The 227,905-nt window shown below is 51.6% G+C and carries 223 protein-coding genes, 3 tRNA genes and 2 rRNA genes (1 of these 228 cut by a window edge); 83 read left to right on the top strand and 145 right to left on the bottom strand.

All coding sequences use genetic code 11. From position 1 onward, the window contains the following. The 4 genes from GS535_RS09530 to GS535_RS09545 form a co-directional block, all read left to right on the top strand. Positions 1-758: ribosomal RNA gene (locus GS535_RS09530) — 23S ribosomal RNA — on the top strand; the annotation flags it as partial. Between the two features lie 86 nt (positions 759-844). Next, positions 845-959, top strand: a 5S ribosomal RNA gene (rrf, locus tag GS535_RS09535). Positions 960-1,100: 141 nt separating this feature from the next. After that, on the top strand, positions 1,101-1,868 hold the full coding sequence (locus tag GS535_RS09540; RefSeq protein WP_160792879.1) for a glucose 1-dehydrogenase: 768 nt from the start codon (positions 1,101-1,103) through the stop codon (positions 1,866-1,868). A 280-nt stretch (positions 1,869-2,148) separates the two neighbouring features. Continuing rightward, positions 2,149-2,379, top strand: a complete 231-nt coding sequence (locus GS535_RS09545; RefSeq protein WP_237442274.1) for a hypothetical protein — start codon at positions 2,149-2,151, stop codon at positions 2,377-2,379. Positions 2,380-2,662: 283 nt separating this feature from the next. Here the strand turns inward: GS535_RS09545 and cysK are convergent, their stop codons facing one another. Continuing rightward, positions 2,663-3,670, bottom strand: a complete 1,008-nt coding sequence (gene cysK / locus GS535_RS09550) for a cysteine synthase A (RefSeq protein ID WP_160792877.1) — start codon at positions 3,668-3,670, stop codon at positions 2,663-2,665. A 114-nt stretch (positions 3,671-3,784) separates the two neighbouring features. On the opposite strand from cysK, the gene GS535_RS09555 reads away from it, so the two are divergent. The 5 genes from GS535_RS09555 to GS535_RS09575 all read left to right on the top strand — a co-directional run bounded on the left by GS535_RS09555 (position 3,785) and on the right by GS535_RS09575 (position 8,151). After that, positions 3,785-4,237, top strand: a complete 453-nt coding sequence (locus tag GS535_RS09555) for an Rrf2 family transcriptional regulator (protein ID WP_160792876.1) — start codon at positions 3,785-3,787, stop codon at positions 4,235-4,237. A gap of 99 nt (positions 4,238-4,336) precedes the next feature. Next, the gene (cysG, locus tag GS535_RS09560; protein ID WP_202409342.1) at positions 4,337-5,764 is read left to right on the top strand and encodes a siroheme synthase CysG; all 1,428 of its coding nucleotides are present in this window, start codon (positions 4,337-4,339) and stop codon (positions 5,762-5,764) included. Then, positions 5,764-6,093, top strand: a complete 330-nt coding sequence (locus tag GS535_RS09565; RefSeq protein ID WP_160792875.1) for a DUF2849 domain-containing protein — start codon at positions 5,764-5,766, stop codon at positions 6,091-6,093. Before cysG ends, GS535_RS09565 begins: the two co-directional genes overlap by 1 nt. Next, positions 6,090-7,760: a nitrite/sulfite reductase gene (locus GS535_RS09570; protein WP_160792874.1), complete on the top strand. Its 1,671-nt coding sequence runs from the start codon at positions 6,090-6,092 to the stop codon at positions 7,758-7,760. The genes GS535_RS09565 and GS535_RS09570 overlap by 4 nt, the downstream gene beginning before the upstream one ends. Beyond that, positions 7,747-8,151 carry a DUF934 domain-containing protein gene (locus tag GS535_RS09575; RefSeq protein WP_160792873.1) on the top strand — a complete coding sequence of 135 codons (405 nt, stop codon included), beginning with the start codon at positions 7,747-7,749 and terminating at the stop codon, positions 8,149-8,151. The genes GS535_RS09570 and GS535_RS09575 overlap by 14 nt, the downstream gene beginning before the upstream one ends. Before the next feature lie 1,142 nt (positions 8,152-9,293). Here GS535_RS09575 and GS535_RS09580 read toward each other — a convergent pair. The 22 genes from GS535_RS09580 to GS535_RS09685 form a co-directional block, all read right to left on the bottom strand. After that, positions 9,294-9,527 (bottom strand): hypothetical protein, encoded by a 234-nt coding sequence (locus tag GS535_RS09580; RefSeq protein ID WP_160792872.1) that lies wholly within the window; start codon positions 9,525-9,527, stop codon positions 9,294-9,296. Between the two features lie 102 nt (positions 9,528-9,629). Continuing rightward, complete coding sequence (locus GS535_RS09585; RefSeq protein WP_160792871.1) at positions 9,630-9,932, bottom strand: hypothetical protein; 303 nt, start codon at positions 9,930-9,932, stop codon at positions 9,630-9,632. A gap of 80 nt (positions 9,933-10,012) precedes the next feature. Next, entirely contained in the window at positions 10,013-10,255 is a 243-nt protein-coding gene (locus GS535_RS09590) for a hypothetical protein (protein ID WP_160792870.1), read from the bottom strand. Between the two features lie 10 nt (positions 10,256-10,265). After that, positions 10,266-10,679, bottom strand: coding sequence for a structural protein P5 (locus tag GS535_RS09595; protein WP_160792869.1), 414 nt, complete (start codon positions 10,677-10,679; stop codon positions 10,266-10,268). A 2-nt stretch (positions 10,680-10,681) separates the two neighbouring features. Beyond that, positions 10,682-10,963 carry a hypothetical protein gene (locus tag GS535_RS09600; protein WP_160792868.1) on the bottom strand — a complete coding sequence of 94 codons (282 nt, stop codon included), beginning with the start codon at positions 10,961-10,963 and terminating at the stop codon, positions 10,682-10,684. A 44-nt stretch (positions 10,964-11,007) separates the two neighbouring features. Beyond that, entirely contained in the window at positions 11,008-11,262 is a 255-nt protein-coding gene (locus GS535_RS09605; protein ID WP_160792867.1) for a hypothetical protein, read from the bottom strand. Next, positions 11,259-12,140, bottom strand: coding sequence for a collagen-like protein (locus GS535_RS11240; RefSeq protein ID WP_160792866.1), 882 nt, complete (start codon positions 12,138-12,140; stop codon positions 11,259-11,261). The genes GS535_RS09605 and GS535_RS11240 overlap by 4 nt, the downstream gene beginning before the upstream one ends. Positions 12,141-12,147: 7 nt before the next feature. Continuing rightward, a complete protein-coding gene (locus GS535_RS09615; protein ID WP_160792865.1) occupies positions 12,148-12,600 on the bottom strand; it encodes a hypothetical protein in 453 nt (150 codons plus the stop codon). A 91-nt stretch (positions 12,601-12,691) separates the two neighbouring features. Then, positions 12,692-13,198 carry a hypothetical protein gene (locus tag GS535_RS09620; protein ID WP_160792864.1) on the bottom strand — a complete coding sequence of 169 codons (507 nt, stop codon included), beginning with the start codon at positions 13,196-13,198 and terminating at the stop codon, positions 12,692-12,694. Further along, complete coding sequence (locus GS535_RS09625; protein WP_160792863.1) at positions 13,198-15,144, bottom strand: hypothetical protein; 1,947 nt, start codon at positions 15,142-15,144, stop codon at positions 13,198-13,200. Before GS535_RS09625 ends, GS535_RS09620 begins: the two co-directional genes overlap by 1 nt. 15 nt (positions 15,145-15,159) lie before the next feature. Further along, positions 15,160-15,642, bottom strand: a complete 483-nt coding sequence (locus tag GS535_RS09630) for a hypothetical protein (RefSeq protein WP_160792862.1) — start codon at positions 15,640-15,642, stop codon at positions 15,160-15,162. A gap of 9 nt (positions 15,643-15,651) precedes the next feature. Next, positions 15,652-17,490 (bottom strand): hypothetical protein, encoded by a 1,839-nt coding sequence (locus tag GS535_RS09635; protein WP_160792861.1) that lies wholly within the window; start codon positions 17,488-17,490, stop codon positions 15,652-15,654. A 75-nt stretch (positions 17,491-17,565) separates the two neighbouring features. After that, positions 17,566-17,973 carry a hypothetical protein gene (locus GS535_RS09640; protein WP_160792860.1) on the bottom strand — a complete coding sequence of 136 codons (408 nt, stop codon included), beginning with the start codon at positions 17,971-17,973 and terminating at the stop codon, positions 17,566-17,568. Continuing rightward, complete coding sequence (locus GS535_RS09645; RefSeq protein ID WP_160792859.1) at positions 17,974-19,248, bottom strand: hypothetical protein; 1,275 nt, start codon at positions 19,246-19,248, stop codon at positions 17,974-17,976. An 8-nt stretch (positions 19,249-19,256) separates the two neighbouring features. Then, positions 19,257-19,916 (bottom strand): hypothetical protein, encoded by a 660-nt coding sequence (locus GS535_RS09650; protein WP_160792858.1) that lies wholly within the window; start codon positions 19,914-19,916, stop codon positions 19,257-19,259. After that, on the bottom strand, positions 19,916-21,397 hold the full coding sequence (locus tag GS535_RS09655) for a baseplate J/gp47 family protein (RefSeq protein ID WP_160792857.1): 1,482 nt from the start codon (positions 21,395-21,397) through the stop codon (positions 19,916-19,918). Before GS535_RS09655 ends, GS535_RS09650 begins: the two co-directional genes overlap by 1 nt. Further along, on the bottom strand, positions 21,384-21,764 hold the full coding sequence (locus tag GS535_RS09660) for a hypothetical protein (protein ID WP_160792856.1): 381 nt from the start codon (positions 21,762-21,764) through the stop codon (positions 21,384-21,386). The genes GS535_RS09655 and GS535_RS09660 overlap by 14 nt, the downstream gene beginning before the upstream one ends. Next, entirely contained in the window at positions 21,761-22,375 is a 615-nt protein-coding gene (locus tag GS535_RS09665; protein WP_202401672.1) for a hypothetical protein, read from the bottom strand. Before GS535_RS09665 ends, GS535_RS09660 begins: the two co-directional genes overlap by 4 nt. A gap of 751 nt (positions 22,376-23,126) precedes the next feature. Then, positions 23,127-23,828: a hypothetical protein gene (locus tag GS535_RS09670; RefSeq protein WP_160792855.1), complete on the bottom strand. Its 702-nt coding sequence runs from the start codon at positions 23,826-23,828 to the stop codon at positions 23,127-23,129. A 46-nt stretch (positions 23,829-23,874) separates the two neighbouring features. Further along, on the bottom strand, positions 23,875-24,153 hold the full coding sequence (locus tag GS535_RS09675; protein WP_160792854.1) for a hypothetical protein: 279 nt from the start codon (positions 24,151-24,153) through the stop codon (positions 23,875-23,877). A 305-nt stretch (positions 24,154-24,458) separates the two neighbouring features. After that, positions 24,459-24,887, bottom strand: coding sequence for a hypothetical protein (locus tag GS535_RS09680; protein ID WP_160792853.1), 429 nt, complete (start codon positions 24,885-24,887; stop codon positions 24,459-24,461). Positions 24,888-24,975: 88 nt separating this feature from the next. Next, entirely contained in the window at positions 24,976-25,416 is a 441-nt protein-coding gene (locus GS535_RS09685; RefSeq protein ID WP_160792852.1) for a hypothetical protein, read from the bottom strand. Positions 25,417-25,791: 375 nt separating this feature from the next. On the opposite strand from GS535_RS09685, the gene GS535_RS09690 reads away from it, so the two are divergent. From GS535_RS09690 to GS535_RS09705, 4 genes are all read left to right on the top strand, one after another. Next, complete coding sequence (locus GS535_RS09690; protein ID WP_160799199.1) at positions 25,792-26,433, top strand: hypothetical protein; 642 nt, start codon at positions 25,792-25,794, stop codon at positions 26,431-26,433. Between the two features lie 28 nt (positions 26,434-26,461). Continuing rightward, positions 26,462-26,977, top strand: a complete 516-nt coding sequence (locus GS535_RS09695; RefSeq protein WP_160792850.1) for a hypothetical protein — start codon at positions 26,462-26,464, stop codon at positions 26,975-26,977. Positions 26,978-27,129: 152 nt separating this feature from the next. Continuing rightward, positions 27,130-27,735, top strand: coding sequence for a hypothetical protein (locus GS535_RS09700; RefSeq protein WP_160792849.1), 606 nt, complete (start codon positions 27,130-27,132; stop codon positions 27,733-27,735). Between the two features lie 20 nt (positions 27,736-27,755). Further along, positions 27,756-28,247 (top strand): hypothetical protein, encoded by a 492-nt coding sequence (locus GS535_RS09705; RefSeq protein ID WP_160792848.1) that lies wholly within the window; start codon positions 27,756-27,758, stop codon positions 28,245-28,247. 12 nt (positions 28,248-28,259) lie between these two features. Here GS535_RS09705 and GS535_RS09710 read toward each other — a convergent pair whose 3' ends face one another. Continuing rightward, a complete protein-coding gene (locus GS535_RS09710) occupies positions 28,260-29,684 on the bottom strand; it encodes a hypothetical protein (RefSeq protein ID WP_160792847.1) in 1,425 nt (474 codons plus the stop codon). A gap of 209 nt (positions 29,685-29,893) precedes the next feature. Next, the gene (locus tag GS535_RS09715) at positions 29,894-30,448 is read right to left on the bottom strand and encodes a hypothetical protein (protein ID WP_160792846.1); all 555 of its coding nucleotides are present in this window, start codon (positions 30,446-30,448) and stop codon (positions 29,894-29,896) included. 266 nt (positions 30,449-30,714) lie between these two features. Here GS535_RS09715 and GS535_RS09720 point away from each other — a divergent pair, with 266 nt between their 5' ends. From GS535_RS09720 to GS535_RS09735, 4 genes are all read left to right on the top strand, one after another. Then, positions 30,715-31,224 (top strand): hypothetical protein, encoded by a 510-nt coding sequence (locus GS535_RS09720; protein WP_160792845.1) that lies wholly within the window; start codon positions 30,715-30,717, stop codon positions 31,222-31,224. A gap of 56 nt (positions 31,225-31,280) precedes the next feature. Next, entirely contained in the window at positions 31,281-31,529 is a 249-nt protein-coding gene (locus GS535_RS09725) for a hypothetical protein (RefSeq protein ID WP_160799200.1), read from the top strand. A gap of 672 nt (positions 31,530-32,201) precedes the next feature. Next, positions 32,202-32,756 (top strand): hypothetical protein, encoded by a 555-nt coding sequence (locus GS535_RS09730; protein ID WP_160792843.1) that lies wholly within the window; start codon positions 32,202-32,204, stop codon positions 32,754-32,756. After that, positions 32,740-33,222: a hypothetical protein gene (locus GS535_RS09735; protein ID WP_160792842.1), complete on the top strand. Its 483-nt coding sequence runs from the start codon at positions 32,740-32,742 to the stop codon at positions 33,220-33,222. Before GS535_RS09730 ends, GS535_RS09735 begins: the two co-directional genes overlap by 17 nt. Positions 33,223-33,239: 17 nt before the next feature. Here the strand turns inward: GS535_RS09735 and GS535_RS09740 are convergent, their stop codons facing one another. The 28 genes from GS535_RS09740 to GS535_RS09870 all read right to left on the bottom strand — a co-directional run bounded on the left by GS535_RS09740 (position 33,240) and on the right by GS535_RS09870 (position 57,826). Beyond that, the gene (locus tag GS535_RS09740; RefSeq protein WP_160799201.1) at positions 33,240-34,790 is read right to left on the bottom strand and encodes a hypothetical protein; all 1,551 of its coding nucleotides are present in this window, start codon (positions 34,788-34,790) and stop codon (positions 33,240-33,242) included. Positions 34,791-35,058: 268 nt separating this feature from the next. After that, positions 35,059-35,505 (bottom strand): hypothetical protein, encoded by a 447-nt coding sequence (locus GS535_RS09745; protein ID WP_160792840.1) that lies wholly within the window; start codon positions 35,503-35,505, stop codon positions 35,059-35,061. A 2-nt stretch (positions 35,506-35,507) separates the two neighbouring features. Further along, entirely contained in the window at positions 35,508-36,785 is a 1,278-nt protein-coding gene (locus GS535_RS09750) for a DUF3383 domain-containing protein (protein WP_160792839.1), read from the bottom strand. 203 nt (positions 36,786-36,988) lie between these two features. Then, positions 36,989-38,179, bottom strand: coding sequence for a hypothetical protein (locus tag GS535_RS09755; protein ID WP_160792838.1), 1,191 nt, complete (start codon positions 38,177-38,179; stop codon positions 36,989-36,991). A gap of 72 nt (positions 38,180-38,251) precedes the next feature. Continuing rightward, complete coding sequence (locus GS535_RS09760) at positions 38,252-39,229, bottom strand: hypothetical protein (RefSeq protein ID WP_160792837.1); 978 nt, start codon at positions 39,227-39,229, stop codon at positions 38,252-38,254. An 84-nt stretch (positions 39,230-39,313) separates the two neighbouring features. After that, the gene (locus GS535_RS11050) at positions 39,314-39,895 is read right to left on the bottom strand and encodes a hypothetical protein (RefSeq protein ID WP_202401671.1); all 582 of its coding nucleotides are present in this window, start codon (positions 39,893-39,895) and stop codon (positions 39,314-39,316) included. Positions 39,896-40,003: 108 nt separating this feature from the next. Continuing rightward, positions 40,004-40,237, bottom strand: coding sequence for a hypothetical protein (locus GS535_RS09765; RefSeq protein WP_160792836.1), 234 nt, complete (start codon positions 40,235-40,237; stop codon positions 40,004-40,006). A 16-nt stretch (positions 40,238-40,253) separates the two neighbouring features. Further along, positions 40,254-41,453 (bottom strand): hypothetical protein, encoded by a 1,200-nt coding sequence (locus GS535_RS09770; protein WP_160792835.1) that lies wholly within the window; start codon positions 41,451-41,453, stop codon positions 40,254-40,256. A gap of 65 nt (positions 41,454-41,518) precedes the next feature. Next, the gene (locus GS535_RS09775; protein WP_160792834.1) at positions 41,519-42,154 is read right to left on the bottom strand and encodes a hypothetical protein; all 636 of its coding nucleotides are present in this window, start codon (positions 42,152-42,154) and stop codon (positions 41,519-41,521) included. Between the two features lie 86 nt (positions 42,155-42,240). Then, entirely contained in the window at positions 42,241-42,774 is a 534-nt protein-coding gene (locus tag GS535_RS09780; RefSeq protein WP_160792833.1) for a hypothetical protein, read from the bottom strand. A gap of 128 nt (positions 42,775-42,902) precedes the next feature. Further along, positions 42,903-43,400, bottom strand: coding sequence for a hypothetical protein (locus GS535_RS09785; RefSeq protein WP_160792832.1), 498 nt, complete (start codon positions 43,398-43,400; stop codon positions 42,903-42,905). A 25-nt stretch (positions 43,401-43,425) separates the two neighbouring features. Continuing rightward, a complete protein-coding gene (locus GS535_RS09790) occupies positions 43,426-43,950 on the bottom strand; it encodes a hypothetical protein (protein WP_160792831.1) in 525 nt (174 codons plus the stop codon). Positions 43,951-43,953: 3 nt separating this feature from the next. After that, a complete protein-coding gene (locus GS535_RS09795) occupies positions 43,954-44,562 on the bottom strand; it encodes a tlde1 domain-containing protein (protein ID WP_160792830.1) in 609 nt (202 codons plus the stop codon). Positions 44,563-44,577: 15 nt separating this feature from the next. After that, positions 44,578-45,045 carry a hypothetical protein gene (locus tag GS535_RS09800; RefSeq protein ID WP_160792829.1) on the bottom strand — a complete coding sequence of 156 codons (468 nt, stop codon included), beginning with the start codon at positions 45,043-45,045 and terminating at the stop codon, positions 44,578-44,580. Beyond that, on the bottom strand, positions 45,038-45,535 hold the full coding sequence (locus GS535_RS09805) for a hypothetical protein (protein WP_160792828.1): 498 nt from the start codon (positions 45,533-45,535) through the stop codon (positions 45,038-45,040). Before GS535_RS09805 ends, GS535_RS09800 begins: the two co-directional genes overlap by 8 nt. Positions 45,536-45,619: 84 nt before the next feature. Then, a complete protein-coding gene (locus GS535_RS09810; protein WP_160792827.1) occupies positions 45,620-46,702 on the bottom strand; it encodes a major capsid family protein in 1,083 nt (360 codons plus the stop codon). 10 nt (positions 46,703-46,712) lie between these two features. Continuing rightward, the gene (locus GS535_RS09815) at positions 46,713-47,372 is read right to left on the bottom strand and encodes a hypothetical protein (RefSeq protein WP_160792826.1); all 660 of its coding nucleotides are present in this window, start codon (positions 47,370-47,372) and stop codon (positions 46,713-46,715) included. A 44-nt stretch (positions 47,373-47,416) separates the two neighbouring features. Continuing rightward, positions 47,417-49,261 carry a DUF2213 domain-containing protein gene (locus GS535_RS09820; protein ID WP_160792825.1) on the bottom strand — a complete coding sequence of 615 codons (1,845 nt, stop codon included), beginning with the start codon at positions 49,259-49,261 and terminating at the stop codon, positions 47,417-47,419. Positions 49,262-49,478: 217 nt separating this feature from the next. After that, positions 49,479-49,904, bottom strand: a complete 426-nt coding sequence (locus GS535_RS09825; RefSeq protein WP_160792824.1) for a 5-fold beta-flower protein — start codon at positions 49,902-49,904, stop codon at positions 49,479-49,481. A 133-nt stretch (positions 49,905-50,037) separates the two neighbouring features. After that, entirely contained in the window at positions 50,038-50,364 is a 327-nt protein-coding gene (locus GS535_RS09830; RefSeq protein ID WP_160792823.1) for a hypothetical protein, read from the bottom strand. A gap of 159 nt (positions 50,365-50,523) precedes the next feature. Next, positions 50,524-51,585 carry a hypothetical protein gene (locus GS535_RS09835; RefSeq protein ID WP_160792822.1) on the bottom strand — a complete coding sequence of 354 codons (1,062 nt, stop codon included), beginning with the start codon at positions 51,583-51,585 and terminating at the stop codon, positions 50,524-50,526. Between the two features lie 176 nt (positions 51,586-51,761). Continuing rightward, on the bottom strand, positions 51,762-53,147 hold the full coding sequence (locus tag GS535_RS09840) for an anti-CBASS protein Acb1 family protein (protein ID WP_160792821.1): 1,386 nt from the start codon (positions 53,145-53,147) through the stop codon (positions 51,762-51,764). Positions 53,148-53,181: 34 nt separating this feature from the next. Further along, a complete protein-coding gene (locus tag GS535_RS09845; RefSeq protein WP_160799202.1) occupies positions 53,182-54,474 on the bottom strand; it encodes a PBSX family phage terminase large subunit in 1,293 nt (430 codons plus the stop codon). Then, positions 54,431-54,772 carry a hypothetical protein gene (locus GS535_RS09850; RefSeq protein WP_160792819.1) on the bottom strand — a complete coding sequence of 114 codons (342 nt, stop codon included), beginning with the start codon at positions 54,770-54,772 and terminating at the stop codon, positions 54,431-54,433. The genes GS535_RS09845 and GS535_RS09850 overlap by 44 nt, the downstream gene beginning before the upstream one ends. Before the next feature lie 194 nt (positions 54,773-54,966). After that, positions 54,967-55,332, bottom strand: coding sequence for a hypothetical protein (locus tag GS535_RS09855; RefSeq protein WP_160792818.1), 366 nt, complete (start codon positions 55,330-55,332; stop codon positions 54,967-54,969). A 1,365-nt stretch (positions 55,333-56,697) separates the two neighbouring features. Further along, a complete protein-coding gene (locus GS535_RS09860) occupies positions 56,698-57,231 on the bottom strand; it encodes a Spy/CpxP family protein refolding chaperone (RefSeq protein ID WP_160792817.1) in 534 nt (177 codons plus the stop codon). 108 nt (positions 57,232-57,339) lie between these two features. After that, positions 57,340-57,561, bottom strand: a complete 222-nt coding sequence (locus tag GS535_RS09865) for a hypothetical protein (protein WP_160792816.1) — start codon at positions 57,559-57,561, stop codon at positions 57,340-57,342. 49 nt (positions 57,562-57,610) lie between these two features. Next, on the bottom strand, positions 57,611-57,826 hold the full coding sequence (locus GS535_RS09870; RefSeq protein ID WP_160792815.1) for a hypothetical protein: 216 nt from the start codon (positions 57,824-57,826) through the stop codon (positions 57,611-57,613). An 842-nt stretch (positions 57,827-58,668) separates the two neighbouring features. Between GS535_RS09870 and GS535_RS09875 the strand changes: the two genes are divergently transcribed. Then, entirely contained in the window at positions 58,669-59,715 is a 1,047-nt protein-coding gene (locus GS535_RS09875; protein WP_160792814.1) for a YafY family protein, read from the top strand. A gap of 61 nt (positions 59,716-59,776) precedes the next feature. Here the strand turns inward: GS535_RS09875 and GS535_RS09880 are convergent, their stop codons facing one another. The 7 genes from GS535_RS09880 to GS535_RS09910 form a co-directional block, all read right to left on the bottom strand. Further along, a complete protein-coding gene (locus tag GS535_RS09880; RefSeq protein WP_160792813.1) occupies positions 59,777-60,022 on the bottom strand; it encodes a hypothetical protein in 246 nt (81 codons plus the stop codon). Between the two features lie 24 nt (positions 60,023-60,046). Beyond that, the gene (locus tag GS535_RS09885) at positions 60,047-61,927 is read right to left on the bottom strand and encodes a LeoA/HP0731 family dynamin-like GTPase (RefSeq protein WP_160792812.1); all 1,881 of its coding nucleotides are present in this window, start codon (positions 61,925-61,927) and stop codon (positions 60,047-60,049) included. 62 nt (positions 61,928-61,989) lie between these two features. Further along, positions 61,990-63,795, bottom strand: a complete 1,806-nt coding sequence (locus GS535_RS09890) for a GTPase domain-containing protein (protein ID WP_160792811.1) — start codon at positions 63,793-63,795, stop codon at positions 61,990-61,992. Between the two features lie 656 nt (positions 63,796-64,451). Continuing rightward, on the bottom strand, positions 64,452-65,015 hold the full coding sequence (locus tag GS535_RS09895; RefSeq protein ID WP_160792810.1) for a hypothetical protein: 564 nt from the start codon (positions 65,013-65,015) through the stop codon (positions 64,452-64,454). A gap of 96 nt (positions 65,016-65,111) precedes the next feature. After that, positions 65,112-65,627: a hypothetical protein gene (locus GS535_RS09900; RefSeq protein WP_160792809.1), complete on the bottom strand. Its 516-nt coding sequence runs from the start codon at positions 65,625-65,627 to the stop codon at positions 65,112-65,114. Beyond that, positions 65,624-66,415 carry a DUF1376 domain-containing protein gene (locus tag GS535_RS09905; RefSeq protein WP_160792808.1) on the bottom strand — a complete coding sequence of 264 codons (792 nt, stop codon included), beginning with the start codon at positions 66,413-66,415 and terminating at the stop codon, positions 65,624-65,626. Before GS535_RS09905 ends, GS535_RS09900 begins: the two co-directional genes overlap by 4 nt. Then, a complete protein-coding gene (locus tag GS535_RS09910; RefSeq protein ID WP_160792807.1) occupies positions 66,408-66,638 on the bottom strand; it encodes a carph-isopro domain-containing protein in 231 nt (76 codons plus the stop codon). Before GS535_RS09910 ends, GS535_RS09905 begins: the two co-directional genes overlap by 8 nt. A 119-nt stretch (positions 66,639-66,757) precedes the next feature. Between GS535_RS09910 and GS535_RS09915 the strand changes: the two genes are divergently transcribed. Next, positions 66,758-67,510 carry a S24 family peptidase gene (locus tag GS535_RS09915; protein WP_160792806.1) on the top strand — a complete coding sequence of 251 codons (753 nt, stop codon included), beginning with the start codon at positions 66,758-66,760 and terminating at the stop codon, positions 67,508-67,510. 137 nt (positions 67,511-67,647) lie between these two features. Then, positions 67,648-67,932 (top strand): hypothetical protein, encoded by a 285-nt coding sequence (locus GS535_RS09920; protein WP_160792805.1) that lies wholly within the window; start codon positions 67,648-67,650, stop codon positions 67,930-67,932. Positions 67,933-68,430: 498 nt separating this feature from the next. Here the strand turns inward: GS535_RS09920 and GS535_RS09925 are convergent, their stop codons facing one another. After that, on the bottom strand, positions 68,431-69,615 hold the full coding sequence (locus GS535_RS09925) for an MFS transporter (protein WP_160792804.1): 1,185 nt from the start codon (positions 69,613-69,615) through the stop codon (positions 68,431-68,433). Positions 69,616-69,726: 111 nt separating this feature from the next. Here GS535_RS09925 and GS535_RS09930 point away from each other — a divergent pair, with 111 nt between their 5' ends. Then, the gene (locus GS535_RS09930) at positions 69,727-70,620 is read left to right on the top strand and encodes a LysR family transcriptional regulator (protein WP_160792803.1); all 894 of its coding nucleotides are present in this window, start codon (positions 69,727-69,729) and stop codon (positions 70,618-70,620) included. On the opposite strand, the gene GS535_RS09935 is transcribed toward GS535_RS09930, so the two are convergent. Then, on the bottom strand, positions 70,617-71,516 hold the full coding sequence (locus GS535_RS09935) for a LysR family transcriptional regulator ArgP (protein WP_160792802.1): 900 nt from the start codon (positions 71,514-71,516) through the stop codon (positions 70,617-70,619). The genes GS535_RS09930 and GS535_RS09935 overlap by 4 nt on opposite strands. A 74-nt stretch (positions 71,517-71,590) precedes the next feature. Between GS535_RS09935 and GS535_RS09940 the strand changes: the two genes are divergently transcribed. Beyond that, on the top strand, positions 71,591-72,208 hold the full coding sequence (locus tag GS535_RS09940; protein ID WP_237442275.1) for a LysE/ArgO family amino acid transporter: 618 nt from the start codon (positions 71,591-71,593) through the stop codon (positions 72,206-72,208). A gap of 57 nt (positions 72,209-72,265) precedes the next feature. Here the strand turns inward: GS535_RS09940 and GS535_RS09945 are convergent, their stop codons facing one another. From GS535_RS09945 to GS535_RS09970, 6 genes are all read right to left on the bottom strand, one after another. Then, complete coding sequence (locus GS535_RS09945) at positions 72,266-73,168, bottom strand: dihydrodipicolinate synthase family protein (protein ID WP_202401670.1); 903 nt, start codon at positions 73,166-73,168, stop codon at positions 72,266-72,268. A gap of 31 nt (positions 73,169-73,199) precedes the next feature. Next, positions 73,200-73,676 (bottom strand): DMT family transporter, encoded by a 477-nt coding sequence (locus tag GS535_RS09950; RefSeq protein ID WP_237442276.1) that lies wholly within the window; start codon positions 73,674-73,676, stop codon positions 73,200-73,202. 518 nt (positions 73,677-74,194) lie between these two features. Continuing rightward, entirely contained in the window at positions 74,195-74,437 is a 243-nt protein-coding gene (locus tag GS535_RS11320) for a helix-turn-helix transcriptional regulator (RefSeq protein ID WP_160792801.1), read from the bottom strand. Beyond that, entirely contained in the window at positions 74,355-74,822 is a 468-nt protein-coding gene (locus tag GS535_RS09960; protein WP_160792800.1) for a cupin domain-containing protein, read from the bottom strand. The genes GS535_RS11320 and GS535_RS09960 overlap by 83 nt, the downstream gene beginning before the upstream one ends. Before the next feature lie 322 nt (positions 74,823-75,144). Continuing rightward, complete coding sequence (locus GS535_RS09965) at positions 75,145-75,453, bottom strand: DUF1330 domain-containing protein (protein WP_160792799.1); 309 nt, start codon at positions 75,451-75,453, stop codon at positions 75,145-75,147. Between the two features lie 383 nt (positions 75,454-75,836). Further along, entirely contained in the window at positions 75,837-77,933 is a 2,097-nt protein-coding gene (locus tag GS535_RS09970; RefSeq protein WP_160792798.1) for a S46 family peptidase, read from the bottom strand. 744 nt (positions 77,934-78,677) lie between these two features. Between GS535_RS09970 and GS535_RS09975 the strand changes: the two genes are divergently transcribed. Next, positions 78,678-79,220, top strand: a complete 543-nt coding sequence (locus GS535_RS09975; RefSeq protein WP_160799203.1) for an RDD family protein — start codon at positions 78,678-78,680, stop codon at positions 79,218-79,220. A gap of 96 nt (positions 79,221-79,316) precedes the next feature. Here the strand turns inward: GS535_RS09975 and GS535_RS09980 are convergent, their stop codons facing one another. From GS535_RS09980 to GS535_RS10025, 10 genes are all read right to left on the bottom strand, one after another. Then, a complete protein-coding gene (locus GS535_RS09980; protein ID WP_160792796.1) occupies positions 79,317-80,588 on the bottom strand; it encodes an NAD(P)/FAD-dependent oxidoreductase in 1,272 nt (423 codons plus the stop codon). Positions 80,589-80,743: 155 nt separating this feature from the next. Continuing rightward, the gene (locus GS535_RS09985) at positions 80,744-82,006 is read right to left on the bottom strand and encodes an NAD(P)/FAD-dependent oxidoreductase (protein ID WP_160792795.1); all 1,263 of its coding nucleotides are present in this window, start codon (positions 82,004-82,006) and stop codon (positions 80,744-80,746) included. A 26-nt stretch (positions 82,007-82,032) separates the two neighbouring features. Continuing rightward, a complete protein-coding gene (locus GS535_RS09990) occupies positions 82,033-82,452 on the bottom strand; it encodes a phosphotransferase (protein ID WP_160792794.1) in 420 nt (139 codons plus the stop codon). Further along, a complete protein-coding gene (locus tag GS535_RS09995) occupies positions 82,445-83,236 on the bottom strand; it encodes a beta-ketoacyl synthase chain length factor (RefSeq protein WP_160792793.1) in 792 nt (263 codons plus the stop codon). Before GS535_RS09995 ends, GS535_RS09990 begins: the two co-directional genes overlap by 8 nt. Then, entirely contained in the window at positions 83,233-84,438 is a 1,206-nt protein-coding gene (locus tag GS535_RS10000) for a beta-ketoacyl-[acyl-carrier-protein] synthase family protein (RefSeq protein WP_160792792.1), read from the bottom strand. The genes GS535_RS09995 and GS535_RS10000 overlap by 4 nt, the downstream gene beginning before the upstream one ends. Beyond that, positions 84,435-86,753 (bottom strand): MMPL family transporter, encoded by a 2,319-nt coding sequence (locus GS535_RS10005; RefSeq protein ID WP_160792791.1) that lies wholly within the window; start codon positions 86,751-86,753, stop codon positions 84,435-84,437. Before GS535_RS10005 ends, GS535_RS10000 begins: the two co-directional genes overlap by 4 nt. After that, positions 86,753-87,397, bottom strand: coding sequence for a LolA-related protein (locus GS535_RS10010; RefSeq protein ID WP_160792790.1), 645 nt, complete (start codon positions 87,395-87,397; stop codon positions 86,753-86,755). The genes GS535_RS10005 and GS535_RS10010 overlap by 1 nt, the downstream gene beginning before the upstream one ends. A 4-nt stretch (positions 87,398-87,401) precedes the next feature. Further along, entirely contained in the window at positions 87,402-88,316 is a 915-nt protein-coding gene (locus tag GS535_RS10015; protein ID WP_160792789.1) for an acyltransferase, read from the bottom strand. Then, positions 88,313-89,860: an AMP-binding protein gene (locus GS535_RS10020; protein WP_160792788.1), complete on the bottom strand. Its 1,548-nt coding sequence runs from the start codon at positions 89,858-89,860 to the stop codon at positions 88,313-88,315. The genes GS535_RS10015 and GS535_RS10020 overlap by 4 nt, the downstream gene beginning before the upstream one ends. A 119-nt stretch (positions 89,861-89,979) precedes the next feature. Further along, on the bottom strand, positions 89,980-90,267 hold the full coding sequence (locus GS535_RS10025; protein ID WP_160792787.1) for a phosphopantetheine-binding protein: 288 nt from the start codon (positions 90,265-90,267) through the stop codon (positions 89,980-89,982). A gap of 756 nt (positions 90,268-91,023) precedes the next feature. On the opposite strand from GS535_RS10025, the gene GS535_RS10030 reads away from it, so the two are divergent. From GS535_RS10030 to GS535_RS10045, 4 genes are all read left to right on the top strand, one after another. Beyond that, positions 91,024-91,773, top strand: coding sequence for a class I SAM-dependent methyltransferase (locus GS535_RS10030; RefSeq protein WP_370518173.1), 750 nt, complete (start codon positions 91,024-91,026; stop codon positions 91,771-91,773). Between the two features lie 3 nt (positions 91,774-91,776). After that, the gene (locus GS535_RS10035; RefSeq protein WP_160792785.1) at positions 91,777-92,790 is read left to right on the top strand and encodes a hypothetical protein; all 1,014 of its coding nucleotides are present in this window, start codon (positions 91,777-91,779) and stop codon (positions 92,788-92,790) included. A 410-nt stretch (positions 92,791-93,200) separates the two neighbouring features. Continuing rightward, positions 93,201-93,671, top strand: a complete 471-nt coding sequence (locus GS535_RS10040) for a MarR family winged helix-turn-helix transcriptional regulator (protein WP_160792784.1) — start codon at positions 93,201-93,203, stop codon at positions 93,669-93,671. 26 nt (positions 93,672-93,697) lie between these two features. Continuing rightward, positions 93,698-94,774 carry a catalase family protein gene (locus GS535_RS10045; RefSeq protein WP_202401669.1) on the top strand — a complete coding sequence of 359 codons (1,077 nt, stop codon included), beginning with the start codon at positions 93,698-93,700 and terminating at the stop codon, positions 94,772-94,774. A gap of 135 nt (positions 94,775-94,909) precedes the next feature. Here GS535_RS10045 and GS535_RS10050 read toward each other — a convergent pair. Both GS535_RS10050 and recJ read right to left on the bottom strand, forming a co-directional pair. Then, positions 94,910-94,985, bottom strand: a tRNA-Glu gene (locus GS535_RS10050). 49 nt (positions 94,986-95,034) lie between these two features. Further along, complete coding sequence (gene recJ / locus GS535_RS10055) at positions 95,035-96,849, bottom strand: single-stranded-DNA-specific exonuclease RecJ (protein ID WP_160792783.1); 1,815 nt, start codon at positions 96,847-96,849, stop codon at positions 95,035-95,037. A 217-nt stretch (positions 96,850-97,066) separates the two neighbouring features. Between recJ and GS535_RS11180 the strand changes: the two genes are divergently transcribed. Beyond that, entirely contained in the window at positions 97,067-98,731 is a 1,665-nt protein-coding gene (locus GS535_RS11180) for an SEL1-like repeat protein (RefSeq protein ID WP_160799204.1), read from the top strand. Positions 98,732-98,875: 144 nt separating this feature from the next. Here the strand turns inward: GS535_RS11180 and glpX are convergent, their stop codons facing one another. From glpX to GS535_RS10080, 4 genes are all read right to left on the bottom strand, one after another. Next, positions 98,876-99,865, bottom strand: coding sequence for a class II fructose-bisphosphatase (gene glpX / locus GS535_RS10065; protein ID WP_160792782.1), 990 nt, complete (start codon positions 99,863-99,865; stop codon positions 98,876-98,878). Further along, a complete protein-coding gene (locus tag GS535_RS10070) occupies positions 99,862-101,184 on the bottom strand; it encodes a homoserine dehydrogenase (protein WP_160792781.1) in 1,323 nt (440 codons plus the stop codon). The genes glpX and GS535_RS10070 overlap by 4 nt, the downstream gene beginning before the upstream one ends. Continuing rightward, entirely contained in the window at positions 101,171-102,415 is a 1,245-nt protein-coding gene (locus GS535_RS10075; RefSeq protein WP_160792780.1) for an LL-diaminopimelate aminotransferase, read from the bottom strand. The genes GS535_RS10070 and GS535_RS10075 overlap by 14 nt, the downstream gene beginning before the upstream one ends. A gap of 278 nt (positions 102,416-102,693) precedes the next feature. Then, positions 102,694-103,479, bottom strand: coding sequence for an SDR family NAD(P)-dependent oxidoreductase (locus GS535_RS10080; RefSeq protein WP_237442277.1), 786 nt, complete (start codon positions 103,477-103,479; stop codon positions 102,694-102,696). A 387-nt stretch (positions 103,480-103,866) separates the two neighbouring features. Between GS535_RS10080 and GS535_RS11060 the strand changes: the two genes are divergently transcribed. The 3 genes from GS535_RS11060 (at position 103,867) to GS535_RS10090 (ending at position 105,875) form a co-directional block, all read left to right on the top strand. Next, on the top strand, positions 103,867-104,430 hold the full coding sequence (locus GS535_RS11060) for a glycosyltransferase (RefSeq protein ID WP_202401668.1): 564 nt from the start codon (positions 103,867-103,869) through the stop codon (positions 104,428-104,430). Between the two features lie 2 nt (positions 104,431-104,432). Beyond that, positions 104,433-104,867, top strand: coding sequence for a hypothetical protein (locus GS535_RS11065; RefSeq protein WP_202401667.1), 435 nt, complete (start codon positions 104,433-104,435; stop codon positions 104,865-104,867). 81 nt (positions 104,868-104,948) lie between these two features. Next, on the top strand, positions 104,949-105,875 hold the full coding sequence (locus tag GS535_RS10090) for an AraC family transcriptional regulator (protein ID WP_160792779.1): 927 nt from the start codon (positions 104,949-104,951) through the stop codon (positions 105,873-105,875). A 6-nt stretch (positions 105,876-105,881) separates the two neighbouring features. Here the strand turns inward: GS535_RS10090 and GS535_RS10095 are convergent, their stop codons facing one another. Beyond that, on the bottom strand, positions 105,882-106,826 hold the full coding sequence (locus GS535_RS10095; protein ID WP_160792778.1) for an OmpA family protein: 945 nt from the start codon (positions 106,824-106,826) through the stop codon (positions 105,882-105,884). 283 nt (positions 106,827-107,109) lie between these two features. Between GS535_RS10095 and GS535_RS10100 the strand changes: the two genes are divergently transcribed. Then, positions 107,110-107,730, top strand: coding sequence for an ATP-dependent Clp protease proteolytic subunit (locus tag GS535_RS10100; protein ID WP_160792898.1), 621 nt, complete (start codon positions 107,110-107,112; stop codon positions 107,728-107,730). Positions 107,731-107,769: 39 nt separating this feature from the next. Then, on the top strand, positions 107,770-108,777 hold the full coding sequence (locus GS535_RS10105) for a ferritin-like domain-containing protein (RefSeq protein WP_160792777.1): 1,008 nt from the start codon (positions 107,770-107,772) through the stop codon (positions 108,775-108,777). A gap of 226 nt (positions 108,778-109,003) precedes the next feature. Here GS535_RS10105 and GS535_RS10110 read toward each other — a convergent pair whose 3' ends face one another. Then, entirely contained in the window at positions 109,004-110,200 is a 1,197-nt protein-coding gene (locus GS535_RS10110; RefSeq protein WP_160792776.1) for a multidrug effflux MFS transporter, read from the bottom strand. A gap of 392 nt (positions 110,201-110,592) precedes the next feature. On the opposite strand from GS535_RS10110, the gene GS535_RS10115 reads away from it, so the two are divergent. Then, entirely contained in the window at positions 110,593-110,937 is a 345-nt protein-coding gene (locus GS535_RS10115; protein ID WP_202401666.1) for a type II toxin-antitoxin system HicB family antitoxin, read from the top strand. 116 nt (positions 110,938-111,053) lie between these two features. On the opposite strand, the gene recA is transcribed toward GS535_RS10115, so the two are convergent. Next, positions 111,054-112,115: a recombinase RecA gene (recA, locus tag GS535_RS10120; protein ID WP_202401665.1), complete on the bottom strand. Its 1,062-nt coding sequence runs from the start codon at positions 112,113-112,115 to the stop codon at positions 111,054-111,056. Positions 112,116-112,315: 200 nt separating this feature from the next. Then, the gene (locus tag GS535_RS10125; protein WP_370518172.1) at positions 112,316-113,737 is read right to left on the bottom strand and encodes a gamma-glutamyltransferase; all 1,422 of its coding nucleotides are present in this window, start codon (positions 113,735-113,737) and stop codon (positions 112,316-112,318) included. Positions 113,738-113,964: 227 nt separating this feature from the next. Here GS535_RS10125 and GS535_RS10130 point away from each other — a divergent pair, with 227 nt between their 5' ends. The 4 genes from GS535_RS10130 to folE all read left to right on the top strand — a co-directional run bounded on the left by GS535_RS10130 (position 113,965) and on the right by folE (position 117,281). Further along, on the top strand, positions 113,965-114,726 hold the full coding sequence (locus tag GS535_RS10130) for a DsbA family protein (protein ID WP_160792774.1): 762 nt from the start codon (positions 113,965-113,967) through the stop codon (positions 114,724-114,726). 3 nt (positions 114,727-114,729) lie between these two features. Next, positions 114,730-115,554, top strand: coding sequence for a dihydropteroate synthase (gene folP / locus GS535_RS10135; RefSeq protein ID WP_160792773.1), 825 nt, complete (start codon positions 114,730-114,732; stop codon positions 115,552-115,554). A gap of 200 nt (positions 115,555-115,754) precedes the next feature. Next, the gene (folK, locus tag GS535_RS11325) at positions 115,755-116,612 is read left to right on the top strand and encodes a 2-amino-4-hydroxy-6-hydroxymethyldihydropteridine diphosphokinase (protein ID WP_160792772.1); all 858 of its coding nucleotides are present in this window, start codon (positions 115,755-115,757) and stop codon (positions 116,610-116,612) included. A gap of 54 nt (positions 116,613-116,666) precedes the next feature. Next, positions 116,667-117,281 carry a GTP cyclohydrolase I FolE gene (gene folE / locus GS535_RS10145; RefSeq protein ID WP_160792895.1) on the top strand — a complete coding sequence of 205 codons (615 nt, stop codon included), beginning with the start codon at positions 116,667-116,669 and terminating at the stop codon, positions 117,279-117,281. 220 nt (positions 117,282-117,501) lie between these two features. Here folE and GS535_RS10150 read toward each other — a convergent pair whose 3' ends face one another. Together GS535_RS10150 and GS535_RS10155 are read right to left on the bottom strand one after the other, a co-directional pair. Further along, the gene (locus GS535_RS10150) at positions 117,502-118,044 is read right to left on the bottom strand and encodes a cytochrome b (RefSeq protein WP_160792771.1); all 543 of its coding nucleotides are present in this window, start codon (positions 118,042-118,044) and stop codon (positions 117,502-117,504) included. Positions 118,045-118,058: 14 nt separating this feature from the next. Then, positions 118,059-119,126: a catalase gene (locus GS535_RS10155; RefSeq protein ID WP_160792770.1), complete on the bottom strand. Its 1,068-nt coding sequence runs from the start codon at positions 119,124-119,126 to the stop codon at positions 118,059-118,061. 268 nt (positions 119,127-119,394) lie between these two features. On the opposite strand from GS535_RS10155, the gene GS535_RS10160 reads away from it, so the two are divergent. Both GS535_RS10160 and GS535_RS10165 read left to right on the top strand, forming a co-directional pair. Next, positions 119,395-119,577, top strand: coding sequence for a hypothetical protein (locus GS535_RS10160; protein WP_160792769.1), 183 nt, complete (start codon positions 119,395-119,397; stop codon positions 119,575-119,577). Between the two features lie 145 nt (positions 119,578-119,722). Then, on the top strand, positions 119,723-120,598 hold the full coding sequence (locus GS535_RS10165; protein ID WP_160792768.1) for a radical SAM protein: 876 nt from the start codon (positions 119,723-119,725) through the stop codon (positions 120,596-120,598). Positions 120,599-120,643: 45 nt separating this feature from the next. On the opposite strand, the gene GS535_RS10170 is transcribed toward GS535_RS10165, so the two are convergent. Beyond that, positions 120,644-121,051 (bottom strand): CPBP family intramembrane glutamic endopeptidase, encoded by a 408-nt coding sequence (locus GS535_RS10170; RefSeq protein WP_160792767.1) that lies wholly within the window; start codon positions 121,049-121,051, stop codon positions 120,644-120,646. Between the two features lie 554 nt (positions 121,052-121,605). Here GS535_RS10170 and GS535_RS10175 point away from each other — a divergent pair. Further along, positions 121,606-122,217, top strand: coding sequence for a hypothetical protein (locus tag GS535_RS10175; protein ID WP_160792766.1), 612 nt, complete (start codon positions 121,606-121,608; stop codon positions 122,215-122,217). A 35-nt stretch (positions 122,218-122,252) separates the two neighbouring features. Here the strand turns inward: GS535_RS10175 and GS535_RS10180 are convergent, their stop codons facing one another. The 3 genes from GS535_RS10180 to queE are packed head-to-tail and all read right to left on the bottom strand — an operon-like array spanning position 122,253 to position 124,167. Next, complete coding sequence (locus GS535_RS10180) at positions 122,253-122,810, bottom strand: 6-carboxytetrahydropterin synthase (RefSeq protein ID WP_160792765.1); 558 nt, start codon at positions 122,808-122,810, stop codon at positions 122,253-122,255. Continuing rightward, positions 122,807-123,520, bottom strand: a complete 714-nt coding sequence (queC, locus tag GS535_RS10185; RefSeq protein WP_160792764.1) for a 7-cyano-7-deazaguanine synthase QueC — start codon at positions 123,518-123,520, stop codon at positions 122,807-122,809. The genes GS535_RS10180 and queC overlap by 4 nt, the downstream gene beginning before the upstream one ends. Next, complete coding sequence (gene queE, locus GS535_RS10190; RefSeq protein WP_160792763.1) at positions 123,517-124,167, bottom strand: 7-carboxy-7-deazaguanine synthase; 651 nt, start codon at positions 124,165-124,167, stop codon at positions 123,517-123,519. Before queE ends, queC begins: the two co-directional genes overlap by 4 nt. Positions 124,168-124,332: 165 nt before the next feature. Between queE and GS535_RS10195 the strand changes: the two genes are divergently transcribed. Together GS535_RS10195 and GS535_RS10200 are read left to right on the top strand one after the other, a co-directional pair. Then, positions 124,333-124,914 carry a TetR/AcrR family transcriptional regulator gene (locus GS535_RS10195; RefSeq protein ID WP_160792762.1) on the top strand — a complete coding sequence of 194 codons (582 nt, stop codon included), beginning with the start codon at positions 124,333-124,335 and terminating at the stop codon, positions 124,912-124,914. A gap of 87 nt (positions 124,915-125,001) precedes the next feature. Beyond that, on the top strand, positions 125,002-125,772 hold the full coding sequence (locus GS535_RS10200; protein ID WP_160792761.1) for an MBL fold metallo-hydrolase: 771 nt from the start codon (positions 125,002-125,004) through the stop codon (positions 125,770-125,772). 200 nt (positions 125,773-125,972) lie between these two features. On the opposite strand, the gene GS535_RS10205 is transcribed toward GS535_RS10200, so the two are convergent. Further along, a tRNA-Asp gene (locus GS535_RS10205) sits at positions 125,973-126,049 on the bottom strand. 699 nt (positions 126,050-126,748) lie between these two features. On the opposite strand from GS535_RS10205, the gene katG reads away from it, so the two are divergent. The 7 genes from katG to GS535_RS10240 all read left to right on the top strand — a co-directional run bounded on the left by katG (position 126,749) and on the right by GS535_RS10240 (position 132,545). Next, on the top strand, positions 126,749-128,995 hold the full coding sequence (gene katG, locus GS535_RS10210; protein WP_160792760.1) for a catalase/peroxidase HPI: 2,247 nt from the start codon (positions 126,749-126,751) through the stop codon (positions 128,993-128,995). Between the two features lie 88 nt (positions 128,996-129,083). Beyond that, positions 129,084-129,530, top strand: a complete 447-nt coding sequence (locus GS535_RS10215; protein ID WP_156809394.1) for a pseudoazurin — start codon at positions 129,084-129,086, stop codon at positions 129,528-129,530. A 122-nt stretch (positions 129,531-129,652) separates the two neighbouring features. After that, positions 129,653-130,219, top strand: a complete 567-nt coding sequence (locus GS535_RS10220; protein WP_160792758.1) for a cytochrome b — start codon at positions 129,653-129,655, stop codon at positions 130,217-130,219. An 80-nt stretch (positions 130,220-130,299) separates the two neighbouring features. Next, positions 130,300-130,488, top strand: a complete 189-nt coding sequence (locus GS535_RS10225; RefSeq protein WP_202401664.1) for a CPCC family cysteine-rich protein — start codon at positions 130,300-130,302, stop codon at positions 130,486-130,488. Between the two features lie 101 nt (positions 130,489-130,589). After that, positions 130,590-130,919 (top strand): hypothetical protein, encoded by a 330-nt coding sequence (locus tag GS535_RS10230; RefSeq protein WP_160792757.1) that lies wholly within the window; start codon positions 130,590-130,592, stop codon positions 130,917-130,919. 462 nt (positions 130,920-131,381) lie between these two features. Continuing rightward, positions 131,382-131,768: a heme-binding protein gene (locus tag GS535_RS10235; RefSeq protein WP_160792756.1), complete on the top strand. Its 387-nt coding sequence runs from the start codon at positions 131,382-131,384 to the stop codon at positions 131,766-131,768. A gap of 12 nt (positions 131,769-131,780) precedes the next feature. Then, a complete protein-coding gene (locus GS535_RS10240; RefSeq protein ID WP_160792755.1) occupies positions 131,781-132,545 on the top strand; it encodes an SDR family oxidoreductase in 765 nt (254 codons plus the stop codon). A gap of 44 nt (positions 132,546-132,589) precedes the next feature. On the opposite strand, the gene GS535_RS10245 is transcribed toward GS535_RS10240, so the two are convergent. Together GS535_RS10245 and GS535_RS10250 are read right to left on the bottom strand one after the other, a co-directional pair. Then, entirely contained in the window at positions 132,590-133,537 is a 948-nt protein-coding gene (locus tag GS535_RS10245) for a retroviral-like aspartic protease family protein (protein ID WP_160792754.1), read from the bottom strand. Next, entirely contained in the window at positions 133,534-134,559 is a 1,026-nt protein-coding gene (locus GS535_RS10250) for a tyrosine recombinase XerC (protein WP_160792753.1), read from the bottom strand. Before GS535_RS10250 ends, GS535_RS10245 begins: the two co-directional genes overlap by 4 nt. 902 nt (positions 134,560-135,461) lie before the next feature. On the opposite strand from GS535_RS10250, the gene GS535_RS10255 reads away from it, so the two are divergent. Then, positions 135,462-137,690: a primosomal protein N' gene (locus tag GS535_RS10255; RefSeq protein ID WP_160792752.1), complete on the top strand. Its 2,229-nt coding sequence runs from the start codon at positions 135,462-135,464 to the stop codon at positions 137,688-137,690. 170 nt (positions 137,691-137,860) lie between these two features. Here the strand turns inward: GS535_RS10255 and GS535_RS10260 are convergent, their stop codons facing one another. Further along, positions 137,861-138,562 carry a M48 family metallopeptidase gene (locus GS535_RS10260; protein WP_160799205.1) on the bottom strand — a complete coding sequence of 234 codons (702 nt, stop codon included), beginning with the start codon at positions 138,560-138,562 and terminating at the stop codon, positions 137,861-137,863. Between the two features lie 29 nt (positions 138,563-138,591). After that, entirely contained in the window at positions 138,592-138,717 is a 126-nt protein-coding gene (gene ykgO / locus GS535_RS10265; protein ID WP_160792750.1) for a type B 50S ribosomal protein L36, read from the bottom strand. Positions 138,718-138,901: 184 nt separating this feature from the next. On the opposite strand from ykgO, the gene GS535_RS10270 reads away from it, so the two are divergent. After that, positions 138,902-139,333, top strand: coding sequence for a hypothetical protein (locus GS535_RS10270; RefSeq protein WP_160792749.1), 432 nt, complete (start codon positions 138,902-138,904; stop codon positions 139,331-139,333). A 410-nt stretch (positions 139,334-139,743) separates the two neighbouring features. Here GS535_RS10270 and GS535_RS10275 read toward each other — a convergent pair whose 3' ends face one another. The 3 genes from GS535_RS10275 to GS535_RS10285 all read right to left on the bottom strand — a co-directional run bounded on the left by GS535_RS10275 (position 139,744) and on the right by GS535_RS10285 (position 142,630). Then, a complete protein-coding gene (locus GS535_RS10275; RefSeq protein ID WP_160792748.1) occupies positions 139,744-141,873 on the bottom strand; it encodes a S9 family peptidase in 2,130 nt (709 codons plus the stop codon). 70 nt (positions 141,874-141,943) lie between these two features. Further along, positions 141,944-142,237, bottom strand: a complete 294-nt coding sequence (locus GS535_RS10280; RefSeq protein WP_160792747.1) for a hypothetical protein — start codon at positions 142,235-142,237, stop codon at positions 141,944-141,946. A gap of 51 nt (positions 142,238-142,288) precedes the next feature. Next, positions 142,289-142,630, bottom strand: coding sequence for a hypothetical protein (locus GS535_RS10285; protein ID WP_160792746.1), 342 nt, complete (start codon positions 142,628-142,630; stop codon positions 142,289-142,291). Between the two features lie 253 nt (positions 142,631-142,883). Here GS535_RS10285 and GS535_RS10290 point away from each other — a divergent pair, with 253 nt between their 5' ends. Next, entirely contained in the window at positions 142,884-143,789 is a 906-nt protein-coding gene (locus tag GS535_RS10290) for a diacylglycerol kinase family protein (protein WP_160792745.1), read from the top strand. 299 nt (positions 143,790-144,088) lie between these two features. On the opposite strand, the gene GS535_RS10295 is transcribed toward GS535_RS10290, so the two are convergent. Further along, positions 144,089-144,907 (bottom strand): aminotransferase class IV, encoded by an 819-nt coding sequence (locus GS535_RS10295; RefSeq protein ID WP_160792744.1) that lies wholly within the window; start codon positions 144,905-144,907, stop codon positions 144,089-144,091. Positions 144,908-145,188: 281 nt separating this feature from the next. Further along, a complete protein-coding gene (locus GS535_RS10300; RefSeq protein ID WP_160792743.1) occupies positions 145,189-146,511 on the bottom strand; it encodes an anthranilate synthase component I family protein in 1,323 nt (440 codons plus the stop codon). 426 nt (positions 146,512-146,937) lie between these two features. Between GS535_RS10300 and GS535_RS10305 the strand changes: the two genes are divergently transcribed. The 7 genes from GS535_RS10305 to GS535_RS10335 all read left to right on the top strand — a co-directional run bounded on the left by GS535_RS10305 (position 146,938) and on the right by GS535_RS10335 (position 154,994). Further along, entirely contained in the window at positions 146,938-147,672 is a 735-nt protein-coding gene (locus GS535_RS10305) for a hypothetical protein (RefSeq protein WP_160792742.1), read from the top strand. A gap of 63 nt (positions 147,673-147,735) precedes the next feature. Next, positions 147,736-149,130: a hypothetical protein gene (locus tag GS535_RS10310; RefSeq protein WP_160792741.1), complete on the top strand. Its 1,395-nt coding sequence runs from the start codon at positions 147,736-147,738 to the stop codon at positions 149,128-149,130. Between the two features lie 121 nt (positions 149,131-149,251). After that, the gene (locus GS535_RS10315) at positions 149,252-150,427 is read left to right on the top strand and encodes a hypothetical protein (protein ID WP_160792740.1); all 1,176 of its coding nucleotides are present in this window, start codon (positions 149,252-149,254) and stop codon (positions 150,425-150,427) included. 363 nt (positions 150,428-150,790) lie between these two features. Further along, positions 150,791-153,580, top strand: a complete 2,790-nt coding sequence (gene gyrA, locus GS535_RS10320; RefSeq protein ID WP_237442290.1) for a DNA gyrase subunit A — start codon at positions 150,791-150,793, stop codon at positions 153,578-153,580. After that, positions 153,567-154,073, top strand: a complete 507-nt coding sequence (gene coaD, locus GS535_RS10325; RefSeq protein ID WP_160792738.1) for a pantetheine-phosphate adenylyltransferase — start codon at positions 153,567-153,569, stop codon at positions 154,071-154,073. Before gyrA ends, coaD begins: the two co-directional genes overlap by 14 nt. Positions 154,074-154,107: 34 nt before the next feature. Then, positions 154,108-154,593 carry a peptidylprolyl isomerase gene (locus GS535_RS10330; RefSeq protein WP_018980534.1) on the top strand — a complete coding sequence of 162 codons (486 nt, stop codon included), beginning with the start codon at positions 154,108-154,110 and terminating at the stop codon, positions 154,591-154,593. Positions 154,594-154,918: 325 nt separating this feature from the next. Then, positions 154,919-154,994: transfer RNA gene (locus tag GS535_RS10335), tRNA-Lys, on the top strand. A 28-nt stretch (positions 154,995-155,022) separates the two neighbouring features. On the opposite strand, the gene GS535_RS10340 is transcribed toward GS535_RS10335, so the two are convergent. The 5 genes from GS535_RS10340 to GS535_RS10360 form a co-directional block, all read right to left on the bottom strand. After that, positions 155,023-155,847, bottom strand: coding sequence for a hypothetical protein (locus GS535_RS10340; protein WP_160792737.1), 825 nt, complete (start codon positions 155,845-155,847; stop codon positions 155,023-155,025). 284 nt (positions 155,848-156,131) lie between these two features. Continuing rightward, the gene (locus GS535_RS10345) at positions 156,132-156,854 is read right to left on the bottom strand and encodes a polyprenol monophosphomannose synthase (RefSeq protein ID WP_160792736.1); all 723 of its coding nucleotides are present in this window, start codon (positions 156,852-156,854) and stop codon (positions 156,132-156,134) included. Between the two features lie 6 nt (positions 156,855-156,860). Further along, on the bottom strand, positions 156,861-158,555 hold the full coding sequence (locus GS535_RS10350) for a hypothetical protein (protein ID WP_160792735.1): 1,695 nt from the start codon (positions 158,553-158,555) through the stop codon (positions 156,861-156,863). Between the two features lies 1 nt (position 158,556). After that, on the bottom strand, positions 158,557-159,516 hold the full coding sequence (locus GS535_RS10355; protein WP_160792734.1) for a glycosyltransferase family 2 protein: 960 nt from the start codon (positions 159,514-159,516) through the stop codon (positions 158,557-158,559). Positions 159,517-159,565: 49 nt separating this feature from the next. Then, positions 159,566-160,969, bottom strand: coding sequence for a deoxyribodipyrimidine photo-lyase (locus tag GS535_RS10360; protein ID WP_160792733.1), 1,404 nt, complete (start codon positions 160,967-160,969; stop codon positions 159,566-159,568). 81 nt (positions 160,970-161,050) lie between these two features. Between GS535_RS10360 and GS535_RS10365 the strand changes: the two genes are divergently transcribed. Further along, positions 161,051-162,334: a cystathionine gamma-synthase family protein gene (locus GS535_RS10365; protein WP_160792732.1), complete on the top strand. Its 1,284-nt coding sequence runs from the start codon at positions 161,051-161,053 to the stop codon at positions 162,332-162,334. 84 nt (positions 162,335-162,418) lie between these two features. On the opposite strand, the gene GS535_RS10370 is transcribed toward GS535_RS10365, so the two are convergent. From GS535_RS10370 to GS535_RS10380, 3 genes are read right to left on the bottom strand one after another with little or no spacing between them, the layout of a single operon-like run. Beyond that, positions 162,419-163,069 carry a methionine ABC transporter permease gene (locus GS535_RS10370; RefSeq protein WP_160792731.1) on the bottom strand — a complete coding sequence of 217 codons (651 nt, stop codon included), beginning with the start codon at positions 163,067-163,069 and terminating at the stop codon, positions 162,419-162,421. Further along, positions 163,050-164,093, bottom strand: coding sequence for a methionine ABC transporter ATP-binding protein (locus GS535_RS10375; protein WP_160792730.1), 1,044 nt, complete (start codon positions 164,091-164,093; stop codon positions 163,050-163,052). Before GS535_RS10375 ends, GS535_RS10370 begins: the two co-directional genes overlap by 20 nt. Continuing rightward, positions 164,084-164,905, bottom strand: coding sequence for a MetQ/NlpA family ABC transporter substrate-binding protein (locus GS535_RS10380; protein WP_202401663.1), 822 nt, complete (start codon positions 164,903-164,905; stop codon positions 164,084-164,086). Before GS535_RS10380 ends, GS535_RS10375 begins: the two co-directional genes overlap by 10 nt. On the opposite strand from GS535_RS10380, the gene GS535_RS11225 reads away from it, so the two are divergent. The 4 genes from GS535_RS11225 to GS535_RS10395 all read left to right on the top strand — a co-directional run bounded on the left by GS535_RS11225 (position 164,904) and on the right by GS535_RS10395 (position 168,932). Then, the gene (locus tag GS535_RS11225) at positions 164,904-165,026 is read left to right on the top strand and encodes a hypothetical protein (protein WP_255428609.1); all 123 of its coding nucleotides are present in this window, start codon (positions 164,904-164,906) and stop codon (positions 165,024-165,026) included. The genes GS535_RS10380 and GS535_RS11225 overlap by 2 nt on opposite strands. A 469-nt stretch (positions 165,027-165,495) precedes the next feature. Next, positions 165,496-166,308, top strand: coding sequence for a hypothetical protein (locus GS535_RS10385; protein WP_160792729.1), 813 nt, complete (start codon positions 165,496-165,498; stop codon positions 166,306-166,308). 330 nt (positions 166,309-166,638) lie between these two features. After that, complete coding sequence (gene tauD, locus GS535_RS10390) at positions 166,639-167,538, top strand: taurine dioxygenase (protein ID WP_160792892.1); 900 nt, start codon at positions 166,639-166,641, stop codon at positions 167,536-167,538. Between the two features lie 11 nt (positions 167,539-167,549). Further along, complete coding sequence (locus GS535_RS10395) at positions 167,550-168,932, top strand: amino acid permease (protein WP_237442279.1); 1,383 nt, start codon at positions 167,550-167,552, stop codon at positions 168,930-168,932. A gap of 12 nt (positions 168,933-168,944) precedes the next feature. On the opposite strand, the gene GS535_RS10400 is transcribed toward GS535_RS10395, so the two are convergent. The 6 genes from GS535_RS10400 to cydD all read right to left on the bottom strand — a co-directional run bounded on the left by GS535_RS10400 (position 168,945) and on the right by cydD (position 176,903). Further along, positions 168,945-169,856 (bottom strand): DMT family transporter, encoded by a 912-nt coding sequence (locus GS535_RS10400; protein ID WP_160792728.1) that lies wholly within the window; start codon positions 169,854-169,856, stop codon positions 168,945-168,947. Positions 169,857-170,412: 556 nt separating this feature from the next. Further along, entirely contained in the window at positions 170,413-170,631 is a 219-nt protein-coding gene (locus GS535_RS10405; RefSeq protein ID WP_160792727.1) for a hypothetical protein, read from the bottom strand. A gap of 10 nt (positions 170,632-170,641) precedes the next feature. Continuing rightward, positions 170,642-171,781 (bottom strand): cytochrome d ubiquinol oxidase subunit II, encoded by a 1,140-nt coding sequence (cydB, locus tag GS535_RS10410; protein WP_160792726.1) that lies wholly within the window; start codon positions 171,779-171,781, stop codon positions 170,642-170,644. After that, a complete protein-coding gene (locus tag GS535_RS10415) occupies positions 171,781-173,379 on the bottom strand; it encodes a cytochrome ubiquinol oxidase subunit I (RefSeq protein ID WP_160792725.1) in 1,599 nt (532 codons plus the stop codon). Before GS535_RS10415 ends, cydB begins: the two co-directional genes overlap by 1 nt. Before the next feature lie 153 nt (positions 173,380-173,532). Next, entirely contained in the window at positions 173,533-175,230 is a 1,698-nt protein-coding gene (gene cydC / locus GS535_RS10420; RefSeq protein WP_160792724.1) for a thiol reductant ABC exporter subunit CydC, read from the bottom strand. After that, positions 175,227-176,903 carry a thiol reductant ABC exporter subunit CydD gene (cydD, locus tag GS535_RS10425; RefSeq protein WP_160792723.1) on the bottom strand — a complete coding sequence of 559 codons (1,677 nt, stop codon included), beginning with the start codon at positions 176,901-176,903 and terminating at the stop codon, positions 175,227-175,229. The genes cydC and cydD overlap by 4 nt, the downstream gene beginning before the upstream one ends. Before the next feature lie 299 nt (positions 176,904-177,202). On the opposite strand from cydD, the gene GS535_RS10430 reads away from it, so the two are divergent. Together GS535_RS10430 and GS535_RS10435 are read left to right on the top strand one after the other, a co-directional pair. After that, complete coding sequence (locus tag GS535_RS10430; RefSeq protein WP_160792722.1) at positions 177,203-177,880, top strand: peroxiredoxin; 678 nt, start codon at positions 177,203-177,205, stop codon at positions 177,878-177,880. Further along, on the top strand, positions 177,877-178,299 hold the full coding sequence (locus GS535_RS10435) for a metalloregulator ArsR/SmtB family transcription factor (protein ID WP_160792721.1): 423 nt from the start codon (positions 177,877-177,879) through the stop codon (positions 178,297-178,299). The genes GS535_RS10430 and GS535_RS10435 overlap by 4 nt, the downstream gene beginning before the upstream one ends. A gap of 96 nt (positions 178,300-178,395) precedes the next feature. On the opposite strand, the gene GS535_RS10440 is transcribed toward GS535_RS10435, so the two are convergent. Further along, positions 178,396-180,816, bottom strand: a complete 2,421-nt coding sequence (locus GS535_RS10440) for a mechanosensitive ion channel family protein (protein WP_160792720.1) — start codon at positions 180,814-180,816, stop codon at positions 178,396-178,398. A 253-nt stretch (positions 180,817-181,069) separates the two neighbouring features. On the opposite strand from GS535_RS10440, the gene GS535_RS10445 reads away from it, so the two are divergent. Beyond that, positions 181,070-181,240: a YqaE/Pmp3 family membrane protein gene (locus GS535_RS10445; RefSeq protein ID WP_160792719.1), complete on the top strand. Its 171-nt coding sequence runs from the start codon at positions 181,070-181,072 to the stop codon at positions 181,238-181,240. A 109-nt stretch (positions 181,241-181,349) separates the two neighbouring features. Here the strand turns inward: GS535_RS10445 and GS535_RS10450 are convergent, their stop codons facing one another. From GS535_RS10450 to GS535_RS10460, 3 genes are all read right to left on the bottom strand, one after another. Further along, entirely contained in the window at positions 181,350-183,809 is a 2,460-nt protein-coding gene (locus tag GS535_RS10450; RefSeq protein WP_160792718.1) for a mechanosensitive ion channel family protein, read from the bottom strand. 350 nt (positions 183,810-184,159) lie between these two features. Beyond that, positions 184,160-184,273 carry a ribbon-helix-helix domain-containing protein gene (locus GS535_RS11185; protein ID WP_237442280.1) on the bottom strand — a complete coding sequence of 38 codons (114 nt, stop codon included), beginning with the start codon at positions 184,271-184,273 and terminating at the stop codon, positions 184,160-184,162. A gap of 96 nt (positions 184,274-184,369) precedes the next feature. Further along, complete coding sequence (locus GS535_RS10460) at positions 184,370-184,951, bottom strand: DJ-1/PfpI family protein (protein WP_160792717.1); 582 nt, start codon at positions 184,949-184,951, stop codon at positions 184,370-184,372. A gap of 173 nt (positions 184,952-185,124) precedes the next feature. Here GS535_RS10460 and GS535_RS10465 point away from each other — a divergent pair, with 173 nt between their 5' ends. Beyond that, positions 185,125-185,472 (top strand): protease inhibitor I42 family protein, encoded by a 348-nt coding sequence (locus GS535_RS10465; RefSeq protein WP_160792716.1) that lies wholly within the window; start codon positions 185,125-185,127, stop codon positions 185,470-185,472. On the opposite strand, the gene GS535_RS10470 is transcribed toward GS535_RS10465, so the two are convergent. The 8 genes from GS535_RS10470 to GS535_RS10505 form a co-directional block, all read right to left on the bottom strand. Then, positions 185,459-186,145: a hypothetical protein gene (locus GS535_RS10470; protein WP_160792715.1), complete on the bottom strand. Its 687-nt coding sequence runs from the start codon at positions 186,143-186,145 to the stop codon at positions 185,459-185,461. The two genes, GS535_RS10465 and GS535_RS10470, sit on opposite strands and share 14 nt — an antisense overlap. A gap of 427 nt (positions 186,146-186,572) precedes the next feature. After that, entirely contained in the window at positions 186,573-187,853 is a 1,281-nt protein-coding gene (locus GS535_RS10475) for a hypothetical protein (RefSeq protein WP_160792714.1), read from the bottom strand. Positions 187,854-187,857: 4 nt separating this feature from the next. Further along, entirely contained in the window at positions 187,858-188,298 is a 441-nt protein-coding gene (locus tag GS535_RS10480; protein ID WP_160792713.1) for a biopolymer transporter ExbD, read from the bottom strand. 97 nt (positions 188,299-188,395) lie between these two features. Continuing rightward, positions 188,396-188,824: a biopolymer transporter ExbD gene (locus GS535_RS10485; protein ID WP_160792712.1), complete on the bottom strand. Its 429-nt coding sequence runs from the start codon at positions 188,822-188,824 to the stop codon at positions 188,396-188,398. A 4-nt stretch (positions 188,825-188,828) separates the two neighbouring features. Continuing rightward, complete coding sequence (locus GS535_RS10490; RefSeq protein ID WP_160792711.1) at positions 188,829-189,893, bottom strand: MotA/TolQ/ExbB proton channel family protein; 1,065 nt, start codon at positions 189,891-189,893, stop codon at positions 188,829-188,831. A 183-nt stretch (positions 189,894-190,076) separates the two neighbouring features. Next, positions 190,077-190,760, bottom strand: a complete 684-nt coding sequence (locus GS535_RS11230; protein ID WP_160792710.1) for an energy transducer TonB — start codon at positions 190,758-190,760, stop codon at positions 190,077-190,079. A 512-nt stretch (positions 190,761-191,272) separates the two neighbouring features. Further along, positions 191,273-192,404, bottom strand: a protein-coding gene (prfB, locus tag GS535_RS10500) for a peptide chain release factor 2 (protein ID WP_160792709.1) whose coding sequence is annotated in 2 segments (ribosomal slippage) — positions 191,273-192,334 and positions 192,336-192,404 — 1,131 coding nt in all. Because the reading frame shifts where the segments join, the coding sequence is not laid out codon by codon here. A 40-nt stretch (positions 192,405-192,444) separates the two neighbouring features. Next, the gene (locus tag GS535_RS10505) at positions 192,445-194,979 is read right to left on the bottom strand and encodes a penicillin-binding protein 1A (RefSeq protein ID WP_202401674.1); all 2,535 of its coding nucleotides are present in this window, start codon (positions 194,977-194,979) and stop codon (positions 192,445-192,447) included. Positions 194,980-195,150: 171 nt separating this feature from the next. On the opposite strand from GS535_RS10505, the gene rph reads away from it, so the two are divergent. Continuing rightward, a complete protein-coding gene (gene rph, locus GS535_RS10510; protein ID WP_160792708.1) occupies positions 195,151-195,858 on the top strand; it encodes a ribonuclease PH in 708 nt (235 codons plus the stop codon). A 5-nt stretch (positions 195,859-195,863) separates the two neighbouring features. Next, entirely contained in the window at positions 195,864-196,487 is a 624-nt protein-coding gene (gene rdgB, locus GS535_RS10515) for an RdgB/HAM1 family non-canonical purine NTP pyrophosphatase (protein ID WP_160792707.1), read from the top strand. Here the strand turns inward: rdgB and GS535_RS10520 are convergent. The 3 genes from GS535_RS10520 to GS535_RS10530 form a co-directional block, all read right to left on the bottom strand. Continuing rightward, positions 196,484-196,825 (bottom strand): hypothetical protein, encoded by a 342-nt coding sequence (locus GS535_RS10520; RefSeq protein WP_160792706.1) that lies wholly within the window; start codon positions 196,823-196,825, stop codon positions 196,484-196,486. The two genes, rdgB and GS535_RS10520, sit on opposite strands and share 4 nt — an antisense overlap. Positions 196,826-196,971: 146 nt before the next feature. Then, positions 196,972-197,562, bottom strand: coding sequence for a cysteine hydrolase family protein (locus GS535_RS10525; RefSeq protein WP_202401662.1), 591 nt, complete (start codon positions 197,560-197,562; stop codon positions 196,972-196,974). Between the two features lie 25 nt (positions 197,563-197,587). Continuing rightward, entirely contained in the window at positions 197,588-198,808 is a 1,221-nt protein-coding gene (locus tag GS535_RS10530) for an MFS transporter (protein WP_160792705.1), read from the bottom strand. 97 nt (positions 198,809-198,905) lie between these two features. Here GS535_RS10530 and GS535_RS10535 point away from each other — a divergent pair, with 97 nt between their 5' ends. After that, on the top strand, positions 198,906-199,574 hold the full coding sequence (locus GS535_RS10535; protein ID WP_160792704.1) for a GntR family transcriptional regulator: 669 nt from the start codon (positions 198,906-198,908) through the stop codon (positions 199,572-199,574). Between the two features lie 183 nt (positions 199,575-199,757). Here GS535_RS10535 and GS535_RS10540 read toward each other — a convergent pair whose 3' ends face one another. The 3 genes from GS535_RS10540 to GS535_RS10550 form a co-directional block, all read right to left on the bottom strand. After that, a complete protein-coding gene (locus GS535_RS10540; protein ID WP_160792703.1) occupies positions 199,758-200,192 on the bottom strand; it encodes a glycosyltransferase family 32 protein in 435 nt (144 codons plus the stop codon). A 188-nt stretch (positions 200,193-200,380) separates the two neighbouring features. Continuing rightward, complete coding sequence (gpmA, locus tag GS535_RS10545; RefSeq protein WP_160792702.1) at positions 200,381-201,133, bottom strand: 2,3-diphosphoglycerate-dependent phosphoglycerate mutase; 753 nt, start codon at positions 201,131-201,133, stop codon at positions 200,381-200,383. A 236-nt stretch (positions 201,134-201,369) separates the two neighbouring features. Further along, positions 201,370-203,622, bottom strand: a complete 2,253-nt coding sequence (locus GS535_RS10550; RefSeq protein ID WP_202401661.1) for a TonB-dependent receptor — start codon at positions 203,620-203,622, stop codon at positions 201,370-201,372. Positions 203,623-203,912: 290 nt separating this feature from the next. Here GS535_RS10550 and GS535_RS10555 point away from each other — a divergent pair, with 290 nt between their 5' ends. After that, complete coding sequence (locus GS535_RS10555) at positions 203,913-205,550, top strand: alginate export family protein (RefSeq protein WP_160792701.1); 1,638 nt, start codon at positions 203,913-203,915, stop codon at positions 205,548-205,550. Between the two features lie 15 nt (positions 205,551-205,565). Here the strand turns inward: GS535_RS10555 and GS535_RS10560 are convergent, their stop codons facing one another. Beyond that, on the bottom strand, positions 205,566-205,940 hold the full coding sequence (locus tag GS535_RS10560) for a hypothetical protein (RefSeq protein ID WP_160792700.1): 375 nt from the start codon (positions 205,938-205,940) through the stop codon (positions 205,566-205,568). 368 nt (positions 205,941-206,308) lie between these two features. Here GS535_RS10560 and GS535_RS10565 point away from each other — a divergent pair, with 368 nt between their 5' ends. From GS535_RS10565 to GS535_RS11070, 3 genes are all read left to right on the top strand, one after another. Further along, positions 206,309-208,453, top strand: coding sequence for a TonB-dependent receptor (locus tag GS535_RS10565; protein ID WP_160792699.1), 2,145 nt, complete (start codon positions 206,309-206,311; stop codon positions 208,451-208,453). Between the two features lie 150 nt (positions 208,454-208,603). Further along, the gene (locus GS535_RS10570) at positions 208,604-209,533 is read left to right on the top strand and encodes a DMT family transporter (protein WP_160792887.1); all 930 of its coding nucleotides are present in this window, start codon (positions 208,604-208,606) and stop codon (positions 209,531-209,533) included. Between the two features lie 103 nt (positions 209,534-209,636). Beyond that, positions 209,637-209,837, top strand: a complete 201-nt coding sequence (locus tag GS535_RS11070) for an NINE protein (RefSeq protein WP_202401660.1) — start codon at positions 209,637-209,639, stop codon at positions 209,835-209,837. A gap of 214 nt (positions 209,838-210,051) precedes the next feature. Here GS535_RS11070 and GS535_RS10580 read toward each other — a convergent pair whose 3' ends face one another. The 5 genes from GS535_RS10580 to GS535_RS10600 all read right to left on the bottom strand — a co-directional run bounded on the left by GS535_RS10580 (position 210,052) and on the right by GS535_RS10600 (position 217,428). Continuing rightward, a complete protein-coding gene (locus GS535_RS10580) occupies positions 210,052-212,400 on the bottom strand; it encodes a TonB-dependent receptor (RefSeq protein ID WP_160792698.1) in 2,349 nt (782 codons plus the stop codon). Positions 212,401-212,919: 519 nt separating this feature from the next. Next, entirely contained in the window at positions 212,920-214,422 is a 1,503-nt protein-coding gene (locus tag GS535_RS10585) for a replicative DNA helicase (protein WP_160792697.1), read from the bottom strand. Between the two features lie 51 nt (positions 214,423-214,473). Then, positions 214,474-215,808 (bottom strand): folylpolyglutamate synthase/dihydrofolate synthase family protein, encoded by a 1,335-nt coding sequence (locus GS535_RS10590; protein ID WP_160792696.1) that lies wholly within the window; start codon positions 215,806-215,808, stop codon positions 214,474-214,476. A 24-nt stretch (positions 215,809-215,832) separates the two neighbouring features. Further along, a complete protein-coding gene (gene accD, locus GS535_RS10595; RefSeq protein WP_160792695.1) occupies positions 215,833-216,753 on the bottom strand; it encodes an acetyl-CoA carboxylase, carboxyltransferase subunit beta in 921 nt (306 codons plus the stop codon). A 204-nt stretch (positions 216,754-216,957) separates the two neighbouring features. Continuing rightward, the gene (locus GS535_RS10600) at positions 216,958-217,428 is read right to left on the bottom strand and encodes an Lrp/AsnC family transcriptional regulator (protein WP_160792694.1); all 471 of its coding nucleotides are present in this window, start codon (positions 217,426-217,428) and stop codon (positions 216,958-216,960) included. A gap of 160 nt (positions 217,429-217,588) precedes the next feature. Here GS535_RS10600 and GS535_RS10605 point away from each other — a divergent pair, with 160 nt between their 5' ends. The 3 genes from GS535_RS10605 to GS535_RS10615 all read left to right on the top strand — a co-directional run bounded on the left by GS535_RS10605 (position 217,589) and on the right by GS535_RS10615 (position 220,891). Further along, positions 217,589-219,274, top strand: coding sequence for an alpha-keto acid decarboxylase family protein (locus tag GS535_RS10605; protein WP_160792693.1), 1,686 nt, complete (start codon positions 217,589-217,591; stop codon positions 219,272-219,274). 94 nt (positions 219,275-219,368) lie between these two features. Next, positions 219,369-220,568, top strand: coding sequence for an amino acid aminotransferase (locus GS535_RS10610; RefSeq protein WP_160792692.1), 1,200 nt, complete (start codon positions 219,369-219,371; stop codon positions 220,566-220,568). Positions 220,569-220,693: 125 nt separating this feature from the next. Continuing rightward, positions 220,694-220,891, top strand: a complete 198-nt coding sequence (locus GS535_RS10615; RefSeq protein WP_160792691.1) for a hypothetical protein — start codon at positions 220,694-220,696, stop codon at positions 220,889-220,891. A 328-nt stretch (positions 220,892-221,219) separates the two neighbouring features. Here the strand turns inward: GS535_RS10615 and GS535_RS10620 are convergent, their stop codons facing one another. Further along, on the bottom strand, positions 221,220-221,375 hold the full coding sequence (locus GS535_RS10620; protein ID WP_160792690.1) for a hypothetical protein: 156 nt from the start codon (positions 221,373-221,375) through the stop codon (positions 221,220-221,222). A gap of 99 nt (positions 221,376-221,474) precedes the next feature. Between GS535_RS10620 and GS535_RS10625 the strand changes: the two genes are divergently transcribed. Further along, a complete protein-coding gene (locus GS535_RS10625; RefSeq protein ID WP_160792886.1) occupies positions 221,475-222,260 on the top strand; it encodes a rhomboid family intramembrane serine protease in 786 nt (261 codons plus the stop codon). A 5-nt stretch (positions 222,261-222,265) separates the two neighbouring features. Here the strand turns inward: GS535_RS10625 and GS535_RS10630 are convergent, their stop codons facing one another. Together GS535_RS10630 and GS535_RS10635 are read right to left on the bottom strand one after the other, a co-directional pair. Beyond that, entirely contained in the window at positions 222,266-222,679 is a 414-nt protein-coding gene (locus tag GS535_RS10630) for a MerR family transcriptional regulator (protein WP_237442281.1), read from the bottom strand. An 81-nt stretch (positions 222,680-222,760) separates the two neighbouring features. Beyond that, positions 222,761-225,214 (bottom strand): heavy metal translocating P-type ATPase, encoded by a 2,454-nt coding sequence (locus GS535_RS10635; protein ID WP_160792689.1) that lies wholly within the window; start codon positions 225,212-225,214, stop codon positions 222,761-222,763. Positions 225,215-225,588: 374 nt separating this feature from the next. On the opposite strand from GS535_RS10635, the gene GS535_RS10640 reads away from it, so the two are divergent. The 3 genes in view from GS535_RS10640 to GS535_RS10650 are tightly spaced (at most 35 nt apart) and all read left to right on the top strand, a layout consistent with a single transcriptional unit that may run on beyond the window. Next, entirely contained in the window at positions 225,589-226,653 is a 1,065-nt protein-coding gene (locus tag GS535_RS10640) for a hypothetical protein (protein ID WP_160799206.1), read from the top strand. Between the two features lie 35 nt (positions 226,654-226,688). After that, positions 226,689-227,822, top strand: coding sequence for a polysaccharide biosynthesis/export family protein (locus GS535_RS10645; protein WP_160792687.1), 1,134 nt, complete (start codon positions 226,689-226,691; stop codon positions 227,820-227,822). Further along, positions 227,819-227,905: the beginning of a hypothetical protein gene (locus GS535_RS10650; protein ID WP_160792686.1), read on the top strand. It continues 117 nt past the right edge of the window; the window shows 87 of its 204 coding nt (coding positions 1-87); it begins with the start codon at positions 227,819-227,821; its stop codon lies off the right edge, out of view. The genes GS535_RS10645 and GS535_RS10650 overlap by 4 nt, the downstream gene beginning before the upstream one ends.

Consider the following 227,905-nt stretch of genomic DNA (forward strand, 5'->3'; position numbering starts at 1 on the left):
AGACTTTGAACCCAAGGCGCCAGTCTTGGTGGAGTCATCCTTGAAATACCACCCCCAACTCTTCTGATATCTAACCGAGACCAGTAAGCCTGGTCCGGGACCCTGCATGGTAGGCAGTTTGACTGGGGCGGTCGCCTCCCAAAGGATAACGGAGGCGCGCGATGGTAGGCTCAAGTCGGTCGGAAACCGACTGTTGAGTGCAATGGCATAAGCCTGCCTGACTGCGAGAGTGACAGCTCGAGCAGAGACGAAAGTCGGCCATAGTGATCCGGTGGTCCCTCGTGGAAGGGCCATCGCTCAACGGATAAAAGGTACTCTAGGGATAACAGGCTGATCTCCCCCAAGAGTTCACATCGACGGGGAGGTTTGGCACCTCGATGTCGGCTCATCACATCCTGGGGCTGGAGCAGGTCCCAAGGGTTCGGCTGTTCGCCGATTAAAGTGGTACGTGAGCTGGGTTTAGAACGTCGTGAGACAGTTCGGTCCCTATCTGCCGTGGGTGTAAGAGACTTGAGAGGATTTGTCCCTAGTACGAGAGGACCGGGATGAACGAACCTCTGGTGCACCGGTTGTCACGCCAGTGGCACAGCCGGGTAGCTAAGTTCGGAATGGATAACCGCTGAAAGCATCTAAGCGGGAAACCAGCCTTAAAACAAGGTCTCACAGGGCCGTCCAAGACCAGGACGTTGATAGGTCAGGTGTGGAAGTGCGGCAACGTATGAAGCTAACTGATCCTAATCGCCCATATCTCTCACACATCAAAACACATGCACAGTAGTCAGTCACACTCTCTTCAAAAAACACCAACCAACACTCCCATCACCTTACAGGGTGAGCGGGAAGACCTGGTGGCTATGGCGGGGGCTCCAAACCCGATCCCATCCCGAACTCGGCCGTCAAAACCCCCAGCGCCTATGATACTGCTCCTCGATGAGTGGAAAAGTCGGTCGCCGCCAGGTCCCCTCGCTTACCCTTATTTCAACCCCTCTTCGGAGGGGTTTTTTTATTATATGAATTTTTTACCTTTTGATTTAAATCAACGTATTCTCTCTTATCAGCGTTACCGTAGGGCCATCTTAATATGATGATGGAGATGACCAATGGGACGCGTTTCAGGTAAAATTGCTCTTGTCACTGGTGGCGCCATGGGGATTGGTAAAGCGACAGCCGTGCGCTTGGCCAAAGAAGGGGCCAAGGTCATTTTAGGTGATCTTAATGCAGAAGCAGGGCAGGCAACGGTTAAGGAAATTGAAGAGGCTGGCGGTAAGGCTTGCTTTCTACCATTGAATGTCGCCAAAGAAGAAGACTGGAAAAAAGTCATGGCTGCGATTAAGCAGCATGATGGCCGTCTTGATATCGCTGTCAACAATGCTGGTATTGCGTATGAGGGAACGGTCGAAACGACTTCTCTCGAAGATTGGCGTCGTGTTGAGTCGATCAATCTTGATGGTGTCTTTTTGGGAACAAAATATGCCATTGAATTGATGAAAGAGAACGGCAAGGAGGGCGGTTCCATCATCAATATGTGTTCCAGCTCTGGTCTTGTTGGTATCCCTAACCTGACCGCTTATGGGGCAACAAAGGGCGGCGTGAAAATGTTTACGAAGTCTGCTGCGCTGCATTGTGCGCGTTCAGGCTATAATATTCGTGTGAATAATGTGTGCCCTGGCTACATTTGGACACCATTGGTGGAAGAACTTACTCGCACGGATAAAGAGGCGTATGATCGTCTCGTAGCGGTTCATCCGTTGGGGCATTTGGGTGATACGGATGATATTGCTTATGGCATTCTCTATCTTGCTTCCCATGAATCCAAGTTTGTAACAGCTTCTGAACTTGTTATTGATGGTGGCTATACAGCGGAATAATACGCCTCTATTATTCCTGAGATAGTGTGTTAAGGGCTCTTTTTGGAAAATAAGAGAGCCCTTAATCTATGTCTTTCATATTTTGAATACGAAATAATAATGCAGATTTTTTCATCTTCTCTATTGTGGCTGAGCGTTACTCTTAGTGGTTTTGTTGTCGGAGGCCTTTTATCAGGGCACATGATCCATTGTGCTCAGGCGGAATCTATAGTGGTGCCTCAAAAAGCTTTCCTCAACACAGGGGGTGATGACGGAGAGTGAGAAAGAAGATTTAGAAAAGGTGACGCTGCACTCTTCACCGGAAGAAAAATTTCGCATAGGCGCTCACTATTATCGGCATCCCCAGCAGGCGCATGATTTAGATCGTGCGATTTTTTTAATCACGCAATTGGCTGATGCGGGTTTTGTCGGTGGGCAAGCTTTACGCTGGCTCCATAAAGCGTGTGATGGACAGTATTTGGAGGCTTGTAAGGAAATTCCCGATATTGAAGCGGGGCTTGCGTCTTACTAAGAACGACTTTTTTTAAGCTTATAGCCGTGTCGCTAGTGGTAGTCTTGCATTGCGTTATGGAACGTACCTGATGAAGACGTCTCTCTAGGGGAAGTACAAACTGGTTCGTCATTATAGAGCAGAGAAAGCGCTCTTATATCTGATCAGTCTGTTGTTCGGCACACAGATGACGATCGTCGAGAGGTCGGAGTGTCTTGTTTGATACTGATGCGTTAGATGGCGTGTGCACTGTCACATGATCCCCCGCCCAGTCTTTCTACGAGAACAGGCGGGGGTATTGGTCTTACAACCCAGAGAAAAGTGGGGTGGAGAGATAACGCTCGGCAAAAGAAGGAGCGATGGCGACGATGATTTTATCATGATAGCGTTCTTCGCGTGCGAGGGTCATAGCTGCGAAGAGCGAGGCACCGGAGGAGATCCCAATGGGAAGCCCTTCTGTGCGGGCACAGAGGCGTGATGTCGCAAGAGCATCATGTTCTGCCACAGGGATCACGCGGTCAATGGCGGTCAGGTCGAGTGTTTCGGGCTTAAAGCCCGCGCCAATCCCCTGGATGCCATGGGGCCCGGGTTCGTCACCATTGAGAATGGCACTTTCCATCGGTTCAAGACCGATGACCTCAAGCCCCTTTTTGCGCTTTTTGAGGGCTTGCGCGATGCCGGAGGCCGTTCCACCCGTTCCGAGGCCGGCAATGACGACATCAACGGCGCCGTCTGTATCTTGCCAGATTTCTTCAGCCGTCGTGGTAGCATGAATATGGGGGTTAGCCGGGTTTTGGAATTGGCTAGGCATCCATGCATTGTCTGTTTTGCGCACAATCTCTTCTGCTTCTTCAATCGCGCCTCGCATGCCCTTAGCGGCTGGGGTGAGCTTGAGGGTGGCACCAAGCAGCGTCATCATTTTGCGACGTTCGATGGAGGCACTTTCAGGCATAGTGACGATGAGCTTATAGCCCATGGAGGCTGCGGCAAAAGCAAGGGCAATGCCGGTATTCCCCGATGTTGGTTCCACAAGAGTGGAGTGATGTGGGCTAATGATCCCTCGCTCTTGAGCATCACGAAGCATCGCGACGCCGATTCTGTCTTTTACGGAGCCGAGGGGATTGAAAAATTCGAGCTTTAGTAGGATATGGGCGTGCAGATTTTCACGTTCGGTTAAATGTGGGAGGCCGACAAGTGGCGTACCACCAACCGTCTCAACGAACGAGGGGTACACGCGCCCGCGTGGTTGTGCGAAAGGAGTATCGGAGAGTGGAAAAGGACTCTGCGAAGGGGAGGAAGAGCGATGTGTCATGTGGTTTCTCCTACCAAAGAGGAACATTTTCTGCACAGTCTACTAAACTATTTCACTTTTGACGATGAAATATCGTATAAATAGAGAGATCTTTCTGAGCAGATGAGTTTAACCATGTATCTTAAGAGTGACCGTATTCTGACTGCCTTGTCAATTATGCTAGACGTGGCCTTCTATGCTGGGCGGTCAGGTGTGGTAAGTGGGGCTGATATTGCCAAGCGGAGTGGGTTGCTGCGCCGTGGTATTGAGCCCGTGCTTCAGGCTCTTTCACGGGCTAATTTGTTGGATAGTGTGCGTGGGCCTAAAGGTGGGTACCGTTTGGCGCGCTCCCCTCGTGTGATCGTGCTGCGTGATATTGCGCGTGCCGTTGGGGTTGAGGAAACCTTGAGAGGCGGCAAAGGAGTCGAAAATCCACTTTTTGAAAAGGTTATCGCGCCGTTCTGGGGGATGTTGAACACAAAGGTGGATGCGCATCTTGGCGAGATGACGTTGAGTGATTTGCTCTTACAGGCCGAAAAATCTGGCTTAGAGCGCCCTCATCAAGCGCCTCTTTCGTTTACTATTTAAGAGTGATTATCATCATCACACGATGAACAATGGTATTTTTTAAAAATACCGTCATAAAATGTTGATTTTTGCGCGTAATAGCGCATTCTCTTCTTTGTGATGATGACAAACGCTTCTTATCTTCCCATCGCCTTGCGGTTAGATCAGTGTCAGGTTCTGCTGATCGGTGGGGGGGCTATTGCAACCAATAAGCTCCGCCTTCTTCTCGGTCGTGGTGCGCATATTCATGTCTGGGCGTCTCGTATTACGTCGGAGATTCGCCGGTCGGTTGATCAGGGGATCGTGCAATGGCGGGACGACCCCATTGAGGACGGGGCTTTGCGGGCGCTTTTGCCGCAGATGGCGCTGGGTTTTGCCGCCACGGATGATGACGCTCTGAATAAACGTGTCGCTGAATATGCACATCAGCAACGTGTCCCGGTTTGCGCGGTGGATGACCAAGCCGTATCGAGTTTTATCACTCCTGCTTTTGTGGATCGTACACCTGTGCAAGTTGCGATCACGACGGAAGGAGCGTCGCCTGTGTTAGCGCGACGCCTACGACAAAAGTTGGAGGAGCTTCTCCCCTCAAGCTTAGGAGAGGCGGCGCGCTTTATGCAGGCGCAGCGGGGTTGGATAAAAGAAGCATTACCGGAGGTGGATGAGCGTCGTCGCGTCTGGGAAGCGTTCCTAGATGGCGTGGGGTATGAAGCCGCGTTAGCAGGAGAGCATGAGCGGGCGCGTGAAAGCTTGCAGGCGCTTGTAGAAGGGCGGGAGCGTCAAGGCGAGGTGTGGCTTGTGGGAGCTGGGCCGGGCCATCCTGACCTGCTGACCTTAGCGGCGTTGCGCTTGATGCAGAATGCCGATAGCGTGCTGTATGACAATCTCGTATCGGATCGTATCCTAGACCGTGTGCGGCGGGATGCCGAGCGTGTCTATGTTGGGAAGAAAGCGAGTCATCATACGCTGCCACAGCGCGATATTGAGGCGGAATTATTACGGCGCGCGCAGCGTGGGGAGCGGGTTTTGCGCCTTAAAGGCGGTGATCCCTTTATTTTTGGCCGCGGTGGGGAGGAGATGGAAGCGCTCCTTGCCCATAATATCCCTGTGCGTGTGATCCCTGGTGTGACAGCGGCGAGCGGTTGTGGTGCTGCGGCTGGGATACCGCTGACTCATCGCGATTGTGCTCAAAGTTGCGTGTTTGTGACGGGTCATGCGCGTGCTGATGGGGTGTTGAATCTGCATTGGCCGAGCTTAGCGCAACCGGGACAAACGGTTGTTGTCTATATGGGGTTGGGACAGATTGGTGTTCTGTGCCGGCAACTTATGGCGCATGGCCTACCGGATAGCTGGCCGATGGCGGTGGTGTATCGTGGAACTTGCACTGGCCAACATGTTGTGACGGGCACACTAAGGACTATGCCCCAACGGGTGCAAGAAGAAGGGCTCAGTAGTCCGGTATTGATGATTATAGGGGAGGTGGTGCATCATCGTGGTGTAGGCGCGTTCCCAGCGTTTAACGCTTTTGCGTCGAAGGAGGAGGCTTGATGAAGCGCTTGTCACATCTCAGTCCCGATGAGTGTGTCTTATTGACGGCGGCTCGTTTGCTGGACGGACGAATTGTCTGGCGCGGTCAAGATGGGCGATGGTTTGATCGTGTTGCTCAGGCTACGTGCTTAACGGCAGAAGAAAGCGCGGCTGCGTTAGAAGAGGCGACCGCTCAGGCGGCTCGTCAGGGGGTTATGGGTGTGTATCCCGTTGTGGCCCGTAAAGGGGCGCCGCCTCAGCCGGTGAGTATGAAAGAGCATATTCGTGCCTTTGGCCCGACTGTTCATCCTGAATTTTCTTATGCCCCACAACCGGAGGCCTCCTCATGAAACAGCCTGTTGGACATTACGCGTATGAGTCCCGTGATCGGGAGTTTTTACAAGAACGTATTGCGGAATTTGAAGACCAAGTGAAGCGTCGGCTTAGTGGGGCGTTGAGTGAGGAAGAGTTCAAACCGCTGCGTTTGATGAATGGCATCTATCTGCAAGTGCACGCTTATATGCTGCGCGTTGCGATTCCGTATGGGATTTTAGATAGCCGGCAGCTGCGTAAATTAGCCCATGTGGCACAACGGTATGACCGTGGTTACGGGCATTTTACCACACGGCAAAATATTCAGTTTAATTGGATCGCTCTGGAAGACGCTCCAGCTATTTTGCGTGATTTAGCCGAAGCGGACATGCATGCCATTCAAACGAGTGGTAACTGCATCCGTAATATTACATCTGACGAATATGCGGGTGCGGCGCGTGATGAGCTGATGGATCCACGTGTGCATGCGGAGATTTTGCGTCAATGGTCGACGCTTCATCCTGAATTTACGTTTCTGCCTCGGAAGTTCAAAATCGCGATTTCAGGAAGTCCCGAAGACCGCGTTGCCGCGCGCTTCCACGATATTGGATTATTGGCACGTCCGAGTGAGAATGGGCCGCTTTTTCGGGTCTTTGTTGGGGGTGGTTTGGGCCGAACGCCTGTTGTGGGGCAAGAATTGTTCGACAGCGTGCCAGAAGCCGAATTATTAGCGACGCTTGAGGCGACGTTGCGTGTTTATAACGCCTATGGACGGCGTGATAACCTCTATCGTGCACGGATCAAGATTTTGGTTCAGACGATTGGTATTGAGCCGTTCCGTGAGGCCGTAAAGGCTGAACTGGCGAAGATGGATCTTTCCCATTATCGTCTAACACCGGAGCGTGTGGCAGCTATTCGTGCTCGCTTTGCCGCTCCTGAACTGCATGCTGTTGATGATGCGGATGCTGTGTTGGCACAGCATCAAAAAGAAGACCCTGATTTTGCGCGGTGGGTGCAGAGCAATACACACCCTCATTTTGATGAAGGCTATAGTATCGCCACTGTATCGCTTAAAACGCCCGGGGATATTCCCGGGGATGTGACGGCTGAGCAGATGGACGGTCTCGCAGACATTGCAGAACGCTTTGCTTTTAGTGAGCTTCGGGTAACGCATTTGCAGAATATTGTGCTGGGTCATGTGCGGAAAGATCAGCTCTATGCGCTGTGGCAGGGGCTAAAAGAGCTTAACCTTGCGGCACCGAATATCGGCCTTGCAGGGGATATTGTGAGTTGTCCTGGCTTGGATTATTGCACACTGGCCAATGCGCGGTCTCTGCCTCTAGCGCGTAAGCTAGGCGCACGTTTTGGCGATGCACGCTTGCAAGAAGAGATTGGTGCGTTGAGTATCAATATTTCAGGCTGTATTAATGCCTGTGGGCATCATCATGCGGGGCATATTGGTATTTTGGGCGTCGATAAGCGGGGCTCTGAGTTTTACCAAATTCTGCTTGGGGGACAGGCAGGGGATCACGCGTCAATCGGTGCGATCTTGGGGCCGGCCTTGAGTGAAGATGATGCTGTGGCGGCGATTGCCCGCATAATCGACCATTATCTCGCTCATCGCAATGAGCAGGAAAGTTTCCTAGAGATGGTGACACGTTTGGGGAAAGCACCCTTTAAGGAGGTGGCTTATGAAACTGTTTAACCTGAGTCAGCAGCATATTATTCCTGCGGAGGAGGCAGATCCTGTCTCCTTGGCGGAACTCAAAGAGCACCCCGAAGCGTATGCTGTTGCGTTAGAACCCGATGAGTCTGTTGAGGCTTTGCGTCCCTTTTTGGCACAGATAACGCTAGTTGTGCTTCATTTTCCCATTTTTCGTGATGGGCGTGCTTTTACGCAAGCGCGCTCTCTGCGGGAATATGAAGACTATAAGGAGGAAATCCGTGTTACAGGGCACGTATTGCCTGACCAAGCGGCATTTTTGAGACGCTGTGGCGTAGATACGGTCGTTTTGTCCGATGACGATGACCAAACAGAGTGGGAAGCACAGCTAAAGCGCTTTACCATCACATATCAGCAAAGCATTGCATCATAAGGCTTCAGGGCGGTTTACTGTTCTATAAAGAGCGGTAAACCGTTTTGGTATGTTAGGAGTGCTGTTCGCTATGGAGTGCCCTGCTTTTTTTCCATTTTTCCATATTGGCATTGAGTATGTCGAGGCCTTGGTCATTCATTCCGTAAACAGCCATATGATATTTTAAGAAGATAATAGACAAGATAAATAAGGAGAGAAGAACGGCACACGAAACAGCTATAACGAAGAGAATCTCGGGAAGCGTTAGGGCATCAATGATTGTTAATATGTCTTTAGTAAACATGGAATAGAACCAAGGCCATCATTAAAGGTAAACCGTTACAAGTCTTATGATGGTCTAATTATCTTTTTGTTTCAAGTGCTATTTTTCCAGAGCATTTACTATGGGTGGACGTTTTTTACGATCATCAACTTGTCTTGAAAGATAGAAGGATAGGCAAGATATATAGAAAAATTTTTATTATGAGAACATATTTGTAGGGTTTGCCGATAAAATATGAGAAAGTTTCTTGTCGTTGGGGTGTTTTTATAACAATAGGAAACAGCGTGAGCTGCCCTCGCTAAGGTTATTAGGGCGTTATGAAGACGACGTACATAATCATCGAGAGGTTGATGTGACTTCTTTATTCTTGGCAGTTCGCCCGAGATATTTTATTTGCGAGAAAAACCACGGATAATGCTGAATCTTTGGCAGGGTGATAGGCTTACGCACTAGACAAATGAAGATTCTCTCAGATGTTTGTCTTCACCTAGAAAGTAAAATATTATTGTGGTTCTAGGATGCAGAATGCATAGCTAAAATATAATGGTTATTGCTAGACGGGGAGTAGATAAGGCTATGCCCTTCTTACGGAGCGTGGATAAGATATGTAATACAATCAAGAGGGCCTCAGTTTAGGAGGTGGCTTTAGGTCGATGAGAAGCGGAGTTAGGGCATATCGTTATGATTTCATTTCTTTCGTTACCGTAATCTCTTAACATTTCAGAAATTTTTTGTAGATCGGGATGAGAGCGCAGCTCTGTTGCGGCCTGTTTGTCTTCTTGTATTGTATAATGGACGACCGCTGGACAGAGTGGTGTGTATCGTGTGGGAGTACAGCTGGTGAGAGTGAGGAGGGATGTGTAAAGGAGAATGAGTTTCATCAGAAATCTCCTTTATCGAGTGTCGTTAGCAAGGAACTATCACTGCGGATACCGTTTGTGCGGGCGTCAAGCATCTGTTGAGCAGCTTCTGCACTTTGGGTAGCGTCGCTGGCGTCTTGCTGTTCAGAACGGACGCGTGCACTATTGCGGCCTGCACGGTAAGCGAACGTAACACCTGCCGAAGCCGCAACGGTTAATAGAAATATGATTCCTGCGATTATATAAGGGGTCATAAAGATTATATACTTTCTTGATATATATACTCACATGATAAAAAATGTTGGTCTCGTTTTTTAGGGATTGGGAGAGCTTAAGGAGCTCTCCCAAACGGTGCGCTATGCTACGGTGTGTGGCGTGGTGTTGGGCTGTGTTGCTGTGTTTTTCTTCTCTAATACATGAAGGAGGTTGTGCACGCCTTCTTCAGTTTCTGTGATGCCATTTTCAACTTGTTGGATGGCGTTCAGGAGAGCATTGAGATCGAATGTTCTCTCGAGTAAGGGGGCGAATTCGTCACCGAGTGAACCGATGACCGAAGCAATGGCATGGATGCGTGTTTTGGTTGAGGCATTTTCGCTTGAACCTAGGGCGCTCTCAATGAGGCCTTCAAGGGACGTAATGACGTCAGAAGCGGTGGTCATGGGGGAGTATCCTTATATGTGTGATGAAAATGGTGCGTCCCGGAGTTATTGAGTTCTCCGGGTTTATTCATGAGAGAGCGTCATTTTTTGGGCTGTGATAGACCGTCGCGACGTCCGGCTTGGAAACGATTGGTCGCCCATCCAATATTGAGTGCGACCGTACTAACAGCACGATAAATGAGCTCCCAGCGTGAGTTACTGGCAGGGGGGCGTACGCTGATCGTGATAAGCTTGCAGGCAATAATCACACCGGTAACGATCAGGCCGATATTGTTAGGTAAGAGGTCAAGAAAAGAGGTGATGTCCATAAAGTCTCCAGACATAAAAAACGCCTCAGCAGGCGGTCTCTTGAGCGATGGTATTGACGAGGGGGCCGTAAGGGTCTTGGCCATTTTCGACCCGTATAATGGCGTGCATAAGGGCCGCTAGTCGGTCAGGTGTGAGAGGGCCAAGGGGTGCGGTGGGTTTTACATTGAGATGCGAGGCCACCGTTTGAGTATAAGCATTGGTATTATTGTCGTCAGAAGGTGGCGCCCATTTAGCAATGATGCCGTCAATAGTGTCGATCCCATCACGCTGCTGGTAGCGTAGGAGTTGGTCTCGCAATGCGCGGAGGCCGTCTTGAGCGGTGGGAAATACAGCGAAGCGCCCGTGGGGCCCCGGCTCTTTATGGGCGCCGGCTTGGCCAACATAATTGAGATTGCCGGGATTATGGTTGCGGATACCGCGAGGAAGAGAGGAAGCCATAGCTACCATCCAAAACTGCGTTTGCAGAGCTCAAATAGCCCAACGGCAATGCCGCCGCCTGCACCACCTGCGACGGTGAGAAGCATGGTCTTGCGGTTGTTCATCTCGGTCATTTGTTGGGAGATTTTGGCAAAGCCATCATTCATTTGTGAGGCGACGGCGCTGACTTTGTCAGAGAGCGATTGAATGCTTTCTTGAGCGTATTTCTGCTTGGTTTCGAGAGTGACCACACGGTCGCGGAGCTCATTGACTTCGCCGCGTTTGGCGCAGTCAGTATCAATCATGGGAAGTGAGTGTCCTTATAAAAAAACCACCTCAGCGGGTGGTGTTATTGGTCGAGAGATGCAGGAGCAGAGGGAAGTTCCCCCCACGCTTTTTGGGCATTGGCTAAATTTTTTAACGCTCGGTAATAGGCTAGAGTCTGCGGGCCACAAAGCCGTTGAACGACGTGATCTTCTAACGCGTCACGAAAAGTGGTGAGTTCATTTTGTGCAATGGTTGAGGCCATATTACTCATGGAAAATTGTGGGTCTGAGTGCTCAGGGTCACCAAAATTATGGCCACCAAAGATTTGATCGGTCATGATGCTGTTCCTTTTTGTGAGGTTTCGGGGATGCCCCAAAGAACGAATGAGGTGGCTTCTTTGCTAAAGCCAGGCCATCCCGTAGGATGTTGAAAGATAAAGCTTTTCCTGCCGACGGCGATAATGCGAGGCCCAGATGTTGAAGAGCTTCCTGTATCGCTGACAGGAGAAATGGGACTTCCATCCCAGTTTAGGGGAACAATGTGTGTTGTAAGCTGGATGAAAGGAGGTACTTGGAAAGAAAGACCATTGGGATAAGCGATTTCTTCTTGGTTGCCGGCACCTCCATCGCATGTAATGCGGAAAAAGGTGGCGACGACACCGTCTTCAGAGGTGTTTTTGATAGAGCCAAGTGAGGCTTGGACGCCGGTAGGGCCTTGGGGGCCTGGCTTCCCATTAGGGCCGGCAGGACCGGCCGGGCCGACGGTGCCCTGAGGGCCTTGGTCTCCTTTCGGCCCTGCTGGGCCGGTTTCGCCTTGAGGGCCGGTAGGGCCTTGGGGGCCTTGGTCTCCTTTTGAGCCTGCTGGGCCTGTATTTCCTATTGGCCCCGTGTCTCCTTTGGGGCCAGTTGGCCCTTGTGGCCCGGCTGATCCTTGGAGAGTTGCGATCCAATCGTTGAGGGAGCCTGTATAGCCCTGCATGACAGCAAGCTGATACGCACTAAGTCCCGTATCTCCCTTGGGGCCACGCTGCAGCGCTGAATGTGGGATTAATGCTGCATGAGGAGCAGCGGTCGGATCAGATGAGATTAAACCGAGAACGGCATCATCTTCTGAAGGCGTATCGTAACGAGGAAGGCTGGTAATGGGGGCTGTTTGGGGAGGATTGGATGATATTGAAGTAGGCGTGGTGGATGTCTGTGTGGAAGAATCTGTCATAACAGTCTCATAAAGTGAGTGGAGAACCGTCTTCGAGCGTAAGAACAGTGCCGTTATTGGAAAGGGATGAGGGAGGGAGGCAGTAATTACCAGGCAAGCGAAGAGGGGCAGGCGCTAAAAATGTTGTATTATCGTTTTGTATATTTAATGTAACATTAAGCGTGTGCTGCCGTCCCGCTGTGGTAAAAAGTGTCATGCTGATCGTCGTTAAACCAGGTGTTCCTCCTGTGAGGGCTATGGCAGCCTTGCCCTCGACAACGCCCCACCAAAGAAGGGTCAGACCACTTTGTGGCGGAAGAGTAACGTCAATAGCGTCTAAGAGATCACCGCTATCTTGGAGCCAGAGAGACGGGTCAAGGGCATAATCAAGCGTGTCGCTTTTGAGTTTATCGGGCCATTGCAGGCTGACTGTCGGGTCGATGGGGACAGGAAGCGTGCGTGCCCGTGATAATCGGGACATAATGATAAAGTCTCATAAAAGTGTCAGGAGAGAGGAGTTATGATGTTAGGTGAGGCACGTTGGCCGCAATAAAATAGGACAAGGGCATTTCTTATTGTGTTGGCTCAGAAGGCGCTGTTGGTAGAACAGTGCTGGTTGTGTCTGAGCCATTAACAATAGCACGCAAGACTTGTACGTAATCGCGCATTTTAGGGCCAAAACTCTCGCCCATGGCCGACACCATACTGGCCTGTTGTTGAACAGCCTGTAGAGATGTCTGTGCTTGGTCTTTTAAGGGCGGAATGTAGGGTGTCGGGGTGAAGGGAATAATCTTTCCTTCAAAATATGCGGCACATCCGCCAAGACCATTTTGGTTATACTGTATGTCGTCCCATGTTTCTTGGGTCATATCTGGAAGATAGAATGCCTTATACCCTTCTGGTGTTTTATAGGACGGTGGTTCTGTGCCTTCGTCGTAATGTAGAATGTCCCACCCAACAATTCTGGCTGGCTTTGTCGGTTCGGCATCAGAATGCACTAATACGACAAATATGCTCAGCTGTGGCAATATAATTGGCTGGTGCGTGTCGTGGGATAGGGGTGTATTGGGGGATGTCATTATGCAGCCCATCCTTCAACGGTTACATCAATTGTGACTGGGGTCGTTTCTGCTTGAATCTGACCAGAATTGTTTTTATCAATCGTTTCGATTGCGACTTGACAATTAAAACGATTGGGTAAGGTACTATAAAAATAGTTGACGATGTGGAGTTGCCCATTTCCATTATCTTGAGGAGAAAAACTGGCTACGACGAGGTCATCACGCGCAAAAGCGATTGGCCATGTGATGAGGCCCCCGTTGGATACTTGCACGCGAAAGCATTGTCGCATACGTGGCGCACCTGTGTTGCCTGTCTCGAGAACATTGTTACCCGTTGGTGTTGTGATTGTTTTTTGTGCCGGGTTGAATTGCCAAGATTGGTAAATTTGTCCCGGATTATTACCCCCCAGAACAAGACGCATATTGCTATCGTCTTTCACTTGCCCCCAGACTGAGCAAAAACCACCGCCAATTTTGTATTGAATTTGTGGAGAGCCTTCCCATGACCCGTAGGTATTCCCGGCGTCTAGTATAAGTCCTCCAGAGGACGTATCACCAAAGCGGCTGAGCTTAGCACTGTCAAGGGCGGCAGTATCGTCGGTAGTTGCAAGGATTTTTCCCGATGCAGAACCGATATTTTGCACAGTAACCCGGCCATTCCCTACATCATCAGCTTCAAGAAGGATATGGCCGCTTGGTGTGGTAATGCGCCCGTCGTCCGAACGGAAGCCCCACGCTTTGTTGGTGCCATCTACGTTCTGAGCATAGAGTAATGTTTGGAAGTTTCCATCATTACGAATTTGGCCAAAAATTGCTCCTAATGCCTTCGATTTTTGAAATCTGAAAATGCTTTGCGGTGTTGCGGCCCAAGGGGAAACAGTGACATCTGATTCATAGATGAGGTTTCCAGGCATTGTATCGCCAAAACGATTGACTTTGCTGGCGACGTCGTCAAGCGTTGCAAGAGTTTTGCCAGAGGCAGAGCCTATATTCTCAAGAGTGACATGACCATTACCCGTGTCTACGCCTTCTAGAAAATGGGTTCCGCGTTCGGTGGTGATATTACCTTTCGTATCTGCGCTGAGAAGGGTATGATAATTTCCACCACCATCACGTAAGACTAAGCGGCCAGTTGTTACGCCCGCATTGGCATCATTAACAAGCTGAAGAAAAAACTGCTCTGCGTTAAGAGATGCTCCAATCGGCTGAGTGAGTTCAAGATTCCCTTGTTGGTATGTTCCTTGAGAAAGGACAGGGCTGTGAAAGCTCGTATTGCCCGTAACGTTGAGCTTGCCATTAATAATGGTTTGGTCATAATTATCGATTTGGATTGGAAGATGGAAGTTTCCACCGCCATCACGTAAGACCAGTCGTCCGGACGTATAACCAGTGTTGTTATCATTGACGAGCTGAAGGTAGAATTTCTCTCCTTCTAATGCAGCGCCAATTGGTTGAGTCGCATAGACATTTTTTGATGGATTAAATGTTCCTGTTGAATACAGAGCTCCTGTAAGTGTATCTCCAGAGCGGTTTATCTTGGAGTTTTGAATATCAGAGATTGCTGCATTGAGGTTATTATCGGTATCTGCACGAATTTGTGATTCATTACTTAGCTGTAAAGATGTTGCAAAGTCACCGCTTTCCCCTGGAGGGCCAGCAGGCCCTTGGGGGCCAGGGTCGCCCTTGTCGCCTTTTGCTCCTGCGGGAAAGCTTACCGTTGATGTATGGACTTGTCCGTCTTGGCTTTGAACATATAAAGTTCCATTACTGGTTTGTCCGGCTGTAATATCTTCTTGTGAGACAGAAATTTTGGTAATAACCCCGCTCCCTTGGTCTAACACATGAAGAGGAAATAAGGCGTAAGAGGCCACGCCGCTTTCATCTGTTTGAGCGCCAAGGATGCGGTTAAGTGGTTGAGACGATTTGGCTAAGGGAAGAGTATTAGGATCAGAGAGATCGGTCATGTATGAAGACCTTCTTTATTGTGTTGGGTTAGAAGGTGCAGTGGGTAAAGCTGTGCTTGTCGTATCTGAACCATTGATAATAGCACGTAAAGATTGCACATAATCGCGCATTTTGGGGCCAAAGGTTTCACCCATTGCTGAAACCATGCTGGCTTGCTGTTGTGCATCTTGTAGAGAGCTTTGGGCTTGTACTTTCAGCGGCGGAGGCGGTAAAGGTGGGGGGTTATATGGTGAAATGCTTCCGTCATCATTGATTTGAGCTTGACTATTCCCCGAAAAAAAATGCCATTCCCATTGTTCTGTCGTGAGGGGAATCATTTGAGTGGTGGGAGGAAAAATTGTGTCGTCGTAATTCATATCCCACGTATCGTACCATCCAGTAATTTGCTGGGGTCTTTCCTTCTCATTTAAAATGACACCATAATAACGGTTAGGCCATGTATCTTTTCTTTGATCTATGGGGGTGGGAGACGATTTTTTTTCTGTTTCGGTATTCATAGTATATCCTTAGATACTGACGGCACGGATAGCGAGCCATACGGGGTCTGTCATGTAAGACGCTAGAGCATGCTTTCCTGTAAATAAGTGGTTAAGGCGGACTCGGAAACCTGTATTGCTCATATCAATATTTCCGTTATCGTCCGTAGTGTTGATAGTGGCAATGACAGTGTTATTATTGTTTCCATCTTGATTATCATTCCATGCAGATAATACGGTCATTGAAACAATAATGTTACTATTGTTGTTCTGGTCTGTTTGATAGTTGGTGAAAGGTTGTGGAAAAGCTATCCAATCTCCATGCCGTGCCTTTGCCCAAAAGGCTTGATCTCCCCCTCTACTTTGTCCTTGTAGTGTGGGGACGAGGCCTCCTGTTGGTGTAATGATGCTGTTATCTGCATTAAAAAACCAACTATGGTCTATGTTGTTTTCATCTCTAACGGAGAGGGCTGCGCTTGCATGGCCTGTATTGCCAAGAAGTTGAAAGCTGGCTTGTGTCGAGGCCCCGTCCACAGTGCTACGTAATGTGCGACCATAGTAATTTCCGTTCCATATATTGCCAGATAAAAGAAGGTCACCCGTCATGGTATCACCAAAACGATTGACTTTGTTCTGTGTTGCGGCGTTGAGGTCGCTGTGCGTTGCGAAATCACCCGCTTCCTGTAGGTAGGTGAGGTGGTTGTTTTCGTCGACTACGCAGGGAATGCCATTATTGCTACTGCGCCAGATACGTGTAATATTAATATCATTACCACCGTAGCCATCGCCCTTAACAATATGCATGACAGAGCCGTCATTGATATTGGCAAGAAGGTTTCCGTTTGTGCCTTTCCATATGTTGGTGAGTGTTAGATCGCCGTCAGAGTAGCCGTGACTTGTGATGTAAGAACCTTCCGGCTGCACATAGAAAAATTTTCCACTAGAATCATTATGAGCCCATATTCTTCCGGTTGTTTTATTGATGCCGATTTCGTTGAGCTGATAGTCAGTATCGTAAGGGTGAGATCTAACAACATCCGAAAGCGCTGTATTTAAGTCGCTATGGGTTGCGAAGTCTCCTAATTCTTGCAATCCAATAATGTTATTATTTTGGTCTTGGATGTAAGGTATTCCTTCATGACCACGCCATAAACGTGTAATATTAATATTATCGCCGCCATAGCCTTGTCCGGACACAAGTTGACTTTCAGCGTTCTCGGCGCGCTGAATTTCGGCATTGAGATCAGATGTTAAGGCAAGAGAACGCCAACCATTGCGTTGGTCATTATAGAGGACGCGATTGGTGCTTCCTTCTGTATGAAGGCCTTTTCCCTGTAGGTCTCCTGACACTATCCCTAACGTTCCGGAAACGTAGGTGTCATTGGTATTGAACGAGATCCATGCGCCGCCCAGACCATTACCGGGAGTGGTTGCGTTTTCATCTTGAGTACTGATCCAGAAAAGGCCGGTAATATTGGGATCACAGACAATCGCATTTTTTCGGTAACCCCCAATACGATTAGCGATAGTCTGGTCGTACACTCCCATATAGCCTGCTTGTGGGAAGAGATCGAATACGCCAGCTGTCATATTGAGAGAGGCAACATCTCCGCTGCTAAAGGCTTGAGCGGTTGTGTTCTCTTGCCCACGTTGAACGGTAAGAGTGTCACCATTGCGACTGAGGACTGTGCATATTTCAAATTGATCGGGGTTTTCAACAGAGGCAAGCGTAAGGGCAAAGAGGTCGCTGGGAGGTTGAGGGGAAGGAAAGAGGCTCCCTGATCCAGCGGTAAGGGTAAGGGTTGTATCATACGACGTGATACTGCGTGCTAACTGCGCCTTAGCACGGTTGGTATAACGGTATGGCATGATTTTTTATTCCTAAAAAGTGATTAATATATAATATTCAATGCATTTTATTTGAAAATAATGACCTTTCACCGTTTATTGTTTTGGATTTTCTGGAGGGGTGGGAAGGTGAGTTTGAGTAGTGTCTGAACCGTTAGCAATAGACTGTAAAATTTGTACATAATTACGCATGTTAGGGCCGAACGTTTCGCCCATCGCTGCAACCATTGTTGCTTTTTGCTGAACTGTTTGCAGAGCATTCTGAGCTTGCATTGGTAATGGTGTTACATAAGGTGGCGGTTCGTAAGAGACGATCTTGCCGTCTTCAAGTGCTTTGGGGGTGTAATCCTGCTGCATGGGTGGCCAGTGGTCATCATCCATGCTTGGCATTAAGATAGCTTCGACATCTTCAGGAACGTCGATACGGTTCCAGCCGATGATCTCGCGAGTTTTGTTGGGATCTTGTCCCGCTTTAACGATAACGTAATAAAGATTGTTGGGCATTTATTTAGCTCCTGTTACTGTAAACATAACCGGGATGGGGGTGATTTGATTCGTAAAGCTGCTTCCAGTCCATACATTGATGCTGATGATGACGCGGAAGCGGTTGACTTCAAAGAAATTAATGACGTGTAAATGATCATTCCCACTATCTTGCGGAATCGCTGATACTTGCACGTTGTCGTTACTAAATTGTTGTGGAAACGTGACAGCTGTATCGTGTGACGCATTAACCGTAAAGCGCTGCGTAAAGCTCGGATCGTTGTTTTTGCTGCTTTCCATTAGCATATTGCCGCTGGGGCAGATGATCGCGCCGTCTCCTCCGGGATACCAGTTCGATCCAGTCCAACCGATCGCGCCGCGCGGATAACCATTGACTATTGTTGTGGGGGTGAGGGTGAGCGCATACTTACCGCTATTGATGGCAAGTGGGCCCTGTACAATGGAGGACTCTGTTCCTAATGCGAAATTAACATCGTTGCTAGGGGAGTACCCCACCATATTTCCGTCATTTTGGAAGGCTACACGTCCCCCGTTGTTATAGCTCACGCTGACAGCCGCCCCGCCAACAGAGGCAATCGTGTCAGTGTTGAGAGTGCCATTGACGACAGGATTTTGAGCGGGCAGGAGCCCGATATAATGGCCATCACTGTCAATGAAGGTGGGAGAAGAGCGATCGCCATTAGCCCCAGTGGAAAAGACAGCAGCACGAACGGCCCCGTCTGTGTTGTTGCCCTCACCAACGACGAGATAGCGCCAACCATTGGCCGCATCATTATAGAGCACTGCACCGCTATTGTTTTGCGTATGTAAGCCAAGTCCAGGATGATCTCCTTGAACCATGCCGTAGGTTCCAGAGACGAGTTGTCCTTCAGCTTGTTGTGCGCGTTGGCTTTCATTCTGTAGATCAGAAGTGAGTGCGAGAGGGCGCCATCCATTAATGCCGTCACCATAAAGAACGGCATTATCACTGCCGCGCGTATGGAGGCCGATCCCGGGATGATCTTCGCTCACTAGACCAGCGCTACCGGAAAGAGGAGCGCTGTCATTAAGGCTTGCAAGAGTATCGTGTAATGTGCGTAACCGTGCGAGAACCTCTTCAACGGTCATGCCATCGAGTGTTGAACTTGTATCCAGTGCAAGTTCCGTTGCTTGTCCATTAATGGCGTCTATTTTGTTGCCAATTGCCTGAGCAACAGTGGTGGATTTTACAATATCAGCACTATTTCCCGTATCGATGTAGGAGTGCCAGTTAGGTGTTGTGTTTTGAGGAGACATAAGGGTCCTTACAGAATATCACCACCAAAGTCCGTATTGCGAGGGACTGGGTGTAAGCTGAGGGTAAAAGTACGCATGGGGGGCACATTGAGGATGCCGTTTGTGAGGATGCGCCCAAGCAGTGCGGTTAGTTCGTCTGGCCAGTCAGCGCGGTCTAGGGTGATGATGACGCGTTTGCCGACACAGCGCACACTAACGGGGTGAGTGCTATTAAAGCGCCAAGCATGACCATTCTCTCCTGTGAGAAAACGCATAATGCGGCGTTTGAGCCACGGGATAGAGAAGTTTAGCCCATCCCCCTTATAAAAGTTCCATGTGAGGATACGCTTGAAGAGATCATCACTAATGGCACTGCCGTCATAATGTTTATCAATAGCGGTGTCATCAATGGTGAGGCGGTCTATGTCTGCGCCGTCAATCTCACCCGAGATACTCCGAATCTCGGTGTAGCTGATACGGTAGCGGAATTGTCCATAAAGACAGAATGCACAATATGTGAGCAGATTGCCTTCCAAGGCTGGCCCGATATAGAGCGCCATGGGGTGGGTGACCATCCATGAAAGGGATTCTTGGGCGAGCTGGTTATAGGCTTTAAAGAAGGCGACAATATTCGCATCATCAGAAAATTGCTGATAGGCGTGAGCGGGGGCAATGAGGTCTGTGCGCATTACCGCCTCACAAGAGAAATATCAGCAGGGGTGATGGTGAAATAGCTTTGAGGATCACCGGCTATGGTTGTCCCTTTTGGAGCGGGCAGAGTCAGAATATCGTCAAGATACAGCTCAAAGGAGAGCTCGGTGATGAGGTTCCCGGGGATGATCTTGAGCAAAGCGGCTTCAAAAGCCGTGCTGAGCTGCATGATATTGATAGGCTCATTGACAGAGAGGTTGTTGATATAGTCCGCTAGATTGGGGGCGCATAGGCGTGTTGCTGCGTCATTATCAATGATATTGACCGATGATGTCTGCCAATGGACAATCAAACGCACTTTCTGCTGTAACGGGCGGATGAATGGGATGTCATATCGGTCTGTGCCGTCAAGGAGAGTCGCTGTGAGATTACGGGGATTAGTTTCTACAAAGCCTCCGCTGCGATAAAGAGGCGCTGTGCTCGTATCTAGCGGGATAGTGAAGCGATACGCATCAAGTACTGTAGCGGTGAAGCTACCATTGATGCTTTCCATTCCTTGTGCACCACTGATCGTAACATTCTGCCCATTCGTTAGCCCGTGGGTGAGCGATGTGGAGATCGTGCATGGGTTGGATTGTGTGGCACTACTGACTGTATTGGTGCTGCCTTGAAGAGACAGGAGATCGAAGCAACTTTCATAAATAGCGCCAGCGATTTGTTGTGGGTCGCCACCATCGGCCGTGATGGCATAGCCTTGTGGAATACCATCAACATCACGGTTAATAGATACGGAAAGAGAACGTTCAATGATATTGGGTACTTTTTGCAGACAGCTTTTAATGAAGTTGGGCGTTCCCTGCGTGGTGGATTGTCCAGCTTGGATAATACGGGCACGGTAAGAGGCATCACTTTCCTCCTGTGCACCAATCGTTCCTGGCTGTGGGTTGATAACTGAGAGTGTTACCGATGCAGAAAGGCCGCTCACAACTTGCGTAATCGTGCCTGCGGGAATGCTATATTCCCCCGCACTGATGGCGAGCACGTAAATATTGGTCAGGCGTCCTGTTTCAGGAAGCGTGACATTCTCTTGTGTTTCATACAAATAAGTTCCATCACTGACTTGGAAACCCGCTCCGAGGAAAAGACCGGGTGTCCCTGTGAAAGTGACATATGCTGAAGGGTTGGCCCCTACACCACGTTTAACACCGTAGATTTCACCAAATTGATCCAGCATGGAAGACGTTACATTAAGCGGGGAAATGGCGTTAATGAGATCGACCTTGGCTTGATCAATTTGAAGGAGCGCTCCGACAGCGGTGGAAGCCATGTCTTCAATCAACGTGCCGGGGAGGTCTGTGGTGACACCGGGACTGAGTTTGGCGGCATGTGTGACCAGTTGATCGCGTAATGTGGACGGGTCTGTGGGTTCTACCCCGCTATTAAGCAGGGCAGAGAAGAGGCCAGGGTAACGTTCTTCCAAAAGGGAAAGAAGTGTTGGGGAAAGGTCAGTTTGATCCATGGAAAGGGCCTGTTTGGCTAAAGCTTTGATTGAAAGATTTTTTACCGTTCTGATATGTCGTCCCATCAGGGAAAATAGCGGCTACTTGATACACAGGGTTATCCTCCGTAGAGGTACTGTCATGGGTAATGCGTAAAGAGGCGAAATAGTCTGAAAAGCGATTTTGAGTAAGGTTGACATAATAGTCTGGCCAGATCTGCGTCACTATATTTTGTGTGACGGGCAAACCCCAGTCTGCCCAAAAATGAGATTCTCCAAGCTGGAGTAGGAGCGCATTTTGGAGCCATGCAATGCTGGCTTGCTTATCGTCGACGGATTTCCATTGTTGAGTGCCATCGGGTTGGTGCTGGCGTGTCCAGACTCTCATGAAAGGATACCTCCTGTGGGGGCGCCATTATGGCCGTTACTATGGGTGTGAGCTTTGTATTCTTGCCCGTTAATGACGAGGTCTCCAGTAATGGACACCGTCCCTCCAGAAAGCGTTACGTTGGCACTTCCTGTGGAAAGTGTGATGTCGTCATGGGTGAGACGAACGGTGTTTTGGTGGCCTAAACTGGGGGTGAGCTGCACGCCCTCAACGCCGTAGAGGTTGAGGAACTGTCCATTCATCCTTTTCCATGCTGCGTGGGAGAGTGGGACAAACACGCAAGTAGAGAAGTTACCGGGGCGCTCCCCCATAGTTGGGCGACGGATACCAAGGCCTGTCATCATGCCAAGCGTGAGATGGGCAGTGATGACCATACCTAAACACCCCGGTTGAAGAGGAGCACGGATATACTCACTTTCCAGTAAGGGTACACGGAGCCGTGGGATTGGTACTGGACTATCTGCTTCAATTTGTACAATAGCGATCCGTCCCTCCATTTCCACAAGTGATGCGGGCAAAATAGAAGGCAAATGATCCATCGCACGGGACGCATGATAGCGGGCGGCATGGGTAAAGGCATCTGCTTGGGGGATTTTACGGAAACTACTCATAGAAGAACCTTTTGGAGAGGAAAGTAAAAAGCTTAAAATCAATCTGAAGTTGTTTTTAAATAGACATCGACGTCAATAATAGTAATGCTAAAATATAAAAAACGGCATAATACGCGGAAGAGCGAATGAGAAGAAACTTATTTATTGGTTTTTCTTGAAATACTATAAAATGGAATGGACGGTGGCTGACTGACGCATGTCTATAGACATTGACACATACAAAGGGGGAATATTGCTTATAAAGTGAGGTAAAGAACCTCCCGACGTAGAGGAAGGAAGGTTTTATACACGTAAGTTAGTGTAATGGACTAATGCCCAGTAGCATAAGAGCCCCGATGGTGCGGTTGGGGAGTTTTCCAACTATCTGACTGTTAGAATTTGTTACTGTACCGTCGCTGGGGTTTATAGCCCCAGAGAATTTACCGTTCAAACCCGTTATGGCGTCTTGAGCGTATGCGTTATGGTTTATTACAAGGAGTGGCGAGAAGAGTAGAGTGGTTAAGAGAAGTGTTTTTAGAGAGAATTAGGGAAATCCATTGATATATGATTATTCTCATCTCTTTGAGTTTGTTTCTTTACAGTATGAAGACAAGTTGTTTCCTATAAAACGGTATATAGGCAAGAGGGTTCGGGGGTGGTGGAGAGTAAATGCAAAGGTTGTAATAACGCATGGCGGCTCTTTCGGGACGAAAACGGAGTGGAGAATAGTGTCTAATATTCTCGTATAGACTGGATTATAGAAAACTGCTGTTTAAAGAGCGCCTATTCCCGAAAGGACGGGGTCAAGAATATTTCCGGTGCCAACAGAGCCCCAGCCGCCAATTCCGGGCATACCGCCGGAGGCTTTTTTCATTAAGGTGCTCATCTTTTGGGCGGCTTCGCTTTTTTGTGTAAGGGGGCGGGTAAAATCGAAGGTATATTGGCTTCCTGGTTGGGTCGTCGGGCTTGGGGAGCTGTCGGTAATTTTGGTCAGCAACATGTTGGTATAGATTTGCCCTGGTGTAATGATGACAAACTCACCACCCATAGTGCAATGTTTGTTGAGTAATGCGGTAAGGCTCTGCATAGTGGCGAGCTTGGTAGCCATTGCGCCGGGGCCGCGCGGGGGGCAGACCATGATCATGGAGATGCCGATTGGTTTACTGATAAGGGCATTTGCGGCGACGGTTTGGTTGGCAAAAGGATAGGTGGCAACGTCATTCTCTAGAAGAACGCCTTTACCGCTATCTTGCCAATGGCACCATGTATTATCGAGGTCGGGAAGGTTTAGTTTTCCGCCGATACCACCAGAAATAAGTCCATTAATGGTAGCAACGAATTGTGTATAGAGCATAATAGGCACGGTACCGCCCATACGGTCTGCCACGCCGCCTGTGAGGAGGATGGGGCTGTTGACATAACCGAGCTGTAAGAGAGTGCGGCCTGCTTTATCCAGAATCTTAGAAATGCTCATGAGTTTCGTCCTATGGTGTAATTTTTGTTTCGTTTTGCAAACTTATTTATAATGTAATTTCAAAAGCGCTTTTATCGGCGCGATAGACAATCTTTGATGTGCTGATGGTGCTAATGAGGTTGATGTCATTGGTCATGGGTGAGCCAATTAAGGGGCGATAAAGCCATGTGTCGCCTGAGCTGTTTTGAACACGTATATACCAGCGTTCCGCGGCCATGTTCCATGTGACAGAAAGGGTAACAAGTCCTTCTGCAATGGATGTTTGGCATTGAAACGGCGGGGCGCTTTCATAATTGGGGGTGAAGGCAATAATCTCGGTACTCATGGGGCAGTCATCCTGGCATGTCGGGAAAAGGGGTTACTAAGAGAATGAATGGCGGGAAGGGGATATGACACATGGAATGTGGGATCTGGCGGCCGCTATGGTACCGCCTAGGGACGCCTTGGTAAGGGGAAGGCTAGGTAAGAAGCTGTAAGAGGGCTACTCAGACTATGGTTGCTGATACATCATGCGCGTGGTGGGGCATTAGATGAGCCTACGCTGCTCATCTGCCTCAAAGGCTCTGTTGAGGGTGCAAGAAGGATTAAAGAGAGCAGTGGCGAACGTCGTGTAGAAGGAGGAAGGCTGCGTTATGGCGCGTGGTGAAGCAGCATGAGGGCGCCAAGAGCTTGATTGCCTGAGGAGCCAAGGTAGCTTCCGATGGAATCATGCACGCTGCCATCAGGGCTGACGACACCAATCAAGTTGCCACTTGGGCCACGAACAGAGCCGTCGCTATTGAGGCTCCCCAGATAGCCTCCATTTGCGTCACGCATGGAGCCATCAGGGCCAAAGGTGCCTAAGTATTCCCCGTTTGGGCCAGCAATAGAACCGTCACGTCCGAGATGGCCGCGATAGCCGCCTTGTGCGTTACGAATGATCCCATCGGGGCTAATCGCTCCACGATAATTCCCGCTGGGCCCGGTAATGGTTCCCGTAGATTGAGCCCATGCAGGGGCGGTGCCAACGAGAAGGCAGGTGCTCAACAGGGCTGCTATAAGAGGGCGTGTGGCCAGCATCGCGGTACTCCATGATCTCCCTATAACGTCTTTCTGAGCTATGATGCTTTGGGGGCTCTGTCAACGCGTGGAGGCCGTGGTGCAGATGTTATGGGGCATGTTGCAAAAGCATCCATGCCGCTAGGGCTGGGCTTGCGGCTTTGCCATGAGCGTGTCCCTGTGCATCGTTCATGGTGCCATCCGCACTGACATGACCAAGCAAAACACCATGAGCGCTAAAGACTGAGCCGTTCGTGCTCAGATTGCCTAAATAATTTCCATTAGGGCCACGAATAGAGCCGTTACGATCTATATCGCCGAGGGTATTGCCGTTGAGCATAATGATGGAGCCCGTGCGGATAAGAGCGCTTCGATAGGCGATAGAGGCATTGCGGTGACTGGCACTTGGCCTGACAATAGTGCGGTCATCCGTGTGTGTCTGAGGAGCGATTGGGCGTGCCTGCGCTGATAAGAAGGGTAAAGCGAGAAGAAAGGTCACTGTGCGTAAAGGGGGCCAGACAGAACTAAAATAAGAACGCGTATTTAACATCAACAAGAACTCCATAGAGGTCTATGGAAAGCGCTGGTGCTTCTTGATGTCAAGGGAGATGGTCTGTTCTTAGAAGGGGACAGGAGCGCGTTATATCGATACGAGATGATCGAATTGGACGCTCAATAGTGCATCTTATGAACGGGCAAGCATGCGCCGTTGAGAGTCCCAAAATGTGAGGAAGGCAATAAAATAAGCACTCTATCTTTTTCTATCTTAAAATGAGCGGCAAGTCAAGAAATGAGGTCGTTCTCATAACCGTTAAGGTGTTCTGTCGTCCGGGTGAGCATGTTGATGCAGTCGCTGGAGAATGAATACTGCGCGCGTATAAGCATAGTCCCTACAGTACGCTGAATGGTTGACGGTGTGTGTTGCTTGCCTAATGGTAAAAAAATTTGGGATCGTGACAAAAAGGAAGAAACGGCGATGGGCGTATGGAAAGGAAAATTTGTCCCGGTAATGGGAATGTTCATCGTGCTAATGCCCTGCTTAGTGCAGGCTAAGGAGACCTCTCCTCCAACACCTTTAACGCAGGATCAATTTAAAGAAGGTATGGGGCTTGAGGTGCAGCCATTAAGTGGATGGCAGGCGCCTCCTCTTTTGCCAGAGTGGAAAGGACGTTTTTACGAAGCCGCAGGGCCGCTTATGGATGCATTAGCGAACAAGAATAGAGACTTGCTTTTGCTCGTGCCATATCGATGCTTTCGTCGGGAAACCTTTAAGGTTTTTACACAGATTACGGATGACGCGAAAGATCTCGATGATTTCAAGGAAGCATGGCAGGAAGTGCGTATGAGAGAGCTACAGAAATGTTACTTGGAATATGCTTATGTCTATCAAACTTTTGCCAAAGATTCCCAAAAAGAGAGCTTCTACATGAAATTTTTCCGAGGGGATGTTGAGCAGAAGTTAGAGCTTTATAAACAGCTTCTTTTTCCAGACATTAAAGATCAAGAATTTCTGGAAACGCATCTGGTTCCAGAAATGAAAAAAATCATTGAGGGCAGCCAGCCGTAAAAGAGCGGTTCGTGAAAAGGAAAGAACAATGGGTTTTAAGAAAATTTTTCTCTCTGCAATCATGCTGGGGCTGTGCGCTTCCTCATCTTCTTATGCGGATGAGTTTTATCAACCTCCTCATTGGGAGGAGATGTTTGACCCTGTGTGGCAGGTTATTCGCCACGTCCATGATACTCAAGGACTGATCCGCCAAGTAGATTCCTGTTATCATGATGAGTTAGCGCGTATTACTCAGCAAACGCCTCCCACCCAAAAGGATTATCTCCTCCATAGACGGCAGGCGATTATGAGCAGCCTGATGTTAAAGTCCTGCTATATGGAAGATCTCTATCTAGAATATCAGCTAAATTATATGGCTGAACGTGATCCTGCGCAGCTGGGGCCTTATGATGTGAATCTAAGTTATGAGGAAGGATCGCCAGTTAGAGACCGTCTTGTGTTGTATCGCTCTCTTTTATTCCCTTCCTTTAAGGAGCAAAAATTTATTGTGAAAGCGATACGTATAGCGTCCCCTCCTCATTATCCGTCCCTTCCTCTTCAATGAGGGAGTGAACATTGTCTGCATGAGATGGAGAAATCTTGCGCAGTGCAGTCCTCAAATAGTGGGAGAAAAGAGCTGGAGACATAGAAGAATTAACGGTGTATCTTTCTCAGTCAAGATAGAAGGTTGGTTGTTATGGGTGAGGAGGAATAGACGTGAAGATGAACGCATGGAGACAAAAAATTATGCACCTAGCGTGCATATTAATGGCTGGTATATGTACTCATATTCAATCGTCTGAAGCTGCTGTAAAACAGCCAATCACTAAAGAATTGTGGCTGAAGGTGATGGGGGTGGAAACGCAACCATGGAGCGGTTGGGTTGCGCCGCCTTTATTGCCAGATTGGCATGGGCGTGCTGATGCAGCGGCAGGAGAGATTAGCGATGCTCTAGCAACCCATGATATGAAGCTTGTCTTATTTGCTCCTAAGTTTTGTTTTATGCAGGAAACGCATAAATTATTTTCGTCTAATATTGAAAAGGCGGATGCGAAAGAAGTTGATGCGTTAATTGAAGGGTGGCAAGATGTGCGTATGAAAGGGCTACAAAAATGCTACATGGAATACATGTATATTTATCATACCTATGCAAAAGATAATCAACATATTGGGGTAGCGATTGATGATTATCAAGGCGATGTTGATATCAAGATGGAACTCTATAAGCAGCTTCTTTTCCCAGAAATGAAAGATCAGGATTTTCTGGATGCACAATTAATTCCTGAAATGAAGAAAATTATTGATATGAATCACTCGCACTAAGTTGTGAAGGAGAAGATAAGATGATGCGTTCAGTAAAAATAGGTCTGTTTCTTTTATTTTGTGGTTTTTTTGTTCCTATTTCTGCGCAGGCAGACGAGGACATTGTGCCAGAGTGGCACGAAATATGGGTAGGGGCATGGGAAGATATTCAGCAAGCGGATACGACAGATGAATTAAGAGAGAAGATCAAGCAATGTTATCGGCATGAGATGGAACGAATTTACCAGGAAAATACGTCGACCAGAGCGGATGATCATCAACATATGAGGAAGACTATTTTATCTAGTGTGAGGCTCAAATCATGTTATGTAGAGGATCTTTATTATGAGGATAAGATCGAATTTCTTCAGATGAAGAAACCATTCATGAGAGATCCTTATACAGCAGCAATACCTACGTTTTTGGGTACTCCTGTGAGAACGCGTTTGCTTTTATATCGTTCTCTTTTATTCCCTTCTTTAAAGGAACAATATTATGTTGTGCACGAGGTGTATCAAGCCGCGCTGGAATAGAGTGTTTTTTTGTTATGGGAGTGAGGACTGTTTATACGAAATAGGTGCATCTTGTCCAACTTGAGGTGGGGTGGTGAAATAATTATTTTGCTCATAATGATATTGATGAGAATGATACTGTGTATGTTGGGAATGTTGACGATGAGAATGTGTCTGATGGGAGTGCGTATGGAAATGAGTATGGGTGGAGTGCGTGGTTAGAATGTGAGCGAGATGATGAGAAGAAACGTGGTGAGTTATGGGGCGGTCAGGATGAGAAAAGCTTTTGGAAGCGGTTGCATCAGCAGGATGTTCTTGAAGATTGTTGGTGACATTTGGTGAATGGTTAATAATTTTCGTATAAGCCGTTGGCTGTGGGGTGGGAGCCTTTGTCGTGTCAGTAGCATTCTTAGTAGCATCTTTTGGATGTTCGTTATTAGTGGACGTCGGTGGTGTTAGGGAGTTTGAGGAAGAAGGTGTCGGTTCGGGAGAGCGTTGAGAAGATAACAGCGTGGCAGTTGCTCCTACTGTTGAGGTTACACCTATTCCGGTAAAAAGCGGCTCGTGTCTGACAAAATTACGGGCTTGGGAAGGTATCTTACTGCGCATGAGAGAGCCGAGGCCTCTAGTTCCACCTAGCCCAAGTCCAGTAAGGCCACTTCCGGTTGTGTTGCTTATGACGGCTCCGGCGAGTGATCCATCAAAGAGGGAGATTTCTCCCCCGACACCGCCGAATGAATTGGTCCAGTAATTGATAACGTCTTCAACCTGTAATAATTTCGTTGTAAATTGCTCCGCGGTGATTGCAAATAACTTTTGCGCATTATGTGTGGTTTTTATGCCTTCCATTATTAACGAATAGTTAAATCGGTCGCTTTCAGTTTTAGCGATACGTGTGTCTGCTGCTTCTTGCGGGGAAATTTTGTAAAGTGCCCCATCGCGGTCGAGATTTTTGGTGAGAGTTTCACGATCTTGGGGTGTTGCTTTGGCGAGGCTTTGTGCTTGTAGCTGAATATGGTACGCGTTAATATTTTCTGCTAAATCGTCACGGAATCCTTTTTCGTGGAGATAAGAGATGACATCTTTATGTTCTTTAGTAGCATATTCTAGAACATGTGGAAGCTGCGCAATAAGAGATTTCACAATATCAAAGGAGTTGTTACTATCAAGAGCTTTCCCTGAAACGCCAATAGAACGTGCTGCTTCTTTATTTTGATTGTTATAGATAATGGAGCGCGTTAGGTCTAAAAGGGTTTGGAGGTCACTGAAACCTTGGAAGTCTGCTTTAAGAGCAATGTATTGGCCAATTTGGAGGTTATACCCACCAGCTTCCGCTTCAAGTTCGGCTGCATACTTCTGCAATGCATCATGTACATCATGCTCATTTTTGAGGGTTTGGAAACTGCTACCAGCCAGCTCTGATGCGATCATTGCTTCTGGGTTGAAAGATGCAGGCATAATAAAAACTCACAAATAAATATAGAAAATAGAAAGAATATAAAGATATATTACTGGAAAATACGTAATATTAATAAAATATCTTATATTCTAAGAGAGTGGAGGTGAAAAGACGCGGGCACGATAATGGGCGGCACTGTCGAAGTCGCTTTCTGACCCCAAGCTTTCTTTAAAGCCAGGGCCAGACATCCAGTCAAAAACAGATGCGATTATACTGTTACTGTCTCGCCAGTAGCGTCGTCCTTCGTCGAGTTCCGCAAGGAATCGAGGTACTGAGTAACAGTCAAGGAGGAAGCTTCCACGTCTCTGAGTAAGGTCAGAAAGTGTAGGATTCTCCCTTGTCTCTTCTTCGGCAGAAGGGCAGAGGCAACAGTAAAAAAAACGATGATATTTTCGACGTCGTATCGATCATCCTCTTGTAGCCATCCTTTCTTTTCTGCTGTTGCGAGTGGAACAGGTGTAAAACCTTCCGATGTTGCACCGATAAAGGTGGTATTACGGCGAATTTCGGCCATGACAGCATGATATTTTTCCATATCGTTTGCGGCACCGCTTTCGGCGCATTCCTTCAATGCAAGTGCAGCGACAGCTGAACCTGTCGTAATACCGAGATCATCGCTTTCCAGAACACTCCAGGTGCGTGCAAAGAGCTTCCAGCATTGCTCAAAAGCTTCACGGGAGAGCGGTGGACAATAAACATGGCCCCGGTCATCGCTTAGAGGAACGACTAAGTTTAAAGCTTCATTGATGGTAACAGATGACATGAGTAAATTCCTAAAGAAAGATAATAAAGGGAAAGTGCAGCGTGCTGCGGTATCGAAAGCACTGCGCTATTGCGTAAAGGGTTACACTGGCTCTCTTAAAAGAGGAGAGCCAGTGTAGGAGGAGAAAAAGGCTGAAGTCCTGCCTTAGGCGGGATGTGCTGTTTATGGGCGCCTTGGGGGATGATCATACGTGACGAAATGGCGAGGGCTGTGTAAAGCCTAGGTGGCTTTTCTATAATGGCAGGGGCGAAGAGATGCGGAAGATCGTGCAGACTTGTTGGGGTGTCGTTTTGGTTATGGGGTTGGTTTGTGCGATTGTGCTGTTCCCAAAGGTGCCCTTTTCTGCTCTTTTTGAACTCCCACCTGTGCAAAAGACGATTACTTTTGTGTGTTTGGCCTATTTTGATGTGGTGGGTGGCCCAGGAGCTCCTGAGTATGGAGAGCGTATGATACGGGAGGCTAAGGATGATTTGCTTCAGCGGTATAAGGCTGGGGAGTTGGCCTCTCACATTGATAAAGAGATGCGTCTTTGCATCGATGAACGCATTGTGCGCCACAAATTAGCAGAGCGTTATGACGCACAGAAATGCTTCATAGAATGGCGAACGGTGCAGCTGGATTTAATGAGAGGTGGGGGGAAAGGTGTTATATTTAAGCAGCCAGAAGAATGGTGGAATATTATAGCGCCTTCAAGTTTTCTGGCTGATATTTTGTTATTTGATAATAAACGAGAAAGGCTCTGGGCAACGGCCTATGCCCCACAGAAAATAACGTAATTTTTTGGATATATTAGAGAAAACGACAGGGAGAGGGCGCAGCCATGATTAGAGGGATGGTGGAAAAAAACTGGAGTTTGAAAAAGAGATGGCCTCTATTCGCGGGGGGAATTTTTCTTCTTATGCTCGCTTATCATGGGGAGGCTATGGTGAAGAGCACACATATTCTTGATTTCTATCTAGAATATAGAACACCTGCACCTTCTTCTTCTAACCAATTAGTGGAAAGAGCTTATAAAGATATTATAGAAAATATTTCTACGTCTGTTAATGAGCTTGGTCACATAAATATTGATGAGGGTTAAAGTGGAAATGGATGGTATCATGAAAACCATCACTTAGGTTTGTTTTATTTATTTTGTGTTTATGTTGATATAAGAAATTCTATTGATGGGGATAATAGAGGTAGTATAAAAAATAAAACTTTGCTCACAGAACTTTATGTTCTGGAGACACAGCTTCCATACTCTTATGATATTGATATAGAAGATAGGCCGTATTATGGACAATATCATTATCCCAGTGTGTATAGTTATCCATATCCAGGTATTACTTTTTCTGATTATGACGATGGAAGTGATCTGAGCCACGCGGAAGTACGGTGGTTGAAGGCATATGGAGGGAAAGAGATTTGGCGGCGTGTTCAGAAAAAATTTCAATGGGACTAGTCGCGTTAAGCTGTGCGACTAGTCACAGCAGCCAAAGAGAAATCCTGTCCTGTCATGTTGTTGAGTTGGATAATGATATCTTCACTTTGTGGTGGTGAATTAAGGGCTTCCTTCTGTGTAAAGGAATAGGAATTCTGGCTTTGGCGTCTGTCGATGTTGAGCTAGGCTAGTTTGATTATCTTATTGAGAATATTAGTAAAAAATTCCTAATTGTGCAAAATTTTTCAAATGAGAGATATTAAAATAACGATCCTTTTTTGACAAAGTATGATCTTTCTTGGAAGGTGGCGGCAAGAAGAGGAGAGTTATATGAAACGAACCGGGGTATTAGGCCTATGTTTAGGGTTTGGTTTGCTGATTATGCCGCTAAATTCTTATGCACAAGGGGTGCAAGTCGAGCCTAGCTTGACCGCGAAAAAGGCATGGGAAGAGATGCTTGCTAATGCTTCAACAGGATTGAGGTTTGCCGCTGCACGGGGTGATTTTCCGCTGATAGAGAAGATCACTGTGGAATGTTATGATGATGTTGTGAAGGATATTCCCGCGATTGGTCCATTGGATAAAGATGGATATATTGATTTAAAAGAAAATCTACTTGCTAATGAGACACGCGCTAAAAAACTACAAGAATGTTATTTGCAAGATTCTATAGTGCATTATTCCGCGAGTCCTGATTATCAAGATAAAAATACATATTCTTTCTACAGTAGAGTTGAGTCTGCTTTAAGAGTAACATTATCTATGTATGCTATAAAAATAGACTATCTGAGGTTATGGGATACATATAAGGATACTCAGCTAGATGGTCTGGATGTTACGGAGAGGGCAATTTATGAGGTTTCTGAACGTGCTTCAGTTCAATAACAAAGCTTATTTTTTACCTGTGTTGGTTATCCTACTCTGCGCTGTAGGTGGGGCTGCTTATGGGAATAATATCCCCACAGAGTGGGAGGGCTTCATCCATGCGTCTGAGAAAGATATTAGGGAACATGGTAATATCCTCATGTTGGAAAAAAATGTCCGTAATTGTTATTCTGATTATTACCATAAATATTTATCTGCGGGGAAAGGAACGTCAAAGGATATGAGGAAATGTTTTGTAGAAGATCTATATTTACAATATAAGGCTCATCCTTTTATCAAAGAATTGTTCCCGGAGGATGTAAATGCCTCTGGTATGCCGTATTATTTAAATCCTTCATATGCGAATAGTCGTATTATCATTGAGCGTTCTTTTTTGTTTAAGACGGTCGATGAGCAGCGCCAGATTACACATCGTGCATATCTGATGAGTAAGACGCCTGTTGAGAAATGGGGTGAGCTAAAATAGCTCTTCCCTTAGGCGGCTTAAACAATACGTGATTGCTGAAGGGCAACAGAGACGTCTTGTCCTGTTAGAACATTCACATTTACATCAACGTTTTGGTTGTGCGTCGTTGTTAAAGACGCTGGAGAAATGGCGGAAGATAATGAGTCGAGCTGAAATGGTAGAGAAGGAGCTGAGGACGGAAGAGAAGCGGCTGGAGGCGGAGAGGGCTCTTTCTCTCGCAGAATAGAGGAAGCGCCACCAGATTGCGCTGGGACGACAGAAAGGATGATGCTTTCTATGGGCTGTGCATTCATACCAATAACCGTTTGCATGGTTGCAGAAGTGGGGGGTGCCCCTATTGATGTAGGACCATTTGAAGACGAATGAGGGAATGGTGCGGGGGACCATGCCGCAGGGTGTATGGTCTTTGCTTGAGGGGGTGATGAGGGTACGCCCATGGCAGCAGGGGGCGCTGTAGGAGGAGGGTTCTGCATTTGTGTGGGAGCTGGATGCGCGCCTGTTACCGTTGGAACTGTAGGGGAAGAATTTTGTTGTATCGGAGAGGGAGTCTTTGTGTCTTCAGGTTTATCATCGTCTGAGGGGTGTGAGAAATATTTATAGGCAGCGTAGCTCCCGAGGGCGATGCCTGCCCCTCCAAGAGCAATCCAGCCGACTGGGGTGGCGGCAAGGCCACCGGCAAGTGCGGCGGCTCCGCCCTCTAGCACGCCATCAGCTAGGACACCTTCTGCTAAACCTGTTAAGCCGAGACGGGTGGCGCCTCTCACAATGCTCGGCGTGGCTTTTTTCATCGCTGACGATGCAATTTTTTGAGTAGCCATTGCCCCGATTGTTGTGCCAACGGTGGTTCCAACCATTGTGGCTTCACCGCCTACGCCCCATAAAGAGTTTGTTTTTTGGTCAATTTTTCGTTGCACCATTGAAAGTGCATTAATCGCGTCATTAAGGCTTGTGGCAAATATTTTTTGGGCTGTATGAGTTCTTTTGACACCTTCTATCAGATTAACGGTTTCAAGCCTTACAGAAGCAATACGAGCATTCCGGGCATCGTCAAGATCTTCTACAGGGACATCAAACTTCTTAGAGTCTCTTCTGGCAGTTTTAATTAAGGAATTAATTTTAGGTTGTCCTAATCGCTGTGCCTCAGCGGCGACCAAAGCGATATTTGTTGGATTAATGTCTTCAATATCCGAGGATAAGCCGATACTTTGAAGATATTTTTCTAATGAAGGCGGTGGTTCGTTGGGTTTGTGGGGTTGGTTTTGGGCTATGGTAGGAAGATTGGAAAGGTTTCGCAATAAGTCTAGAACAGCCTCGAAATTATGCTTCCCATCAAGATGCTTTGGGCGTGCCCCAAGTTTAATAACGGCCTGTTTTTCCTCGTCATTAACTTCTGCTACGGAAACTAGTTTTTCTAACTTTGGGATAAAATCCAAGCCTATATTCTGAAGGCTAAGGGCTTGGGAGGCACCAACTGGCATGTTAGTACTACGGGAAAGGGATGAGCCTTCCGCTCCGATTGTTCTGATTCCTGCATTATTCTCGGAAGCACCAGATAATATGTCTCCCATAGTACTGGATTTATTTAAATTTTTTGGAATTGATTCAACTTTTTTATCTAGTTCTTTTGTATTATTATTTTCCACTTGATTAGGATTATGGAGGCAATAGTTTGTTCCCATATTAAAACTAGTAGGTGGTTTGACGGCCATAGGGGTACTCTCATCTCGTTATAAAGTTTTATGTCATCGGCGTACCCTCTCTTTCGTGAACGGAGAGGAAAAATACTTGTTTACGAAAGACAACGGCACAAGGCCGCTGTCTTTCGTAAGTTATGGATTAGGACAAGGACCAGAGATCACTATTGATGATCTCATAGCCGGTGAGTTCGACGCTCCATTTGGCCATGGTGCCGTTGAGGTCTTCTTGAGGCTGTTGTGTAATAAAACAATTGAGGACTGTGCGATCATCCTGCACTGGGCTATCGCTGATAATGCGCACTTGCCCGAGATAGGAGTTCTTTTTGACTTGCTTTAGCCATTCGTTGGCTAAATTCTGTGCACGGTTGAGGTTAACGGTAATTTTGATTTGTTGTTTGGCTTCTTGACTTCCCACCATGCCGGTCATCGTGTCGATCATTTTGGTGGTATCACCAGTTGGCGCGATTTTAATACCTTCTGTGGAAAGAAAGTCTGACGTGACGTTCAATGCAGAATTGGAATCAACAATCAGAGAAGCCCGAAGGCGGTTGAGGACGCCTTGAGCCGTTGCGGGATTAATGGCCATGATTAAGCTCCTGTAGCCGCTTTGGTGGATGACGTGGCGGTCTGACCGCTAAAGTCGATCGCAAGGTTGAATGTCAGGCTTGTAAAGCCGCGTACGGGCACGACCGTGGCCGCAAGGCCGTTATAGGTGCCTGTCGTATAGTCGGATGGGTTGGCGGTGATGTAGCTGTTGAAGTCGGTTGCTTCCAGCTCATACTGAGCAAGGATGCATCCACCCGTGACAGCGCTATCAAGTGTCTGCTGAGCGCGCGCGGTAAGGCGGTTAATGCCTTCTTGGCTGTATACCAGAGGGCGCATTCCCGGCTGGCTGCCTTCAATGATCGCGTTAGCAAGCTGGAGTTCGACATTGATAGAGCACCAATCTGCACCATACCAGCCAGACATGGTGTCGCCATTGCTGAACGTGCCCCAGAAGAGGATGCTGCCTTCCACGCCGCCTTCATTGGCTGTGCCTGCAAAGCCGATATTATTGCGTTTGAGGTCGGCAAAGTTCGGCCCATGTCCAGCTTCCGTCCATGGGGTAATGCCTGTGAGCTGGCGGAAGCTCATTGGAGCAAGGCGGTTTAATCCGCTCGGGCGTGCATTACAGAATTGTGCCGCGACGGCTGCTGCAAGATGTTCTTGCGCTGTGTTGGCGGCTGTTGTGCCCTCACGCACGACGGAACCCGTATATTCGGCACCGTAGAAGGTGGATTTCTGGCCGACGCCGTTAACAAGCAGTTTTTTGTAGCCGTCTTTATCCCCACACAGGAAGAAATAGACACGGCCATCTGAGCTGGACTGGTTGGCGAGGAAGGAGGGCAGATTAGGGTCATTCTGTGCGCCACGCGGCAGCACATAAGCGTAAAAAAGCTGCGGATATGTTTCGGTAAACTGGCTCAACGCGCTTTCGATCGTCGTTGCGGCAATCTGACCAAGCTCTAGCACCCAGCAGCCGGCCGTCGTATTGGCGAACCATGACTGCGCCATGGCGGTGAGTTCGGTCATGGCGGCTGTGTTGTCGTGAGCAGAGCCGTTTGAGCCGCCTGCATCGGGAGCAGCGCTGCTCGTGTTGCTTGTGCTCTGAGCGACAGGTGGGTTTTCGTTGGACGTAGAGCCAGCGACCTGTGCCGTATTGAACGGGGCCAACAGGGCTAGCACGTCAGACAGGGAAGACGCCTCAGCTGTTTGTCCGGCTTTGAGGGATGTTGCGCCGAGGCTCACCAAGCAGGCTTTCTGCTGAAGCAGGTTCGGCATAGCGCCACGAATGACGCTTTCGTTAATGGTAACAATATTAGGCATGAAAGTTCCTTTGAGGGGCTGTTTCAGAAGGCGGCAGAAGGACTTCATGAGCGTGCATAGACGCGCACGCGCAGCGCGTTCTGCACGCCTTGTGAGACAGCCGTGCTAAGAAAAGGAGAAGGGATTAAGTTCTGAGATGATCGTGTCGTCTGTGATTTTTTATTGGCATAATTATTTTCGGTAATATTTAAATGAAAGTTGGTTTACCGAGGGAAGAGTGTGGAAAAATATGGAAGTATATTGATATTTTTTCCCTTTTTATTCGTTGGAAGAGTATTGGAAATATAATAATAATTTTCTATTTTTGGAACTAAAGTATCTACTTTGTTAAAGTGAAATGGAAGTATGTCGCGGTTTATCCCGGCCTTTTCTGTAATAACCCCTCCTACCGTTCCTTCCATTCTATCAGAGATGTCATAGGATGGGATATCGGAGGCGTTATGATCTCTATAAAAACGATTTTCCCACCATGCATGAGTCATTGAAAAAATGGACACGCTTACATTTTTATCGTTAAAGTAATAAATATATCCTTCTTTTGGATCTTCACTAGAACCTAAACTATTATATGAAAAATTTTCATGGGCTGGATTGTTATTGTGCGGGAAAATATAGGAAATAGAGTTGGGTTTACCAAAACGATAATGCCAGCTTGTGACATCTGCACATAACGAGGCATAACCTTTTGGGGTTTCCCCACTCACGATAATTTTCTCTGTTGGTGAACAAAGAGAAGGCTGCAAGCGATCTTCTGGAGGACGGAGGTCAAGCGGGATAGAAAAATGGGATAATTGAGAAAAAGCTCGATAAATAGGAGGAATACCTTCGTCTGTTGATACATAAAAACCTATCGGAGAAGGTAAATGGAAAGAGTTTGGGTGAGACGATAAATCTGGAAAGTTGCTGAGCATAAGCTCAGGAGATTGCTGCCAACTTTTCATACCTCCTGGAGAAGAGCGAATAAAAGGCAGGTCTTGCGGAGGATACGTATAATCAAGACGTGTGATGGTCACTCCTGATACTTTATTAAGAATATTGCGTTTTCTTCCCCAATGAGTGGCTAATCCATCGAATATAAAGACGGCCGTCGTGCGATCCACAAAAGCGTAAGCTGTTCCCCCAAGGTTATGGCCATACTGTGAAATTTCCATATGAAAATATGTGTCAGCAGGCTTGTTATCGCGGGGAAAGATATAGGTGATATGTCCCGGTTCGCCAAAGCGATAATGCCATACGTTGTTTGGTCTAGCACAGAGGGAAGCAAAGCCCCGTGGTGTCTCACCATTAATCACCACTATTTCATCAGACGTGCATAACGTAGGGAGAGCTGTTGCATGAGCCTTATGGAAGGCAAGAGAGGCTACACTCAAGGCTAGCGAGATCAGTGAACGCATGGGGGATGAAGAGCCCTTTATGACATCGTTCTCGCACTATAGCGTTTATGAAGCCGTGCGGTAAGGGAGGACTTACGAGGAAGGAACGGTGCGCGTATCGCTCTTAAGGGTCATTTTAGCGTGTTCGATAAGCTTGAATGCACAATCGCGTGCTGTGTTTTGGATATACATGACATCGAACTCTAAATGTTTCATCATTGAGAGTGCTGATATTTCATCAAGAGTGCTTTTTTCATCAACAATGACGGGTATATTTGTAATACCAAGAGTATCTGGGTGCAGGAGTGCCCAATGGCGAATATAATCACGAATATTGGAGGCTTTTTGGTGGGGAAGGCCAATAAGGGTGAGTTTAACCTTTTCTGTCATCATCTGTGTTGAAGCGCCTGTTGTGGGGTCGACTGTCCCTAACCCTACAGGTTGAGCGCTGTGGGGATCGTTATGAATGATGATATACGGTGGTTCTTGATTGTCTGGCGAGCTAAAACTTGGAAAAATGGGGACATCTTTAGGCCAAGGGCACCAGCCTAACGCTGGGCTCCCGATATGCGGAAGAGCAAGGAAAATGGGCAAAGATGAGCTGATAACAGGATGGTAATCGTCTAGCTCTGCTTCTGTATGGATAAATTGGCTTCTGAAGGAGGGGGGAACATTAGAACCAAAATAATGAAATAAACCCGCTTGTTTGAAATGCTTCTTCTGCCCATCAATAGAGAAATGTGTTCCATCAATACAGGCCATCCATAATGTATCGGTTGGTTTTTGGTGGAACGTTTGCACTTCCTCCTGAGTGGTGAGGACCATATTGCTATAGTCATAGCGCTCCGTTTCAGTATGGCGATTATGCGTCTCAATATGAAGGCTTCCGGTAATAGACATGGTCTGGGGGGTTGCAAGCCAGAAGATAAAACGATCAAGAGGCAGAACGATTTTACGATATTGGCGGAAGAGAACCGTTCCTTCATAGCAAATGTCGTTCATGCCAGAACCAACAGAGCGTGAAAGGGAATTCTGAGCGTTGTTGAGAATGTCAGTGGCGGAGAGGGTCATGATGGGGGTGTCCTTTATATAAAAGAGTTACGAGATGAAAACCCTTCTCTAACTACGGCGATGATGGCCAGCGCGGTGCTGAGTTCAGGCGGCCACGGCGCGGGCGACGCGTTTTTGTGCCGCATTAGGGCTAGCAGGAAGAGCTTTAGGTTTCTTTTCTGCATCCTGTGATTGTTTAAGAGCTTTGGCGATACGCCATTTTGATGGGTCGTCTTTAATGGGCTGGTTGAGGCAGCCCATAATGGATAACGCTGAGACATAGGCATCTAGCCTCTCTTGAACTTGGTTAAATCCTCCATTAATTTTGTAAGTAATTTTGTGGTTTGTATTATAGATGCTTTGTGCACGTGTTGTATCAACATGTTCAGCAACCGGAATGAGGTTGTCATCCATAAACGTGAAAGCGGCTACTTCAAAAGCGATTGCTACATTTGTGAGGTCGGTAGGGTTTTTAATAAGGTCAATATTGCGATTATATTGACGAATTTTCTTGGTTATATTCTCATAATTAGCACGTCCGGTATTTTGGAGAAACCCACGCCCACGGAAGCGCGATCCATCACCAGGATGTGTGTTGCCTAAATGGTTATTATCGACTTGTTTAAGCTTATGGTTTTTGTTTCTCCATGATATGACTTTAACATTTTTCCCATTTATTTTTTTCATTCGAATTCTTTTGTTATTAACCTGGATGGTGTCATATCGGGTGTTGAAAAAACCGTCGCCATCTCCTGATTTAATGACTTTAGAGTGATCTGGTTCGTCTACATCACCTTATGTGTTGATAGGAACAACTTTCCCAGTATTATATTGTTCTGATAATCGCGTAAAATTCTTACTTTCTATTTTTATTTGAGAGAAAAAAGCTGCAATGGATTTTGGGGTTACAATGTTATATTTAGAGAGTAGCGCATTATATTCGTTGAATCCGTTAAAATTATTTTTTGGTGAAGTGTTTTTTTTGAGTTTTGAAAACTGGTCTTCTGATAGAACAATTTTATTAGACATTTATCGAACCTTTTTATCATGGATAGGGTGCATCATGATACTGGAACCCCAATTTCTTTATTTTTTTGGGAACTGTAAAATCATCATCATAGCACTTTAACTTTTCATTATGCTGTAAGTGAATAAGAAAAGCAGAAGGGTCATCAAGTGAGTTATTTATATCGATAGTATTTTTCAGAAGAATTTCTTTAATAATATGATGGTTTTTACGATGCATTAAGCCAGCTATCTTGCCTAATGGCAAATAGTCGTCCCTATTATCGGACACATGGAAAATGGTTGTTTGAATATGATGGTCTGTGAAGCCATATACGACGCCATATCCTCTAGTGGAGATGACCTTTACGCGGGAAAATGAGAAGTTTTTGTAAGGTGGACTATTATCGGCAGGAAAAATATAGGTGAGATGGTTAGGGGTACCGGTGCGATAATGCCAGCTATGGAGGCCGGCACAGAGGGACACATAGCCATGGTCTGTTTCTGCGCTGAGAAGAATATGTTCTGTTGGCAGACAAAGAGTGACTTCAGGATCGGAATGGGCGTCTCGCAAGATAGGTGGGGGGATATTGGTTGGTTGAACAAGAGAAGAGAATTGTTCGGTAATATTAGGGCTGCCGATGTAAATATAAGGGTTATCTGGCTCTGATACATGCTCAAATGAGAGGGGAAGCTTACTGTTTTTGGCTAGCCTATCACCCCATTGGCTCCCGGCGGTTGTTCGTGTGAAGGGGAGGCGCGTGAGCTCGGTACCGGATGCGTGGGAGAAGGCGATGCCTGCAATTTTCCCAATAATATGATGGTGATCCCCCCATATTGTGCGAATTTCATCAAAGATATAAACGAAGCGTCCATGATCATAGAACGCGAAGACACTGCCCATGTTATCAGGACATGTGTCGGGCGAGACGAGGGGAGGCATTGGCTCCACACCCTCTCCAATAATATCCACCGGGTCATTCAGGTTCTTTTTGAGAACAAAATTCTTCTGAGCTGGGCTATTATCACGGGGGAAGACATAGGTGACATGCCCCGGCTCACCGAAGCGATAATGCCATACATCGTTCTTTCCTGCACAGAGTGAGGCAAAGCCGCGTGGGGTCTCTCCACTGATGACGACGTCTTCCTCAGCCGTGCACAGCGTTGGCAGAGGTGCAGCTCGTGCGGTGTGGGAGGAAAGAGTAACAAAGCTCAGAGCGAGCAGGGTGAGTATGCGCATTGTGAGAGACGTTTTCCAGACAAAATAGCGTATAAAGCTGGGCTTACGGCGTTAGAAATGTGGGTCTATAAGCCCGAGCTTGTTGGGTAAAAGTCCAAAGGAACGCGAAAGCGATAGGGCTCGTGCGGGCTGTCTGGAAGGCTATCGGGAGGTGTTATTTTGTTTGTTTGAAAGAATGCTTTGCCGAGTTGGGAAGAAATGGTTCCTTTGCGGCAGATCGCATTGCTGACTTCACGCTCACTCGTGGGATCTTTTTTGATGGACATGCCAGCGGCGTCTAAAGCGGTGAGAACGGTGATCCGTTGATTATTCTGCACAAAGGTGACGTAAGCGCCGTCTCCATCGGGGAACTCCATGATGTCACCGCGAAAAGCTTGGGACATAGGCTGTGGCGTGTCGGGATAATGTGCATCCAGCAGCCCTGGCTGACTGAAGCGATACTGCATTGTGTCGTGGGACTGACATAACGCGACGAGCGCATCACCCGTATCGCATCCAAAGATGACGGTCTCATCATTGTTGCATAAAGGGGTACGTTCGGGTGCTGGCGGTGGTTTGGAAGCGCTATCATCGGCGGCAGGAGAAGCCGCTTTTTTATGATGAACGTGATGGTGCTTCCTAGTGTGTGGCAGTGCATAAGCCGCATGTTCTGAGATAAGCATCGTGCTTATCATTACTAGGGCCATCAACGGCTTCATCATATTATTCCCCCACGACATAACCTATGCCCGCATCATGCGTGGGACGGCGGTAAAAAGCAATTCAGTAGCTTCTGACGTGCAGCGCTTCACGGTGTCTGAGTTGCCGCCTTAGAAGGAGGTGGTAGCCGAAACCCTTGCGGGTAATGAACCGGATCACTCCTCATGAGCAGAGGCACATGCGCTTGTATGGCATAGCGCAAGCCTTGTGCGCTTTCTGCACGGATGGTTTTGAAGGGGAGATTGGAGAGAATAGCGCTATCTCGTATTTGAATAACACCAGCCTGAAGGTTTTTTACGTTAGGGCTCCCATAGTAGAAAATAAAGGTGCGGGTTCCATTGTCAGTAAAGCTGTAATCAGCACCAGGAGTGTAGGCTGTGCTGGCGGCAGTGGTGCCCCATGCGAAGTTGGTTTGTGCAGGGCCGTGATTACGTGGGAAAACATAGGCGATATGGCCGGGCCGCCCAAAGCGATAATGCCATGCCGTGCCAATTGCACAGAGTGATGCATAACCTTGAGCTGTTTCGCCGCTAATAATGACTTTCTCTGAAGGTTTGCACAAAGTTGGTGGCGTGTCTGAACCATGGGCAAGGGAAGAAAGAGCGAGAAGAAGCGACAACATAGCGTTTCCATAACCGTCATCATTTAAGACGATCTATCCGTTGCGCGTCTTCGGGTTGTTGTCAAATGGAGGTTGCTGGGGATGGTGGTCACCGTGGCTAATACAGTATCGACTGCGTAGGGGCGCCATCAAGGATGGGGAGTTGGTTGAGGTAGTGGGGTTAATAGGGAGGTGGGAGGATGAGAGAAATTTTCATCTAGGAATTTATCTATGGTATAAAATCGATTGAAAAGACCACACTCCTCCTCTGTAGAATCAAGCGTAGCGAGTATTTTATATTCTTTATGTTTCTTTTGTATGAAGGTGATAAGGTAAATTTCACGGGACACGAGGTGATTGTTGTATCTTTTGTGTAAAGGGCTCCAACTTAGCTGTTGTGCGTCAATATGCGTGAAAGGTTCATTGGGAATAGTGTTTACATAATAGCGAAGGAGCTGTTCCCCCTCATATTTTGCAGCTTCTTCACAATGGCAACAGGATGAGTGCGGTGTTTTCTGCTCGGGAGGGACTGACTTTCCGTTCAGGTAATGAGGGTAGTTATAGACAGAAGCGGGGATGGCTTGTGCGCTATTGATAAGGGAGAAAAAGGTCATTCCCAATATCCAAAAAAGCGAAGACTGTTTCATATATCCCCCCGTTATCGTGAGCCGCTTATAGAGCGTTTGAGGGGTCATGCGGAGATACGACAGAAGGACGAGAACCATCATCTTTTTCGGTAGTTAATAGGTCATCCTTACTTATATCGATGTCATCGAAGGCACGATAGATTTTAGATGAAACCTCACACTCACCTTTTTTACGAGTAGAATCGACGAGGGAAATAGCACTGAAGGATTTATTTTTCCGAACGAACTGGAAGAAATATATTTCACGCATTACCGGAAGGTTGTCGTCTTTTTTATTTAACAAACTCCAGCTTAGTTGTTTACGAACGACACGAGTGAAAGGTTCTGTGTAACCCATCTTCAGCTGTTCAGCGGCGAAACCTGCTGCACTTTCTTCTGCCATCCGCTCACAGTTATATCCAATGGACTTAGGTGTTTTTTGTTGAGGAGGTGTTGGCTGTCCATTGAAGTAATGAGGCAGGTTGGACACAGGGTTTGGTGTGGCGTTTGCTATTTTTATAGAGGAAAAGAGGGGAAGTCCTAATATCCAAAAAAGTGAAGTCTGTTTCATACGTCACCTCGTCACAATGAGGAGGCGATCGTGCTCTCCCTGTACAATTCTGTCAATCTTTCTCCGAGCATACTGGGCTAAGACAATACATCCCTCAGAAGAATCGTTGGGAAAGCGAGGATTAGCTCCGTGAATCCGAAAATTACTACGATGAAAGGTGTTTGTTCCGGGATAAGATGCTGATTTTGGCAAAGGGTCTAAGTCTAGAACGTCGCGGCCTTTACTGGAATGGTAGTCAAAGTCGCTAATACGGTACCGGCCGCGTGGGATCGGGCCAATATTGGCTATTTCTTGGTCATCTGGGTTGTTTTGTCCGTCAATAAGGTGGGGATTTATATTGTGGCGATTACCACTGGTTCCTGAATAGCCGTGTATAATAAACTCTTTTTTGGGAACTGATGTCCAAGGGTCACGGCCATAGACATCGCGTGGGTCAGGTGGGTTTTTTGTCCGCACGCCGGCTTTAACATTTTTGGCGAGAGGAAGCTGGTTAGAAGCAGGATGGAGCATGAAGAGATGCTCGAGCTCTTCGACGAATTTTTCGTCATAAGAGCCTTTTGGCCAAGAGACGTAATAGATGTTTCCAAAGGTTTGCTGATAAACAAAAGGCATAGCGCGTGTTCTTTCTTACCGCAGTGCCCATAGTGTGCCGTATTGTTGGGCGATGGCGATGTAGGCACGACCCCATGGGTTTTTCAGGGCGTCGAGGTCTGCCAAAGAGAGGTTCTTAAATCCTTCGGGAATGGCCCATGTCTGGGAGGTTCCGTTGTCGCTGCTGGACTGGATAATACCGGGGGCGAAGCCGGAAATGCCTAATTTATTGCGGAGATTTTGCCAGAAATGGGGTGGAGAGCTGTTCTCTGCATCCGGGGCCATTTGCACGAGGAAAGAGGCGGCGAGGTTATAGACCGCGCTGCGATAAAGCCGTGTCGAAACACGGCGAATTTCTGGAAAGGCGAGGTCTTGAGCGAGGCCGAAAGCGTTCTCGCATGTTGTGTCATCAGGTTGTGCCCCAGCGGGCACGCCCATAACATCGTGCACAAAACGCGTGAAACCCTCTATGGTGGGTTCCTCCGTTGTGGGGGTGTCAGTCACGGGGGCTCCCTTCTGCGCTGTAGGTTTCTTCAGAGAAAGAGCTCGGGGCGGTCTCGTCTGCATCGCTGGTCGCTTTGACGCTGACTTCCATCCCACGGGTGGCGGATTTGGAGCCGCGTTTGTTTAGGCTCTTCATCGCCACGCCAGAGATTTTCTCAGCGGAGGAACGGCGGTTCTTTCGGCCTTCTTCCGTTAGCTTTTCGTAATTATCTTCCAGTCCTCGTGCGAGTGCCTGAAAATTGATGGCTTGGTTGTCTGAATAGACCAGTCCACGGTAGCTTTTGTCGCGTCGTGCATCGTTAACAGAGCAGAAGCCAAAAGCGCGATGTTGGGCGATGATGTCACCACAATCTTCAGGGTCGAGATCGTCAATGACAATCTGTTGGCCCGCACCGATCCGGTTCCGCCGCAATTCGCGTGCGTCATCACCGGGGAGGCGGTAGGAAAAAACGTGAGTTTGGTGGGTCGGGTTGCCGATATAAAGCCGCATCGTCATGTCCTGCTGAGAAAAATGGGAAGGAAAAGCCCCCTATGATCACTGACGCAACAGCGCTTCATAGAGGGCCTGATAAGGTTAGTGAGCGGAGGAGAACACACCGCTGGTGGAGACGGGAACAGACAGGATCGTCGTCGCTTCACCACGTAGAGCCCAGCCGCTGGTCGTGCGCATAAAGCTCACCACGTCGGTGGCTTCTGCCCCGATAGGGCCTGTGATCTCGGCTGGGACGGAACGATCCACATACAGGGCGTTGCAGTCCGTGTTGCTCTGGCCGAACTCATCGCCAAACGCGTTGGTGTCAAATGTTGACAAACCGTCACGTTTTGGCAGTTCGGGGATGGTGGCAATCACGGCGTCTGTGCCGTTGGTGCCACGGCCCATCAGCTCGTCATCAGGAGCGGCTAGCACGTCCACATTGGCTGCTTTCATCGTTTCGATCACGGCCTGCATGACAGACTGCGTGCCGGCACCGATGCGCTGATAGCTGGTCAGCTGCACAATCTTCGTTGTGAGCAGCGCCAGAATACGCTGTGGCATCAGCAAGCGCACTTTAACGGGCTCTCCACCAACATTATACTGCCCAGAAGGCTGGGTGAGATTACAGCGTACAAGCTGGCTCTGGATCAGATGCAGCAAGAACTGGTACAGCTCACCTGCGTCGTAGGCATCCAGCGTTGTGTTGCCTTTGCTATCGGCTGGCAGGTTGTCACGCACTGTGCCTTGCTGAGCGTTCAGCAGGCCTTCACCGTTCTGTGGGTTAAAGCCAAACAGAGCCGCATCACGCAGAAGCTGGAAATGGCCTTGGCGCATCCCCGTGCTGTAGGCTTGTGCGAGGGACAGGCCCCAGTTGCCAGCCGCGTTGAGGTCCTCGCGGGAATATTCCACGCGGATCTTCTGTTCATAGGTTGGCGTTGTGATGGTGTCGGCTACGAGGGAAACGCTTGGTAGCTCATTGTAGCCAGACTGAGCGCCCTTGGCGATGGTGCGCATGTTCATGACAGGAACGTACACAGCGAAGTCACGCTCACCGAGACGAACGGCAGGCTCACCACCGGGGAAAAGCTCGGCAAAGCCAGAGCGCTGGGCGTAATGGACGAGAACGCGTGGGTCGGTAAAGTTAGGGTCAACCTTGAGGCGTGCAGGGGCGATAAGAGGCATGGAAATCTCCTTAGAGCTGGATCAGGGCGAGGATGGAGCCGGTGGCGGAATCAGGCAGACGAACCCAGCTCAGATTGCCGGACGTAGCGTCATAGGACGCAGCAAGGCCGTTATTCTGCACGATTTCCAGCAGCTTGACGGGCAGGGTTGTTGAGGATGAAGCAGACGCTTCACCTTGAGCAGAGGCGCCAGAATTTGCTGTGAGACGCTGCTTGTCCATGTCCCATGACAAGGACGCGGCAATGTCTTTCCCTGCGAGGTTGAGCAGAGCAGGGTCAGCCAAGACAGGCAGACGCACACCAGAGCCGAGGCGGAAAAAGCCCAAGCTGTTTCCAGGCCCAGCTTGTGGCGCGGTGGAGTTTGGCGTTGTGGCGAGATGATGCGATTGGTTGAACGCTGAAAAGCCGGTGATCTCTGCAGCGGACGTTGCGCGTTTCAGCGCCTGACCGCGACGACCTGGAGCGCCGGGCAACAGGCTCACCTGTTCTGACACGGCGATCCCGCCCCAAAGTGGCTGTGTTTCGCCTTCGTCAACATAGCCTGTGGCGAGGGCGTAGCGTGTGGCTGGGTCCAGCAGAGCGAGCCCCTGCACATAGCCGGAGCTATCGGTGGCAAAAAGGCCGGAGGCCTGCGTGGTTGTGTAAGGATTTACGTTAAGGCCGGATGCCATAAAAATGGTTCCTTAGAAAAATAATACTGAAAAAATGTGAGGATTTAAGCCATGAAAGCGCCGAAAGCGCTGCGGAACCCGCCGCGATAGTCTGTGCGCGTGTGGCCGCTCGCACTGCGTGTGCTGATCTTCTGCAATGGCGCATTAGGTGCTGAGGCAACCGGGCGTGACGCAGCGGCGCGTGCATCGGCATAGATCTGCTTTTCGGCAATCTCGAATACACCATCATCTAGGTCTGATAGGCGTGTTTTACCCCATTCCTGTGAATGTTTCTGCAAGCTGCCTGCCAAACGGCGGCGATAGCCTGACACACTCTCACCGGGGATATAGCGTGGCGTCTGCTGGCCTAAAGGCTGCGTGACGGAGTCCGCTTTGGCTTCAGCATCGCTGATCTCATTATGGTCTTCATCACTCAAGGGAGTAGAGCGGCGGCGGATTTTTTCCATTTCCGCTTCATGAGCATCGTTGCGGCGATTAAGCGCGTCTAAACGGTCACGAATAGCGCGGTCTTTGGCTTCTTTTGCGTCATCAAAACCGAAGCGTGCTGGGTCAGCGCCCATATCACGCAAGCAGGACAGAATGACGTCATCACGAGCGCCGGCTTTGCGCATCTGGGCAACCATACGCTCAATCATGGCGCGGTCATCCGTGTCTTTTTGAGGGGAGACCTCGTCTTGATCAAACCGCTGAGCGCTGTCCTGACGGTTAGCGCGATCAGCGCGTTTATCGCGCTTGGCATCGCCTTCAGCGCTGGCATCGTCGCCGTCATCATCGTCGGATAGATCATCACAGCGCACGTCTTTTTTCGGGGCTGTGCGGATCTGTTTTTTAAGCTCTTCAACCTCGTCTAATAAACGCGCAAGGCGTGTATGAAGGTCGGTATCGCCTCGGTTTTTATCAAGGCGGGCGTCTGGGGTATCGTGCGTCGCATCATGGTGTGTGCGGGCCATAGGGGAATGTTCTCCGTTAGATACAAAAAAGCCCCGTGCAGACGGTGCGCGGGGCTGGTTGGGGGTGTCGATGCCTGAGGGGGAATGGTATTTGTCCCACACACCTTCAGGCACAAGGGCGAGATGGTCGAGATGGTAGGGCGAGCCTTCTACCGTGACGCGCGTGCCATGGGGCAAGTCGCGACTTTGACTGAGCGAACTGGTGACAATCCCGGGGGAGGTTGACCAGTTATGCTCCATAAGGGCATGGGCAACGGCGCTATCTTGAATGCGGGCAATACCCCAGACCTCATGATCTCGCACAAAAGGATAAATAATGGTGCCGATGATATGGTCGGCAAAGTAGCGGTCATCGGTGATGGCACTGTCTGGATGGTCAATCACGACAGGCAGACCTTGGCAGCTTTCTAGAACGTCAGGGGACGTCCAAATGTCACGTTTACGTAACGTATATTCACCACGCTCTCCACCGCGATAGGCCCAGCCTGTCCCGGTGATGCGCATGGCAAAAAGCGTGACATTGTAAAAACGCTCAGGGCTCGAAAACTGCCCGTCTGCTATGGCTTTGCAGAGGGTGATAAGGTCCATCGAAAAACGCTGGGCGACCTGCTCCACCCCAGAGGCAAGGGGATGGGGGAGCTTATCATGCCCAAACCAGCCATAGGCGCTGTGGCTTTTGCTGAGGTCAGGCGTGAAAGGGGCGTCCACCCGTTTGGCATAGATCGTCTGCTCACCGTCCTTGAGCGGCTGAGTGACCGACCAAAGAACGGTGCCTTCAGGGGCCATGCCGAGCAAAGCAGTGCTCGCGTGCTCGGCGGCTTGCAAAGGCGCTTCACCTGCATGGGCCAATGTACTGGGGAGCTCCCATGTACCATCACGTTTTTTAAGCAGCAGAAGCCGATCACCGGCCCTATAGGCAAAGCCAGCGTGCTTCATCATGGGGAAAATATCCTTATTAAGAGGGTTAGGTGTGGAAAATTGTGGAAATAGCTTGAAGGGTTAAAAAAGAATGTTTTGTTGCAGCAGCGAGGTGAATGAGCATGGGGAATGACGCTGCTGTTTTTTCGTATTGGGTTGCGACAATGCGTCGTTTTCGTGATGTTCTAAAATATAGGTATTTCATAAGGATCATGGCTGATCCTTATGAGCGAAGAATTTAGTGTAGATTAATGACGTGGAGAAGCATAAGGGCACCGACCTGTGGGTCTGGCGCTGTGGCAATAAGGATTCCATTTGATCCTAATATATCTCCATCGTTAGTTACTCTCCCAATGGGGTCGCTGTCAGCGCTATAGATAATGCCACTTTTACTAAGCGAACCTAACAGGATTCCATTTGATCCTAATATATCTCCATCGTTAGTTATTCTCCCAATGGGGTCGCTGTCAGCGCTATAGATAATACCACTTTTACTAAGTGAACCTAACAGGATTCCATTTGACCCTAATATATCTCCATCGTTAGTTATTTTCCCAATAGGATCGCTGTCAGCGCTATAAATGGGGCCTGACTGAGAAAAGCTGTTTCCGATAAGGAAAGGAATACAGAAGATAGCAGCGATAAAAAGATATTTATTAATCATATTTTCCTCCCTGTAATTTTGTGATCCTTACTTGGGAGAACATCAACCTAATATCGCAGGTTGTGGCCGTGTTGAGCGCTCTAAAATATAGGTATTTCATAAGGATAATGGCTGACCCTTATGAGAGAAGAGTTTACTGTAGCTTGATGACGCCGAGTAGCATAAGGGCACCGATTCTAGGGTCAGGAACCTGACCAATAGAGCTTCCACCTTTTCCTGTTACATACCCATTTCCATCGACCTGCCCAAGGGGGGTATTGGAGGTATCATAAACAACCCCTCCAGGCCCGATATTTCCTAGCGATATCCCGTTCTGTCCCGTTATATTGCCACTTCCATCGACCTGCCCAAGGGGGGTATTGGAGGTATCATAAACAACCCCTCCAGGCCCGATATTTCCTAGCGATATCCCGTTCTGTCCTGTTATATGGCCTTCTCCATCAAGGTAGCCAATGGGCATATTTGACGTGTCATAAATGGGACCTGGCTGGGAAAAGCTTCTTCCGCAAAGGAAAGGAATACAGAATATGGTGGCGATCAAAAGATATTTATTAATCATATTTCCCTCCTTGGGATTCTGTGCTCCTTACGTGGGAGAAAGTCAACATAATATCGCAGGTTATTTTGGTAATCTAAGGAGGGATTTTTTATCGTTCGAAGGATGGGGATTGCAGGTTATGGCGCTTTGCCATTGTTGTCCATCTTTTTCACGGAAGCTTCCAAGGTAGGAAATATCAGTGACTTCAAATGTACCTGAGAAAAGTGAAGAGTTCTTGGGAAGCGTTTGTTTCTGAGCGGAAAACTGTCCACTATATTTTCCTAGGTAGTTTGTAGTTGAGGGTAATGAAATTAGATCCCCTATTTGAATATCGCCTCGTAATGGACAGGTGACAGTAATATCATTTTTTCCGTTCCATGTAGGCTGTCCCATAAGGTCGTTGAAATCAATTTTCTTTATGGGGCGTTCATAGAATTGGTCTAAAAATGTGATGGTTTGCCCGGAAATATGCACGGTCAGAGGGTTGCCTGACATTTGTTTCCAGCAATCGCCATACCCAACGCAAAGCTCTTTGAAGCTGGTATAACAACCAATGAAGTCATGAAGGGCGATAGGCTCTTCTTTTGCTTTAAAGACGATACTTGGTTTATGAGGAGCGGGAAAGGTTGTTTGTTTGATCATCTCTTTCACGCTTTTCCCTCTTGGGCAGTGAAAGATATATGATATTTGGGTGGGATCGAGTTCTGGTGCTTGGTAGCTGGAGACGAAAAAGGTGATGTCCATCTCTGTTCCCGACCAATTGCCAAGGCTGCTTTGAATAGTGCCGTGCAAGATCGTGCCAACTTGGTTGGGATTGCTTAAGGGGAGGCCTTTGCTCATACCAGCTTTGAGGATGAGAGTATGATTAACGAGGTTGGAGGCTTGATTGATCGTGGTGATATCCACCCCTTTAATCGTTACAAAAGCCCCTCCTGTTGAGCCTTCGGCCTTGGAGAGAGATGCTTGTGTGAAACGGAAAGAAATATCTAGCGCACCGGGGTCAAATGGATCCGTTGGGCTTCCGCCGGGTACGCTCTGGGGGGTGCCGGGTCGTTTGGGAGCTGTGGTGCTGGCAAATTGTAAGACGGGCTGAGAGGAAGGGTCAGTTCCTGGAGAATAAATGCAGAGGTTATAATAGCGCATGGAGGTTTTCTTCCCGAAAGAGGCTATAGAATAGCGTGTGATGTTTATAAGGCCCTGGCATTACGTTTGATCAGGTCGAACCGTGGCGGAGGGGCGCACGAGGACGACGTTGTTCTTCCCAAGATCGTTAAGGAGAGGTGGTCAAACGGTCGCTGCTCCTTGTCTCTTCTTCATCGTCACAGGTTTTTGGTGTTCTTACTGTCCTGTTTCCCAAAATCGACGTCGCCATCAAACACACCGGAACTGCTGTTGATGCTCTGCTCAAGCATAGTCAAAAGAGCGGCCTTCCCGTCTGGGTTGTCGTCTAGAAGTGGGGCTGTGGTGCGGATGGTGTCTAGAATGAGGGAGAAGCGCTTGGCGGTGAGGTCGAACGTATTATTTTCTGCTTCTTCGGCAGGCCAATGGGCGGAGAAGCTGTTCTTCCAATCACGGAAGATTGCTTCATCACTCAAAGAGCCGTAGCTGTTGGGGTGTTTGTCCCGCATCGCGCTGATAAAGCCGCTATTCCAAGCGCGGCGCATCACGATCTGGTCACAGAATTGATAGACAGGGGCCATCCATTGGCGACGCCCGCGGATATATTGCGCGATCATTTTCGCATCTTCTGTGCCTTCACCAAAGCCTTGGGCAAGGGTTTGGGAGTTCAGAAGTTGGCTGGGCATCCCCGCTGCTGCGGCGATGTCTTCAATAATATTCTGTCGTGAGCTGTGGAGAGACTTATCAACATTGAGCAGATTGAGGGATTCAATCGTGTCATTCTGCCCAATGGTCAGCACTTCACCATTTTGACTGAGCCGAAGCATGTCGGCTTTGTCTTCAGTAAAGATCTTCATCGCACGGGAGGCGACAGATCCAGGCTGTTGCACCTTAGCAACGACAAGACCTGCCTTTTGTGCCACGAGGCTATTGGCGACTTGCCCCTGCATATACGAACGCAGCGGGTAGATGCAGCGCTTAAAGCAGGACCGGCCCGAATAGCCATAGGCTGAACTTTCATAGTCCAGATAGACCGGGTCTTCATTCATCAGCACGACAAAGCGGCCTTGGCGGTAGCTTTGCCCGTTAATGGTCACAGAGGACGGTGTTTTCAAATAGTTGGGCTGGTTGGGGTCTTGGTTGAGCACCAAGCTGCCCGCTGTATTGAGCGGGTCCCATACATTGAAATAGAGGTCTAGGTCAGGGATCGCCTGGGCATCAATGGGGGCGTCACTGGGGATGATGGCGCCGGTTTTGGGGTTTGTGGCGCCAAAGCCCAGCACAGCCATGCCGTACACACGCGCCCAGCTTGCGACCTGTTGAATGATCTGGTCACAGCCTAAGTCGTTCCAATGTTTGGTGAACTCATGGGCAGCTTCGTCATCCGGGGCGTTTTCAATACGGACATGGCGGGGCTCGCTCATGGCCATATCAATGGGCAAACGGGCAATTTTGGCGCCGAGGGGATGGTCGGTATAAAGCAGCTTGCACAGCTCGTAGCTGGGTGCAAAACCGGGGAGGATATGTTCGCCCATGAGGGTTTCCCACAGGGCGTTGCTGCCATTGGTAAGGTGGTGCGTGGCCAAGGGGGCCTCCTTTTAAGTGATCACGAAAGGGGCGCTACAGCTCGCTTAATCCTAAGATGATGCCGTAGCAAAAACAGTCCAGCAGATCGTCACTGCGCCGGGCGGCGTGTGGATCGCTGAGGTGAAAATTGGTTGTTTGGGTGAGGAAATGATTGCGCGATTGCCCCCGAAAGAGCGACACGCGGTCAAAAGCAGGGCGGGCGAGGCGGACATGGCCTTGGCAGGTAAAGCGCCCGGCTTCTAGCGCGCGTTGGTCTTTCCCGCGGGCGGTCAGGGCGGCATCAATGGCCTGCACATTAAGCCCTTGGCGCTTGAGCTGAGGGAGAATGACGGAACCAGCGGCGCGGTCTTCAATAAAACAGGCGATGACGCCGTGGCGGGCACGGGGTTTGCGTGCCCAGTCTTCAAGCGTGGTGAGCACGCGTGGCGTCCAGTTTTCGAGCGTTGCGGCTTCAAGCTCGACCAGTTCCCAATCCAGCACGGTGAGCGGATGAGCGCGGTCAAAACGGTTGAGGGCGAAATAGATGACAGCCGTGCCGTCATTGCCGATCCCGCCTTTGAGCGATGTATCCATCACGGCAAAGACCCCATCGACAGGGGCGGGAACGTCGATGGGGGTATCGTTGTGGAGGAGATCGTCTAACGTAAAGAACGCTTGGCCAATTTGGCGGTAATCCCCTTCCCAAATATGAGGGTAGAGATTGGGAGCGTGCTGGTAACAGCGCAGGCGTTCTTGGTTCAGTGTGTCGGGAAACCACGGATTGTCCGACCAATTGACGCGTTGAATCAGGGCATTGTCATGGCCGTAGAGGCTTTCCCGTAGCTGCTCAATGGGGGCGTCACGTTCAAGCGGGTTCCAGCTAAACCAGAGTTCGGAGCTGTTCTTACGAATAGTGGGGAGGAGAATATCAAGGGACTCTTGGCTGATCGTCTGGGCTTCTTCTACCCAGGCAATATCGATCCCTTCGGTTGATTTAATGCTTTGGCTATGCCGAGCGAGCCCTTTGAAAATAAACTCTGACCCGTTTGTGGCGCGAATATGTTGGTCATGGATCACAAACCACGCGTTTAATCCAAGCGCTGTGATCTGATCCACCAAGAGCTTATGAACCGATTCCGCAATGGATGTTTGATATTCCCGACAACAGAGCACCCGCACAGGGCGCGTTACCGCTAGGGCAATGAGGACACGCGCGATTGTCCATGACTTGCCACTACCACGCCCGCCATACCAAAGACGGTAGCGGTATGACTGCCCAAAGTCTCCAAAAGCGGGGGGAACCTCAATGAGGGTCGGTGCTGTTGGGAGGCTTTTGGGGGGTGTCATGGTCGGAAGCAGAGGAAGAAGGCGGTTGAATAAGCAATGTGGGAGAGGGAGGAGACGGTGTTGTTGAAGACGCACGCTCAACAGAGGAGAAAGACTTGCCATAACCGCGGTCGAGAAGTTCTTTAATAGCGGAAAGACGCGTGCTCTCACTGCTCGCAGAGGTGGCGATCTCAATAAGGGCGTCAATAAGGGTGGCCCCATGCTGGCGCACTTTGCGCCGTAGGGCGTCGTCGTCCTTGGGCGCGGTGGTGCGGCGCGTGCGCTTGGGGCCGTCCCCCGGCGCTTTGGGCCTCACCATGGGGGTATCCTTTGGTTGATGGAGTTGGGGAAATGGGAAGATGATACGGTGACACCGACAGAAGCTCGGGCATGATCCCACAGACAAGACATCGTGTGGGATGGTGCTGTGTGCGCGAAGGGACAATAATATGACCGCTTTCGCAACAATTATAGCGTTGTCGCCATAGATAGAACGCCCATAAGGCGATCGACTTAGCCATAAAGTGAGGAGCTTTGATAGCCACGGTAGCGGGTCTCTTCATCTTGTCGGGTGATCTCGTGCCGAGCCCGTTGGGTCAGGCGGTGCAGTAACGTCTCACTGAGCGAGAGGTTCTGCGCTTTCAGGAGGTGGAGAGGCGCCATAATGGGGCGGCATCGTACGACATCGCCATCATGAGCCCCTAGTGTGAAGCAGTCCCACCAGCTCAGCGCATAATCCGCGCGATGTCGGACAGAAGGTGCGGTGACAATGGGACATAATGCGGCATGTGTTTGTGTGCGGGCCAGCATAATAAAGCGGTGGCCTTTAAAGAAGACCACACGGCCCGCTTGGGGTGTTGGTATTGAACGAGACATCATCAGCCTTGAGAAACAAAGCCCACGCAAAAAGCCCCGCACCATAAGGGAGCGGGGGCGTGGGGGATCAGAGGCTGAGAATGAATGCTCTTGTGGGAAAGGGCGTGTCGTGTCGGGACAAGAAAGCCCGCATACGCCAAACAAGGACAGGCCGCTTATAAGCGACGAGAGAAGCCTCTGACACAATAAAATAAGGGAAAGATTGACTGTGCTCTCATGATTGAGCGAGCTACACATAATTCCAATCTACTTATTTTTTCTCATAGTTTTCCGGTCAATGCAAGTCTTTTGTGCAAGAGATGTTTTTCTAAGGGGGCGAGAGCCTTTTGGGAACGTCAGAGATGAGCATTCTTGCGCCGTATGGGGAGCGTTCGACACCTCATCTGACCGCCCAATGACCTCAATTGTGCCTCGTTCGTGAAAAGCAATGTCACGTTGCAGGATCAGCGTTCTTGGGCTGATCAGTGGATGACAGCCTGACAAGGGGACAAAATGAATTGGAAATCTTTTCCATTCACAGCGAGAGTGGATAGAAGAGTGCAGCGCATGGATGATCTCACAGGCATTTCTTTAGCGATGAAGGGCGTTATACATGCTCATTCTTCTTCGGTCAGGTGAGGGCGTTTTACTTTGCGGGTGTTTTTGGCCAGCCGGGGTTTTTAGGGAGGGAAGAGGAATTGTTTCTGTGATGTCCTGAGCATCGGCATGATTGAAGGGAGTTACTTTTAGAAGTTTTTCTCATGAAGGTGATCCATTTCTCGTAATTTTCAAGGAATAAACAACTATTCATTTTAAAGTGTTAATGATTTATCAGAGGGAGGCAAGACGATGGATTATAAAGTGCTTCAAACGTTTTCAATGAAATCTTTTCTATGATGTTCGGCACTTCTTCTGATGTGTAAATGTGTCACCATGTTTATAACGATCAATTTCTTAAGCGTGCGACATCTCCATGCTTATGATGAACCAAAAGGCTTATTTTACAGAAAATATGGTTATGCCTCTTGCCATTATATGGGCGGCATCATCGGTCTGCCGAGTTTTACGTAAAGAGGAGTAACATGCCCGCGTTCATAGGCTGATGAAGCCATGATTTTGCGATGTATGGCGCTGTTTATTGTCCTATCATAAAGCCCCATCATAAAGAGTAGAGTGCTGACATGTAATCGTTCAGGGGGCGGACATGTTTTTGAACGGCGCCTACCATTCCCTGTATGAGGGCTGTTGGTCATCGATGATGAGGCAGTGCCGCGAGGCTATGGCTTACATGATGGATGTCCGATAGTGAGTCAGTTCGTGCTGCCAAGGCTCTAAGCCGTGAGGTAAAAGAAAACCCCGGCCCAACAGAGACCGGGGCTTTGCGCCGTCTTACGGAACAGATGGAGCTGGAGGCGGCGCATCAGGGTCTTGCCCAGCACGGAGAATAGCCGCAATCTGGTGGTGCAGATCATGGATTTTCTGGCGATTATCAAAGCCCTGCTGGATTTGCTGTGGGGTAAGCACGCCACGGATAGCCAAGGATACATCAACCATCTTTTCAAGATGAGCACGGTCGCTTTTCTCGATGGCTTTTTCAAGCTTGTTGATCTGGCTTTTCTTAATATCGCCCGGCTGTTGGAGCAGCTCCATCAGCTGATGATGGGGGTCATTCGCTGGGTTCATCTGCGCAGGGTCAGGGCGATTTGCTTCTAAGATGGCATGAATCTTTTCTTTCTGGGCCTCAGAAAGCACCACGCCGGGCAGCGCAACCATGAGCGGATGCGGGTGATGATGCATCATCGGCCCCGGAGGTGGCGGCGGAGGCCCTACTGGGCCGACCGGAGCCGGCTGCGCCTGTGCCACCCCAACAAGAGCGGCAAGAGAGGCGGAACTAATGAGGACAGTGTTTAAGAAGCGTTTCATAAAGCTCTTTCCTTAATGAAGGTGGAAACCACCGTAAGGAAGACTATCTTTCAAGCCTGTGACATAAAGATGATGAATCATTCATCTTTTTAAAGAGGGCAAAGGATTTTAAGTAAAATCTAAAACAACATGAATGTCATGCTGTGCGACACAATTCATGAGTGTTCCGGCTGTTACTTCAGAAGCATCGGTGATGATAAGAAAGCTTTCGCTACTAAGAGAGTTTGCGATGGTTGCGATTTCTGAGGCGTTGTAGGTGCGTGCTGAGAGTTTTACTCCAGCTCCAGCACGCGTCAGGTTGCAGATGGACGAGTAGGACATTTTACTCATAGAGTATTCTTTCGATGAGATGTTAAAAATGTGTTGTGTGATGGGAAGGTTATGTGAAGTCGATAATAACATTTTTTTTGTGACGTTGTAGAATCGAGGTGAGAGCAATAGAAGCGGACATTTTGGAGGCATCGGTAATGATAAGAAAGCTTTCTCTACTAAGAGCGTTTGCGATCATCAGTAAGTCAGCATTTGTGTAATCGAGTGCTGAAATTTTGATTCCGATACTCGGGCGAAAGCTCAGCACATTTAGGATAGATTGCATAGATTTTTTAGCCATTAGATATTACCTTTTAAAGATGAGGAGAGAGGCTATTCTTCTTTAATAAGACTAAATAACAGTGCTACTGAGTCTATTATCTGTTATATTTTACGTGTACGCCGTCGTTTTAGAGGGTCGCGTATCGCAGCCTCCCATCGTGTGATCCGGCGTTTTTTGAGAGAACTTCCTCCGCATTCTCTACATCTGAACATATCTTGTGGCGGGAGACACTCAAACGGTAACTTCTGATGATGAAAGAGAATAGCATTACATTCTGTGCATATGATTTCTTTATAGTTGTAGAGTGGCCATTTTTTCCCTATGGCCTGTAAAAATTCTGTACGCTCTTCATTAGCATGAGGATCGTTTTTATCAGACATGATGCCCTCCATAACGTATGACATGGAATTCAAGTCGTATTTTATACAGGGAAAGAGTCTCTATTCTATAAAAAATATTAAAATATCTGTTGTTATGCGACCGAAAATGACGCGGTGAGGCGACATGGTCATGACTCATCAATATTGTACGCTTTTTCGCAAGAGAATATATTTTTCATGAGCAGGAAGCGCATTGTGAGGAGGACCTTATATGATGGTTATGGTCGTTAAGTCGTTTGTAATTTTCTTTCTCATGAATATTGTCGCCATAATGATCTTGCATTATCTTCATCATAATCATTCAATTGAAATATTTGAAAGTCGTCGACGAGATCAACAGTCGGCGCGTAATTGTCTGCGGTATTGGCAAGCTGCAAAATGGGCGCTGGGCTGCTGGGATATAAGAGGAGTACTCCCATGTGTTGTTTCTGTTCGTTCAAATGATATTTAGTAAGGGATATTGTGATGACCGATACAAGAAACAGTTTAGATCACGATAATAAAGATGGTGAGGTAAGAAAAACGAAGCGGAAGGAGGAGAAGGGACGAAAGGAAGATCTCGAAATGACGATGAGCTTACTGCGAAGAATGGCAAGTCATCGTGAAGGTTTAACAAAAAGAGATATTATGGTTGGGTTGAACGCAGCAACCCCTCGTACGGCAGAGCGCTGGTTGAGAATTATGAGGAGTGTTTTCCCACAATTGGAAACGGTCAATGATGAAAAACCCTATAGATGGCGTATTCCTAATGGGATTGATTCATTTATAAACGTACCAACGGATGAAGAACTGGCCGCCCTCAAAATAGCGGAGAGGCGATTAAAACAAGATGGTCATGCTGATGCGGCTTGGTTGTCGACTTTATATGAAAAAGTAGAATGTCTCTTAAAGAAAAATCTTTATACGCGCTTGGCTCCTGATATTAATTCGATTGTTTTTAATACAGGTTATGCAATGCAAGCTGGAGCGCGTCCTACTGCTGATGAAAAAATTCTGACGACACTCTGGTACGCGCTTAAGGCGGTGAGCCGTGTCTGTTTTATGTATAGAGGAAAAGAGCGTTGCGTTTCCCCATGGGGGCTTTTAACGGGAAAAAGCTATTATCTTGTTGGCCCTGTTAAGGGGGAGGAACAGCCGCGTTTGTGGCGATTGGATCGAATGGCGGCTCTTAGAGGGGCGGAGGGTATCGCCCAGGCTCCGCCGGAGGGCTGGACGATACAGGATTTTGCAGCGCGTTCTTTTGGTGTGTGGCAAGGGAAGCAGCATAGGGTTGGGTTGCGTTTTTCTCCTATTGCAGCGGGAGATGCGCGTCACTTTCTGTTCCATCCTACTCAGGATAAGGAAGAAAAAGAAGATGGTTCTCTAGATGTACGCTTTCAAGCAAGTGGTTTGAATGAAATGGCTTATCATTTGTTCACATGGGGGACAGACGTTACGGTCTTTGCACCTGCAGAATTACGCGATTGTCTTGTTGATATGTGTAAGTCTATCGTGATGAAGTACGAGGGATGAGTAGGCGGGGTTTGTGGTGTTTATTCTGTCGTAATGGGTGCTCAGATGTTGCTTTATGATGCTATAAAATAGGCTTATCGATATCTTTAAGTGCTTCTTTTGTTTTCTTGATATGGAGTAAGTATTTTTTATTGGGTTGTCCGTGAGAATAGGAGGAAACTATACTGTTATGGTCGTGCTCCACATAGTGTATTTTTAGAATATGTTGTGTTCGTGTTTGGAGATATGCCAGTTTACGGTCAATAGAAAAAAACGCAGAAACCACAAAGAAACCGTCCCTCTCTTTGATGAGAGAAGGACGATTCATAGAGTGTTATCTCTTTGTGAGAGGTCAAGAGGCGGTAAAGTCTTTCTCTAAAGCCTCGCCGTGGGCGAGCCAATCTGCACAACGGGTGATCTCGTTCTTTTTTTCGTCAAGCTCTTTTTGATGAGTGGTCGCAAGAGCAACAAATTCTTCCCAATAAGGAAAGTTGTTCTTGAGAAATTGATCCATCTGCATCTGATGACGGACAGTGCGATACCCATCGCGCAAACAAGACGTAACGTCTTGTTTCCATGATTGGAATTCTTCGGCCTGTTTTGAAGCACGGTGGTCTTTGTATATGTCCATCCCCGCGCCCGCAACAAGACCTACGAGTGGCATAAAATTCGCGACATGACCGGCCCATTTGGCTTGCTTGGCGGCGGCTTCTGCAGCTTTTTTGGCAGCTTCCTTGGCGGCCTTTTTGGTGCCCCGTTTGGATGCTTCTTTGGCCGCTTCTTTGGCCGCCGCTTCTGCGGTTTCTTTGACGGTCCTCGCGGCGGCAGAACCGATGCCTCCAGCCGCACCGCCGGCTGCTGTTCCTTTTCCAAGTCCCAGAAGCTGTTCTAGGGTTGAAAGGATATGGTCGTTTTTCATGAAACCTATGAGGCTGTCGAGAGTGTTGTCCCATGCATCATTGCCCAAAGAGCGAGAGATGGCGAAGGTGCCTTCGACGCCAATGTCTATATTTCCATCCATAGAATATTTATGATAGAGATCTTGAATATCTTGGAATGAGATTTCCTTTATTTTTTGTTTAACATCTTGTCTCAATGGAAGGACTTCTGTTTTATAAATATTGGTTATTTCCTCATTTAGTTTTTCTCCTGTTTCTCCAAGGCGTCGCGTGAGTGTTTCTTGCAGCGTTTTGGGGGTACTGCTGCTAATATCGTCAATAAGATGGTTAAAAAGTAATTCGATCTCTTTAAGAGTCCTCTCACTGGCAATTTTTACGTTATCGGGCACTTCTCCGAGGAGAGCCTTTTCCAGAGAAACATTCCTTTCCGTTTGAGCGTAGTCTTCTTGGAGCTTCTGACTCTGCGTCTTTGCGAAATCAAGAGGTTGGAAGAGAATATCACGGATCGTGCTTGTCGTGGCTTTGAGGCGAAGGATGTCATATCCGCCTTGATTTTCAACGATGGCATGAATGGCGTTACGCAATGACGCCATATGGGACAGTGCTTCATATTCTGCCTGATCGCCGTTTAGCCAGTCGTTAATCGGTTTATCATCTGGCGCTGCGGAAACGGCGACGATAGGAAGGGAGGCAGCTTCTTCTGCTGTTAAGCCTATCAGTTGAGTGAGACGCTCAAGGATGTTGTCTTTTTTTGTTCTGAAGCGTTCTTGATACTCTTCCTCATCGCCGACATCACATTCTTTATCGAAGCGGCTCAACACAAAGATGGTGCGTGGGAGCATATTCAATTGCCGAAAAAGCCAGTTCAACTCGTCTTTATGGCTGTCTTTAATGGGATTAACGGGGTCGAGGACGTAGAGTAACACATGGGCTTCACTCACATAGCGACGCGTTTTGTTTTTATAGGCCTCTTTGTCCCCAACGGTATCACGTTTATGGCCATACAGACCCGGAGTATCGATGATTTGATAGGTATCATCGGGATTATAAATAGTCACTTCGTTAGAGGACTCCCCAACGCCGATTTTCATATCGTCTTTTGTTTTGCCAAGCCATGAGGCGACGATAGAGGTCTTTCCGGTAGAAAAGCCGCCAACAAGTGCTACTTTAACGCGTCCATCTTCTCCTTTCCCATCAATACGATCTAAGAGTGTGCTTAATTTGTGGCGTAGATAAGCAGGCGCGGTAAAACCTAATGTTTCTCCATCGTCAAGAAAGGTTTTAAGTGCGGTAAGGTTCTCTTTAAGTGTAGAGAGTGTGAGGGTAGAAGTCATAGGATGTTCCTTAGGAAAGATCTGAACAAGAGGCGTGAAGTGTTATGGAACGTGTGTCATGTTTATGTATTCAGGGAGAGAGATGTGTTCTTTTTACAAAATGAGGTGAGCTCATCACGAGTATGCGTGAGCGCTTGCTTTGTTTTGTTGACATGGGTTGCAATGGTTTGAAACTCTTTTTCCTTTTCGCGACAAAAGGAACAAAGAGGCGTAGAAATCGCATTTAAATTTTCATGAAGCGCTTTGCGTAGTTTGGGACGAATGTCATTGAGGATAGCTTCAATAGCGTCTCTTTGCTGTTGTTCTTGATAGGATGAGTCGATGAGTTTTCTCATGCTCCAAAGGCCGCCTACTCCAGCAATAGCAGCTTCCACCCAGCCGATAGGCCCTAAACAAAGACCGATAAGAACGCCGGCAATTGTGCCGCCAAGGCCCCATCCATCAATGCCCGAGGCTGTCTTAAAGGCCAGTTCTTCAGTGAGTTTATCCGTTTGAGGACAGAAGTCTTCTAAGGTCGTGAGTGTGTTTTTCTGCATAATAGAGACGAAGCGTTGGTCGATTCTATGCATTCTTTTGTAAGAATGTTCGACGAAATGTTCGACTTCGCTCTCTCCCAAACAAGAGAGTTCCTTGAGGGATTCCTTGATGGCGGTCTCTAGCTTTTCTCTAACAGTGCCATCGAAATCTGACCACATCGCGTCTTTGTGATGGATGTCCATACGCTGACGTACAGCGTTGATAAATGTTTCCTCTAGTCGTGTCGCAAGGCGATTGCAGTCATGTTGAATGTCAAAAGGAAGCTGGGAATACGCCCAGGCGGCTTCTTTTAAGAGGATGTATGTTTCATCCAATGGGGAGAGGATTCCATCTGCGGTATGCGTGACGGTATGCTCTGTTTTCTGAACGATCCGAAAAAGTTTAGAGAGATTCGTGTCTATAATGCGTTGATGGCTTTGGGGGAGGATATCGTGTTCCAAAAGATGAAGGAAATGCTGAAGTCCACTGGCATCAAGAAGCTTTTCTGCAGGGAGTGCGGCGAGAAACTTTTTTTGTTGGCTGAAGAAACGATGCTCAGCGGGAAAAGGGGCGTTTATTGCGAGGAAGGCAGGCAGAGCAGAGAGCGTGATATGGCCTTCATAAGTGCGTCCAAGCACAGATTTTATATGGTGATCGGCATCAATCAGGGTGGCCCGCTCTTCATCAGTGACGGTGAGTCCATTGGCTAGCATACGGGGAGATTGGGTACGTTTGTTAAAAATACGATAAATGCGCGCTTCTTCACGGAGATGGTGTTTTATCTTTTCAAGTGTGCCTTCAATTTCGTTGTGATGTCCATCACGGGTTGTATCGCCGCCGGAGGTTTGCGGCGGCGCAGCATCGCTGGTGACATAAAAGATGACATGAGCGGACGAAACGGCGCGTTTAATTTCCTCTTGCACAATGTCTTCACGGCCTTCAATACCCGGAACGTCAAGTAGGGTGAACGCTTGCCCACCAAGAGAGCAGGGGTAGGCTGTTGTTGTGCGCGTGTAGTCGGAGCGCCCGTCGCCAATGGCCGCGCCGATGGGCTGATGTTTACGGGTTTGTTGTCCATTTTTGTCAAAGTGAGAACAAAGGGCTTCAATCAGAGTAGACTTGCCAGCATTGGTCTCACCGTAAAAAGCAATAACTAATTTATCCCACTCTTGAGCGTTCATCGTTGTGTTGAGCGTCGTTTTTAGGGTGTCCCGAGTTTCGTCGAGAAAGCGGACGCCTTGTCCGACGCTGCCGGGATATTCGTGAAGGTCATGACCCCATTCTTGAAAAGAAACAGTATGGAAGCACGCTTCTGCTGCTGCGCAAAACGTTTGTGCTTTGTGATTGGCCAATGTGACTTCTCCTGTGAAGGCATCAAAAACGATCGTAGAATAGACTCCTTTCGAGGGAACGATGGGCGTTATTCCACTTATTGCTTCTCTCTCTTTACGGTGGAAGATTGAGTGACGATTTATAAGATAAAATGTCAGTGCGTCAAAATCGGTCGCATGGGAGTAAATTTTCTCCTATTCGTGTCTTTTGTAAGAAGTATCGTTTGTTGTGTGGCTATTCTATATTTTTAACGTGATATTTTTGTAGGAGAAGGAGGGTTAAAAGAAATGTTCATGTTGGAGGAAAGCATGTATTATCAAGGGCACTAGAGATATTTTCCATTTTAGACATATGTTTATTACTATTCTAGTCATGAGAGAAAAATGGTTTGATAATGATAAAAAATAAGAGGGAGTTTTTTCCCTCTTATTATATTGCTACTATTTATATAAAAAGAATGCTATTACAGTAAATAGTATTATATAAAAGAAGGCGCTTGCTATATTATGCAGAGACAAAAATCCTTGCGAATTTACACGGAAAAGAGCGGCATAGATCGCTCCCCCTATTAAAGCTCCCATTGCATTATCCTTGTTTTCTATGGTCGGATATCTACGTATCATAGGGAGTTTACGGTGGTCAGAGAGGCGGCGCAACGGATGTTTGCGGCTGGGCGTTAGGGGCTGCTGTGTTTGGCCTGAGAGGCAATGATTGCGCGGCGGGCGCGGAGTTTCTCGCGGTGTTTTTCGAGGTAAAACCCGGCCAGTTGTTCCAAGAGAAAGGCGCATTGGGCGCGGGCATGGGCGTTGGCTTCGGTCTTGCCTTTCTGGGGGTACAGCTTTCGCCCCATTGCGGAGAAAGACAGCTCATCGACCAGCAGCATTTTTAGCCGAATATGCGCACAGAGGCCGAGCACATCTTGGACTTCGCCAATACGAGCGGAGGCATGGCTGCGACTAATGGTGAAGGTATGGAGATTGCCGCGAATATAGTCTTTATCAAGCGGTTCTTGCGTGTAGTCTGCATAGCCATAATCAGCAAAAACGAAGTCTTCAAGCCAGCGGCGAGCGGCGGTGACTTCTTCGCCACCAATATCACCCGCGCGATGAAGCGCTTTGACCGTATTGAGTTTGAGGCGTTTTTTACCAAAGGTGTCGTAATCATCTTTGGCGATCCGCTCTTTGGTCGGTGCGTTGGAGGGGGCCTGAGTTTTCGTGCGACGTGTGGTTTTTACGGTCATTTCTCTGTGCTTTCTGCTGGCAGGGTAAGAGGGATAAAGCGCCAATCGGTCTGGAAGCCGATAACGCCAATGAGATCGGGCTTAGAAGGGACTGATTTATTGTGATGGTGCATCGTTATCGAAAACATCATGGCTGGTGGTAAGGGCGCTAGGCGTGCGGAGAAACAGAGCGATTTGGGCTCGTTTTTCGCGGAGCTCTCGTGCTTCTTCATGCAGAAGAGTATGGAGTTCGGCTGGACTGGGCATGAAGGTAAAGCGTTGCATGGCCCGGCGGAGGGCGTTTTTCCCCCAGCAATGACGAGGAACATCGTGCATGGCTAATGTTGCGATATCGATCCATTGTTGCATCTTTTGTCCACTGGGAGGGTTGGCTATCACTTGCCCCAATGAGGCGATCAAGAGCGTAAGCTGGCGGCGTGTGTCTTCTTCCGATAACGGGGTGAGGGCTTGGTCAATCTGGTGCAGAAGCGCGGTGGCTTCGTCCTTTAAGGCAGGGTCTTTGGGGGGCATGCGTCCACGTAAAACGAGGCCGTTATAGCTTTCCCAGCGGCGAATATGCAGCGTTCGGGTCAGCGGATGGCTCGGTGTCAGTGTGGCGAGGGCAGCGGTCATGAGAGGGCTCCACGGGCAAGGGCGAGAAGTTCAGAGCGGTTTTGCTCTGTGGTTGATGACGGACGAGAGGAGCTTGCGCGGCGTGTTTGGCGGCGTTCGGCACTTTTGCGGCACCAAATACGGAACGCTGCATTCCAATCATGCTTAACGGCGCGCTCATTGGCTGTTGAGCGCCAATAATCGCAAAAGCTTTCGGCTTCACGGGCAGGGGAGAGGCCGAGTTCGTGCGCATAAGCGGCGAGCTCGTCGGTCAGCATCCAGCTGTCGGAAAGGCGTTGGCCGTCATGAGGGGCCTGTCGCGGGGTACCGGGTGACTCACTGTCACTGTCTTTGTCACTGTCCCTGTCAGCGCGGAAGGAAGCGTCCCGTCCTTCGGTTGTCCCATGGGACAGAGAAGCCCCCGAGCGGAGGCGGGCGCGTTGGCGGGCCTTACGTTCCCTTTCTTTGCGGCGCATGGCAAAGGCTTTGATGGCCTCTTGGGCAATGAGCGGATGATAAAGTCGTCCATCAGAGCACTGCATCCAGCCATGCAGGGCAATATCCCGCACGCAGTCCCATGTGCTTCCGGTCATGGAGAGATGGGCCAAAATGCGCTCATCGGCTGGAAGGCTCCCAGCGGGGACTTGCAGCCATGCTTTGCACCATAAGGTTAAAGCGGCTTTAAATTCAGCGCCGGTCGAAAGCGCGTATAGGTCGCTATCGAGCAGGCGGGTCGCAAAAAGAGGCATGAAATCATAGCCGCGAAGGTCACAATCAGGAGATGTGAGGGGAGCAGGCAGGTCAGTCATGGCGGGTCTCTTGTAAAAACGCTGTTGAGGGCAGGGTGAGGTAAAGGTCGGGTCGCCATATATGACGCGGAATGCCTAAGGTGCGTTCCAATTGCACAAGCCGCGAGGCGGGAATGCGTCCGGCGCGTTTCCAGCCCTGAACGGTGGAAGGGGGAAGGCTCAGCTGACGTGCCACGTCACGCGTGCCACCGAGGCGATCAATGAGGGTGTGTATCATGTTCATGGCACAAGGTGTGCAATAAAATAGAACAACGGTCAAGCATAATTTTTGCACATGAAACGTGCGCTTTTTTAGTACATAGTGCAATTCTAATGAATGACAGCGCATAAAGGGATAGAGCCATGGCGGAATTAACAGCAGCGCAGCGTCTTAAAGCGATGCGTGAACGATCGGGGCTGAGTATTCGCAAACTCGCGCAAGAATGCGGCTATGGCGACAAATGGACGACATACCGTGCGTATGAAGATACGTATAAAAAGCCCTACTTGCCGGTTGATCTGATTAAGAAAATCCTGCCAAGCCTTGTTGATCGTGGCGATCCGCCGATTACGGTGGAGGAAGTCTGGTCTTTGGCGGGTGTATTGCCGGGGATGATGGGGATTAATGATACGGTAGAGCAAGCGGAGCGTGTTAATAGGCATGACGCGCAGCCGATGGTGGGCTCTGTTGTGATTAATGAATATGACGTTTCCCCCCAAGCCGGCGGGGGTGCGCTGACAGCTGAAGCAGGCGGGGAAGCAGACCAGCATACGTCACTGGCTTCATGGACGTTGCCGAAGGCTTTTTTGGAGAATTACATCCCTGATTTATCCGGTCTTGCGGTCGTGCGTGTGTTGGGGAACTCGATGGAGCCTGACTTTATGCCCGGCGAGCGTGTGTTGGTGGATACGCGGCACCGAGTCCCCAATCCAGATGGCGTGTATGTTTTGTGGAATGGCTTAGGTGTTGTGATTAAACAGCTTCAACTGGTGCCCAAAAGCAAGCCGCCGCGTGTGCGGATTATCAGTGTAAACAGCAGTTATCCGACCGATGAGGTGCTTTTGTCTGACATTGAGATCAATGGCCGTGTTGTGGGGAAATGGCTCTGGAAATAAGCGCAGGGCAAATTTTATGAACGGGAACTGAGCAAAAAAATTCCTTGACGTGATGTGCAAAAATTTTGAACAATTACCTCTGTTCTTAATTATAGCGGGTATCAAGATGATGCCATCGCGTTAGAAGGAATTTCACAATGACAAGAACGCATAGTCTTGATGCTGTGTTTGCGACCCCGCCGGCCCAGCTAACGGCTGGGGATGTGGTGGCCGTGATGCAGCATGTCCATCGTTTTTCAAGCAAAGTGACGTTTATCGCAACAGCTGACCAGCTCGGTATGCTTGAAGAGCTTGATGATGTGGTGGAGATGGTGAAAGAAAGTTTTGCTGCTCCCCCCGATCATGCAGATCGGTATTGGCAAGGGGTTGATGTGCGGCGTGCGTTAGATCGTGACGATGCCGTGCTGATGGATGATGGGTGAGAGACGTGGCTTGCCCTTGGCTTTGTGAGCGCTCAGATCATAGATCTGATCATGGAGATGAAGAGCTCTCAATAACGATATAAAATGATGAGGCGATGTTGACCAGACGGTGCAAGAAGAGACCGTGAAAGGGTTTCTTCTTGCTCTGGAGGCTGGACGGTGGGGTGGGGGTGTTAGAGATAACGGCTTTTTTCTTACGGGTCTTGTGTCTGTTCTGTGTCAGAACCCTCGTGGCGGCAGAGGCTAGGTTAGGGTAAGTGAGCTGTCGTCTATGGGCAGTTTTGTCGCTGGGCTGAAGTGATGACGGGCAGTATCGCATTCATCGCACGGTCAGGACGTATAAAGGGAGGGAGCGGGAAGGCTGAGGTCTGCCATAGGGCGGCCCATCAGCACGCTCCACGTTTTGATGGGTCGCCTATTCCAGAGGTTCGATGCATGACGCCATGCGTGCGGATTGAGAAGGGGACAGCGCTTCTCAAAGAGTGTCTTATGTCTTTGTTATGGCCGGGGAGGCGGTTCGTGAGCCTCTCTGCTTTCGTGTTGGGGGCGCTGTGTGGTGAGAAACAGCAGTGATGCACTGATGAGACATAGAGCGCTGACCCCGAAGGGGACAGAGAAAGAAAAATGATCCAGCAAGAGGCCGCCCAGCGTGCTGCCCGCCGCAATGGTGAGCTGTATGAGCGCGACCATCAGGCCACCACCCGCTTCAGCATTGTTGGGCAGAGCACGGCTAAGCCATGTCCACCACGCGGTGGGGGCGGCTGTGCCGATAAACCCCCATAAGGCGACGAGAGGGATCATAATGCCCAAAGATGATCCGCCGATGATCATCGCGAGCGCGATCAGGGCCATGAGCGCGGGAATGGCGACCAGACAGGGGGTCAGAAAGCGCTCAAAAAGACGGCTTCCCACCCATACGCCTGCGACCCCTGACACACCCAAGAGCAGCAGAAAGAGGGAAACCGTCATGCTTGACGCCTGCGTGACGTGCTCAAGGAAAGGGCGCAAATAGGTAAAGAGCGCGAATTGTCCAATAAACACGAGGCCGATCGCGCTAAAGCCAAAGAAGACGATACGATGGCGCAGGACGCTGAAAAGGCTTTCGGAGCATTGCTGCGTTTGCGAGGGCAGAGAAGGCAATGTGCGGTGTAACGCCAGGAGGCTGATACCGGACAAGGGAACGACTATGAAGAAAGCGTCGCGCCAACCGATAACGGGCTCTAGGGCGCTCGCGAGAGGGGCGGCAACGGTCGTTGCGAGCGCATTGCCTCCATTGAGCAGGGACAGACCGTGCGGCACGTCTTGAGCGGGGACGAGACGCATCACCAAGGCGGCTGAGATTGACCAAAAGCCCCCCACGACAACACCCAGAAGAGCACGCCCGATTAGAGCGCTGAGGAGATTGGGCGACCATGCCACCAGAACGCCTGAGAGGAGCATCAGCCCGGTGAGGAAGAGCACGAGCGAGCGCCGATTGACGGTGCGGCTCAGTAACGGCAGGCTCAGGCTACTGATAACGGCGAAGCCCCCTGATACGGCTAAGATTTCTCCAGCTTGGCCTTGAGTAATGGCTAGGCCAGTGGCCATAGGTGTGAGAAGGCTTGTGGGCAGAAACTCTGACGCAATGAGAGTAAAGGTGCATAAAGATAGGGCATAGACAGCCTTCCATGAGGGTGCTGACATGGGGCCTCTCATCGGTGAGTGATAGTAAGGACAATGCGCAGGAACGTAGAGGCAGAAGGCTGTGATGATTACCGGGTTTTATGAGCATGCCGTGTTGACGAGGATTCACAAATGACAGCGCCCTCACTTAAATATCTAGCGGCTTTTATGGCGGTGGCTCAGGAGGGGAGCTTTACTCGGGCTGCTGCAACGCTGGGCCTGTCCCCTTCTGCGGTCAGTCATATGATGCGCCAGTTTGAAGAGCAGCTTGGCGTGCGTCTGCTGGCCCGTACAACCCGTCATGTGTCTTTAACCCCTCTGGGCGAGCAGTTGATGGAGCAAGCCGGCCCGTCTTTGGAGCAGATCCATCAAACGCTGGACGAACTGGTGGCGTCGCAGGCAGAGCCGTCTGGCACGCTGCGGGTGACGACGGGCGACCATCAGGCGGAACGTTTTCTCCTCCCCGCCATTGCGCCTTTATTGGATCGTTACCCTCGTTTAACAATTGAGATCAGTGTGGATGCACGCATGGTGGATCTCGTTGAGGAGCGATTTGACGCGGGGATACGGCTTGGAGAAACCTTAGCGCAGGATATGATTGCCGTGCCGGTTGGTCCGATGATGAGCATGGCGGTTGTGGGGTCTCCTGACTATTTCCGCCGTCATGCACCGCCACGCACACCCGATGACCTTGCGCGCCATCGCTGCATTAATCTGCGGTTTCCAACCTATGGCCATCTGTATGCGTGGGAGTTTGAAAAAGAGGGCCAGCCCTTCACACGGCGCGTGTCGGGGCCTCTGATCGTCAATGACAGTCATCTTGCGCATCTGGGTGCGTGTCAGGGCAGTGGGCTCGCCTGTTTGCCTGATGATATGGTGAAGGAGGACATAGACGCGGGGCGGTTGATACGCGTGCTGGCCTCATGGTGTCCGCCTTTTCCGGGCTATCATCTTTATTACCCGAGCCGACGGCAGAAAACCCCGGCCCTCGCAGCCTTGATTGAAGCGCTGCGGGCGATCGATTAAACCGGTGTGAGATGGTCGCGGGCAGCGCGGCAAACCGCTTGTGTGAGGGGGCGAAGCTGGGGCGCATAAAGGCGCGGAACCACCCAATAGAGCGGCACAGTTGGGCGGTGATAGGGAGGAAGCTCTATGAGTTTCCCCTGCTGTAGCGCTGCCTCGACGAGGTAAGAGGGGTGGAGAGCCCATGCCAGACCCGCGAGTGTGAGGTCATAGAACCCTTGGGCGGACGGTATCCAATGGGTAGGCGCTTGTGCAAGAGAGACCTGATAGGTCGCTTTGGCCCATTTTTCTTGAAAAACATCATGCTGGTCGAACCGCAAAACCGGGCTGTGACGAAGGCTGTCTGCGGTTACACCAGAGGGGAAATGGCGTGTGATAAAGTCAGGATGGGCACAGGCAACGTATGTGATCTGGCCAAGCGGTGTGGCCTGGCAGCCGGGAACGGGGGAGGGATCGGCACTGATAGCCGCCATGACGCGGCCCTCGCGGAGATGACGGGCCGTGTGGTGCTCGTCATCGAGATGAATATCGAGGGTGAGGTTATGCTCTTGCGCGACATGGGTCATCGCTTGGGGAAACCAGCTGGCCATACTGTCAGAGTTCACGGCCACTCTCAGAGCGAGGGGCGGGGCTTCTGCATGACGGGCTGTGTGGGGGAGAGCGGGGAGGTCGGCTTCAAGGAGGCGGACGCGCTCAAGATGCGTGGCGAGGGTTTGCCCCAAAGGAGTGAGGGTGCAGGGTGTCCCACGGATGAGCAATGTATGGCCGAGCCTCTCTTCAAGGCTACGCACCCGCTGGGAAACGGCAGAGGATGTCATCCCAAGGCGACGTGCCGCGCGCTCAAAACTGCCTTCACGGGCAACGGTGCTGACAGCGAGGAGAGAGGGGTAATCTAACATGAATAAAATTTTGCTTTATAGGCATTAGTAAAACAAGTTTTTCTTAAAGCCCTTTTGCTGCTTAACGTTTGTCTATGATGAACTTTATCGGCAGCTTCGGGGCCGGATTTGGCCTTTCTCTATCGCTTAATTCAGCTATTGGGGTGCAAAATATCATTCTGATGCGCCAAGGGCTTCAACGCCGCTATGTTGGGCGGCTTGTGGTGTTTTGTAGTGCGGTTGATGCCGTGCTGATGACCCTTGGTGTGAGTGGATTGGGCACATTGTTAGCGGCGCTCCCTCTTTTCAAGATGGTCTTGAGCTATAGCGGGGCGCTTTTCTTAGCGGTGTATGGGCTGCTCTCATTACGTAAGATGCTGAGTGAGCCGGAGGTGGATGTTGAGGTGGCGTCCTCGGTCAGTGCTCGTCGTGTGTTGATGACGATGGCCGGCGTTACGTTGCTGAACCCTCATGTTTATGTCGATACGATGTTGCTGGTTGGCACAACGGGAGCCGCGCAACCGCGTGCGCTGCACTCTATTTTTACCGTTGGGGCGGTGAGTGGAAGTGCGGCGTGGTTTTCGTTGCTGGGCTATGGCGTGCGCTGGCTCCGCCCTTGGCTGATGCGGCCATTATTATGGCGTGCTCTTGATGGTTTTACGGGTCTGTTGATGATTGGCCTTGCGGTGTCGTTGGTGATCCACGCGCAATAGCGGGGGCCGGCATGAGGGAGATGAGAAGCCAAGGAGGCTCCCCATCTCTGCACGAGGTTAGCTGGGGGTGTGGGTGCGGATAAGCTCTTCTAACAGCGCGCGGTCTTTAGCACTGACGCCTTGAAGGGGCTCTGGCAGGCATGGCTCCTTAGCGAGGCCCATCAAGGCAGCTGTCGAGGCGATAACGCGGAGGGAACCGCCATAACGGTCGCTCATCTCCCAAAACGGTTTGAAGGTCGCAGAGACGCTCTCAATCGTGGCGTGGTCGCCTCCAAGGGCGGCGTCTGTCAGACGGCGCGCGAGCTTGGGGAAGAGGCCGCCCCATGCAGAATACCAGATTTTAGCCCCATGACGCAGGCCATCGGCGGCTGTTGGGTCTCCGCTGACACCAAGGGTGAGGCTGGCTGGGGACTGTTCGGCAAGGCGGTGCAGACGAGCGATGGCTTCTTGAGCGGTTGGGAAAGCGCTGGGCACTTTGATCGAGGCGATATGAGGCAGGGCGGCGATACGCTGGACGAGCGCATCAGAAAAGCGGAATTGTGTGGTGCCGGGTGTGTCGTAAATAATAACAGGCACAGAGACGGCACGGCTGACGGCGGCGTAAAGAGAGAAGACTTCCTCGTCACGCAATGGGAAATAGCTCATCGCGGGGAGAAGCAGCGCTTGCGCTCCCGCCTTTTGCGCGTCTTCAGCATGGGCGAGCACATCGCGAAGGCGGATGGCCCCGATGCTCACCAGCACAGGCGTAGCCCCTGCTTCTTGCACGGCCAGTTCAGCAACGCGGGCGCGTTCTTGTCGGGAGAGGTAAGCGTAAGACCCCGTTGAGCCTTCTGCTCCAATGGAGTCCACGCCGGCTTCTGTGAGGCGGTTGATCAGGCGCGCAAAGGCGCGTTCATCAATCCCGTCTTGGGTGATGGGGGTGATGGGAAAAGCGCTTAGGCCGTTAAACGTCATAGACATAAAACGTCATCCTTTCATGGGAAGTAGAGGGTTAATGGCGAACCATGACCACGCCAAGAATAAGCAAGAGGGCGCCGGTGAGGCGCGTTGCATTAATGCGGTGGATGGGCAGCCCCATAAAGCCGATATGGTCGAGCACGATAGAGCCTACCATTTGCCCGACCACAACAAAGGCTAGCACGGTCGCGGCGCCAAAGCGTGGCACCATCACGATGCCGGTCGCAACGAAAATGGCCCCGAAAATGCCGCCCGTCCATGAGGATGCCGAGCTGTGTCGGATAAGGCGGCTGAGGGGTTGAGCGCTGGGAGAGAGCAGCGTGCCTGCTAGAGCGATGGCGAGCATCAAGACCAGTCCGACAATGTAGCTCCCCACGCCAGCCCACCAAGGGGAGGCGAGTTCAGCACGCAGGCGTGTGTTAAAGACTTGTTGTAGAGCCAAGCTCACCCCCGCTCCGATGATCAGGAGAAAGGAGAGTGCCCAGCCTGTAAAAGAAGTAATGGTCATCATGTGTCTTCTCTTACAGCTGAAGAATGAGCAGATTATAGAACGTATGTGATGGGCACTGGCATCATGCGTTGCCTTATGTAGCCCTACGGATAGGGAGGAGAGTATGCGTTTCTGAACCGCATATGCCTGCCTGCGTGCCATGTGCGGTGCGTGGGCTATGATGAGAGACGTGGCGTAAGAGCCCCGTGCGAGCACTGGGGTTTTGAACGGTTGGGAAGGCGTTTGTAGGAGGGGGAAACGGGTAAAACATCAGGTCTGCCCTTAGGCCTTGGCGGAGGAAGAAGGACGTTCATCATCATGAAGAGCGGCAGACCGTTCTGTGCTGGTTGTGATGCGCCTTGGGGCGTGAGTGGGTGAGAGCCTACAGGCGGTGAGAGCGGCATAAGCGGCATGTGATGTGAGAAGACGGTGCACATCTTGTTGAGGAACAGAGATGAACGAGCGGCTCTTCAATACAGTTATGCAGGGTCGCCCGTAGAAGCGTGTGTTGGCGGTGCAGCTGTTGCGGTCAACAGGGATTATCTTGGGCTAGATGAGGGATATTGGCCCTGATAGCTGCGGGGTGTTGTGCCAAAAGCCTGGCGGAATAGGCGGCCCATATGGCTTTGATCGGCAAATCCGGCTTGTAAGGCGGTGTCGGCAAGGCTCTGCCCTTGGCGAAGGAAGGCCTTAGCGCGGTTAAGGCGGCCAAGTCGTTGGAACCCTTGAGGAGAGATCCCATATTCTCGCCGGAAACGCCGCGAGTAGGCTTCGCGCGTCATGTGATGGCGACGCGCGAGGCACAGAGAGAATATGGTGAGGCGTGTCATTGACGATCTCACTGAGCAAGGCTGCACAGTCAGCAGGGTCAACGCTATAGCCGGGGGTGAGATACAGGTTCACACAACGTGTCTCAAGGCCAATATCGCGGGAATAATGCACCACACCAGCGGGGATGCGTAGCGCCTGCCCGGCCGATAGGAACACGCAATGGTTGGGCAGAATGAAGTGGCGGCAGCCTGTTAGGACAAAGGCGAGTTGGTCTTCCTCATGGCAATGGGCGGGCAGGGCGAGCCTATGGCCCTGAGCGAGGCTTACTTCACGAAGGTGAGCATCATCCGTGCGCCAATAATGCCAAGGGTAGCGCGGTGTGGACGGTATCGACAAAATGGCACTCCTCCCCCTCTAGAACGCGAACAGATCAATGGTGTCTTAGTCATTCTCTGACCCATCTGTCTGGAGGTAATGTAGGGAATAGATGATTCTTTTGCCATATAAGCCGTAGTGTCAGGCACGGCTTTCTTCCCTGTTAAGGTGGGCCGGTTTGGCGTATCTGCTGCCAGCCTATCTTTGAGAGCTCTATGGTCATCACGCCGGGCATGGCGTGTGGAGGGGGAGGGCGTTGACTGTTATGACCGGCGTTTTCTCAGGGGAGGAGCCCCATGACAAACTGATGACTGAACATAGCTCTAGGCGCTAGGAGGGTATGTTAAACGGGGGGTGTTTCTGGCACGAGGGCGAGGAATCCACCTTCTGTTGCGCGGATGCGAAGCGCTTTGGCGGGTTCATAATCGGGATCGTAATAAAACGCTTCGGCTTGTGCCATGGATGGGAAGCGAATGATAATGAGAACAGATTGTGCTGTTCCCTCAACGGGGGTGAGGTCAGACACTCTGGTGGTGATTTCTCCACCGTAGCGTTGGCGAATAGGCCCAGCTTTTTGACGATATTCTGCCATGAGGGCGGGATCAGTAACGGAAAAATTTCCAATGAGGTAAGCGGGTTTGTGGTCGGCCATGATGTCTATCTTCTCATAATAGTTACGTTTACGAATTGATGGTGACATAGGTCATGGATGGAAAGCAATTATTTTTAGAAGAGCGTCGTCATGCAGAAGAGTGGTTGTTTCTTTTCTACGGAAGATGAGGGGGTTTCTATGATTTTTTGTGTAGGAGTGAGATGATCTCTTCATGTTTGTGATGAGCCGTTAGGCTGCGTGTTCTCTTAGTCACGGCCTTACAGGAATGGGGCGTTTATTAGGGGCATGCTGTAGAAAGGCGCTTTTGCGTGCATGGTGCACCCTTTTAGCCGGGGCATGATGGATGCACCCCCGGCCAAAAGGCTCAATCCTGTGCTCATACGACGACAAAGCCCGTCGTGAGAGAAGAGCACAGGTCTGTGTTAACGGTGCCCGTGGCTGAGCTCATCCGCGAGTGTCGGTTCATGATACACCGTGCGAAGAGCGCTGATAATGGCGCTCGTGTCTGTTGCCACAGCACGGTTTTGGGTGATGTCGTAATAGAGATCCCCTGCAAGGCTAGGGAGGTTCCCATCAAAGATGAGCCCGACAGCATGGCCGTTGCGGTCAATAACGGGAGAGCCTGAATTCCCTCCAACAATATCATTGGTCGAGACGAAATCGAGTTTCGTGTCTGGCTTGAGGGCCGAGCGTGCGTCTAACCAGCGTTGCGGAAGGGCAAAAGGGGCATGGCCTGTCGCGTGTTGATACATGCCTTCAAAGGTCGTGAAGGGGGCAATGGTGTGTCCATTTTGCGTCCATCCTGTTACGGTTCCGTAAGAGAGACGGGGTGAGAACGTGGCATCAGGGTAGCGTTCATCCGTTTTCCCAAGAGACTGAGCATAGGCCAGCCGTGCTCGGGCGATGCGTGTGTTGGCTTGGTTAAGCGGTGCGGTGACGTCGTCATTAAAGTGCTTGCGCAGGGCGGCATAGGCTGGATAGAGGCGGCGCATGACGACAATCAATGGGTCGGAGGAGGCATTAACTGCTGTGCTGCTGCCGCGCCAGAGGGCGAGACGGACGCTGGGGTCAGATAACGTAGTGCTCTGCACGAGGTGTGCTGCCACGCTGTCAGGGTCGTCATGGCCTAAAAGAGTGTGAACAAGAGGGTCATCCGTGCCGAGCTGTTGGCGTAAGGTGGTGAGGGCGAGGGCCAGTGTGGCGGTTTCGAGCTCTGGGTAAAATGGGGTTTTTGCGCCCAGTTCAGCCTCAATTTCCCCAAGCTGAGCGTCATGAAAGCCTGCGAGGCGCTGTGCGTCTGGGCGTGTGCGTTGTGTCGTGCCATCAACGAGGGTGAGCGCTGTGCCCGTGATCCCGCGTAGGGCTTGGCGGAGGCCAACGTAACGGGGCAAGAGAGCGCGACCTTGTGTGAGGGCCTCGTCAACGTGGCGGAAGGGGGTGCCATATTGTTTCAAGCGTGCTGGGTCGGCATTGATCCATGCCTGTAAAGCGTCATCTTCTTGTGCGCGCTGGGCGATGATCGCGCTTGAGCGGAGGGATTCTTGAATGCCAGAGAACGCTTTTAGCCGGTTTTGCACGAGGAAGAACGTGTTTTGAGACTCTTGACGATGGCGGTCACTCTGCCGTGCATACTGCCACAGCATTCCTTCCAGCAAGGTGCTGTTTTCAATCATACGAGGATTGATGACATCACGTTGAAAACGCAGTTCAGCGGCTGACAGTCCACGTTGTGTGCGGCCCGGATTGCCGGAGGTAAAGACAAGTTCTCCCGCTTTAGGCCCGTTGGGGTTAAAGGGGAGGTAAGGCGTGTGGACAGGGGCGCCGTTTTCATACACACGCAGCATCGAGAGGTCGATATCATAGCGCGGATAGTTGAAATTATCGGGGTCTCCGCCAAAAAAGGCGATATCTTGCTCTGGTGCCATGACAGCGCGGACATCTTGATAGCGACGATAGCGATAAAGAGCTGTTTGCCCGCCATGATAGAGCGAGACCACATCACAACGCCAGCGGGTCGGGTTGCCATCCACACAGTCTTTGGTCAGGCGTCCTTCAATAGCTTGGCGTGCGTCAGAATAAGCCCCGCCGCTTTTGCCCGCTGTGGCCCGGTCAATATCTGCGGAGACATCTTTGATACTATCGAGCCGATCCAGCTCCATCGCGGGGCATTGGCGTTCTTCAGCGAGGGAGGCGGTGTAAAACCCATTGCGGAAATAATCGTGATCTTTGTCAGACAGCGCATCAAGGCAGGAATTGGCGCAATGATGGTTGGTCATCACCAGTCCATCAGCAGAGACAAAAGAGGCCGAGCATCCTTCTGCCAGACGGGCTGAGGACTGAATGACATGTTTCGTCCATTGTGGTGTAGGTGTGAACTGATAATGTTTCTGGAGCGATGCGATCGGTAGATGATCAAATGTCCACATCCCCTCATCAGCATGGCTTGCTGTGTTGGCACCAAGCCCAAGCAGACTGGCAGCAAGGAAAAGTGAGGAACGAAGAGAGGGAATGTGAAGCATGAGAAAGCTCAGTAGTTAATACTATAACGAATTCGTAATTATCATCACAAAGCGTGATGGCCGGCAAGTTAATTTTCTATGATGTATGTTTCTTTTGTTTTTTCGTTGACGCTGTATGACGGCAGCCATGTGTGGAACGGGGAGGGGCTTTTTTGGGGTTAAGTGCGGAGGCTTGGTTATAAAGGAGGCGGTCGAGTGTCCATGAATCCACGTCAAGTCTTTGTGCAAGTGCTCGAAGGATGTCTTCTTTTTTCTTATAAGATGTTTCTTTAAATCCCCAATGTTCTAGAAGGCTGTTTATTCTGCTATCAATGGCTAAGTGATCATTCATGATGTCGTCACACGTATCCATTGGAATATTGCGCGCATATTTATCTCCAATGTAGCTGTATGTCTTTAGATATGTGATAAGGGCATGCGCTGTAGGTTGGCTTTATCCCCCCATTCTTGAGCGCCTTGGCGCATTTGGGAAAGAGAGCTTCTGATTTTAGTCACCTCTTGTTGACGTGTATTTATGAGACTACCATCATTTTCTCTCATTAAAAGAGATATGGTGATCTGTGAGGTCTCTCGACTGTTTATGGGGGAGTGATGACAGTATTTCTATACTGATGTCGTAATAATATTTCTATCAATTTATTTTTTAGCGAGATAAAGTGTAAAGCGTTTTTGGGGCTGCCAAGGCCTAAAATATGGAATGACATGGAGAGGTAGAGGGTGAAGCGTTTGTCTAAGTGCGTTAAAATGGTTCCTCAATTAATACGGCGTTATCTTGCGCGTACTTTTGGTGTCATGGTGATCGCGATTATTCTTTTCATAGCTGGGGTTGAAAGTGGTCAGATTTCGTTGCTTCTGAGTTCCCTGAATGGGCTGTCTTTGGGAGGGAAAATGGCTCTCCTCTATGGGGTGTGTTTTGCTCTGATGGTGGTTTACTTCGTGTGCGAAGTCATGACCACACTGATTTTTGGACGGACGGTAGGGAAGATTATTTACGGTATTTCTGTCAAAGACCACGATGGAGACAATGCCTCACCTGCTTTGTCGCTGAAGCGTTCTGCGTTAGCTTGGAGTGTGGGGCTGGGGCTGATGCTCCCTTATCTCTATACCATTTGCCTTATTATCTCTTTGGTGCATGTCTGTCGTCGTGGTGCTTCGTGGTGGGATCAGAAGCTTAGCACCTATGAGCAGTTCTCACCTTATCGGTGGTGGCAGTGGGTTTTGGGGATCATGGCCTATATCGCGCCATGTGTTGTTTTAGTCATTTATGTAGTGCGTAGGTTTGTTTAACCGTCGTCTCTTATAGGGGTTTGGGGGGTGTTGGTTCCACGTGAAACACTGGGCCCAAGGATGGGAGGCTAGCCTCCCATCCTTCCAGCCGCTCGTTTAGGCTTTAGGGGCGAAGGAACGCCGGAAGCGTTTTGTGCAAGTAAAGAACAGCATAAAGGCTCGCAAAGGCAGCATGACGCGCCATGAGGGGGAGAAATCCCCCGCGAGTGGAGAAATCATGGCATCGCGCATGCGTTGGCGCATGCGGTGGTGCTGTGGCCGCATGAGAAACCGGCGCAGGTCTGGGTCGTTAAGGCGATAGACAAACCAGCTAATCAAACGCATTTCCTGTCGCGCTTGTTTTTCAGCAGCACGCGCTGCTTTTCGGCCTAGCTCTGCGTTGTTTAACCATTGTTGAGCGACATGAACGCCACGCAACGCACTTTTCATAGCCAACATTACCCCTGCGGGGAAGATAGGGTCAAGAAAGCCAAAAGCATCACCGATGATGAAGTACCGCTCGCCCCACGCTTTGTCACCTTTATAGGAATAATGGCCGGTATAGGTCAGTGGCATGACCGCTTCAGCCTTGGCCATACGTTTACTAACACTTGGGCTATGGCGAACATAGGCCCAGAAGATATCATCGGCTGAGCCTTTGTATTTTTGCATTCTGTCATAATCACCGACAAAGCCAATGCTCATCATGTCATTGGGGAGAGGGGTCATCCAAAACCAGCCGCCGGGGACGGTATGAATAGAGGCATAGCCCTCTTGGTCGTCTCCCTGTGCATGTGGCACATGGCGAAAATGGCTAAAGATAGCGGCTTTATTGTTGCGATGATTGTTAAATTTTGTGCCATGCTGGCGGAGCATGAGGGTATCACGCCCTGAAGCATCAAGGATAAAGCGCGGTTGGTAAATAACGGTTTGCTCGTCCTGTGTGCGGACTTCAACAAGCGGTGCGCTCGGGGTGGGGAATTGAACTCGGACAACGCGTGTCTTCTCAAATGTTTTTGCCCCGGCCTTTTCAGCATTACGGAAAAGGAGAGCGTCAAAGTCAGCACGACGCACTTGATAAGCGTGATCAGCCTGCGCTTCCATTGCATGGCGGAAAGAGAAAAAATGACGTTCTTCTTGTGTATCGGAGACGAATTCACTCCCTGTTTTATAAACGCCCATAGCAGCGACCTCGTCGAGCACGCCGAGCTTTTTGAGGATAGGGAGATTACAGGCAAGGAGAGATTCCCCAATATGGAAGCGCGGGTGGCGTTCCTTCTCTATCATCACAACATCCAGCCCTTCCCGCGCTAGGAGCGTAGCTGCTGTGCTGCCTGCGGGCCCCCCGCCAATAATGAGAACATCACAAGAGAGGGGAGATTGGGGCATGGGACACTTCTCACGTTTAAGAATGAATCATGAGAACATAACAATGCTCACGTTGGTGACAAGCTCTTTAACGCTATTAGGACGTAAGAAAAAGGATACCCCCTATTATGAGCGTGATAGAGCTCTACCCACTCATGAGGGCGAGTGGTACGACGTTATGTGAACCGTGGGCGGCGGATAATATGCTTGGCGATAAAAAACACAAGGGTGAAGGCCCTAAAGGGCAGCATAACGCGCCATGAGGGCGAGAAATTCCCTGCGAGAAGCGCAATGATCGCGTCACGCATACGCAGCGGATGGTTTTTGGGACGCATAAAGAAATAACGCAAAAGGGGATCGTTGATCCGGTACACAAGCCATCCGATGAGACGCATTTCTTTACGAGTCTGGCGTTCAGCCTTGCGGGCTTCTTTACGGCCATGCTTGGGGTCTTTAAGCCAAGCCTGTGCGACCTTAGCCCCACGCAGCGCACCATTCATAGCCAACATGACACCGGAGGAAAAAACAGGATCGAGAAAGCCGAACGCGTCACCGATGATGAAGTACCGCTCGCCCCACGCTTTATCGCCTTTATAGGAATAGTTACCGGTCGTGGAAATAGGAGCCAGAGCTTCAGCTTTTTCCATACGCTTGCGCACACTCTCGCTGGCATTCACATGCTTCCAGAAGAGCGTTTCAAGCGAGCCGCCATGATTTTTGAAACTGTCATGATCGCCCACAAAACCGACGCTCATAATGTCATCGGGAAGGGGGATCATCCAAAACCATCCGCCTTTAACGAGATGGACGGAGATATAGCCCTCCATATCCTTCCCTTCGGCGCGTGGCACATGACGGAAATGGCTAAAGAGAGCGGCTTTGTTATTGCGACGATCGGCAAATGTCTTCCCATGTTGGCGCAGCATGAGCGCATCACGGCCCGAGGCATCGAGGAGAAAGCGCGGGCTGTAGCTGCGCGTCTCGCCGTCTTTTGTGCGGACATCGACCAAAGGGCGGCCATTGGGGGGGAAGGACACGGTGGTGACGCGGGTTTCTTCACAGGTGGTGGCGCCGGCCTTTGCCGCATTGCGGAACAGCAGTTCGTCAAAATCAGCCCGGCGCACTTGAAAGGCATGATCGGCTTGGCGATCAATGGCGTAGCGGAATGGAAAAGAGAGGCGTCCTTCACCCGTATCGGTAACGAATTCAGCGCCCGGCTTATGAACGCCCATCGCCGCGACGTCGTCAAGCACGCCAAGCTCTTTAAGGATGGGGAGGTTAGAGGCGAGGAGGGACTCTCCAATATGGAAGCGCGGATGGCGTTCTTTCTCGATCATCACGACATCTAGCCCCTGGCGGGCCAGAACGGTGGCGGCTGTGCTTCCTGCAGGGCCACCTCCTATGATGAGAACATCGCACGAGAGGGGAGATTGAGACATAGAGCAATCCTCACATCACAAGATGGTTACGGAAACATAACGGTGCCAGAGCCGCTCACAAGCTCTCGTGCGTCTGGTGCATAAAGGGAGAACCGATAGATCATCCCAGTGGGAGCATTATGCTCTTGAATGACCGTTATGGTTAAAGACTCCCAATGGGGCTCATCAAGGCGGCTGCACTGTATATGGGCCTCACGAATACTGGCAAGCCATCCTGGCCGGACATTATGAGAGGTCAGCGCCCCATGCAGGGCGGCGGCCTGCATCGCCATTTCCACCCCGATGATGGGTGGGAGGCTTCCATGCGAGCGATAGGGGTTGGTTGGGTCACGGGGGTCGTCTGTCACAGCGGTGAGTTCTGTCTCATCCCAGCGTGAAACGGCGCTGATCAAACAGCTCTTTCCTTGGTGGGGAATGAGGCGGGCGATGGCGTTCCGGTCAAGCATGGGTAAGCTCCACGGTGAGGGTGTGCTGGCCATAGGGAAGGTGCAGCGTGTGGTTCTCATGGTGCGCAATGGCGTGCAGTAAGGGCAGAAGACGCCCTGCGGGGTTATAGCGCGCCATGTCTTGAAGCGTTATCGGAAGCTGTGTGGTTGGGTCTGTTTCCGTTATGTCGGTGCGTAAGGAGAGGGAAAGCTGCGGGCCTGCATGGGCGCCCGGTGTCAGCACGAAGGCACAGCCGAAGGGATGGTCTGTCCGGCGGACAGTGCCTAACGAGCCGGGAATAGGCGCATCATACGCACAGAAGAGCAAGGGCGTCTCCTCACTCGAGGCTTCTGTTGCGGCTTTCAGCAGCGCTGCGGCGACGGTCTCGTTATGGAAACCTAAAGAGACGGCGGGTTGTTGGCAGTGATGGGCGATCATCCAATAGCCCGCCGGGGCATTATGGACGGAGTTGTGGAACATGGAGGGCGACACCGCCCCCATGGGCGAAGCAAGCGCGTCCAAAATACGGTTGATGATGAAGCCATCGCCGTTCGAGCTGGCAAAGAGAGCTGGCAGCTCTGAGGCCTCATAAGGCCCGTTTTGGCAAGCTTCTTGAGCGCAGAGGAGGGCAAGGCGGATCACTTGGCTTGCGCGGCGGCGCTCATTGGGGGGAAGGAGCGAGGGCGGAGGAAGCTTGCGCGTATCATCAACCCGAGGCTGCTCCCCGCGGAGAATGGCTTGCGTGGCGTCCCATCCGTTGAGGCCAGACCCCCAGACCCCAATACTGTTGATGGTGATGATCATGCCATGGTCCCTACAATAAGACTGCTATTGGTGCCACCAAAACCAAAGGCATTGTTCATGACGATTTGTGGCGCGGCGTGGCGATGGGTGAGGAGCATATCGCTGTGGAAGGTGGGGTCAATGTCTGTGCTGTTCATGCACGGGGGGAGGAAATGCTGGTTAAGCACAATCGCACAGACCATCGTCTCCAAAATGCCGGACGCTCCGAGTGTATGGCCAGACCAACCTTTGGTCGAAGAGCAGGGCGTGTGGGGGCCAAAGAGAGCGGTCATCGCTTTATCCTCCATGGCATCATTGGCGCGGCTTCCGGTGCCGTGCATATTGATATAGCCAATGTCATCAGGGCGAAGCTGGGCGCGTTTCAGCGCTTTTGTCATCGCCAGTGTCGCGCCGGCTCCTGTTGGGTCGGGGGCGGACATATGGTGGCCGTCACTGCTCGCGCCATAGCCAAGGAGGCGAAGGCGATACCCGGCGATGGTCGTGGGGAGCGGGCGGGCGCCTGCGCGTTCTAACAACGCAAACCCCGCCGCTTCACCGATGGAAATCCCGTCCCGCGTGGCGTCACAAGGGCGCGTGACGGTTGGGTCGATCAGCTCAAGGGATGCGAACCCTTGAAGGGTCATGCGGCAAAGGCTATCCGCCCCGCCGACAATGACAGCATCACAAAACCCGCTCGTGATTAAATGCGCGGCGTCAATAAAGGCGCGGGTTGAGGACGCGCAGGCGTTGGAGACTGTCAGGCTTGGCCCGGTCAGCCCCAGACGAGCCGCGACAAAGTGCGGCAGCGAGGCGAGGTCTTGCGTGGTGCTGTAATGGAACGTTTCAGGAAGGGTGAGTTCCCCCGCTGGGCGAGCGGCATAGGCTTCTTCTGCACTGAGAATACCGGACGTGCTGGTGCCCATAACGATGCCGATGCGATGGGCGCCGTAATGAGCGCGTGCCTCAGCGACAGCGTCAAGAAAGCCATCGCTGGTGAGGGCTTGGTCAGCCAAGCGATTATTGCGGCAGTCATACAGGGCGAGGGTATCGGGGAAGGTATGGTCTTCAATCCCGGCAACGCGACCGATGGAGCCGCGACCATTGGGTTGGAAGTTGTCTGGCTGAAGGGTGGTGTGCGTGCTTTGTAAGGTTTGGCAGGTTGCATCAACCCCGCGACCCATGGCGCTTACAGCGGTGCCGGCTGTGATGATGAGGTCGTTCATACTGTGTGGTGCTCCTCATGATGAGAGGGGCGTGCGCCCATCAGCAGAAAGCTTGTGCCAAGAGAGAGGGCGGTGCCGAGTGAAATGGTCAAACCGAGTTCGTGAAGAAGGGGCGTCTCGCAACTGGCGAGAATACCGAAGGAGAGAACGGTCATGATGTTACAAGTCAAGAGAGTGCGGAGCGTTCGTGTACGTTCGGCATCATCAAGCTGAGGGCGGCCGAAGAAGAGGGCGTAATCTATCGCGACACCCAGCACAAAGGCCAGACCAACGAGGTGGATAATGGAAAAAATTGGTGTGTGCAGGCGCAGTATGGCCAAAAGGGTGATCATGATGAGCCCTAAGGTGAGTGTCAGACGCCAAGCACGCTGGGTATTGCGTAAAAAGAGGAGCAGAGCGCCCAACGCAAGGCTCGTGCCGAGTAGAAGCCCCAAAGCAGCACGCTCAATATGAGGGCGTAAGAGGTCGCCTACGGCTGTCTTGAGGGAGATTATCATCAGGGAGGGATCATGCTGGGCGTGTTCGATCAATACCTGACGTGCGTGATCGGTGCGAGGGAGCAGCACGCCATACCAGTGCTGTTGTCGGGCAAAAAGCAGGAACTGAAGGCGATGGCCTAACGCGGTGCCGTCCAAGTCGGACAGAGTAAGGGGAGGCAGCGCTTGGGCGTGGGTGATCTCCCCCGGAAGGGCGGCAAAACTGTCGGGCTGGAACGGCGAGTTGGGCACGGTGGATTGGAGAGCCGCTTGGAGAGTGTCGCGAGACGGTAGGGTGCGTTGGCGTTCTTCCTGACGAGCCGGACTGGGGAGAAGAGAGGCGGCAGCTTCGAGTGAAAGGGAGGGGGGAAGCTGTGCGAAAAGGTGTTCTTCGTCTTCCAAAACATGGTCACGGCTCGTGCCTTGCAGCACGCTGATGACGGATAAGGACGGCGCCCCCAGTTGGTGGCGGAGGGTGCGGTCTTGGGCCTGGAGCGTCGCTGGAATAGGGTTAAGCACTTCGCCCTGACGTTCGGCTTTAAAAGGGCAGAGCACCAGCAGAGCAAGAGCGGGCGGGGCGATCAGCCAACAAAAATGGCGGTAGCGCCGAAGGCCCTCCCAACGCAGGAGGGTGGGAGACGGCCCTTGATGATAGGTTGCGAGGTCTGCTTGTGTAACGAGGGCGGGCATAATCCATAAGGTGACGCAGGCGGCGGTCATAATCCCGATAGCGGAGAAGAGCCCAAGCTGGACAAGCCCCGGCAGGCCGCAAAAGATCATGCTGGAAAGGCTAACGGTTGCGGTAAAGGCGGCCATTTTGAGGCTCGGGCCAATGCGGTTGAGCACAACGGCGATCGCCTCGCCACGGTCACGATGGCCGAGGAGGAGCACGGGATAATCCAGCGACACGCCCAGCATGGTCATCCCAAATCCGAGGGCGATCCCGTGAACCCAGCCGAAGAGGAGCTTGAGCACCAGCATGGAGGCCGAGAGAGAAAGCAAGAAGGGCACAGCAATGGTGGCTAGCACCCAAAGGGAACGGAAACGCCAATACAGAACCCCCGCGACAAGGAGAAGTGAGAGCAAGGCGAGGCGATCCATATCATGACGGAGCGCGTGCGCTGCCATGACGGAGAAAACGGGCGATCCCGTTAGAGTAAGGCGGCTGTCGGGTATGTTAAGATGGCTACGCTCGAAAGCGTCTGTGATGCGGTGATAACTCTTTTTGAGAGACGCGGTATCAAGGCTGGTATGGCGCAGTTGCAGCAGCATAAGCGTGCTGTGATGGTCTGGCGTTACCCAGAAGCCGTCCATCGTGGCCGGTTGTGTGGTGGTGGACAGGGTCGCAAGCGTATCTGGATAGGCCCCCGTGGGGTCTTTAAAGCCGATTTCTTCGACTAAGGGAGACGCGGCTGTTTGTAATAAATCGTAGAGACGATCAAAATCATTTTTCAGGGCTGGGGCAGAGAACGTGCGTGTGTGGTCATGTGGGGCCAGCCCGTAGCGATGAGCAAAGAGAAGGGCTTGGTCTTTTTGCGTATTGAGCGCGGCAGGCCCATCTAAAATAAGGCTGAACAGATCGGTGGAGCCAAGCGCGTGATGAAAGCGCTGGGCGATAACGGGGAGGTCTTGGGGGTGAGGCGTCGTGATAGACGCCATAATGAGGGATTGGTTCGCCCCATGCGTGACTTCGTCGAGAAGAAAATGCGAGCGTGCATCATGAGGACGGGGGAGAAACGCCTGCATATCCATCCGCAGCCCAATAGAGGCAAACGTGAGTGCTGCGATCACGATGGAGAGAAGAAGAGCGAGGAGGAGAGGCAGGCGTTTGCGGGTCATTAGCGGGTAATGATCGTGTCGGTCACGTCATTATTGGCTTGAATGAGGTGAATGCTCTCAATGGCGTTATTATGGCCTGTCATTTGCACGATATGCACCATATGGGCCACCTCGCTCGTGCGCGGCGTCATGGTGAGGGTCCATGAGGCGATATCCCCTTGGGCTGAGAGGCTGTAGAACTGTTTCAGCAGAGCTGTATTGCCTTGGAGGGGGCCGCGGATGGTGGCAGCCATCAGTTCCAGCACAGGGGTGACATGGAGGGGGAGCGTGCGTGCAGGGCCCTTACCGTGGTGAATTTGCACAACATCGCCTTCCATAATCAACGTATCATGGATAGGCGCGGTCGTGATTTTCTCAATATGGTCTGGTGCGCGGAACCGCAAAATACCCGAGCTTTTAAGCGGCGCTTTCAGGGCGTGCACACTATGGGTTTCGCGGAAATGATTATCGCGCTCTGACACCTGCCCAAGATGGGAGAGAATGGTCTCCGCCAAGCTTTCTTGCGGCGTGAGCGATGGCGTTGAGGCCGGAGGAGGGCTTGAGGGCGTTGTGCTCGCTGCTTCTGCCTGTGCTGGAGACGGCAGCGTGAGCGAGAGAGGGAGGAGAAAGGTCAGCAGAGCGTGTGGAGAGTGGAGCCAAGACATAGGGTTAGAGACCTTCTTCCCAAAAGTCGAAAAAATTAAACCAAGCGAACGGGTGACGTTGGCACAACCCCTCCATCCATTGAGCATATCGGCTCATAAGAGGGGTTGGATCAGCCTTGACAGAGGCCGTGGTTTTATTGGTTAAAAGAGTATCAAGAAGAGGCTCGCATGCAATATGGTAAGAGCCATTTTTTTGTCGCAAGGCCGAGACGAGCACGACAGGAGCCCCTGTCAGAGCGGCCAGTTGGAAAGGGCCTGCAGGCAATGGTGCCTTATGGCCGAGGAAGGGAATAGCAAGAGAGCGGCCTTGGTTATGAGCACGATCGGCTAAAATACCGACGAATTGACCCTGTTTGAGAGCGTTCACCGTGGTGAGCATACTGTCAGGCTGGCCGAGTTCGATAATGTCGGCATTGAAATTGGGGGCGAATGTTTCAATAAGTTGAGATGTTGCGCCGACAAAGCGTCGATACATCAGCATTCTAAAACGCACTGATGCTGTCAGGCCAAAGTGACGGAGCGCGTCAAAAGAACCAATATGAGCCCCCATCAGGATACAGCCCTTTCCCTGTTGGAGGGCGTCGTGGAGATGCTCTGTGCCGCTATACTGGATTTTGGTAGGATCAAAGCGCCCGCTTATCAGCAAAATGCGGTCTAAAACATTGGTGCTGTACGCGTAGATATGGCTCAGAACCATGAGCGGATGAGGGCGGCGGTTCAGCTTCCCGGCGTTATAAAGATGGGTTAAGTAGCGCCAAGAGGCACGCCGCACTGCGGGGTGAAAAATGGCATAATAAAGGGTCGCTGGCCCGCGTAACCATGACGCGACCCGTGGGCCAAGATGTTTGGTGATCTTTATAAGGAGATAGGCTGTGAGCCGATTGCCTTTTTCAGGGCGCAGCCACGTATTGCCACTCATTGAGGCAGGCCTTTAACGCGCCCCTGCACGATTGTGCCTCCTTCAGCGCGCCCATCGGCATGGTGAAGTGTGAACCGATATGTGTTTTCTCCAATCGCGTTTGCGTAAAGCGTCATCGGTTGGTCGGGCCGCACAAGGGAGAGGAACTTCACAGATGTCACCATGCTGACATCGCATTGAAGGCGGTGAAAGACGGCATCAAGCAACACCACGCCGGGCACAATGGGGTTGTCGGGGAAATGCCCCGGAAGGGCAGGATGCGTGGCAGGAATGCTGAAGGTGCCATAGCAGCGCTTTTCCATATAACGCTTCACCAAGGCTTCCCATGTTTGGCGGGTGAGCTTCCCAACAGAATTGCGCGGTAAAGCGGAGAGAGGGATAAGCCGTCGTGGTATAAAGGGCGGGTCGATATGCTGGCGGAGGGCTTTCATGATCGCGTGGGTATCGCGGCTGGGGGCCACGACAAACGCTTGAAGGCGTGTCGGTTCATGGAAGGACCCTGCCGTTTCACCTTCTGTTAAAAGAGGGGCAAAGCAGCCGTCTAGTACACCTTCTATCTGCACTAAGGCTTTGTTAAGGGCCGCGTAGGAGGTGCGCTTCCCTGCGATTTTGAGAATATCGCCTTTCCGGCCGATGAGATGAAAGTGCTGATCATCGTTTAAGGCGATAACATCATTGAGTGGATGAGGCGTGGCGTAAGGGGCTTTAAAGAGAAAGGTCTCGTGCTGCTTATCTGTGGGGTCTAGGGAAAGGGTTGTTCCATCATAGAGGCGCCAAGGTGCGTTACTGAGGGTGCGACGAGACGCAATAGAGCCTGTTTCTGTCGACCCATAAATCTCCATGACCGGTGCGTTAAAGTCTTCCTCAGCCTGACGGGCGAGGTCCGCTGGTAAAGGGGCCGATGCTGAGATGATGCGGTCAAGGCTGGGTAACGTCGCCCGTGCTGCGGTAAGGGAGCGTAAATGGACTGGCGTTGTGACAAGTGTATGCGGTGCTGGTGTGTGAGCGAGGAGCTTTTCAATATCGCTGGGGAAAAAACAGGGGCCGCTCGCGGTTATGGTCTGGGTATGAAGGCTTTGGAGAATGAGCGTTTCAAACCCATACATATGGTAGGGTGGCACTGTCCCTAAAAGTGTTGTTCTTTGGAGGGTATGGTGCGGCGTGACGGCAAGAAGAGGCAGCGCAGTGTGGCTCCGTGCAACGAGCTCTCCCCAACATTTACGGTGTTTTTTGGCGTGCCCTGTACTGCCAGATGTAAACACTTCTGCAACGATTGTCTCGGCAGGGATAACGGGATTGTCCCAGCGTTGCGCGTTAAGTTCTGAGAGGGGCGGAAGAGTGACGGCCTGCGGGCCGTCAGGAAGGTTGGGGTCTGAACAGACAGCGTTATGGTCGCGCTGTAGGGCTAAAAGCTGTGAGGGAGCCTGCTGGCTTGATAGAAAGCAGGACTGACCACGCAGAATGGTCGCTAGGAAAACGACGGTAAAGTCAAGAAGGTTCGCATGCAGGTTGACCAAAGGCTGGTCTGGTAAGCGCTCGGCCAATGCCCATGCGTGGGAGAGGAGTTGTGTGCCGGTTATTGGCCCCGTAGCGGTATAAAAATAGTCCGCTCAGCTGTGCTGATAAGAGAAAGGTCATCGCGTGCGGTCATGGGCGCATCTGGTTATCGTGCCGGACGATGGGCTTCGATATACTGGGCAAGAGAGCGCAGAGAGTAGAAAATCTCGCGATTATTCTCGTCATGGGACGCAAGCTTGATGCCGTACTGTGTATTGACCATCAACGCGATTTCAAGCACATCAATGAAGTCCAGCCTAAGGCCTTCACCGAAGAGAGGACGTGTCGGGTCGATCTCCTGAGGATCCATATCCAACTGAACGGCGTCAACTAGATGGACGGCCAGTTCGCCCTCAAAGGGGGATTGTTGGGGAGAGGAGGAAGATGTCGTCACGGAACCGTCAACTCATGATGAAGAATAAAGTTAAGCGTTTCATATCATCGGAGGCGTCACCCAGCAAGGGCGGCTGTTGGGGGTGGTGCGTGTCGCTTCTATAGGCATTGGTATTCTTTTCGTAACGACACTGCCTTCTTTTCTCGGGTCTCCCTCTCTTTGGGTGAGTATGGGGATAGTCTTACAACTGCTGGGGGGTCTCCCTATGCGCCGGCGATGGTGGCTTTTAAGCCTCCTGATTGTGGTGCTGTTGGGCCTTGCGGGGTGGTGGGCGCCAGTATGGATGAGGATAGTAGATCAGCTTTGCTTATATGGGGCTGCATTAGGGGGGGCCACTGACGATTTTTGCATTATCTCTGCGTCCCGGCCAAACCCCGCTTATCACTCAAATGGCTGAGGGCGTACATGGCCCGTTGCGACGAGACGTGCAGGTTTACACAACCTGTTTGACATGGGGATGGGTGGGGTTTTTCGTTCTTGCTCTTGTGGCCCAGTATTTTTATGGGTTCTCGCCCCTCATCATCATTGGTGGCACTATCCTTTAGGAGGTGGTGCTTTAGGGGTAGCTCTCTGTTTGTTTTTTGCTGAGCTTCCGGTGCGGCGTCTTTTTATTCGCCATTTTGATCATGCAACATTAGGGCAGAATGTGCGCGCTGGTTACATGGTTTTTATGAAGAAACATTAGCCAATATGTGCTTTGTTGCGTTGGAGAAAACAGGCCTCTATGCTTCTCTCCCTTGCTGACTTTATTTGAGCGTGCGATTGTCTTCTATGCCAGACCCCGTAAAATCGCCTCATCCTTTTCTGTCACGTTTTTATAGCCGTCCAGAAGAACGTGAAGAGTTTGTGCGTGGTTTATTTGATGAAACAGCAGCGCATTATGATCGTATCAATAGCATATTTTCATTCGGCACAGGGCGTTGGTATCGCCGACGCATGCTGAAACGGGCGGGGCTGCGACCGGGACAGAAAATGTTGGATGTCGCTGTCGGCACGGGGTTGGTTGCGCGTGAAGCGGTCGCCATTACCGGGGCAGAGAATGTTATTGGGCTGGATATGAGCCCGGGAATGCTCCAACAATGCCGTCGATTATTGCCCATTCAGCTCGTGCAAGGGGATGCAATGGCCCTTCCTTTTGCGGATAAGAGTATGGATTTCCTTAGTATGGGGTACGCGCTGCGTCATGTGGCAGATTTGCACAAGACATTCTCATCTTATCACCGTGTGCTTAAACCGGGCGGGAAGGTCTTAATTTTGGAGATCAGTCGGGCAGAAAGTCGCCTGATGCAGAAATTACTCTTTCTTTATTTGGGGCAGGTGGTTCCGTTTCTCTCTGGTATGGCGGCCTCCCGTGCAAGCCGTCGTTTGATGGATTATTACTGGGATACGATCGACCATTGCGTTCCGTATCAAGACATCATGACGGCGATGAAAGATGCGGGCTTTCACGATGTTCGTTGTGAGGTTTCCTGCGGTATTTTCCGTGCGTATATGGGGCGTGCTTAAGCAGTGCTTTCTTCTTCTCGTCACGTGATGCTTCCTTGTTACAGCCATGAGCGGCCTAAAAATACGCAAAAGATGCTCGCGGTTGTGCGTTATGGTGGTGAAGAAGCGACACTCTCCGTGGAAGATGGCTGCGTGTGGATGTATCTTCCGGGGCCCAAGCCGGCGCGTTATGAATGCTGGCAAGCGGCTGCAATAACGTCTGGAGAAGACGAGAAGCGCGCAGAAGATGAGCGCCAAGCTGGGCTTGATGATGGCATTGGGTGGAGTTGCGCGGGGGATGTGCTTTTTGCGGGCTTTTGGCTCGATGATCAGCCAGAACTGAGTGAGGCGGTCAAAAGACGGTACGAAGCACTTATCACCTTATGCCGTGCAAAGGGGTTTGGCCATTTTTATCGGATGTGGAATTATCTTGGGGCCATTAATGCCGATAATGCTCAAGGCGAAGAACGGTACCGGGATTTTTGCTATGGACGGTCTCAGGCTTTTGAAGCGATGGGTGTTAGCCTGACAGACCTTCCCGCAGCAACAGGGATTGGCCTATCAACAGGCGGGGTGGCAGTCTATGTGCTGGCTCATCGTGAAACAAGCGGGGTCAATATAGAAAATCCGCGCCAGTTACCTGCTTATCGCTATCCACGTTGCTATGGGCGTCGTTCCCCTTCGTTCGCACGGGGAACCGTGATGGCTGGTGACCAGCAGGCGGTACTGTATGTGTCCGGTACGGCAAGCATTATCGGTCATGAAACGGTCGGGCAAACATTGGCGGAACAGCAAGCCGTGATGGTTGAAAATATCCAAACCCTCCAAAAAACAGCGAGCGAGCGCTTCCCTGAACTAGCTTCAGTGACGTGCCAAAGTTTAAAAATTTACGTGCGTCACGCTAAAGATAGTGCGCTTATCCAAGCAGCCATGCTGGATATTTTTGGTGGGACAGTGAAGCAATCGCCCGTATTTATTGCCGATATTTGTCGAAAAGAATTATTAGTGGAAGTAGAGGCTATGTTTATACATAAATAATATTTATTTATTATGGCAAGCTATGCTTATGAGTAAGACCGTTTTTTCTGATCAAAGTTGGTTCCTCTGGGAGCCTCTTATTGAGGATGTTCGTTCAAAAGGGAACCCGTCGAGGTATGTCGTTTGTGATCGTAGCCATGCCTCTCAGGAGTGCTGAAACGCTATCTGGAACCGTGGAGCCCGCCCTGTTATTCCAATACGGCGAAATGAGCCTGACGTCAGTTGTCTAAAAGGGCTCACAAACATCGTCATCTGGTTGAAAATCTGAGGGCAAGGTTCAAGGAGTGACAGGCTGACGCAACCTAAAAAATGCTCGATAAGTCTTTTTTATCAATTATGTTGTATGATATATAATGTGATAATACATAAATAAGAGTTTCTTACTCCATTCCTATGAGAAGGATAAAGCGATGGCTGATGAAGCGCCGAATAGGCTCAGTTTAGATGAGCAAGTGTGCTTCCCGTTTTATGAAGCATCAAATCTCTTGCAACGACTTTATCGGCCTCTTTTAGAGCCTTTTAACCTGACCTATGCGCAATATTTGGTCATGCTCGTCCTGTGGGAGCATGACGGAACAAGCGAGGTCACGGTTGGGATGATTGGTGCGCGGCTGGGGTTTGAAACCGGGATATTGTCTCCGCTGCTTAAGCGGATGGAAGCACGTGGTCATGTTATGCGTCAGCGCAGCAAAGATGATGAAAGACGCGTCATTATTACGCTGACACAGCATGGCCGCAGCCTACGCGACAAAGCACAGGCGATTCCTGATCAATTGCTTCGTCACTCTCGTTTAAGTGAGCGTGACATACATCGTCTCCGTGAGAATGCACAGAATTTTACACGTTGCCTGCGCGATATGTTGCGTGCTCGCTCGGTTTAATCTGATATTTTGTGGGAATTATCACCGTGAAAAACCCAATCATGTACCATGACGGTATCGAACATATTTCTTCAGATGAAAGCAGGGTTCATCAAGGGCTGCGGAAAGAGTTTCATAAGATTATTTCTACGACCCATCGCGATCATGAGTGGGCAGCGCGTGGGGTGCATGCCAAAAGCCATGCGTTGCTGGAGGGGACGCTTCGTGTCCATGATGACCTTCCAGAGACTCTCGCTCAAGGGCTATTCTCTCATCCTGAGACCTATTCGGTTGCTATTCGTCTATCAGCTATTCCGGGAGATCCGCTGAGGGATGCCGTCTCGGGGCCGCGTGGCTTCGCTTTGAAAATCAACGATGTTAAAGGGCCATTACTGCCCGATAATGAAGGGGTGCCAGTGCAGGACTTCCTATTTGTGAATGGCCCTGTTTTTGCAGCGCCAGATGCAAAGGGATTTTTGCGTACATTGAGGCTTCTGGCACTGACGACAGACCGTTTTGAAGGACTGAAAGCCAAACTGTCACAGTTTTTACGGGTCATTCAAAAACGCTTAACGCGTCTTGGGTGTTCAAACGATACAATCGGCATTTTGGGGGGATATCTTCCTTCTGTTCCTGTTGCCGATCGTTTCTTTAGCCAGGTTCCGCTTCGGTTTGGGCGGTATATGGCTAAGTTTGATGTTGTTCCATCATCTGAAAGCTTTCAATCTCAGCAAGGCAAGCTGCTAGACATTGATAAAGACCCATTGGCTATTCGTCATGCGTTAGAGGAGCTGTTTCGCACTGAAGGGGGGAGCTGGACGTTGCGGGCGCAGTTATGCCGGGATGTAACAGAGAACCCCATCGAGGATGCGTCGCAGATTTGGCCAGAAGAGAACAACCCTTACCTCCCTCTTGCTACCATTACGGTGCCACCACAGGAGGCATGGTCAAAGGAGCGAGCGCATCTTTTGGAAGACACTCTGTCGTTTTCACCGTGGCATGGTCTAGAGGCGCATCGTCCATTAGGAAATATTATGCGGGCACGGCGTGAGATGTACGCTTTTTCTTCCAAATTGAGAATGCGCCTTAACGGATGTCCCCTTCATTTCAAGAGGTCTCGTTAGGTCGATTGAGCATGATACTGTATCCGTTCTCTTATAGACGCTCTGATACAGTATAAAATTTTGACGATAATGTCATGATTACTATGGGGGAAGTCACAACATCTCTGTATTTTCTGAGAAAATCGTCTCAAAAAATGGTGTCCCGTACGGGATTCGAACCCGTGTTGCCGCCGTGAAAGGGCGGTGTCCTAGGCCTCTAGACGAACGGGACATAGAGGCGATGTCGTTGAGGGGGTTAATAGGCTAAAGGGCGGGGGCGGTCAACAGGAAAAAGCATCAAAAATGAAAAAAGTTAAATTTTCTCGTTCTTGCCAGTATTCCAGCCGTAATTGCCCGGCGACATGGATCAGGGGTTGAGAGCGGTCTTCGAGTAATTCAGCAAAGGCTTTGTCGCCTGCACGAAAGACAAGACCCTTGAGGCGGCTATAGCCGTCCTCGCCCTGCAAGATCACGCGGAGTGTGTTGCCGTCACGGCCAATGCGGTCAGCTTTGACACAGCGCACATGGCTGATAGCGAGCAGAGGTTCTTCATTCCCGGGGCCAAAGGGGGCGAGTTGGGAGAGTTGGCGGGCAAGCGTTGGCGTGGCCGCTTGGATGGAGATCACCCCATCAAGAAGAAGGTCTTCTTGCGGTGGACGGTGTTGGGCTACGCTGAGCTGCTCATCAAGGAAGCTGTGAAGGGCTGTGACGTTCTCTTCAGTTACGGAGAAGCCGGCGGCCATGGCGTGGCCTCCCCCTGTGATGAGCAAGCCTGCTTGCCGGGCCGCGATAATGGCCGCGCCGAGGTCGAGCCCCGGGACAGAGCGGGCCGACCCCTTGATGGTTCCGTCATTAAGGGCCCCAACGAGGGTAGGGCGGTTAAAGCGCTCTTTCAGTCGTCCAGCGACAATCCCTACGACGCCGGGATGCCAGCCTTCGCCGTGAAGAAAGATAACGGCGTGGCCTGTCTGAATTTGCGCTTCGGCTTGGCGGGCAGCATCGTCCAGAATATGGCTTTCGACAGTTTGGCGCTTGCGGTTAACGTCATCCAGCTCTTCCGCTAGCAGGTGCGCTTCGCCTTCGTCCGTGCTGAGCAGCAGGCGAAGCCCTTGGTCGGCTTTGCCAATGCGCCCCCCGGCATTGATGCGCGGGCCAAGGGCGAAACCGCAGCTCATTGCGCTGCTGTCATTTTTAACGCCGGCGACATCGGCGAGTTTAGAGAGCCCTAGACGCTTACGCCCATTCATGACCTTGAGCCCTTGGGAGACGAGGGCTCGGTTAATGTCCCGAAGGGGCATGACATCGCACACCGTGGCAAGGGCTGTGAGATCCAGCAAAGCCATCGGATCGAAAGGGGGATGTTTGGCAAAAAAGCCGCGTTGGTTGAGCGTACGCCGCAGAGCAATGACCGTCAGGAAAGCCACGGCGGTGGCGCAGATATGCCCAAGGCCTGACGGGCAATCAAGGCGGTTGGGATTGACCACAAAGCCTTTGGGCAGCATCGCGCCGTCTGGTTTGTGATGGTCAAGAACGACCCGATCCACACGGCCTTCAAAATGATCCAGCACATCAATGGCGGCGGTGCCGCAATCCACGCAGATGAGGAGCGTGCTGCCTTGGGTTATCAGGTTTTCAAGTGCAGGAATATTGGGGCCATACCCTTCCTCAATACGGTCAGGAATATGCGTATGAACGGTGCAGCCAAGTTGACGGAAAACACTGGTGAGTAACGTGGTACCGCAGGCTCCGTCCACGTCGTAATCGCCTAAAATCCCGATTGTCTCACGCTTTTCGACCGCATCAGCAAGCCGCTCGGCTGTGCGGTCCATATCCATCAAACATGACGGGTTGGGCAGCGCTGTGCGGAGGCGTGGCTCAAGAAAATGCGCCACATCATCAGCGGTTAAACCACGACCAGCAAGGATCCGCGCGGGCAGTTCGGCAATATCCAGCTTTTGGGCAAGCTGGAGGGCGATGCGGTTTTCATGCTCCGCTAAGGACGGGTGCCGCCAGACCCAACGACGCTTCCCCGCGCTGCGCTCCACATGGAGCACGGTAGGGTGGGACGTAGACGTCTGCGGGGCGTTCGGCAGCATGAAGAGCCTCTGTTAAATGCGTGGGAGACTGGGAAGTGTCTGTGCTGAGAGCATGAGGGAAACGTCTCTTTCTGGCAAGATGTGAGGGGTTTTGAGTAACATTCATAATACTATTTTCACGATCAAACGAAAATTGACACGTAAAACCTATCAGGACATGGTGTTTCATGTATTTGTTTTGTGTCTGTTTTTTTAAAGAAGAAATGAAAAGGATCATATGATGAAAAATATATTATCGACCATTTTTATGATTGCAGGATTTTTCCTAGTGCATGTCCAGTGTGAAGCTTCAGATATAGGAAAGGTGCAACAGCTTGCCAATCAGGGAGAGGCAAAGGCTCAGCATGAGCTAGGATTTATGTATGAGGAGGGACAAGGTATTCCTCAAAGTGACGCGGAGGCGGTTGAGTGGTTCCGGAAGGCTGCTGATCAGCGATACGCAACATCCCAATATGATTTGGGGCTTATGTATATCAAGGGGCGAGGCGTTTCCCGGAGTGCTGAGAAAGCGGCTGAGTGGTTCCAGAAAGCTGCGGATCAGGGGTATGCCGCCGCTCAGTCAAATTTAGGGGTTATGTATATGAAGGGGGTAGGCGTTCCCCGGAATGATGAGAAAGCCGTTGGGTGGTTTCAAAAGGCTGCCGATCAGGGCAATGCAGATGCTCAGTCAAATTTGGCAGTTATGTATGTGAAGGGGCAAGGTGTTTCCCAAAATGATGCGAAAGCGGTTGAGTGGTATCAAAAGGCCGCTGGTCAAGGAGGCGTCAAAGCCCAGTATAATTTAGGAATTATGTATCGTCATGGGCAAGGTGTTCCCCAAGATGATGTGAAAGCCGTTGAGTGGTATCAGAAAGCCGCAGATCAGGGGTATGCCGCTGCTCAGTTAAATTTAGGGTTTATGTATAACGCGGGGCGAGGGGTTTCGCAGAATGCTGAGAAAGCGATTGAGTGGTTCCAAAAAGCTGCGGATCAAGGGAATGCCGTCGCTCAGTTAAATTTGGGGCTTATGTATGAGGAGGGGGCAGGTGTTCCCCAAGATGATGAGACAGCGGTTGAGTGGTATCAAAAAGCCGCAGCTCAAGGAGATGCAGATGCTCAGTCACATCTAGGGCTTATGTATCGTTATGGGCAAGGTGTTTCTCAGAGTGACGAGAAAGCTGTTGAATGGTTTCAGAAAGCTGCCGATCGGGGAGAGGTAAAGGCTCAGTATAATTTAGGGGGTATGTATCTTCGTGGGCGAGGTGTTCCTCAGAGTGATGAGCAAGCTGTTGAGTGGCTTCAGAAAGCCGCCGATCAAGGAGACGCAGACGCTCAGTCAGTTTTGGGATTTATGTATAACGTGGGGCGAGGTGTTCCTCAGAGTGACGAGAAAGCTGTTGAATGGTTTCAGAAAGCAGTCGACCAAGGAGAGGTAAAAGCTCAGTTATTTTTAGGGGATATGTATCTTCATGGACGAGGTGTTCCTCAGAATGATGAGAAGGCGGTTGAGTGGTTTCAAAAAGCAGCAAATCAAGGAGATGCAGTTGCTCAGTCTAATTTAGGAAGTATGTATGGCGTTGGGCGAGGTGTTCCTCGGAATGATGAGAAAGCAGTTGAGTGGTATCAAAAAGCAGCAAATCAAGGGACTGCTGCCGCCCAGTATAATTTAGGATATGTGTATGCCTATGGGCGAGGTGTTCCTCGGAATGGCGAGAAAGCGGTTGAGTGGTATCAAAAAGCCGCTGATCAAGGAAATGCAGGCGCTCAGTATGAGTTAGGGCTTACGTATTATTATGGGCGAGGCGTTTCTCAGAATGATGAGAAAGCGGTGGAGTGGTTTCAAAAGGCCGCAGCTCAAGGGGATTCACTTGCTCAGAGTGCTTTGAAAAAGCTGTTACCCTAAATGGTTTAAAGCAGGATGCTCGCTCTTGTTCTATTTTTGATGAGACGATGGCAATATGCTCAAAGCAGCCGTAACGCTGTCCGTGCAGGTCTTTTTCTTTACAATTACAAGGAAGCGCACAGCATGGAGCCGTGCGCTCTTTCGTCAATCGCGCGGCTGCACGTGATGATAGGTGTCCATATAGCGGATGGTGCCACTTTCAGAGCGCATCATGACCGAATGTGTGCGGATATAATCATTGCGGAGCCACTCAACCCCTTTGAGCATATCGCCCGAGGTTACACCGGTTGCACAGAAGAAGACCGGGCCATCCGCCATGTCGGTTAGTGCGAGAGTGCGGGTCGGGTCACGGCCTTCGCTCATCTGACGTGCCCGCTCGGCTTGGGCAGCGTCATCAAAGAGGAGCTGGCCTTGCATTTGCCCGTGGAGGCAACGAATAGCCGCGGCTGCGAGAACCCCTTCAGGCGCGCCGCCGCTCCCGGCATACAGGTCGACGCCGCTTTCCGGCATGCAGGTGGCCACAACACCGGCGACGTCGCCATCGCTTAATAAACGCACGCGGGCACCGGCCTCGAGCGTTTTTGCGACGAGTTCTTCATGGCGTTCCCGCTCAAGGGCGCAGAGGGTGAGGTCGGAGACAGCACATTTTTTGGCCCGTGCAAGCTCACGTAAATTGACTTCAATAGAGGCGTTAATGTCGATGAGGTCGTCGGGAAGGCCCGGCCCTACAGCGAGTTTTTGCATGTAGATATCAGGCGCGTGCAAAAACTTCCCACGTTCGGCCAAGGCGACGACCGTAATGGCGTTGGGCATACTGCGGGCGCAGAGGTTGGTTCCTTCGAGTGGATCAACAGCGATGTCCATTTCATCGCCACCGCATCCGACTTTCTCCCCAATATAGAGCATGGGGGCTTCGTCCATCTCGCCCTCACCGATGGTCACGGTGCCGTCAATGGCGACCGTGTCAAAGGCGGTCCGCATGGCCTGAACGGCGGCACCATCGGCCGCGTTCTTTTGCCCCCGCCCGGTCCAGCGGGCAGAGGCAATGGCCGCAGCTTCCGTCACACGGGCGAGGTCCAACCCCAGATTGCGTCCTGTTACGCGATAGGGGCGGACGGAGGACGCCGTGCTCATGGCATATCCTCAATTTTGAGCGCCAATGGGGCCGCGCTGAGGCTTTTATGACGGCCAAGGGCGTAGAGGGCGTCGTGCAATGTCCCCGCGAGGATAGGATGCGTGACGCTGACGAAGTGGAGAGACCCATCGTCTGTTTTACGCAGGCTGGCTTGTTTGAGCGGAACCTTATGCTCATCAAGCAGGGCGTTGATGCTCTCTTCCGTGACGTTGTCCGCTAGGGGGAGACGGAGATAATAGGCCCCTTCCACCGTCTCGCTCGGCACACAGAGCGCGGCTTTTTCAGGTGGCTTTTGGCCCCACAGCGGCAGATGATGGCCCCGACCAAGGTCGATCAAGTCCGCCATCACAGCGGTAGCGGTTGGGCCTTCGCCCGCTCCTTGGCCAGAGAGGGTGACGGCACCGCTGAAGGTTCCGACGGTGGTCAGAGCGTTAAAGGCCCCGCCAACCTGTGCAAGGCCGGAGTTAAGCGGCACGAGGCATGGCTGCACGGAGGCATCCACTCCGCCATCGTGTGTACGATGCGCCACACCGAGGAGCTTGATGCGATAGCCGAGCTCTTTGGTATAGGCGATATCGGGGCTGGTCACACCGCGAATGCCACGGACTTCAAGGCTTTCAAAGTCGATTGGCTGGAAGGCAATACCGGTCAGAATGGCCAGCTTATGGGCGGTGTCCCATCCATCCACATCGGTGGAGGGGTCAGCTTCAGCAAAGCCTTTTTCTTGCGCTTCTTTAAGGACATCGCCAAAAGCACGGCCTGTTTCTTCCATCTCGGAGAGGATGAAGTTGCAGGTGCCATTCATGATGCCGCCAAGCTGGGTGAGCTGATCGCCAGCGAGAGCCTCACGCACAACTTTCACAGCGGGGACAACGCCCGCCACAGCGGCCTCGTAGTAAAGCGGGGCGTTGTGCTCTGCACTCAGGCGAGCGAGATGGTCCCCATGCAATGCGATGAGCGCCTTGTTGGCGGTGACAACGGCCTTGCCATTTTCCAGTGCTGTGGTGACCAGCTTGCGGGCGGGGTTGTTGGCCCCACCAATCAGTTCCACCACGACATCAACCTCTGGATCACTCGCTAGGGCGATCGGGTCTTCATGCCACCGAAAAGCGGAGAGGTCTTCCCCGCGATCACGCTGGCGGTTGCGCGCACTGACGGCCACAACCTCTAAAGAACGCCCCGTGCGTTGAGTAATCAGCTCGGCATGAGCACGGAGGAGGCGGATCACCCCAACCCCTACCGTGCCAAGGCCGGCAATGCCCAAGCGGAGGGGGGTGGAGTGTGAGCGTTTAAGAGGGGCGCTATCAGTGTTTGTCATGAGGTTTGCTCCCTAACGGATCAGAAGACGCGGCAGATGAAGGCGTGCCGGCATTGTGATGGTTCATGAAGGCTTTGATCGAGCGGATAGCCTGACGAAGGCGCTGGGTGTTTTCCACCAAGCCGATCCGCACAAAGCCGTCACCATGCTCACCAAAGCCGATACCGGGGGCAACGGCGACTTTGGCTTCCTTGAGCAGCATTTTGGAGAATTCCATACTGCCAAGATGAGCGAATTTTTCAGGAATGGGGGCCCATGCGAACATAGAGCTTTCAGGGGTTGGCACGTGCCAACCGGCGGCATGGAGCCCGCTGATGAGCACATCGCGGCGGTCTTTATAGAGGGCGCGCATATCATCGACATAATCTTGCGGGCCATTCAGAGCGGCGACGGCGGCGACCTGAACGGGGGTAAAAGCGCCATAATCAAGGTAAGACTTAATGCGGGTGAGCGCTTGGATCAGGCGCTTATTGCCCGCAGCAAAGCCAATGCGCCAGCCAGCCATGGAGTAGGTTTTGGACATGGAGGTAAATTCTACCGCAATGTCCTTAGCCCCCGGCACAGCGAGGATGGAAGGTGGGGGTGTGTCGCCAAAATAGATTTCAGCATAGGCGAGATCGGACAGAATCCAGACATTTTCCCGCCGTGCGAAGGCAACAATTTCCTTATAAAACTCCTCCGTGGCCTGCATGGCCGTCGGGTTGGAGGGGAAATTGATAATCAGTGCGGTAGGTTTAGGTACAGAGTGACGCACGGCGCGATGGAGGGCTTCCAACATCGCTTCACCCGGCTCGGCAGGGATAGAGCGCACCGACGCCCCGGCAATGATAAAGCCGAATTGATGGATCGGATAAGAGGGGTTCGGTACTAAAATCGTATCGCCCGGGCTCGTAATCGCTGAGGCCAGATTAGCCAGCCCCTCTTTAGAGCCAAGGGTGGCGATGATTTCGCTCTCAGGGTCGAGATCGACACCAAAGCGGCGCTGATAATAGGCCGCCTGAGCTTTACGCAGACCGGGAATGCCGCGGCTGACGGAATAGCCATGCACGCGCGGATTGCCGATCGTTTCACGCAATTTTTCGATCACATGCTGAGGGGGCGGGCTGTCAGGATTGCCCATGCCGAGGTCAATAATATCCTCACCGGCCGCTCGGGCGGCAGCCTTGGCCTTGTTGACTTCTGCGAAGACATAGGGCGGGAGGCGGCGGATCCGGTGGAATTCTTCAGTCATGGGGTCCCATCGTGCAGCGCTAAGGCTGAGTTAAGCATAAAAACAAGACGGTCATTTTTATAAAACGACCAAAGCCATGTTTCATCACCAGAGCCGTGCAGACAAGAGACTTTTGGTCAGAAAAGACGGTTTTTATGAATTTCTTATAAAGATGGCTTCTCAAAGAGGGTTTATTGAGGGACGTACCCTTTTGTAAAACAAGGGAAGTGCTCTCTTGCATCTCCCTTGTTTATTGCGGCGCTGAGCGTCTGCTGAGAGAGCAGAACAGGCGTGCTTTTTTACCCCATTACGCCTGATGTCTGGCCGCCATCAATGGCGATGGCACTGCCGGTCATGTAGGCGGTGGCAGGGTTGCACATGGAGACGACCATCTCAGCAATTTCTTCACGTTGGCCGAGGCGCCCGATGGGTTGGGCTTCTTTTGTGCGGCGGAGCCCTTCAGCGCCACCGAGGAATTTTTCAATCATGGGTGTTTCAATAGGGCCCGGGCAGATAGCGTTAATGCGGATGGCCTCGCGGGCATAATCCATCGCTGCTGCTTTTGTCAGGCCAACAACGCCGAACTTAGCAGCCGTGTAAGCCGCAGCACTGTGGAACCCGACAAGCCCGGCTGTGGACGCGCTGTTCACAATCGCACCGCCGCTGCTTTTGAGCATGAGGGGGATCTCATATTTCATGGACAGGAAGGTGCCGGTGAGGTCAATATCCACCACGCGTTTCCATTCTTCGGTTGAGATAGAAGCAGCCGGTGTGCCGCCTTGGCCAATCCCTGCATTATTAAAGGCGGCATCAAGACGCCCCCATTCTTTTTCTATGAGAGAAAGCGTATGGGCGAGGTCGTCTTCGTTGGTGACATTGCAAGGGAGGCAGAGGGTTTCGGCCCCGCCTAGAGTGGCGATACGCTGGGCAGTGTCATGCAGGGGAGCTTCTGATGACCCAGCTAGCGCAAGCTTGGCGCCGTGCTGGGCGAAAGCAAGGGCTGTCGCTTGGCCAATCCCTGTGCCCGCTCCTGTGATGAAGACGACTTTTCCATTCCATGAGTGATCGTGATGGGAAGGCATCATTTTTTCCTTTATCGATGTGTCTTTATCGTGAAGAGGGCGTGCTCAAGCGCCTCTCATTGTAAAATGATCGCCCCCCGCCATCAGTGCGGGTTCTCTGAGACCAGAGGGAAAATGTCTATCGTGATAACGCCGCATGATCCTGCCTAAGGAGCGTCTCATGATGAGGGACGATCTAAGGGGAGGATGATGGAAAATGCTTTGGGAGCGGTAGAAGATTTTTGTAAAAATCTTGCCTTATTTTCCGTTTCTTTAGGTCGCGGAAGAGTGGTCGTCTGGGAATGTTTCGGGTGAGGGAAAGAGGGTCTCATACTGAGAGAATGTTGACTTTTCCGAGCATGTGCTGGAGTCATTACTTAACGATATTATTGGTGTGGTGAGATTGTCCACGTGATTGTTACGTTCTTCAATACATTCTTTTGTATCAATCATGATACGTTATTTCATGTTAATATGTGTGATTATAACGATCACAAAGAGCAGATTGCCTCATTGGAAGATATGATGCGCTGTGGATATAAAATGATTCCCCTTAATGATTATGGTGTGTTCTGTTGCGCGCAGGATGGCGCGTTTCTATCCCCACAGCCTGATGGAACCGTAGCCCACGCCGCTCGTCCTCTTGGGTGGGAGCAGTTTCGTTTCTGTGATGGTGGAGAGCCTCTCCAAGTGGCCCCTGTGGACGAAGGGACGACCATTCCTAAGATTATTCATCAAACAGAAGACCCTTCAACCATTAGAGAGCAATTTATACCGAACATCAATCAGTTAAAGAGTCTTAATAAAGAATATAAATATATTTATTATTCGGAAAAAGATCGTCATGATTTTATATACCAACATTATGGATGGGATATACTGAAAGTATATTTACGAATCAATCCAAGATATGGAGCAGCTCGAGCAGATTTATTTAGGTATTTGTGCCTCTATCGTTATGGGGCATCTATTTAGACATGAAGTCGGGATGTGATCGACCTTTCTCAGATATTATCCAAAAGAACGACACACTTCTTTTATCGCATTGGATGTCTGCTCAATCGACGCGTTATCATAGCTTTGGAAGATCCCCCGTTATTGGGCATCTTCCTTATGGTGAGTTTCAACAATGGTTTATGATAAGCGCTCCCGGGCCTAAGCTTATCAAGAAAGTCATAGATCAAGTCATCTCTAATATCATGCTTTATGATGAGCGTATTTTCTCGGTCGGGAAAGACGCCGTGCTTGGTCTTACAGGCCCGCATGCGTTTACCCGCGCACTCATGAACCATGTGACATCGGATAATGCGCGATTGATTGATTCAGAGTGTGAGGGGATCATTTATGAACAGGTTGAACCTTATGAACGATTGACCGACTATCGTCATGAAAGAACGCCGATCGTTCTATGACAGGGGCGTATAGATGAACGCGGTGGCCTGTTACGCACCTTAGTCATAATGGCTTTAATGCTGTCCATAAGGAGGTCAGTGATGGCGTCAGAACTGTGTCAGACTCTCCAGCAGGCTGTGAGCCGTCATTGTGTGGATAAAGTGACGAAGACAGCCCTTGAGAGCGTCACACTTTACCGAGCGGAAAGCCCTACAGACCCTGTTTTAGTGGTGTATGAACCACGTTTTTATGTGGTGGTGCAGGGGCAAAAGACGCTCCTCCTTAACGAGCAGCCTTTTACTTATGGGGAGGGAGAGTACCTGATCTCAGGCTTAGAGTTGCCTGTTTCAGGCCGTATTACGCGCGCGTCATCCCAGAAGCCTTATCTCGCCTTGTGCTTGTCATTTTCTCCTGCAGAGATTGACACCGTTTTGCAAAAAAGCGTCGGTTTTGTGCATAAACCTATGCATTCTCGCCCAGCTATGGGGGTGAGTGAGACGAGCGCCGTGGTCATGGAGGCGTTAGTACGTCTTATGGCGCTGTTGGACGATGATGAACCGTCTCCTTTCTTGGCAGAGCTGATCAAGATGGAGCTGCTCTATCGTTTATTACAGGAAGAGCAAGGCCCGATTTTGTATGGTATGGCGCGTGAGCAAAGCGATGTGGCGCGTATCACGAAAGCGTTGGATCATCTTAAAGAACATTTCCGCAAACCCTGCGAGATTGGCGCGTTGGTGGCACAAGCAGGAATGGGGCATTCTCAGTTTTATAAACAATTTAAGATGTTAACAGGGATGACGCCGGTTCAGTATCGCACGCGCTTACGGCTTCAAGAAGCGCGGCGTCTGATGGTCTGGGAGGGCTCGAAAGCAGCAGATGCAGCGTTTGCGGTAGGCTATGAAAGCCCTTCGCATTTTAGTCGCGATTACCGGAAGATCTTTGGCCGCCCCCCACATGCAGACTTAGCCTTTATCCGCAGTATTGGAGTGGAGCGCTATAGCGCGCTCCATGAGGAAGTGTGGCGATAGCTGCGGTCACGGTAGGCGATAGAGCACACGTACGCCGTCCCCAATGGGGTCTGCACGGAGTTCGATCTTCTCTGCTGGGACGCCACGAGCGATGAGCTGCTGGGCGACGGTTTTGGCGCGGAGCAGGCCGAGCGCCATCCCATTGCGTTGATCTTCTGGGTTCAGGCCAGAGGAATCGCCAAGGGCGGTACCAAACCCATGGATGAGGATGATATTATCGTGACGATTCGTGCTGAGGTCATTCAAGCGTGATTCTTGCCCGTCTTTCAGATGGTCTGTGTCTGTTTGAAAGAGCAGCAATGTGCCAGCCGGTGTACGGCTATCAAAGTCTGGTACGCGCGTGGTGATGGCCGCAGGAATTTGGAAGCCCGGGAAAGTTAAGGGGGGTGGAGGCGCATTATCGACATGCGGCAGTCTAGCGGGTACCCGGTGGTCAATGGGCTGGTATGTGAGTGATGAGGTCGTTCCCTTACCCGGCCCTTGCGCGTCGTGTGTGAGGGGCGGTGGTGGCGGTGATGAACCCTGATTTTGGCTCACCATTGTCATGCTGTTGCCGTTGCCCGGTGCCGGTGGGAGGGGGTTGAGGCGATTGGTGTGTTGGAGTGGGCCGCTGGCAGCACTCAAGCGTTGGGCGCGGTTGCGCTGTTCTTCCAACTGTTGGGTGAGCTCTGTGCGGGCTTCAGCGCTTGGAAATTCTGGCGTGGTGGTGGGAGTGCGGCCAATGTGAGGGTAAGGCTGCCCATAACCGGGCGCAGGGGGCTGGAGGCGGTAGACTTCACCGCCTTCAATCCCATGAACCCAGTCCGCTGTTGTGGTGGCGGCACTGCGATGTTGGCACCCGGTGAGGAGCGTCATGCAGGCGCTTAGTCCCAGTCCCGCACAGATCAGCTTTGCCCATGATGAGGGAGCGCTGATGGGTAAGGAAAGGGATGAAACGCGCTGAGAGGTCATGATCCGTCTTCTCATTAGAGTGGCATTATCGAAAAGCCCATACGGGGCGAAATGAGGGCACGATAACGGGTTGGCAGCCTATCAGGCAATCATCCCCTGTGGTTTTCTTGTCGTAGTTATCATAAAAAGCAGTCTGTCAGTGAAGAAGAAGACCGTTTTATGGCTTGGCATGACGAGAAAGCAGGAGCAGGATAGGGCCATGATGACATATGACGAACGCAACCAACAGCCCTCCTTTCAGAACGCCCAACGGGATGTCACTGGACGGGAGGCATCGCCTGTTATGAGCGCGGCCCCGCATACGCTGGACGATGAGCCGGAAGAAGCGGACAAAGATAAAGAAAAGGCCCAACCTTCTGCAGAGGTGGACAAACACCTCTTTGAGCAACGGAAGGTGCTGATCTTTGGTGGGGTCAATGACCGTCTAGCGCGTGAGGTAACGGCTCGTCTGCTGGCCCTTGCTGGGACATCAGACAAACCGATTGACGTTTACGTTAATTCCCCCGGTGGTCATGTGGAAAGTGGCGACACGATTCACGATATGATCCGCTTTGTGGATTCTCAAGCGCCTGTAAATATCATTGGCACAGGCTGGGTGGCCTCTGCTGGTGCTCTGATCTTTGCAGCGGGACGGCCGGAACGCCGTCTGTGTCTTCCCAATACGCGTTTCCTCCTCCACCAGCCAATGGGCGGGGTGCGTGGTCCGGCAACCGATATTGATATTGAGGCCCGTGAGATTATCAAAATGCGCGAACGTCTAAACCGGCTTTTCGCGCGTGAAACAGGACAACCCTACGAGAAAGTGGCCCGTGATACGGACCGCAATTATTGGATGTCAGCACATGAAGCGATTGAGTACGGGCTGGTGAGCCGCGTCATCACTTCAGCGGCTGATCTTGGGTAGTTTTGGCTCCCATAGACTTGAGTAAGGAAGGAGCACGCCGTGAGCGACGTGAAGAATGCTAAGGGTGGTAAAAAGACGCTGGCCGATATTTACTCTCATCTGCCAGACAAACCGTCAGACCGTACGCTTGAACAAGTGGATTACGAGGCGCGCCACTGGAGCAGCCCTATTAAAGGGCCGATCAAGCCGGGTTCTGTGGAACATAAAAAGGCCATGGCTGATATGTTCCGTGAGACGTTTAACCCCTACAAGCCGTCTGTGATTCCGTGGCCAGAGCTTGATCCTGACACGCTTCATCGTATCACCTCGTTGCCTATTTGGGACATCGCTGTGCAAACGGAGGGTAAGGCCCGCCTGCGTATGGCTGCCTATGCTGAGATGATTGATGATCCCGATGTGCGGGATGCTATTTCCCGTAATGCGTGGGAAGAAAACCGCCACAAAGAAGTGCTTTCTCGTATGGTGGAGCATTATAACATTCCGCTGGCGCCGGAACCTCCTTACAAAGAACCCCGTGATACGGAATGGGCTTATCTGGTGACAGGCTTCTCAGAATGTTGGGATAGCTTCTTTGCCTTTGGCCTGTTCGCGCTTGCTGAGCAGGCGCATTTGTTCCCACCGGAATTGATCGAGACATTTGAGCCTGTGATGCAGGAAGAATGTCGTCATATTCTGCTATTTGCAAACTGGCTGGCCTATCATCGTGCCAATATGCCGCTCTGGAAGCGCCCATTGTTTGAGGCCCGCGTGGTCGGTGTGTTGTTCTTCCTGCTTTATGAGCGTTTGAGCCTCGTGCGTTCATTCGATGACCAAGGTGTTGAGCATACGCAAGACAACAACTTCACCGTGACGGGTGCGAAGAGCATGACCGATCAGGACATCGACTTTGTGAACCTGATGGAACTGTGCTTGCGTGAGAATGAACGCCGCTTTGCCGGTTATGATGCGCGTCTGCTGCGTCCACAATTAGCTCCCTTTGCAGCACGTCTTGCTATTGGTGGCGTGAAACTTTGGAAGCGCTTTCGTGGCCAAAAAGCGGCTGCATAACGCTTCTTAACCATGTGATGGGGTGGAAACACGCCTGACATTGTTTTAACCTCGCCTCGACCCAAACGAGGCGGGGTTTTTGTATGAGCTCCTTGGGCCGTATGTCAGAGCTTGGCGGTTACGAGAGCGATAGCTGAAAGCTGCTCTTTTGAAGATCCAGAGATGACGTACAGTGATGAAGCGTTAAGAGCGGGCATGCTTGTAAGAAGATGACACGCTCTGACCATCACGTCATTTTCTGAGGGGCTTTCAGCAGGAGGAGGAAGAATACACTAAGCAAGGAAAAGCCTAAGATGATGGCGGTCATCGGTCTCGGTGTTCCATCGGCAAAAACGCCGACCAACGCCGATCCCAAAATTCCGCTGCCATAATGGACGGCACCGACGAGGGCGGACACAGCCCCGGCATGGCGAGGATGTTGGTGTAGAGCGCCCGTGAGGGAGTTGGCGACGATAAAGCCAGAGGTCGCTGTGTAGAAGAATAGGGGGATTGCCAGTCCCCACAAGCCTCCCCAGCCAATGCCGCCTGTTACAGCGAGAACAAGGGCGGAGAGAATAGCGAGCCCTCCTCCTAGTGTGAGGAGCCGATCACTGCCAAGGCGGTGGGCAAGGCGTGCATTTATGGCGTTTGCGCCCATGATCCCGACAATATTGAGCCCAAAGAGCAGCCCATAATAGCTAGGGGATACGTGATAATAGTTAATATAGGCCGCAGGTGAGCCGGAAATATACGCAAACATCCCTGCGTACAGGCATCCCCCAGCACCGGCATAGCCAATGAGGCGCGGCTGTAGGAGGAGATCTTTATAATGGGCAAAGACACGCGCAAGAGGCTCATGATGGCGGCGTTCAGGTGGAAAAGTCTCGGGTAAGGTAAAGAGTAGCCCAAAGATAAGCACGCCAATCACGGTGAGCACGGTGAAGATGCTCCGCCATCCTCCGAAAACGAGGATTTGCCCACCGACTGTTGGGGCAAGCAAAGGGGTTGCCGCTGTGATCGTCATAAGGTGAGACATCATGGCGGTTGCGCGGGAACCCTCGTAAAGGTCGCGCACCATAGCGCGGGCGAGCACAACACTGGCACACGCACCGATGGCCTGCACGACGCGCCAGCCAATCATGATCGTAATGGAGGATGAGAGCGCGCAGCCTAAAGACCCTATAATAAACAAAACGAGTCCGCAGGCTATGGGGATACGTCTGCCAAAGCGGTCACCAATAGGCCCCCAGAAGAGCTGCCCCACACTAAACCCCGCCAGAAAGCCCGAGATCGTGAGGGCTAATGCTTCTGGGCTGGCGTGAAGGCTGCGGGCCATGGCTGGCATAGCGGGAAGGTAGAAGTCTGTCGAAATAGCCGCAAAGCCCATGAGAAGGCTGAGGACAGCGAGAAGACGCCAAGAGAGAGCGGAGGAGGGCGAGGTCATAATGGGTGCGAACGGTCTTTCAGCCTTGGAGCAGGGGTTTCTCAAAGGTAAGGAAGGCACGCTTACACTTCCAGAGGGGAAGGGGTGATGTCTGTTATGTGAGACGTATTCTGTGCGGTGTGTGGGTTTTTGTTAGATGCGGCTGCGGAGAATCTTTTGTGTATCTAACATCAGTACGTCTTTCCTTGCATGAAGGTCTTTTATGGAGGCAGGAGAGGGATCTCTCTATAATGTCCTGCTGTATGGTACAAAGAGCCTTGGGTTTTGTGTAAGGGCGTTTAAATGGAGAAAGATCGTCGCTGCACGGAATGCTTCCATCGATGAGGGCAGGCCCTGACATAAAAGGGGAAGGCGGCTGCCCGTTGCATGAGAGGCGTGGAAAAGGGAAGGTGATGAAAAACTGGGAGGGCAAGCCTCTAATTCGCTACCGTATCCTCATTGAGCGTGGCGATCAAAACACCGCTTATGGTGTGATTGTTCCAGACCTTCCCGGTTGTTTTTCAGCTGGTGAGACGGCTGATGAGGCCATCGTAAACACGACCGAAGCAATAACGCTATGGATTGAAGAGGAAATAAACGCGGGGCGCTCCATCCCCCAGCCATCTCCTCCTGCGGCTTTTACACCCCTTGAGGACGATCAGAGTGAGCAATGGATGTGGGGGTGGGCTTATGTTGACAGAGCAGCGCTTGATGTAAGCGCCGAACATTTTAAGGGCACACGCTCACAGGCCGATTGAGGCTTACTGATCTTATAGAGGACACCTGCCCGCTCTTGGGCCTTTCCTAGCATGCGATTGACTAGGAAAGACCGAGCAGAGAAGAGGAAAAAGGATGCCTGTCTCTCTCGAGTGGGTTATACGTCGTCGTCTTCGCTGGGCTCGGTAACGAGCGCATCGGCGATCAAGCCTGCATCGGCACGGATGCGGTTTTCGATCTCTTGAGCGACTTCGGGATTGGTGCGCAGATAGTTCTTGGAGTTTTCGCGGCCTTGGCCAATGCGGGTGCTGTCGTAAGAGAACCACGCACCGGATTTCTCCACGATATTGGCCTTTACCCCTAGGTCAAGAAGCTCACCCATTTTGCTGATGCCTTCGCCATACATGATGTCGAATTCCACCTGCCGGAAGGGCGGGGCCATTTTGTTTTTAACGACCTTGATCCGTGTTTGGTTTCCCTTCACCTCGTCTTTGTCTTTAATAGACCCGATGCGACGGATGTCCATCCGGATAGACGCGTAGAATTTCAGCGCGTTCCCACCGGTGGTGGTTTCAGGGCTGCCGAACATCACACCGATCTTCATCCGAATTTGGTTCAGGAAGATGACAGTGGTTTTGGAGCGAGAGACCGAGCCTGTCAGCTTACGCAGCGCTTGGCTCATCAAACGGGCATGCAGACCGACATGGCTATCCCCCATATCGCCTTCAAGTTCGGCGCGCGGCACCAGAGCAGCGACCGAGTCAACAACCAACACATCAATGGCGCCAGAGCGCACCAACGTATCGGCAATCTCAAGGGCTTGCTCACCAGCGTCTGGCTGGCTGAGGAGAAGTTGGTCAACCTTTACGCCCAGACGGCCTGCATAGATCGGGTCTAGGGCGTGCTCGGCATCAATAAACGCAACGGTTCCGCCTTTTTTCTGCGCTTCTGCGAGCGCATGGAGGGCGAGTGTTGTTTTACCCGAGCTTTCCGGCCCGTAAATCTCGACAATACGCCCACGGGGGAGGCCGCCAATGCCCAGCGCAATATCCAGCCCTATAGAGCCGGTAGAAATGACTTCAGGCTGCTCTTGCGGGCGGTCGCCCATCCGCATGATGGCTCCCTTCCCAAAGGAGCGCTCAATCTGGCTGAGAGCCCCATCAAGGGCTTTAGCTTTGTCAGTCGGTTTGTCAGTGGCCTTATCTGTGGCCATATCCATTAATCCTCATGAAAACAGAAACGGCAAAGCGGTGCTCTATAACAGAGCGCCTATCCTTTGAGAGAGTGTAGGATAAACCTGCCTTTCTCTGTTGGTAAAGAGCGGAATGTCTTTGCGTTCTTCTTAGCAAAAATCCTTTCAAAAAACGCCGCTTTATCTGGTTTTAATAGAGCGTTTTTTGAAAGGGGGAATGAGTTTTCTTAACGTGATAGCGTATGGGCACTCATGCCATTGCCCTGCGGGTCTGCATTGCCTTGGCAGGAAGAAGGCGTGCGGCCACAGCTGATGCTGTTGAGGCGGCCTTCTCCGTGGCGTGGCGTGATGGGTTGGTCTGCGCTGACCTGACGAAGGGCCTGGGCAAGCGTATCCGCGGCTTCATTTTGACCGGAAGCGGCAAGCGCTGCTCGCACACGGCCACGACGATCATGCACAATAGCGGCACTCAGCAGAGGGTGTGGGTAACGTGGTGAGCCAGCACCGAGGATCACGCCCGTTGTGCCAGCCATGCGCCCTGTGCCGAACAAATTATTTTCACTCAAGGCGCAGCTGACCGTCATTCCATTACCATCGGTGACAACGAAGGAGGTTGATGCAGGTAGCGGTGGGAGACCGGCGGCGTCATTATGGTTCTGGGTGATGAAGCCTTGCGCGTCAGAGACGGTATGAAGGCCCGAATGGCGCCATGCGCTGACAGCATTTTGGGCGCTTCCTCCCGTGCGATAGGCTGCGGCGCTTCCGATTCCACCATCAGCTGGTGGGGCGAGCAGGCTGGTTTGGTATGGGCCTGTGCTGAGTGTCAGAGCACCTGTTTGGAGGGGGAGGCCATGGCGAAGGTCTTCGCGTGTGAGGCCGCCGCCCGCTTGATTGGCTTGGGTGACAAATGTTTCTGCCAGAGCGCCATTATAGAGGTCGCCAATCCCGACAAGCTTGAGGCGTGAAAGGAAGGATGTCAGACGGGTTTGGGTGATACGGTCACCCATTTGCACGGCTCCCGCGCCGCTATCACGCCCGAAAACGGAGAGAGAAGGGGCATTGCTTAAAAGAGCTGTGCCGACAACGCTCAGGTCACGCGATAGAGCTTGGCTGACGGTCATTCCCTGCTGGGCGAGGGTAATGGCGGGGTCGAGTGTGTCGCCAAAGGCCACGCTGCCATAGCGTGTTTGGAGGGCGTAGAGCCCGCGTGCCATCATCGGAACGGTGGCGGGGCGATCACCCGTGCTGGAGCCTGCACTGGGGAGGAAGCTAATGGTTTGTGCGGTTTCATGCGGGCGAGAGACAAGGCAGGCTCCGCCGCCGCCTAAAGAGGCGCGAGAGGGCAGCGTGACGCCAAGGGCGAAGCCTGTGGCGGTCGCGGCATCGGCGGCGTTACCACCGCGGGCGAGGACATCACGCCCTACAAGAGCGGCCTGTGGCTCATCGGCGACGACGGTGCCGCTGTTGGGGGCGTTCACCTTCTGCGTCGGGCCAAAGAGGTGGTGATGTAGGCTATGCATGGTGGAGCAGCCCGTGACGGCACTGCTGGTGAGCAGTAAGGTGCCCAGCAAAGAGGTCGCCCTAAGCATGGAGGGGCGTTTACGAGGGGCAGGGCAGGGCAGTAAAAACCGGCTCTGAGACTGTGCCACGATGGCGTATCTCCCGTTCCAAAGAGGGGGCAACCTTAGATCATGAAGGCGCGCGTGGTACTCATAAAAATGGTATCATGAGTGGATGATCTTAGCCTAGCCTCAATTCCGGCACAATGGGAGGGGTAAAACGGCTTTCTTACGGGATAATTTGACGCCGGGCCGGCAGGTTGCTTTGTTGGTGGGCCTTTTGGGGAACGCTGTCCCACGATGTATGGAGTGAAGACGTGAAATTTCGTGTGTTACCATCGGCTTTAGCCGCGATGATGGGCCTCTCGCTAGGCGGGGCGTCAGCGCAGGCGCAACAAGCGAGCTCTCATGTATTTAATGCCCAGCAGCGTGGGGCTATTGTGGATATTGTGCGTCAGGCACTGAAAGATGACCCCAGCATTCTGGTCGATGCGATGCAGTCCTTGCGTCAAAAAAGCATGGAACGTCAGCAAGCACAGAGTCTTGTGGGGGTGCGGGCCAATTGGCAGGCGCTTTCCACGGCGCCTTCGTACAGTGTGCGAGGGAATCCGGCAGGATCGGTCACGGTGGTGGAGTTTTTAGACCCACGCTGTGGCTATTGCCGTCGTATGGCGCCGTTGGTGGATGCGTTTATTGCGCGTCATCCTAATGTGCGATTGGTCGAAAAGGTTGTGCCTGTTCTTGGCCCTGCGAGCGTTTTGGCCAGTCGGGCGATTTATGCGGCAGCGTTGCAAGGCCATTATGATGGGATGCGTCGGGCTATGATGGAAGAGACCAGCAAGCCAGATGAAAACGCGCTCAAGGACATCGCTCGTCAACAGGGGTTGAATGTTGCGAAGTTTATGCAAGATTTGAGCAACCCTGCCGTTGCAGCGCTCATCACGACGAATTTAGGCCAAGCACAAACTGTGGGGCTTGATGGCACGCCCACCTTTGTGTTCGGCCAAGCGGCGGTGGCGCCGGGTGCGATGAGTGCTGAGCAGATGGATCGTCTCTTTGAGGCTGCGAAAGGTCGCTAATTAATGTCCCTGATGGAGGCTGTTTATGCTGCGGATCGTGGGGAGCGCGCCCCGCTTCTGATGGGCATTGTGAACATCACGCCGGACTCTTTTTCGGATGGCGGGCGTTATCTAGCCCCGCAAGCGGCGATAGGCCATGCCCAGCATTTGAGCGCTCAAGGAGCGGATGTGCTGGATCTGGGCGCGGAATCCACACGCCCCGGCTATGATCCTGTCCCGGCGGAAGAAGAATGGCAGCGGCTGGCCCCTGTGGTGATGGCGCTGAAGGGAGCGGGCGTGCCTGTGTCCATCGACACGACCAAAGCGTTCGTGGCGCAAAAGGCCTTGGCGGCTGGCGCGGAGATCATCAATGATGTTTGGGGGTTTCAAGCTGATCCAGACATGGCGGCGACGGTCGCGGCGGGGGGTGCGTCAGCGGTTGTGATGCATAATCGCCACGAGATCGACCCTCAGCTGGATTTATGGGAAGATTGGCGCCGTTTCTTTGACCGTTCTCTCTCATTGGCGGAAAAAGCCGGTGTGTCCTTCGATAAGCTCGTGCTGGATCCGGGTGTGGGCTTTGGCAAAACACCCGAGCAAAATCTGTGGGCGGTGCGTTCTTTAGGACGTTTGAGGCAGTATTATAAGCTACCTGTTTTACTGGGACTGTCGCGTAAATCCTTCTTTGGGTATTTTTTGGGACGGCCAACTGATGAGCGTCTTCCCGCTACGCTGATGGCTAATCTCTATGGGCAAGAGCAAGGGGCGGCGCTGTGGCGTGTGCATGATGTGCAGGCTCATCATGATGTGCTTCATGTTCAGCGGTTATTAGCGGGTGTAGCGCCATGACCCCCCTGTTCTTGTACGTTTTGTTGTGAGGACGCTTCTGACTATGATGCGTGGTAGAGCGTTTTGGGCTGTCGTTTACGCACTGAAGAATGATCGGTTATGGTGTGGTTCTTAGGATTGCCGAGGAGCGGCGTGTCTGTCATGAACCGATCATTGGCGCTGACGGCTCATTGTGATGGGCCTCTAGTAAAGGATAGACTGTGATTACGCCTCCTCTAACCCGCGTCAATGTGCGCGATCTATGCTTTTTTGGTCATCATGGTGTGATGGAGGAAGAAAAGCGCCTTGGGCAGCGTTTCTTTGTATCGCTTGAGATCGCAGCGGACTTGAGAGCGGCTATTGAAGGCGATGCGTATGAGCAGGCGGTTTGTTACGCAAAGCTCAGTGAGATCGCTTCTGAGATTGTCACAGGGCCGCCGCTCAACCTTATTGAAACCGTCGCTGGGCGGATTGCCCAACGTATTTTAGAACGGTGTGCTTTGGTGCAAGAGGTGACGGTGGAGGTGCGTAAACCGTCCGCTCCTGTGCCGCATGTGTTGCAGGAGAGTAGTGCAACCGTAACGCAGGTGCGTCATCATACGGTGGGGTTCTCGCTTGGGGCTAATCTGGGTGAGCGCGAGGCGGTGCTGATGGGCGCGGTTAATGCGCTGTCACGCTGTGAGGGCATCGCGATTGAGCAGGTGTCGGACTTTTACGACAGCGCCCCTTGGGGCGTGGAAGATCAGCCGCCTTTTGTGAATATCGCTGCGATCGGTCAGACGGTTTTACAGCCTTATACACTGCTGGAGCGCTGTAAACAGATTGAGAGCGATCTTGGTCGTGTACCGGGCCGCCGGTGGGGGGCGCGGGCGGTCGATATTGATATTCTCTTTTATGGGGATCGTTCTTATGACAGCGCGGTGCTGACGTTGCCGCATCGTCATTTATGGGAGCGCGCTTTTGTGCTAGAACCCTTGGCGGAGTTAGACCCTGAGCGTAAGATTTCTGGACGCCGTGTGAAGGACGCGCTAGCACAGCTTCCACGCACGCTAGGAGATGTGACGCGGCGTCAGTCGTGAGAGGGGAGCAAGGATAGGTTCATGTCAGCCAACGATCAGCAGGATGCGGCCCCTATGCCGCCACAGGCGACACCTGAGGGGAAAGCCGGGGCGATTGCATGCCCACAGGATGCGCAAGAACGGATTGCCCGCAATGTGCGCGACATTCTTACGGCTGTAGGGGAAGACCCAACGCGGGAAGGCTTGCGTGATACGCCTGATCGTGTGGCGAAGATGTATCTGGAGGTTTTTTCCGGCCTGTATGAAGACCCGCGCGAGCATCTACGCAAGCAGTTCAGTGCGGATCATCATAGTGGTGTGGTGTTGGTGAAAGATATTCGCTTTCATTCAATGTGTGAGCATCATCTTTTGCCTGTTTTTGGTCGGGCGCATGTGGCTTATCTCCCTGATGGTGGTCGTTTAACGGGGCTGAGTAAGCTGGCGCGTTTGGTGGAAGGCTATGCGCGGCGTCCGCAGCTGCAAGAACGGCTAACCGACCAGATCGTGCAAGGCATGGTCGATGTGCTGGCACCACGGGCTGTATTGGTGATGTTGGAAGCGGAGCATATGTGCATGAGCCTTCGTGGTGTACGCACGCCGGGCTCTACGACGGTGACAACAGGCGCACACGGGTTGTGGGCGGAGGATTTCCAAGCACGGCAAGAAATTATGAGCTTGATGCGCGGTTAAGCTGGGGGCTTTCTCCGCTGCTGATGTCACGGGCGGGTGAGTGGAGCGCCCTTCTCTCCCGATCGAACAATATGTCTTATCAGAGAGATCTTCTCTAAGAAGCTCGATGCACGATTAGGGGCGTTACTGACGCAAAAGCATACCTGTAGCGTCCGTTTATCGGCCTGACCCCCTACCGTGTCATGAGGGTCAGGCCTTTTTGATAAGCAGCCAGTGAGTGCTATTTTCCACTCACCATGGAAGACAACACATGGTCGCGGCGGATCAATCCGTGGAAGAGTGCTGCGACGATATGAAGCAAGATCACGGCAATAAAAGCGTAGGCAAGGATGGTATGGATTTGCCGTAGATTGGCCCAGAGTGCTGGGTTGTGGGGCACGATTGGAGGGAGCGTCACGCTGCCACCAAGTGTGATGGGGTATCCTCCAGCCGAGAGCATGGCCCAGCCAACGAGCGGTTGGGCGATCATCAGCCCATACAGCGCAAGATGGGCACCCGTAGCGCCAAGACGCATAGGCGTGGTGAGGTCTGCTGGAAGCTCCGGCGTTGGGACAACAAAACGGTTGAGAAGCCGCACAATCACCAAAACCAACAAGCTCACCCCGGTAATGAGGTGAAGGTGCAGCAAGGTGACATAGTGCACTGTGGAACTATGGGCGATAAAGAGCCCAAGCCCCAGCATCGCAAGAATGAGCACGGCCATGACCCAATGGACAAGCCGCGACGAAAGCGCAAAACCGCGCGGTGATGATGAAGAAGACATAATCAATCCTACGCTTAATGAGGCTGTGTCATAGCGGGTGTGATGCTACTAGGGTCTTTGGTTTCTCCCGAACGCCTGACAAAAGAGCGCATATAAACCGCAGAACGCAAAGCGGGGAGGGGGTCGCCCGAGAGTGACAGGCCACTTGGCAGAATCGTGGGATCAAATACCATGCCACCACAGGGGCTGTTATCCTCACTGGCACTGCTGTGCAGGGTGAGCGTTCCGGCCGTTACGGTGCGGTCTGTGGGGGCCCAAGGTTGGCTTGGGTCGTTCACAGGGTCGCTCGGGTTGGCGATGGTGACGACAAGGTTCCAGCGCAAAGGCTGTTGATGTAAGGAAGCGATCACATGCGTAAAGAGAACGTTAGGGTCATGCGCGTCCTCAGGCCTTACCGGCGCTTCTGGAGGGGATACGGGCACCATGCTCCAGCGCACCGTGTGACGTTCTCCTTGAGCGTTGGTCACTTGAAAGCTGTCGATACTGTTAAACGTATCATTGGCAAAGTCAGACGACATGACGTGAGCACGGTTGGCCGCATAGGCTGTTTTGAGCCATGGGCGCGCTTCTTCGTATGCTTTTGCAAGGCGAGGGTCGGGCTTATGTGTGACCGGATCGCGTTGGTTGGCGCTAAAGGAGGCAAACGCATCCTGAATGTCGCGCATTGGTTGCAACGGCGGATCATTCATCGTGGTACGCCATTCCTGTGCATGGTCAGGCTGAAGGCGGAGGGCCATGCTGCGTACAATTCCTGGCCCATCAACAATATGAGGGAAAGGAGGGGCGAGAGCCAGCCGCCCTGTAACAGGGATATGGGATTGTGAAAAAACCGCAGCGCTGGAATAGGCGGTCATAGCGCCAGAGGCATCAAACTGCCCTAAAACACAGAGACCTTTTGAATGCGCGCGTCGGAAACCGGGCGCTGCTCCGCCGCCATTTTCGAGCACAGTCATAAAACGGGCGGTTGAAAGACGATGCGGAGAGAATAGCCCCGCTGCCCAAGCAAAACCTGCCGCTAAGAGAGCCGGTGGGAGAAGCACGCAGCCCCAACGAAGGAGGCGTGAGGACGATGTTTGAGACATAAAGATTCACGCTAACAAGTGGGGAAAAGAAAATGACGTAAGCATACCACTCTATGGGGGGGTATGCGTAGGAGGCAAGGAAAAGGATGATCGGAATCATATATCTCACTGATTAGAGTGAAGCTATTCTTTGAAGAATATTTCAATATAAAAACAATGAGATAGAAAATAGTTTCGATAAAATAATAATATTTTGATCTATATCAAGGTTTTTTGAGGAACCTGCTTCGTAAAGTTAAAAAGTCACACAGCAAAAAGGAGTGACATCATGGAACAGTCAAAGAAAGTTATCCTCGCAGCCCTTATCGCTGCTCCTCTCTTAACAGCAGCGAGTGGGCAAGCTCTCGCAAGCTCAGCACAGGTTGAAAAAGTTGATGTGGCACAGAGCCATATCACTGTGGATCATCTAGGCCTTGTTGACAAAAATATTTTCAAATTTCTTTGCATATAATGCACTTCTTTTCGTTGGAAAGGAGAGAGCGTATGCGTGGTGATGTAACGAACGAGGAATGGGCGATTATTAGTGAGCTTTTGCTGCCTAAGCGCGGTCGCTGGTCACGCTCAGCAATTGCTATGAGGATTATACACAAGGGAGGATGAGTGAGGAGGTTGTAGAGGGGGTGAAAAATCTTCTCACTATGCGTGCACCGGATTTGTCTCTTCTTAACATGAGTTGGTTTGGTGGGGAGCCGCTTCTCACAAAAGATATTTTAATTGATGTGTTGTCACATGTTCAAAAACTGAGAGAGGAGTATGGGTTCCGTCTTATATCGTCAGCGACGACGAATGGTTACTTTCTGGATGAAGAGACGTTTCTTGTGCTGGGAGACTTAGGGGTAACAGATTATCAGATCTCATTTGATGGAGTGCGCGAGTTTCATAATGTGATGCGTTTTATCAATCATCCTGATCGTAGTTTTGATAAAATATGGGCGAATGTTCTTTTATTTAATCAACTCAGAAAAGAAGGACGTCTTACAAACGGGAAAATCCTTTTAAGATTGCATCTCCATGCAGAAAATCACGCTTCGTTATTAGAATTATCAGCTTTGATTAAAAAACATCTAGAACCCGCGTTTTTTAGTGTGTTGCTCAAAAATATCGCTCATTTAGGTGGCGAACAGGATCATACTTTTGAAACGGTTGATCATACAAGCCAGACATCAGCGCAGCGTCACCGTGAGTTGACACATATCTTGCAGGATTTTCAACCAACGGATCCGAACGACGAGGGGGCAGGCTATGTTTGTTATGCGACGATGCTCAATAGCTTTGCGATCCGTTCCGATGGCCGATTGGCTAAATGCACGGTTGCGCTTAATAGTGCGAAAAATCAGATCGGACGACTGACAAAAGAAGGACACTTTTCCTTTGAAGAGGGCAAGGTGACACCATGGATCCGAGCGCTCCAAACGCTTGATAAACAGACCGTGGCGTGTCCGCTTTCTTTTGTGGAACATTATGCGGCTTGAGGACGTGCGTTTTTTCTATGTCTCCAGATGATGTCTGGGGGGATGTTATGAGGTTGTCAGAAAGACGTTGGTGAGGTTGGCCATGTTATGAGCCACCATGCCACTAAAGACAGATCCCGTACGATAGCGGATGACATAAAGCCCTAGGGTGATCGGCAGAACGCCGACAAGAGTGCTGAACCAGTGGAAGCTGATATGCCCGTGGGAGAGTGCAAAGAGGTGGAGAAGCGTGAACATCCCGGTTGTGATGGTAAAGGGGGCAATCCATTGTGGAATATTAAAGCGTAATTGGGGAAAGGCTTGAGAGGCGACCACGACTGCGACACCGCGGAAAAAGAGCTCTTCATCTATGCCGGGGAGTGTGGCTTCAAAGAGCCAATTTTCTAAGGGATTGGGTGAAGAAGGCTCACCCGAGGCAAAGACAATCACACTCATATAAACCATTAACGCCATAATGCCGAGGCCTGTATCCCGCCATTGGCGTGCTGTTTTGGGGTAACTGTAACCCAATGGCGTTGGGAGAAAGTTTGAGTAAAAAGATCAGGATTATTGAGAAGAGAACGGCGAAGCTTTTACCCATCCAGTTCCAGTGGCCGATATGAAGCGAGGCATAAAACGGTGAGACAGTGACAATGATGTTCCCGATAAAAAGAGCAAAAAGCAGGATGATAGACCGGGTATGTCGTTGTGAAGAGAGCAGGATAAAGGGCAGGATGACAATAATCTCCCCCGCGAGCATGATGACACAATATAGGGGAAAATCATTCATCATGGGATCCTTATTGACGGGACAGTAAGGGAGTATACATTATTTAATGATGAAATCGCACTGAAATGATATCCTGTGTTCGATCCTGATTCATGAGGGAGCATAAGATGCTAAAGAATAGGTATGTTTGAGGAGGGTATTGTGATATCTTTTTCACATGAAATATTGACATAGATAATTATTATCATTATCTATCATTTATATGATATGTAATATTTTTAAGTAAGGACATTAGTATATGCCTTCATCTATTATTGAAAAAATAGAAGAAAATAGTGGAATTATACATAATATTATTTTATTTATCTATCTTATTGTTTGTATTATTTTAATGCTATTATCACTTTCTTTTCAAGAAGATTCATCTAACGAAACGCTATGTTTGTCGGTTTATTTTTATTTTATAGGTTTATTCATAATAATCATTTCAGAAGTAAAAAATAGCAAGGCTATATTTGTATATGCTTATATTTCATTATTTTCTTCTATTATTTTTATTAAATTACCGAATTATACCACTCATCACCTTTCAGAAATATCATTTGCTTGTACATGTATCTCTTTCCTGGCTTGTTTTTTTGGTTATGTTATTAAAAATACAGATAGTCCTTCTGAAGAAGATAAACCGTGGGAGCGCATCTGCGATGGTATCACTATTCTTGCGATGGGAGTGTCTTTATATGCAACTATGGCTTCATCTTTTGAAACGCAAAAAAATATTATTCAAATGCAAAGCGATATGAGTTCTCTTAAAAGACAGATTAATATTCTTGAGAATAAGACCCGTACAAGTCCCATACGAACGCCATCCGTGTGTTCTCCACAGATGGCTCAGACGGGTAGATGTTAGAACGATAACGCAACAGTTCATATCCCTCTTACTGCTTACATCCCATCAGCGATCGTATCGTCCGCTCTATTCCACCAGACGCTTTCTAACGAGCCTTCTATGGGCGGCAGATAGCGTTGTGGGTCTCCGTGGAGGCGCACTGTGTTGGTGGGTGTTTCTTTGATCTCAATACTGAGCACCGTGAGCAGCTCGCCTTGATCGCGTAAGAAAGCGCTGAGCTTGGCCATCAGAACGGCCGCGAGCATTTCAGTCGTGGGGTCTCCCGGTGTGATGAGGATGCGGTCACGTCGCTGGGGTTCATGCTCGGCAAACCAACGGACGAGTGGGTCTTTGTCTGAAAGCTGCAAGCAATGATCCACGCGTTCATCAATAAAGCGGTGCCAACGGCCTTTTGCTTCTGCGAAGGGGAGCAGCATATTCGTGTGGCCATCAAGGCGGTCATGGGGGTTATTGCGCCCTGTGCCGAGTGTGACGGTCACATATTCATTATGCCCGTGGGGAATCGCGCAGCGCTCACTTGCCCCGGCAATGAGACGGTGAGCCATACAAAAGCGACGGGTAAAAACGAGTTCTATCTGGGGTGTATCGGTCATGAAAGCCCTTCCTGAAAGCGACGCCACCCTTCTGCACGGAGGTCACAGGCCGGGCAGTCTCCACAGCCATATCCCCATGCGTGTTCGTGGGTGCGGTCGCCCTTATAGCAGGAATGGCTTTGCTGGCGGATTGTATCGATCAACGGGGCACCCCCGATCTTTTCGCAGAGCTGCCACGTTTGGGCTTTATCAATCCACATTAAGGGTGTGTGCAGGACGAAGCGTTGTTCCATCCCGAGGTTTAGGGCGACTTGCAGCGCTTTGATGGTGTCATCACGGCAGTCTGGGTATCCAGAATAATCCGTTTCACACACGCCGGTAATGATGTGTTTCATCCCACGGCGAAAACCGAGGGCGGCGGCAAACGTGAGAAAGATAATATTGCGCCCCGGCACGAACGTATTGGGCAGCCCATTCTCACTCATGGTGATTTCTGCGTCACTGGTGAGGGCGGTGTCAGACAGCGCACCGAGGCTCGCGAGGTCAATCGTGTGGTCTGGGCCAAGCCGTTCTGCCCATAAGGGGCTGAGGGAGGCGAATGAGCGGCGTAATGTCTCGCGGCATTCAAGCTCGACAGCATGACGCTGCCCGTAAGCAAAGCCGACGGTTTCAACATGGTCAAAGCGAGCGAGGGCCCAAGCGAGGCAGGTGGCCGAATCCTGGCCGCCTGAAAACAGGACCAGAGCGCGGTTCTGAGAGGACGCGGTCATGGAATTCCGATCAATTTATGTGTTTGCAGACTAAGGCGCCATTGCGGATGCGCTTGGCAGTAGCGCACGGCCTGTTCAGTATGGCGGAGGCGGTTTTCATTATCGAGGGGTTGGAGCCAAAAATGTGCAAAATCCATCGCTTCAAAGAGGGACGGAGGCAGAGCCTCTTGTGGATAGACAAGTTTGAGCTCATCACCGCTTGTTTGAACGAGCTCAGGGCCGGGCTTGGGGCTCACGCACAGCCAGTCGATTCCCGTTGGGGCGGGGAGGGTGCCGTTCGTTTCAACGGCAATGGTAAAGCCATGTGCTTTGACGGCTTCGATCAAAGGTGGGTCGAGCTGAAGGAGAGGCTCTCCCCCTGTGAAGACCACATAGCGATGCTGCTGGCTTTCATCATCATGTGTGGCGTGTTGCCAGCAGGCTTGAAGGGCCGTTGCGAGAGCGTCGGGGGTCGAGAATCGTCCTCCGCCGGGGCCATCAAGGCCGATAAAGTCCGTATCACAGAACGTACAGTGCGCTTGTGTACGATCTTGCTCGCGCCCTGACCAGAGATTACAGCCCGTGAAGCGACAAAAGATCGCTGCACGGCCGCTTTGTGCCCCTTCCCCTTGGAGGGTGGCAAACATTTCCTTCACAGAATAAGACATAGGCAGACATGTCGGGGACAGGCCGTTGAGATGCAAGGTTTTTTTATGAAAACCTATAAAAGGCTGGATTTGAAAACATTATGGACTCATTAGTCCATAATATGCCATACCGATGCTTGCCCGTATGGGGTGGCTAGAAGCGATATTGATGCGGAGAAGTGACTCATGACGCGCCCTCAAGTTTTTGACTATACAGTTGTCTTGCAGGCGGCCATGCGTCTTTTTTGGCAATATGGCTACGAAGCTACCTCATTGGCAGATTTGCAGCGTGTGACTAAGTTGAGCAAGAGCAGTTTGTATGCGACGTTCGGCAGTAAGCACGGGTTATTTATTGCTGCCTTTGATGCTTACCGTGAGGCACGGCGGCGTGATCGGATGCAGAGGTTAACTTTAAGCCCTGCACGACCGCAGATTGAATGGTTTTTTCGCACTATTGTGGCAGATGTCACGCAGCCTGATTTGTTAGGGCGTGGCTGTATGACGGTGAATCAGGCCGTTGATCTTGCCCCGCATGATCCCATGATACGCCAGCGTGTTATTGACGATCTGCAGGAGTTACAGGATCGGCTATGTCAGGCGATTCAACGTGGACAGGCGGAGGGAGATATCTCCCGCCAGAGAACGCCAGACTGTTTGGCTAGGCTGTTTATGGCAAGCTTTTCCCACATTAATATTATGGCGCGATTAGACATGCCTCGGGTTTATTTTGAGAGCTTTCTTAGCGATGTGTTGGCATTGCTTCATTAGGCTCTCATAGGTGGTTTATGCCCCGTTCAAGCGGGGTTTTTATGCCTGAAGTTATGGACTGATCAGTCCTAAATAAGGAGATTATTGATGCGTTTTCATCAAATTCGAAATGCGACCGTAAAGTTGACCTATGGTGGGCAGACTTTTTTAATTGACCCCTATTTAGCGGAGAAAGAGGCATATCCTGGGTTTGAAGGAACGTGTAATTCCCATAAGCGTCATCCCACGGTACCGTTGAAGACGCCGATGGAAGAGATTCTAGAGCATGACGCCATCATTGTGACGCATACCCACGCTGATCATTGGGATGAGGCAGCAGTACGTCTGATACCTAAAGAGAAACCGCTTTTTGTTCAGCACGCCTATGACGCACAGTTGATTCGGAAGCAGGGTTTTAAGGATGTACGTCTATTGACGGAAAATACCTATTTCGCAGGGGTGACGCTTCATCGTGTAGATGGACAGCACGGGTCTGATGAGGCGATGGGCGTTATTGGAGATCGTCTTGGGCAGGCGATGGGGGTCGTGTTTGAAGCCGAAGGAGAAAAAACGCTCTATTTTGCTGGAGACACGGTGTGGAATAGTTATGTACGGATGGCATTAGACGCCTACAGACCGTCTGTGGTTGTGTTAAACGCGGGTGATGCACGGGTGCCGGACTATGGTTCGATCATTATGGGCAGTGATGATGTGTGCTCGGTCTGTGCTTACGCTCCACAAGCTCTCGTAATAGCCACGCATATGGAGGCTGTTAATCATGCCTGCTTAACGCGTGCTGACCTCCGGAAAGCAGCTCAAGCACATGGTGTAAGCCAGCGTTTACGCATCCCAGAGGACGGAGAAGTGTGTAACCTGTAGAGTGTTTCGACGGTAATTTTTGCCAGTAGAGAAGGGACAATCGTGCGCTTCTCTACTCTGGGCGCTGCGAACAGTGCCGTACAAGCGCGATGCACAGAGGGGGTATGTCTCTCTGTGAGGATTGATTCTAATCTTATATTTTAAGAAGATTTTCCGTTAACGTGCGCTTACTCTTCCCCGAAAAAGTAAAGGGAGAAGAGTGGCGCGAGTGACGGGACTCGAACCCGCGACCTCCGGCGTGACAGGCCGGCGCTCTAACCAACTGAGCTACACCCGCAGACTGCTGATCCTTAGCACCCTCGCTAGAAGGTCTGGAAGAGCACCCCGTGTCGGGATGAGCGGTTATCTATCAGTCAGTTATGAGTGTGGCAAGAGGCTTTTTTCATTTTTTTCATTTTTTTCACATTTTAACGAAGCAGCCTTTTTGAAAGTCGTAATGGCAAGGGCCCTATGTTGTAGGTTGTGCTGGGCGTGTGAGGGAGCGTGGTTGGTATAGGAGAGAGGTGAGACATGTCAGCTTATAAGACCGTTAAGACTGTTTATCGGTTTTATAGGATGTGCTGTGTAAGCATCTGATGTATGCTCTTCTGAAGAGCGGCGCCTGTAGGTGAGCATGGGCTGTGACCCCTATCATTGGTCTTAATTAAGAGAAAATTTTGATAGAGCGCTGTTATTATGGCTTTTAAAAGACGCATTTTTTCAAGGTAATTCTTGTCTAATAGGTTTGAAGTTAACGTCTTTTAAATGTAGAATCGTTTTTACACAGAGGAGGTGTTGCGTGAGGCAGAGCCGATTACTGGCGAAGATAACTTATAAGAGTTATTTAAAATAGCTATTGGCCTTCCTCGTGCTCTCTAGCTAGTATAAGATTGTAATGTGTAGCACTGACTTAATGGCTTGATCCTCATGCCAGAGCTGTTGTTGCTATGTAGCTTGCAAAGATTTTCAATATCCACCGAATAGGGAATTGATCAGGATGAAACTGAAAAATTTCGGGGCGGCTTTGCTGATTGCCAGCACAACCCTGACATCCTTCGCTTCAGCTGCTATGGCAGCCGATGTTCCGGGTCCAAACCAGTACTACTGGCCGAAGGGCATGAACCTGTCCAAGTTGCGTGATCACGACGCTGAGTCTGATCCGTATGGTTCAAGCTATTATACGTCTTACCATAAGAAGTTTGAGCAGCTTAACCTGAAAGAAGTTCGTAAGGACATCGAAAAGGTTATGTTGACCTCACAGCCATGGTGGCCGGCTGACTACGGCAATTATGGGCCGTTTTTCATCCGTATGGCTTGGCACAACGCTGGTACATATCGTGCTCTTGATGGCCGTGGTGGTGAAGAAGGGGCTCAGCAGCGCTTCGCTCAGCTTAATGACTGGCCCGATAACGCAAGCCTCGATAAGGCGAAGCGCCTTCTGTGGCCTGTTAAGAAGAAATACGGCGAGAAACTCTCTTGGGGTGACCTTATCATCCTGACAGGTGACGTTGCGCTGAACCAGATGGGCTTCAAAACCCTCGGCTTCGTCGGTGGCCGTCCAGATGATTGGCAGTCTGAGCTGATCTATTGGGGCCCAGGCACCACGTTCTTCCCGAACAAGAGCTCCTTCCAGGTGAGCAAAGACGGGAAGCTGAAGCACCCAATGGCAGCGACCCATATGGGCCTGATCTACGTGAACCCAGAAGGGCCAAACGGCGATCCTGACCCAGCTAAGTCTGCTGAGATGATCCGTCTGGCCTTCGGTCGTATGGCCATGAATGACGAGGAAACAGCAGCTCTGATCGCTGGTGGTCACACCTTCGGTAAGGCTCACGGGGCTCACCCGAACTCCTGCCTGAGCGGTGCACCTATCGCCAATGGTGTGGAACAGCAGGGTCTTGGTTGGGCTGACCATTGCATCAAAGGCAAGCGTACAGCAGACGATGCATCAACCAGTGGTCTTGAAGGCTCCTGGTCGGCGGATCCGATCCACTTCACGACGCAGTATCTTGATAACCTGCTGAACAACGACTGGGTTTTGACGAAGAGCCCAACCGGTGCTCATCAGTGGCGCACGAAGACGAACGACAACATTGCTCCGGATCCAGCGAACCCGAACGATCCGTCCAAGTTGCGTCCGATCATGATGTTCACAACCGACATCGCGCTGAAGACTGATCCTGTTTATCACAAGATCATTGCACGTTGGGCTGAACATCCTAATGAGTTCGCTGATGCGTTTGCTCGTGCATGGTTCAAGCTTGTTGTCCGTGATATGGGGCCAAAGAGCCGCTATTTCGGGAGCGAAGTTCCTAAGGAAACCTTCCTTTGGCAAGATCCGATCAACATGCCTACCAAGGTCATCAACCAAGCTGACGTTCGTGAGCTGAAGAAGATGGTTGCGGGAACAGGTCTGTCTGATCGTGAACTGATCAAAACAGCATGGGCTGCAGCGTCCTCTCATCGTGTGACAGACCATCGTGGTGGTGCAAACGGTGGCCGTCTGGCTCTGATGCCGCAAAATGGTTGGGCTGTAAACGACCCAGAAGACCTGAAGACCATCCTGCCGAAGCTTGAGCAGATCCGTGACAAGTTCAATGCTGGACGTCATGGTGGCCGCAAAGTGTCCTTGGCTGACATCATCGTTCTCGGTGGTAATGTTGGTCTGGAAAATGCCGCGAAGAAAGCTGGCGTGAACATCCAGGTTCCATTCGCTCCGGGCCGTGGTGATGCGACACAAGAGCAGACCGATGTGGCATCCTTCAACTTGCTAGAGCCAACCGCTGATGCATTCCGTGATTATTATCGCGCTGATGCAGACGGCACACCGCCGCTGAATGCGTTGGTGGACAAGGCCAGCACGCTGGATCTGACTGTTCCTGAGATGACCGTCCTTCTTGGTGGTCTGCGTTCTCTGGACATCAACACCGGTCATTCTTCTAATGGTGTGTTGACGAAGACACCGGGTGTCTTGACGCCAGACTTCTTCAGCAATGTTCTGACAATGGATACACGTTGGCAGAAGGTTGCAGGTAAGGAAGACCTGTATGAAGGCTTTGACCGTGCGTCTGGCAAGAAGCTGTGGAACGCAACAGACGTTGACCTCGTCTTCGGTGCTAACCCTGAACTGCGTGCTGCTGCTGAGGTCTATGCGTCCGACGATGGTAAAGCGAAGTTCTACAACGACTTCGTGAAGACCTGGACGAAGGTGATGAACCTCGATCGTTTCGATCTGCAACGATAAGAGTGGTCTCTCTTTGGCGAAAGAAGAGCGCTTGATCAATCATTCCGCCGGGGGTTTTCCTCGGCGGGGTGTCAAAATGGAGGTTAGCATGTTCAAATTTATTGGTGGGGCTTCGGCCTTATTAATGGCGACAGTTATGTCCGCTTCAGCGGCAACGGTTGATGTGAAAATGCTAAGCCATAGCAGCCAAGGTGGTTATGGCTTCGAGCCGGCCGTTGTCCATATTCACTCCGGCGATAGCGTTCACTTCATCCCAGCGGACAAAGGTCATAACGCCCAGTCCATTCCCGGGATGATTCCTGATGGAGCACCGTCTTTCAGTGTTCCGTTTAGTCAGGATAAAACCGTGCAATTTACGAAGTCCGGTGTGTACGGTTACAAATGCCTGCCTCATGCCATGCTTGGTATGGTGGGGTTGGTTGTTGTTGATAATGCCAACAACGAGGCTCAGGCACGCAAGGCTCCGATGTTTGGGGCACAGAAGCGTCGCTTCAATGAGCTGTTCCAGCAGGTCGATAGCAACGGCGGTCATTAACCGTGTTGCTCTCAGGGAAGGGAAGAGGCTGAGGATAATCATCAGTCTCTTCCCTGAACCTTGTTAAAAAGACGTTTTTTCCAATAGGTCATGGAAAAGCAGTTTTAGAGGAAACCCATATCATGACGGAAACACCAGAGCGTTACGGTAAAGTTATTATCGTGTTGCATTGGGTTATTGCGCTCCTCGTGCTTTTTCTGATCGCTTTGGGTTTATATATGGATCATGCGTCCATTGATGATCCGACGGCTTTGCATACGCTGCATAAGTCTGTTGGCATTACGACAATGGTGCTGATTGTTGTCCGCATTGTTTGGCGGCTGACACGCAATCTGAAAGCACCGCCTTTTCCATCGTCTGTTCCAAAAGTGCAGCGTGTTGCTGCGGGCAGTGTGGAAGGCATTTTGTATCTTTTCCAGATTCTATTACCCGCAACGGGGTGGCTTGCCATGTCTTCTATGGCGATGCCAATCGTCCTATTTGGTTGGGTGTCTTGGCCGTTGATCCCTTTGCCTGAGAGCGTGATGGATGATGGCGATTTGCCAATGTTTCTTTTGCAATTACATCAATGGTTCTCATGGGGTTTCGCGGGTTTCATTGTGCTGCATATCCTCGGGGCTCTGTATCATGCTGTGATTAAGCGTGATGGTGTGGTGGCTCGGATGATGGTGCGTCGTCCGTCTAAGTAAGGCGAATATTTCTTCATCATCATGCTATACTGAAGACCAAATTCTATAAGACGATAAAGTCGTTGGTCTGGGAGAAGTATATGATGCACGATGATGGCTATCCGTGTCCGGTATGTGAACATATCGTCTTTGGGGAAGAGGGTGGATATGAGATCTGCCCTGTGTGTGATTGGGAAGATGATCCATCCCAACGAGCCCGTCCTGATTCAGGAGGCGGTGCTAATGTCTTGAGTTTAAATGACTCCAAAAAAGCCTATCATAAGCAATAAAATACTTTTTCTATTCATTCATAGAAGACTGTAGAGTCTTATTTTTTCATGTATTGTGGCGGTCTAAGCGTGCGTTTCCACGAGCGAAGAAAGCCCCCGTCATGACGATCAAATGGGATGAGCAAACACAGAATGCGGTTATTTTACTGGGGATAGCGCTGGGTTGTTTGATAACAGGGCTCGGCGGGTATTATACGGCACTGAGAAAAGGCCGCTCTATCCCATTATGGACGATGGTGTGTACAGCGTTTCCACCAGCCTATCTTCTTCTTTTTAACAAAAGTTCCAATAGAGTGGAGGCCGGTAAGCTCCATCCTGTTGAATATGTCGCTCTGCTGCTATCGGGTGCATCATCTTTGTTGATCATTCTCCTCTTTTTGTTGCTCTTTGTCTTTGCCGGGTCGCGCGGTTCTACTCGTGGCAGAGGCTAGCAAGGGTCATCTTTCTTTTCCGGTGGAGGTGATTGCTGCTAGAGTCTGCCAAAGCAAGATATATGAGGCACAAAGCCGCATGCGGGCACCCTTTGTGCTGAGAAGGGGCCGGGAATATCAGTGGATTTCGTTCTGATAGCGTCAGAGAGCCGTCAATGGGGCTGCTGCATGTCCTTTGACGATGTTTCGTCAGGACGGACGACCTTCAGCAAAAGTTCCGATACAAACCAGATCTCAAGATCGCGTCAGTTTTAGAACGTCACGTATGCGGTTGTGCCTCTATCTCATATAGAGGGTCAGTCTTCAGAGTGGTCATACAGATTGTAAAAAACAGCTTGTAGGACGTATGCGAAGATGTCTATCTATAACATATAGACTGACCGGTCGGTCTGTTATGTAGAATGTCGGGATAGCCCAGAAAGTGCCTATCTACGAAGGCTGAGTATGAAAGGGGGCGTCGGGATGACTCTCTCGTTACTATTAGCCGATGCACAAAAAAACTTGGATGGTTTTAGTCGGCACTATTGTTGCGCTGTCCTCAACAGCGAAGGGCAGCTTCTCTTGTGGTTTCGCAGTGATGAGATCACGCCGTGTAGTGCAAAGCTGAGCACACAAAAGGCGCATACCGCTTTTTCCTTTCAGGCAGATACCGATAAGCTTGCGGAACAATTGGGCCCCTTAGGTCTGGCTGCTGTGAGGAGCCCGGACGCCTGTTTTCTGCCAGGTGGTGCCGTAGGCCGCACAGCGGAGGGGAAGGCGGCATATTATGTTGGGGTATCGACTGAGAACCCCGAGATCGACCGTCCTGCTGCTCACGCTGTTGTGCAGGCTGTATCATCGTATTTTTAAGGAAGTCTTGATATGTCAACAATCCTCGTCACAGGGGCCGGGACAGGCCTTGGTAAGTTCTTAGCTTTTTCATTAGCGCGTCGAGGTCATGACGTTTATGCGGGCGTGGAAAATAACGCCCAAGTCAGTGCCTTGCGCCATGAGGTGGCAGAGGCGGATCTTTCGGTTGAGGTGCTCCGTCTTGATATCACCAATGAGATAGATCGGACTTATGCCAGCCGTCTTGAGGTGGATATTCTCGTTAATAATGCTGGGATTGGGGAAGGTGGCTCATTGGCCGACATGCCTGCAGCGGTTCTTCAACGTCAGCTCAATGTCAATTTCTTCGCAACGATGGAGCTGACCAAACTGTTCTTGAAGAAGTTTGTGCGTAAAAATGCGGGACGCGTTGTGTTTGTGTCCTCCATTGCAGGGCTGATCACCCCACCATTTGCGGGGGCTTATTGCGCGTCTAAACATGCGCTGGAAGCGGCAGCGCAGGCTTTGCATCAGGAGTTTGTAGACAAGCCGATTTCTTTTGCAACGATCAATCCGGGCCCTTATCAGACAGGCTTTAATGATCGGATTATGGAAGGGGCAAAATATTGGTATGATCCTGAGACCGCTATCTTCCCTCAAGGGGATCTAACCTTCCCGATTGAGCAGTTCGATCAGGAGCAGGATATTGAGGGGATGGCGGATGTTGTGGACAATCCAAAATCGCCTTTCCGCAACCTGTTCCCAAAAGAGATGGAAGACGCCATTAAGCAGCAAGAGGCCGCTGTATGGACATGGTAAGGGCGTAAAAAACGCTTTTACATAAAGGCGAGTAGAGGGGGGGGTTAATGCCCCTCTACACCCTGTACAAAAACATGCCCCGTTGCAGCGGAGAGCCATAGCCGATGTGTTTTGAACCATTCTGCTCCCAGTAAAATATCAGCATGGTCATGCACGGGGGCGACGGTTAAGGTTGGGGTCGTCCAATCTTCTGTGCCGATGCGGAGGAGATGGAATTGGTGCCAATGATAGCTGTGTTCTTTGAGGCCAAGCCCAGCAATTTCCCCTCCGGGGTCATGCGCGAGCTGGATGTCTGTAATCCCCAGTTGATGGGCAAAACGTGTGCTCACGACCGTTGAGCGAGACCCGCTGTCGATGAGGGCGAGGCCCGGATGATTATCGAGGGTGAAAGGCACGAGAAAGCGCCCATGATAGCGTTGGGCCGGTAGGTTAAGCCACAGATGAGACCATAATGGTGGGTGCTGACACAATGTTGAGCCAACCTGCACAGTCCATAATGCCATGCGATGATGGGTAAGGTCGAGTTCTAGATCATATTGGCCGAGGAGATCCATTCCAATCAGGCCCAGAAGCGGCGGCTGAATCGTGGGAAAGGGCGGCAGTGCTCCCATTGGCACCGTGATGGCCTCACGATGGACGTCCCCTAAGGCGAGCTGTTGAACGAGGACATTGGGCACTAGATGAGGGTGAGCATCCGGCCCTAAGATGGCGGTGTGGTGGTCAGGGTCTGTATGGAGATGAAAGCGCACGAGCGCTTCAGGGGTAAGAAGACTCCCCTCCGAGCCTGTATCTATCATGAGTGAGACAGGATGGCCGTCTATGTGGGCGGGGCTACTGACGGTATGGTCTGCATCGCTCAGGGGTAGCGTGGCGGCTTGTTCCATACGGCAAGAAGGTGCGGCCTGAGCTGTGGAGAAGGCCATAAGCGCACTATAGAGCAGAGTGGCGGCCATATGGCGAGTGTGTCGCCTCCAATAGAAACCATGTTTCACGAGGAGCTCTCCTCAGAATGTGCAGGTTTGTCTGCATGGGGATGTGCTTTTTTCCAGACATCCATAAGCCTGTGCTCATCGGCAAGAGTATAGATTTGCGTACTCGAGAGGCTAGCATGGCCTAGCAATTCCTGAATAACGCGGAGGTCGGCACCGTTTTGCATGAGATGGGTGGCAAAAGCATGGCGTAGCGCATGAGGCGTGGCTGTATCGGGAAGGCCCTCCATCTGTCGCCATTGGCGCATTGTGCGTTGAGCAATGGCGGGGTTCAGCCGGCCACCGCGCACCCCGCAAAAGAGCGGCGCTTGAGGGTGCGGCGCGGGGTGAGCAGCGCGCCATGCTTCCAGCTTTCGCTGAACGATGGGAAGAATAGGGACAACGCGTTCTTTTTGGCCTTTCCCCATGATGGTCATGAGCCCATCATGCAGCTGGTCAAGGTCGCGCACATTTAAGCTAAGAGCTTCACTAATGCGTAAACCAGCACCGTACAGCAGCGTAAAGAGCGCTTCATCGCGTAGGGCCACATGAGGGGACGAGACAATATCGGCAATATCCCCCGGGGCTTTACGGGCATCTTCTGGGTTGAGAGGGCGTGGCACGCGAGGCTTGAGCCGTGGACTACGCAGAAGCGAGAGGGCGGGGTTGCTGACCCCATAATGACGGCGCAAGAAGGTGTAAAAAGAGCGCAGGGACGACACACGGCGCGCCCGACTTCGTGCCTGCCCATCGCGACTATGAGTGCGTTGAGGGGTGCGCTGCGCTCGGGCTTCAGCTTGTGCGGCGTCATGAGCGAGCCATGCGCGGAAATCGACAAGTTTGAGTGCCCCCAGACCAGAAAGAGACAATTCCCCACCAAAATGCTGCGTGAAAAAGCCCAGCGCTTGGGCAACATCGTGCTGATAGGCAATGACGGTTTTTTCAGCCGAGCGCTTTTCATAACGCAACCAAGACACCCAGCCCTCAAGTGCTTGCTGGGCTGTGTGAACGGAAGAGGGAGGCACTGTTTCTTGTAAAGGTTTCATGGTCTTTCTCGACCGCAACAAGGAAGGATCATAGTGATAAACCACGTTATGTTACCACTATGATAAGCAATGCACCAGAAGGGGGCATCGCGTTATGGGAGGTCTTTTTCGTAAAGGAGGTTCTGGCCGCCAAATAAGTTTTGGCTGTATATAGAGGGCATATACAATATTTGAATAATAAATGATGCTAAAGAAAGTTTTTTATATGTCCATAATGTTAAAAAACAATAATATTGAACTATATTGATTTTTATGAGTGGTCGTGGAGATATAAATGACATGATAAAGGAGAGTTGTCCTGATCATATTATCGCTTTGTTTTTAGTGCTTATTTCTTGGCTATTCCTCTAATGCTGTCATCTGTAGCGCATGTTACGGATGGTACGTCTATGGGTGGAGAGGTTGAGGATCAGTATCATAGTACAGTAGTTAACGTGCCATCGGGCAGTGGTATTGTAGTTTTTGAGATGCTAACGCATTATTTCCAAAACCATAAGCAGTAACATCTATGACTGATGTCTATTGTAGATTTTGTGGGGATTACATACTTCGGTATCCGAAGCCTCTTTCAGTTTTGACTGAATATCGTGCTTCACTGGACATGACGGGGCTTCATGGAGGTTTTTCAGTCAAAAACAGTCTGCGACGATCAATATGAGCTTTGGCTATGACGGATAGTAACCTCAGTCTTGTTCAGGATATAGCTCCCTTTTTTGTAATTTTATTTTATATATGAAATGATATTGAGTATATTGATCTGCGTTATACGTGACGTATGGGGCCCGTAACGTGGCATTCATTATACTGCAGCCAAGAAGACAAAGCGTTTTTTAAACAGACGGTTCATGGTTTTCTATCACTAAACGGGCTATGTTTACAGCATGGTCATAGAGTCCTCCCCCATGTCACCGCGTGTTTCCAACGATCACACGCATCGTGTTTCGGTGCTGGTGCCGCGTCCTTTTGCGGGGCCGTTGGATTATCGCAGTGCGTATCCTCTACCGCCTGGCACGTTGGTGCGGGTGCCGTTGGGGAAGAAAGAGGTTGTAGGGTGTGTATGGGGGCCGTCTGCTCCGTCTCTTCCACCTGATTTACGCCCAGCCCCACCGAAACGCACTGTGGCATTGGCAAAGTTGCGGCCTATTGAGGGATTAGTGGAGCATATGCCGCCTTTGCCGGAAAGTTTACGGCATTTTGTTGATTGGGTCGCGGCTTATGGCATGAATGCCCCGGGCATGGTGCTGGCGATTGCCATGCGTGTTCCTGCCGCAGGCGGGGTAAAGCCGGTCACAGGTTGGGTGCGGTCAGAGGCGCCTATGCCGGCTGGGTTTCGTCTGACACCGGCACGGCAAGCGGTGCTGGACGCTGTGTCAGAAGAGCAGCCCCATACCGTGGCAGAGCTGAGTGAACGCAGTGGGGCGAGTGCAGCGGTGATCCGTGGGCTTGCCCAAGCAGGCTTGCTCGAAGAGCGTATGATAGACCGGCCAAGCGTGCAGAGGCGGCCTGATCCTGACTATCATCCCCCCATTTTATCGCCCAATCAGGCTTCGGTGGCAGAGGCGTTGGTTCAGTCTGTGCAAGCACGGCGCTTTGAGGTCACGTTGTTGGAAGGTGTGACGGGGTCGGGCAAGACGGAAGTGTATTTTGAGGCGGTAGCGGCTTGTTTGCGGAACGGTCAGCAAGTGCTGGTGCTGCTTCCCGAGATTGTCTTAACCGCCCAATGGACGAGCCGTTTTGCCGCGCGTTTTGGTGTAGAGCCCGCTGTGTGGCATTCGGAACTTGGGCATAAAACGCGGCGTGAAACATGGTGTGCGGTTGAATCAGGCCAGACGCGTGTTGTGGTTGGGGCGCGGTCGGCTTTGTTTCTGCCGTTTACGGATCTCGGTCTGGTTGTGGTCGATGAAGAGCATGAGAGCACCTATAAGCAAGAGGAAGGTGTGCTGTATCATGGCCGAGACATGGCGATTGTGCGGGCCCGCATGGCCCGTGCAGCCGTTGTGCTTGTCTCTGCAACGCCCTCAATGGAGACGCTCGCCAATGTGGAGCAGGGGCGTTACCGTCATGAGCAGCTTGATGCGCGGCATGGAGGGGCGCAATTACCTGAGATCTCACTGCTTGACCTACGCGAACATGGGCCGGAGCGCGGGCTGTTTCTCTCACCTGTGCTGTGTGACGCGATTGAGAAGCGTCTTGAAGCGGGTGAGCAGGCCATGCTGTTTCTCAATCGTCGAGGTTATGCCCCTCTGACGCTTTGCCGAGCCTGTGGCCATCGTATTCAATGCCCGAATTGTTCGGCTTGGATGGTGGAACATCGCGCGCGTCGGGTTTTTGCGTGCCATCATTGTGAACGGGTCGAGCCGCTCAAGCCTGTATGTCCTGAATGTGGGGCAGAGCATAGTTTGGTGCCGATTGGCCCGGGGATCGAACGCATTGATGAAGAAGTGCGTGCGCGTTTCCCACAGGCTAAGCTGCTCAGTATGGCGTCAGACACGTTGACCTCATCTTCGGCTATGGCGGAGGCAGTGGGGCGTATTGCCAATAATGACGTGAACCTCATTATCGGCACACAAATTGTCGCGAAAGGCTGGCATTTCCCCAATCTTACGTTAGTTGGTGTGGTGGATTCAGACTTAGGCTTGGGCGGAGGCGACCTGCGTGCTGCTGAACGCACGATGCAGCTTCTTCATCAAGTCGCAGGCCGTGCAGGCCGTGGGGAAAAACCCGGGCAGGTGATGTTGCAAAGCTATGTGAGCGATCATCCGGTGATGCAGGCTCTTCAACATAACGATTTTCAAGCGTTTATGGAGCAAGAAGCCGCACAACGCCGCCCGGGGTTTTGGCCTCCTTATGGGCGGCTAGCTGCGGTTATTGTGAGTGCCCCTAAAGAAAGCCATGCTGAGCAGCTCGCGCGCCACATTGCCTTCAATGCTCCTGAGGGTGAGGGCATACAGGTGCTTGGCCCTGCACCGGCACCTTTGGCGTTGCTGAGGGGGCGTTACCGCTTTCGCCTGCTGCTACGCACGCGACGCGGCATAGCAGTACAGCCGTTATTGCGGCGTTGGTTGGGGGATGTAAAGCTTAGTAAAGAAGCCAAGCTGGAGATTGATATTGACCCAGTTTCTTTCATGTAAAGAAGATGAGGGTCTTGCAGGAGTGGTAGGGGATGACAGTGGTGATGTCTTGGTAAGAAGCTCTCTTAACGCAATAGGGGCCGTCCATAAAAGGGCGTTGAATAACACGTTGAGTGGCTCCTGTTTGAAGCTTTTTTAGGGGGTAGGCATAGAGGGCGCAAGAAGACAGGTTAGTCTTCTCGTCCCAACGCGCGCTGTTTGTAATGAGCAAGCCGTTTATCTTTATCGGGGAGGTAGGGCGTGCAGCTTATGGCTTCTTCAAAAGCATGAAGGGCGAGGTCGGAATGGTGGAGCTTTTCTTGAGCTTCTGCGAGCATCATCCATGCGGTCGGGTCGCGTGGGTCTTCATTAAGGCTGATGCCAATGTCTTGCACCGCACCTGTCGGGTCATTGCCTAACAGGCGAATAGCGGCGCGCTGGCGGCGTAGAAAAGCATTGTCGGGTTGCACTGTGAGGGCAGCGGAAAGTTGGTGTTCTGCACGATTGACTTCGCCCTTTTGCGCCTGCTCTAAGCTGTCTTTGACCATGAGTTGAACGCCTGGGCTTAGGGTGCGTTGGCGGAGTTGCTCAGCATGGTTCCATGCGCGTTGGGCGTCATGGTCATTTTGCGCATGATGGAGGTCATGCTCTGCTTGCTGGAGCCGTTCGCGCAGAGAGCGTCTTTTGGGAGGGGGAGCTTTGGCAGAAGAGGCGTGAGCGCCTGCGTGTTCATGCGCCATCGCTGAGTGTGGCGTGGCCAGCGCTGGGCTAAAAGCGGTGTACAGAACAAAAGCCCCCAACCCGAAGGCAGGAGGCTTCATGGCTGCTAGAGCATGAGCAGCCGAGCGGCCCCAAGGCCGCTTAAACCCACGGGGATGTTGCCCATCAGACAAGGGAGCACACCACCGCATCCGTCGGAGCCTTAGCCCTGACGTGCTTTCATGCGAGGGTTCTGCTTGTTGATGACGTACATACGTCCACGACGACGGACGATGCGGCAGTTCTTGTCACGAACTTTAGCAGACTTCAGGCTGTTACGAATCTTCATAATCTTCGGGCTCCCGACAGAAAAGACGGGCCCGATGCTCATGAACGCCGGACCCACGACAGGTTGCAGGGCTATAATGCCCGCGAAATTGGCGTTCGAATAGCGTGGTTTTCACCTATGAGTCAAGAAAAACGACAATAAAACCCTCTTTTCTTCGAGAGCTTTTCTAGCGTATTCTCACAGCATGATGCGTCTTAGTGCTGTTTTCCCCCGTTCTTTTGTCTTTTCTGCCCTGTGCATGACGGTGTTCTGCACAGCTGCAGGTGCGGCGCCTGCCAAGACTGATGATGATGACCCTAACGTCAATGCGCGTGGTACGGGGGTGAATCGTCTTTTAGAAACATTACGTTACAGCCCGGATTCGGCGAGTGAAGCGTGCCTGAATGCTTTGGGTGAGATGCATAAAATGCAAAAGCAGCTTGATGATGTTGAGGGCCGCGATAACGACTCTGACACCAATTTGGTGCGTGATGTGCTGGCGTCTGACATGGAAGATGTGATCACGATGTGCGGTGCTGATGCGCACCGGCTATGCCGCGAAAAAGCGGATACGGACGATAAGTTAAGTAAGCTGTGTGCGGGTCTGCCGGGCGACCCTGCGGATGATCCCGGCTAATAAAAAAGCTCCGCGGAGAGGGCGTCGCATGGGGCTATGATTGACGGGAAACGGGGGCTTTTGTCTGAGATAGGCTGATGAGACTGTTAGTGAACCTATTGCGGCTCCATAGCAGCTATTATTCCGGTATCTTTAGATGGTGGCTATACGCTTTGTAAGGAGAAAGAAGCGTACGTGATGGGTGGTTCGCATGGTCTATAATGTCGGACGCGTCAGAGTCTAACGTGTGACTGTGCTGCGTATTTTGGCAGAAAGATAACCAACCCAACCGCTGCCTTATGGGGGGCAATGGAGCCCCACAGAATCACTGATAATGCTTCTGTGGGGCTGCCGTGATGACGGGTTAAGCTGGCGGTGCCTCTTTAACCCTGTGCTGGACGCCATGGCCCAGCAACGCTCTCACGACCGTTTTATTCCGCTCTAGGTTGGGGTTCTCGTGCGACACTCCAGAGGGCAAAAGCCTGCACAAGGGCAACTTCCTTGAGGCGTGTGAAGCGCCCTGAGGAGCCGCCATGACCGGCATCCATATTGATCCGACAGAGGAAGGGGCCGCCTTTGGCTTCTGCACGGAGGCGGGCGATCCATTTAGCGGGTTCCCAATAGGTGACGCGTGGGTCAGAAAGCCCGCCCATCGCGAGGATAGGGGGATAGGCCACGGGGCGGATATTATCGTACGGCGAGTAGCTGGCGATGAGGTCATAGGCCTCAGGGTCTGTCAGTGGGTTGCCCCATTCTGGCCATTCGGGAGGGGTGAGTGGCAAGGTCGTGTCTGACATCGTGTTGAGCATATCGACGAAGGGCACTTGTGCAGCGACCCCGGCAAAAAGCTCGGGCTCCATATTCGCGATGGCCCCCATCAGCAACCCACCTGCCGAGCCGCCATGAGCCACGATGCGTTTAGGGGCGCTATAGCCTGTGTTAATGAGGTGATGAGCGCACGCAAGATAGTCGGTAAAGCTGTTGGTTTTGGTCTTTGCGCGTCCGTCTAGGAACCAGCTCCAGCCTTTTTCAGACCCGCCACGGATATGGGCAGTGGCATAGACCCAACCACGATCCACTAAGCTCAGTGCTGAGGTGGAAAAGCCTGCGTCCATAGAAATGCCGTAAGAGCCGTAGCCATAGAGCAGCATGGGGTTAGAGCCATCAAGCTCGGTGCCTTTGCGCATCAGAACGGTGATGGGTACTTCTTGACCATCGTGAGCGGTCGCAAAGAGCCGGCGTGTTTCATAGGCCGCAGGATCGTGCCCAGAGGGAACGTCACGCACTTTGCGTAAGGTCTTCTCCCCCGTGGTCATGTCATAATCATACCAATGGGCGGGCGTTGTGGGGGACTGGTAGATATACCGCAAGACAGGCTGGTCATATTCCAAAATGCCAAGCAAGCTGAGGTCGTAAGCGGGCTCTTCCATACTGATCCGCTGCGCATGAGCCCGAACAGTGCCTTCTGTTGCTGCGGTTGCGGAGAGCACGTAGAGATGCTCATTGCCGTTTTGGCGTTCACTCCAGACAAGATGGTGGCGTCCTGCGCTGACACCCAGCACAAAATGCCCTTCCTTATAGGGGAGGAATTCTTGCCAATGCTCCCGCCCAGTGGCGTTTTCTGGTGTGGTCATCAGCTTGAAGTCAACAGCACCATCGCGATTGGTGAGGATGATGAAGCGATCATTCCAATGGGTCAGGCTATAACGCTCCCCACGGACAAGAGGGGCTGCGACAACAGGCTCTGCCGTTGGGGTGTGGGCAGGGATCAACCAAGTTTCGTTCGTGTCATGGTCGCCGCGTTCAATAGCGATCCATTTGCGGGACGAGCTGACACCAATCGTGATGAAAAAGCCGGGGTCGGTTTCATCAAACACCAGCACATCGTCACCACCACAGAGCGGGCGGCGATAAATACGGGAAGGGCGGCCAAACTCATCGCGATAGACCCAGAAGAGCCATTGGCTATCGGGTGACAGCGTAAAGCTACCGGTCGTGCTTTCAACAGCAGGGGCGCAGAGTTCCCCCGTGCTCAGGTCTTTGACCTGAATGCGGTACACCTCAGAGCCCTGCACATCTTCGGCATAGACATAATAGCGGTGGTCATCGGTATGGGCCGCTTGAGCAAGGCTGTAGAAGTTATGTTCTTTGGCTAGTGCATCCACATCCAGAAGAATTTCTTCCTCCCCACCATCGCGCGGGCGGCGCACATGCTGGGGATATTGAGCATCTTTTTTAAAACGCAATGTATAAAGCCACGGCCCGTCTGGGATGGGCACAGCTTCTTCTGCTGGGGGAATGCGCCCGACCATTTCCTCAAACAGGGTCTTCTGGAGGCTTTCTGTTTCTTTCAATGCCGCGTCTGCATAGGCATTTTCGGCCATCAGATGGGCGCGGATATCCTCACGCAAAACGGAAGGATCACGCAGAACCTGCTGCCAGTTTTCATCTTTCATCCACGCATAGGGGTCTTGGCGTGTGCGGCCAAGCTGCTCCAGCGTGATGGGATTACGACGAGCCGCAGGGGCTTGGGGAAGGGAAGACGTCTGTTGAGTACTCATATGTTCCTATGTGGCGGTTACTGAGAAAGCGTCAATAGCGTGGGGGAGGAAAACCCTGAGGGCCAGCCTATTACCCGTCAAGAAAAGGCACAGGAACCTCAAGACAGTCTAGAATAGCCAGCACAATAACGATGACGACGAGTGCAATACCGATCATCTCCATCACGCGTTGAAATGGCGATAAATGATAGGGCGGTTCTGTGGGGGAGCGGCGGTTGGGGAGGAGCTCAAGGAAGAGGAGACTAAAGGAGACCAACAAACAGAGGATTGCCCATCGCCGAGCGTGCCGTCCCTTGCGCAGGGCGCAGAGATAAGCAGCGTAAGAAGCGATCAGCCCGATGAGGAGGGAAAGAATAATCGTCATAATGTGTATCTGTTATGATGAAAGGAGTGTGATGGAGAGATCATCCTAGGATTATTTCTTCAAAAGCAAGGCGGATAGAGCAATTAAGCAGGCGATCAGAAGGGAGATAACCAGAAGGATGGTTAGGATGCAGACGACTGAAACGCCAATCCACTCTACGAGAGGAGGAAAGCGCGGTGTTGTTTTAGGGGCTTTGGTAGCGCGGTTTTTAGGTGGGAGCAGCTCAAGAAACATCACGATGAAAGGGCAGGCAAAGCAGAGAACCGTCCATAACGCGACGTGGCGGTTCTTACGTTGGGCACAGATAGAGCCCGATAGCCCCGCGAGAACACAGACCGTCAACGGCGCGATCCATTGTAAGATCACGAAGAATAAGGGAAATGTTGGCTCCATGATGATGCTCCCTGATCGGTTCTTTGGGGAAAGAATGACATAAGGCTTTTATAAAAGCGATAAGGGGCGAGTAATGCTTCCCTTGTCTGTCATACGTATGGGCAACGAGGTTGAATGTTACGAAAGTGTCTCCTTTACATAATGGCTATTCATTCTAGTTTGCCTGAATGGAGGATCGTGGAATTCTGGTGAGTTTAGGCGCGTGGCAGAGGAAAGTAGTGTGGTATTTGCTCATGTATGATCCTAGAGGCCTATGATGTCTGCAACGCAAAAGCGTATCTTTTTTCTAGCAAACCCTAGAGCGGGGCAGTTTTCACGCCAGCGTGTTCAGCGTTTTGCGCGGTTGTTAGAGCGTGCTGGTGCTGATGTGACGTTGTGTGTCAGTCCAAGCCGGCAAGAAGCTCTGAAGCAGATGCGTCATGCTGTGGAGGAACAGTATTTTACCCATTATGTCATTGGGGGAGGGGACGGAACGATTGCTGATTGTGCAGCCTTCTTAGTGGGCACGCCTTTCGTGCTGTGTCTGCATCCCATTGGCACGGCGAATGTCTTGGCGCATGAATGGGGAGTTCCCCAAAAAGATCACGACAATGTAGCGCATATTATGCGTGGGGACACGCGCATGATCTGGCCCGGTCAGGCTGTTTTTTCTCACAGGACAGAGCTTTTTGTGCAAATGGCTGGTTTGGGGTGGGATGGTGCTATCGTGCAGGCTGTGTCGTTGCGGCTGAAGCGTTGGATGGGGCGCTATGCCTATGGTGTGAGTGCATTAAAGGTCGCGCTGTTTTATCGCTCGCGTCCCTTTAAAGTGATCTGTGATGATGGAACGGTACATCAGGTTGTTTCGGCTATTATATCCAAAGGGCGCTTTTACGCGGGGAGCTATCAGATAATGCCGATCAGCCAGATGGGGCATGCGCGCTTTCATGTTATTTTGATAAAGAAACGAGGTATTGGAACGATAATACGCCTCGTCATGAGTGTGTTGATGAAGAAAACAATGATGGTGCCGGGGCTGTCTGAGGGGGTGGTCACGTCCTCAGTGCGGGTTATGTCGTCGGGAGACGTGCCCACTCAGCTTGATGGCGATGGGCAGGATGGAACGCCACATGCTTTTCATGTGGCCAAGGCACCTCTATGGGTGGGGTATCGTGAGTAAGGCTATCTGCCCTGTTATGATAACGTTATGAACGAGCGTTATGGAGTGCCGCTATGATGCAAGAGCTGAGTTGACGAACCATAAAACGACCATGATAGGTCTGTTATCTTCTAACAAGCGCAGTGACGCGGTATCGTACGTGTATGGGCTGACTAAAACAGGTCTTACGAGGGCTGCAGCGTATGAGAGGCCATGCTTCATGGCCATGTTATGTGCCACGACCGAGCCTCTTATAAACGTAGCGTGTCGGAGCAGAATTGTTGCCCATGCAGCTTAAAGCGGCGGATAGAAGAGTGGTCTTATGAAGGCCCGTAGAGGAATTGGCGCAGGCGTTCTGTTTCATTTTCCCATACAGGTAAGGGATGGTCATCAATGGCGATAATGGGCGTTAGGCTCAGCGCTGTGACCAGCCATGCAGCAGGAAGAGTGGTGAGCGCGTCATCGGTGAGTGAACGTTCAGAGCAGTGTCCAGCTTCCAGCAGGCGTGCCCGTGAAATACCCGGTAGAACACCATCATGGAGAGGGGGCGTGATAAGCTGCGTGCCATCATGAGCGAGGAAGGTTGCCGCGCTGGCCTCGGTGACAGAGCCGTGGTGATTAAGCATTAAGGCATCATCAGCGCCCTGCTCTTGGGCCTCCAGGCGCGCAAGAATAGAGGGGAGAACACTCAAAGACTTGACCTGACAGAGAGGCGATAAGGCATCGCGTCGATGCGTGCTGATACGCACGCGCACTGGTGCAGAGGCTGTGCGCGGCGGAGGCGATGCGGTGAGGAGCTGCGTTGGTTGCGGTGTTCGCGGCGGGGTGAGCCCCCGAGGGCCGGGGCCCCGGCTGAGTGTGAAGCGGATAGAGCCTTCATGGAGGGTGCAGGCTTCTAGGAGGGTGCGGCAATCATGGCGCATATCTTCCAGAGCAGGCGGCGGAAGGCGCAGCAGAGCACAGCCTTGGCGAAGGCGCTGATAATGGCGGTCGAGGAGGGGAACCTCACCGTTTGAAACGCGCATCGTCTCAAACAGCCCATCACCCAGTAAAAAACCACGGTCAGCAGGGGTAATTCCAGCCTCATCAACGGGAAGCAGGGTGCGGTTAAGCAAAAGAAAAGGCGCAGCGATGGTCATGGAAGAAGCCGTGATGGAGCGATAAAAGGGCTAGGTTTGGAACGGAAGGGAAGTATATCGTGACATAGAACGCTCTCCAAGCCTGTGATTGGGTTGTAGAGAAGCTGGGCTACGGGCGTTTATCTGTTGTGGCGAGCGATAAAGAGCCGGTGAGAGGGGTATGTCCCAACCCGTAAGGTCAGGCTAGCGGTGGCTGTTAGCGATGAAGGAGAACGAGCTTCTTGATTGGGTATCAGGTTGTAAAGAGTGGTGGAGCGCTGCTCTACAAGCCTTGTCCGTTGTTAAGAGGAAGGTTCCGTCAGTGCTAACAAGGGGGCCGCCTTTAGTAAGGTTTCATGATATTCCCGCTGGGCATCAGAAGGCCAGGTGATCCCACCTCCTGCACCAAGAGAAAGCTGGTGAGCGGTGGCGCTGATACTGCGAATAATAACCGAACTGTCGAGGCTGCCATCCCACCCAAGACGGAACAGCGTGCCGCAATAAGCCCCGCGGGATGAGCGCTCGACCTCATCAATAATCTCTAACGCGCGATGTTTAGGGGCTCCGGTGACAGAACCGGGCGGGACTGTTGCTGCGAGGAGGTCTATCCCGTCGAGTGTGTTTTTAAGTGTGCCTTGAACAGAAGAGACAAGATGATGGACATGCTCAAACCGTTCGACCGCGCATAGTTGCGGGACTGTGATAGAACCTAGCGCACAGACGCGACCAATATCATGGCGCATCAGGTCGGTAATCATGAGGTTCTCTGCGAGTTCTTTTGTGTCTTGGGTCAGAGCGGAACGCAGGGCCGCATTGCGCGTTGGGTCTGGGTCAATCCCAGTTGTGCCTTTGATGGGGCGTGTTTCGATCGTGCCATCAGGCGAGAGGCTTAAAAATCGTTCAACAGACGCGCTTAGGAGGCTGGTATTGGCGGTATGGAACCACGCACCAAAAGGGGCAGGGCAGCGCGTGCGCATGCGTTGATACAGTGAAAGAAGGTCAAGCCGTTCAGGGCGAGAGCTGTGCCAGCGCATGGTGATATTCGCCTGAAAGATATCGCCCTGTTGAATGTAGGCGCGCACTTTATCAATCGTGTGATGCCAGGCTTGCTCATCATAGTCTGCCTGCCAGCGCAACGGCGGCAGCGTGGAAGAGGGTGGCGGGGCTTCAGGCAAAGGCGGCGGGGGCGTGCCGTCAGGGCTGACCCACCAGAGAGCCTGCTCACGGCGATCAATCACAAAGAGATCACGGCAGGCGAGTGCTGTTAGGGGGGGTGTGGACAGCGGATGGCGCGAATGCAGGCCTTCACAGGCGAGGCCCGCTTCATAACTGGCAAGACCGATGACGCCGCCGCTAAAGGGGAGGTGCTTACAGTGAGGAGAGGCGGGGGGTGTGTGCTCACGCCAGAACTGGCGCAGCGTGTTCCAATAGGCGGAAGGGTCAAATCCAAGGACACTCAAAGAGGCCGAAGGGCGTGGGCAGAGAATGCTCCATCGATGGCGGTCTTGCTTGGGGTCGCCCCCACTATCGAGAAAGACGCTCTGAGGTTGGTTATGGCACAGGGTGAGCAGGTGTTCCGGTGGGCACCAAGGAAGCAATGTGCAGAGCGGCGCTGAAGTGGGCATGGGCAGAGAAGATCATCACCAAAGAGACTGACATAGAGAGGCGCCACTGTGTCAGGAGGGGATGTCCTCTGGCAAGCCCCCCTTTGGCCGTTCCAGTCATGTAGAGATGCTGGCGTGTCATAATGGCGTGATACGGAGAATATTTAGAATATCACGTAAAATATTCATCCTATTGGAAGGTCATGAGTGCTTTGTAGTCATCATTTTTTCTGAGGCGTGATGGCTTAATTTCTGGGTAGTTACACTATGGATTGCACGTTAATTATGTGTAAGAATTGTTGATTTACAAGATGTTAAGTTGTCAGGAAAGAAAAGGGATGTTTCGTTACTCTCCAAAAGTAGAGAGGCTGTTTTGCTTGGCGCATGAAGGCCTCATGAGAGGAGAGAAGCGTGAAGAAAACCTCGTCTATAAGAACATCCCTGGCCATGTTGGTTGGTATCGCAGGGCTTATGAGTGGCTGCACAGGGGTGGGCGGATCGCTTAACCGTCCGCTTTTCTCCACTCAGCCACCGCTTGATTATGACGACCCCGTTTTAGCGACGGAAGAAGCGGTTCTTCAATGTCGGAAAGGCTATGAGGGAAAGGAAGGCCAGCCTACTCTATGGGCTGGCTTAGAGACGTGTGAAAAGTCGTCATTTGTGTACTGGACGATTGATCATTCTCTAGACAAAAGCACGATCGACGGGGTGATTCAGCAAAATCACGCTCTTTTGGCTCAGGCGCAACAAGGGCGGCTCTCGGCAGAAGAAGCGTGGTTGCAGTTTATGCTGGCGATGGAAAAGGCAGCCGTTGAGCGTTCCGCTCCAGAGCGCACGTCTTATGCGGTCGAGTATGATCAGGCAGAGACGCAGCAACAACAGGCCTGTGCGCGTCGTTATAGTGGGCATGAGGCGCCGAACCCGCATTATAGAGCTTTATGTCATAACATTGCGTATCTTACGTGGGCGCGTCGGATGGGGGGCTATCGTGTGTCAGATTTAACGCCCGTTTTAGACGCCAATCTTGCGAATGCGCAGGATGAACAAGATGGTCATTACGATATGAAAAAATCTCTAGATCGTTTGCAACAGGCGCATAGTGAGGTCACCCAACGTGTTGGGCAGCAAGGAATAGTGCATTATACAGGGGAAAGCTCTGTTTTGCGTACTTGGGTTCAGTGATGATGTTTTAAGGATTGGTCGAGGGTAATGGCTCATATATAGTTTTGATAATGGAATAATAAAATGATAAATATGTCAAACGTAAAATGGTCGGCCTTATTGCTCGGAGCTACCTTTTTGCTCAGCGGTTGTGAGAGTGCGGGGATGCGTTCTCATCCTGAGAGAAACGCGGAAAAAGGAGGGACGGCTGGGAGAATTGCAGGCTGTATTATATGGGCTCCGTATTGTGTGCCGTATGAGGTCGTCAAAAACATCCCGACATTGTTCCCAAAGGTGGACCCGAAGGATGAGAGTGACCCCGTGCGGTCAACGCGGGAAGACATCCAAAAGTGCCGTGTAAACTACATGGGAAAAGGGAACCAGCCGACGCAATGGGAAGCGCTGGAACGGTGTGAAAATGATGTCTTTGATCAATGGGCCGCAGGTGGGCCACTGACCTACGATGCGATTGAGGCCGTGCACCGAGAGAATCATGCTCTCATAACGGCGCAATCACAGGGGAAAATGACCGCTGAAGAAGGGTGGTTACGCCTGAATATCGCGATGGAAATGGCAACGGTGCCCATAACGGACACAGAGCGTCTCAATCCCGAGATTGACCGCGATAAGCTACAAGACTGGCAGAACGAGCAATGTGATTCTCGGTATGATGGCTATACAGAACCCGTGGCGCATGACAGGGCGCTATGCCGTATGGTGGCTTATACAGCGTGGGCACGGCGTTATGGGGGCTATCAAGCGTCTGATCTCTCTCCCATGATGGAGGCTCATCGCGCTCTTGAGAGCGACCCTCGGCATGATGAAGACTACATCACAGCCACTCTTCAATCGGCGCAACGGCAGGTGGATATTAAGAGGAGTGAGCGTGAGCAAGAAGCGGCTCGTCAGGCGCAGGAAGACAAAGAGAAAGAGGCTCAAGCTCAGAAATTAGCAGAATGGCATGCCTCGCCCGCCTATAAGGCGCAAGTGCGTGACGAGACGTTGGGGCATTGCGCGCATATCGCTGCTGCTTATGCGCAGGAACAATGTGGGGTCAATGCGTGGTATCGTTGGGGAAAAGACAGTGACGTGCCCATTGAGATTATCACAGCGGCGGTTCATAGCACGCAGAGCATCGCGCAGCAGCGTGAGCAAGGCACGGTGTCTGCTGAGCAAGCTCAGAGAGCATTAGCGCGTGTGAAAGCGGAGGCAGTCGCACGATATGAGGCTCATATGCGGCAGGTTGCGGCAGAGCAAGCGAAGGAAGCGCAGCAGCAAGCCGAAGCCCAAGCCGCTCAGGAGCGTGAAGTAGAGCGTGCGCAAGAGGAAGAGCAACGTCGGGAGGCCGCAGAGCAAGAGCAAGTGGATCGGATTAAATCCGCTGTGAGGTCGGAAGTTTCCAGCGCGCTGGATGATGCGCGCTCAAGGGGCTTTACGTGCGATAATGTTGGTTCATCTGTGCGCTGTACGCCTAACTGAGAGGGGGAGGTATCTTCTCCATTGCCAGAGGGACGGAAGAATGGTTGTCTGCAAACATCAAAGACGTTGTTAAGCATGCTGGATGAGGCGTGTTTGTTATTGAGTGAAGAGACGGCCATTTATGACGACCATACACACTGTTAAGTCACTCATTATGTCGCTTGGGGCGGCGGCTTTATTAACAGGCTGCCTCAATGCGGGGGTGCATAATGCAGGTCTTAACGATGGTGCTGGGGCAGAGCGGGGTTTTGTCACGCCGCAACGGATGAGCACGAGAGAAAATGCGATATGTGCGATTTTCTCTTTCCCGTGTGTTCCGGTCTTAGCTGAAGAGAATATTCGCGCTCTCTTCCCGCGGAAAGACCCTCAAGATGGCAGTGACCCTGTGCGCTCGACGCGCGATGACATCGCACAATGCCGTGCCCGGTATGAGCGAAGCGGAGGCCGTGCTGCGCAGTGGGACGATTTGGAAAAGTGTGAGAATGGCAGCTTCCAACGCTGGGCGTCGGGTGGGCCGATGCGTCCTGCGATGGTTCAAGCCGTGCTCGCACAGAATCACTGGCTGTTAAGCCAAGCGCAGCAGGGGATTCTAGCGCCTAAAGAGGCATGGCTACAGTGGCGTGTGGTGATGGAAATGAGCGCGTTAGATCTTCCTGACCCTGCGCGGGCGAATAGTCGGATCAATAAAGATTGGCTGAAAGAATGGCAGGATAACCAATGCGCGTCTTATTATGATGGCTCTAAGGCCCCAACGCCACATTATAAGGCTTTGTGTCACAATACGGCCTATGTCGCTTGGGCGCGGCGCGCAGGTGGTTACGTTTTGTCTGATCTCACACCGGTATTGAAGATAAACCTGACATTAGCGGACGAACAGCAGCGCACAGGCCAGTTTGACGCAAAAGCGGCTAATGTGCGTTTGTGGGAAGCGCAGGCTCAGGCCGAGCAGCTTAAAGAACGTCATACGTCATGGGATGGCCCGCTCGCCGCTGATCAGAAGGACGTTCAGGAGGGGCGAGCATCGTCTGATCGTAATAGAGAACTGCGTGATGAAGCGCTCGCAACATGCTCTTCTGAGCGCTCATATAGTGCGCGAGCGCAGTGTGTTGATAAAGCATGGTATGATTGGGCGGCTACTGTGGGGATTGAACCAGAGCGTGTGCGTGACGTTATTCGGATGCATGACCATGCTGTGCAACAACGAGAGCCGGGAAAGAGTTCAGACGACCAAGCCCCGTTTTCAGCAGGCTTTGCCTGTCACGTTGTGGGGGGCGCGGCTGAGTGCCTGCCTCACTGATTAGGGGGCTCTCTTCTTAGGGGATGAGCGGCGTTGGGCTTCGTGGAAAGCGGGCTCATGATGAATGGTGAGGTTGCTTGATGTCTTACTCAAGGCCAACAGGAACTAGAGTGAGGTGCCCTCCCCCTTGTTTATAGTGTGTGTAAGGAGGAGGGACGACGGGGCATTGATGTTATGATGAGGTGAGCAAAGAAGGGGGGATAAGAGACGCTTCTTCTCCTGTCGCTCTGAACTGGCACTGTGCGAGGGAATAGGTTATACTGACCGTCCCCTGTCATCCTTTTAGAAACTGGTGGACCTGTTTTGAGCGAGCCGCACGATCTTCTGCCTTCTGACCGCCTTCCAGTGACCATTGAGGAGGAGATGCGCTCCTCCTATCTGGCCTATGCGATGTCCGTGATTGTTTCACGTGCGCTGCCGGATGTGCGTGATGGTCTTAAACCAGTCCATCGCCGTATTCTCTACGCTATGCGGGAGAGCGGGTTTACCTTTGATAAAGCCTACCGTAAGTCAGCCCGCGCGGTTGGTGACGTGATGGGTAAATATCACCCTCACGGTGATAGCTCTATTTATGACGCCATGGTGCGTATGGCCCAGCATTGGTCGATGCGCGTTAAGCTCATTGATGGGCAGGGAAATTTCGGCTCTGTTGATGGCGATAGCCCGGCTGCCATGCGTTATACGGAAGCACGTTTGGCGAAGTCCGCGTCTTTCTTGCTTGACGATATTGAGCGCGACACGGTCAATTTCCAGCCGAACTACGATGAAAGCGAGAGCGAGCCGCAGGTTCTGCCGGCAGCCTTCCCGAACTTGCTGGTCAATGGTGCCTCGGGAATCGCGGTGGGGATGGCCACCAATATTCCCCCGCATAACCCCACAGAAGTGATTGACGCCGTTTTGGCCTTGATCGCGAACCCAACGATGACGTTGGAAGAGCTGATGGAGATCGTCCCGGGGCCGGACTTCCCCACAGGTGCCATGATCATGGGCCGCAAGGGAATCCGTCAGGCCTATGAGACGGGCCGTGGCTCCATCCCTGTGCGGGCCTGTGCGGAAGTGGAAGAGATCCGTAAGGATCGTTTCGCCATTGTTGTGACGGAAATTCCGTATCAGGTGAACAAAGCCACGCTGCAAGAAAAGATTGCCGACCTCGTGCGCAGCAAAGAGGTTGAGGGCATTTCTGACATTCGCGACGAAAGTGACCGCTCAGGCATGCGCGTGGTCATTGAGCTGAAGCGTGACGCAACGCCGGAAGTGGTGCTCAATAAGCTCTATCGCTTCACCCAGCTTCAAACGAGCTTCAGTGTGAATATGCTGGCGCTGGATGAAGGGCGCCCACGCACGATGGGGCTGCGTGATGTGCTGGATGCGTTTATTCGCTTCCGTGAAGATGTCATCATGCGTCGTGCACGCCATGACCTCAATAAAGCGCGTGATCGGGGCCATTTGCTGGTGGGTCTCGTGCTGGCTGTGGCCAATATTGATGAGGTCATCGCCCTGATCCGTTCGGCTCCCGATGCCGCAACAGCGCGTGAGCAGCTGATGGGGCGTGACTGGCCTGCTGGTGACGTGGCCCCTCTGCTGGAGCTGATTCATGATGACGGTAATGTCATCATTGATGGGCGTGTGTATCTCACCGAGGCGCAAGCACGCGGCATTTTGGAGCTGCGTCTGCAACGTCTGACCGGTCTTGAGCAGGAAAAGCTGCAAAGTGAGCTGGACGAGGTAAGTGCCAAGATTACCGAGCTTCTGGAGATTTTAGGCAGCCATATCCGCCGTATGGAAGTCATGCGGGATGAGCTGCTAGCCGCTCGTGCTGCGTTGAACACACCGCGCGTGACCGAGATTTCTCATGCGTTGGGCGATCAATCTGACGAAAGCCTCATTGAACCAGGGCAGATGGTCGTGACCATCACGCGTGAGGGCTTTATTAAGCGCACGCCGCTGGATCTGTTCCGCTCCCAAAACCGTGGTGGGCGTGGTCGCACAGCGGCCGGGCGTCGCGGTGATGATGTGGTGGTGCGCAGCTTTAATGCGCATACTCATCAATGGGTGCTGTTCTTCTCCTCCGGTGGGAAAGCCTACCGGATGAAGGTGTGGCACCTGCCCGAAGCGGCGCCAACAGCCAAGGGGCGCGCGCTGGTCAATCTGTTGCCAGAACTGGGCGAGGATAGCATCACCGCCGTGCTGCCATTGCCTCAAGATGAGACATTGTGGGACGACCTCCATCTTGTCTTTGCCACAGCAAGCGGCAATGTGCGGCGGAACCGTTTGAGTGACTTCCGCAATATTCGTTCTTCTGGGTTGATCGCGATGAAGCTTGATGAGGGGGATTCCCTCATTGGGGTGGCGACGTGCCGTGAAGGGCAGGATGTCTTCCTCGCCACACGTCAGGCACGGGCGATCCGCTTCCAGATCACTGATGATATTTTGCGTGTCTTCGCAGGGCGTGGGAGCACCGGTGTGCGGGGCATTAAGCTGGCAGCCGACGATAAGGTCGTGTCCCTCTGTGTGCTTAACCATGTTGATGTAAGTGTGGAAGAACGCGCGATCTACCTACGCATGGCCAATGCGCGCCGTCGCGCCGCTGCGGCTGCTCAGTTGGGCGAAGGTGATGAAGACAGCGTGGACAGCACGGGCGAGACAGAGGACAGCGCCGCGATTGAAGGGGCGCTGAGTGATGAACGCTTCGCGGAGCTGGAAGCTCAGGAAGAGCTATTGCTGACAGTCACCGATACAGGCTTTGGTCGTCGTTCCTCTGCGTATGATTATCGTGTATCTGGCCGTGGTGGTCAGGGGATCACCAACATGACGTTCAGCACGCCGCGCCGTGGCCGTGAAGTGGTCGGCACGATGGCAACGCTGGATGGCACAGATGTCATGATGGTCACCGATACAGGGCGCTTGATTCGCTTGCCTGTGGCGCAAGTGCGTGTGATGTCCCGTCAGGCCGGTGGTGTCACCTTATTCCGTGTGAATGGGGAAGAGCGCGTTATCAGTGTCTTCCCTGTGCTGGAGAGTGAGGAAGACGGCGACGCTGCTGATGCTGAGGAAGCCGTTGAGGGTGCTGCGGGAGATACAGACTCTGAGGCTCCTGACGCAGAAAAAGCACCGGCTCAAGAGGATAAAGCCGAAAGCGATGCGGATGAGTAACCCGCGCATCGGTTTTTACCCCGGCACGTTTGATCCGATCACCTTTGGGCATCTGGATGTGATCGAACGAGCTGCAGCGTTGTTTGAGCATGTCGTGATCGGTGTTGCGGTCAATGATGAGAAGCGGCCTCTTTTGAGCCTAGAAGAACGGCTCGAGAGCGTGCGCCACGAAGTGTCTCGTTTGCCTCACGGTGCTCGGATTGACGTGGTGGGGTTTGATAATTTGCTCGTTGATGCAGTGCATCAGGCCGGGGCTGGTACCGTTATTCGCGGGTTACGCTCCGCAGGGGATTTCGACTTTGAAACCCAGCTTGCGGGGGCGTTGCGCCGTTTAGCACCCGAGATTGAGACGGTGTTTTTACTCTCGTCAGAAGAGCATCGCACAACGGCGAGCCGTATTGTGAAAGAGATCGCCCGGTTAGGGGGGGATATTTCCCCTTTCGTGAGCGCTGATGTCGCTGCACGTGTGCTCCACAAGCTTGGACGCTCATAAGCGCGTGCGGCGTGAAATATAAAAGGAAAGAACCATGACAGAACATACCGTAGCGTCTGGTGATAAATTAGTGTTGGAATTGCCAGAAGGAAAGGTCGTAATCGCCTTACGTCCCGACCTCGCCCCTAAGGCGGTTGAGCGCCTGAAGCTTCTGGCAAGCGAAGGCTTTTATGATGGCGTGCCCTTCCATCGCGTGATTGAAGGCTTCATGGCCCAAAGTGGTGATCCAACCGGCACGGGCACTGGCGGAAGCTCTTATCCTGACTTGCCTGCTGAGTTCACCCGCGAGGCGTCCTTTGAACGTGGCACGCTCGGCATGGCCCGCACCATGCAGCCTCATTCCGCGAACAGTCAGTTCTTTATCATGTTCGACAAAGTGCCATCCCTAGACGGGCAATACACCATTGCTGGTCAGGTCATCGAAGGCATGGAGCATGTTGATAAAGTCAAACGTGGCTCTGGTGCTTCCGGCATGGTGAGTGAGCCAGATCATATCACACGCGCTTATATCGAAGCGTAAGAAAGTATTATTGCGTTGGCCTGTTCTGTATGAACAGATAGGCTGATCGCTGAAATAAGGGCCTCTCACTGCGTTCCCAACGAGGGAGTGTGGAGAGGCCCTTTTTGTGTACGAGTGTCGTCGTTGTTTTCTATGAGAGACGCTTGGTAACGGATAGTGATCGTGACTATCAGGGCTATGTGGTTCTGTGGGAAGTGTGTGAACAGCTTACTCTCTATGGCGACAAGGAAGAAAGGCTCTGAGAGTTTTTAAAGAAATAATCACTTTTCTTTGAAAGCCCCCTTGACGCTAGGGGGTGCTTCCCGTAGATAGGGCCCCACACGGAGAACCGGTAGCTCAGTTGGTAGAGCATTCGACTTTTAATCGAATGGTCCTGGGTTCGAGTCCCAGCCGGTTCACCATGTTCCCCTCTTATAAAATGATGTTTCGTTAGTATCCAGATAATGTCTTGTTTTCTATTCTAGTTAGGTATTCTTCAATCTTTTTGACTACATGTAGGCTTTTGAGAGAAGGATTTTTCTCAGCAAGAGTGGAAGCTTCTTTGTGGCATATTAATATATTATTAATGGTGTCCTTTATAATGGTAGGGTCTGAACTTTCAGTATACGATTGAAATGCTATTTCTGCGGTTTTGAGTAAATATTCTAGCTTTTCCGTTTGATCCTCCTGCTGGGTATCTCGCAAGGTTCTCTGCCCAGCCATCGTCCCTGTAGCCTGCATCAGCCCTTTCAAATCCTGTAATTCTGATAGAATCATACTCATTTGAGCGGCTTGTGGGTCTTTGGGTGGTTTGGGCTGTGCGGGCTCGGTGAGTGAGAGAAGGCGGATGAGGGAGTTGACGTTACTGTCATCATCACGATGCGCATAGGTTTCTTCAAGACTGTTGGTGAGTTTCTTTTGAACGTCCAGAACATCATCATAGTGCATATGACGAGAATATTCAGTGTAACGCAGAGAGCTGATGTCAAAAATCTGAGCCGTACCTTTTTCTTGCATAAGCACGGTTGGTTTATCGAAGGCTTGGCGTAAACCAAGCTCAAATAAAACATTTGGGTTGCGGCCGCTCAGGTCGCAGATCACCATCTCGGCGCTTAGCAAATATTTGAGAATATCGACATGGATAAGGTTGGTACGTTTGACGTCATCTGCACGGATGGGGTTAAAGCCTGCTTTTTCACAAGAGGGAATGATTATATTGCGGTAAACACGCCCGAAATGTCCCGGATCATAGCCCTCCATATCGGCAATGGGCATGACAACAAAACATTGAGGGCGTTGGGAAGAGGCGGGTTCGGATAACGCAGGGGATTTTTTGCGTGTCATACGAGCTTCTTTTGATGAGGTATTGCCTGTATTCTGCACAGGAGTATGACAAGAAGTGCCATAAAAAACGAGTCCTCAGGAGATGCGAAAAGTACGCTGACGGCACCGTTCTTGGATGATTATCTCAGCTGAGATAGGTTTCTCGCAGGACGTGAGATTTTACGAGTGCCTCACGTTATTTAAGGGGGCAGTGCATGCCTAATGTGGCGATGCTGTTATGTCTTAGACGGAAATTTGATCCATAAATGATGGAGTAACATTTTGCCAAATGAAAGAATGATCTTCCAGTTTAGTTTGCTTTGTCCATGTTGTCGCGGCCGGAAGACCATCGCGACTTCCTTAGTACGGAGTGGGCTAGGGTTTGCTAGTATGATATCAAGAAGAATTTTAAAGCCCTTTCCGGAGAGTTTTTCCACCTGCTGATCAATATGCTTACGCCGAATGACAAAGAAACCACTCATCGGGTCTGACAAGGGCGTTTTTAAGATAAGACGAATGAACCAGCACCCGACCTGAGATAGAAAGCGTCGCCCTTTATGGGCGAGGCCGCTATCCTTTCCCCCGGCGACATAACGACTGGCGACGGCAAGGTCGTAGCCTTCTGTCTCTAGAGCGTGCATCATAGGAAGTAGGCAGGTTTCGTCATGCTGAAGATCTCCATCCATAACGGCAATGAAGGGGGAAGAAGAGCTCATAGCGCCTTCAATCACAGCAGAAGAAAGCCCTTTACGGCCAATCCTACAAAGCCCTCTTACATGGGGATTTTCTTGAGCGAGGGCGCGCACAACGTTCATTGTGCCGTCGGAGGAATGATCATCAACGAAGATGACTTCCCACGAAAGCGTTGAGAGCGCTTTTTCAAGAGCAGAAACAAGAGGGCGAATATTATCGACTTCATTCAAAATCGGGATGATGATGCTAAGGCGTGCTGTTTGCATATCAGATCAATGTGATGACTGCATCATGTAGAGAGAATCTACATTATATTGTGCACGCCATTGAGGATAATAGAGGAAGTGTTCATCAAGGAAATCGTGTATCTCTTGTTTGGAGACAGGGCGTATTTTTTTATAGAGATAGGCTGTGGCATCATTATTCAGTTGATAAATATAAGGTGTTTTCTCAAAAGCATGACCTATTGTACGTTCATGTAGCAGGTCATAGGCCGGGATTGTAATAATGCGCTGTCTTGTCGGGACAAGGTGAGTTTGGATAGGGTCTACAACAAGAATATAGTCTGCTTTTATAATGTCGGTATTGATCCTGTCACGCCAATCTACATGATTGGTTAAGAATATTTGGTCGCTCATCTGGTCATGTAGAAGGTGAGTAACGGTTGTATCGTTTAAGACAGTATGGCTCGAGCTCAGTATGAATATACGTTTGTTGTGACCAAGTATATTTGGAATATCGTTAACCATTTTGAGGTAATTTTGGTAGTGATCTACATGGAACGGAAGAGTTTTTGCAGAAAGGTATGAATCGATAGGATGGTCTTTTTCGATAAAGAAAGCATTATACCACGAAAAAGAGAGTAGAAGAGTGAGAGGTAAGACATAAAGTATGCGTATAGTTTTCAGCTTGAGGCTATCAAGAATTTTCATATGGGCAAAGCAAGCTAGCAATGTCGCCCATAAGGTGAAGGGAATAATATGTTGCACACCAGGTGATTGGGTACGTGTAAAAAGGGAAAAGCTGATAATTTCATTGAAAATACAGGCGGTGGCTAAGGCAATATAGGTTCTATTCTTAGATAGCAACGCAAGAAGAGCACCTAGAAGAGAAGAAAAGATAATAAAGAAGCTAATATGGTGAATGGTATAAGCAAAAGAATATGGGAAACCCATTTGATAGGCAGAGTACGCTTGGCCATAAGGAAACGTGAGAATTGTATAAAGCACTTTCCCTTGGAAAATAGCGAGGAAGGCTAAGAAGAGAAATCCAGATTTAATGATGTTAATAATGACTTGTTTTGCGTCTTTTATACTGTCTTTCGTACTATAAAGAATCATAGAGGTTACAGGAATGGTGATGTACATTGAAATGACTGTGTAGAGGTACCATCGCCGGAAAGCGAAGGCAGCCCACAAAAGGACACTTAATATCGCCAAATGTTTAATATTTTGAGGGATAGTGAGATTTATTTTGAAACTATAGAAAAGAGCGAGGATGATAAAAAAGAGCCCTCCTATATCAGGATAGCCGCGTAGTGTCGGAGCAAGAAAAGCCGCTGTTGTAAGTGGGAAAAGAACAGATATGAAAGAGCTTGCACTTAAATAATGGTTTTCTTTTATCTTGTTTAGAAAAAAGGAGAACAATATAACAGAAGGAATAAAATATATAATAGATATAGAGAGTATATAATCGAGCCTTGAATATATAGGAAAATGGTAGAAGATAGATGGAAGGATAACAGGCAGAAAGTTATATTCTCTCTTCCATAGAGAAGAAAATATCTTTCCTAAATCATAAAGAGGATTATGTGTTAGCTCATACGAAAATCTTTCCCACTTTCCCCAATAGAGTGTATCATCAAATGAGTAAATATCTTGCTCTTGTGTTACAAAGAAACATACAGACAGTACCGTAAGGGCAAGAGAAAAAAGAGATGAAAGAGTGTAGAATTTTTTAGATGTCATATTATATTTCTTCTTCAATGAAGTAAGAGGGTCTTTTTTTGGTTTCGAGGTAAATCCGTCCAACATATTCTCCGATAATACCGAGAGAGAGAAGCTGAATACCACCAAGGAAGAAAATAGAGAGTTCGATAGAAGCCCAGCCGCGTAAGGTCGCTCCACACAATGCCTTTATTAAGACATACACACCTCCTACGCCGCTTAACAAGCATGTGAGAAGTCCAAGAGCGGAGATAACGCGAAGGGGGGTAATGGTGAGCGACGTAATCGCTTCAAGAGAGAGGCTGAGCATTTTTGAAAGCGGATATTTTGTTTCTCCGCTGGTGCGCTCTTTGCGTTTATAGAAAACCCGCTCAGAAGGGTATCCTAGGAGAGGGACAATGCCTCTAATATAACGCATATTTTCTTTATAGGATAATAAAGCCTGTAAAGCGCGACGGCTGAGGAGGCGAAAGTCTGCATGATTGGAGACTTGTTTTACGCCCATAAGTTCCATAATTTTATAAAATAACTCGGCTGTAGAACGTTTAAAAATCGTATCATTTGAACGATCTTTTCTTACACCATAAACGATATCACTGCCTTGCTGGTATTTTTCGATCATGAGCGCAATACAGTGTATGTCGTCTTGTAGATCAGCATCAATACTAATGCTGATATCGGTGTTAACTCGAGATAAGCCAGCCATCAATGCTGTTTGATGGCCGTAATTGCGGGAAAGCTTTACTCCGTGAACAGCAGGATTTGAAGGAGACAAAGAGCGCTGTGTGGCCTTATGAATTTGTTGCCAAGTTGTGTCCTTGCTTCCATCATCAATAAACAGAATGTAACTTGAAGGCGATATTTTTTCTGCCGTTATTAATTCACGAAGCACGCCTTCTAAATGCCGAAGACAGTAAGGAAAAACTTGACCTTCGTTATAACATGGAACGACGATGGATAAGGAAGGAGGGGTATCGCTCAAGGTTCTTTCCTGCTCTTAGAGGTGTTAGCGTGCTAACGCGTCATCCCTATCAAGTTTTCTTCAGAAAAGCCAGCGCTCGAGCCCGTCCCTCTTTGAGGTCTATAATGGGGGCGGGGTAGTCGGTCTTAAAGAGGCTGGGCGCCGTCCAAGGTTCGCGGAGCTCTTTTCCAGAAAGAGAGCGTAGTTCAGGCACCCATGTGCGGATATAATCGCCGTGCGGGTCGAATTTTTCAGCCTGCAAGGTGGGGTTGAAGATGCGGAAGAAGGGGGTGGCATCAATACCTGTGCCGGAGACCCATTGCCAGTTCATGCTATTGCTGGCGTGGTCGGCATCAATGAGCGTATCGCGGAACCAAGCCTCTCCTTCGCGCCAATGGATCAGAAGATGACGGGTGAGGAATGAACCGACAATCATCCGTGCGCGGTTATGCATCCAGCCTGTATGCCATAATTCACGCATGCCCGCATCAACAATGGGAATGCCCGTGCGGCCTTCTTGCCACGCACGTAGAGCCTTGGGGTCGTTACGCCAAGGCATCCGGTCAAACTTCTGATTAAGATTGCGGAAGGGGAGATCGGGCGTGTGATACAGCGTGTAACGGGCGAAGTCGCGCCAAGCGAGCTCGCTGAGATAGCAACGCGTATCGGGTTGGCTTTTGCCGCTTTGGCGCACGGTATGCCAGACCCGACGGGGTGACAGTTGCCCCCAGGCCAGACGAGGGGAGAGGCATGACGTGCCTTCCTGCCCCATAAGATTACGGTCGGTCTCGTAATGTGCGAGGTCGTGAGTGATGAAATCATCAAGCTGCTCATGAGCCGCGGTGAGGGAGGTGTCCCAACGCTCACGTAGGCCTTCGGCCCAGTCGGGATGGTGGGGGCGTAATGTTTCTTCATCGAAGCGGTGTTCTGACAACACGTCGTCCGGAAGAGCGAAGAACTGAAGCGTGCGTGGAATGGGCAGTGGCGTCGGAATCGGGTGTTGTTGAAGGGCTTTCCAGAAAGGGGTGAAGACACGGTAGGAAGCCCCGCTTTTGGTCGCAACGGCCTCGGGGGGGAGCAGAACCGTGCCCCAATATTTATGCAGAGCGACCTGATCCGGCAGAGCTTGGGCGATACGGTCTTCTTGCGTGCGTTCATTTTCGTGGAAACGCGCATGGGTATGCACGCTCGCGGCCTGTGTGGCACGGGCGAGAGCGGGGATGAGAGTTTCGGCTTTTCCTCGAAGGGTAAGGAGCGTGCCGCCGCGTTCTTCTAGCGCGTGACGAAGGGAGGAGAGCGCCCCATGAAGCCACCAACGGGCTGCACCACCGAGGGGAGGCAGCGCTGTTTGGTCGTCTTCTAGGACAAAGACGCAGAGAAGGGGACGCCCTGTTTGAGCGGCTTCATACAAGGCTGGATGATCGTCGAGGCGTAAATCATCACGAAACCAGAGAAGGGTAGGGCGCTGCACCATCGTTTTCTCCTTCACAAGAACCCGTAGAGTGTGTCATGGGAGCTTATAAAGCAACCATTATATCCTAAAGAGGAAAGTGACATGGCCGAATCCAATCATAATAAACTTTTCATCGGTGAGCATCGCCTTCATCCTGATACACAGATGCTTAATTATGGGTATGACCCTGTTTTATCAGAAGGGGCTGTGAAGGCACCGGTCTTTTTGACCTCAACCTTCGTTTTCCCGACCGCTGAAGAAGGGCGCGACTTCTTTGATTACGTGTCCGGTCGTAAGCAACCGCCTGAGGGTAAGGGCGCGGGGTTGGTCTATTCGCGCTTTAACCATCCCAATAGCGAGATTGTGGAAGATCGTTTAGCGATCTACGAAGGTACGGAGAATGCGGCGGTGTTCTCGTCCGGCATGTCCGCCATTACGACAACCTTGCTGGCGTATGCGCGTCCGGGTGATGTCATTTTGCACTCCCAGCCGCTTTATGGTGGGACGGAAACGCTGCTGAGCAAAACGATGGCCTCCCTCGGGATTAAAGCCGTGGGTTTCGGCAATGGCGTGGATGAAGCCTCGGTAACAGAAGCCGCCGAAAAAGCCATGGCTGAAGGGCGTGTAGCGATTATCCTTGCGGAAACGCCGGCTAACCCAACGAATGGCTTGGTCGATATTGCCCTCATGCGTCGTGTGGCAGAGAAGATTGAGGATAAGCAGGGCTATCGTCCGCTTGTGGCGTGCGATAATACGCTGCTCGGCCCGGTCTATCAGCATCCATTGGAACATGGGGCGGATCTGTCGCTCTATTCCCTCACGAAATATGTGGGCGGTCATTCCGACCTTGTGGCTGGCGCTGTGATGGGCTCAAAAGCGATGATGACGCCGATCCGTCAGCTTCGTGGTGCGATCGGCACGCAGTTGGATGCTCATAGCTGCTGGATGCTGGGACGTTCGCTTGAAACGCTGGGAATGCGCATGGAGCGTGCGGCGATCAATGCGGAGAAAGCGGCGGCCTTCCTAGAGCGTCATCCCAAGGTGACAAAGGTCTATTACCCACCTTTCTATGACAAGAACTCCCCACAAGGGCATGTGTACCAGAAGCAATGCAGCGGGGCTGGCTCAACCTTTTCCTTCGACATTGTCGGTGGGCAGGACGCAGCCTTTAAGTTCTTAAACGCCTTGCAGATCATGAAGCTGGCCGTCAGCCTTGGCGGGACGGAATCACTGGCGAGCCATCCGGCAACCATGACCCATTCTGGCGTGCCGGTAGAGGTGCGTAACCGTATTGGCGTAACAGACGCAACCGTACGTCTGTCTATGGGTGTTGAAAATGGTGACGATCTTCTCGTTGATCTTGAGCAGGCACTTGAGAAAGCGTAAAGGCGCCTTTTTGAGCGCTTAAAGAAAAGGGGGCGTCCCGGATACGCCCCCTTTTTTATCGCGTCATGGTTGTTCGTGGCGGTGTTAGTGACGCAGCCAGCGCGTCAGGCTGTTGCCCACCATTTGAATGATGAACACCATGATGATGAGGACGATGACCACATCCATCATGACGGTCGTGTTAAAGCGCTGATAGCCGTAGCGGATGGCAAGATCCCCCAAGCCACCAGCCCCAATGGCCCCGGCCATAGCGGAGGCACTGACCATGGTGATGAGGGTTACCGTCAAGCTCCCGATGAGGCTGGGAAGGGCTTCGGGAATGAGCACCGAGCGGATAATGGTCAGACGTGTGCCGCCCATGGCTTTTACCGCATCAATAAGCCCCATATCGACTTCCCGTAAGGACACTTCGGCAAGCCGAGCGAAATAGGGGATCCCAGCAATCGACAGCGGCACAATGGCGGCTTCTGTGCCTAAAGACGTGCCCGCGATAAAGCGTGTAACGGGGATCAGCACCACAAGCAGGATGATGAAGGGGACGGCGCGCAATGCATCAACGATGATGCCGACAAGACGGCCAATGATCGGTAAACGATAGAGCCCATTGGGCCCGGTTACGATCATGAACACCGCTAAAGGCAGCCCCACCAGCACCGAAATCGCTGTAGAAGCAAAGACCATCTCCAGTGTTTGGAGGGTGGCGTGGAGGATGACATTAAGGATGATGGGGGACATATCCCAGAACCTCCATGCTTTTAACGAGCTCTTTCACGAATTCAACGGCTTCATCGCGGCGTTCCCCGCGGAGGCTGACAATCATATCCCCAACGGGTTGGCCGCTAATGGTCGTCACCCCGCCTTGCAGCAGAGCGGCATCAAGGGTGAAGCGTTGGGCTAAGGCCCCAAAGAAGGGGGGCATCACGCCTTCACCGCTATGGACAACGCGCATGATAATCGCAGCCCCGGGGGAGTCGGTTTCGCACATCTGCTGTGCAATATCATTGGGCAGTTTGGGGCGAATATCGGCCAGTAAGGGTTGGAGGGTCTTTTTCTGCCCACCATCACTGAGGAAGTCGATTAACGTGCCATCTTCAATCAGCTTCCCATGATCTAAGGCCAGAATGCGGCGGGCAAAGCGACGCACAACATCCATCTCATGGGTGATGATAATGATGGTCAGGCCAAGCTTACGGTTAATGTCGGTCAGCAGATTAAGAATGGAGGTGGTGGATTCCGGGTCTAGCGCCGAGGTCGCTTCATCACACAGAAGCAAGGCCGGGTTTGCGGCAAGCGCGCGGGCAATCCCCACACGTTGCTTTTGCCCGCCGGAGAGCTGGGAAGGGTACTTCTCTCCAAAACCCGCTAATCCAACGAGTTCAAGCAGTTCGTTGACACGCTCCTGCTGCTCCCGACGTGGGCGGCCTGCAATTTGGAGCGGCAGGGCGATGTTGCTGGCCACAGTGCGGGAGGTCAGCAAGTTAAAATGCTGAAAGACCAGACCAATATGACGGCGTATCTCAATCAGCCGGTTTTCAGGCTGTTTGGTTAGGTCGATCCCATCCAGCAGGATCTGCCCCTCTTCAGGCGTCTCAAGCGCACAGAGGAAGCGCAGCAGTGTTGATTTCCCAGCACCCGAGCGGCCAATCACACCAACAACCTCGCCTTTTTCGATGGAAAAAGAGATGTTCTTCAGCGCGGTTTGGCCGCCGAAACGATGGGTGACGTGACGGCTTTCAAGAATGGGGGCTTTCATGACCATGCAGGCGAGACCGTACCATGAAAGAGGTCGTCAATAGATTGGCGCACATTAGGCTGATGGAAAGCCTCCACCAATGGCTTTACCCAAGCGGCGTTGGCATCTTGCGTGTTCACTGCGATAAAGTTGACGTATGGGTTATTGGCGAGCCCCTCAACACCGATCCGGTCTTTAACGAGGTCAATCCCGGCTTTACGGGCCCAATCGGTATTAACGATGGCGGCATCAAGGTCTGACAAAGAACGCCCGACCATACCCGCGTCTAGCTCTTGGACGGTGATGTTGCGTGGGTTGTCGGTGATGTCCAACGCGGTGGGGAACAGCCCTGCATCGGCAGAGACCTTAATCAGCCCCAAAGTTTGGAGCATCCGCAACGCGCGGCCCTCATTGCTGGGGTCGTTGGGCACCCCAATCGTGGCTCCTTTAGGGAGGTCTGCGATGGCATGCCATTTATGGGAGTAAAGCCCAATCGGCTGGAAATAGGTGTTCCCAACCGGGGTGATCTCATAACCATGCGCTTTGATCTGCGCGTCCATAAAGGGACGGTGCTGAAACGCGTTGGCATCCAGCTCATGCTCGGTCAGAGCCTCATTTGGGGCGTTATAGTCAGAGAACGGAATGACCTTGAGCGTCAGCCCAGACTTGGCTGCATTTTGTGCAACGACGCGCCAAATATCTTCGTCCTCGCCCGACATAATCCCGATTTTGAGCACACGGGCGGGGGCTGCATAAGCGGAGGACAGCAAAGCAGAGCCTGCTAAGCCGGCTGAAAAGTTCAGAAACCGGCGGCGATTAAAAGAAGGAGACCGGGTCATGAGCATGTACCATTCAACGGTTGAGTGTCGTTTTACACTATATTCAACATTTATCCATCGTGCCATAGGAAAAGAAGCAGCGCTTCGTTATGGCCACCATCGCCGCTCAGCCATCGCCTGATGAGACAGCGGGGAGATGGTGGTAGCGGGGAATAAGCCATCAGACAAGCTTTTTTCGTTTTTATCAATATAAGGATGTGGTTATATAATTGGAGGAAATGGTTCTGCGTATCGACGTAGGTTCCAAAGGCTTTGGCCGTCAGGGCGGCTGTAGGAAAGTTGAGTGCGCTTATTATCGTCGGGATTGGACGTGATTTCGTGTCGTCTTCCAGAAGATCCACAGACCTTTCAGCCAAAGAGAATGAAAGAACGCGAGCTTACCTATGAAATGCTGAGCTTCGTTAGCTGCCCAACATGATCGTAAAAGGGCGAGGAAATATTATGAGGTCATTGGCATATCGGATGCTATAAGAGGCGCTAATGCGTGATTATATTTGAATGAGGAGTGGGTTGAAAGCATCATGCAGACCATATGTTCCATCCACAACACGGTATTATCCTGCGTTTCACCCTCTTCTTATTCTTCTTTCGTGACAGGGCTTAAGGATTTTGCGCCTTTAGGGGCTTCTCTTTTCAGCATTCTCATTGCTGGTGCAGCGTTATGGGTGGCGCGATCACAGAAAAAGATCAACGCAAATGCGTATAAGCTTAATCTCTTTAAAGAGCGTTTTGCGGCTTATAAGAAGTTCCAAGAGATTTATGAGAATAAACCTCATAAAAATGATATGCTTCAGAAAATAAGGGAAGAGGATTATCCAAATAAGAATTATATATCAACATTGAAGGAGGTATACTTTCTCTTTGGCAAGAGAGAAGAAGTTAAAGAATTATTAGATATTGTAGATATAAATGTTCATGAGAATATTGACGTTTATGGTTCTAAATATTCATTTATATCATCTATAAAAAACAGAATGAATGATATAAAAAAACGAATAAAGGAAAATGAATTTTCAACAGAGGAATTTATACAATTTGTATATTCTGTAGAACTTGCATTGGAAATGGGTATAAAGGGATTCCCTGGAGGAAACTGGAAGGAATTACTATTTAATTATATAAGTAAATATAAGAGTTTTTCTCCTAAAAATGGTTTTGATGTTGATAAAGAAATCATGAATGAGGATGTTTTTTCATCATTATGTCATACATATCTTAGCGTAGTATCTGAAAACATAAATCGATTAAGTCATTTATATAATAAGGAAGATAGCGATAAAATATTTAGTTGTATTAATGTGATGATGAATGAAAGTTATTATCTTGATAGAATCAATTCTATAATAGAAGAAAATTTATTAATCCCATATGATCCAATGGCATCAGAGAAAATTAAAAGATGAATTCATGTTCGTTATACTAATTTTCATTTACTCACAACGAGAAGAATAGAGACAAAGAAGCATACTCCGCAGTTCATTAGGAGGATGATTTTATGTTCGTTTATGGATGCTGTATTTTTTGGGTAAAGGCACGTTAGAAACACTTTCCGATCCCATTATATGCTTCATTAACACGCTGAATAATAAGGACGTTATCGAAACACACATCCACAAACAACAAAAGTAAATAGTATTATATGCTATTTTCACTTTGAAAAATAGTGTGAAATATATTTACCATGAAAGAGTCGTTTTATGGGGCTCTTCCCCATCATTATGGAGGCCACGATTATGGCTGTTGTTCCTTCTGTTCTCAATCGTTTTCCTGCTGTGGCCCCGGCGGCTAATGCACTTCAGGTGACGCGGCTATCTCCCGCTATTGGTGCGGTGGTGGAAGGGATTGACCTTTCCAAGCCCCTAACACCAGCCTTGCGTGATGAGATCAATGCGTTGCTGCTTACTCATCAGGTGCTGTTCTTCCGTCGTCAGAAGGTTTCTCCTGTGCAGCAGCGTGATTTTGCGCGCAATTTTGGCAACTTGCACCGTCATCCCATTTTCCCTGTCGTGAAGGATGTGCCTGAAGCGATTGTGCTGGATACGGCGTTGAATGATCTACGTGATAATGCGCTGTGGCACACAGATGTGACATTTGAAGAAAAGCCCCCAAAAGCGGCGGTTTTAGCGGCACGCCTTCTGCCCGAAACCGGGGGGGGTGACACGATCTGGGCGAGTGGGACAGCAGCGTATGAGGGGCTATCCGAAGGGATGCGTCAGCGTGTGGAGCACCTGACCGCTAAACATGATTTTACACGCTCTTTCCCCGTGTCACGTTTTGGAAACACGCCTGAAGCCCTCGCAAAATGGACGGAAACGCGTAATGCGCATCCACCTGTGACACATCCTGTGGTGCGGGTGCATCCTGAAACGGGCGAAAAAGGGCTTTTTGTAGCGGAAGGCTTCACCACTGAAATTAATGATGTGGATTTTGCTGAAAGTCAGGCTCTTTTGAGCTATTTATTCCATCATGCCACGAAGCCGGAATATTCGGTACGGTGGCGTTGGGAAGAGGGTGATATTGCCTTTTGGGATAATCGTATTACGCAGCATTATGCGGTTGATGATTATCGCCCAGCACGACGGATTATGAACAGGGTCACGATCTTGGGTGATCGCCCCGTTGGTCCGTCATAAGAGAAAGAGGAATGAAGTCGATGGCGGTGGCCCCGCAGCCTAATGGTCATGTGTTACGTGGTGAAAGTCGCCCCAGAGCGAACACGTTGAGATCTTTTCATGTCGCGATGATTTCCATTGGGGGAATTATCGGGGCAGGGCTGTTTGTGGGCACATCGGCAACGATTGCGGCTTCTGGGCCTGCTGTGCTGCTATCCTACCTTGGTGCCGGGGCCGTTGTTTGGCTGGTGATGCGCCTTCTGGGCGGTTTGGCGATTGATGCCCAAGGGCGTGGCTCTTTTATCAGCCATATTGCCCAGCATGTGGGGCCGCGTGCGGCTTTTATGAGTGGCTGGAGCTATGCGTTCCTTTGGGCTGTCACAGCCGGTGCGCAGGCTGTAGCGGGGGGGATGATCCTTCAAGACTTGGCCGCTGTACCTGCTTTTGCGGGGGCGCTGGCTTTTATTGCGATCGCTTGGGCGATCAATCGTTTATCTCTCCGTCATTATGGGCAAGCAGAAGCGGGTCTTTCTATATTAAAGCTGCTCTTTTTGGGTGTGTTTATTCTTATTGGGCTGGGATGGCTGGCATGGTCAGGGCATCCGTTTAGCCGAGCTGTGCAAACGATGACGAGCCATGGTGGGTTTTTCTCATGTGGTGTGTGGGCTGTGATTGGGGCTGTCCCCATGATTGTGCAGACATTCAGTGGCTGTGAAATTGCGGTGATGGCGGCTGCTGATAGTGACCGCCCTGTGGAGAATATTACCCGCACTGTGCGTCGTTTGCCGCTGCAAGTTCTGTTCTTCTATGCCGGGTCTGTTCTGGTGATTGTGTCACTGGTGCCGTGGGATGCGGTTCGGGTTGGGCATTCGCCATTCTTAACGGTGTTGCACATGCTGCATGTGCCGTTTGCGCAAAAAGCCGCTATTGCCGTAACGTTAATTGCTGTGCTTTCGTGCCTTAATTCCGCTGTTTATGTCGTGTCTCGCACGATGCGCGAGCTAGGCAGCCTTAACCTTGCACCGCTTTTCCTCACTCAGGAAACAGCACGCCATGTGCCTGTATGGGCGCTACGGCTTACCACGGCATTAGAGCTGATTATTGTGCTCTTTGCCGTCGGGTCACCAGAGACGGTGTACCCTATTTTGCTTGGGGCATCGGGCGGGTTAATTCTCTTTATGTATATGATGGCCGCCATTGCTTATTGGCGGAACCCCAGATTACGTCAAAAGCGCCTGAATCGTTGGATCGCAGGAACGGTGATTGGTCTTATCCCTGTTTTGACGGTATTATTGCTCTTTTTGCCGGGGTCACGGATTGATACGTTGTTGTCACTGGGCACGATCGCCTTGCTGGCTCTTGGCGTGAGCATATCTCTCCATGTGAGGCAACGCCGTGCCCAGCTTGGTTCGTAAGAGGGCGGCAGGTTAAGTGTTATTGCCTTTTTTGGGAGAGGTGACACAGATAAGGCTGAGCATAATCAGCCCAATACCGCTCCATCCAACCCAGGGAAGGCGTTCGCCCAGTATGAAAACGGCCAAAAGAGCAGCGACTGTGGGTTCAAGAAGTGTAATGGTTGTTGCGGTGCTTGCAGGAACATGGCGCAGCCCATAGCCAAAGCACATAAAGCCGATGAGCATCGGAACAACCGCTAAATACGCTGCGGCGGCGATATAATGCCAAGAGAGCAGAAAAGCGCCCCCAGTGCTGAAGAGCACCGGCATAAGGAGCAGCCCGCCCACACCAAAGATACTGCCCATAGCCGCCCTTGATGGAACCTGGCGTTGAATAAGCCGGTGGGCGGCCCAAGAGTAGAAGGCGTAGGTAAAGCCCATGATAAGGGCGAGAATGATTCCCGTGATCGGTGCGGGGGCGGCGTGGTGAGAGAGGCTGGCCGCGCGTTCTGCGAAGCAGAGCAGAGCAATGCCTGTAATCCCTAAAGCCGCACTTAAATACCAACGAGGGCCGAGCGTGACACGATCCATCACGGTATCAATGATAGCAGAGAATAAAGGGGCTGAGCCGAGACTGACGACCGTGCTGACAGCAACGCCGGACATATGCATGGAGGTGTAGAATGCGAGGGGGTCAATCGCGACAGCAAGCCCGCCAAGCAGGACATAAAGCCCGTATTTCTTTAAAAGTGCGCGTGCGTGGTACAGGCTTGGTAAAGCGCTGAGTGCTTGGAGAAGCCCACCGCAGCCCATCGCTGCTGCCCCCATTGTGAGAGGGCGCACGGGGGGCGCCATGCTGGCTGCAATGCCGATACTTCCCCAGAGAATGGCTGTGACAGTAATACTGAACAGTCCAAGCCGGTATTGCCGAGGGGAAGAAGCCATGCGCACCATCCTGATGAAAGGGGATAAAAGGGAGTGTGGCTTCCTAACAGATTCTAGATGTGTTTTTCTAGGATATTCTCGTTTTGAAATAGAAATATATAATGTTTATGACAATGATTGGTCGGTAAGCTGTGTGCTTTAAAAGAGAGCCAGTAGAATTTTAACGGAAAATACGGCGAAGGTAGCGCCAACGAGAATGATCGGGATGAGAAAGCGGAGAAACATCTTGAGTGCTTCTTTGGTGTCGTCATCCATGACGTGATCGTCCCTCTATGCTCTGATGGTATGAGAGTACACAAAAAGCCGCCCCGATGGAAAGGGCGGCTTTTTTCGTTCCTCCTCAGGAGTGGCGTCTATAGGCTGGGGCATGACAGGGTGGCACTGCCGTGGCTGTTACATATCTTCAGCACTATCGAGCGCTCCATAGAGCAGGATGATAAAGGAAGGCGTTTATTGAGCCATCACGGTTCGAGCCGTTTCATAATCACAACGGCAGCGAGGTAAACAGCAAGATAAACAAAGGGAATGAAGAAGATAATGCCTTCTAAGTCACCCATCATGGCTGTGTCTCCTTATTTTTGTCGTGTTCCTCACTGTTTTGGGCTTCAAAAAGAACGGCCCCTGTCGCGGAGATGAGCACGATCATCACCGTGCCGACAACCCAGGCGAAATACCATGGGCCTTGGTCGCCAACGAAGACAGCAAAAAGCAGGGCGATGACGAGCGCAGCTCCAAGACCTGCGAGTTTCAGCAATGCTGGAAAGCGAGCAAACATAAGCCCCTCCTTAATAGCTATCGTGACTATTGATGACGTCATGCACACTCACGCGGCCTCGCATGACATGGTAACACCAGGACGTGTACGAGAGGATGATGGGGATAAAGATGCTGCTGACAACCAGCATGGCGGTAAGGCCATAGGCGCTGCCTGTGGCATTCCATGTGCTGAGGCTTTGGTCCGGTGCGGTGGATGATGGCATGAGGAAGGGGAACATGGCGGCACCGATGGTCCCGATCGTGCCAATCCAAGAGCCCGCACCCAGCCACCAAGCAAGCCCGACATGGTCACGGCGGAGACAGAAAGAACTCGCCACCATGCAGACGGTTCCGATAATGGGGATGAGCCAGAGCAACGGGTGGGCCGTGAAATGCGTCAGCCATGCGCCTTTTACCATCGCGACATGTTGGCCATGTAGTGGGTTGGCGGGCATGTTCGGGTCTACCGGAGCCGTCAACATAAAGCCTTTCATGCTGTGCATCCAGACGCCACCAATCACAAAGAGGATCGCAGCGACAAGCCCACCGAGTGAGCTATACTGTTTCGCACGTGAGTAGATGGGTTCTTCTGCACGCAGCATCAGCATTGCGCCACCTTGTTGCACACTCAGTGCTACGCTCATGAGACCGCAGAGGATGGCAAAGGGGTTGAGCAGATAGGACCAGAAGCTCTCATCTTGGATATATTGCCCGGTCCACAGAAAGTGATAGCCCACCCCTTGGAGGACATTCCCGAAGGCCGCACCAAAGACGAACATCGGCACAAACCCTGAGATGAGGAAGGCCACATCCCAGCCTGCACGCCAATGCTTATTTTCCACTTTAGAGCGATACTCAAAGGCGACAGGGCGTAAGATCATGCTAAAGAGCAGCAGGATCATCACCACGTAAAAGATGGAAAAAGACGTGCCATAGAGGGAGGGGAAGGCGGCGAAGATAGCCCCGCCTCCCAACACGAACCACACTTGGTTTCCGTCCCAATGCGGGCCGATAATGTTAAGCATGGTGCGGCGCTCAGGGTCTGTGCGTCCCACAAAGCGCAGGAGCGTGCCCACGCCCATATCCATCCCGACCATCAGCCCAAGCGCTGACAGGAGGAAGCCTAATATTCCCGTCCAGAGAAGTTTAAGAATAACGTAAGCAGTCATCAGAAATGCCCTCCTTGTGCGTTATGAAGGCCTGAAAGCGTGGTGTCGTGGGATGTATGGTCCTGCGGGCCACGGCGTGCGTAGCGGAACATGAGGTAAAACTCGGCGACAATGAGCGCGCTGTACAGGAGGATGAAGCCAATGAGTGAGAAGGTCATATAGCCCACTGTATGGCTGGAAGAGGACAAGAAGGTCGGCAGACGATTGAACACGGTCCAAGGCTGACGCCCTGCCTCTGCGGTGATCCATCCAAATTCTGTCGCCATGACAGGCAGCGGAATAGCCCATACGGCGATATGGAGCAGCCAACGGTTGCTCTCAAGCTGATTACGCAGGCTGAAGAAGGTGGAGAACGCAAAGAAGATGAAGAAGAATCCGCCTAAAGCCACCATGATGCGAAACGCCCAGAAGGTCGCGAACACATTAGGAAGAATATCAGGCTGCGTTTGGTGCACGACCCGCTCAAGATCCGCTTCAGTGATGGCGCTGGTATCTTGGTTGGGACTATGACGCATGGCGAGAAAGCCAAAGCCCATATCGTCTTCATGCGCACGGAACGTGGCGAGGTCTGCGCTGGAATGGGTGTCACCATAGTGTTTAAGCGCATTGATCGCGACAATACCGGAGCGAATGCGTGGTGCCGCTTGGTCTTCAAGCTCATGCATACCGGTGATCGGCTGAGTAAAGCTATGGGTAATGAGTGGGGTCAGCACAAACGGAATGCCGATCTCAAAATGATTTTCCTGCTTGGCATCATCAGGCAATGCAAAAGCAGCCCATGGTGCATAAGGAGGGTTTGATGTGTGCCATAGCCCTTCGATCGCGGCGATCTTGGTTGGTTGCTTGGCGTAGTCCATCCGGCCCAGCACGTCTCCTAAGGTGATGACGGCGACTGAGGAAATGAGCCCAAACAATGTAGCGATACGGAAGGAGCGCAGCGCAAGCTCACGATGGCGTCCACGCAGGAGATAAAAGGCGCTGATCCCCATAATGAGCATCGCAGCGCAGACATAACCGGCTACAGAGGTGTGTACAAACTTCGCTTGTGCGTCTTCACTAAAGACGAGCTCGACAAAGCTTTGGAACTGCATCCGCATGGTGTCGGGGTCAAAATGCGTACCGGCGGGAACATTCATCCCTGCATTAGCGATCAAGATCCAGAGCGCAGAGAGGTTAGACCCTACGGCAACAAGAAAGGTAATCGCCAAATGGGCGGGGCGGCTGAGGCGGTCCCATCCAAAGACCATGAGGCCGATGAAGGTTGATTCCATAAAGAACGCCATCAGCCCTTCAATGGCGAGCGGTGTGCCGAACATATCGCCAAAGAAGTGGGAATACATCGACCAGTTGGTGCCGAACTCAAATTCCATCGTCAGCCCGGTGGCGACCCCGAGGGCGAAGTTGATGGCAAAGAGATGACCCCAAAACTTGGCCATATCGCGGTAAATACGACGACCGGTGATGACGTAAACCGTCTCGATCGCGGCAACAAGGAAGGTTAGCCCCAAAGTGAGGGGGACGAACATAAAATGGTAGAGTGCTGTCATCGCAAATTGGAAGCGAGACAGGTCAACAACATGGGGATTGATAAGATCCACTGCAAACTCCTGTTTCTCGAAGGGGCATGGACAGAGCACGCTAGGGCAAAGGGCGGAGATGCTCCCCGGATGGGCCGTCGTCGAAAGAGAGAGCGGCAGGGCCCAGCCAGAAAGCATCACCTTCTGTCAGGTTGGGTGTGTGTGGGGCTTAACTCATCGCTCACCCCCTTCCTCGGCGATGAGACAGCCATTATGCAGCCTGAACACGCGGTTCATAAAAGGGAGGGGCTCTGGCCTATGGGTAATGCACAGTACACCTGCTTGGGGTAACGCGGCTAGTACATTGTCTATCATGCGTGTGCCCATAGAGGGAGGGAGGCTCTCAGTCGGTTCATCCAGCACGAGGAAGGATGGGCGACGTAGAATGATCTGTGCGAGGGCGAGGCGACGCATTTGCCCGCCGGAAAGCCGTGTGCCGTGCTCTCCACAGAGTGTGTCCAACCCTTGCGGCATGGCGTTGACCTCTTCATGGAGGTCAACAATGTGCAGGGCTGCGATCATCTGTGCTTCGGTTGCCTGTGGATCCGCCATCAGCAGATTGCGCCTCACGCTGCCTTGGAAGAGATGAGGCGTTTGACTGAGCATCCCAATCTCGTGAGAAAGCTGCTCGGTGGTAAAATGATTGAGCGGTTTATCTCCGAGTGTGACACTGCCATGATCGGGGTCGATCAGCCGCATGATGAGGCGAGCGAGAGTTGATTTCCCAGCGCCAGAAGGGCCGGTGATGGCACAGCGTTCCCCCGGTGCGAGGCTGAATGTGACATCGTTCAGCACCCTGTGCCCATCGAGAGAGAGCTGGACATGACGGAGGGCTAAGGGCGCGTGCTGGGGGAGGGCTACTGGTGTGGATGGCTCTGGCGTTGCGATGGGAAGGTCGCAGAGCGCACCGGCCCGTTGAGCGGCTTGCACAAAGCGTTCATAGGCCAAGCGTGCGTCCATTAAAGGGGCGACCATCTCAAATGCTGCGAGCACACCCATCGCCAGCATGGGGAGTTGCGCCGTTGTGAGATGCCCAGCTTGGAGGGCCTTAGACGCACAGAACAGCACGCTTAAAACGCATAGCATGGTGAGGATGGGCAGCAATTGCCGCACGATGTGGGCGCGCCATGCTTGCCCCATGATCAGGCGGTTGAGCGTTGTTTGGCGCTGGTGCAGGCGGTCTATGCAGCGCTGGGCTGCACCATTGGCCATAATATCGGCCATGCCTTGTAAGGTCTCCAGCATATCCGCGTGCAGACGGGCTGTATGGTCGCGTTGTTGTTGAGACAGCGGGTCTGTCAGAACGCCGATCAGCCACGGGAGGGCGAGCCCCCCAATGCTCATCCCAAGAGCGAGCGCAAGGCCGCTGGCTGGGTTGAAAGCACTGGTCACACCCACAGCGACGAGAGCGCCGACAAAGGCGGTGCCAACAGGCAGGCCGACATCAAGGGGGAACTGCCCAAGCTGCTCGGTATCATGAACGAAGCGGGATAGGACATCACCGCTGCGCGCCTGTGTTGCCAGACTTTCTGAGCGTGGGGCGAGGGTTTTAAAGCTCCAGACACGTAGCTTTCCCGTCACACGGAGGGCGGCATCATGAGTGATGAGCCGCTCCCCATAGCGTGCCACGATGCGCACGGTTGCAAAGAAGCGCACACCAGCGGCGGGCAGCGTGATGTTGAACATATTTTGTGCTACGATCCCGCCTATTCCCGCGGCTGCCGCGCCGGCTAAGAGCCAGCCGGAGAGAAAAAGCAGCCCAAAGCTCGCCAAAGACGCCAAGCATGAAAGAACACACCCAGCGAACAAGACACCGCGTGCTTGGCGGAGGAAAGGACGGATGGAAAAAGCGGACGGTGACGGTTGGGTCATGAGACCGCTCCTGTTTGTGTCCATGAACCATTACTCAGCGTCAGGGTTTGTTGAGCGTAACGGGTGAGGTCGGAGCGATGGGCAATGACGATGCAGACCCGCCCGCTGCTGGCCTGAGCGATGGCGTCCGCCACATGAGCGGCATTGGCAGCGTCGAGATCAGCCGTAGGTTCATCAAAGAGCAGAAGCTGAGGGGCACGAAGCAGGGCGCGAGCCAGAGCCAGCCGGCGGATCTGCCCTGCTGAAAGCGGCGCGCCGCGTTCCCCTAAAGAGGTTTGGAGGCCTTCAGGAAGGGTCGCGATAATGTCACTCATGCCGGCCTGTTGCACGACATCCTGAAGAGCGTCTTCGGTAGCATGAGGAGCGGCGAGGCGTAGATTATCAGCGATGGTGCCGGCGAGCAGGAAGGGGCTTTGCGGTACCCAGCCAATCGTGAGGGATTCCAGAGGGCAGTGTGTGCCGTCTGCACGCTGTGCGTTGGCTTGGCCGGAACGGAGCGGCATCATCCCTAATAGAACACGCAGGAGTGTCGTTTTGCCGCTGCCGCTGGGCCCGGTAATGACGGTAAGCTGATTGCGGTTAAAGTGAGCCGAGAGGCTGTGAAGCACGTCGGGCTCATCGCCATATCCTGCGCATAGCTTGTCAAGCTGCACGCTCTGAAGAGGGGCGGATGTGGAAGACGGACAGTCGGCCTGACATAACGGAGGAAGGGTGAAGAGCTCTGCGATCGGGGTAAAGGCACTTTGGGCATTTTGACGGTCATGGTAGCTGGCAGAAAAACTGCGTAGCGGCATGAAAAACTCAGGTGCGAGCAGCAGCACAAAGAACGCCTCTTGGAAGGCCACTGTTCCGTTCAGCAGACGGGCCCCAAATAGCACAGCGACCAACGCGATCGACAGGCTGGAGAAGAACTCCAGCACGGCAGAGGTGAGAAATGCGACCCGCATAACTGCCATCGTGCTGCGGCGATGCGCGCGGGTCTGATGAGCGAGGATGGTTAAGCCATCGCGCGTGCGTCCAAACAGACGCAGCGTGGTCAGCCCTTGGAGTGTATCAAGAAAAGAAGCGCCGAGAAGGAGAAGCTCTGTCCATTTGCGATCCATCAAGCTTTGGGCACTATACCCCACAAGGGCCATAAAAAGGGGAATAAGCGGCCCTGTTATGGCAAGGATCAACAGGCTCCACCCGTCAAGCTTGGCCACCATTGCTAAGATAAGCAAAGGGGTGACGAGCATGGCCGCTGCTCGGGTCATGTAGCGGGATATATAGGAGTGGAGGGCCTCAATTCCTTCAGAGAGGAGGGTGGCTATGCGGCCGCTATCCTGGCCAGCAAGCCCCACCGGCCCCACACGAAAAAGATGCTCCATGGCTTCCATGCGTAAGGAGGAGGTGACGGTCTGACCGGCATAATCACCCAGCATATCGCCACTGCCCTGACAGAGAGCGCGGAGTACGACACAGCCTATGAGAAGCCCTGCATAAAGGAGCTCGTTGAGTGCGTGATGATGACGAAAGGCGAGGTCGGTGATGATTTGTGCAAGAATTCCCATCTGCGCAATGAGAAAAACGGCGCCCCCACCACCGAGTATGACAGACCCCGCAAGTGGCACAGCGGCAAGGCGCGTCAGACGGGATAATGTCTGCGGCGCTCTGGCGTGAAGGCGGGCTGTCATGAATGGCCTCCGAAGGTGAAATAAGTTCAGCAACGATGTTTGGCTGAACGGGGCGATTGACTTAACAAAATCACTTTATCGCCATAATCAAGCCTAAATAGCTTAATTTTCTGCGGGGAAATGAATTTTTTTGACATAAATCAAATTAAAAAATGGCAGAAAACTGCTCCCTAAAAAGGGTATTTAAAGATAAAGCAAAAATATAAAAAAAGGTAATTAATGAAAAAACTTAATTCACATTTTGAGATTCGCGTGAGAGAATGAGGCTCCTTCTTCAGACGATGAAAGAGCGATAAGCGATGAGTGAGGCAGGGGATAACCCGGTAATACCGCCGTTGCGTATTGGTGAGAAAGCACCGGATTTTCGGGCACGAACGACGCAAGGAATGGTGACCTTAGGAGGGTTACGAGGGCGTTGGGTGATCCTCATGGCACATCCTGCGTCTTTTACTCCTGTTTGTACGAGTGAATTTATCGCGATGGCGCACCATGAACCAGCCTTCCGCCGGCGTAATTGCGTCGTTCTGGGGTTGTCAGTCGATAGTTTAGCGTCTCATTTAGCGTGGGTTGACCTCATTAAAGAGCGCTTTGATGTAGAAATTCCGTTCCCGATTATTGAAGATCCTTCTTTAGAGCTTTCACGGATTTACGGCATGTTGGATCCTTCCGCTCAAGATAGTGCGACAGCACGTGCTGTGCGGGTGATCGACCCAGAAGGAGTCTTACAAGCAAGCCTGACATACCCAGCAACGGTAGGGCGTTCCATTGCGGAGATGCTGCGTTTGTTAGAGGCCCTGCAGGAGGTGGAGCGTTCTCACGTCGTAACCCCAGAAGGATGGCACCCTGGCCAACCAACACTTGCGCCACCAGCCCAGACGCAGCAGGCGATGCGTAGGCGGGGGAGGAGTTGGTTTCTTCACCCCAAAGGAAAGGAGTGTGCCGACCAATCATCCCAAGGAGATGATGAGGAGGGATGATGGCAGAGACAAAGCAAGAGCTGTTATGCCATAAAGTGCCAGTGACGGAGGAGCAGTGTCGCTCCTTAGCAGACGAGATGCGTGTGCTGGCTCAACCGCAACGGTTGATGATTCTCCTTCTATTACGCCAACAACGTTGCATGGTCGCGGATATTGAGCGTTTAACAGGGATCACCCAACCGATGTTGAGCCAGTATTTAGGGCAGCTGAGACGGGCTGAGCTTGTCGTTTCTGAGCGTGTTGGGAGAAAGATTTTCTACAGGCTCGCCCAAACGATCACGGCACAAAAGGCTCAGGATTTATTGGCTATTTTGGTGCCAGAAACATCATTAGACAGTGCTTCAGATGAGGAAAAAAGCGCCTCTTCTGAAGAGTGGCCCTCCTATGGTCACGGAGCCATGTTTGCTCAGTTATTATAAACGGTCACTGTGCTGAGACTGCGCTATGGCAGCCCTCTCATAAAAACGCCCCACCGGGTCAGCATGACCAGATGGGGCGTGTGTTATAGAGCCGTTTTAGCTCTGCGATGATTGTTGGGAAGATGGCTCAATGCGAGGTTGCACGCCGTCTTGAACGGTGTGGAACGGCGCATTGGGTGGTGTCGTAATGTAAGACGTGCTCGTATAGAAGTTAATCCCTTCTGACGCAAAACGATTACTGATACGACGGTTAAACTCGCGCTTTACTTTCCATTTCATCATCGGTTGCGTGAGAATACTACCGACAAGTATGGCACCAGAGCCTCCGCTATCATCCACGCCAAGATCCGTATAATCGGAGAGGATCATAGGGCCAAAGGTATCGTCTTGGCGCATCTCTGTCACCACATCAGACATAAGAGCGACGACACGGGCGAAGTCCTCTGACAAAGCCAGCTGTTGCTTGATGACGATTTTATTATAGCCACGCGCTGTATTGGTGATGGAGTTGACCGAGGAGAAGGGAATAATGTGGAGATCCCCATTCGAATCACGAATGCGGACGGTGCGGATGGAGAGATTTTCCACCGTGCCAGAAACCCCACTTGTTGTGACCCAATCTCCTACTTGAATGGCATCTTCAACTAGCATGAAGAACCCTGTGATAAAGTCTTTCACCAAGCTTTGAGAGCCAAAAGCAATCGCTGCCCCCATAATACCGGCACCGGTCAGTAATGGAGTGACGTTGATCCCCATTTGCGACAAGGTCGTGACGGTGACGATGATAATAATCAGCGCCAGCATGACGGTGCGGATAATGGGGAGGACGGTTTTAAGACGCGTCGCACGGGACAGCATGCCATTTTGTTCAAAATGAGCAAGCTGTTGGAGGAGGAAGAGGTTGATTCCCTCCCAAATCAATACCGCGCTGATAGCGGCGGTCAGGAGGATTAAGAGGGTAACAAAAATATGGTTCCCCAGTGGATTATGGAGGAAGAACCCATAGCTTGGCAGACCCCAAATATTGGCGATTGTAACAGCTGTAATAGCGATGAGTATTGCCGTGAGTAAACGGCGTGTCATCGGGTAATAGCGATCAGCACGTTTTTGGAGGTCAGGAAAGCGTTGAACGAGGGAGGGTTTGAGGCGGAAAAGGGTATTTTGAGCGCCATAAACCATAATCGCAACAATGCGGAAGAGCACGAGTGTAGCGATTGTGGCTAATGTGGCACGAATGATCCAATGATAACCGCCCGGCAGTTGTGCAGCCCAAACCGTCCAGAGTGACACATCAAGTAACAGAGCTGGAATCCACCATAAACGGGCGATAGCCCCCAGGACACTCCAAAAAGAGACCGTGTGAGCAGTGGTGCGGTTTGGTGTTAAAAAGCGGCTCACAATATGGCGTACGCGCCAGATAAAGACCGCAATTAAGAGATGCTCAATAAAGACAATAATACGGATTAATGCATCAGCCCCACGTGGAAGGATGATAAACCGGTTATCGCCCAAGCAGGTAAGCACGACGATGAGCGCGAGAGGGATAATGAGATATTTCCACCAGCGTGTGAGCAAACGTGCCGTTGTGTCCATGACGGGTAGGAGACGAATGGTGGATGCGTGCGGGGCGAGGATGGTTTCCCCGCAAAGATAGAGGCAGCGTGTAACGGCATAAATATTGACGATGTTCATAAAGACATCGCCACCGGTCTGATCCCACGGAATGAGCAAAAAGGCGCCGAGGCTCAGCAGGTAAAAAACAGCGATAGGGGCTATTTTGAGACCAAAGAAGCCACAAGCATAAGGAATGCGTGCGAGAAAGCGCACTGTTTCTGCTTGGCGTCTTTGGTCGGCTGCCCGAAGTTCTTCTGTTTTTTCGTTATCCTCACCGGTTGTAGAACCAGAGAGGTCGGGGGAGGTATCCGAGCGTTTGAGGGTATCGCGTCGGAACGCTTGGCTTGTCAGATAATGCACAGGCCGGCGCAGAAGAACGCTCGCGCCATATTCCAAGGCCAGACCAATAATGAAAATCAGGGCTGTTTTTGTTAAGGTGCTGATAATAGCAGCGCGTGCGCTTGGAGAGCTCAGTTGTTTATGGGCTTCAATCCCGACATAGCGCACATCATTAAATAAGCTGAAAAAATGACCAATATCGCGCCAGACTTGGTTGCGCAGACTGTTAAAGCCGGAGTGCAGGTCTGGTAAAAGACTTTTATCCAGTGTGGGGGTAGATGAAGGGGATGAGGCCGACGTGGAGGCTGGCGGTGCTGCGCGCGCCATGAGCGACAGCGTACGGGCAAACTGATCGCGCTCTTGTGGGTTATTGAGCACAGAGAGTAGGCGTTGTGCTTCATCGCGGCTCAGAGGTGTGTTGAGCGTAGGTTGTGCTGCGGCAGGGGTGGGGCTGGCAGCTTGGGCGGCGCTTAAACCTATAGCCGTCAGAGCAGAGACTAACGCGATGAGCATAAGCCTGTATATGTGGCGCATAAAAGCAGGTTTCTGGATTGGAAAAACCATAAGAGGGATCATTCTCCACGCAAAGGACGTGTTTTTTAGAGGGTGTGTTGAGCCTATCCACGCGCCTGTGGTCAAAATAAAAAGGCTCGTGACACGATACTTACAGTATGGAATGATCACATCATACCGGCAAGATGGAAACTCTCTATTAAAGGACGGTTGTTTATAGTACGGCCGTAAGAGGCCATGAGCGTGTCCAGAGTATGGAGCGTCATGGATATTACTGTCATACGCTCATTAAGGAGGGCAGAGTATGCTCCGTGTTCTGATCGCATTTTTCATTCCGTGGTTGAGCTTCTTTACAATCGGTCGTCCAATTGCGGGGGTTATCTGCCTGCTGCTTCAGGTGACTATTCTTGGTTGGGTTCCAGCCACGATTTGGGCGCTTCTAGCCTTGCGTTCTTATGATGAAGAACATGGCTAATTCTTTTTGAGGGTTTGTTGAACCGTCGCATCAAAAACCCCTGCCTTTCTGAGTGAAGGCAGGGGTTTTTTTATGCGAGAAGAGGGAGCCGGCAGCTCCCCTTCCGTCTTTAGGAGGCGTTGGTGCCCCCTTGGGTGGGAGCGTGAGGCCGTGATGGCACAGCGTGTGGTGTGCCAGTCTCGGGGACATCTTGAAGATTGATCGTCCGTGTTGGGAAGGGGATGGTGATCCCACGTTCCTCGAAGGTTTTTTTCACCCGACGATAGAATTCCCACTCAACCGGCCAACGGCCTGATGTGGTTGTGGGGAAGGTTCCTCGCACTGTTACAGAGAAATCATTGAGCGCTGAAACACCCCAGAGCTGGAAGTCGTCAATGATGTCTGACGCAAATTTCGGATCTTTACGCATGTCTTGCGCAATATCGAGCAGTGCTTGAACGGCAACGTCCGTATCCACATCGTAACCGACTTCCACAATGATCATAGCGCGGGAGAAGTCACGGTTATAATTGGTGACCTGACCTAAGGAGCTGAAGGAGAAAATGTTCATCGACCCATCATTAGCGCGGATATGCACCGAGCGGAGCGACAGCTTCTCAATCACACCATAGGTGCCGTTGAGGGTGACAGAATCACCAACCGTGAGGGCATTTTCCATGAGTAAGAAAATACCGCTGATGAAATCTTGCACCAGTTTTTGAGAACCAAAACCCAAAGCCACACCAAAAATAGAGGCACTCGCCAGAAGTGGGCCAGTATTGATCCCCAGCTGAGAGAGAACCGTTAGACCAATGACGATGACCAGAACAACGAGCAGAAGAATACGGAACATCGGCTGCAAGGTGCGCAGGCGTGCCATACGGTTTTGCTGCTCAACGCTGTCTTTTTGGCCCAGACGACGGATCTGGTTTTCAATCGCGACATTGACCACTTCCCACGCCACAACACCAACGACCAAGGCGATGATGATGGTAATAATGGAGGAGAAGAGTTGCCCACCGAGTGTATGTTCTCCAAAGACGGAATAGATCGGTGCTCCCCATGCCACAGCAAGGGAAAGAGCTGTTAGCACTGCGATCACGACCGCTAAAAGGCGCTGGGCAACGGGGTAATAGCGCAAGATACGGTTTTGCGTCTCATGTGTGAGGGTAGAATCAGTAAGGGCATGGACAATACGGCTCAGCCCACCATAGGCCAGAATGCTGAGAACGCGCATCAGCACCAGTGCAACGCATGTACGAACGAAGATACGCAAGATGACATCATAGCCACCCTGAATATTAGCTGCCCACACAAGCCATAGTGCAACGTCAAAGAAGAGCGCCACAACCCACCAGCAGCGGGCAATCACACGCATGAGAGGGGCTAGGCGTGGGCTGCGCGTTGCGACACGGTCGCACACATGATTGATCATCCCACGGGCCCGCAAGATCATGATGGCAACCATGGCATGCACAACGAGGACGAGAAGCTTTTCTAAGCTCAGTGAGACATCCGGGGGGAGTGTGCAATGGTGCAACACGATCAGTGCCGTATAGCCCCAAGCGAGCACCGTAGCGAGGTGCAGGAAGGAATAGTAAAGGAACTTCGCCACATTGTCTTGCAAGACCGTTAGGCGCAGCCAAGGCTGTTTAGGTGCAAGCAAAGCCCGGATCAGGATCGTCCAAAGCCCCAGACCGATGCCTGATATCCACGCAATGCTCCAAACAGATTGTAACGTTGCATCGGTGGGGGCTGGGTCTAAGCTTTGAATAAGCAAAGCTGTGAGGGGGAACATGAGGACGACCAGCCCATCCAGCACAGCATTACCGAATGTATAGGGAAAGCGATGGAGGGAGATGAGCAGACGAGACAATGCTCCTTGGCGACGGAGTTGATCTTCAAAGTCGGGTTGAGCCGCGTCTGTGCTCGTCTTTTGATCATCAGCAGAATCATCTTCTGCTTTTTCGGCTTTCGCATTAGCTGCGCTGGCCGCTCTGAGCTTATCGGCTTCACGATGGAACTGGAGCCGATCATGATCTTTCGCCAATTCATCAAGCTTATTGCGCGGTAGTTTGAGGAGCAGCCTCATCACTTGGATGAGCACAAAGCTGCCGACAATCATCAGTGCGACACGGAGGAGGACGCAGGAGATTTGGCTTTGCGTGCTCTTGTCCTGCCAGACATGCTGCACCCAGGGGATGATTTCACGGAAATTGAGCGCGTTTTGATGCAACACACGCAGCTGTATCATCGTGCGACTGCCAAACGAGGACAGATTCGTCAGTACTTGGTCAGGAAGTGACGTTTTCTGTGCTGTCGATGTTTGTGCAGCTGTTAAGTTGCTTAACGTCGTGACAAACTGCTTACGTTTGGCATCATCATTGAGCACACTGATCAACTGTTTCGCCTGAGCGGCATCAATATGCGGCCCCGCTGGAGCAGGCGTTGTGGTGGCCTGTGCCAAAGTCGGCGCTAAGCTTATAAGAAGCAAAGGCACGACAAAAAGACGCAGGAGCGGGCGGAAATGGCCCCAGAAAAACTGGGAAGGCGGGCTATGGCGCCCAGAGCTAAAGGCCCTGTCTGGCATGAGCGACTTCTCCAAAGATGTGATGATGGCGAGGGAGGACAGGTTGATGTTCCCGCCACAAGGCCTAAGACCTTTGTAAAAATGAACCATCATTTTTAAAGCGATCTTATTAAAATATAGGATACAGAAAAAAAATCAAAATAACCTTATATTCCTGTGTAAAAAGAGCGGAGTTATTGCCTTATCTTCATATGGGAAGGGCGCTTGATTAGGAGGAGAAACCCTCTTGCTGCGTTAAGAGCGGTCGTTGGATTTTCTAGAAGGGTTTTCACTCAGGTAGCGTAGGCAAGAAACGCGTAAGAAAGACGCTGTATTGGCAATAGAGCCATAACGCTCAATGGCTTCATCAATCAGTCGCGTAATGGCTTGGTTAGGGTGAGGCCGCTATCACGAGCGATCGTTTGGAGAATATCCCAAAAAATATCCTCTACCCTTAAAGCTGTGGCGAACCCGTGGAGGCGCAAAGAGCGCGTGCGAGAGTGATAGAGTGCTGGGTCAGCATGGCTATAGAGATCACACAGACACGCGCTCTTTACGCGATGTGAGAAAAGTTGATGGGTTTAACGGGTAATTTTGGTTCCCAAAACTTCTAGGAATTGCGCCATCCAAGCGGGATGGGCAGGCCATGCTGGAGCGGTGACGAGCGTTCCATCGGTGATGGCACCTGTCATCGGAAGAGTGTGGTATGAGGCGCCTGCGAGGATTATATCAGCTTGGCAAGCGGGGTAAGCGCTTACTTTTTTGCCAGAAATCACGCCAGCTGCTGCCAGCAAGACCGGCCCGTGACAGATTGACGCGATCGGTTTGTTCGCCCGCGAGAAGGCTTGAACGAGCTCTAGAACAGAGGCATGAGTGGCGAGATGCTCAGGAGCGCGACCACCAGGGATAACAAGCGCATCATACTCTTCTTCAGAAACGTCATCATAGCTGGTGTTTAGTGTGAAGTTATGGCCGCGTTTTTCGGTATAGGTTTGGAAGCCTTCAAAATCATGAATAGCCGTCGCGACGTGATCGCCTGTCTTCTTCCCCGGAGAGGCAACATCAACGTGATGGCCAACCATGTCTAACATCTGGAAGGGCACCATAACTTCATAGTCTTCGACAAAATCGCCAACGATAAAAAGAATTCTCTTCTGTGCCATGATAATATCCTCTCTACTGTATCGCTCCCCCATGACGCGGCAGAGGGGGCGCTGAATGGTTTCATATACCGTCCCTTATCAAGGGAATGCCTTATTATAGGCTACTTCATATGTGACAGGTACTAGGTGGTAACGACATTGAGAGAAGCAAGCTGTATAGGAGAAGGTCTGATATGAAGATATGTTTTGCATTGATCGCGTTACTTCTTCCTTTGCTGAGTTATGCTCAGGAGCGCAGCGACCTCACTGTCCGTCCTCAGGCTCTTTTCACCCTGACATTACCCGCGCAATTTTCCACAGGTGCAAGCTGGATGGTCAAAACTCTTCCCCAAACAGCTGTGCTTGTCGGGATGGAGCGCCAGCCCGGTCGGGATTGCCACGGTGCTGTTGGCTGCCCAGAGCAGGAAGTGCTTTATCTCAAAGCCGTGAAGCGCGGGACGGGCAAGCTTATGTTGGTTTATGGGCGCCCCTTTGAAGCACTCCCTAAAGAGGTGACGGTCAAAACGATTACTGTCCGTTAAAGAGCGACTGGGTACTGTGAAAAGGGCTCTGTTTGGGAGGAGTAATGGGTGTTTTTTCGGGTGGTGTCCATTCCTCGACGTCACTTAGGGTGGCGCGCTTGCGAAATTTAAAGAGGCCAATATCTGTGCGCTTGCTATAATCCATCACAATATTTTTGCGTATAACCGTATCGCTTGAGGTAATGGTGAGGGGAGCGTAGGCGAGATCAGGGATGACAGCTGGGAATGAGACGGAGCCGCCAAACCCTGTGGAGTGGATCTCGCGGACGATGGTTTCATGCATCGTGATCATGACCAGCCATGGGCCGGGAGGAACGTTTTTAAAGGTAAAGATGCAGCGTCCTGTCCAGGGGCTTTGTCGAAGAAGTGCCTCTGCTTTCGTTGATAGAGTAGCAGGGAAGCCTATGTGGAAAGAATTCATCGCACGGATCCACCCTCTGTAATAAGGGTCATCTGGCATGAGGATCGCCTTGGCGGGGGATGTATTGCACGGTATTTTGATTTTGCTCGTGCCGGTCATGTAGCCGCGCACAGTGAGAGTGGCCTTCCCTTGCGCACGGGCCCATTCAACATGTTCTGGACGAAATTTAGTACCGATAGAGGTACATCCACTCATGGCGGTGAGTACGACGCACAAAGTGAGGTTAAGAAGAAAATGGCGGTTTATCGTCACAGAGGTCTTTTTCCGTCATGATGGAATAACTGTGAGATAAAATTTCTTTAGATTTTTGTCGAGAATAAATAGACCTTATGAATGTGATTTGATCCCATATGTGACTTTTGTGTGAGGCAGGCATGTATTGCTCGCTATCATGGTAAATACGATAGATTATGCCGTGTAGCAGTCAGAGACATGGTTTTTATCAAAATATAAGAACAGTTGAGCTTTTGAAGGGGATGAAGGGCAGGTGTCTTCATGCCGGCCTTATGGGTTTCTAAAGATGCCTGTGGAACGAGCTTACTCTGTCATATGTGAATGATGGCTGACTGTGTGGGTTTATTGAGGTCTGGAAATAAACGCTGTGATATAAAAAACGCACGTCCCAACTATGCGAGACGTGCGTTCTGAATGCGGTGCGCGTACGAGCTAGCGCGGCGCGTTAGCGTGCGGCTGCACTGCGGAGATACACAGCCCAGAGCTGGGCGAGGTCATTGACGACACCATCGCCATTCATAGCGCTTAGAAGCGTTACAGCGTCTGCCTTACGGCCTGCATCAATCAACGCCATCCCTTTCTCAAGCTGGGCAATGTCGGGGAAGCGCGGTTTCTTCTCTTGCCCTTGCTGGATGAGCGCCAGTCCTTGGTCAACTTGACCATTGAGGATCAGGTTATACCCAGCGGTAAGAGATGGCCCGGCTGTTGGTGTGCGTCCGGCTTCTTGTACTGCAGCAGGGAGCTCGTTACGCGTTTTTGCAGCCTGTTGAGCGACAAAAGAGCGGAAATGCTCCTGTGATCCAGCTGCAGGGCCTGTGCCGAGAAGATGGCGATTGTAGCCTTCATTGAGAAGGTTAAGTGCCAGTTGCGGTAGGCCCATTTGCACAGCTCGTTCTGCCATGTCCTGAAAGTCGGAAGGGTTGGTGAGCACACCCGTGGCGAGCCGCAAACGCTGAAGGTTAAAGACTAAGCGTGGTGATAATGATTGATCGCTGACCAGATTATGGATCAGGATCTGCCAATATTGCGTGCGTGGATAATATTTTACCAGCTGCACATAAGCGTTGGTTTGGCCGGGGAGGTCACGTAAATTGCCATAGGCCGTTGCCATCATTTGAAGCTGGCTTTCGGCAGGGGTGCGCTTAGCCTTTTGGTCTGCTGCGATAATCCCGCGGACAGCGGCAATCGTGCCCTTCCAGTCTTGCTGAAGATAATAGCACTGCACGAGCAGGGTCTGCATCTGCGGGTCGGCCCCGTAATCATGGGTATAGCGCGCTGCTGCTTTAGCCGCACTGGCATAGTCACGCGCACTATAGGCCATGCTCGCTTGCGCCATGAGCATCTGCTTTTTAGAAGCGGCAGGCGTGCGGGCGCTATTGATCAAGACATCATAGGCCTTGAGAGCCGCTGATGCATTGCCAGATTGCGCGGCAACGGCAGCGCGCATTTGCGCAATCACATAGGCTTCGTAGCTGCTTTTGTTTTTGACGGCATCAGCAGCATCTACAGCCTCCATCGCTTGGCTAAGATTGTGGGCTGAGAGTGCTTTTTGAGCTTGTTGCAGATGACCGCCGACGTCTTGGCCGAGAGCATCCTCAGCATAAGCCGTAGAGACCAGTGCCCCTCCCCCGTTAAAGGGAGCATGGTGTGGTGCGACAAATGCGGCCAGACCAAAGGCGCTCGCCATCAATACTGTACGAGAGATCGTGAAGGGAGAGGAGGCCATTGGTTTATTGTCCTTCCATGAATTGATCCAGGCCGACAATACCCAGCTTGGTGACGCCAAGACGCTGAGCATCTGCCATCACATGCGCCACCGTCTTATAACTTGCAAGACGGTCTGGATGGATATGCACTTCAGGCTGTCCATCTTCAGGGCCGGAAACAGCATTGCGCAAGTGCGCTTGCAGGGACTCTTCTGATGTAATCGGAGAGCCATTCCAGAGGATGGAATTATCATAGCTGACGGCAATCGTCACAATTGGTGATTGCACGCTGGAGGGAGGCGGGTTCCCATGAGGCAGATCAATCGAAACAGAATGTGTCTGCAACGGGATGGTGATGATGAGCATAATCAACAGCACCAACATCACGTCAATCAAAGGCGTGGTGTTGATATCGACGATACCTTCGTCTTCATGGGTGCTGTCAGAGCCAACACTCATAGCCATAAGGCAGTCTCCAGAAAGCGCATGCCCTATCGGTGGGGTAGAGCATGAGAAAGAGGGATGGAAGGGCGAGAGCATGTGGTCTCTCTCGCCCTTCTGCTTAGTTTGCGTCGTGGGGCTGTTCTGTAATGAAGTCGATATGGGCAATACCGGCTTCCTGACAGGCGGCTACGGCTTGGCCGACAGCCATATATTTTGCCGCACCATCCCCTCGGATCTGGATCTGAGGCTGTGGTGTTTGGCGAGCCGCCTCAACGAGGCGGTTGAGCAGCTCCTCACGGCTCCGTAGCGGTGTCGTGTTCCAGTAGGTCTGTCCATCAGCAGTAATCGCCAAGACGACATTGCCCGGTTTGGTGTGTGTCGGTTGGTTATGGTCAACCGGCAATTTCACCTTCACCGTATGAGTGGCAACAGGGATGGTGATCAAGAAGATGATGAGCAGCACCAACATGACGTCGACGAGTGGCGTGGTGTTAATCGCCGACACCACTTCGTCGTCACCGCCACTTCCTCCGACGTTCATAGCCATATTCTTAGACTCGCTGGCTGGTGGTTGTGGTGGTTGGTGCAGCGTCGCTTTTACCAACGTCAAGCGCCACAGAACCGTGACGATAGCCACCAATCAAAATGGAGTGAATGTCAGACCCGAAGTTACGCACGCGATCCATAGCCCCTTTGTTGCGGCGGACGAGCAGGTTGTAGCCCAACACAGCTGGAACAGCGGTTGCCAGACCGATGGCCGTCATAATGAGGGATTCACCGACTGGGCCTGCCACTTTGTCGATGGAGGCTTGGCCAGCAATACCGATAGCTGTCAGTGCGTGGTAAATACCCCACACGGTTCCGAACAGACCAATAAATGGAGAGGTGGAGCCCACCGTTCCCAAGAAGGCCAGCCCGCCTTGGAGGCGTGTATTGACCGTCTCAATGGAACGCTGGATGGACATGGCGATCCATGACGGCAGATCAATCGAATCCCGCATAGACCCTTCATGGTGTTGAGCAGCAGCGATACCTGTTTCAGCAATGTAACGGAAAGGGGATTCAGCCTTAAGCTTCTTAGTGCCTTCCTGAACAGACTTCTGGTTCCAGAATGTATGGCCGGCATCACGCGCTGCTTTGAAGAGGCGGGCTTGCTCAATGAATTTCGTAACCAGAATGATCCATGTGCCCAAAGACATAATCGCCATGATGAGTAGAACGCCACGGGCGATCACGTCACCATTTTTCCACAAAGCCTTGAGGCCATAAGGGTTCTCAGCAGGGGCTTTATCAGCAGGTTTGTCACCCTCGGCAGGCTTGTCGCTCACTGGGGTTGCGGTAACAGGCGTGCCGTTGGAGGGCGCTGGTGCATTTGCATCAGGCGTTGTTGCACCAGCAGGGGGAGCCGCTGGGGTTGTGGCTCCAGCAGGAGGGGCAGCCGGGGTTGTCGCACCGGCAGGTGGAGCGGCCGGTGTCTGTTGTTGGGAAGCATCCTGTGCAAATGCAGCAGGAGCGGAGACGCTTACGAGAGCCAATGTAAGCGCAAGAGCGGTGCCACCTACAGTGCGCGCCTTAGGCGAAGCAGGGGTTACAGGAAGGCGGAACAGTCTGGTCATGAATCCCATATCCTCGTCAAAAGTCAGACACCCGCTGAGTGGAGGGGTGCGCTGGAAGGGGGCTTGTGGAGTTGGCCGCCCTCCCGAAGTTAAGCTGATCTTTCGCCTAAGAAAAGGCAAAAGCGAAGAAATCTCGCCCCTTCCACGTTCCCGAATGGTGAGGTGGGAAGGGGCAGGCGGTGGTTATTCCTCGTTCCCACCACCTAAACTAAAGTCCACATGAAGCACGTGGTTATGCTCCACAACGGGTTGCCCATTAATCACAGCAGGCTGATAGCGCAGCCGTGGGCTTGTGAGGAATTCCATTGCGCTTTCTGCAAAGTCACTCCCACCCTTCACACTGATCACCTTACAATGTGCAGGATGGCCGTCTGGCATAATATCACACGATGCCGTGACAGAGCCCTCACGGCTTTCGGACTCAGCGTCCTCTGGGTAGTTCAGAGGGGGCTTGCTAATCGGGCTTGCACTGACGCCGTGATCCGTTTCCGCCGTGTCTGCACTAGAAGGCGCTGCCGTTGGGGCCGGTGGCGTCGGGGACGTGGCCGGTGGTTGTGCCTTCGGTGGCTTCTGATGTGTCACATGCCGCATGGGTGGTTTGGGCGGTGGTGGCACATTGATCTTTGGCGGTGGAATATATGGTGGAGGCGGCTGCACCATCGTCGGCGGAGGCGGCGGTGGTGGAGGTGGCGGCGGTGGTGGTGGTTCACTGATGACGCGCGTCTGAATGGGTGCGTGGGGTGGCTCAGACTTGCTGAACGGATGGCGCGTCAGGGCATAGACCACCACGCCCATGGCCAAAATGGCCACGACAACCGCGACGATATAGTCCGTCGGCTTGCGTTGCTGGGCGGCGTAGCTCTTCATTTCGAAACCTTCTTACCCCTTATTCCCTAAGTCCGCCCCGGCGCCTGCCTAGATGATAGGGCCGGGCAGCGTGGCGGGTCAGGTTGCGTGTTGTCTTGACCCAAACCAGCTCTGCGGTGGAACTTGCCTAGGTCTCCCCTTCATACCGGGCCTGTCTGGTCCAGAAAAGGGGGGATCCCATAATCACCGCAAAGAAATGGTTATTTACGGAACAAGTTGGGCCGATCAATGGCTTTTCTGTCAAGCGTTGTGGGTGCCATCATATATCTTTTTTAGTCAAAGAGCGTCTTCTTTAAAAGCGGGGACAATGCGTATAAATGGAAAGAAATCCCAGTTTTCTAACATTTCGAACACGTTCTGACTGTGCATTATAATGATAGAAATCTGCGTTATTTTTTTATTCTTTAACTGCGCAAGAACGCAATGAAACTTCATAAAAATGTCACAAAAGAAGGGTGCAAAGAGAATCTCCTTACACCCCTCTTAAAGCAATAACGTTTCATCAGGCGGCGTTATTGGGCATCAGCACTGGCTTGTGAGCGCGTCGCACTGACACGTTGGGCCAATGAGGCGGCCATAAACGCATCTAGGTCACCATCCAGCACAGCATCTGGATTGGTTTTCTCGATATTGGTTCGGAGGTCTTTGACCAGCTGATAGGGTGCGAGCACATAAGAGCGGATTTGATGGCCCCAGCCAATATCGGTTTTGGCGGCCTCGTTTGCTGCGGCTTCGTTCTCACGCTTTTGCAGCTCTGCTTCGTACAGCCGAGCGCGGAGCATTTCCATCGCCGTGGCACGGTTACGGTGCTGGGAGCGGTCTGTTTGGCAAGCCACCACGATCCCGGTTGGGATATGGGTAATACGGATCGCTGAATCCGTCTTGTTAACGTGCTGCCCACCGGCCCCGGAGGCACGGAATGTATCAACGCGGAGGTCAGAATCCAGCACTTCCACCTCAATCGTGTCATCCACAACGGGGTACACCCAGATGGAGGCGAAGGAGGTTTGACGACGGGCGGCGGCATCAAAAGGTGAGATCCGCACGAGGCGATGCACACCGGCTTCTGTTTTCAGCCAGCCATAGGCATTGGGGCCACTGACGAGGATGGTAGCCGACTTGATCCCAGCTTGTTCGCCATCGCTATTTTCCATAAGCGTGACTTTATAGCCGTGCTTTTCGGCCCAACGCGTGTACATACGCAGCATCATGAGTGCCCAATCCTGAGCCTCTGTGCCACCCGCACCAGAATTGACCTCTAGGTAACAGTCATTACCGTCGGCTTCACCAGAGAGCAGGCTTTCTGTCTCACGCTTCTGGGCCTCTTCGGAGAGTTCCTTGAGGGTCGCGATGGCCTCCGTCACGACGGCCGTGTCGTCTTCCATTTCTGCGAGTTCGACAAGGTCGAGCGTGTCGCGCGTTCTTTCTTCAATCAGCTGAACACCCTCAATCTGATTGGCGAGCATGGTGCGCTCGCGCATCAGTTTCTGGGCGGCCTCAGGATTATTCCAAAGGTCGGGGTCTTCGCTCTGATGGTTCAGTTCGGCAAGGCGTGTTGTGGCGACATCCCAGTCAAAGATGCCTCCTCAGCAGCGCCACGGACTGCTTGATCTGCTCGGAGAGTGCTTCGGTCTCAGCCGACATCCGTCTTTCTCCAAAAATAAAGGTTAGCGTTAGGCTTGCGTTAGTACAGCCCTCCTACGCCAATGTCACCACCTTCGCCACCATTCTTTGGTGGGGGCGTGTTAGGCGTGCTCTGTGAGCTGTCAGATGGGTTTGCTGAAGGAGGAGGCAGCGGTGTGTTCCCGTCCGGTGCGGGTGTACTGCCGGGCATGTCATTTTCAGAGTCGGGCAGCATATCCGCTCCCGTATCCGCCGCGGTAAGAGCTTGCGTGCCAGAGCCAAAGCCGTGCAGGGGCACAGAGGCACCGGGGATCTGCCCCGGTTTGAACGCATCGATAGCAGGAATACGACCTGTGTCGTAATGGGCCAAGGTCATCCCCTCAGGGGTAGGGAAGTCGAGACGTGGGCGGGTGGCGAACACCGCTTTCATGATCTCATTCCAGATCGGCCCGGCAATATGGCCGCCCGTTTCGTTTTTCCCCAAGGATTGCGGCGTGTCATATCCGATCCACACAACGGTGACGACATCGGGGGAGAAACCAGCAAACCACGCATCGCGGTAATCTTGGCTGGTGCCTGTTTTCCCAGCAATGGGGCGATCAATGCCGATCCCTGCGCGGATGCCGGTACCATGCTGGATGACATCACGCATCATGACTTGCATCTGATAAGCACTTTGCGGGTTGGCCAACACAGGGCGTGTGTCATGAAGGACGGGTGTTCCTGTATCGGTGCTGAGCATTTTAGCGGGGTCTTGCGCGCGCCAGATGACCTGCCCGTCTGGGTTTTGGATATAGTCGATCACGCTTGGGTTGACGACATGCCCCCCATTCGCAATGGCAGCATAAGCACCGGCTTCACGCAGCACGGTTGTTTCTACAGCGCCAAGAGCGGAGGGGAGGTAAGGCGGCATTTTATCGACAAGGCCGGAGCGCACGGCGATATCACCGACTGCATCCATCCCCAGATGGGCGGCAACGCGGATCGTGACGAGGTTGCGGCTTTCGCGCAAAGCATCATGCAGCGTTGTGGGGCCCCAATTATCATGTTCGTAATTTTGCGGGTGCCAGTCACCGAAGGAAATAGGCGAATCGTCAAAGGTCTCTGACGGTGAAATATCGCGTTCCATCGCGGCGAGATAGACGAGCGGCTTAAAGGACGAGCCCGGTTGGCGTTGGGCCTGTGTCACGCGGTTAAACCAGCTTTGTTTGAACGACCAACCACCGACCATGGCCAAGATACGGCCTGTATGGACATCCATCGTGACGGTTGCGCCCTGCACACGGGGGACTTGCTGCAAGGCGGCGCTGTCATGATCGCTTTGCGGTTCAACCATCACCACATCACCGGTGGTGAGGGGATGACGACGGCGGGCCCAGCTCAGGTCTTCTTTACGCAGCGTGGCGTGGTGGGGTTGTTTATTTTCCAGCCAACTGACCTCTCCTGTTGGGGAGAGAACGACAGCGAGACGCCATGAGGTGAGCATCCCCAAAGGCGCTTTCATTTTAGCCAAATCGTCTTCCCACTGAAGTGAGTCGATGAGATGGCCAACGGGGCCGCGCCAGCCTTCATGAGAGCGGTCATATTGCATCAGCCCATTGCGCAGAACGCGTGTGCTGACCTGCTGAAGGTGCGGGTCTAGGCTGGTATGGACATCTAAGCCACCCTCAGCGGTTTGGTCCTCTCCATAACGGGCGATGAGTTGGCGGCGGACTTCGGTCGCGAACCATTCAGAGTTGGGAAGTGGGCCTAAACGGCGGCGCGTTTGGGGCACCAAAGGTTCTTGCTTGGCCTCTTCAGCTTCTTGAGCAGAGATAATATGAATATCGCTCATCCGATCCAGCACCCAGTTACGCCGCCAGAGAGCGGTTTTGGGGTGGAGGAACGGGTTATAATTGCTGGGGGATTTAGGGAGCGTGCCCAGCATCGCGGCTTCGGCATCGCTGAGCTGATCGAGCGATTTATTGAAATAGGTCTGTGCGGCGGCTTCGACTCCGTAAGCCCCGTTACCGAGATAAATGCCGTTGAGGTAAATTTCGAGAATACGGTCTTTTGGAAGAGCTTGTTCCATCCGCATGGCCAGCAGGGCCTCGCGGGCTTTGCGGGTAATGCTCAACACATTATTGTTCAGCAGCATCACCTTAGCGACTTGCTGGGTAATGGTGGAGGCCCCTAAAGGGCGCTTGCCGTGGCGGGCGACGAGGTCGGTTAAACCTGCGCGTGCAATAGCGAAATAATCTACCCCGCCATGGCTGTAGAAATTTTGATCTTCCGCCGCAATAAAGGCGTTCCGCACCCGTGGAGGGATGGCGCTAATGGGCACGTAAATGCGCCGCTCATGAGAAAGTTCGGCCATCAGCGTGTCATCGGCAGTATAAAGGCGACTGACCACGGGGGGATGATACTGCTTCAACGCGTCCACACTGGGGAGGTCTGAGCTGATATGGAGGTAGAACCCATAAGCAGCAATCAGCGCTCCGCCAAAGCCCATCACGGCTAAGGCTGAAACGGTCGCAAGGAAAACACGCACACGGCGAAAGCGTGGTGTGCGGATCGGCGAGGCGGAGCCATCAGGGCGGAGAGAGGAACGCGTCATCATGATATGTTCATAACACGGGCTTTATAAAGACGGGAAGCGGTCTTGCACGCGTGGCATGCGGGACGCCCTTTAAGGGCATTTCCTTAGAAAAACCGCGCCCTCTATGAGGAGGGATGGGGCTGTGATACTGTCATGGAAAGATTAAACTTTCCTAAGGATGCCTCCATTATGTCTCAACGCCCTTCCGGTCGTGCCGTTGATGAACTTCGCTCACTCTCTATTGAGCCGGGCTTTTCTCACCATGCAGAAGGGTCGGTTCTGATCCGTGCTGGCGGGACGGAGGTGCTGTGCACAGCGTCGGTCGAAACGCGCGTACCGCCATTTTTGCGCGGGAAAGGCCAAGGTTGGGTCACGGCGGAATATGGGATGCTCCCTCGCGCTACGCATACGCGCGGTTTGCGTGAAGCCGCCAAGGGCAAGCAGTCTGGTCGTACGCAAGAAATTCAGCGCCTGATCGGTCGCTCCTTGCGTGCCTGTGTAGATCTTAAAGCGCTGGGTGAATGTTCCATCACGTTGGATTGTGACGTGCTGAATGCGGATGGTGGCACACGGTGTGCATCCATCACGGGGGCATGGGTTGCGTTGGCTCAGGCGCTTAAAAGCATGGGCCGTTCGTCAGCATTGACAGGCCAAGTAGCGGCCGTGTCCTGCGGGCTGACCAAAGCCGGAGCGGTGCTCGACCTTGATTATGATGAGGACAGCACAGCCCAGGCGGATACAAACTTCATCCTGACCGCTGATGGCGGCATTGTTGAAGTGCAAGGCACGGCAGAAGACAAGCCTTTCCGCCCAGAAGAATTTATGGAGCTTTTCTCTCTTGCGCAGAAGGGCACTAAAGAGCTTTTTGACGCACAGCGTAAAGTGCTGGAAGGCTGAGAGTCATGAGCGGCGAAGACACAACCCGCCGCCTCGCTCATGGGGCGGAGATTGTTTTAGCAAGCCATAATGCAGGGAAGTTGCGCGAGTTTGCGCTTCTTCTTGGCACGAGTGGCATCACGGTGCGCTCGGCTGCTGAGCTAAACCTGCCAGAACCTGTTGAAGATGCTGATAGCTTTGAGGGCAATGCGCTGATTAAAGCGCGCGCCGCTGCGACCGCGACGGGGCTGCCGGCTTTGGCTGATGATTCAGGCTTCTGTGTTGCCGCGCTTGATAATCGTCCGGGTGTGTATTCTGCCCGCTGGGCGGGGCCTGAACGGGACATGACGGTCGCGATGGGCCGTGTTGAGCGCGAGCTCGCTGAAGCGGGCTCTGACGATACGCGGGCGGCTTTTGTCGTGGTGCTGTGTCTGGCATGGCCAGATGGTACCTACCGTATGGTTCATGGACGTTGCGACGGCACGGTAAGCTTTCCAGCACGAGGCGAGCACGGCCATGGCTATGACCCGATCTTCATCCCCAAGGGAGAAACCCGTACCTTTGCCCAGATGAGCGAGACAGAGAAAAATCGTTTCAGCCATCGTGGACAGGCGATGGAGCGCTTTTTAGCCGACTGCGTTGAGCGCTAGTTCGTGCCGGGGAATGAAGCGACCCTTTGAACCTTGAGGTCCGGGAAAGCGTCGACATACTGGATTTTAAGATCGGGGAAGCTGTCTACGAGTTGAAATTGCCCGCAACTGTCGGGGAAGTTTTCCACGGTTTGTACTTTGAGATCTGGGAACGCGTCGACTTTTTGCAGCTTGATATCAGGAAAGCTGTCGACAATTTGCACACGTCCATGCAGCGGGATGCCATTATAGCTGCATGAGGCCTTGTCGAACCCCTTAGGGCTATCAGCCCATGCAGAGGGGGCTAATGATAAGATGAGGCCGCACAGGCACGTTAAAAAGAAGCGTTGGCCTGTCATGAGAGAAGAGTCCCTTCATAGAGGATAGCGTCATGACATTTTCGACATTGATGAGCCCATGAAGATATGGGCCCTATTGATGGAAAGAAGGCAATGTTCTTTGTCTTCTCGTGCGATCCTGTCAGTCAAAAAGGTCGAGCACTTCCTTACGCAGTGACAGCCTTTTCAAATTCTTGGACAGAAAAGATTGCGCCGGATTTGGGCAGGAGTGTCTCGGTCAGAAAGCGGTGCGCCTCAGCGTCACTATCTGCGCAGGCATCGTGCAGAACCATGGGGCTATAGTCCAAATCGAAAGCGCTATTAAAGGTTGAGAGCACCACATGAGAGGTGGCAACACCGGCTAGAATGACCTGTTCGATGCCTTGAGCACGCAGGATCATATCTAGGTCTGTCCCGGTAAACGCACTGACGCGATGTTTACGGATGACCGGTTCATCATCACGCGGTGTGAGGGCGGAGTGGATACGGACGGCGTCGCTGTTGGCAGGGGCGAGGTTATTATCGCGAATGGTTGAAAAAAGCGCATTGCGTGAGCTCACCTCAGGATAGCCAGCGCGGAAAGAGACAGTGACGTAAATGACAGGAAGCCCTGCTTGCCGTGCTGTGCTGAGGGCCTGTTCTGCTTTCTGGGTGACGTGTTTTGCTGCTTCGGGGGAGATGAAGTTGTCCAAGATAAAATTCTGGAAATCCATCAAGAGCAAAGCAGTTTTCTGAGGAGAGAAAGAAAGCTGTGTCATAATCCGTTGTCCTAAGATGAGTGCACTAAGAGTGGTGAGAGCGGGAACGGTGCTGACTAAGACACCAATTCCCGAAAGCTGATACAAGTAAAAGAACACTTGTGATCAGGAAAACAGAGCGCATGCTGACATGGCCACCCATAAAACCACCTAATAAAGGGCCGATCACTTGCCCGGCATATTGGGCTGAAATGGTATAGCCTAGAACGGTTCCAACAGCATGGTTGGGCACATTATGGCGCACGACAGCGATAATGCAGGGAATGAGTCCGCCTAAAGCGATCCCCATGAGGAAGCGCAGCGCAATGAGTTGCCACCCGGAGGTGACGAAGGCCTGTGGGATGAGCAGCAGCCCTGCTACCGCGAGTGAGCCGATGACGACTCTGTTGGCGCCGATTTTATCAGCTAAGTGCCCCAGCCAAGATGCCGATAGAATACTCCCCAAGGCAGCAGCAGACATCACGAGCCCCGCAATGAATGTGACGGAGGAGGCCGGGGCAAATGTGCGTATATAAAGCGTAATAATAGGCTCGATAGACATATTCGCCATCATGAGCAGCATTCCGGTGCTGAGCATGACAATCACAAGGGTTTTATTGGGGATTTCAGACCATTTTTTCTTCGATGTTGGCGCTTTCTTCTGGGTGACTGGTGTTTCTTGCACCAAAAGCACTGTCACAAGAAAGGTGACGAAGATCAGAAGACTTGCGCCAACGAAGGTCATACGAATGCCAATAAGGTGCGGGAAAAGCCCACCCACTAAAGGCCCTGCAAGATTGCCCGCCATAACGCCGGAGGAGAGGAGCCCAAGGGCCCAAGCCGACCGTTCTTTAGGCGCTTGGGCGGCAATCATAATCGTCGCCCCGGATGAGTAACCAGCGGCTAATCCAGCCAGAAAGCGTAAGGCGATAAGCTGCCAGACTGTTGTGACACATCCCATAAGACCCATGGTAAGGGTCATACCGAGGCTGGCTCGTAAGAGCATGGGTTTCCGCCCGTATCGGTCTCCTAAATGCCCCCAAAAAGGAGCGATGATCCCTGCCGTGAAAAAGGTGGCCCCGTAAGCGACGCCGGACCATTGCGCGATGGTTGTTTTGCCTACAGCTCCGAGCTGCTGCACATAGAGGGGCAAAAAGGGCAGGATCACGGTCATCGCTAAAAAGGTTGTGAACGAGCCAAATAGGCACACGAGGAGATTACGGTGCCAGTAAGATGGGGCTTGGTCATTTACGGAGTGAAGGGGCATGATAGAACCGTAATATCAGAAGAGCTTTACCTTGGTATACCAAAAAGGTGTACCAAGGTAAAGCAGTGTCGTGGATGATAGGAAAAAGAGCGAAGCAATGGGCAAACCAGCCACTCAAGTTCAGCATGCCGAAACAAAGTTGCGTCAGCTTATTTTGAATATGAACATTCGGCCCGGTGAACGAATGACAGAACGTCATATTGAGGGGATGTTGGGGGTGTCGAGAACATCCGTGCGGACAGCCTTGCTGCATCTCGTCAATGAAGGGCTGGTGTCTCAACAGGGGCGGGGATGGATTGTTTCGCCGATTGATTTGGACGAAATTTCACAATTATGCACCTATCGAAAGATTCTTGAGCTGGGTGCTATCGGTCACTGCACACCCGCTATTATTCGCAGTGATATTGCTCAGGGCGAGCAGCTTTTAAGTGCGGCTGCCTCTATGACGGCGTATGAAGAGTGTGATCAGGCGGGGTACGATTTTCATCTGTGGATTGCGACGCTTTCGAGAAATGATTTTGTTATTCAGGGTGTTGAAAATGCGACCCTACGTTTGCGGCGTGCTCGGTGGCTTGCTGACGATCATAATCGCAATGAATGGGACGAGCATCGCGCTATTGTCGCAGCGCTGAAAGAGGCAGACCTGACGAAAGCCAGCCGTCTGACAGAAGATTTTCTTCAGAGGAAGCGTCAGAAATTGTTGGGGGTTTTACAAGAGAAGAAAAAGCTCCTCACAGAACAAGGCGCCTTATTTTTCCCTGTGTAATGTTAAAAAATAGTTTGTGGGGAGTTATGTAGCATTATTCCTATAATAAGACTTTGTGCTGCTCCATTCATGCTGAGCGAAGATATGCCCCTGACCGCTATAAGGGGAGTGGTCATAATGATGAGGAATAAAATAGTGACTTGGCCATATTGTGTAATCCGTGTAATGAAAAACGCGAAAGCATTAGGTTAATGTTAAAGGTCCTGTCATTTTCCATACGTGATCGGCCGTAATATGTGGGATGTTTTTAATCGTATTGATGACCTCAAGGAGAAGTGGGTTTTGGGGGGTCGCATACATGTAAGTGTTGGCAATGAGGCCTGGACGAGCTTTTTCATTTTCCCATGAGGCGCAAAATGAGCTGTCAAAAAGCCAGTCTTCTAGGGGGCGTACGCACACGGTGTCTGCATCCACATAGAACCCCCCACATGCGTATAAAATCTCATAACGCATAATATCGGCAATGCCGGTGAGATAGTGTGTATTTTTCTCTGTCTGGAACGTGTGGATATGAGTGTCGTTTTCCCATGAACAGTCAAGAAGATGTTGGTTTCCCCATAGGTGAACCGTCCATGACGGATTCATCTCCACCCATGTGCGCATTGCTTCACGAGGCATTTTTGTGTCATCGCCAACCCATATGAGATGGATGTGTTTATGAGGTGGAGGAGGATGGGAAGGCATAACGACTTTCTGATTTAAAGGGAATGATTTCCTCAGGTTATCTTAATGACACCCTTGGCAAAAGGCCGGAAGGCTTCCACCTACCGGCCTTTTTCTTTGATCGCTTGACCGATCAGAAAGGCTTATTTGCCTTTGCCCTGATTAGCCACAGCGGCTGCGCGTGCTGCGATTTCTTCAGCATCGCCCAGGTAATAGTGATTGACTGGTTTGAAGTTCTCGTCGAATTCATAGACCAGCGGTGCACCCGTTGGGATGTTCAGGCCGATAATGTCATCATCGCTGATGCCATCAATATGCTTCACCAAAGCGCGCAGGGAATTCCCGTGAGCGGCAATGATGACCTTCTCGCCTTTTTTGAGGCGTGGCAGGATGGTCTCTTCCCAGTATGGCACAACGCGCTTGATGGTTAGAGCCAAGCTTTCCGTTGTAGGAAGCTGATCAGGCGTCAGGTTCGCATAACGTGGGTCATGCCCTGGGAAGCGTGGGTCATCACGATCCAACTCAGGAGGGGTGACCTCAAAGCCACGGCGCCATTGTTTAACCTGATCTTCACCGTATTTTGCAGCGGTTTCAGATTTGTTCAGGCCTTGCAGTGCCCCGTAATGACGCTCATTCAAACGCCATGATTTTTCCACAGGCAGCCATGGACGATCAACCTGATCGAGAATGTTCCAAAGCGTGTGGATCGCCCGTTTCAGGACAGAGGTGTAAGCGAAGTCGAAGGTGTAGCCCTCTTTCTTCAGCAATTCACCGGCAGCTTTCGCTTCACCGCGGCCTTTTTCAGACAGCTCGGCATCATACCAACCGGTAAAGCGGTTTTCGTTGTTCCATTCACTTTCGCCGTGGCGAACCAGAACCAGCTTAGTGACAGCCATGGGCTACCTCCTTACTACACCGTTATAGGCCCCATCGCGTGATGGGTACCTGCGTGCGCCCTTCAACGGATGAAGCAGCGCGTTGACACTGGCTATCGTAATCCAAAAATCGACAATGTGTAAGACATGTCTGTTATGCGCTAAATCGTAACAATCAGGAGATATTTCTCTGATGAATGGGAGTTTTCTCCCATTGGTGAGTTCTCTCCTCTGATACAGGATAAAGGCAGTCTTTTTTAAAAATTATACCGAATATTTCCCCCGATCCATCGTGGGGTCTGGATATATTGCACGCGGCTATTATCGTTCCCGGTGTAAGAGTAGCTATTGCCGTGGCGGTTGAGGAGGTTATCAACATACACAGCCGCCACCCATTTGCCGCTCTTGGGGCCGACTTCCATCCGCAAGCCCATGGAGCTGATCTTGCTGCTTTTCCCGTTCGGGTCGCCAAGCTCCAGCAGCATATTGTCTTTCCACGTGTAGCTGGCCTGCAAGGTCATCCGGTAATCGCTGGGGAGGTTGATGGCGTAGCGTGCAACAGCGCTCCAAGAAAAGCGCGGGGCGAAGGGCAGGGCGGAATTCCGGCCAACATTACTCAGAAGAGGTAGGCCGTTAATGCTGCTTGTCCCGCGCGTGGCTTTAGCGTCCAGATAAGCAAAGGAGCTGTTGAGGTCGAGATTAGGGATCAGGTTATGGAACGTGCCCGAGAGTTCTCCACCACGGGTGCGGGCACGCGGCAGAGATCCGAGCGTGAGAGACGTGGTTTTGGGCATTTCAGCGACAAAAAGCGTTTGCCGATTATGATATTCATAATCAAACAAGGAGCCTTCTAGCTGGAGCTTGTTGTTCAACAGGCTTGTTTTTGCACCGATTTCATAGGCCACCATATTTTCAGGGCGGACATAGCTTTGGGCTGAAGCCGCAGAGACGGCCCCTGCAAAGTAAGAGCCTGCCTTATACCCGTTGGAGATGGTGCCATAGACGAGGGTGCCGGGGGCAATGGTATAGCGGAGCCCAACACGCCCGGTCAGGCGGCTATAACGATGATGGTCATCGAGGGAGGAGATTGCTCCGCCAGCATTGGTGAAAGCGCCCCCTTGGTCGATTGTGCCGCCATGATAGCCGCGATCATCGTAGGAATAGCGACCAGAAGCGATGAAATCGAGCCCACGGACAATCTTCGTAACGGTATTAAGATACACGCCCGTGGAGATATTTTGTTGCACAAAATGGTTGGTCAAATTCCCGTTAGGGATGCCCAAAAGATCGGAGCGCAGGCCAGTATAGGCGCCATTGATTTTGTCGTACGATTCATACACCCCAACGCTTAAACGCACGCGCTTGGCAAAGGTCGTGCGGAAGTGCATGTCGTGGGACTGTGCAAGGGAGGTATCGTTCCAGTGATAATCCCCAATGCTGAGTGATTCACCATCGTAATTATCGTAATCATTGCGGCGGAACGCATCAAAACCCGTTGTGGACGTGAACGTCCCAACATCAAAACGATGCGTATAATTGATGGATACACCCCCGCCATTTTCATCACGGCTGGCACGGTCTCCACCGACATTGACGTCATGATACCGGGCGTTAGACCCCACACTGATCGTGCGATTAGGACGATTATTGAGCACGTCACCGTCTGTATCTTGAGGGGATTGCGGCGTGCCACGGTCGCGTGTGTAATGGATGTTCAGTAGGAGGGAGGAGCGATCATCAATGAGGAATTGTGTGAGGTTTCGCAGGCCGAGTTGGTCTTGAGAGCCATAATGGCGACCAGTGTGAATATCACGCTGCCACCCACCACCGTTGATGTAGCTAAAGGCGGTGCGGTTAAAGATGGTCTTGCTAATGGGCATATCAACAGCCGCGCGGGCGGTATTGGTGCCGTAGCTGCTATAGCCCCAATCAAGATACCCACCGAAATGATGACCCGGGCGTGTGGATTCAACGCTGATATTGCCCCCCGTGCTGCTGCGGCCATAATCAAAGCCTTGGGGGCCTTTTTCAACACTGACCGTTTGGGTATCGAACATTTGGCCTGTGTAAAAAACAGGATAGGGCGCAAAGACACCATCTTGGTAAATGCCAATACCGCCCATATTGTTTCCGGTAAAATCATCCAGCCCAATCCCACGGATAGAGAAGAGCGGTGTGCTGCCTGAGGTGGCGTTTACAGCGGTGAGGCCGGGGGTATAGGCGGCAATATCTTTGGGGCTGGTAATATTGAGCTCACGCAGCTTCTTGGCACTCATCACATTGACGGTACCTGCGCTGGCACGAAGGCGTTGTAGGTGAGACCCACCGACACGAATTGTTTCAGGCTTAGCGGCGATGACGGGGCGATGATGATGGGCGGGGTGATGCGTCCCGGTGCGGTGCTGTGGAGGTGAGGCGAGGGCTGTGGAGGTGAAGAGATAGGCCGCTCCAGAAATGGTCATAACCCATTTTGTTGCAGAACACTGACCTGTGATCACACCATCTCTCATAGTGAGCGCTTTCTCCCTCGTTAAGGCCGTCTATTGGACAGGCCGCTATCGTTAATGAGCCCAATAAAGAGGAAGGAAGTGGCTGATTACTGACGTAAAATAAATATGTTTCTTTTTAGGAAAGGCCTGAGCTGTGCTGTAGAGGTCATTTCGGAAAGGCACTGTGGTGGAAAAAGCACAGTCTCTCAATAGTGGGTGATAAAATAGGAAATACATAAATTAACTAATTTACATTGTAAATTGAACAATTTAACAATTTATTTTGCCATAATGGTGTTAAAGGAGGCTGCGTGGCAGAGAAGCACCGTTACCCCACCCTGCGTCAGCTAGGATTGATGGTGCTTCTTGGTCTGGGGAGCTTCCATAATGCATTGGCTGATGCGCCTAATGCTCCACCAGCGGTTGAAACATACCCGCTAGCGGGTGTGATCGGTCAGCCACGTCGGGTTGGGGTGCCTCATGGCAAGGAGGCCCGGCGCCATCAAGGGGATTGGGGCCGTTTTAATTACGGCAATGGTGAGTTTGCCGGGTTTGGCCCTGTTGGGATGTATGGTGTTGCGCCTTGGGCTGAAGATTGGAGTGCGTTGCGGAACCCTTCGCGGCGACGTGACTTTTTGGATCCTCTCAAATTTATCGCCCTCAATGAGGCGCGTACGATTTGGCTTTCTTTGTCGGGTGAATCACGCGCGCGCTATTGGTATGAGGCTCAACCACGGCTTGGCACGGTCGGTCATCAAGGGGCGAGCCGTTTTACAACGCGGAATTTTTTGGGTGCTGACTTGCATTTGGGCCAGCATGTGCGTCTCTTTGGGCAGCTCAATAACGGTACAGCAGCGGGGTCACGGTACTACGGCTATAGCGCGACATGGCGCCGTCGGTTGGGGGTGCAACAGCTCTTTGCTGAGGTGAAAGGGACGGTCATCGGGGCGCATATGGGGCTGATGGTTGGGCGGCAACAGTTTTTGGATGCTCCCTCATGGCTGCTCTATCAAGGAGAGACGCCCAATGTGCCGCTTACGTGGAATGGCGTGCGGGGCTATGCGCTCTGGAACGCGATCCGTGTCGATGCGTATGACTTTGTGCAAACTCAGGTTACGCATGACACGATTATGGGCGGTGGGTTTGATCGTTCCACCCGTTTGTATGGGCTGGATGTCACGTCTGCTTTGCCGCTTTTTACCATTGGCCGCCAGCAGGTGCATTCTTTTCTGGATCTGTTCTGGATGGGGTTTCGTTTCCAAGGCGCACAGGCTCGTTTGATGCAGCGCACGGGGGATGCGTCGGGCACGCAAACACGGCAAAATATCGGTTTCCGTTGGTATGGGTCTGCGCCGGCTTTTGAGTATGACTTGAGTGCGGTATATCAGACAGGCCGTTTTTATGCGGCCAAAGCCGGAGGGAACCGCCCCATCAGCGCGTATGCGGGGCGTGCGGTGGTGGGGTGGCGTCATTCTTCTTCTTTTTTCCACCCCTTTGTTGGCGTGCAAGCGGAGATTTACTCCGGCGGTCGAGCCTTCTATCAAAATGGTGAGGTGACGGGGTTTGTCGCGCCTTTTTCCCCACGTAATGGTACGTTTGATGCGTCTCGCACCTTAGTGCGGGCGAACCTCATGAGCATTGGCCCGTTGTTGAGCGCGACGCCGCTGCCGCGGTTAAACTTCCAGTTCAAACTTCCCTTTATGTGGCGGCAACGTCTGGGCGATGGGCTCTATGGCAATGGCAGTCGTTATACGTTTTTCAACAGTTCATCTCTCCATAAAGCGGGGCGCTATGTTGGGTTTATTCCGCAACTGAGCATGCGGTATCAAATCACTCAGCACCTCACCTATCAGGTGAATGGTGGGGCTCTAGTGATGAGCAAGGGCGTGCGCCGTGAGGGAGCGAAGAACGGCACATTTATGATTTCAGATCTCGTTTTCCGCTTTTGACGGAGCGGTTCTCTTCTAGTCGCTTTCCTTTCCGGTGAGAGAACCATCGTCATGGCGGACGAAACGGAAACTTTCTGTCATGGGGTCATCATGAATGAGGGCGTGGACAGTGCAGTCATAGACCGCTTTAAAGCCTTGCACGGGAGAGCACGATACGCTGTCTACATGGAGGCTTTTAGTAATCTCATTGGTAATGTCTTGGCGCTTTTTATTAATCGCATTTTTATCGCCAAAAATGTCGGTCAGGAGACCTTGGACTTTCAAGGAATTATGGGAGGTGCGTTCTTTTAAAAATTGCTCCACCTCATGTTTGTTGGGCGCATTATCGCCACATGAAACGAGTAGGAAGCAGGCCGATAAAAGCGCCGGGAAAGCATAGCGTACGGTCATGAGAGAAGATCCATCATAGAAGGGTCACGATAAGTCTTTTTATGTGTGACGATAGAGAAGAAAAATTAATTTAATGACTGCATTTCTAAACTGTCCACGTACCTCAGGAATGAGATGCGCCTGACCATCGGCCTCATAAGAAACTAGAGATTTGGTGGTACCTAGGTCGATCTCGATGATCGCAGAGAGGGCCTCATTCATAAACGAATCACTGTATGATGGGCCCTGATAGTATGATTTAGACCATCCCATATCGGGAAAGAAATAAAATCAGCGCTTTCAATTTGTTATATTATAACATAATACTCTATTCATATCTTATGAGGATGTCATGGCGTGAGCCTGACAAAGACAGGGCAGATAAGGGTATGAAAGTCGGGAGATTATGGCGTTGGTTGTTTATAGGGGTGTGTCTTTTAGGAGGGGCTAGCAGCGCTTGGGCCGATAACGTTGAAAAGATCCGTGTGACGGCGAAGCGCTTGGATCAAGCACGAGAGGCGCTCCAGCCCTCTATTGGTGCGACACAAACGCATTTTAGCCGCCAAGCGATTGAGGCGAACCCGGGTGGGGACAATGCGGGGATGAATAGCCTTCTTCTCCAAGCACCCGGTGTGGCACAAGATAGTTATGGGCAGCTCCATATCCGTGGTGATCATAATAATGTGCAATACCGCCTTGATGGGGTCGCGCTGCCGGAAGGCATGAGCGTTTTTTCCCAAGTTCTGATGAACCGTTTTGCTCATGACCTCAGCCTCACCACTGGTGTGCTTCCTGCGCAATATGGGTTTCGCCAAGCGGGGGTGATCGACATCACCACTAAGAATGGCTTTACCGATAAAGGTGGGATCTTATCGGTCTATGGTGGGTCTCGTGATTATGGGCAGCCTTCCGTGCAATATGGCGGCCATTGGGGGAAATGGGACGGCTTTATAACCGCCGATGCTGTGCATAATCGGGTGGGGATTGAAAACCCCACGCCGAGCTATAATGCGTTGCATGATTTGAGTACGCAATATCATATGATGGCGCATCTGCGTTATACGGTTAGGCCTCAAACCCGCATCAGTCTTACAGCGGGGGTGGCTAATGGGTGGTATCAATTACCGAATAATCCCGGCCAACAACGCCAATTCGCGACACCGCTTTTTAAAAACCAAGGGCCCTCGGCTCAGGCGGCGAACGTGGATAGTAGCCGCCTTGATGAGCGGCAGCAGGAATTAACAGATTTTGCGATGCTGTCTTGGCAGGAAAATCATGACAATTTCAGCATGCAAACGTCGGCGATTTTGCGGTACAGCTCATTGCGTTATTCGCCCGATGAGGTGGGAGACCTTGTCTATAATGGTATTGCGCAGCGCGCCGCGCGGTCGGTGTTTTCCTCGGGTGTGCAAAATGACACGACGTGGAAAATTGCTAAGAACCACACATTGCGTGGTGGCTTTCAGGCCTATGGGGAACGCGTTATCAACAAAACGGATTCCCTTGTTTATCCTGTTACAGAGGGAGGGCAGGTTGGCTCTACGCCTGAGCGTATCCACGATGGGTCAGGCAAAAGCGGGGCACTTTATGGCGCGTATCTTCAGGATGAATGGCGAATAACCCCCAGCTTGACGCTCAATGGCGGGTTTCGTTTTGATGGGGTGGAGCAATATACCCATGCGCACCAGCTTAGCCCACGGATTACGTTAGTGTGGACACCGTGGAAGGGCGGGCGCTTTCATATTGGGTATGCACGTTATCTCACACCCCCTCCTTTTGAAAATTTAGGGAGTTCGTCGCTGTATAAATTTGCCAATACATCGGCCGCACCGGCTAATTTTGGCAATAGTGCCGTGAAGGCTGAGCGAGATAATTATTACGATGTAGGCTTTATGCAAAAGCTCTTGCCCGGTTGGCATGTCGGTATTGATGCCTATTTAAAACGGGCGAAGAATTTACTTGATGAAGGGCAGTTTGGCGCCCCGGTGATGTTGGCTTCCTATAATTACCGGAAAGGGAAGGTGCATGGCTATGAGTTCACAACAGATTATACAAATGGCCCGCTAACACTTTACGGGAATTTCGCTTGGTCACGCGCTATGGGCAAAGACATTAATTCCGCGCAATGGAACTTTGACCCTGACGACCTCGCAACGATGCGGAAACAGTGGGTGCATCTGGATCATGACCAGCGCTGGACAGCGTCTGCAGGGGCAGCTTATCGTTTCTTTCATCGCACAACGCATCCGCTTCAGCTTTCAGGGAGTATGGTCTATGGCAGCGGTTTGCGTAAGGACAGCGCCACAACGCCCAACGGGGCAACGGTTCCGCAATATGTCACATTTAACCTCAGCGCGGTACAGTCGGTTAAAACGCCGCTTTGGATGGGCGGTGGGGTGATGCGTTTCCGCCTTGATGTGGTCAATCTTTTTGACCGCCATTACGAGCTGCGTGATGGCACAGGCATTGGTGTAGGGGCGCCGCAATATGGGTTGCGTCGTACAGTGATGGGAGGGGTCTCTTATCAATTCTGATATGCATGTCTTTATGATTGACCGGGGTGCAAAAAGGATGTCTTAAGTACGGCCGAAAATTGAGGAGGAGATTCATCCTCCTCATAAGACAATAAAGACATGATGCCTCTCCCCCAAACTTCTCCAACCCTCCCACGCAGACATCGGCTTATGCGCGCGCTTCACTCCGGTATTGTGCTGGCGTTAGCAGGTTATGCGTTCTTCTCTATCAGTGATGCGTGCTCTAAAGGCCTTGCCGGGCGGATTGACCCGTTTGAAGTGGCCTTTTTTGGTGGTGTTTTTGGTATTTTAATTTTGCCTTTTATCCGTCAAAAAGGCGAATCCTATAGTGTGATGTTTCGCACAGACCATCCGTGGATGTGGCTTTTGCGGGCTGTGTCGGTTTTTGCAGCTACGGCGTCCTCTGTCATGGCCTTTATGCTATTGCCGATGCCAGAAGCGCTTTCACTGATGTTCCTTATGCCCTTCTTTGTGACGATTGTTTCCGTCGTTGCGCTTAAAGAGGCGGTGAGCGTGATCACATGGGCATCAGTCGGTTTGGGGTTTTTGGGTGTGCTGATTGTGCTACGCCCTGGGGCTCATGCGCTGCATCTAGGGCATTTATGTGCTATCATTTCAGCATTGGCGAGTGCCATTAGCGTCATTGCCTATCGTTTTGCGGGTATACAGACATCACGTTTGGCATTGTTTGCGCCAAGTTTGATAGGCCCTTTAGTAGGCGATAGTATTTTGATGGCCGTACATGCTCATTTCCCACATGGTTGGGCTGAGTGGTCTCTGCTTTTTGGGTATGGCTTTCTGGCCGCTTTGGGCCAGCTTTTTATGATGTTGGCAACGGCAGTGACACCGGCAAACCGTGTAGCTTTGCCTCAATATAGCCAGATGATCTGGGTGGTGGCTTTTAGTTATCTCATCTTCCATCAACCGTTGGATGGATGGGATATTGTCGGCATTATTGTTGTGACATCCTCTGGGATGGTGAACTGGGTGTGCCAGAAAATCCGTTATGAACATATGATTTTGAGGGAATGGTGGCGACGTTACCGGTTTGGCCCGCCACCTCCTATGAATAATCCCTAATAGATTCCCCCTTTATAAACAGATCTTATGGAGGGGGATTTTATTATGACATATATTATACTCTATTATTTTTATATATTAATGTAATAAGAGGCTGTGTTGAATGAAGCAGAAAATTTACTTACTAGAGCTTCAAAGTATTATTCACTCTGTATCAGAAAATGACAGAGAGCAATATGTAAACCTTCTTGTCGAACGTATCAGAAACCCTGTTGTAACGTTTGGTTTAAGCGCCTTTTTAGGGTCTTGGGGAGCTGATCGTTTTTATATGGGGATGTGGGCCTCGGTATTGTTAAGCTCCTGACCTTTGGCGGGTTTGGTATTTGGACATTGATTGATCTCTTCTTTGTTGCTGGCACAACGAGAGAAAAGAATATTCAGCTGGCACGGGAGCTTAAAGCATCCCTTATGTGATGTGTGGTGTCGTTTTGTTGAAAATGATGCGTGACGTGTGAAAACCCCTCCATGAATAGAGCTCATGGAGGGGTTCTCATAGGCGTATCAATTCAGCTTCTTTTTTAGAAGGACGTTGATACGGTTCCCGTAACGGTAAAGCGTGGCACAGCGTAGAAGAGTGCGCCAGAGCCAGCAGCAGGGCCTGCATGACCGTTTGTGAGGGCGACTGCATGGCGGTTGAGCTGAATACCATTGGCACCGCTGCGCACTTTAGCACCTGTCAAGTTGGTAAAGTTCAACTTGAAGGTAGGGCTTTTGGCAAAGAGGAAAGCCGGGAAATGGTACCCAATGGAGAGGTTATTGGTGATGTACCCTGGCATCCGTTGGTCGCCAACCAGCGTAACGGATTGTGGGCCTGCATAATGAAGGCCAAAATTGCCGAAGAAATGGCTATCATCATAGGTGAGGCCAACGTTAGCCATCACATGAGGGGCCAGCGGTGCTTGTTTCCCTTTCGTGGGGAGGTAGCCTGCGGACTGGTACGCCACGTTTGTGTCAATCGTGGAGTGGAGATACTCCACCGACGCGTAGGGGCTGAAATGATGATACGATTTTCCGGCAATGAGGAAGTCAAACCCGCGTGAGGTTTGATTGCCTGCATTGATGGTATTGCTGACGCCACCCCCGAGATAGGTGGTCACTAAGCGGTTGGTGATGCTGTAGTTGAAGAAGGACGCATCAATCATGAAGTAGCGGTTATTGTAGCGGTAACCGAGCTCTTCTTTGATGGAATATTGGTTTTTGGGAAGCTGAGGGCCACTGGCAACGAGGTCAGACGGTGTGGGTTGGCGGAAGTCCCCCTCTGCGTTCACATAGATCTGATTATGCGCGTCAATTTTGTACCCAATGGAGAGTTGAGGCATGGGTGACGTGTCATTTTTGCCTAAATGATGCGCTGTTCCCGGGGCCGTGGTATTATACCAATAATTGGTCATAATAAATTTCAGACCCGTGATGACCGTTAGGCGATTATGCAGATAATGGGAGCTATTCTGCACAAACAACCCGTGAATCTCATAGCCAGCATCCACGGTGCTGGTATTGCGCAGCAGCTGGCCGTTCTGCTTCACAAAGGTTTGGTTGTCCCCACGGTTGGGGCTGACGGCACCGCCGGAGCTGTCTGTCGTGCTGGTGGGGAAGCCAACTTCAGAAATGTTGTTTTCATACCAATAACCCGCGGTGAAGCGGTTATGACGGTTCCAATCCACATTGAACTTGGCAATGGCCCCGGCCACGCGGTTCTGATTTTGCTGGAAATAGCTGGTCAGCTGCTGTCCTTCTGCCACTTGGGTGCCATTGCTATAATACACCGCTTGATCGCCTGTTCCAGCCAGAGAGCTGCTGGGGCCGTTGGCTGTCCACCCTTGGCCAAAGCTGAGATAAGGGGTGAGGTCAAAGGAGATTTTCGGGGTGATAACGGCATGAAGGGGGGCCGTAACAAAAAGCTGGTTCCATGAGTTGGTGCTGGCCCGCCAGTAATTATTACTTCCGCCAAGGTTAGTGTAGCGATCAGAATGGTTCCAGCCGATGCCCGTATGTTTGTTGAGCTTAAACTGCTCTTCGGTGGGATAGTTATCAATGGGCATCACTTCATTGTTCCACGAGGTGTGGATGCTGAAGGTTGAGCCATTATCCCAGTCTTTGCGTAGGCCGAAGTCGATATGCTTACGCTCGCTTGTGCCGGCGCCCATCCAGCTCCGTGCATGAGCGTGCGAGAAGGACGCGAAGGTACGAATGCCAGAATGGCCAATCTCACCACTATCAAAACGAATAAACTCGCGTGAGAGATTGTTTGTCCCGTAAGAGAAATCGACCATCCCACCGCGTTTTTTCGACGGGTCACGCTGGCTGACATTCATCACCCCAGCAGCTGCGGAGGAGGTGGGAATGTCGAGCGCAGAACTACCGGGAGTGACGGAGACATTCTCAATATTTTCGGGGTCTGTTTCCTCGTTGAGGTAATTGACATTTGTTGTCGGGGCCCCGTTGAGCATCAGGCCCATATCCGCATCGGTCAGGCCGCGAATAGCAATCGCTCCGCCTTTCATGCCCGAGGTATCAGAGGGTGTGACATTCATGCTGGGGAGCATCTGCACAAGGTCGAGCGGCGTAGAGGTTGGGCTCCGTGTGGCGATATATTCTTTTGTCACTGTTTGGACAGAGTGCGGCGCTGTCTCTTGGCGGATCATTCCACCGCCGCCATTACGGGAACGACGCGAAAACTGTACCGTAATATGTTCGGCAGAATGGCTCACCATGGCATGTGGTTTTTTATGCGGATGGTGGACGGCACTGCTATGGGGGCTGCTATTCCCATGAGCGTGAGAGGGGGCAGCTGAGGCGTGCGACACCATCATACCACCCAGTAGGCTTATTCCGAGCTGTGACAAGCGCGTCGTTTCTGAACCCATTGGCTCGTGTGTTCCCCTTATTTTGCATATCAGGTACGCGGCCTGCCTATAGCGACTCTGTCATAAAAGGGGAACATTTCATTGAACGATCAGGGCGCCCCTGTTGCCATAAAGCCACCATAATCTGATCAACAGAGCCTGAACGCGGGAGAGGATTTATGCTCATCACAGAATGATTATTGCGTGAGAAATGGCCAAAAATAAGCTCATCAGCGCTTTCGTATCATGTGTGGCATCATGGGTACGTATTTTGTGTTTATTGGGTCATCGCGGGGATGAGGGCGCGGTGTTTTGAGGGGGGTATGGGATTCTTTGAATGGAGTCTCTGGAAAGGCGGCTGTTGACGTCTGTTATGACCAGAGGGCTCTAAGTGGATTTCTCCAAGAGCGTTCCATGTGCGAGTTAAGCACTGGGTCTGACAAAATATGTATATGTTTTCAGAGCAATGGCGCTGCTATGGCGTGGCTCATCATAAGAACCACGCCCGCTGATGCGTTTACATGATGCCCGTCTTTTCCTTTATTCGTGATCGAGGTCGAGGTTCCCAAAGCGTGTGAATTCGCCTTCAAAGTAAAGCGGAATGGTGCCAGTTGGGCCGTGACGTTGTTTTTCCAAAATCAATTCCGCTTTATTGTGAACGAGCGCCATTTTACGGTGCCATTCTTCAAGAGCCGCCTGATATTTATCCGTGGACTCAAAGGCGCTGTCTTTTGGTTGGCGTTGCTGCAGGTAATATTCATCACGATAGACAAACATGACCGCATCAGCGTCCTGCTCAATAGAACCGGATTCACGCAAGTCAGACAGCATGGGGCGTTTATCATCCCGAGCTTCCACTTGGCGGGAGAGCTGAGACAGCGCGATGACAGGCACAGCGAGTTCTTTGGCGATCGCTTTGAGCCCTTGGGTAATCATGGAAATTTCCAGCACGCGGCTATCCGGGCGGGTGCCGATAGCGGGGCGCATGAGCTGGAGATAATCCACCACAACCAAGCTTAGTCCTTTGGTGCGGGCAAGGCGACGGCAGCGCGTACGCATGGCCGATAGTGAGATAGCCGGTGTATCGTCAATATGAAGCGGCATACGCTGCAATTCACGTGAGACGCGGACGAAACGGTCAAAGTCTTTCTGGTTAATGTCCCCACGACGGATGCGCTCCCCCGGGACTTCAGATTGCTCGGACAAAATACGTGTAGCCAGCTGCTCAGACGACATTTCCAGTGAGAAAATCGCGACACTACCGCGGGGTTTTTCGCCTTTATCCTCGGCTTCACGCAAGAGCGCCTGCGCTGCGGAGAAGGCGATTTTGGTCGCCAGTGCTGTTTTCCCCATCGCTGGACGACCTGCCAGAATGAGCAAGTCAGAAGGGTGAAGGCCACCCGTTTTCTTATCAAAGTCACGCAAGCCCGAGGTGAGGCCGACAATATCACCGGTGCGGTTAAAGGCTTGGGCGGCGGTATTGAGCGCTTCGGCCATGGCGTGTTCAAACGTGACAAAGCCGCCATCTTGGCCTTTATCGGTCGCTAAACGGAAGAGCGCTTCCTCAGAGGCGGAAATCTGATCCGCCCCATCGAGGTCAACACGGGCGCCATAGGCGTTATTAACGACCTCGCTGCCAATATCGATTAATTGGCGGCGGATCCAGCAATCATGAATAACGCGGCCATAATCACCCGCATTCACAATGCCGACCATCGCGTTCATGAGCTTGGCAAGATATATTGGCCCACCTGCTTCATCGAGCAGACCTGTATGTTCAAATTCGGCCCGCATGGTGACGGGGTCGGCAAGCTGGCCACGTTCAATCCGGCGAGAAATCGCCTCGTAAATTCGCCCATTAATTGGGTCTGAAAAATGCGATGGCTGAAGGAAATCGGAGACCCGCTCATACGCCTTATTATTGGTCAGAATAGCTCCCAACAGTGCTTGTTCAGCGGCTACATTGGCCGGCGGGGTGCGCTGTAGGAGAGACTCTAACGTGTTCGGTGTATCCGTACTATCGGTAGGAGAGGCAGTATTCATGAGATGGCTCAGTGTATCAGGAGGATCAGACAATAACAGCCGTCTGTAGGTCTAGCGTAGAGAGGTGCCATCCTGGGCTAACACACAGCCTGCCAGATAGAGGCTTCCACAAATGAGCACCCGGGCAGGGCCAGCGTCGGGCTGGGCATTGCGGGCCAAGTGGGAAAGGGCGTCACGCACTGTTGGGCCTCTTTGAGCGCTGACCCCTAGAGACTGTGCTGCCTCTATGATGGTGTTCACCGGCATGGCGAGATGTTGCTCGGGCTCGGCTACGGCGTGAACAGTATGGGCCAGTGGCAGAAGAGGGCGGAGGAACCCGCTGACATCCTTACTATCTTTAAGGCCGATAATAAGGTGCAGTGGTCGGTCATTTTGGGTTTTCAGAAAAGCCGCAAGTGCTTGCCCCGCTCCCGGATTATGGCCGCCATCGAGGGTGAGAGTCCAATGGGCAGGCAGGAGGGCAGCTAAGGCCCCATGCAAAGGCTGAAGGCGCGCCGGCCAATGCGCTTGGGCAATGCCCTCATAGGCGCTATCGGGCAGTGAAAGGCCAGAACGGCGTAGGGCAGCAATGGCTAAACCAGCATTCTCCGCCTGATGCGGGCCGATCAGCGCAGGGGCTGGAAGGGAGAGTGCCCCTTGCTCATCACGATAAGCGAGCCCGTCTTTGCTGAGTTGAACTGTGATGTCATCGCCCAAAAGAGAGAGTGGTGCATCGTTGTTCTGAGCGCAGAGCGATATCGCTTCCAGTGCATGTGGCTCTTGAGGGGCGACAATGACGGGAACCTCTGGCTTGATAATTCCCGCTTTTTCAAGGGCAATCTGGGCGAGGTCATCTCCAAGGAACGCCTGATGGTCGAGGCTGACGGAGGTGATGATGCAGGCCCGTGCTGTTGGAATGACATTGGTGGCATCATAGCGCCCACCGAGCCCAACTTCTAAAATGGTGAGGTCGGCAGGATAGCGTGAGAAGAGCAAAAAGCCAGCGGCTGTGAGCACCTCAAAGACCGTAATAGGTGCGCCGTCATTGATGCGCTCAATCTCTTCAAGCGTTTCAATGAGGACGTCTTCACTCACCAGCGTTCCGGCAATACGGAAACGCTCCGTGACATCCAGCAAATGCGGGCTGGTCATGACATGCACGCGCAAGCCGGCATGTTCGGCAATAGCGCGGAGATTGGCGCAGGTGCTGCCTTTGCCGTTCGTCCCTGCGACATGGATCACCGGTGGCAGCTGGCGTTCCGGATGGCCCAGACGTGCTAAAAGCTGCTCTAATCGGCCTAAAGAGAGGTCGATCAGCTTAGGATGCAGCTCCTGTAGGCGGAGCAGCACGGTGCGAGCGCGACCACGAAATTCGCTTGGGGGTGAGCCGTCATGCCGGGATGTCATGATAAGGATCCGCTTCGTGAAAGATTAGCTCTTTTTTGCTGACGCTGCTTGGAGCGTCTGAGCGGCGGCTTCTGCTGTGGCATCAGGCTCCCCCTCTTGCGGCTCTGGTGCAAGCATCGTGATGAGACGACCGAGCAACGCAGGAAGCTCCTGACGGGTCGCGATGGTATCAACCATCCCATGATCGCGCAGATATTCTGAGCGTTGGAAACCTTCGGGGAGTTCTTCACGCACGGTATCACGGATGACACGCGGGCCAGCAAAGGCGATCAGCGCGTTGGGTTCGGCAACATGGACATCCCCCAACATCGCGAACGAAGCGGAAACACCGCCCGTGGTGGGGTTGGTGAAGACCACGATATACGGCAAGCCTGCTTCACGCAGCATCTGCACCCCAATGGTTGTGCGGGGCATCTGCATGAGGCTGATCGCTCCTTCCTGCATCCGCGCCCCACCAGAGGCGGTGAAGATGATCAGCGGTGCTTTCTGCAAGATCGCAAGGCGGCAAGCGGCGAGAAAAGCGGAGCCCATGGCGCCACCCATCGTGCCGGCCATAAATTCAAACGCCATAACGGCCACAACAGCGTCACGCCCGCCAATCTTCCCATACGCGACTTGCAAGGTATCGTCTAAGCCTGATTTGTGACGGCTGGCCTTGAGACGGTCTGTATAGCGTTTGGAATCACGAAACCCGAGCGGATCGGTCGGCATATCGGGAAGGTCAATGGTGGTGTAAAGCCCATCATCAAACGTCCATTTAAGCCGTTCGTGAGCTAAGGCACGCGTATGATGGCCGCAATGAGGGCATACCTTCTTATTACGCTCTAGCTCTTTGACCAGCAGCATGCGGGTGCAAGAATCGCAATTAGTCCAGAGATTGTCTGGCACATCCCGTTGCAGCAGACTCCGCAGTTTGGGACGAACGTGATCGGTCAGCCAGCTCATAGGTCTCGTTTACTCTCCGGATGCAGTGCAAAATCAGATAGCCCTGACGACCATATGGGCGCTTTATGTAAGGCACACAAGCACAGCCAACAGCCGAAGGGGCGTTACGGTGGAGGCGGACTTTATCCGCACTATGGCGAAGATACCAGACCCCATAGAGTGCCGCCACCTTTTCTCGTGCGCAGCGTGGCGGCTGTACAACCGCTATGAGAAGGGGGACTTCAGCGGCAATGCGCTGTTTTCTTTCACTTGCTTGAGGCCGATATACGATTTCACATGGGAAACTGTCTGAAGGGCGAGCAGTTTGGTGGTGACGAAATCAGACAGCGTTTCCAGTGTTCGGGCGACGATTTTGAGCATATAATCAGCATCACCACTAACAGCATAGGCTTCTTGGATCATCGGATCAGCACTAACAAGAGTGCGGAAAGCTCCAAAGGAATCGGCGCTATGGTCTTTAATGCTGACTTGCACAAAGGCGAGAACAGGCAAACCGACAGAAGGGGCATCAATGCGTGCGGCATACCCACGGATGATCCTGTTCTCTTCCAATAAAAGGCGGCGGCGTGAGCATTGAGAGGGGGAAAGATTAACGAGCTCACTGAGCTCACGGTTGGTCAGGCGGCCGTTCTGTTGCAAAGCTGAGAGAATACGCCAATCGAAATGATCCATCATATCCATGATTATGCACAGATTGTGCATAATACGCTATATTTTGTTTATTTATGCACACAATGTGCGTCTCTTTTCAGATAGTGTGCAGAGAAGAGGGAAAAGACTATGGACGTCGCATGGTCTGATCTACCCTAGGATATTTCTTTAGGATTTCTTGTTTATGCATATGATGATTGGTGATTTTCTCGCTCGCCGTCTGACGGAAATGGGGTTGCGCCATATTTTTGGCGTCCCCGGCGACTTTAATCTTTCCTTTTTAGAACAAATCAACGCGCGGGATGATCTCGCTTTTATTGGCAACACCAATGAGCTGAACGCCTCGTATGCGGCTGACGGATATGCCCGCACGTCTGGACTTTCTGGGGTGATTACGACCTGGGGTGTGGGCGATATGAGCGCTATTGGCGGGCTGGCAGGGTCTTATGCTGAACGCTTGCCAATTGTGCATATTACAGGCCTCCCACCGCTCTATGCGGTTGAAAGCCGTGCTCTCCTTCACCATACCTTAGCAGATGGTGGGTATGGCAATATTGGCCGGTGCATGGCGGAATTTACCGTGGCTCAAACACGGCTAACCCCTGAAAATGCCGTGACTGAAATTGACCGCGTCCTTCAGGCTTGCTGGCGGGAACGTCGCCCGGTTCATATTCAGTTGCCCTCTGACATCACGCATTTAGAGATTGAGGTTCCGCAAACACCGCTCGTGTTGGCTGAGCCTACGGGAGATTCACGTCAGGTGGCGCGTGCCGTGGAGCAGATCGTCGCTAAGCTGAATGCGGCAAAAGCGCCTGTGCTGCTGATTGATGCGGAGGCTGATCGGTATGGGATTGCGGCAGAGCTCGCGGCCTTGTCAGAGAAATGCGGGATTCCCTATGCGTCACTCTTGCCCGGCAAGGCGATTTTGGATGAGACGGGGGCGTTCTATCTAGGCGGTTATGCCGGTGCGGCTAGCCTCCCTCATGTGCGTGAGGCTGTGGAAGGATCTGACTGTCTCATTGGTATTGGGGCGCGCTTTACCGATACAAGCTCGGGCTTCTTTACCGATCAAATTCCGACGGAATCCTATATCGATCTGCGTGCGCACGATCTGAGCATTGGGCGGGAACCTATTGTAGCGGCTCCGATGAAGGCGGTTGTGCAGGGGGTTCTATCGCAGGTAAAGGCGGTCTCTCGTCCAGCGCCGCACAAGCCTGCTCAAGCGCCCATAGAGGCTGCTCAGCCCGATGAAGCCCTGACACATAAAGCGTTATGGCCGCGTATTGAGCAGTTTTTCCGTCCCGATGACGTGATTATTGGTGAGGCGGGAAGCAGCCATACGGCCCTTTCTGGCCTGACCTTGCCAAAAGGCAGCACCTATATTGCGCAGCCTGTTTGGGGGGCAATTGGCTATACGCTACCGGCGCTTTTCGGCTCTCAGCTAGGGCAGATCTCACGCCGTCACCTGCTCTTCATTGGGGATGGTTCTATTCAGCTGACGGTTCAGGAGCTTTCCTCCATTCTTCGTCATAAGCTGAAACCAATCATCTTCCTGATTAACAATCAGGGTTATACAGTTGAGCGCATGATTTTGGGCGAGCACTCAGCCTATAATGACATCGCTCAGTGGCGTTATACGGAGCTTCCGGGTGTCTTTAATGCAGAAGCGACGGTGATGACGCGTGTTGTGGAGACGGCTGGTCAGCTTGAAGAAACATTGAGTGCCTTGCATGCTCATGAACATGCGGCTTTGATTGAGCTTAAACTTCCGACGCTAGATGCGCCTGAAGCGTTGAAAAAATTTGGGAAAGCTGTGGCTGATTATGACTATGGTCTCTTTGGCCCGCGCAATGCCTCTCAACGTTCTTAAGTTCTGAATAATCGTGACGAAGCCCTCTTTTCTTTCGGATTGAAGGTGAGGAGGGCTGGCTTTTTGACCCCTGACATAAAAAGTTCTGCCTACTGTGTTTCAGAAAATTGACGCTGCTCCCGGTGACCCGATCCTTTCTTTGATGGAAGATTTTAAGGCTGACCCACGGTCTGAGAAGGTTAATCTCAGCATTGGCCTTTATTATAATGGTGAAGGCTTCGTACCACAGCTCGACTGTGTGAAAGAAGCACGGCAGCTGTTGGATAAAGACAATGCGACGCCGGATCTGTACCTTCCTATGGAAGGGCTCGCTGCCTATCGCCAGCAGGTGCAGAGGCTGCTCTTTGGGGCCGATAGTGCAGGGGGTAATGATGAACGAATTGCGACCGTTCAGACGGTTGGTGGTTCGGGGGCTTTAAAAGTCGGAGCAGATTTTCTCAAACATTTCTACCCTTATGCTGAACTTTGGGTGAGCGATCCCACATGGGAAAATCACCTGTCCATCTTTGAAGGAGCAGGCTTTAGAACGCATCGCTACCCGTATTTTAATGCGGAAACAGGGTTGGTTGATCTGCCTGCGATGCTGGCCTGCTTACGGGACGTTCCAGCACAGAGCGTCGTGTTGTTGCACCCTTGTTGTCATAACCCCACCGGGGCGGATCTTACGAATACGCAGTGGGATGAGGTGATTGCTCTCCTTAAAGAGCGTCATCTCATCCCTTTCCTGGATATGGCCTATCAGGGTCTTGGCGCTGGGCTGGAGGAAGATACCTACGCCATCCGTGCGATGGAGAGAGCGGGGCTGAATTTCTTGGTGAGTAACTCTTTCTCCAAGATTTTCTCTCTTTATGGCGATCGGATTGGGGCTTTGTCCGTTGTGTGCGCTCATCGTGATGAAGCAGAGCGCGTTCTTAGCCAACTGAAACGCACGATACGGCGTAATTATTCCAGCCCTCCTGTGCGTGGTGCGCAGATTGTTACGACGATTTTGGGGGATGCACTATTGGCCCAGAAATGGCGTAACGAGGTCGAGGCCATGCGGGTACGCATTGTTGATATGCGCCAGAAACTCGTGGCTCAACTGGGGGAGCGTGTGCCCAATTATGATGCACGCTACCTCACGGCTCAACGCGGCATGTTTAGCTATACGGGTCTGTGTGGGGAGCAGGCTGATCGCCTACGCGAAGCCTACGGGATTTATATCCTCCGCAGTGGGCGTGTCTGTATGGCAGGGCTAAACGACCACACACTTTCTCGCGTTGTGGAAGCTATAGCGCAGGTTCTTACCGCTTAATCATTAAGGGAACCCGCCTTTTAAAAGCGAAAAGAGGCGGGTTCCGACTATTGATAGTGTTTTTTAAAAAAAGTCGGTGTAGGGTTAAAGGTATTCTTTTACTTCTCCTCTGAGGAAATGGTGGCATGAATGTCTCTTTGACCCTGTATAATGTGACGTTTCGTGGCGAGTTAAGAGCAACGAAGCAGGAGACCTTGCTGAATAAGCCCATTCAATCATCTGCAACACAGAAGCAAGTGCTAGATGATGCTGTGACCTATTCATTAAGTGCACAGTCACCATTTGATAAAGTGAAGTCTGTGGACGCAAATAAGGTTAAGTAAAAGCGTTCTGCGTTGTTAGCTGTTTCTATATAGGCTTGGAGATCAGGTGAGAGCGTGTCTGGATGAAGAGCGCGCCGGTAACATCTTTTCTCGTGGGCATTAATGATGGTGCGTCCCTAAAGGAACGTATCCCCAAGAGTAGGATTGCCAACGACTAAAGGCGATGCCTACACGCTAAAGAACGTTTGAAGCGTCTCTTGTAGCAGGCGCAGAAAGTCAGAGAAACAGCTTGCCTGAAATGGCCTTTCTTTTCGTTGGTCTTATGTCTTCTTGTCAGACCTATGAGAGCCGTCTGCAGGATCTCACACTATAGGGCTGTATCACGTCTTTAAACGAGCTTTCCAACGTGTATGAGCGTTTCGATATTATAGGTAACGCTGAGCAAGATGCCAGAATGGCTCGTCGTCTCGGTGCCGTTTTGCGCGTTGGCTATGATGGCAGGGGATAAGGCCAAAAGATTGTCTTTAGACGTGAAAAAGGCCATAAAAAGACCTCATGATCGTATGGCTGAAGCGGTGATGTTACATCCCAAGGAGATATGTTCCTTCTAAGTATGGTCAGCCATTGTTGATAGAGGATCACTATGGCAGAGCCATTTCCCCCTTCTAGAATGCCCATTGTTTATGCCCTTATTGTGGTGAATCTTATTGTCTATGTGGGCATGGTTGGTGCGTTCGGTCGCTTATCATTTTCGCCCCGTATGCTGTATGTGGCTGGGGCCGGGTGGTCGGAACAGCCTCTCTCGGAGGCGCCTTGGCGGCTGATAACCAGTGCGTTCATTCACGTCACCCCCGGACATATTATCAGCAATATGATCACTTTGCTTTTCTGGGGGCGGCAGACAGAATATCGCTTTGGTTCAGTGACGTTTTTGGTCATTTATCTGCTGTGTGCGCTTGGGTCTGGCGTATGCAGTCAGCTTCTGTTGACGCATGCTGTGTTTGCTGGGGCGTCTGGAGCCATTGCGGGTGTGTTGGGGCTAATGGTCATCTTGGCATTCGTGGGTGATCCCGCCATTGAGTGGTCGTATATTGGGGGCAATCTCGTCGTTAATGCTGTGTTAGCCTATATTTACCCTGTCAATTGGATTGCTCATTTGAGTGGCTTAATGTGCGGCATTATTTTGGGTGGCGTTGTGGTCTGCTTCCTCAAACGCCCTCTGTCGTGGCAGAAAATAGCACCTTCGACGGCGGTTCCCTTATCGTCTGGTGTAGAAGCGGGCCCTATGGCTCAGCGAGCCCCGCCTGTATCGTTTCTTGATGCGGATACATTGTATGAGCGGCTCCGTAAATTGGCAGAGCTTCGTGATAAAGGCATTTTGACAGAAGAAGAATTTGTCCAACAAAAGACGCGTTTGCTCAATCAATAAAGTGTTTATGAGTGCGGCGGCGTTTGGGCGTGGTCTAAGGCTGAGAGAATAGGGCAGTCTGCTCGCTCTTCATTGGTGGCGCAGTCATCCACGAGTGCTTGCAAGGTTGTCAGCATGCTCTCCAGAGCTGTCATTTGGTCACGTAATTGCGCAATATGCGCGTTAGCAACATGACGCACATGCGCATTATCACGCTTCTTCTGCCATAGTTCAAGGAGAGAGCGGATATGCGGCACCGAAAAGCCGAGGGCTCGGGCATGGCGAATAAAGCGTAACTGTTGTAGGTCAGTCTCACGGTAAGAGCGGTAGCCGGACTCTGTGCGGTGCGTCGGTGCAATCAGGCCAATCTCTTCATAATAACGGATCATCTTGATCGATACACCTGTTTCACGTGAAGCGGCTCCGATGTGCATGGTCATATGAGTCCTTACCGACGTGGAATGGAGATGGCAGAGCTTGAGGGACGCCTATTTTGAAGGAAAGGCGTCCCTTTGCAGCTTTTATGTGACGTTTTTATCTGCTGCGAAAGGTGGGGTGAAACGACGCAGGCGGAGCGTGTTACTCAGCACACACACGCTGGAGAGGGCCATCGCACCGGCAGCAAACATGGGGGAAAGTAAAATGCCCCAGAATGGATAGAGAACCCCTGCCGCAATGGGAACGAGGACGATGTTATAGGCAAAGGCCCAAAAGAGATTTTCGGTAATAATACGCAGCGTGGCACGTGAGAGGGCGATGGCCTGCACAACGGTGGTGAGCTGCCCATTCACCAAGACGACATCGGCAGAATCCATTGCGATATCCGTGCCATGCCCGACGGCAATGCCGACATCAGCTTGAGCAAGGGCGGGGGCATCGTTAATCCCATCACCGGCAAAGGTGACGGATTGTCCTTTCTGTTGGAATGTCTTGATGGCGTCCACTTTCCCACGTGGCAAGACATTGGCGACGATGTTCGTAATCCCGAGCTGCCGACCAATGGCTTCAGCGGTCGTGCGTTGGTCTCCGGTAATCATTACGACTGTAAGACCATGAGCTTGGAGGGCCGCAACTGTGTCTTTGCTATTGCTTTTTAAGGGATCAGACACGGCCAATAGAGCAGTGAATGCGCCATCAAGGGCAACATAAAGGGGTGTTTTCCCTTGTTGCGCAAGGGTGATGGCGGCTTCGTGGACAGGGGAGAGATCCACAGAGAGCGTGTCCATAAAATGAGCGGAGCCGATCTGAACGCGCGTACCGTTGCAGATGCCCTGCACGCCCATACCGGTGATGGCCTCAAAGCCTGTCACATCTGGCAGGGTGTGTGTGTCGTTTGGTGAGGCCGCCTTTGTTAAGGCTGTCGCGAGTGGATGTTCGGAGCGTGATTCAACAGCAGCCACGGCACGTAAAACCATAGAACGGTCAATTCCCGGTGCGAGATGGATGTCCGTCAGTGTCGGTTTGCCTTCCGTTAAGGTGCCGGTTTTATCAAAAGCGACAACATTGCTGTCTCGCAAGCGTTGGAGCGCGTCACCTTTGCGGAAGAGGATGCCAAGTTCAGCCCCTTTGCCCGTGCCGACCATAATGGCGGTTGGTGTGGCCAAGCCCATTGCACAGGGGCACGCGGCGATCAGCACGGCAACAGCATTTACCAAAGCGAAGGACAGGGCAGGGGCGGGGCCAAAGGCAAGCCAGCTCAGAAAGGTCAGTACAGAGAGCGCCATAATGGCGGGCACGAACCAGCGCGTTATGGCATTGACGCGGGATTGAATGGGAAGTTTGCTGCCCTGAGCATTTTCCACCATTGTGATGATATGTGAGAGCATCGTATCACCACCAGTAGCGGTGGTGCGGAAGCGGAAGGCGCCGTTTTGGTTGACTGTCCCTCCGATCACGACATCCCCTGTTTTCTTGGCTGCAGCCATAGGTTCGCCGGTGATCATAGCTTCATCAATCCAGCTCTCTCCTTCTGTGATGATCCCATCTACCGGCAAACGCTCACCGGGGCGGATGTCGATCACATCGCCAAGGGCAATCTGGTCAATGGGTTCATCATGAAGGGTTCCCTCGCGCAGCACGCGGGCTGTGCGTGGCTGAAGGGAGGTGAGAGCACGAAGAGCTGCTGACGTTCGTCCTTTAGCGCGAGCTTCGAGAAAGCGCCCAAGCAAGACAAGGGTGATGATTCCCGCTGCTGCTTCATAATAAAGTTGAGCCGTCCCATGAGGGAGGAGGAACGGTGCGAATGTGGAACAGACAGAATAGAGATAAGCAGCCCCGCTCCCAACAGCAACAAGGGAGTTCATCTCAGGGGCACGGCGCCAGAGAGCGGGGAGGCCATGGAGAAAAAAGCGGCGCCCGGGCCCGATAAGAAGAGCCGTCGTCAGGAGGGCTTGCACCACGGCATCAGGGCAGGAGCCGAGCGTTGAGCGTGCCCAAGGAAGCATTTCCAGCAGGGCAATCGCCACCCAGAGGAGAGCCGCGCTGTAAACATCACGCAGTAAGCGGCGGCGTTCTTGGGCTTGCTGGGCATCACGGTCTTCTGGTGACGTTGTAGCCTTACGGAGCTCGTGGGCGGTAAAGCCTGTGGCTGTGATGGCTTTAATGAGGGTTTCTTGTGTGGCAATTCCGGTGATGGTCGCACGTTCGGTTGCGAGATTAACGGTGACTTCCAACACGTCTGGGCGTTTTTGTAAAACGCGTTCAATGCGTGCGCTGCATGACGCACAGCTCATCCCACCGATGGCGAGCTCAATCGTTTGAGAGGGCACGTCAAACCCTGCTTTCCTTACGGCGTCGATGAGAAGTGGGAGGCTGAGTGGTTGGATGCTGTCGAGATAGGCGTTTTCGGTTGTGAGATTGACGGTAACGGCGGTGACGTTTGGTTGCTTGTGCAAGACACGCTCAAGGCGAGCGGCACAAGAAGCGCAGCTCATGCCGGCTATGGGAAGCTGAGTATGGATCACAGAGGCCGCCATGACATGTCTCCTGCGTGAGAGAAGAGAGAGTGTGTGCCCTTTGAGATAAGGTCTCCCATCATGGGAGGGTCAAGTGTTTTATGCTGATGCAAAGAAATGCATCATAGTGCAGGAAATATTACTGAGTGGGTAGGATTAGGTAAGGTGTTTGAAGGAGCTTTCTTAGGATTTTGAATTACTCAAAAAAGCGCTTAAGAAAGATTTCTCTTTATGGTTGAAAATGCTTGCTATGACCAGACAATTCGAATAGGTGTGTTGTCGAAAATATGACGGAATGATCCTGATTGATGCATTCTGGAAGGGAGTATTCTTGATTATGGGGAACTGCTTGTTGTTTTTATCATTCGTTAGTAATCGAGTTATGCGTGTCTGATATGGCAGATTCAGTTGCCCTTATCCCGTTTTACCGCAAGCGACTTTTTTGGCTTGTTTGTGGGATTCCTACTCTTGTAAGTTCGTTTTATCTCTTTATATGGGCGACGCCTAGGTATAAGAGTGAAGCGATATTGCATGTTTATGAGGCGGGTCAAGATTCATCTTCTGCGGGGGGGGGAGAGATGGCGGCAATGGGCGGCGGGTCTTCAGCGTCGCCGGGAGCTTATGTTTTCAAGAGTTTTGTTACGAGTTGGAATGCCTTTAACTCTCTAGACCCACGGTATATGAAAAAAAACTGGTCCCAGGGTGACGTGTGGACGCGGTTTGGTGGTGTGCCTACCTTTTTCTCTTATAATCCAATGTGGCTGTGGTCGTATTACCGCTCCCATGTGATTGTTACTATAGATGATACTTCTGGATTGATTAATCTAAGCGTAGAAGGTTATGATGCTCAATTCTCACATGATCTAGCAGAGCGTGTTATTGAGCTAGGGAGGTTGGAGTTGGCACAGTCAGGAATTAAGGCTGACCGTGCCGAACGAGAGATGTTGTTAAGGCGTTTGAATGCTGATAGAAATCAACTAGCTATTGATCTGGAAAGTATTCAAGAACTTCAAAAACACGTTGGTATTTCTGATCTTAAGTCTGAATACGCATCGTTAAATATGAATTTATCGAACTTTCAAAAGGAGCGTTTCACTGTTAACACTAAAGCGGCCGCAGCTGCTTATTTGGCTCAACGTAACCAGCAAATGGCGACTTTAAGAGCCCAGCTTGCTGCTATTGATAGTGAAATTTCTTCTCAACGCAAAGAGGTTCGTAGTAAGTCCAAGATTTATGAAGCGTTCAGTAAATTGCAGCAGGCTGTTTCTGAAGATAGTCAGGTGATTATGTTAGATCAGACGAGCCTATTGGAAAGCGAGCAAAACTCAGTGCGTCATGCATATTATATGGACTGTGTTGAATCTCCAGTTTTGCCCACTGATCCGACTTTGCCGAAAGCTTTGGTCTGGTCATTTTTTGTCTTGGTTTTATCTTTTGTTGTTTATTTTATTGTCAAGTAAACGTTTTTGTCGGAGACAAACGAAGTATGCTAAAAATGACTTCTTCATCCCTCCGGAGTCTCACTGCCATTGCGACTTCGTCTTGTCTTGTTGCGTTGAGTGGGTGCGCCTTCATGCCTTCCTCTGGGCCGCATGCGAGTAATATTATTGAGCAGGCGAAGCAGAAACATTGTCCACCGCTGATAGATGTTTCTTCGAGGGAAGCCCTGTCAATTGCCGATAGGATTAAGAGGAACCATCTTACTAAAGAAAATTCCTTACTTTCTTCTTTGATGTCTCCGGTTCATGTGGAGAGTAAAATAGGAGCAGGAGATCAGCTCAGGATTACGATCTGGTCTCAAGGAGGAGGTGACGCTGGTTCAAGCTCTGCGACAGGGGATGTTGCCCTACAACCTAGCTCTCATAAAATGGGTGTTTTCTCTGTAGATTATGCTGGAAATATTGATCTCCCTTATGCTGGGTGGGTACATGTAGGTCATTTATCTCCTCGAGAAGCAGAGAGTGCAGTTAAAAAAAGGCTGGATGCAACGAATCTATTTGAGAGCGTGGAAGTTAATATTCAACCAGAAGTAAGTCATTATCAGAATATTATTGTCTTAGGAGCTGTCCAAAAACCAACCATTTTGAGTTGGAACAGCGGTGGGATAGATCTCGTTGAATCTATGGCTCAAGCGGGTGGTTATCAAGTTGGGACACCATTACAGGGCGCTGATATAGGTATTAATATTACCTTGTCGCGTAAAGAAAAAACGTATGATATTCCCCTTCGTCTGGCTTTAAGTCACTCAATTCCCTTACAGCCTGGAGATCGCGTTATAGTTCAGCATCGTCCTAGCGTGCGTGTGTATGCTTTGGGTTCAGGGTGGACACGACCATCAATGGTACCATTTGATCAGGTTCCTACGCTTTCTCAGGTTATGGCCTCCGCTCAAGGGTTGAACTATAATACAGCGCAAGGACGAGCCATTTTTGTTTTAAAGTCTGATCATTCTATTATCTACCGCGTGAATTTTGATACTGCCGATGGTATGGAGGTAGCACAGGTGTTGCCGATTGAGGACGGTGATATGGTTTACGTTCCAGTCAGTCGTTCGACGACTCTTCAGCAGATCATGAATATGATGATGGTCGTTGCCGGACAAGGTATGTCAGGAGCATCAATACGATGATTTTAAAGAACATTGCGCAAGAGGTTCTTTCTGAAGAAGCGGAATGCTGCTCCTATGAGAGCTGGGAAAGCTTAAAGAAAGAT

This window comes from Saccharibacter sp. EH611 (genome assembly GCF_009834765.1).
In the GTDB taxonomy this organism is placed as follows: Bacteria; Pseudomonadota; Alphaproteobacteria; order Acetobacterales; family Acetobacteraceae; genus Saccharibacter.

What these genes read in the sequence shown, in the direction of transcription:
- GS535_RS09540 (WP_160792879.1), top strand. Translation starts at nt 1,101, where the DNA reads ATGGGACGCGTTTCAGGTAAAATTGCTCTTGTCACTGGTGGCGCCATG.
- cysK (WP_160792877.1), bottom strand. Translation starts at nt 3,670, where the DNA reads ATGACACATCGCTCTTCCTCCCCTTCGCAGAGTCCTTTTCCACTCTCC.
- GS535_RS09555 (WP_160792876.1), top strand. Translation starts at nt 3,785, where the DNA reads ATGTATCTTAAGAGTGACCGTATTCTGACTGCCTTGTCAATTATGCTA.
- cysG (WP_202409342.1), top strand. Translation starts at nt 4,337, where the DNA reads ATGATGACAAACGCTTCTTATCTTCCCATCGCCTTGCGGTTAGATCAG.
- GS535_RS09565 (WP_160792875.1), top strand. Translation starts at nt 5,764, where the DNA reads ATGAAGCGCTTGTCACATCTCAGTCCCGATGAGTGTGTCTTATTGACG.
- GS535_RS09570 (WP_160792874.1), top strand. Translation starts at nt 6,090, where the DNA reads ATGAAACAGCCTGTTGGACATTACGCGTATGAGTCCCGTGATCGGGAG.
- GS535_RS09575 (WP_160792873.1), top strand. Translation starts at nt 7,747, where the DNA reads ATGAAACTGTTTAACCTGAGTCAGCAGCATATTATTCCTGCGGAGGAG.
- GS535_RS09580 (WP_160792872.1), bottom strand. Translation starts at nt 9,527, where the DNA reads ATGACCCCTTATATAATCGCAGGAATCATATTTCTATTAACCGTTGCG.
- GS535_RS09585 (WP_160792871.1), bottom strand. Translation starts at nt 9,932, where the DNA reads ATGACCACCGCTTCTGACGTCATTACGTCCCTTGAAGGCCTCATTGAG.
- GS535_RS09590 (WP_160792870.1), bottom strand. Translation starts at nt 10,255, where the DNA reads ATGTCTGGAGACTTTATGGACATCACCTCTTTTCTTGACCTCTTACCT.
- GS535_RS09595 (WP_160792869.1), bottom strand. Translation starts at nt 10,679, where the DNA reads ATGGCTTCCTCTCTTCCTCGCGGTATCCGCAACCATAATCCCGGCAAT.
- GS535_RS09600 (WP_160792868.1), bottom strand. Translation starts at nt 10,963, where the DNA reads ATGATTGATACTGACTGCGCCAAACGCGGCGAAGTCAATGAGCTCCGC.
- GS535_RS09605 (WP_160792867.1), bottom strand. Translation starts at nt 11,262, where the DNA reads ATGACCGATCAAATCTTTGGTGGCCATAATTTTGGTGACCCTGAGCAC.
- GS535_RS11240 (WP_160792866.1), bottom strand. Translation starts at nt 12,140, where the DNA reads ATGACAGATTCTTCCACACAGACATCCACCACGCCTACTTCAATATCA.
- GS535_RS09615 (WP_160792865.1), bottom strand. Translation starts at nt 12,600, where the DNA reads ATGTCCCGATTATCACGGGCACGCACGCTTCCTGTCCCCATCGACCCG.
- GS535_RS09620 (WP_160792864.1), bottom strand. Translation starts at nt 13,198, where the DNA reads ATGACATCCCCCAATACACCCCTATCCCACGACACGCACCAGCCAATT.
- GS535_RS09625 (WP_160792863.1), bottom strand. Translation starts at nt 15,144, where the DNA reads ATGACCGATCTCTCTGATCCTAATACTCTTCCCTTAGCCAAATCGTCT.
- GS535_RS09630 (WP_160792862.1), bottom strand. Translation starts at nt 15,642, where the DNA reads ATGAATACCGAAACAGAAAAAAAATCGTCTCCCACCCCCATAGATCAA.
- GS535_RS09635 (WP_160792861.1), bottom strand. Translation starts at nt 17,490, where the DNA reads ATGCCATACCGTTATACCAACCGTGCTAAGGCGCAGTTAGCACGCAGT.
- GS535_RS09640 (WP_160792860.1), bottom strand. Translation starts at nt 17,973, where the DNA reads ATGCCCAACAATCTTTATTACGTTATCGTTAAAGCGGGACAAGATCCC.
- GS535_RS09645 (WP_160792859.1), bottom strand. Translation starts at nt 19,248, where the DNA reads ATGTCTCCTCAAAACACAACACCTAACTGGCACTCCTACATCGATACG.
- GS535_RS09650 (WP_160792858.1), bottom strand. Translation starts at nt 19,916, where the DNA reads ATGCGCACAGACCTCATTGCCCCCGCTCACGCCTATCAGCAATTTTCT.
- GS535_RS09655 (WP_160792857.1), bottom strand. Translation starts at nt 21,397, where the DNA reads ATGGATCAAACTGACCTTTCCCCAACACTTCTTTCCCTTTTGGAAGAA.
- GS535_RS09660 (WP_160792856.1), bottom strand. Translation starts at nt 21,764, where the DNA reads ATGAGAGTCTGGACACGCCAGCACCAACCCGATGGCACTCAACAATGG.
- GS535_RS09665 (WP_202401672.1), bottom strand. Translation starts at nt 22,375, where the DNA reads ATGAGTAGTTTCCGTAAAATCCCCCAAGCAGATGCCTTTACCCATGCC.
- GS535_RS09670 (WP_160792855.1), bottom strand. Translation starts at nt 23,828, where the DNA reads ATGAGCATTTCTAAGATTCTGGATAAAGCAGGCCGCACTCTCTTACAG.
- GS535_RS09675 (WP_160792854.1), bottom strand. Translation starts at nt 24,153, where the DNA reads ATGAGTACCGAGATTATTGCCTTCACCCCCAATTATGAAAGCGCCCCG.
- GS535_RS09680 (WP_160792853.1), bottom strand. Translation starts at nt 24,887, where the DNA reads ATGCTGGCCACACGCCCTCTTATAGCAGCCCTGTTGAGCACCTGCCTT.
- GS535_RS09685 (WP_160792852.1), bottom strand. Translation starts at nt 25,416, where the DNA reads ATGTTAAATACGCGTTCTTATTTTAGTTCTGTCTGGCCCCCTTTACGC.
- GS535_RS09695 (WP_160792850.1), top strand. Translation starts at nt 26,462, where the DNA reads ATGGGTTTTAAGAAAATTTTTCTCTCTGCAATCATGCTGGGGCTGTGC.
- GS535_RS09705 (WP_160792848.1), top strand. Translation starts at nt 27,756, where the DNA reads ATGATGCGTTCAGTAAAAATAGGTCTGTTTCTTTTATTTTGTGGTTTT.
- GS535_RS09710 (WP_160792847.1), bottom strand. Translation starts at nt 29,684, where the DNA reads ATGCCTGCATCTTTCAACCCAGAAGCAATGATCGCATCAGAGCTGGCT.
- GS535_RS09715 (WP_160792846.1), bottom strand. Translation starts at nt 30,448, where the DNA reads ATGTCATCTGTTACCATCAATGAAGCTTTAAACTTAGTCGTTCCTCTA.
- GS535_RS09725 (WP_160799200.1), top strand. Translation starts at nt 31,281, where the DNA reads ATGGTGGAAAAAAACTGGAGTTTGAAAAAGAGATGGCCTCTATTCGCG.
- GS535_RS09730 (WP_160792843.1), top strand. Translation starts at nt 32,202, where the DNA reads ATGAAACGAACCGGGGTATTAGGCCTATGTTTAGGGTTTGGTTTGCTG.
- GS535_RS09740 (WP_160799201.1), bottom strand. Translation starts at nt 34,790, where the DNA reads ATGGGAGACATATTATCTGGTGCTTCCGAGAATAATGCAGGAATCAGA.
- GS535_RS09745 (WP_160792840.1), bottom strand. Translation starts at nt 35,505, where the DNA reads ATGGCCATTAATCCCGCAACGGCTCAAGGCGTCCTCAACCGCCTTCGG.
- GS535_RS09750 (WP_160792839.1), bottom strand. Translation starts at nt 36,785, where the DNA reads ATGCCTAATATTGTTACCATTAACGAAAGCGTCATTCGTGGCGCTATG.
- GS535_RS09755 (WP_160792838.1), bottom strand. Translation starts at nt 38,179, where the DNA reads ATGCGTTCACTGATCTCGCTAGCCTTGAGTGTAGCCTCTCTTGCCTTC.
- GS535_RS09760 (WP_160792837.1), bottom strand. Translation starts at nt 39,229, where the DNA reads ATGACCCTCTCCGCCACTGACATTCTCAACAACGCTCAGAATTCCCTT.
- GS535_RS11050 (WP_202401671.1), bottom strand. Translation starts at nt 39,895, where the DNA reads ATGAAAAAAATAAATGGGAAAAATGTTAAAGTCATATCATGGAGAAAC.
- GS535_RS09765 (WP_160792836.1), bottom strand. Translation starts at nt 40,237, where the DNA reads ATGTCTAATAAAATTGTTCTATCAGAAGACCAGTTTTCAAAACTCAAA.
- GS535_RS09770 (WP_160792835.1), bottom strand. Translation starts at nt 41,453, where the DNA reads ATGCGCATACTCACCCTGCTCGCTCTGAGCTTTGTTACTCTTTCCTCC.
- GS535_RS09775 (WP_160792834.1), bottom strand. Translation starts at nt 42,154, where the DNA reads ATGATGAAGCCGTTGATGGCCCTAGTAATGATAAGCACGATGCTTATC.
- GS535_RS09780 (WP_160792833.1), bottom strand. Translation starts at nt 42,774, where the DNA reads ATGTTGTCGCTTCTTCTCGCTCTTTCTTCCCTTGCCCATGGTTCAGAC.
- GS535_RS09785 (WP_160792832.1), bottom strand. Translation starts at nt 43,400, where the DNA reads ATGAAACAGTCTTCGCTTTTTTGGATATTGGGAATGACCTTTTTCTCC.
- GS535_RS09790 (WP_160792831.1), bottom strand. Translation starts at nt 43,950, where the DNA reads ATGAAACAGACTTCACTTTTTTGGATATTAGGACTTCCCCTCTTTTCC.
- GS535_RS09795 (WP_160792830.1), bottom strand. Translation starts at nt 44,562, where the DNA reads ATGCCTTTTGTTTATCAGCAAACCTTTGGAAACATCTATTACGTCTCT.
- GS535_RS09805 (WP_160792828.1), bottom strand. Translation starts at nt 45,535, where the DNA reads ATGCGGCTTTATATCGGCAACCCGACCCACCAAACTCACGTTTTTTCC.
- GS535_RS09810 (WP_160792827.1), bottom strand. Translation starts at nt 46,702, where the DNA reads ATGCCTCTTATCGCCCCTGCACGCCTCAAGGTTGACCCTAACTTTACC.
- GS535_RS09815 (WP_160792826.1), bottom strand. Translation starts at nt 47,372, where the DNA reads ATGGCATCCGGCCTTAACGTAAATCCTTACACAACCACGCAGGCCTCC.
- GS535_RS09820 (WP_160792825.1), bottom strand. Translation starts at nt 49,261, where the DNA reads ATGATGAAGCACGCTGGCTTTGCCTATAGGGCCGGTGATCGGCTTCTG.
- GS535_RS09825 (WP_160792824.1), bottom strand. Translation starts at nt 49,904, where the DNA reads ATGATTAATAAATATCTTTTTATCGCTGCTATCTTCTGTATTCCTTTC.
- GS535_RS09830 (WP_160792823.1), bottom strand. Translation starts at nt 50,364, where the DNA reads ATGCCCATTGGCTACCTTGATGGAGAAGGCCATATAACAGGACAGAAC.
- GS535_RS09835 (WP_160792822.1), bottom strand. Translation starts at nt 51,585, where the DNA reads ATGCGCTATTATAACCTCTGCATTTATTCTCCAGGAACTGACCCTTCC.
- GS535_RS09845 (WP_160799202.1), bottom strand. Translation starts at nt 54,474, where the DNA reads ATGACACCCCCCAAAAGCCTCCCAACAGCACCGACCCTCATTGAGGTT.
- GS535_RS09850 (WP_160792819.1), bottom strand. Translation starts at nt 54,772, where the DNA reads ATGGTGAGGCCCAAAGCGCCGGGGGACGGCCCCAAGCGCACGCGCCGC.
- GS535_RS09855 (WP_160792818.1), bottom strand. Translation starts at nt 55,332, where the DNA reads ATGATGTCTCGTTCAATACCAACACCCCAAGCGGGCCGTGTGGTCTTC.
- GS535_RS09860 (WP_160792817.1), bottom strand. Translation starts at nt 57,231, where the DNA reads ATGAAACGCTTCTTAAACACTGTCCTCATTAGTTCCGCCTCTCTTGCC.
- GS535_RS09865 (WP_160792816.1), bottom strand. Translation starts at nt 57,561, where the DNA reads ATGAGTAAAATGTCCTACTCGTCCATCTGCAACCTGACGCGTGCTGGA.
- GS535_RS09870 (WP_160792815.1), bottom strand. Translation starts at nt 57,826, where the DNA reads ATGCAATCTATCCTAAATGTGCTGAGCTTTCGCCCGAGTATCGGAATC.
- GS535_RS09875 (WP_160792814.1), top strand. Translation starts at nt 58,669, where the DNA reads ATGACCGATACAAGAAACAGTTTAGATCACGATAATAAAGATGGTGAG.
- GS535_RS09880 (WP_160792813.1), bottom strand. Translation starts at nt 60,022, where the DNA reads ATGAATCGTCCTTCTCTCATCAAAGAGAGGGACGGTTTCTTTGTGGTT.
- GS535_RS09885 (WP_160792812.1), bottom strand. Translation starts at nt 61,927, where the DNA reads ATGACTTCTACCCTCACACTCTCTACACTTAAAGAGAACCTTACCGCA.
- GS535_RS09895 (WP_160792810.1), bottom strand. Translation starts at nt 65,015, where the DNA reads ATGACCGTAAAAACCACACGTCGCACGAAAACTCAGGCCCCCTCCAAC.
- GS535_RS09900 (WP_160792809.1), bottom strand. Translation starts at nt 65,627, where the DNA reads ATGACCGCTGCCCTCGCCACACTGACACCGAGCCATCCGCTGACCCGA.
- GS535_RS09905 (WP_160792808.1), bottom strand. Translation starts at nt 66,415, where the DNA reads ATGACTGACCTGCCTGCTCCCCTCACATCTCCTGATTGTGACCTTCGC.
- GS535_RS09910 (WP_160792807.1), bottom strand. Translation starts at nt 66,638, where the DNA reads ATGAACATGATACACACCCTCATTGATCGCCTCGGTGGCACGCGTGAC.
- GS535_RS09915 (WP_160792806.1), top strand. Translation starts at nt 66,758, where the DNA reads ATGGCGGAATTAACAGCAGCGCAGCGTCTTAAAGCGATGCGTGAACGA.
- GS535_RS09920 (WP_160792805.1), top strand. Translation starts at nt 67,648, where the DNA reads ATGACAAGAACGCATAGTCTTGATGCTGTGTTTGCGACCCCGCCGGCC.
- GS535_RS09925 (WP_160792804.1), bottom strand. Translation starts at nt 69,615, where the DNA reads ATGTCAGCACCCTCATGGAAGGCTGTCTATGCCCTATCTTTATGCACC.
- GS535_RS09930 (WP_160792803.1), top strand. Translation starts at nt 69,727, where the DNA reads ATGACAGCGCCCTCACTTAAATATCTAGCGGCTTTTATGGCGGTGGCT.
- GS535_RS09935 (WP_160792802.1), bottom strand. Translation starts at nt 71,516, where the DNA reads ATGTTAGATTACCCCTCTCTCCTCGCTGTCAGCACCGTTGCCCGTGAA.
- GS535_RS09940 (WP_237442275.1), top strand. Translation starts at nt 71,591, where the DNA reads ATGATGAACTTTATCGGCAGCTTCGGGGCCGGATTTGGCCTTTCTCTA.
- GS535_RS09945 (WP_202401670.1), bottom strand. Translation starts at nt 73,168, where the DNA reads ATGTCTATGACGTTTAACGGCCTAAGCGCTTTTCCCATCACCCCCATC.
- GS535_RS09950 (WP_237442276.1), bottom strand. Translation starts at nt 73,676, where the DNA reads ATGATGACCATTACTTCTTTTACAGGCTGGGCACTCTCCTTTCTCCTG.
- GS535_RS11320 (WP_160792801.1), bottom strand. Translation starts at nt 74,437, where the DNA reads ATGACGCGCGAAGCCTACTCGCGGCGTTTCCGGCGAGAATATGGGATC.
- GS535_RS09965 (WP_160792799.1), bottom strand. Translation starts at nt 75,453, where the DNA reads ATGGCCGACCACAAACCCGCTTACCTCATTGGAAATTTTTCCGTTACT.
- GS535_RS09970 (WP_160792798.1), bottom strand. Translation starts at nt 77,933, where the DNA reads ATGCTTCACATTCCCTCTCTTCGTTCCTCACTTTTCCTTGCTGCCAGT.
- GS535_RS09975 (WP_160799203.1), top strand. Translation starts at nt 78,678, where the DNA reads ATGGTTCCTCAATTAATACGGCGTTATCTTGCGCGTACTTTTGGTGTC.
- GS535_RS09980 (WP_160792796.1), bottom strand. Translation starts at nt 80,588, where the DNA reads ATGCCCCAATCTCCCCTCTCTTGTGATGTTCTCATTATTGGCGGGGGG.
- GS535_RS09985 (WP_160792795.1), bottom strand. Translation starts at nt 82,006, where the DNA reads ATGTCTCAATCTCCCCTCTCGTGCGATGTTCTCATCATAGGAGGTGGC.
- GS535_RS09990 (WP_160792794.1), bottom strand. Translation starts at nt 82,452, where the DNA reads ATGCTTGACCGGAACGCCATCGCCCGCCTCATTCCCCACCAAGGAAAG.
- GS535_RS09995 (WP_160792793.1), bottom strand. Translation starts at nt 83,236, where the DNA reads ATGATCATCACCATCAACAGTATTGGGGTCTGGGGGTCTGGCCTCAAC.
- GS535_RS10000 (WP_160792792.1), bottom strand. Translation starts at nt 84,438, where the DNA reads ATGAACGACCTCATCATCACAGCCGGCACCGCTGTAAGCGCCATGGGT.
- GS535_RS10005 (WP_160792791.1), bottom strand. Translation starts at nt 86,753, where the DNA reads ATGACCCGCAAACGCCTGCCTCTCCTCCTCGCTCTTCTTCTCTCCATC.
- GS535_RS10010 (WP_160792790.1), bottom strand. Translation starts at nt 87,397, where the DNA reads ATGTCTTGGCTCCACTCTCCACACGCTCTGCTGACCTTTCTCCTCCCT.
- GS535_RS10015 (WP_160792789.1), bottom strand. Translation starts at nt 88,316, where the DNA reads ATGAGTGGCAATACGTGGCTGCGCCCTGAAAAAGGCAATCGGCTCACA.
- GS535_RS10040 (WP_160792784.1), top strand. Translation starts at nt 93,201, where the DNA reads ATGGCTGATGAAGCGCCGAATAGGCTCAGTTTAGATGAGCAAGTGTGC.
- recJ (WP_160792783.1), bottom strand. Translation starts at nt 96,849, where the DNA reads ATGCTGCCGAACGCCCCGCAGACGTCTACGTCCCACCCTACCGTGCTC.
- GS535_RS11180 (WP_160799204.1), top strand. Translation starts at nt 97,067, where the DNA reads ATGATGAAAAATATATTATCGACCATTTTTATGATTGCAGGATTTTTC.
- glpX (WP_160792782.1), bottom strand. Translation starts at nt 99,865, where the DNA reads ATGAGCACGGCGTCCTCCGTCCGCCCCTATCGCGTAACAGGACGCAAT.
- GS535_RS10070 (WP_160792781.1), bottom strand. Translation starts at nt 101,184, where the DNA reads ATGACAAACACTGATAGCGCCCCTCTTAAACGCTCACACTCCACCCCC.
- GS535_RS10075 (WP_160792780.1), bottom strand. Translation starts at nt 102,415, where the DNA reads ATGACTGAAGAATTCCACCGGATCCGCCGCCTCCCGCCCTATGTCTTC.
- GS535_RS10080 (WP_237442277.1), bottom strand. Translation starts at nt 103,479, where the DNA reads ATGATGCCTTCCCATCACGATCACTCATGGAATGGAAAAGTCGTCTTC.
- GS535_RS11065 (WP_202401667.1), top strand. Translation starts at nt 104,433, where the DNA reads ATGAAGTCGGGATGTGATCGACCTTTCTCAGATATTATCCAAAAGAAC.
- GS535_RS10090 (WP_160792779.1), top strand. Translation starts at nt 104,949, where the DNA reads ATGGCGTCAGAACTGTGTCAGACTCTCCAGCAGGCTGTGAGCCGTCAT.
- GS535_RS10095 (WP_160792778.1), bottom strand. Translation starts at nt 106,826, where the DNA reads ATGACCTCTCAGCGCGTTTCATCCCTTTCCTTACCCATCAGCGCTCCC.
- GS535_RS10100 (WP_160792898.1), top strand. Translation starts at nt 107,110, where the DNA reads ATGAGCGCGGCCCCGCATACGCTGGACGATGAGCCGGAAGAAGCGGAC.
- GS535_RS10110 (WP_160792776.1), bottom strand. Translation starts at nt 110,200, where the DNA reads ATGACCTCGCCCTCCTCCGCTCTCTCTTGGCGTCTTCTCGCTGTCCTC.
- GS535_RS10115 (WP_202401666.1), top strand. Translation starts at nt 110,593, where the DNA reads ATGAAAAACTGGGAGGGCAAGCCTCTAATTCGCTACCGTATCCTCATT.
- recA (WP_202401665.1), bottom strand. Translation starts at nt 112,115, where the DNA reads ATGGATATGGCCACAGATAAGGCCACTGACAAACCGACTGACAAAGCT.
- folP (WP_160792773.1), top strand. Translation starts at nt 114,730, where the DNA reads ATGTCCCTGATGGAGGCTGTTTATGCTGCGGATCGTGGGGAGCGCGCC.
- folE (WP_160792895.1), top strand. Translation starts at nt 116,667, where the DNA reads ATGCCGCCACAGGCGACACCTGAGGGGAAAGCCGGGGCGATTGCATGC.
- GS535_RS10150 (WP_160792771.1), bottom strand. Translation starts at nt 118,044, where the DNA reads ATGTCTTCTTCATCATCACCGCGCGGTTTTGCGCTTTCGTCGCGGCTT.
- GS535_RS10155 (WP_160792770.1), bottom strand. Translation starts at nt 119,126, where the DNA reads ATGTCTCAAACATCGTCCTCACGCCTCCTTCGTTGGGGCTGCGTGCTT.
- GS535_RS10160 (WP_160792769.1), top strand. Translation starts at nt 119,395, where the DNA reads ATGGAACAGTCAAAGAAAGTTATCCTCGCAGCCCTTATCGCTGCTCCT.
- GS535_RS10165 (WP_160792768.1), top strand. Translation starts at nt 119,723, where the DNA reads ATGAGTGAGGAGGTTGTAGAGGGGGTGAAAAATCTTCTCACTATGCGT.
- GS535_RS10170 (WP_160792767.1), bottom strand. Translation starts at nt 121,051, where the DNA reads ATGGCGTTAATGGTTTATATGAGTGTGATTGTCTTTGCCTCGGGTGAG.
- GS535_RS10175 (WP_160792766.1), top strand. Translation starts at nt 121,606, where the DNA reads ATGCCTTCATCTATTATTGAAAAAATAGAAGAAAATAGTGGAATTATA.
- GS535_RS10180 (WP_160792765.1), bottom strand. Translation starts at nt 122,810, where the DNA reads ATGACCGATACACCCCAGATAGAACTCGTTTTTACCCGTCGCTTTTGT.
- queC (WP_160792764.1), bottom strand. Translation starts at nt 123,520, where the DNA reads ATGACCGCGTCCTCTCAGAACCGCGCTCTGGTCCTGTTTTCAGGCGGC.
- queE (WP_160792763.1), bottom strand. Translation starts at nt 124,167, where the DNA reads ATGTCTTATTCTGTGAAGGAAATGTTTGCCACCCTCCAAGGGGAAGGG.
- GS535_RS10195 (WP_160792762.1), top strand. Translation starts at nt 124,333, where the DNA reads ATGACGCGCCCTCAAGTTTTTGACTATACAGTTGTCTTGCAGGCGGCC.
- GS535_RS10200 (WP_160792761.1), top strand. Translation starts at nt 125,002, where the DNA reads ATGCGTTTTCATCAAATTCGAAATGCGACCGTAAAGTTGACCTATGGT.
- katG (WP_160792760.1), top strand. Translation starts at nt 126,749, where the DNA reads ATGAAACTGAAAAATTTCGGGGCGGCTTTGCTGATTGCCAGCACAACC.
- GS535_RS10215 (WP_156809394.1), top strand. Translation starts at nt 129,084, where the DNA reads ATGTTCAAATTTATTGGTGGGGCTTCGGCCTTATTAATGGCGACAGTT.
- GS535_RS10220 (WP_160792758.1), top strand. Translation starts at nt 129,653, where the DNA reads ATGACGGAAACACCAGAGCGTTACGGTAAAGTTATTATCGTGTTGCAT.
- GS535_RS10225 (WP_202401664.1), top strand. Translation starts at nt 130,300, where the DNA reads ATGATGCACGATGATGGCTATCCGTGTCCGGTATGTGAACATATCGTC.
- GS535_RS10230 (WP_160792757.1), top strand. Translation starts at nt 130,590, where the DNA reads ATGACGATCAAATGGGATGAGCAAACACAGAATGCGGTTATTTTACTG.
- GS535_RS10235 (WP_160792756.1), top strand. Translation starts at nt 131,382, where the DNA reads ATGACTCTCTCGTTACTATTAGCCGATGCACAAAAAAACTTGGATGGT.
- GS535_RS10240 (WP_160792755.1), top strand. Translation starts at nt 131,781, where the DNA reads ATGTCAACAATCCTCGTCACAGGGGCCGGGACAGGCCTTGGTAAGTTC.
- GS535_RS10250 (WP_160792753.1), bottom strand. Translation starts at nt 134,559, where the DNA reads ATGAAACCTTTACAAGAAACAGTGCCTCCCTCTTCCGTTCACACAGCC.
- GS535_RS10255 (WP_160792752.1), top strand. Translation starts at nt 135,462, where the DNA reads ATGTCACCGCGTGTTTCCAACGATCACACGCATCGTGTTTCGGTGCTG.
- ykgO (WP_160792750.1), bottom strand. Translation starts at nt 138,717, where the DNA reads ATGAAGATTCGTAACAGCCTGAAGTCTGCTAAAGTTCGTGACAAGAAC.
- GS535_RS10270 (WP_160792749.1), top strand. Translation starts at nt 138,902, where the DNA reads ATGATGCGTCTTAGTGCTGTTTTCCCCCGTTCTTTTGTCTTTTCTGCC.
- GS535_RS10275 (WP_160792748.1), bottom strand. Translation starts at nt 141,873, where the DNA reads ATGAGTACTCAACAGACGTCTTCCCTTCCCCAAGCCCCTGCGGCTCGT.
- GS535_RS10280 (WP_160792747.1), bottom strand. Translation starts at nt 142,237, where the DNA reads ATGACGATTATTCTTTCCCTCCTCATCGGGCTGATCGCTTCTTACGCT.
- GS535_RS10285 (WP_160792746.1), bottom strand. Translation starts at nt 142,630, where the DNA reads ATGGAGCCAACATTTCCCTTATTCTTCGTGATCTTACAATGGATCGCG.
- GS535_RS10290 (WP_160792745.1), top strand. Translation starts at nt 142,884, where the DNA reads ATGATGTCTGCAACGCAAAAGCGTATCTTTTTTCTAGCAAACCCTAGA.
- GS535_RS10295 (WP_160792744.1), bottom strand. Translation starts at nt 144,907, where the DNA reads ATGACCATCGCTGCGCCTTTTCTTTTGCTTAACCGCACCCTGCTTCCC.
- GS535_RS10300 (WP_160792743.1), bottom strand. Translation starts at nt 146,511, where the DNA reads ATGCCCACTTCAGCGCCGCTCTGCACATTGCTTCCTTGGTGCCCACCG.
- GS535_RS10305 (WP_160792742.1), top strand. Translation starts at nt 146,938, where the DNA reads ATGTTGGTTGGTATCGCAGGGCTTATGAGTGGCTGCACAGGGGTGGGC.
- GS535_RS10310 (WP_160792741.1), top strand. Translation starts at nt 147,736, where the DNA reads ATGATAAATATGTCAAACGTAAAATGGTCGGCCTTATTGCTCGGAGCT.
- GS535_RS10315 (WP_160792740.1), top strand. Translation starts at nt 149,252, where the DNA reads ATGACGACCATACACACTGTTAAGTCACTCATTATGTCGCTTGGGGCG.
- gyrA (WP_237442290.1), top strand. Translation starts at nt 150,791, where the DNA reads ATGCGCTCCTCCTATCTGGCCTATGCGATGTCCGTGATTGTTTCACGT.
- coaD (WP_160792738.1), top strand. Translation starts at nt 153,567, where the DNA reads ATGCGGATGAGTAACCCGCGCATCGGTTTTTACCCCGGCACGTTTGAT.
- GS535_RS10330 (WP_018980534.1), top strand. Translation starts at nt 154,108, where the DNA reads ATGACAGAACATACCGTAGCGTCTGGTGATAAATTAGTGTTGGAATTG.
- GS535_RS10340 (WP_160792737.1), bottom strand. Translation starts at nt 155,847, where the DNA reads ATGCCCATTGCCGATATGGAGGGCTATGATCCGGGACATTTCGGGCGT.
- GS535_RS10345 (WP_160792736.1), bottom strand. Translation starts at nt 156,854, where the DNA reads ATGCAAACAGCACGCCTTAGCATCATCATCCCGATTTTGAATGAAGTC.
- GS535_RS10350 (WP_160792735.1), bottom strand. Translation starts at nt 158,555, where the DNA reads ATGACATCTAAAAAATTCTACACTCTTTCATCTCTTTTTTCTCTTGCC.
- GS535_RS10360 (WP_160792733.1), bottom strand. Translation starts at nt 160,969, where the DNA reads ATGGTGCAGCGCCCTACCCTTCTCTGGTTTCGTGATGATTTACGCCTC.
- GS535_RS10365 (WP_160792732.1), top strand. Translation starts at nt 161,051, where the DNA reads ATGGCCGAATCCAATCATAATAAACTTTTCATCGGTGAGCATCGCCTT.
- GS535_RS10370 (WP_160792731.1), bottom strand. Translation starts at nt 163,069, where the DNA reads ATGTCCCCCATCATCCTTAATGTCATCCTCCACGCCACCCTCCAAACA.
- GS535_RS10375 (WP_160792730.1), bottom strand. Translation starts at nt 164,093, where the DNA reads ATGGTCATGAAAGCCCCCATTCTTGAAAGCCGTCACGTCACCCATCGT.
- GS535_RS11225 (WP_255428609.1), top strand. Translation starts at nt 164,904, where the DNA reads ATGAGCATGTACCATTCAACGGTTGAGTGTCGTTTTACACTATATTCA.
- GS535_RS10380 (WP_202401663.1), bottom strand. Translation starts at nt 164,905, where the DNA reads ATGACCCGGTCTCCTTCTTTTAATCGCCGCCGGTTTCTGAACTTTTCA.
- tauD (WP_160792892.1), top strand. Translation starts at nt 166,639, where the DNA reads ATGGCTGTTGTTCCTTCTGTTCTCAATCGTTTTCCTGCTGTGGCCCCG.
- GS535_RS10395 (WP_237442279.1), top strand. Translation starts at nt 167,550, where the DNA reads ATGAAGTCGATGGCGGTGGCCCCGCAGCCTAATGGTCATGTGTTACGT.
- GS535_RS10400 (WP_160792728.1), bottom strand. Translation starts at nt 169,856, where the DNA reads ATGGCTTCTTCCCCTCGGCAATACCGGCTTGGACTGTTCAGTATTACT.
- GS535_RS10405 (WP_160792727.1), bottom strand. Translation starts at nt 170,631, where the DNA reads ATGTTTGCTCGCTTTCCAGCATTGCTGAAACTCGCAGGTCTTGGAGCT.
- cydB (WP_160792726.1), bottom strand. Translation starts at nt 171,781, where the DNA reads ATGACTGCTTACGTTATTCTTAAACTTCTCTGGACGGGAATATTAGGC.
- cydC (WP_160792724.1), bottom strand. Translation starts at nt 175,230, where the DNA reads ATGACCCAACCGTCACCGTCCGCTTTTTCCATCCGTCCTTTCCTCCGC.
- cydD (WP_160792723.1), bottom strand. Translation starts at nt 176,903, where the DNA reads ATGACAGCCCGCCTTCACGCCAGAGCGCCGCAGACATTATCCCGTCTG.
- GS535_RS10430 (WP_160792722.1), top strand. Translation starts at nt 177,203, where the DNA reads ATGAGTGAGGCAGGGGATAACCCGGTAATACCGCCGTTGCGTATTGGT.
- GS535_RS10435 (WP_160792721.1), top strand. Translation starts at nt 177,877, where the DNA reads ATGATGGCAGAGACAAAGCAAGAGCTGTTATGCCATAAAGTGCCAGTG.
- GS535_RS10440 (WP_160792720.1), bottom strand. Translation starts at nt 180,816, where the DNA reads ATGGTTTTTCCAATCCAGAAACCTGCTTTTATGCGCCACATATACAGG.
- GS535_RS10445 (WP_160792719.1), top strand. Translation starts at nt 181,070, where the DNA reads ATGCTCCGTGTTCTGATCGCATTTTTCATTCCGTGGTTGAGCTTCTTT.
- GS535_RS10450 (WP_160792718.1), bottom strand. Translation starts at nt 183,809, where the DNA reads ATGCCAGACAGGGCCTTTAGCTCTGGGCGCCATAGCCCGCCTTCCCAG.
- GS535_RS10460 (WP_160792717.1), bottom strand. Translation starts at nt 184,951, where the DNA reads ATGGCACAGAAGAGAATTCTTTTTATCGTTGGCGATTTTGTCGAAGAC.
- GS535_RS10465 (WP_160792716.1), top strand. Translation starts at nt 185,125, where the DNA reads ATGAAGATATGTTTTGCATTGATCGCGTTACTTCTTCCTTTGCTGAGT.
- GS535_RS10475 (WP_160792714.1), bottom strand. Translation starts at nt 187,853, where the DNA reads ATGGCCTCCTCTCCCTTCACGATCTCTCGTACAGTATTGATGGCGAGC.
- GS535_RS10480 (WP_160792713.1), bottom strand. Translation starts at nt 188,298, where the DNA reads ATGGCTATGAGTGTTGGCTCTGACAGCACCCATGAAGACGAAGGTATC.
- GS535_RS10485 (WP_160792712.1), bottom strand. Translation starts at nt 188,824, where the DNA reads ATGGCTATGAACGTCGGAGGAAGTGGCGGTGACGACGAAGTGGTGTCG.
- GS535_RS10490 (WP_160792711.1), bottom strand. Translation starts at nt 189,893, where the DNA reads ATGACCAGACTGTTCCGCCTTCCTGTAACCCCTGCTTCGCCTAAGGCG.
- GS535_RS11230 (WP_160792710.1), bottom strand. Translation starts at nt 190,760, where the DNA reads ATGAAGAGCTACGCCGCCCAGCAACGCAAGCCGACGGACTATATCGTC.
- GS535_RS10505 (WP_202401674.1), bottom strand. Translation starts at nt 194,979, where the DNA reads ATGACGCGTTCCTCTCTCCGCCCTGATGGCTCCGCCTCGCCGATCCGC.
- rph (WP_160792708.1), top strand. Translation starts at nt 195,151, where the DNA reads ATGTCTCAACGCCCTTCCGGTCGTGCCGTTGATGAACTTCGCTCACTC.
- rdgB (WP_160792707.1), top strand. Translation starts at nt 195,864, where the DNA reads ATGAGCGGCGAAGACACAACCCGCCGCCTCGCTCATGGGGCGGAGATT.
- GS535_RS10520 (WP_160792706.1), bottom strand. Translation starts at nt 196,825, where the DNA reads ATGACAGGCCAACGCTTCTTTTTAACGTGCCTGTGCGGCCTCATCTTA.
- GS535_RS10525 (WP_202401662.1), bottom strand. Translation starts at nt 197,562, where the DNA reads ATGACACAGCTTTCTTTCTCTCCTCAGAAAACTGCTTTGCTCTTGATG.
- GS535_RS10530 (WP_160792705.1), bottom strand. Translation starts at nt 198,808, where the DNA reads ATGCCCCTTCACTCCGTAAATGACCAAGCCCCATCTTACTGGCACCGT.
- GS535_RS10535 (WP_160792704.1), top strand. Translation starts at nt 198,906, where the DNA reads ATGGGCAAACCAGCCACTCAAGTTCAGCATGCCGAAACAAAGTTGCGT.
- GS535_RS10540 (WP_160792703.1), bottom strand. Translation starts at nt 200,192, where the DNA reads ATGCCTCGTGAAGCAATGCGCACATGGGTGGAGATGAATCCGTCATGG.
- gpmA (WP_160792702.1), bottom strand. Translation starts at nt 201,133, where the DNA reads ATGGCTGTCACTAAGCTGGTTCTGGTTCGCCACGGCGAAAGTGAATGG.
- GS535_RS10550 (WP_202401661.1), bottom strand. Translation starts at nt 203,622, where the DNA reads ATGAGAGATGGTGTGATCACAGGTCAGTGTTCTGCAACAAAATGGGTT.
- GS535_RS10560 (WP_160792700.1), bottom strand. Translation starts at nt 205,940, where the DNA reads ATGACCGTACGCTATGCTTTCCCGGCGCTTTTATCGGCCTGCTTCCTA.
- GS535_RS10565 (WP_160792699.1), top strand. Translation starts at nt 206,309, where the DNA reads ATGAAAGTCGGGAGATTATGGCGTTGGTTGTTTATAGGGGTGTGTCTT.
- GS535_RS10570 (WP_160792887.1), top strand. Translation starts at nt 208,604, where the DNA reads ATGCGCGCGCTTCACTCCGGTATTGTGCTGGCGTTAGCAGGTTATGCG.
- GS535_RS11070 (WP_202401660.1), top strand. Translation starts at nt 209,637, where the DNA reads ATGAAGCAGAAAATTTACTTACTAGAGCTTCAAAGTATTATTCACTCT.
- GS535_RS10580 (WP_160792698.1), bottom strand. Translation starts at nt 212,400, where the DNA reads ATGGGTTCAGAAACGACGCGCTTGTCACAGCTCGGAATAAGCCTACTG.
- GS535_RS10585 (WP_160792697.1), bottom strand. Translation starts at nt 214,422, where the DNA reads ATGAATACTGCCTCTCCTACCGATAGTACGGATACACCGAACACGTTA.
- GS535_RS10590 (WP_160792696.1), bottom strand. Translation starts at nt 215,808, where the DNA reads ATGACATCCCGGCATGACGGCTCACCCCCAAGCGAATTTCGTGGTCGC.
- accD (WP_160792695.1), bottom strand. Translation starts at nt 216,753, where the DNA reads ATGAGCTGGCTGACCGATCACGTTCGTCCCAAACTGCGGAGTCTGCTG.
- GS535_RS10600 (WP_160792694.1), bottom strand. Translation starts at nt 217,428, where the DNA reads ATGATGGATCATTTCGATTGGCGTATTCTCTCAGCTTTGCAACAGAAC.
- GS535_RS10605 (WP_160792693.1), top strand. Translation starts at nt 217,589, where the DNA reads ATGCATATGATGATTGGTGATTTTCTCGCTCGCCGTCTGACGGAAATG.
- GS535_RS10615 (WP_160792691.1), top strand. Translation starts at nt 220,694, where the DNA reads ATGAATGTCTCTTTGACCCTGTATAATGTGACGTTTCGTGGCGAGTTA.
- GS535_RS10620 (WP_160792690.1), bottom strand. Translation starts at nt 221,375, where the DNA reads ATGGCCTTTTTCACGTCTAAAGACAATCTTTTGGCCTTATCCCCTGCC.
- GS535_RS10625 (WP_160792886.1), top strand. Translation starts at nt 221,475, where the DNA reads ATGGCAGAGCCATTTCCCCCTTCTAGAATGCCCATTGTTTATGCCCTT.
- GS535_RS10630 (WP_237442281.1), bottom strand. Translation starts at nt 222,679, where the DNA reads ATGACCATGCACATCGGAGCCGCTTCACGTGAAACAGGTGTATCGATC.
- GS535_RS10635 (WP_160792689.1), bottom strand. Translation starts at nt 225,214, where the DNA reads ATGGCGGCCTCTGTGATCCATACTCAGCTTCCCATAGCCGGCATGAGC.
- GS535_RS10640 (WP_160799206.1), top strand. Translation starts at nt 225,589, where the DNA reads ATGGCAGATTCAGTTGCCCTTATCCCGTTTTACCGCAAGCGACTTTTT.
- GS535_RS10645 (WP_160792687.1), top strand. Translation starts at nt 226,689, where the DNA reads ATGACTTCTTCATCCCTCCGGAGTCTCACTGCCATTGCGACTTCGTCT.